The sequence below is a fragment of the Acinetobacter sp. V89_7 genome, assembly GCF_029967895.1.
GTDB lineage: Bacteria > Pseudomonadota > Gammaproteobacteria > Pseudomonadales > Moraxellaceae > Acinetobacter > Acinetobacter soli.
Genome location: NZ_JASCAJ010000017.1, coordinates 230,687 through 461,372 on the forward strand (window position 1 = coordinate 230,687; position 230,686 = coordinate 461,372).

Here is a 230,686-nt window from a genome sequence, read left to right on the forward strand (position 1 = left end):
TGGATGATACAAACAGGTGGGATGAAACTGGTTGAATTCCATATTGGCAACCCTGCAACCTGCACGATAGGCCATCGCAATCCCGTCACCCGTTGCAATATCCGGGTTAGACGTATACAGATAAGCCTTCATGGCACCACCGCAAGCCAATGCGGTAAAAGGCGCCAAAAATGTATGGATTTGATCTGTTGCTTCTTCAAGTGCGTATAAACCTACTGCACGATTGGGTTGATCTGTGTGTCCAAGCTTATGCAGACTAATCACATCAATGGCGACGAAATTTTCAAAAATTGTGAGATTGGGTGCCTCTTGTGCCCGCTGCACCAATGTGGTCGAAATGGCCTTTCCGGTTGCATCGGCTGCATGAATAATACGACGCTGCGAGTGTCCACCTTCACGGGTCAGGTGAAGCTGTGCATCTTCATCGAGAGTAAACTCAACCCCTTGTTTTAATAAGAAATCAACGGATGGACGTCCGCCTTCCACGGTTTGCTTGACCGCATCTAATTCACACAGGTGCGCACCAGCAACCATAGTGTCATCGATGTGTTGTTGAATAGAGTCGGTTTTATCGAGTACAGCAGCTACGCCGCCTTGCGCATAAAATGTGCTGGCTTCAGTGAGAGAAGATTTGGCCAAAATCGCAATATTGAAATGGCTCGGAAGTGAAAGTGCGAGACTTAAGCCGGCTCCGCCACTGCCCACAATAATCACATCAAACTGATGCGTAGAATTTAAATTAGACATGTCCATCAGCTAATTTTAAAAAAGTCTGATAATAACAACGCTTTTTTGCAAAAAAGGCAAGACTTCGACCAGTTTGTGATGAATAAAAATTTCAATCATATTTCAATTTTGTAACGGAAAACTAAGGTCTTGTTTTGCCACCACTAATTAAACATATTATTACGAAATGTCTAAAAATCTTGTGATAAAAACAAAACGATTGAAGCGAGTTGTGTAGGTGTAATTTGTGATGCGTAATGGTTATTTAAAAAAAGGATTGTATGCGGTGACGTTTACCGTGGCAGCTGCACAGGTAAATGCAGCAGCACCTGTGGACTTTTCCAATCTGGTCGAGCAAGTCAGTCCGGCGGTGGTCAGTGTCAGTGTCGTCAAGAAAATGACGCAAGAGGAGCTATTACAGCAGCAAGTTCCTGAAATCCTACGCCGTTTTTTTGGAAATCAGGTCATTATTCCACAGCAGCAGGCACCGCAAGAAAAAACGGGATACGGCAGTGCATTTTTTATCAGCAAGGATGGCTACTTGCTCACCAATCATCATGTGGTTGAGGATGCATCACGCATTACCATCACGCTAAATGATCGTCGTGAAATTGATGCCAAAGTGGTTGGAAGTGATGAACGTACCGATGTGGCTTTATTGAAAGTTGATGGTGCGAATTTTCCTGCATTAAAAATTGGTAATGTCGATCAGCTGAAAGTAGGACAGCCTGTTTTAGCGATTGGCTCGCCGTTTGGTTTTGATTATTCGGCATCTGCGGGGATTGTCAGTGCAAAATCACGCAATATGGTGGGCGAAACCTCAGTGCCCTTTATCCAGACCGATGTAGCATTAAATCCGGGTAACTCGGGCGGCCCATTATTTAATCAGCAAGGTGAAGTGGTCGGGGTCAATTCCCGAATTTTCAGCGGTACAGGCGGTTATATGGGGTTGTCGTTCTCCATTCCAATTGATGTGGCAATGGACGTTGCACAGCAATTAAAAACCAAGGGCAAAGTCACACGTTCGTATTTGGGTGTCATGCTACAAGATATTGACCGGAATCTTGCCGATGCCTACAACTTGCCAAAACCTGAGGGCTCGCTGATTAATCAGGTTACACCGGGTTCACCTGCGGCCAAGGTTGGTTTAAAGGCAGGGGACATTATTATGAAATATAATGGCAACCCGATTTCACGCACTTCTGAGCTACTGAATTATCTGAATCGAACCATGCCGAAACAGGTGATTCAATTGGAAATCCTTCGAGACGGTAAGCCAATGAATGTTTCGGCTACGCTCACCACAGCACCAGACGATACACCTGCAACTTCTGAAAAAGCGGCTGCACAAAACGGGCCGGTATTGGGTATGGCAATTCGTAACCTAACCACCGATGAACAAACGCGTCTGGATATTTCGGGCGGTATTTTTGTGCAGGATGTGACCCGTGGCGGTTTGGCTTCGCGCTCAAACTTAATGCCTGGGGACGTGATTGTTCAAATCAATTCAACTCGAATTAACAATACCAGCGAGTTTGCCAGAGCGGTTGCTTCGCTTCCTAAAAATTCGGTTGCTCGCATTTCACTGATTCGTCAAGGGCAACGCGCCATGTTGGGTTTACGTATTAACTAATCGGCACAATGTTAAAACGTACTTAATTTGAAGCCAGAAGCATCTGCTTCTGGCTTTTTGTTGTTTTAAACGTGTTGTTATTATTATAAATCCCATGCTTTTTCGGCACTGGTGATTTGCTGATAAACGTGTTGATGTTCGGCGTACTTTAAGGTGTGCCAGAGCTCGCAAAACTCTCGACCTAGATAGTGCTGGAGTGTTGTATTATTTTTAAATCGATCAAGTGCATCCAGTTGCTGCTGAGGTAAAAAAATATGTTCATGAAGCTGCTTGATTTGGTGGGAAGGTTTAGGCATTTCCAGTGAGTGCTCTATACCATGTAAAATTCCCGTTAAAATCACCGCTACGGTTAAATAGGGATTACAGTCTGCACCAGCTACCCGATATTCGAGCCGTTGATTCTCTGCATCTGCACAGGGAATGCGGATGGCCACATTGCGGTTATTGATATTCCAGTTGGCTTCCATAGGCACATGCTGGCCGGGTTGAAAACGACGATAAGAATTGATGTTGGGTGCTAAAATTGCCATGGAAGCAGGCATTAAATCGACCAATCCACTAATGGCTTGTTGTAATGCATTGCAGGGTTGATCTGGCGAAGAGGTACGAAAGCGATTTTGTAAATTTGAATCGCAGATACTCAGATGAAAATGCATGCCACTTCCAGCCTGATGCAAATCGGGTTTTGCCAAGAAACAGGCCTGCATATGAAATTGTTTGGCGACCTGCTTAACAATACGTTTTAACGACATGATCTGATCACACAAGGTCAGAATATCAGGACGATGCAGAATATTGATCTCGTATTGGCTCATGGCAGATTCTGCGACTAGGCCTGTAATGGGAATCGACTGTAATTTCGCAATTCGTTCAATTTCTTGCAGCACCTGTAAATCTCGTTCAGGCATGTCCATATCAAAGCTTTGATTACTGAGCAGGGCATCACGTGAGCGGGCGGTGATATCAAACAAATAAAACTCAAGCTCGGCCGACATCACTGGATAATACTGCTCAGCATGTAGCTGATTGACAATTTTCTTGAGCACATTCCGAGGTTCATAGGGACAGTCTATTAGCGTGTCATCTTGCATTGAAACATACACCTGAGCATTGAATTCAGGTTGAATCGCTGCGGGTTTTAAACTCCCTAAAATAGGACGGCATAATCGGTCTGGCTCGCCAATATATTTACCTAAACCCGTCTCTTCATTGACTTTTCCATCTAGATTCATGGCATAGACCGATAGGGGGAAATAGCAGCCTTTATCGAGTTGTCGCAGGCTGTTGATATCGATGCGTTTGCCACGAATATGACCATTGAGATCGTGCAGGCATACATCAATATGTTGTGTATTTGGATAGCGTTTCAGGTATTCTTCGACTTCCTGCAAAAACGCAGAGCTGTTATTTTTAGAATGTGCGGTGGTAGGCGCTTCAAGGTCAATGGGCAATGAGCTCACTGAAAAGCGACGTGGGGTTTGCTTTGACATTGAAACGATCAGGCTACTCATGTTTTAAACCTATCTTTGTATCGTGCTCAAAAGCGTAGATGAAGCACAGCAAGATGTAACGTAAATTCTGCGTAACTTTTTCAATGACAATAACGGACAAAAGATGAGTGCAATTTTTGATTTGGCTCTGACGGTGAGCGCTGAACACATTGATCAACTGGGTCATGTGAACAATGTAGTTTATGTGCAGTGGATGCAAGATGTGGCCAGTAAGCATGTCAATGCACTGGGGCTTGGATTAAAACAGTATCAACAGCTTAATCATGCCATGGTGGCGGTGGAGCATCATGTCCAGTATCGTAAAGCCGCGTTTGAAGGAGATGAACTGATTTTACGCACATGGTTAGATGCGCTCGATAGTTTGTATCTATCACGCCAGTACGTATTTTATCGCCCTAAAGATCAGACAATCTTGTTTGTAGCGAAAACCAAATGGGCCTGCATCGAGATGAGTTCAGGCCGACCAAAACGCATGTCTCCGACGTTTACTCAAGCGTATCAGCCTTTATCGAAGGACATTAATCCGATCGACTTTACGATGTGTTACGCAGTTCATCCGTCTCCATAACTGCGCGATTGATTGATCTAATGGGATATCAGTGCATGTTAAAGAGATGTCATAGAACAGTGGTTTAAGTGAATAAGGGAGGCGTGGCTCAAAATGCAATGCTCTTAACCCATTTCGATTACTTTGTGAAATGCGCCGGATCGCACTATATTTTTGGTGTCTGGTTGCTTATACTGTGCAGCAATTCAGGACAGTCCTTTTTACACCTTGCATGCTATGTTCAGTATTGCGCTTTAAGGTGTACTTTTTTTCAGAGTAATCTATGGCATCGGCTAAAAAATCCGTTGATATCAAAAATATTCGTAACTTCTCGATCATTGCACACATCGATCACGGCAAATCGACACTTGCTGACCGTTTTATTCAAATGTGCGGTGGCTTGCAAGATCGTGAAATGCAAGCTCAGGTATTGGATTCAATGGAACTTGAGCGGGAACGTGGAATTACCATTAAAGCGGCATCGGTAACCTTGTATTACACGCATCCGAATGGACAAGAATATCAACTCAACTTTATTGATACACCAGGACACGTCGACTTTTCATACGAAGTGTCACGTTCACTTGCAGCGTGTGAAGGCGCACTTTTGGTGGTCGATGCAGCACAAGGTGTTGAGGCGCAATCTGTTGCCAACTGCTATACCGCAATTGAGCAGGGCTTAGAAGTTTTACCGATTCTCAACAAGATTGATTTGCCACAGGCCGAGCCAGAACGCGTTATTCACGAAATTGAAGAAATTATTGGTATTGAAGCCACTGAAGCACCGACTTGTTCAGCAAAAACTGGTCTTGGGGTTGAAGGTGTGCTTGAGCGCTTGGTCGATGTGATTCCAGCACCAGAAGGTGATCGTGATGCGCCACTGCAAGCACTGATTATCGATTCATGGTTTGACAACTACTTAGGCGTTGTTTCCTTGGTACGTATCAAGCAAGGTCGTATCCGTAAGGGCGACAAAATGCTGGTTAAGTCGACCGGTCAGGTGCATCCAGTCACCTCTGTAGGTGTATTCAATCCAAAACATACCGAAACTGACATGCTCGAAGCGGGTGAAGTAGGCTTTGTGATTGCGGGGATTAAAGACATCTTTGGTGCGCCGGTAGGTGATACCATCACACTTTCTGCAACGCCAGAAGTTAAAACTTTGCCAGGGTTTAAAAAGGTTAAACCACAGGTCTATGCGGGATTATTTCCAATCGATTCAAGCGATTTTGAACCGTTCCGTGAAGCGTTGCAGAAACTTCAAATTAATGACTCGGCATTATTTTTCGAGCCTGAAAGTTCTGATGCGCTTGGGTTTGGTTTCCGCTGTGGTTTCTTGGGCATGCTGCACATGGAAATCGTACAAGAGCGACTTGAACGTGAATACGATTTAGACCTGATCAGCTCTGCACCAACCGTAGTGTATGAGGCACTGACCAAAAAAGGCGATACGATTTATATCGACAGTCCGTCTAAAATGCCAGATGCCAGCACGGTAGAAGACCTTCGCGAACCGATTGCAGAATGTCATATTCTGGTGCCTCAAGAATATCTTGGTAATGTCATGACGCTATGTATCGAGCGCCGTGGTGTACAAAAAGACATGAAATTCTTAGGCAACCAAGTGTCGGTGACGTTCGAAATTCCAATGGCTGAAGTGGTCATGGACTTTTTCGACCGCTTAAAATCTTGCTCACGTGGTTTCGCATCACTCGATTACAACTTTGTCCGTTTTGAAAGTTCATCTCTGGTTAAGGTAGACGTGTTAATTAATAGTGAAAAGGTCGATGCATTGGCCATGATCTGTCACCGTCAGGATGCGCGTCACCGTGGTATTGCACTGGTTGAAAAAATGAAAGACTTGATTCCTCGTCAGATGTTTGACGTGGCAATTCAAGCGGCCATTGGTGCTCAAATTATTGCGCGCTCAACCGTAAAAGCCATGCGTAAGAATGTATTGGCGAAGTGTTATGGTGGTGACGTTTCGCGTAAGAAGAAATTGCTTGCGAAACAAAAAGAAGGTAAGAAACGTATGAAGCAAGTGGGAAGTGTTGAAATCCCACAAGAAGCGTTTCTAGCTGTATTAAAAGTAGAGAGATAACCTTTAGGACTCGCCCATGGATTTTGATTTTAATTTAATTCTCGTTCCTGTCACGCTCATTTTTTTCTTGGTGTGGCTTCTCGACAAGTTGGTGTTTAAGCAACGTGTAACCAAAGGACGGGGAAGCGAAAATTTTATCATTACTTGGGCGTACGACTTCTGGCCAGTGCTGGCCGTGGTTTTAGTGCTTCGATCGTTTATTATTGAACCGTTTAATATTCCGTCTGATTCAATGGTACCTACCCTCGAAACTGGCGACTTTATTCTGGTCAATAAATACGACTATGGTGTTCGTCTTCCGATCGTAAACACCAAAATTCTTGATGTAGGTGAGCCAAAACGCGGTGATGTGATTGTATTTCGTTATCCACCACAACCGACCATCAGTTACATCAAGCGTGTGGTTGGCCTGCCGGGCGATCATATTGTCTATGATCATGGTCAGTTAAGCATTAATGGTCAGAAAGTACCTAAAGTTGCGACTCAGTTTAGTCGTGAAAAAGACAGTTTAGACACTCCAACCTCGATTTATCATAAAGAGACCTTGGGTGAGCATACCTTTACCATGCGTGAGCTTGAAGGGGTCAACATTGCACGCCAAGCGCCGTTTATCAATTACATCGACAACGGTAAATATGCCGCTGAAGACGGAATGTACTGGGAAGTTACGGTACCAAAAGGGCATTACTTTGCCATGGGCGATAACCGTGATCAGAGTGCAGATAGTCGCTTTTGGGGATTTGTACCTGAAGAGAATCTGACTGGGCGTGCATTCTATATTTGGATGCATAAAGAACCTGGCTTTAAGATTCCATCCTTCAACCGAAATGGTACAATTGACTAAAATTAGAAATTAGGACAACAACAAATGCGCAAGTCTCAATGGGGTGCTTCGTATTTAGGTGTTTTTTTGGGGATTATTGTCTTTGCTTTAGTACTTAAAGCAGCAGTGGCAGTTGCTCCGGCTTATTGGGATGATCGAATCATCAATAACCAGATCGACGCCTTAATGCGTGAATCTCCTCGCAATATCGCGGTCGATAAATTTGTGACCCAGATGAATCAGCGTTTAGACATGAACAGTGTACGTGACGTTCGATTTAACGAGATTGCAAAGGTAACGAACAAAGGTGGTTTACGCGTTAGCAAACAATATGAAGTAAGAAGACCGTTCTTGTTTAATATTGATTTAGTTATAAAATTTGAGAAAAATTTTGAACAAAACGCAGTCCAAACTCAGTGATCCAAGATTACAGAGTCGGATCGGATACGAGTTTAAGCAGTTGGAATTACTTCAGCTTGCACTCACGCATCGATCTGTTAGTCACAAGTACAACTACGAGCGCCTTGAATTTTTGGGCGACTCGCTGTTGGGTATGATCATTGCCAATTATTTGTATCAGACTTATCCGCATGAAAATGAAGGTCGCTTAACGCGCATGCGTGCGACCTTGGTGCGTCAAGAAGCGCTTGGTAAAATCGCAAATGATTTGAAACTGAGTCGCTGTTTAATTTTAAGCACAGGTGAATTAAAATCGGGTGGACATCATCGCGAATCAATTCTGGCCGATACGGTCGAAGCGATTATCGGTGCAATTTATGTCGATAGCGCCGATTTAAATTTGTTAAACAAAATTGTTTTAAACTGGTATGTACCCTATCTGGATCATATCGAACCGACAGATCAGTTAAAAGATCCGAAGTCGCGTTTACAAGAGTATTTACAAGCACGTAAAAAACCTCTCCCTGTTTACGAGGTTGTGGATATTCAAGGGGATGCCCCTCACCAGCACTTTAAAGTAGAATGTGTGGTAGCCGGGCTACCAAATGTTTTAGGTGAGGGCTCGAGCCGCCGTTTTGCTGAGCAAGCAGCTGCGGCAGAAATTTTAAAGTTATTGGAGCAGTAATTTGCATGTCGATGCATTCTGATCAAATCAATCCAGATTCACATGATAATGATGAAAATCAATCCCCAAATCTGATTGATCAATTTTTTAGTTCCGCCGGTGTCGAGATACCTTCCGACTTCCGTAGCGGCTTTGTTGCAATTGTTGGGCGTCCAAATGTGGGTAAATCCACATTAATGAACCATTTGTTGGGTCAAAAACTTTCGATTACTTCACGTAAACCGCAAACCACACGTCATAAAATTGTGGGAATCGATTCACGCGAAAAATCTCAAGCGGTGTATGTCGATACGCCGGGTATGCATAAAAAAGAAGTGCGTGCGATCAACAAGATGATGAATCGTGCAGCGCACTCTGCACTGCGTGACGTGAACTTGGTGCTATTTGTGGTCGATGGTCACAAATGGACTCAAAATGACGATCTTGTGCTTGAAAAGCTCAAAAACGCAGATATGCCGGTCATTATGGTGATCAACAAAATTGATACCGTAGAAGAAAAACGCAGCTTGCTGCCTCTCATTCAAGAGCGCGCAAAGCTCATGAACTTTGCAGAAATTATTCCTGTTTCTGCGCTTCGTGGTGCAAATCTAGATCATTTGCGTGACATCATTGAAAAATACCTGCCGTTTCAACCGCCATTGTATTCTTTCGATCAAGTGACTGACCGTTCAGAGCGTTTCTTGGCCAGCGAAATTATTCGCGAAAAAATCATGCGTCAGCTTGGTGAAGAATTGCCATACGATTTGACGGTGCAGATTGAATCATTTAAAACTGAAGAACCGGCGATAAGTGAAAAGACTGGCCGTATGAAGCCTGCTTGTACCTATATCGATGCGACCATTTTTGTTGAGCGTGCTGGACAAAAAGCCATTGTGATTGGTGATAAAGGCGCTAAACTCAAACGGATTGGTATGGAAGCACGTACAGACATGGAAAAAATGTTTGAACAAAAAATCATGCTCACGCTTTGGGTGAAAGTCAAAGGTGGCTGGTCTGATGATGAGCGTGCGCTGAAAAGCTTGGGCTATAGTGATATTTAAACAAGAGTAATGTCGATGACAGTCATGATTCGCTGTGTTGTTCTGCTGGGTTGCGTGTTGATGCTTCAAGGCTGTATTACCAAGATTGTGACTGTTCCTGTCAAGGTGGCCTACAAAACCACCAAAGGGGTGGTTAAAGGTACTGCTGCGGTGGTGGGTGCCGTGATTCCCGATGGGGATGACGATAAAGACTCAGCCAAGAAGGATTAGTTTGCGTTTTTATGCGAAACCAAGTCCTTCATGGTTATCTGATTCATCACCGGCGTTATCGTGAAAAAAGTCATATCGTGCATTTGTTTAGCGAAGAATACGGTCGTATCGATGGTATTCTTCGGCAAAATCCTCCTCCGCAGTATCAGCCTCTTACCTTGCAAGCCACAGGCAAAGGTGACTTAAAAAATTTTACCAAGCTCGAAATTTTAAACTTTCCGGTTTTCTTTCAGGGCGATGCATTTTTTGCCGGATTTTATCTCAACGAAGTTTTACTGCGTTTATGCCCGCTAGAAGAGCCTATGCCAGAAACTTTCCGGCACTATCAGCACACATTGCTGCAATTACAACATTTGCATCAGCAACAGGCACCGAGTCATTACCTGAAACAGATTTTAAGGCAGTTTGAGCATGTGTTATTGCAAGAGCTGGGCTATGCCATCGATTTTGAAATCGATGCTAATCAGCAACCGATTAATCCGTTAGCGCACTATCAGTTTCAGTCTACAGAAGGCTTTATGCCTGTTTTACAGCACACCCAGTCGACCTTGTCTGGGCAATTGATTGGCTGTATGCAGAATTATCAAATCGGGAACGAATTTTCTCCCGACCAATTACAATTATTAGGTAAACTATACCGTCAGATGATTACATCCCTTTTGGGAGACCGACCATTAAAAAGTCGCCAATTGTGGATTCAAAATACTCAATCTCGTTCATAAATAGGATGTTTGTATGGCTGCTTTGCTTGGCGTCAATATCGATCATGTCGCAACTTTGAGACAGGCCAGAGGAACCGTTTATCCAGATCCTGTACAGGCTGCACTGGTGTGTGAGCAAGCAGGTGCCGAGGGCATTACACTGCATTTGCGTGAAGACCGCCGTCATATTCAAGATGACGACGTACGTCGTATGCGTCCAGTGCTTAAAACACGTATGAACCTTGAGCTTGCAGTGACAGATGAAATGATTGCATTTGCCAAGGAAATTCAACCTCAACATGTTTGCTTTGTTCCAGAGCGACGTCAGGAAGTCACCACAGAAGGTGGGCTAGATGTTCTGGGGAATTTTGAAAAAGTGAAAGCAGCGACAGCTGAATTAACTGCCATAGGGTGTGATGTGTCGTTATTTATCGATGCCGATGTTGCCCAGATTGATGCTGCCATTGCCTGTGGTGCGCCGACGATTGAACTGCATACAGGCGCCTATGCCGATGCAAGCAGTGAGCAACAACAGCGTGCCGAGCTAGAGCGGATTGTACGTGGCGCTGAATATGCTGCAAGCAAAGGGCTGGTAGTAAATGCAGGGCATGGCCTGAATTTAGAGAACATTACTCCGATCGCTGCGATCCCGCAGATTCATGAATTGAATATTGGTCATTCGATTATTGCAGATAGTGTATTTGTTGGACTTGAGCAAGCTGTAAAGCAAATGAAGGCTGCGATTCAAGCAGCAGGATAAGTGAGTCAAGATGTCAAGTCCAAACTATGATGAACTGATGCAACCTGTAATTGAATTCTTGGGGTGTCAAACACCTCAAGCATGGTTGAACGAAGCGCTCAATAATCTTGAATTATTAATGCAAGATCACGCCAATTGTGAAAAAAAAGCAGCAGGAACAGCCATGAATTTGATGTTCCGCTACAGTTTTTTTACAGATTTACAGGTGAAGCTGGCGCAACTGGTGCGTGAAGAAATGTTGCACTACGAGCAAGTGCTCGAGTTGATGAAAAAACGTGGGCAGGAATGGAAGGCGGTCAGTGCAGGGCGCTATGCGGGTGAACTTCGCAAACAAATTAGAACCTATGAGCCAGAAGCACTCATTGATGTTTTAATCATTGGTGCTTTTGTTGAAGCGCGTTCGTGTGAGCGTTTTCATGCCTTGGCACCGCATGTCGATGACGAATTAGGGCGTTACTACCGATATCTACTCAAGTCTGAATCTCGGCATTTTGAGGACTATCTGGCACTAGCTTTAGAGGTTGCACAAACGGCAAAAATGAAGAACCCTGAAGAGGATATTCAACAGCGCATTGTGCAAATTCGTGAAGTAGAAAAAAACCTCATTCTCTCAGCAGATAAAGTGTTTCGTTTTCATAGTGGCGTACCAGAAGCACAGGCTGCTTAAAATAAAAAAACCTCTTTGTATAAGAGGTTTTTTTATAGCAATTTTTAGGCAAAAAAAAGCCCGCTTTAATACTGCGGGCTTTTTGATATTTGGCTCTCCCACCTGGGCTCGAACCAGGGACCTGCGGATTAACAGTCCGTCGCTCTACCGACTGAGCTATGGGAGAATCTGAATGCGATTATAAGGAGATTTTGACAGGGGTCAAGCCAAATTTGTCATCTTTGTTTCATTTTTAGTGTGTATGTTTCTTATTTGAGCAAACTGGCTCAAATTATCAATTTTGCTTGCACGGCACGAAAATCACTGTTATGTTTTATATAAGAGAACGTTCAGATGGTCATCTGAACAGTGTGGATTTAACCAACTTGCCAGCACTAAATGGCTAAACCGGAGGGCTATATCATGCCGACTCTTCAAATTGAACAAATCTTTTCTGATTTCGCTTTCTATCAAAAAAACTATCTCGACATTATTCGCGATCCTCAGCAGTATTATCAAAATGTCACCGACGCGCACATTCATTTTGCCGTTTTTAGTCAAGAAAAAATCTATTTAGGCGATTTATTGCAACTCTGGTTTGGCGATAAATGGACTGAGCATCAGGTTAAATTGCTACATGATTCAGCGGATCACTTGTGGGAACGTGCGTCTGAAAGCTGGGATAACTCGTTGTTTTTGTTTTCCATTGAGCGTAGCGGTCTATTTTCTCCTGCTTATGCCTATGCATGGAGCACACAAGATCAGCAGGTAAAGCAGATCGAGATTGATCATACCTTTCCGTATTATTGTCATTATTTGACACTATCACGCCCTAAGCGTTATAGCTAAGCAAAATGCTGTTTAAAGCTATATGATGAGCGGGATGCAGTGTATTTAAACGTATAAATAGCTGTGCAAAAATAAAAGTATATCAAGTGAAAAATAATGAACAATTCAGCCATAAAAAAAGCCTATCCGAAGACAGGCTTTTTTTATAAATCGGGAACTCAAACAGTTAAGCTGTTTTTTCAGCTTGAATTGATGCAATGGCTGCATCGATACCGTCAATGGATTCTGCCGCTTTTTTAATACGGGCTAATGCATCAACCAATACTTCATCTGCGGTAGCGTATGAGATACGCATAAAGCCACCAAGACCGAATGCATCACCAGGTACAACTGCAACACCAGTTTCTTCTAATAACCACTCAGAAAACTCGGTGCACGATTTGAGGCCTTTGGCACGAATCAATGGGCGAATGTTGGCATAGGCATAAAATGCACCATCCGCAGGCAGGCAAGAAATACCATGAATGGCATTTAAGCCGTTTACAACCAAATCATGACGACGTTTGAACGCTTCAATCATTGGCTCTAACACATCTTGAGGGCCATTTAGTGCTGCTTCTGCTGCAACTTGTGAAATTGAGGTTGGGTTAGAAGTCGATTGCGACTGAATCTTCTTCATTGCGCCAATGATTTTTGCAGGACCCGCTGCATAGCCAATGCGCCAGCCAGTCATGGCATACGCTTTTGAAACACCATTTAATACAATGGTACGGTCGTATAAATCGGGTGCCACAGTCGCGATGTTATAAAATTCATCTTCCCAACGAATCGGTTCATACATATCGTCAGATGCAATATATACTTGTGGGTGCTTACGAAGTACATCGGCAAGTGCTTCAAGCTCTGCTTTGGTGTAAATCATGCCTGTCGGATTGGATGGGCTGTTCAATACCAATAAGCGTGTATTTGGAGTAATGGCTGCTTCAAGCTGCTCTGGGGTAATTTTAAAGCGTTGCTCTTCACCGCATTTCACGATGACTGGCGTACCTTCGGCAATAATCACCATATCTGGGTAGCTCACCCAAAATGGTGCTGGGATGATTACTTCATCGCCTTTATTAAGCAACGCAAGTGCCAAATTGAAGAACGATTGTTTGCCACCACATGAAACCAAAATCTGGTTTGCTTGATAATCTAGATTATTGTCACGCTTGAATTTTGCAATAATTGCTTTTTTTAAGCCTGGCGTACCATCTACTGCGGTATATTTGGTGAAGCCATTGTGAATTGCTTCAATCGCAGCATCTTTGATGTGTTGCGGGGTATCGAAATCTGGTTCACCTGCACCTAAACCAATCACGTTTTTTCCTGCAGCTTTGAGTTCTGCTGCTTTGTTCGTAACGGCCAAAGTAGGGGACGGCTTGATGGCATTTACACGATCAGACAGACGTACGTCCACGGCAATATTCCTTCTTGTGGGATAAAAAATAAAAGCACACTATCTTAGCCCAAAAACCACAGTTCGTGTTTTATTATCAAAACAAAAATAAAAAAACATTCAGAGATACCTGTAAATTCAGCTTGATCATCATCATTTACGATTTTTAAAAGCATCCTGAAGCAAAATCATTTAATATATGCGTTGTTCAAGAAAACTTGAGTACAGAACATGAGTCAAGCCAAGCCAAAAGCCAAAAAAGCTTTGGTTAAATTACCTTTTCCAATTGCAAATCCAGCAGATCAAAACGAAGAGGATGTCGCACACAATTATGTGCGTCCGAAACCTGAGCAGTATGCAGACCGCACCTGGATGCCACCGCGCGGAACACGTCGTTCGATGGGAAAACGCTAAGCAGCGTCATCAAACAATTAAAAAGCCCCTGCAAAATTGTAGGGGCTTTTTTGTATGAGATAAAATGGTTTAAACGCGATCATGATGCATTTTTTTCTTTGTATACATCTCGGCATCTGCGCGCTTTAACATGCTTTCCATCGTTTCATGTTCGCGTGTTGTGGCATATCCCATAGAAATACTGATCGGCTGACTCGAATAAAATTGATTATCCAAAGTGAGTAGGGCATCAATGGTTTGTAGCATCACGCTGACCGCCGTTTCGTCTGCTCCATGCATTAAAATTACAAATTCATCGCCGCCAATTCTAGACGCCGTATATGGAGTTTGCTGAATCGATTGCGTTAAGATCTGCCCCACACGCCTGAGTACATCATCTCCCGCATCATGACCATGATAATCATTGATGGCTTTAAGCCCGTTCATGTCTAAAAAAATACATGAGATAGGGCGCACCATACTTCGTTCTAAGCGATGAATTTCTTCGCTATAAAACGAGCGGTTATGAAGTTTGGTCAGCACATCGTGTTTACCTAAATACTCAAGGTAATTCTCTGCCTTTTTGCGTGCTGTAATATCGGTTAAGGCGACCTGCACAATGCCCCAGTTGTGCTCATAACCCGGAAATACGGTAAATTGCAGCAATACATTGCGAATACTGCCATCGAGTGCATAATTAATTGCTTCTCGCTGATGATGGATATTGCCTTTCCATAACTCGATAAGCTGTTCACGAAAAGTGCTGAGCATTTCTTTTGCAAATATTTTATGCGTATTTTTAAGCAGTGTTGCTTTATCGGGTGCTTGAAATAAATCGAGGGTCGCTTGATTGACATCTAAAATCAGGATGTCTTCCACACATTGATTGACAAACTCGGGATGGACATCAATAAAGGTCCTAAAGTCATCTATTCCCAGCTGTCTGAGCTGATCAAGCCGGAATTTGACACGACTAAAATCTTCAACCCATAACGAGGCCGGTGAATAGTGAAAACGAGATTCGGCCAGTCGACGATTTTTTTCTTCTAAGCGGCGTGCATGGTGAACTTGGGTGACATCTTCAGTGGTGACCAGTACACGCGCAAATGAATCTTCATAGCCCGGTAAAATGGTACCGTGCAATTGTATATCCAAGCGCCGACCACTGAGCGTGTAGTTGACGGCCATACTTGAAAATAGCGTTTTACCTTCCCATAAATCGACCAATTCATTCAAATGTGAATCGAGCATGTCTTGCTGAAAAATAACCGCCAGATTGTCGCAAAGCTGCTCAAATGATGCTGCTTCAAAAAGTTGTAAGGTTTTTTGATTGACACGAATCAGCTTGATTTTATGTGCGCATTGTCGAACACGTTCGAGATCTTCACGAAGAAAAGTTCGTAAATCTTGAATTCCTTGATCACGCCACTCATCAAACTGAATTTTGATCCCGCTGTAATCTTCGAGCCACATAGGAATAGGTGCAAGATCAAAAATTGAAGAATCTAGCGTAGGCATGGTGGCTCAACTTTCAAGGGCTATTTTTTCAGCAGTATAATCATAAGCCTTGTGTTTTTAAACAAAAAATAAGACTGGCTAAAAAAATCATCCAGTTAGGTCATCTTTTTTTTACTGCTTAAAATGACCTTTAAGTGGTTTCGCTGATGGCTTGGCCTCGATTTGCCGGATGAACAATTTCGATTTCGTTACGCCAGAGTTTGACGAAATCCTGTTCATCAATGTCATACAGTTCCATCAATGCAACAATCACGCTGACAAAAATCATGGCGCCTTCGGTATTGCCATGAAAATTAAAGATTTTACCGTTTAATTTTCCAAGAATGTCTTTTAGCTCGTGTTCACGACCACGTCCGTAACGATCTCGTGGGTATAAATCTTCATTTAAGACAATTAATGCAATGGCTTTCTCGGTATCGCTCAATGATGTTTTTTGTAGTGCATCTTCGAAGGATTCACTGCCATGATCGAAGTAAAAAATCACCTCATCGGTAATAAATGCTTGCACCATACGCGAGGTGAGATTTGGAAACAGTGAAACCGCGTTCTCTTCGATATAGGGTTTAAATGATTCTGGAAAGATAATATTGCTGCTCATACCACGAAATAGTGGCGCGATTTCCGATACTTTGTAGCCTGCTATTCCGCAGCCAAGTGCCGTTAAAAAATACGTCATTTTGCTGTGATTTTGAGCATAAATTTTAAAATCATGGATATAGTGCGCAATCTGTGAAAGCGGCATTTGTTGTTGGTGTTCATTTAAGGTAGGAATCGCGAAGCTTTGGCCCGCCCAGCCACGTCCTACACCTTTTACAGCACCAAAATGCTGTGCGGCGATACGTGCAGCGCCATGCGTATGTTGCCCAGCCATGTTGCTACCAAATACAAATACGGTATTTTCTGGTAGCTCAGTCACAATTGTTTCGTCGTGGTATTGAAAGCTCATCATGATCTTATTCTTGCTGTAATAAGTTCATGGTGCAATTGATTCAGTCACAAATCAAGCAAAAAATAGTGCGCTTTTTTATTTTACAGGGCATAGTAGCGTGACATGATTTTGAGTGAAACAGATCAAGAATAGCAAGATTATTTTTTCATGACATAAAATTCACACGCATTTTTTTATGCTGAATCTGTAGAAAATCATTATAAAGAGAAGATCATGAGCATACTTGTCGCAGGCGCCTCTACAGGCATTGGAAATGCATTGGTTGCAGCGCTAAGAGCGCGTTCAGACGAACCAGTTTACACCATTAGCCGTTCGGATTTGGGGCAGCATAATTTACAAATCGACTTATCGGATGCCTCGAATATTTCGGCAGTACAGACTTTTCTTGCTTCAATTCAACCCACTCGCGTTTTTTGCTGTGCAGGTATGTTGCACGATGACACCCATATGCCAGAAAAAATGCTCAGCCAAATTCAGGATGACTGGGTGTTTGAATCTTTTTCAAAAAATGTGCTCACGCATATACATCTTGCACAAGCCTTGACTCCTGTTTTGACCAAAACCTCTTCACTCAAATGGCTGTCTTTATCGGCTAAGGTGGGCAGTCTGGATGACAATGCATTGGGTGGTTGGTACAGCTATCGCATGAGCAAAACCGCTTTGAATATGTTTATTAAAAACCTGAGCATTGAGTGGGGGCGTAAATCGCCTGAAATTTATGTGGCGAGCTTACACCCGGGAACCACGGATTCTGAGTTGTCCAAACCTTTTCATAAAAATATTTCACCAGATCGATTGTACAGTGCAGAGCAGACTGCTACGCGTTTGATCGATGTTATGGATCATTTTGGTCAGGCAGAGCAGGGTAAATTATTAAATTGGGACGGCACTGTAATTGCCTACTAACGACCAGTCATCGGGCTTGAAAAGTTTCAGTTTGCCCTAATAGTTTGTATGACCCCTTATTTTTGAGCGTGCCAGTGAACGACAACCAGCCTTTTGATTTAGTGACAAGTTTCCAACCCGCAGGTGATCAGCCTCAAGCGATTGAAAAGTTGGTCAATGGCATTGAGCGCGGCTATCGTAACCAGCTATTACTTGGGGTTACGGGTTCGGGTAAAACCTACACCATGGCCAATGTGATCGCGCAAACACAGCGTCCGACCATCATTATGGCTCACAATAAAACGCTGGCTGCTCAGCTTTATGGTGAATTCAAGGCCTTTTTCCCGAATAATTCGGTTGAATACTTTGTAAGTTACTACGATTACTATCAGCCAGAAGCATATGTGCCTTCGTCGGATACTTTTATTGAAAAAGATGCCGCGATTAACGACCACATCGACCAGATGCGTTTGTCGGCTACGCGTGCACTTTTAGAGCGACGCGACGCGATTATTGTGGCCTCGGTTTCGGCCATTTATGGTTTGGGTGACCCTGAAGCGTATATGAAAATGCTCTTGCATGTGGTGCAAGGCGATCGTGTCAATCGTGACGATTTGATTCGCCGTCTGGTCGAGATGCAATATACCCGGAATGAGCTGGAATTTTTACGAGGTACCTACCGTATTCGCGGTGAAATTCTGGATGTGTTTCCTGCTGAATCCGATCAGTTCGCGATTCGCATCGAGCTGTTTGATGATGAAGTCGATTCAATTCGCTGGTTCGATCCGCTTACAGGTAAAATGCAGCGTAAAGTACCCCGCGTGACAATTTATCCAAAAAGCCATTATGTTACGCCTAAAGATAATCTCACCCGCGCCATCGGTACGATCAAAGATGAACTGAAAGAACAACTCAAATTCTTTAAAGACCATGACAAGTTGCTTGAAGCACAGCGCATTGATCAGCGTACTCGCTATGATTTGGAAATGATGCAGCAGCTTGGATACACCAATGGTATTGAAAACTACTCACGGCATCTTTCTGGGCGCCCGGCAGGCGAAGCACCGCCAACATTGTTTGATTATATTCCAGATGATGCCTTACTGATTATTGATGAGTCGCATGTGACCGTGCCGCAAATTGGTGCTATGTACAAAGGTGACCGCTCTCGTAAAGAAAATCTGGTGAATTACGGTTTTCGTTTGCCAAGCGCACTGGATAACCGACCGATGAAATTTGAAGAATGGGAGCGAATTGTTCCGTCGACAATTTTTGTCAGCGCGACACCAGCCAAGTACGAGCTAGAAAAGTCTGAGCAGATTGTGGAGCAGGTGGTGCGCCCAACTGGTTTGATTGACCCGGAAATCGAAATTCGACCAGTACTCACACAGGTCGATGACGTACTTTCCGAAATCAACCTGCGTAAAGAGATTGATGAGCGCGTGTTAATCACCACACTGACCAAACGTATGGCAGAAGATCTCACGTCTTACTTAAAAGAATATGGTATCAAGGTGGCCTATCTACACTCAGACATTGACACTGTAGAGCGGGTGAAAATTATTCATGAGCTGCGTACCGGTGTATATGATGTGCTGGTGGGTATTAACTTGCTGCGTGAAGGGCTCGATATGCCTGAGGTGTCTTTGGTCGCAATTTTAGACGCAGATAAAGAAGGCTTCTTACGCTCTGAACGTTCTTTAATTCAGACCATTGGGCGTGCAGCGCGAAATATCAAAGGTAAAGCCATCTTATATGCCGACAAGATGACGGATTCAATGCAAAAAGCCATTGATGAAACTGACCGTCGTCGTACCAAGCAAATTGAGTTTAATGAACAGCATGGCATTACACCACGTAGTGCTGTGCGTCAGAAAATCAAAGAGATTGATACAGGCGAAGTCTTTAATGAAGACGAGATAGAGCTGTCTGAATCTGCTCAGGCAAAAGCACTGAGTGCAGATGAGCGACATATCTTGGCAGATCCTAAACTATTAGCGAAACATCTGGCCAAGCTTGAAAAAGAAATGCTCAAGGCTTCCAAAGAGTTGCAGTTTGAGCAAGCCGCTCGTATCCGTGATGAAATCTTGCGACTTAAAGCGCAAATGATCCAGTAATACCAATGAATGTAGAGCTAAGTGCTACATATCTCTACATTAATTTCAAAAAAAAGCGCTACTCTAATGAACAATCCGTTGCAAACTATCATGATGAGCTAATATTTGAGGGAACTTGAATGCCATTGTATAAAAATATCCCACAAGGGGGCTGGCGTTTAGCAAAGATTGCATTGGGTGGCGCCGTATTGACAGGATTAGCGGTTGCAACCATGGCTTACGCACACAATAAACCACTCGCGCCTGTGGAGCGTGTAGAGTTAGACAAATACTTAGGGGTTTGGTACGAAGTGGTTCGTAAGCCCATGTATTTTGAAAATAAATGCGTCAAAAATATCACCGCAACCTATACTTTAAATGAAAACGGTAATATTACAGTCGATAACCAATGTATGGGCAGTGATGGTCAGCGCCATCAGTCGCTTGGTGAGGCCTTTGTGGTCAATCCTCCGTATAATTCCAAATTGAAAGTAAGTTTTTTACCAGAAATAGTACGATGGGTACCTGTTGCACGCGGCGACTACTGGATTTTAAAGCTGGACGAACACTATCAAACCGTTTTGGTGGGTGAGCCATCTCGCAAATATATGTGGATTTTATCGCGGACGCCTCATCCCTCAGAAGACGTCGTAAATGACTATCTGGCCTACGCGAAAAGCTTGGGTTATGAACTCAATGACATTATTCGGCCACAGCATACGGCCCAATAAGCGCTATATAGATGAAAAGAAAAACCATGCCTAGCGTGGTTTTTCTTTTATTAGATGTTTAAATTCAGTATTGTACAACGTCTTTTTGATTACTTGGTCAAGCGGGGGGAGATATGCTTCAGGGGATTGCGCTGTCGGTTTTGGCATCGGTTACGTTTGGGGTGTTGTACTTTTATAGCCAGCTTTTGACCGGAATAAACGCAGAGCAAACTTTTGGTTGGCGCATGATTTCAACCTTGCCGTTTTTAACCTTATTTATGTGGTTAATCGGGGATTTACATTTCATTAAACAGATTTATGAAAAAATAAAACAACACCCCGTTTTTCTACTGTATCTCTTGCTTTCATCTCTTTTAGTGTCGATCCAGCTTTGGCTATTTATGTGGGGGCCAATGAATGGTCGGGGATTGCAGGTATCGCTCGGTTATTTTCTACTGCCCTTGGTTTTAGTATTGGTGGGCAGTCTTTTTTACAAGGAAAAACTCTCTAAGTTTCAGCAAGCGGCAGTTGCTCTCGCGATACTCGGCGTTGCACATGAAATTTGGCAACAAGGCACCATCGCATGGGAAACCTTATTGGTCGCCTTTGGTTATGCTGCGTATTTCTTTTTACGACGCAAACTTAAAACTGATCATTTAGGTGGCTTCTGGTGGGATATCGTCCTCAGCTTACCGGTTGCATTTTATTATGTGTCGTATTTGGGCACCGTACCTGACGGATGGAGCATATTAAATTTACTTTTGGTGGTGACTGGGCTTGGGTTATTCAGTGCCATTGGACTTGGAAGTTATATTTTGGCGAGCCGCTTTTTACCCATGGTATTGTTTGGATTGCTTAGCTATTTAGAGCCAATTTTACTGGCGCTTGCTTCGCTCATGATTGGAGAAACAATCAACCCTGAAGACTGGTGGACTTATATCCCAATTTGGGTGGCTGTGCTGTTATTGGTGGTAGAAGGTGCATTGCATTTATGGCGACAGCAACGCAACACGCGTATGTTGAAACGTAATGTCGCTCAATATGAAAAGAGGTAGGATGAAAATTGAACACGAAATGAAGCTTTTAATGAATAATGCTTGTTTTCTAAGCATATTTTGGCATTTAATAATTTCGTCACGAAATATTATAAATAAATTTTAAAAAATATTTTTAATTATTTTATAAATTTATAGTAATTATATGAAAAAATATAGGTGTAAGCGCTGGCGCCCGATTTAATCTTGGCGCCTTTTGATTTACAATTATCGCGTTTTGAAATTCACGCCTAGATAACATTAATTAGAGGACGTATCTGTGAGCAAAGAGACTATCATCGCACTGCATGCTGAACATCAAGGACGTTGGACAAATCGCGAAGAAATCGCGGAACATATGATCGCTTTGATTGGTAAGTTGTATCGCGAAAAAAATATCGTTGTTTCTGTTTATGGCCGTTCTTTAATTAACCGCTCTGTCATCCAGATCTTGAAATCGCATCGTCGTACACGTGTTGTCGATGTCGAGCTTTCTGTTGTTAATACTTTCCCAATTTTGGAAGCCTTGGCAAAACTTGACAATATTGGTTCTGCCGAAGTAGATATTGGTAAGCTGGCAGTGGCCTACAAACAGCAAGGTGGCGATGTCGACGCTTTTGTTGCGCAAGCTGTTGAATCAATCAAGGGCAATGCAGCCTCTGAAGAGCCAAAAGATGTCGTTCTCTACGGTTTTGGTCGTATCGGTCGTATTTTGGCGCGTTTGATTATCAGCCAATCTGGTTTGGGTCGCGGTTTAAGCTTAAAAGCCATTGTGGTTCGTAAATCATCTGATGGCGACTTGGCAAAACGTGCATCTTTGCTACGTCGTGATTCAATTCACGGTTCATTCGACGGTACGATTTCAATTGATGAAGAAAACGAAGCAATTATTGCAAACGGTAAGTTCATCAAAGTGATTTATGCATCGAGTCCAGCAGAAGTAGACTACACTGCTTATGGTATCGACAATGCGCTTTTGATCGACAACACTGGTAAATGGCGTGATCTTGATGGCTTGAGCCAACATTTGAAGTGCCCAGGTGTTGCACGTGTAGTATTGACTGCACCAGGTAAAGGCGACATGAAAAATGTGGTATTTGGTGTAAACCAAGCCGACATTTTAGATGAAGATAAAATCATTTCTGCTGCAAGCTGTACAACGAATGCCATCACTGGTGTGCTTAAAGTAATCGATGATAAATACAAGATTTTAAATGGTCACGTGGAAACTGTTCACTCATTTACCAATGACCAAAACCTCATCGATAACTACCACAAGGCAGACCGTCGTGGCCGTGCTGCAACACTAAACATGGTGATTACCGAAACTGGTGCTGCAAAAGCGGTGGCCAAAGCATTACCTGCACTGAAAGGTAAACTCACAGGTAACTCGGTACGTGTACCAACACCAAACGTCTCATTGGCGATTTTGAATCTAACGCTTGAGAAAGAAGTTGATCGTGATGAAGTGAATGAATATATTCGTCAAATTTCAATCAACTCAAACCTTCAAGGTCAAATCGGGTATACCAATTCGACTGAAGTAGTTTCAAGCGACTTTATCGGCTCACGTACTGCAGGTGTATTTGATGCGCAAGCAACTATTACATCAGGTACACATTTGACAGCATATGTATGGTACGACAACGAAGTTGGCTATAGCTGTCAGGTACTTCGTATTGCAGAAAAAATGTGTGGCGTAAACTATCCGAAAGTGCCTGCACTTAGCGTGGCATAAGCCAGTTTAAAAAATATAAAAAGCTCAGTTTCGACTGGGCTTTTTTATGTATGATGTAATGACAGTTAAATTGGAAACCAAGCTGGATATTGGTGAGTGATTACCAAGCTGAAAGCCAAGTAAAATAAAAAAGTTGCAAAAGGAAAGTACGTTGCAGGTCAAGAAATTGCTCGGAGGGCTGGTGTTTATTGTGCTGGCCAGTATTGTCGGTGTTGCGATTGGTATCTGGGTATTTAAACATTTTAATGTGTATATCCCGCTTGAAAATCAGGCCGTGAATATTGATTTACAAGAACCACTTCAAGCCAAAGTTAAAATTCAGGATGCCTTGAATGTGGATGTGAGCGGACGCGTCAATGCGACCATTCCCATACACGAAAACCTAAATATCCCACTCACTCAAACGCTGACGCCGCGGGTGTACTTTGATAATCAGGTGCCGATTAAAACCATCATTCCGGTAAAAGAAGTGCTCAAGGTTCGTCAGGATTTACCGATTGATACCAAAGTACAGGTCAGAGTACTCGGACGTGATATCACGCTGCCGATTAAAGGCACTATTCCCATTAACCTAGACGTACCTCTAGACATTCAAGTGCCACTTGATCAAAACGTCCATCTAAAATTTGATGCGCCTGTGCGAACAGTGCTTCAAGAAAACTTAAATATACCGCTCAACACGACCTTGAAAACCAATATTCCAGTCGATGGGCATTTAAATGTACCAATCAAAACTGCACTTGCAGCAAGCGTAGAGGTGAAGAATACCTTGCCTATCAAAATTCAGAAAGGCGAATTAAAAATTCCGCTGTCTAGCGTGACGCTAAAGAAACAACCCGTTGCTGCTCCCTCAACTGCTGTCCAGTCGGGCGTGCAATAGGGGGTGACTATGTGGTTATTCGGATCATTGAAACGCACATTACTGAGCTTTGTTGCGGTGGTTGGTCTTGTGGCATTGCTATTTTGGCTTTACCTCAACATTCAGGCTTCCATGTATGTTTCAGCGCAGCATGCACAGGTGCAATTATCGGAGTATTTGCCTACACGCATCGAGGTAGGCAACCATTTGGAAACCCATTCTATGGGGCAGCTTAATACCGATATCCACATTAACCGACAGCTTTCCTTGCCCCTTAAAGGCAAATATCTGGCTCAGTTGGCCTTTGAAGTAGAAACACCTGTTTCTGTGAGTGTGGATTATTTAACCACTATAAAAATTGATGAACAGATGCCGGTCGAGAGCACGACAGATCTGATTTACCAAAATCAGCTGTTACCTAAATTTCCGCTGAAAATGAATATTCCGATTCGGCTGGATGTGCCATTTCGTTTGAATCGTACTTATCAGGTGCCCATCAAAATTGTATTTAATGGCCCGGTGTATTTTGAATTTGATGAACCGATCAATCTGGCTGTGAAACATCAGTTTAAACCGACTTTGAATATTGATGATCCGATGACCATGCGAAAAGTCGCGACATTTAATGCCATCATGTATAACGAGGTAAGAGAAACACAGGCCAATCTGGATATGCACATTCAGTTACCACTACGAAATATACACCCCTAAACGGCTCAAATGAAGATGTTGTTCTGCATATACAGCATGCCTGTGCATCGGCTTTCTCGCGCACAGGTGAAATAACTGATTTTATATTCGAGAAATCCTTTAAAATATGGCAGAATAGGCGGTTTTAGAGATTTTAGAGGATTGGCAAATGCGCTTTGTTGATGAAGCAGTCATTACCGTAGAGGCTGGCGACGGTGGCAATGGCGTGGCCAGTTTTCGCCGTGAAAAATTTGTACCTTTTGGTGGTCCAGATGGGGGTGACGGTGGTCGAGGCGGGAGCGTCTATATTCAGGCCGATGACGACACCGGTACACTGGTTGACTACCGTTATACCCGTAAATTCCGTGCAGAACGTGGTAAAAATGGCGCCGGCGCAAACTGTACAGGCCGTGGTGGCGAAGATGTTGTATTAAAAGTACCAGTAGGCACCACCATTGTGGATGTCGATTCTGGCGATATTATTGGCGATTTGGTTGAAGATGGTCAGCGTGTTTTGGTGGCTGGCGGTGGTGATGGCGGCTTAGGAAACACACACTTTAAGTCATCGACTAACCGTTCACCGCGTAAATTCACCACAGGGATTAAAGGCGAATTTCGTGAAATCCGTCTTGAGCTGAAAGTACTTGCAGACGTTGGTTTGCTCGGTATGCCAAATGCAGGTAAATCGACGTTTATTCGTGCAGTGAGTGCGGCGAAGCCAAAAGTTGCAGACTATCCGTTTACGACGATGGTGCCGAACCTAGGTGTGGTCGATGCCGATCGACATCGTTCATTTGTGATGGCCGATATTCCGGGATTGATCGAAGGCGCTGCGGAAGGTGCAGGTCTTGGTATTCGTTTCTTGAAACATCTGGCACGTACACGTATTTTGTTGCACATTGTGGATGTTCAACCGATTGATGGTTCTGATCCGGTACACAATGCCAAAGCGATCATTGGTGAATTGAAAAAATTCTCTCCGACGCTGGCTCAGCTTCCTGTTGTACTGGTACTCAACAAACTCGATCAGATTGAAGAAGCCAGCCGCGAAGAATGGTGTAAACATATCTTGGATGAGCTAGAGTGGACTGGCCCGGTGTTTCGTACCTCAGGCTTACTCTTAGAAGGCACCAAAGAAGTGGTGTACTATTTGATGGATCAGATTGAACAGCAGCGCGAACTTGAAGCTGAAGATCCAGAATACGCACGACAAGTAAAAGCATTCCGTGAACAGCTTGAAGCTGAAACACGTGAACAAACGATCGCAGCAAAAGAAGCATACCGAGCCATGCGTAAAGCACAGCGTGAAGCAGGTCAGGGTGATGATTTTGACGACGATGATGACGAAGTAGAAGTGATTTACGTTCGTTAAGACGAACTCGAGGGAAAAATGATTGAAGTGATCGATGGGCAACGACAGCTCAAGGCGTGTAAACGTATCGTTGTTAAAATCGGATCATCTCTTCTTACCGCCAACGGACAAGGTCTAGATCTAGATGCAATTTCGCATTGGGCAACTCAAATTGCCGATCTACACACTGCCGGACACGAAATTATATTGGTGTCGTCTGGTGCGGTTGCAGAAGGTATGGTTCGCATGAAGCTTTCGAGCCGACCCACCGATCTACCCAGTCTTCAAGCCTGTGCGGCCATTGGTCAAATGGGCTTGATTCACACGTGGTCGAGTGTGCTCGATAAGCACTCGATTCAGACGGCTCAAGTCTTGCTGACCCATGATGATCTGGCAGATCGTCGACGTTATCTCAATTCATGTGATGCTTTGCAAAACCTGATTGAGTGGCGTGTGATTCCGGTGATCAATGAAAATGACACTGTTTCGACCGATGAAATTCGTTTTGGCGACAACGATACGCTGGCAGCGATGGTGGCGGGCCAAGTACATGCTGATTTGCTGATTATTTTGACCGATCAGCAAGGCATGTTTGACTCCGACCCACGCAATAATCCAGAAGCAAAACTGCTCACCATCGTCAATGCACTCGACGATCGTTTGTTTGAAATGGCCGGTGGTGGTGGAGTTTTAGGCCGCGGCGGTATGGTGACTAAGGTACGTGCAGCACGCTTAGCCGCGAAGTCTGGTTGTCCAACATTGATTGCCAGCGGTGAAAGTGACCGTGTTTTGTCTCGCTTAATGGCGGGTGAAATGCTCGGAACGCTCTTTAGTACCGATAAAGATCGCATGACTGCGCATCAGCAGTGGCTTGCCGCACATTTGCAAACGGCTGGCCGTTTAGTCATTGATGATGGTGCCGTCGATGCGATTAAACAGCGTCATCGTAGTTTATTGCCTGTAGGCGTTAAAGCGGTTGAAGGCCATTTTAATCGTGGTGATGTGGTTGAGTGTGTTGATCAATTGGGGCAGCGAATTGCAGTCGGGCGAGTGAATTTTAGTTCACGTTCGGCTGAGATCATCAAAGGCCTCGCTTCAGATAAAGTCTATCAGGTATTGGGTGAAGCTCGATCACTCGAGATGATTCATCGCAATCATATGGCGATTTATTAAGATCCAATGTGAACAAAAAAGCCCAGAATGAATGTCTGGGCTTTTTTTTGAAATTTTTTATCTGTCTTGATTGATATTAGGCAAATTTCTTAAGTTGCTCAATGTGAGGTAATGTTTGATCTTCACCAACCATATAGCTGGCATCGGCTAACGACATCATCTCTAAATCTTCATGGCTATTGCCATAAGCATAAACCAGTTCAAAATGGTCTAAATTATACTGCCTTAAAACACGCTGCTTTTTTTGTTCAGAACTACAGTCGGGTGTGGTATACGTGCCAGTGATGATTTGATTACGGATATCGACTTCGGTACAAATCAGTTCAACATCGAGTAGATCAGCCAATGGTTTGAGATATAAGTCTATTGAAGCCGAGACGATCACTACTTTATCGCCACGCAACTGATGTTGTTTGAGCTGAGCGTATAGTTTCGGATCAAGATGATTCATCAATTGCTGCGCATATTCTTTTGCGAGTTGCTCAATGGGGGGCAACGGAGTATCACGAAACATGCTGTCGAATAGTTTGATCCGCATGGACGGGGCAGGGTAAAGCTTTAAATAATATGCCTGAATCCAAGGCAAAATTTTAATGCCCTGACGCACAATATGGCGTTTAGACAAGGCATAAAAAATAAAATGCGTAAAACTGTCTCTCGTGCATAAAGTGCCATCAAAATCAAAAAGTGCAAGATTTACAGTTTGATCCGTTTCGCGCGTTGCATGCATGTCTGATATCTTCCGTTTACACGTGTGGCATACCAATTTGTATTGTAATCACGACTGAGCTTTGGCCCAGAAATGACGACCTGCGGCATGATGGCGTAAGGGGCATCTTTGCCCGTTTGTTTCTCGTACAATTTAATAATAGCAATATATGTCGGTGATTGCTCAAAACTTTGAGTTTTTTCAAGTTTTAAATCTGTACGAATCTGGTTAGGCGTAATCAGAATATTGTTTTGCGTAAACAGTTTGATCAGGGCTTTTTCCGAGCTACTCTTGGTCCCCAAAACGGAACCATCCTTGCTGTAAAGCAACATGTCTCCATCTTCGGTAAGTTGCTCACCGCTAAGCTTGTTGATCATGTCCTGAACAGACGCATTGCGGCTCGAATACATACCAGAGTTGTAATCTGCAAATCGATACAGCGGCTTACTGTAATCTGCCTTATAAAGCATTAGGCGATGAATGCCATAATACAGCCCGCCATATTGAGTATATAAATCATCGCGTAAATCATTGACACTTTGCAGCTTCACACGCTTGTGCTCTTTGGCATAAACGATATTGACCTGCATAGAACCCAGCGTGGTAATCGGATTCATTTTTTCTGCAATATCCTGACCGACAAGTTTGGCCGCACCAGTAATAGCGCTCACATGATAATGGCCAGCCATATAGTCAAACATTTCTCGATACAGCACATCTAGATCTTGTTCTGTGCGTACTTTGCGCATTTGACTCATGTAATTGTCTTCTTTAGACGGTTGGTTTTTGAGAACATCTTCAAAATAACCAGCCACTGGCCCGCCTATGGTTTTGCCCAGCTTATCTTCAAATTTCTCGTTTAAACGGGTGCTGACTTCTCGAACCGACTTTTCCCCTAAGCCAGCCACCACAGGGTTTGCCACAAAATTTGATTCCTGATCGACCACCGCAATGACGGTGCAGACGTTATCTTTGGTTTTGGCAATACTAAGTTTTTGCATGATTTCATCAATGTCATTGGCCCACGATTGACGGTCATGCACACGTGTTGGAATCAGTTTTTTAATTTGTTCGGCTTTGAGTTCGGGTTCATCATTGCTTGACCACCATGAACTATCACTGCACCCTGCCATTGTTAGCCCTAAAAGTGCAACAGACAACGTTTTAAGCAAACCACCAGAAAGAGTTGAATCGTTCATGCAAGCAAAACACCTTGAAAAAGGATGAGTCAAAAAAGCGGATGAAGTATACTATGTTGATCGTAAAATGTATGAATATATATGTATATTGGGTCTTATCAACTGTCAAATAATTTAATCGTTGCCCCTATGGCCGGAGTAACGGATCGTCCGTTTCGTACACTGTGCAAATACTTTGGCGCAGGTCATGCCGTAAGCGAAATGATGACGGCCGATAAGACCTTGAGAATGACGAAAAAAAGTCTTTATCGTGCAAACTTTGACGGTGAGCTGGCTCCAATTTCGGCACAAATTGCGGGTTCTGACCCAGAGCAACTGGCCGAGGCGGCACGTTATCAGGTGGCTAACGGTGCTCAAATTGTCGATATCAATATGGGATGTCCCGCAAAAAAAGTCTGTAACAAGCTTGCCGGTTCAGCACTTTTACAAGACGAAGATCTGGTGGCGCGTATTTTAGACGCTGTAGTTGCGGCCGTTGATGTGCCTGTAACACTTAAAACACGGCTTGGTTTTTTAAATGGTCAAGAAAATATTTTGCGCGTGGCCAATCAAGCCGAACAATCAGGTATTGCGGCCTTGGCGTTGCATGGCCGCACACGTGAAGACATGTATTTAAATACTGCGCGTTACGAATTGATTAAGGAAGTGAAATCACGCCTTAAAATTCCCGTGATTGCCAATGGGGATATTGATAGCCCAGAAAAAGCCAAATATGTTCTCGATTATACTGGTGCAGATGCCATTATGATTGGACGTGCGGCACAGGGGCGCCCCTGGATTTTTAGAGAAATTTCTCATTATTTAGCTACGGGTACACATTTAGATGCACCGACTATTTTAGAGGTGAAAGAAGTATTGTTGGGACATCTTGCTGAGCTATATGCATTTTACGGTGAATACTCTGGATGTCGAATCGCGCGTAAACATATTGCGTGGTACACCAAAGGCTTACGTTCGAGCAATGAGTTTCGTCAAAATATGTATCAAGTCGATAGCACATTACAACAAGCGCAGGTCGTTGAAGCCTATTTTGATGCATTGTTGGCTCAGGGAGAACGTATGAGTGATGTTCAGACCGAGCAAGTTAATTTATTAGAGGTTAGTTAATTTCTTCTAATGAGAAAATGGTCATGAATCGTGGCCATTTTATCATGATTCCAAAAAATCACTTGAGTGATAATGGGTATATAGTTGATCTTTAAATAAAAATATCGATCTAAAGATATACTGGTTCTTAAATATACATCATGAGAAAAGATTGTATAAAAGCAGTTAAAAATGAACAGTTTGAATAAATTTGATCCACTCATTTCAGTGTAGTGTGCTAATATTCATAAAAATCGATATAACGCTCCTTAAGAATTCTGTTAACGGATTAAAGATGCAAAGAAACTTAAAACGATCACGGATCATGCAGGTCGCGACGGATCTCTTTAGCTCGTTTGGATACCATGCAGTTGGGGTGGATTGGATCATCAGAGATGCCGATATCTCAAAAAATACGTTATATAAGTATTTTTTCTCCAAAGAAAATCTCATTTTAGAAGTGCTTAAAGAACGTGACCGTGCTTGCCAGGAATCACTGAGTCAGTTGATTCCGAATGAACTTCCACCCATTCAAAAGCTTGAGCTGGTATTTGATTGGCACAATGAATGGTTTACCGCAAAGAACTTTACGGGCTGTTTATTTGCTAAAGCAATTAATGAGTTTCCTAGTAAAACAAATGAAATCAATAGAGTTGCTACACAGCAAAAAGAGCAGTTAATTCACAAGATCGAACAGATTTTAAGTGAACTCATGGATGATACTCAGGCAAAAAATGTAGCACCGATCATGATGATGTTGCTCGATGGCGCTACACTTTCGGCCCAGATTATTGGCAATCGGCATGCGGCCCTAGATGCTTGGAACGCAGCAAAACGCCTTATCCAACAGACTTAACATACTTGAGTAGGCTGTCGTAGTATTCCTGACAGGTTTTCAAGCGATAGACCACACCAAGTAAAATATCGCGGCTGACATCACGCTCTTTTAAGATCGGCGCGATGACGTAATTGAGCCAGCCTTGAGAATGTTCGATGTCGATCTCAGAATGTTCAGAGTAATAACGATATAACCATTCAGTTAAGCCATGACGCTGGCATGCGACTTGAACTTTAAGGTAAGACTGTGGATCGATAATTTCGGTCGCAGCCATAATGCCGAGTAAAAGGTAATAATGCTTTCTGTTTAAGGATGCCAGCATAAACAGGTTATAGCCTGCCATTTTTTGCCAAGAATCATGCGCAGGAAATGACGCTTTATTATCCAGATTGAAATGCTCCATCAAGTCATTAAACATGTTGACGTGCGTTTCTTTGCGGTCGCCTTTACCAGATTCGTCCCAAAGATTTTTGATCATTTCCATGCGTGCAGTTGCAGGCGAATTTAAAAGCGTCAAAATGAGCAAATCGAAGAAGCGGATATTCAGCTCATAGTCACTATGGAAAAAAGCATACAGCTGACGATCGGTAGCCTCATGAGCCAGAAAATCAAACAAGGGATGAGCCGATAAATTCTTGCTCTCGCATAGCTGCATAATTGTGTCTGAAATATCACCAGCTGAATGGTCTAGCTGATAAATCGAATCCAGATTTAAATGATTTAACCAGTATTCTTCGATGGTGTTGCGTAGTGCATAAAAAAATGGCTGATGCTGATTCAGTGCTTCTGAAGAAAGCGGGTCTGAGATTTGCAGATTATACAATTGGTAAAGTGATGAGTGAATTTCGTAGGCGGCTTGATCATCTTTCGCAACAAAAGCTCTTTCAAGCGTAGATTCAACTAACTTTAGAAAATCTTGTTCAAAATCGGGATCTGATTGGAGAAATTGATTCAGTTCGGTGCATTGAATCATATGCTGAAGACTAATATGCACTGGATATTTCAATAAGCAAGCAACATCCGTGATGGACAACGCGGCTGAAGATTCTGCTGGTGTTAAAAGCTTTTCCATAATTCTACCAATACATTATTTATTAAACGGTTTGACACGTGAGCGTGCCCTAAACCGCAACAGAATATACAGGAATTCAATTCAAATATGGCTATTAAAAACAGCCAAAATCTTAAAAAATAAACTTAAAAAACTGACGCTAAATATAAAGAAAGATGATTTTTATTAAAAATAAGCAATTGAAATAAATAAATTTATAGAGAATATTTTAATATAGGCTCTAAAAAAATTAACTGCACATTTCTAGTAAAATTTGATTGATCAGATCGGTGGCTTCTAACTCACGGATTTGCGCAACATGACTGCCAGCCCAAAACGCACCGTATTCATGATGTCCGTGTGTAGCCGCCAGTTGATGTAATTGTTTGGCCAGATCATATGTATATGGATAAGCCGGTACATTTGGACGCTGAGGATGATCACATTCAGTATGCCAGCGATTGATAATACCGCGAGCAGGGCGTCCTGAAATACTGGCAGTAATTTGCGTGAGTGGATGCTGTCGAAGTGCTTGTCGGTATGCCGCATTGGCGTTTGAAGTTTTACATTGAACAAATGCCGTACCAAGTTGTACCGCAGCCGCGCCCAGTCGCATCATGTGTTTCGCTTGCTGACCCGTCATGATTCCACCTGCGGCAATAACTGGACATTGACAATGCTGGTGAATCAGTTGAACCAGATCGGCTGTATTAATGGCTGCATCAATAGTGGGATTAAAAATACCCCGATGTCCACCTGCTTCAATCCCTTGCGCAATGATGATGTCGATCCCCGCAGCCTCAATGGCTTTTGCTTCTGCCAGATTGGTTGCACTAACCAGTGTGACAATACCCGCCGCTTTTAAGGCCTGAATTTGATAGGCATGGGGAAGGCCAAAATGAAAGCTCACTGCTTTGGGCGCAGTAGCCAAGACCAATTCTAAAAAGTCGTCATTTTCTAAAAAACTAGGATAGATACGGTTTAAGGTGGATGGCGGCGTGGCATTAAAACGAGAAAATTCCGGGCTTAAAAAATCAATCCATGCACGGGCATGCTCAGCATTAAGTGCTTCTGGCGTATGGCAAAAAAAGTTAAGTTGAAAAGGTTGATCGGTCAGTGTCTGTGTATGTTCGATTTGCTTTTTTGCATCATTCAGTGAGCTGGCACCTAAGCCTAAAGCGCCTAAACCACCTGCATTTGAAACCTCTGCTGCAAGTTCGGGGGTCGAAACTCCCGCCATCGGTGCAACTAAGATGGGATGTTTAATCTTGAGCAGCGATAATAATGACATCCTTTTTTATCCTTATGCGATGGTTCAAAAGCTTGCAATGATTCATGCAGCATATTTATGAGATGAATTATTATTCTACGTTAAATAAATTTTTGTGAAAGATAAAGCAGTTTCAGCACTTGAAATACTATTCAATAAAATGAGAAAGATCATGATGACAGGTTTAAAATGATGCTGGTTATGTTATGCATCAAAACATGACATAAACTACATTATTTTGTACTCAAATGATGCATAAAAAATTCTTATTAAGAATAATAAAACTTTTAAAACTCTAAAATATTGAAAATTTGGATAATTTATTCATGGCATGTTCTTTGCTCTAAAAAAATAACTGACAACTTTGCAGGAGATGAAGACATGAAAATCGACAGTGGATTCAAAATCAAGAATATACGTTTGATTGGTCAAACGACCTGTGAACTGTATATGGAAAATACTGAAACATCATGTGTGAAAGGCTGGATTATCAATTGTAATCACGTATTTGTGCATCAATTTCATGATCAGTTAAATCAATTATGCCAGTCTGCCAATCCATTCGATTCATTGTTGCAACTCAAACAATTTCATACCGTCGAAGTGTTGTGCTAATTCCACGCTTTATGTGGATAGTCCAAATCGGGATTATCCATGTTTTTGCACGTCTGTATATTTATAAGTAATTGATAATCATATATAAAAAATATTCCCCACAGTAAAAAAATTTTCAAATTCACTAGACGAGAGATTTATTTTCTTATATAAATTACCAAAAGGAAACTTAATTTCCTGATAGTAAACTTACCGATGTTTGCCGATTGCATTGATTACATCGTTAAGTGTCTCGAATCTGTTAATTGGGGAAACATCATGGCCAACGATCTTGTCGATCAGTATGTTCTAAAAATCTCTTGTCCTGCTGCCTCGGGTATTGTGGCTGCTGTGTCGAATTGTTTAGCTGGAAATAATTGCTACATTAGCGAGATGGCACAATATGACGATGAAATTACAGGACGTTTTTTTAGCCGTATTGTATTTCGTTTTAACGAAGGGCAAGGAGATTTGGCATTACTCAAAGAAAAGTTTGCAGATGTCACAATGAAATTTGCAATGAAGGCAGATTTTTACGAAAAGAAAAATCCGATGAAAGTGCTGATCATGGTGAGTAAGTTTGATCACTGCTTGTTGAATTTGTTATATCGCCATCATAAAGGTGAGCTGGATTTTCACATTACTGCCATTGTTTCCAATCATCTGGACTTACGTGCCATCGCCGAGCGTGAAGGGATTCGCTTCATTTATTTGCCAGTGACCAAAGAAACTAAACAGCAGCAAGAACAAGAACTACTAAAAATTGTCGATGAAACCAAAACTGAATTGGTCATTTTAGCGCGCTACATGCAGATCTTATCCAATAGCTTATGTACTCAATTATCTGGACGTGCAATTAATATTCATCATTCATTCTTACCGGGTTTTAAGGGTGCTCGGCCGTACCATCAAGCCTTCGAACGAGGCGTCAAGCTGATCGGCGCAACTGCACATTTTGTCACCAGTGATTTAGATGAAGGTCCGATTATTGAGCAGGAAGTACAACGTGTTGACCATGCGTATATGCCAAATGATTTGGTCTCTGTTGGACGCGATACTGAAACCGTCGCACTTTCTAAAGCCGTAAAATATTTTGTCGAGCATCGCGTTTTTATGAATGATGACCGTACGGTGGTGTTCAAATGAGTCTTGTCTTAGTAAAACAGCACAGTCCCAAAATCATTGATGGTAAAGCCATTGCGCAAAGCGTACTTGATGAAGTCAAGTCAGACGTTGAGCGTTATACGGCTCAGGGTGTTGAGCCATGTCTGGCCGTTGTACTGGTTGGGGAAGATCCAGCAAGCCAAGTGTATGTACGTAATAAAGTTCAAAAAGCAGCATTTGTTGGGATTCGTTCATTGGAATTTCGCTTTGATGCTGACCTGAGTGAAGATGAACTGCTTACACAAATTGATCGGCTAAATGCAGATGGCAGCATACATGGCATTTTAGTGCAGTTACCTTTACCTAAACAAATCAATGAAACTCGCGTGCTTGAACGCATTCACCCTCAAAAAGATGTGGATGGTTTTCATAGTGAAAATGTGGGGGGCTTAAGTCAAGGATGTGATGTTTTAACACCATGTACACCGACGGGCTGTATTCGTTTACTTAAAGACAGCTTAGGTGATGATTTAAGTGGTTTACATGCGGTTGTAATTGGGCGCTCCAACATTGTAGGCAAACCTATGGCGGCATTATTGCTCCGCGAAAGCTGTACGGTCACGGTTGTTCATTCCAAAACCCGCAACATTAAGCAGGTCTGTCAGCAGGCCGACATTGTAGTGGCGGCTGTGGGCAAAGCCAATATGGTCAACGCATCGTATCTAAAAGCCGATGCCGTGGTGATTGATGTGGGTATTAATCGAATTATGACACATGAAAAAACACGCTTGGTGGGTGATGTCGATTTTGAAGATGCCTTGCCGATGGTCAGTGCGATTACCCCTGTGCCTGGTGGTGTAGGCCCCATGACCATTGCGTATTTGATGAAAAACACCTTGCAGGCAGTACGTTTGCAGCATCCACAGATATAAATGATGAAAAGGCGTTATGACACGCCGCGGAGAAATACACCATGCCTTTGAGTCTGCTGAAGTATGGATTAAGTGATGAGTATCCTGTGGAAGTGGATTTGCCACCCCCTAAGGAACTTAAGTCTCATTATGACGTTGTGATTATTGGTGGAGGTGGACATGGTTTGGCGATTGCCTACTATTTATCGAAATATCACGGCATCAGTAATGTTGCGGTACTGGAAAAATCATATTTGGGCGGCGGTAATACGGCACGTAATACGGCAGTGATTCGTTCCAATTATCTGACTTCAGACGGTGTGAAGTTTTATGCCGAGTCGGTTCGGATGTTTAAAAATCTATCAAATGAATTTGATTTTAATATTATGTACTCCGAGCGTGGTCAATTGACCTTGGCGCATACAGATTCGACAGTTCGAGCATTTCGTCAGCGTGCAGAAGTCAACAAGCATTTTGGTGGGCGCACTGAAATGATTGATCGAAAGCAAATTAAGGAGCTAGTACCCTGTTTGAATCTGGATCCCGCACATCTTCCGGTATTAGCAGGTTTATGGCATATCGATGGTGCGACAGCGCGTCATGATGCTGTCGCGTGGGGATATGCTAAAGAAGCTGCGAAACGCGGTGTTGAAATTCATCAGCTCACTGAAGTGCAAGATTTTGTGGTGCAAGGCAATCAGGTCACGGCAGTTAAAACCAATCGCGGTATGGTGCAATGTGGCTGTGTGGTTCAGGCCATTGCGGGTGCGTCTTCAATCTTAATGAATAAGCTCAAGATCCGCGCGCCGATTCATACCTATCCTTTACAGGCCATGGTTTCACAACCTTTTAAGCCATTTATCAATCCGCTGGTAAGTTCTTCCGCGCTGCATTGTTATGTGCAGCAAACCAGTCGGGGAGAAATTGTATTTGGGGGGGGATCAGACCCATATCCGTTGTACAACACGCGCTCCACCCTAGATTTAAAAGAAAGCCTGCTTGCCCATGCGATTGAAATGTTTCCGTTTATGGCCAATGTCAAGCTCATGCGTCAATGGGCGGGAATCACGGATATGACCCCAGACTATAGTCCGATCATGGGGGAATCGCCGTATGACAATTACTATCTGGATGCAGGTTGGGGCACTTGGGGCTTTAAATCGACGCCTATTTGCGGCAAAACCATGGCAGAGCTGGTCGCAACAGGGCGTACCCCCGACCTGATCAAGCCATTTGAGCTGTCGCGTTTTAGTCGTTTTCAACAAGTCAATGAAATGGGCGCGACTGCGGCGAGCCATTAAGGAGAATATGAAATGAAAATTATGCATTGTCCTTTAAATGGGCCACGAAATATCAGCGAATTTACCTACGGTGGTGAGTTTAAAGAAATGCCGGATCAGAATACGTGTAGTGATCTGGAGTGGGCAGATTATGTATTCAATACTGACAATATTGCAGGCGTGGTTTTGGAGTGGTGGATGCATACCCCGAGCAGTTACTGGTTCATTGCACAAAGACATACCGTGACCGATGAAATTTTAAGAACTTTTGATCCTAAAGAAATCTTTGATCGACGTGTTGAATTTTCTGCAGTCAAAACCAGCGCATCTGCTACACCTATGAAGGAGTCTTTGACATGAGTAATCTTGCTTTACAACGGCTTCCGCATCCGTACGGTCGTATGATCGATCGTACCCAAGTCGTAGCGTTTGAATTTGATCATCAAAAATATCAAGGCTTTGCAGGGGATAGCATTGCCAGCGCCTTAATTGCCAATCAGCGCTGGGTTATGTCGCGCTCTTTTAAATATCATCGTCCACGTGCACCATTGACCATGGCTGGACAAGATGCCAATACCTTGATTCAGCTTCCAGAAGAAGCGAATGTTTTGGCAGATACTACAGACATTCAACCGCAATTACGTGCCGCTGGACAAAACTTTTCAGGCTCTTTATTGAAGGATTCTAATGCCTTTTTAGGTAAGTTTTCTAAATTTATGCCTGTTGGCTTTTACTACCGTGCATTTTACAAACCTAAGGGCGTGTGGAAACTCTGGGAACCATTCATTCGTAAAAAAGCAGGTTTGGGTGTTCTGGATTTAAACTTTGAACCAGAATATTACGACAAAGCCTATTTGTTTCACGATGTGGTCGTGGTCGGTGGTGGGCCAGCCGGTTTGCAGGCGGCATTGTCTGCTGCAGAGCAAGGCGCCAAGGTACTTTTGGTCGAGCAAGAGAAATTGTTGGGTGGCAGCCTGAATTATGCACGCTTTGATGTTGAAGGAGTGCTGGCCGATCAGCTACGTGAGCAACTGGTAAACGCCGTCACTGCACATGCCAACATTCAAGTCATGACGCAGGCAGTATGTAATGCATGGTTTACCGACCATTATTTGCCTGTGATTCAAGGCAAGCGCATGTATAAAGTGCGCGCCAAGCAATGCATTGTAGCCAGCGGTAGCTTTGATCAACCTGTAATCTTTAGAAATAATGATTTACCAGGGGTGATTCTAACCAGCGCAGTACAACGTCTCATTAAATTATACGCAGTTAAACCTGGCCAAAAAGTTGTCATTTTAACTGGTCATGATGATGGTTATTTGGCAGCACTGGACATGCTTGAAGCAGGTATAGATGTGGTTGCGGTGGTCGACTTGCGTGAAGTTCCACGTAATAAAGCCGCCTATGGTGCGGTCAAAGCCAAAAATGTGGCCTGTTATCTGGGCAGTACCGTATTTGAAGCTTTACATGACAAAACCATGCATCGCGTTCATGGTGTTGATATCCGAAAGATTGTATCTGAAGGTCAAGTCGCTCAAGAGATAAAAAAACTGGATTGCGACGTATTGTGTATGTCTTCTGGATACATGCCCGTGTACCAACTGCTCTGCCAAGCAGGTGGAAAGCTGAGTTATAACGATCAAAAAGCCGAGTTTCATCTTTCAGGCTTGCCTCAAGGCTTACATGTCACAGGCTCAGTCGAGGGTATACATGCCATTGAGCAGGTGGTGGAGCATGCAAAATATACGGGCACACTGGCTGCACAGTATGCTTTAGAGCAGCCGCTTAATATTCAATGGCCTTCAAATACTGTATTAAAAAACAATCCAGTCAATTTTCCTTGGCCGATTTTTGCCCATCCTAAAGGCAAAGAGTTTGTCGATTTTGATGAAGATTTACAAATTCGAGATATCGTCAATGCCACCAAAAGTGGTTACCGGGATATCCAGTTGGTGAAGCGCTTTTCAACGGTTGGCATGGGGCCATCGCAAGGTCGTCATTCAGCACTGCCCACAGCTCGTTTGGTCGCTAAGTCGACTCAGCGCAGTGTAAGTGAAACAGGGGTGACCACAGCCCGACCTCCATTTACTGTGGAAAAACTGGCGCATGTCGCAGGGCGTAGTTTTGATCCATATCGCCAAACTCCGATGCATGCGCAACACCTTGAAGCAGGCGCCACCATGATGCCGGCAGGAAATTGGCAACGACCAGCTTTTTATGGTGATGCGGCACACCGATTACAACATATTGAAAATGAAGTGAAGCATGTACGCAATCAAGTGGGCATGATTGACGTTTCTACGCTCGGCGGGCTTGAAATTCGTGGGCCAGATAGCGCTGAATTCATCAATCGGCTTTATACCTTTGGCTTTACAAAGTTGCCAGTGGGGAAAACCCGCTATGCCGTGATGTCAAATGAGCACGGTGTAGTGATTGATGACGGTGTTGCAGCGCGCTTGAGTGAGCATCACTTTTATGTGACCGCCACTACAAGTGGTGTCGATCGTATCTATCAACAAATGCTGAAATGGAATGCGCAGTGGCGTTTGAATCTAGACATTACCAATGTGACCACTGCGTTAGCCGCGGTGAATATCGCAGGCCCACAGTCACGCGCAGTGATGCAAAAAGTGTGTCACGATGTTGATTTGTCAAATACAGCGTTTCCATATTTAGGTGTAAGGGAAGGACATATACAGGGCATTCCTGTACGTATCTTGCGAGTTGGCTTTGTAGGCGAGTTAGGCTATGAAATTCACTTTCCGGCACGCTATGGCGAGTTTATGTGGAATCATCTCATGCAGGCTGGTCAGGCATTTGATATCAAGCCATTTGGCGTAGAAAGCCAGCGTCTGTTACGTCTGGAAAAAGGTCATATCATCATTAGTCAGGATACCGATGGCATGACTCATCCACAAGAGGTTGATCTAGGATGGGCCGTTGCTAGAAACAAGCCTTGGTTTGTGGGCAAGCGTTCAATAGCAATCCTTGAGCAACAACCCTTAAAACGTAAATTGGTGTCATTTGTACTCGATAAATCGCAGGAAAAACCCTTAGAAGGACATATTGTGCTTGAGGGTGAGAATATTTCTGGAAATATCACCTCATGTGAATATTCACCTACGCTCGATAAAATTATTGGAATGGCGTATGTCGGAATTGGGCAAAGTGAAGTTGGACAGCAATTTCCAATTCGTGTTGAGAAGGGCGCAATGGTTCATGCCACTGTGGTGAAAGCGCCATTTTATGATCCAGAAAATCAGCGTCAGGAGATTTAACCATGCAGTCACTTTATCAGGCAGAACGTAGTCCTATTGAAAAAGCTGGATCTCAAATTGCATATCAAAGCTTTGGTTTGGGAAAACGCTTTCTTAAGGATCAATCTTTTTCCGATGAAAAAACGATAGCCCAGTGCAGTATTGTAGATTTAACCAATCTATCCCGTGTAGGGTTTAGAGGACAAGATGCCGCTGCCTACTTGAGCAGTTATGGATTTCAATTACCACAGCAACCGAATCAGGCCATACAGCAAGAAGATGGATGCTGGGTACTACGTTTATCCTTGACTGAATATTGTGTACTTGGGTCGCTTCAGGATTTTGGTGAGCGCGTGAGCCAGTTGGAGCAAGGTTGGCAAATGGATGAGTGTGCCAATTATTTACTCCCACGCCAAGATAGCCATGCATGGATTCAGTTATCTGGCGCGCCTGTAGCCGAGGTCATGGCAAAGTTATCTGCTGTGGATATGCGACTTGATGTATTTCAGGTGGGGCAGATTGCACAGACATCCGTCGCACGAATCAATGCAATAGTGGTGAATGCTAGTGATTCAAATACGCATAAGTTTAATATTTTGTGTGATCGTGCGGCAGCACTCTACTTGTGGGGTGTTTTGCAAGATGCGATACAGGAATTTGATGGAAAAATATCTGGAATCAATGTGTTGTTGTAATGCGGGAAGATCATTGCAAGCGTTCACCACTTCCCCATTAAAATGATGAACGCGATCGACTCGTTTTGGGACAAATATCTGCCCAATGTATTTGTCCTTTTTTTAAGGAGTATTTGGGTTTTGTGTTAGCTTGTTGGCACGCCTTCTACGAAGCTAATCATCACATCTGCACATCCTTCACGCGCTAAACGCGCCTGTTTATATTCTTCTGAGTCATAACATTGTTGTGCAGTCGCCAGATCTGAAAACTCAATAATGACATGACGCTGATAAGCCTGTCCTTCTAAACAAACAGATTCACCACCACGCGCTAAGAATTTTGCACCGTATTTTTCAAAGGCAGCCGGCGCAAGTTTCATATATTCCTGATATTGCTGCATATCATGAATGGTGACATGTGCGATCCAGTAAGCACTCATATTTAATCCCTTTGATTTATTGTTCCTGTGTTTGTTTTTCAAGAATTTGCTTGGCGATTGTCGATGCCTCATGCAAATGTGCAGCAACGGCTGCTTTGGCTGCATCGGCATCTTTTATTAAAATTGCCTCGACAATCGTACAAATACGTTCATAACCCGATACCGCACGATGGGGTGAATTAATGGTCATGGCACGTAAACGGCTGATTCGTCCGTTGAGGCGTTCAACTACTTCCCAAGCAATATCATGATTGGCAATTTCAAAAATAAAACGATACAGATCTCTAGAAACACTGAGTAAATCCTGCATTTTTCCATCTTCAAATGCATCATGTAGCTTTTGTAGATGGCTTTGAAGTTTCTGACTACCTTGCTCGTCAAGCTTTTTAGTACAGTCAACTACGGCACTTTGTTCGAGTAATAAACGGATATCATAGATCTGCTGCGCAACATGCCAGTTTAATACCGATACAATCGGGCCTTTATTGGGTAGGGTTTCTACCAATCCTTCTGCTTCCAAATAACGAATCGCTTCACGTACCACCGTGCGGCTCACGCCTAATTCTTCACATAATACTCGCTCAACCAGACGTTTTCCTGCTGGGAAATAGCCTGTAATGATGGCATTACGCAGATTAGTTAGTGCCATTTCCCTCAACGTAATAGGGGGATGCTCGATTTTTAGATTCAAAGTCATATACTCACTCAAAATTTATTTGTGTAATTTTTGGTTACATTTATAGGCATCAATATTAGCAAAAAAAACGGTACTTGAGTAGTCTGTACTATTGTATACCATAATATTGTGTTTTATATTGATGTAAAACAAGGGAGGAAAATCCGTGAGCCTAATCCGAAAAACAGTACTGCACGTAGAAACAATTTATGTGGATGGTGGCAAAGAAGCGCCAACACCATTAAAGATGGTGGCTGCTGCTGCGGTACTTAAAAATCCATGGGCTGGACAGGGATATGTCGAAGATCTTGCACCAGAAATCCGTCGCATTGCGCCAGAGTTGAGCAAGCATTTAACCAAGATGATTATTGATGAAGTTGGTTCTGGTGAAGCCGTCGAGGCATTTGGTAAATCTGCTGTTGTCGGGCTCGATGGTGAACTCGAACATGCTTCTGCACTCATTCATACCTTGCACTTTGGTAATACTTACCGCAGCGCTGTGGGTGCGAAATCTTATTTGGCATTTAACAATACACGTGGCCCAGCAAATGCACCGATTTTAGTGCCGATGATGGACAAAAATGATGAAGGTCGCCGTTCACATTATTTGACAGTTCAATTCGCGATTGCCGATGCACCCGCTGCAGATGAACTGGTGGTGGTGATTGCAGCCTCAACATCAGGTCGCCCACATCACCGGATTGGTGATCGTTATAAAGATTTAGAAGAGTTAGGCCATGATCTCAAAAACCCTGCAGCTGTCAAATAATCGTACCGCTCATTATTTTGAGCAAGGTGAAGGAGAACCGCTGGTTCTCATTCACGGTGTAGGAATGCAGGCCGAGGCATGGTATCCACAAATTGATTATTTTTCAAAGCATTATCATGTTGTTTCTCTGGATATGCCAGGGCATGGTCAGAGTACTGCACTTGCAGCAGATGCACAGCTACAAGATTTTGTAGACTGGGCCATTGAGTGTATTTGTGCATTAAATCTGGGGCCTGTCAATCTGGCGGGACATTCGATGGGATCACTCATCACTACAGGTGTAAGTGTAACCCGACCAGATTTAGTAAAGCGTATGGCAGTACTCAATGGCGTGTATAAGCGTACCGACGCGGCTCGAGAAGCTGTGATTCAGCGAGCCGAAGCGCTCAAACAAGGTCATCTGGATATCGATACACCTTTGCAGCGCTGGTTTGGCCAAAGCGAAATTGAAAAGACCGCATCCGAACGGGTTAAATCGTGGCTTGAAAACGTGAATATGTCTGGATATACCACCGCCTATCGTGCTTTTGCACAAGGGGACTTGGTGTATGCAGATGGCTGGGCGGATATCCAATGTCCAGCACTGGTATTAACTGGAACAGATGATCCGAACTCAACCGCAGAAATGACTATACAAATGGCAAATCAGGCCAAGCATGGCACTGCAATTGTGATTGAAAACGAACGGCATATGGTGAATCTCACCGCACCTGAGAAAGTCAATCAAGCGATGCAAGCGTGGTTGGAAACAGCCCCCTAATTTGTTTCAGAGATTGAAGGAGTATTGAAATGAGCGAAATGGATGCAGTGAATAAAATACGTGAGCTACGCGATGCCTTTGGATCATTTATGACAGGCGTGACGGTCGTGACCACGTGTAAAGATGACGGGACGCCGCTTGGTTTTACCGCAAACTCTTTTGCTTCGGTGTCTTTGGACCCAGCTTTGCTTTTAGTCAGCATTGCCAAGACATCAAGCAATTATCATAACTTTGCAGATGCATCACACTTTGCCATTAATATTTTGGCAGAAGAACAAAAAGATGTATCTAATACCTTTGCCCGCCCAAGCGATGATCGATTTGCTCATTTAGCTTGGACAAAAAGTGAATATCAAAATCCATTAATTGACGGCGTCAGTGCTTGGTTCGACTGTACCACCTATCAGGTGGTCGATGCAGGTGACCATGCCATACTCATTGGTAAAGTAGAAAATTTTGCTTCGGCAGGTTTTGCAGGTCTTGGCTACTATCGCGGTGCCTATTTCACGCCAGCCAAATCCTCTACAGATGTCATTTCAAGCATGAAAGTCATGATGATGGCATTGATTGGGCACGAAAATAAAATCTTGCTCGAACAGACAGCCGATCATAAATGGGCCTTGCCGCATTTGATGGTCGAAAAAGACGGTGCAGAAAAAGCCTTGGAAAAGATCTTTACAACCTATCAGCCAGAGGCATCACCCAGCTTTATCTATTCTGTGTATGACGATATCACCACTCAGCAGCAATACATTGCATTCTTGTGTAATACCCCTGTAGCGACTGCGCATAGAGGTCAGTTTGTCGATTTAAATGACCTTGAAAAACTTACGTTTGTCGACAGTGCTTTACAAAGCATGCTGATGCGTTATCGCAAAGAAAATTATTTGAAAACCTATGGTGTTTATTACGGTAATCATACCAGTGGCACAGTTCGTCAAATTGTTAAAGAGGGAGTTTAACCATGCGTTTTTCACTATTTGTACACATGGAACGTGTCTCGGATCAGCAAACACAAAAACAGCTTTATGATGAAATGATTGAATTGTGTCAGATTGCCGACCGTGGTGGTATGCACGCAATCTGGACGGGTGAGCATCATGCCATGAATTTCACTATTGCGCCGAATCCGTTTTTGAATCTGGCCGACTTAGCCAACAAAACCCAAAATGTACGTTTGGGAACTGGTACCGTAGTGGCACCGTTTTGGCATCCGATCAAATTGGCTGGCGAAGCGGCTATGACCGACATTATTTGCAATGGCCGTCTGGATATCGGGATTGCCCGTGGTGCGTACTCTTTTGAATACGAGCGTATGGTACCCGGTATGGATGCATGGAGTGCCGGTCAGCGTTTACGCGAAATGATTCCCGCCGTTAAAAACCTATGGAAAGGGGATTATGAACATCACGGTGAGTTTTGGCAGTTTCCAAAAACCACATCGGCACCTCAGCCACTACAGCAACCTTATCCTCCAATTTGGGTGGCAGCACGTGATCCAAATAGTCATGAATTTGCTGTACAAAATGGCTGTAACGTACAGGTAACTCCGCTTCATCAGGGCGACGAAGAAGTCGAAAAGTTAATGGGACATTTCAATAGCGCCTGTGAAAAGTTTCAGGATATTGCACGCCCTGAAATCATGTTGCTACGCCATACTTATGTGGCCGATAGTGAAGAAGATGCGCAACTTGCGGCTAATGAGATGAACGTGTTCTACAACTATTTCGGTGCATGGTTTAAAAATGAACGTGAAATCAATCAAGGTTTGATTGCACCATTGTCAGATGAAGAAATTGCAGCGCATCCTTTTTATACACCTGAAGCGATGCGTAAAAATAATGTCATTGGTCAGGCACAAGAAGTGATTGAGCGTTTAAAAGCGTATGAAGCTATGGGATACGACGAGTATTCATTCTGGATTGATACCGGAATGAGTTTTGAACGTAAAAAAGCCTCTCTCGAACGTATGATTAATGAAGTTATGCCCGCATTTTCTGAATCAAAACTGGATCGCCATCATGCAAAAATTTCAGCTGTATATTAACGGTCAGTTTGAGAATGGTGCTGCGCAATTTGACAGCATCAATCCGGCTACAGGTGAAATCTGGGCAAAAATGCCAGAAGCACGAACAGATGAAGTCAATCGTGCGGTAGATGCAGCCGAACAAGCATTTTATAACGCCAGTTGGGCGGGGTTGACGGCCACCCAGCGCGGCAAGTTACTTTATAAACTTGCCGAACTGGTCGAACAGGCGGCGCCACGACTTGCTGCTTTAGAAACCACAGATACCGGCAAGATTATTCGTGAAACCTCCAGCCAGATTGCTTACGTAGCAGAGTACTATCGCTATTATGCAGGGCTGGCAGATAAACTCGAAGGCAGTTTGATTCCTGTCGATAAACCCGATATGCAGGCATGGCTTGTACGTGAGCCAGTGGGTGTGGTTGCTGCGATTGTACCGTGGAACAGTCAATTGTTTTTGTCTGCGGTTAAACTCGGACCAGCGCTTGCGGCAGGTTGTACAGTTATATTAAAAGCCTCTGAAGAGGCACCGGCACCCTTACTCGAATTTGCTAAATTGATTGATGAGGCTGGTTTTCCTGCTGGTGTGGTGAATGTAATTACTGGTTTTGGGCCAGAATGTGGTGCTGTATTAAGTGCACATCCTAAAGTGGCCCATATTGCATTTACTGGTGGCCCAGAAACAGCCAAACACATTGTCCGCAATAGTGCAGAAAATCTGGCAAAGGTTTCACTGGAACTCGGGGGTAAATCTCCGTTTATCGTATTTGCAGATACAGATATGAATAGCGCCTTAAATGCACAGATTGCAGCAATTTTTGCTGCAACAGGCCAAAGCTGTGTGGCGGGTTCGCGTCTTTTGATTGAAGCAAGTATCAAAGATGAATTTTTGCAGCGTTTATCCGAACGTGTACAACGTATCAAGATGGGTTTACCCGATGATATGCAAACCGAATACGGCCCACTGTGCACGCTCAAGCAACGTGAAAAGATTCAGCAAGTGGTGCAGCATTCAATTGAACAAGGTGCAAAACTGATCACTGGTGGTCAAGTGTGCGCAGGAGCGGGATATTACTATCCGCCGACAATTCTGGATTGTACTGGCGTGCCCGATGCACAAAGTCTTCATACCGAACTGTTCGGTCCGGTGCTATCGGTCGATACGTTCATTACAGAAGCAGAAGCAATTCAAAAAGCCAACAGTACGCCTTACGGGCTGGCGTCTGGTGTGTTTACTAGCAATCTAAATCGGGCGCATCGTATGACCCGTGCCATTCGTGCGGGGATTGTATGGCTCAATACCTATCGGGTTGTTTCACCACTGGCACCATTTGGTGGTTATGGACTATCAGGCCACGGTCGTGAAGGTGGTTTGAGTGCTGCACTTGAATACACCACCACAAAAACTGTCTGGCTTCGAATGTCAGATCAGCCAATTGATGATCCTTTTGTTATGAGGTAGTGAGTCAAATCAGGATGATTTTGATGTCGTAAATTTACTTGATTATTCAAGTAAATTAAAGAAAGGGATTAATGTCAGAAAATGGATTTTCTAAGGCTAAACCTGAAATTGGTATTGGTTTGGCTAAGTTTTATTTTAAATAAAAATATTTAAAAAACAAAACAATGAAAACTCCATTGAACTTAATCTCCATTTTTAGCTGTTGGAAAGGAAGCGTAAAGATGAACACTTTCATTCAAAGAAATTTTTAAAATCTGTATATAAAATGGTCTAAAAATTGCTTTGAATTAAAGGAATAAAAAATTCCTTTCAGGAATGATTGGAATTGTCATCTGGGTCAGTTGTCTTAAAAGTGAGACTAAGGAAATGAGTCAAAATGCAACATCAAACAAAGCGTTTGAAATAGAAAGCAACAGTATCGATTATGTGGATGCTTCTCAACGTAATGGTCACGTGAAAGATTTATTCACGCTCTGGTTTTGTACCAATATTGCACCTTTAGCTGTCATTACGGGTGCGATGTCAGTGCAAACATTTCATCTCAATATCATGAGTGCATTGACCGCAATTATTCTCGGTCATTTTTTTGGTGCCTCCATTTTGGCACTGACCTCTGCACAAGGGCCGCAGGTGGGTATTCCACAAATGATTCAAAGTCGAGCACAGTTTGGACGCTATGGTGCTTTACTGGTTGTCATTTTTACCACCTTTATCTATCTGGGTTTTTTTACGTCAAACATTATTTTATCTGGAAAAACGCTACATACCGTGATTCCTGCTATTCCGGTACCAACAGCAACTGTGATTGGTGCAATTACAGCAACGCTGATCGGGATTATTGGTTATCATTTTATTCATAAATTTAACAAAATCGGAACATGGTTTATGGGCGGTGCATTGCTGATTGGCTTTGCTCTCATGATTCCACATGTCACAGCAGATGTATTGGCAAAAGGCTCTTTTAATTTGAAAGGCTGGTTTGCAATGTTCTGTGTATGTGCGATCTGGCAAATCAGTTTCTCGCCATATACCTCGGATTACTCGCGCTATTTGCCTAAAGAGATTGGGATTTTTAAGCCGTTTATTTATACCTATCTGGGTGCAGCTCTTGGTACTGTGGTGGCATTTTGTTTCGGTATGCTTGCGGTGAGTTTATTTACCATCAATGATGCTATGGAAGCGGTGAAAACTGCCACAGGCGGGTTTGGCGTGGTGCTCATGATTTTGTTCTTATGCAACATTATTGGTCACAATGCCATGAATCTCTATGGCGCTTCGCTTTCATTTATTACCGCAATTCAAACATTTGCAGGTAAATGGATTCCAACCAAATCGACACGAATCATTCTTTCGATTTTTGTCCTCATTCTTGCAACCAGTACGGCACTTTGGGCATCAAGCAGTTTTATCAGCTACTTTCTTAACTTTATTTTTGCCTTGCTTTTCATTTTAGTGCCTTGGGTGGTGATTAACCTGATGGACTTCTATTACATCAATAAAATGCAGTACGACATTGCTTCAATTTTTGATGAACATGGTGGTCAGTATGGCAAGTACAACATGAAAACTCTGGTGACGTATTTTGTTGGAATTGTGGTTCAAATTCCATTTCTTACCAATTCATTTTTTACAGGGCGCTGGGCCAATGTCATACAAGACGTTGATATCTCATGGATTGTAGGCATGATCGTAACCGCTGTTGTTTACTTTGTATTTAACCAGTCTAAAGTAACAGCACGTGATTACACTGTCTCGACCAAAAAATGCTAAGCCAAAATGAAAAGCGGGAAAAAGTGATGAAAAGACAATATTTGAGTAGTTGTGTGGGGTTGATCAGTATCTCAATGGCATTACCATGCTTTGCAGGCTTCACGTTTGGCGATGCAAAAACAGATACGGGTGCACTGACGATTTCGGGCTATGTACGCGCCAATTATCAGGATAAAAACTACGGATCGGACAACGATCATAAACTCCAGTTTAATGCGGCTAAATTGGCGCTAGATTATGATTCGCCTCAATGGTTTGGTCATGCCGAATACCGTTGTTATCAGTATAGTACCTTGTGTGATTTCTCGACATTGGTTGATGCTTATGCAGGATATCGTTTTACTGATAAGCAAACATTAACCTTAGGATTACAGCCTGTTCCATTTGGTATTGGTCGTTTTTGGGAAAGCTCACTCTATGGTGGGATTAATAACACCATGGGATTGGAAGATGCACATAATCTGGGTGCAAATTATCATCATGAAATCGGTTCGACCAAAATTGATTTAGGTTACTTTGCAACTGATGGTGGGCACTATACGGGCGATAGCCGTGATTCAGCGCGTTATACTGCAAATTTTGTCAAAACCAGTGATCCAACCCAATCAACGTTAAATGAAAAAAATATGTGGATTGCGCGCGTAAGTCAGGATATTAAACTCTCACCTGACATGAGCATGAATGTGGGTGGTTCTTACTGGTACTCCGATATTGAAAATAAGACTTCTGGTTTAGATGGAAACCGTAAAACATGGGCGTTGTTTACAGGCCTGAATTACAAAAATCTAGCCTTAAGCTTCACTGGCGGCCAAAATGATGTCACCAATAAAGATGCGTTACATCCTGATTATTCGGTGATGGGATCTTATGATGGCGAATATTATGTGGCCAATAAAGGCCAGTTTTATACCGCAGATGCTCGCTACGTCTTTAAAGACGTTTATAAGGGTATCAATATTACGCCTTATGCTACCTATACCAGTTATATCAAGGATACAGACGGTTATAAAAATTCAACACGTCACTTTTTAGGTGCATCATTTGATTATAAGAAGGTGTCTTTGGTTGCTGAATACATTATCAGTAAAAATGATCCATTCATTGGCGGTGATACGGCCTCATTGGCACAAGGAGATAATGCCAACAAGTCGAACCGATTACTCAACTTGACTCTGTTTTATTATTTCTAAGTCTTTTAGTTAAGAGCAGCAGGGCTCAAATTTTTTTCTTAATTTAAATGGTATACCATATGTGTAAGATATGGTATCCATTAAAGTGGTGGGCTATAAATCTCATTTATAGCCGTTTTAGACCTCAAAAGATTGAATGGGATTGGCAAACATGGATCTTCAAAAACAGCCTTTATTTCGACAAAAAGCACTTGTCGCAGGGCAATGGTGTGATGCCGATAATGGTCAGCAAACGCCAATTTACAACCCTGCAAACCAAGAAATGATTGGATGTGTTCCGAATATGGGACGGGCTGAAACCGAGCGTGCAATTGAAGCAGCGTATGCTTCATGGAATACGTGGAAAACAAAAACCGCCAAGGAAAGATCAGTTTTACTCAAAAAATGGTATGAGCTGATTATCGCCAATCTTGATGTACTTGCAGAAATTTTGACGACCGAGCAGGGTAAACCTCTTAATGAAGCAAAAGGCGAAATTAGCTACGCGGCGAGCTTTATAGAATGGTTTGCAGAAGAAGCTAAAAGGATCTATGGCGATGTGATTCCAAGCCCTTATCCGGATGCACGAATTGTAGTAAACAAACAGCCGATTGGGGTGGTGGCTGCAATAACGCCATGGAATTTTCCGGCTGCCATGATTACCCGAAAAGTGGCCCCCGCATTGGCGGCAGGCTGTCCATGTATTGTCAAACCTGCACCTGAAACACCATTTACAGCCTTGGCACTGGCTGATCTGGCAATACAGGCAGGAATTCCTGCCGAAATGATCAGTGTGATTACAGGTGATGCTGTTCAGGTTGGTGATGCCATTTTCGCCAGTGATCATGTACGTAAGTTTACTTTTACCGGCTCAACCCCTATTGGTAAACTCTTACTGGAAAAATCTGCAAAAACACTGAAAAAAGTCTCGCTCGAATTGGGCGGCAATGCACCGTTTATTGTCTTTGATGATGCTGATATTGAAGCAGCCGTTGAAGGGGCACTCATTGCAAAATTTAGAAATGCAGGACAAACCTGCGTATGTGTAAACCGTTTCTTGGTTCAATCTGGTGTTTATGAAAAATTCATTCAGGCATTTAAAATCAGAATCGAAAGTTTAAAAATTGGACATGGGCTAGAAGCAGGCAGTGAAATTGGGCCTTTAATCAATGCGCAAGCAGTAAAAAAAGTACAATCTCACATTCAAGATGCACTGAGTAAAGATGGTCGGCTAATTACTGGTGGACACGTCGACGCTACAGGCGAGCTATTTTTCGAACCGACCCTGATTGCCGATGCCAATTCCGAAATGATGGTTGCAACGCAGGAAACCTTTGGTCCCTTAGCTGTAATTTTCAAATTCGATACCGAGCAGCAAGCGATCCAGATGGCTAATGATACTGAGTTTGGCCTGGCGGCCTACTGCTACACACGTGATTTAGGGCGTGCATGGCGGATGAGCGAACAGCTTGAATACGGTATGGTGGGCATCAATAAAGGACTGATTTCAAATGAAGTTGCACCTTTTGGAGGAATCAAGCATTCTGGTTTGGGGCGTGAAGGCTCAAAATACGGCATCGAAGATTATCTTGAAATTAAATACACACTGTTTGGAGGGTTATAATGAGTAATGACAGATTTGAAAAAGGCTTAAGTATTCGCAAACAGGTGTTGGGTGAAGAATACGTCAACAACTCGATCAATCATGCAGACGACTTCAATCTACCGCTACAAGAGTTGGTCACTGAGTATTGCTGGGGTGCAGTCTGGGGACGTGAGGAGTTGTCTAAACCAGAACGAAGTCTCATCAATTTAGCCATGATTTCTGCATTGAATCGACCTCATGAATTAAAACTGCATGTGAAAGGTGCGCTGCGTAATGGTGTGTCCAAAGAAAAAATTCGTGAAGTATTACTACAGGTGGCAATTTATTGTGGCGTACCTGCAGCAGTCGATAGCTTTCGTATTGCCAAAGAAGCCATTAAAGAATACGAAGCAGAACACCTTGCAAAATAATTTAAGGTCTAAGTTAAAAAAAGAGAGCCATAAGCTCTCTTTTTGTTGCTCAATGGATTAATTATAAGCACGCTCGTTGTGCTCACTCACATCGAGGCCTTGTTGTTCCTGTTCGGATGTGGCGCGTAAACCGATGGTTTTATCGATGACTTTCATAATGATCCAAGTCAGTACGCCACAGTACACAACTGTTAGGCCAATACTGGCAATTTGCGCGATGAACTGTTTAAACAGATTTACATCCTGATTGCCGCCAAGGGCAGGGATACAAAATATTCCAGTCAGAATACAACCTACCATTCCTCCAATGCCATGTAGTGAAAATACATCTAACGCGTCATCAAAGCCGAATTTACGTTTGAGCCCCGTCACCGCAAAGAAACAGCATATACTGGTTATCAAACCGACTGCAATTGCACCAAAAGGGCCAACATAAGCAGCTGCTGGTGTAATACCAACCAAACCTGCGATGACTCCAGATGCAAGACCCAATGAAGTCACATGTTTGGTCATTATTTTTTCAACCATCATCCAGCCCACAATTCCACCGCAGGTTGCAATGGTGGTGGTCATGAGTACTAGGCCTGCTGTGGTATTTGCTGCCAGTGCTGAACCAACATTGAAGCCATACCAGCCAGCCCAAAGCAAAGCAGCGCCCATCATGGTAAATACCAGATTATGAGGAGGCATTGGGGTTGTTGGCCAGCCAAGACGTTTCCCAATAACGATTGCACCGACCAGAGCAGCAACACCTGAATTGATGTGTACAGCGGTTCCACCTGCAAAATCCAGTACACCCCAGTTATGCATAATTGCACCGGGGCCGCCCCATACCATATGTGCCAAAGGTCCATACACCAAAACCAGCCAGAGTGCACCGAACAATACCACAGCACCAAATTTCATTCGCTCTGCAAAGCCACCAATGGCAATACATGGTGTGATCATGGCAAAGGTCAAACCAAAAATACATAAAACATATTCAGGCACACCTGCAACCAGCGTTTGATCGGTAATTCCTGCCATAAATGCTTTACCCAAACCTCCAACAAAACTATTGAGATTAAGGCTACCTTCACTCATGTGGGTAGTATCCGCCACGATGCTGTATACAATGGCAATCCATAAAATGCCGACTACACCTGCAACTGCTAAAAACTGGGAAAAAATTGAAAGTACGTTTTTAGCTCTCAGCATTCCGCTATAAAACAGTGCCAGACCAGGAATGAACATAATGAGCACTAAAATTGCTGAAACCATGAGCCATACAGTGGAAGCAGCATCAAAAGGTGTATCGGCAGCAAATACATCGACAGGCATCAGTATAAATAGACACAATCCTAATTTTTTGAGTATATCGGAGGGCATGGTAGAAACTCCTAATGCAAAAAGAAAATAAAAAACTTTTTATTCCTAAAGGGAATATTAATTTCATTTTGTTAAAGCAATTCTTATACCACGATGGTTTTTTGCACTTAATTTTCTCAATGTCAGGCCTAATCAAGTTGCCTAAATCTTCGTTAGTAAATGCAATAAGGGTTTTGATTGACTACTGAAATGAAGGATGCTCTGTAAAAAGTTGTATCAGATGATCCATTACAGTTCTGATTCTTTTGGCCGTAATCAAATTACTATGCACCACTAACCAGATAGGTTGTTCAACTAGGGTGTTTTCATTGATTTGAACAAGTCCTGATTGATTCGCAATAAAGTCTGGCAACAAACCAATGCCTAAGCCAGATTTCACAGCATCAATTTGTGTGGAAAGACTATTGGTTTCAATCTTAAAGTTTTGATTTCGTATAAAGTCTTTCATCCAGTGCGCAAGTGACAAATGTTGATGAGTATCAGCCCAGCCTACATAGTGATATTGATCAGGTTGAAGATCATTGTCTTGAATAAACTTCATGTAAGATGTGGCAGCATAGAGTCCAAAACGAAGTGTTCCCAAGCGTTTGATGGTGAGATTACCAGCGTCAGGTTGAATCGTTCTGATGGCTAAATCGGCATCTCGACGATGCAAGTTAGTGAGTTGCACACCACTGTTAATTTCAATACGTAACTCGGGATGGCGAGAAAAAAGAGACTGTAAGGAAGGGATTACCAAACCATTGGCCAGATTTTCTGAAACAGCTAAACGAACCAGTCCCTGTGCTTGTGCATAATTTTGTCCACTTTCTGTCAGGCTGAGGGCTGCATTTTCGAATGCTTCTGCATTACCAAGTAAGGCTTCACCTTCGAGTGTAAGTTGATAACCTGTTTGATGTCGCGTAAACAGCGTCATGGCCATATCTTGCTCTAGGCGCTCCAAACGCCTCGATACGGTGGCAATACCCAAATTTAATTTTTCGGCAGCGGTGGTGAGTGTGCCTGTTCGGGCAACTGCAAGAAAAACTTTCACATCATCCCAATGCATATATTTTCCAAAAATGAAAAACCAGTTTCAATTATTATCTATATAAATTTCAATCATGGAAATAGATACTTCGGCTTTCACATGCTGAGGATGTATAAATGCCTTTAAAATTATGGATAGCTTTGATTGTTTTAAGCTTGAGTAGCTTTGCCATTGTCACAACCGAATTAGCGCCGATAGGTTTACTTTCCGCCTTGGCACATGACCTGAATCAAAGCGAAGCCATCACTGGACTGATTGTGACAGGATATGGTTGGGTAGCGGCTATCTCGGCGTTATGCTCGATCGTTTTGCTCATTCGGTTTCCACGAAAAATGGTCTTAATGATCATGCTGCTGATTTTGGCAATTTCCAATATCATCGTGGCCTTTAGTTCATCATTTAATATGATTTTTTCTGCACGTATTATCGGTGCAATTGCGCACGGTAGCTTTTGGGCCTTGATTGGAGCTGTCGCTTACAATCTGGTTCCGAAACATAAATTGGGTTTGGCTACATCAATTATTTTTTCAGGTGTTTCAGTTGCGAGTATTTTGGGTGTACCTCTGGCGAGTTATCTGACTCAACTGAGTAGCTGGCGGCTGGCGTTTGAATTTCTGGGTCTTTTATCTTTCATTGTTTGTATTTTAATTCTATTCTTTGTTCCCAAAATTCCAGATCAAGCCCCTTTAGTATCTGGTTTTTTTAAAAAAGTGCTTCAGCATTCGACTTTAAATCGTTTATTTATTCTTACAGCACTGATCATTTCGTCACATTTTGCTGCATTTACATTTATTGAACCGTTTCTGAGCCAAATCGCACATCTTGAATCGGGTCAGATCACATTACTTCTTCTTGTTTTTGGTTTGACAGGTTTAATCGGCAATATCCTTGCTGGAAAGTTGATAGATCGACATTTACACACAATCATCTTGGTCAGTTTAGTATTCATTTCGGGAAGTGTGTTTGCTTTTGGATATTTGGGGTATCACGTTACTTTGAGCATCGCAATCGTATTTTTGGCGTTGTGGGGCGTTTCAATTGCAAGCATATTTGTAGGTTTACAAACTTGGGTTTTGAAGCAGGCAGATGATTTGGCAAGTGCAGCCTCGGCAATCTATGTTGCAGTTTTTAATGCCAGTATTGGCTTGGGAGCGCTAATCGGGAGCTTCATGCTGCAATATGTCACGCTCAATCGAGCATTTGAAATCATTACAATCTTTCTAATTTTTAGTCTTTATCTGCTGCAAAAATTTAACCGAACGCATTAATTAAAGATTGGATCGTATCTCTATTTCCAGTGTCATCTAAGTACAAGAAAAGTGGTGAAGAAATAGAAGATACGATTGCTTCAGGTCATGAAGAGCAATTACTCTTCGCTGCTTCCATAATTCATTACAGACAAAAGACGAATAGGCACCTGCACTAGTTTCTCTGGTCCATGAGGAATTTCACCTTCCAAAGTCAGGCAATCACCTGGTTGCATATGAAAAACTTCTTGTCCATGTCGATAAATCAGCTCTCCCTCGACCAGATACAGCATTTCTGTGCCTGGATGAGCGAAGGTCGGGAATTCTTCACTGGCATCATCCATACTCACCAGATACGCCTCAAAGTTCTTTCTTGGGCCTCTAGAATGCGTTAATAAACGATAAGTATGGCCTTTTTCAGTACCGCGGCGTACCACCTCCATACCATCTCCAGATTTAACCAGCATGGCATGACTTTCTTGCTGATCGTATTGACTAAATAAAGTCGACATTGGAATTCCGAGTACTTCGCACAGGCGGCTTAAGGTTTCCAAGCTCGTAGACACTTGTGCATTTTCAATCTTACTGAGCATGCCCTGACTAATCCCTGCAATCTGAGCTACTTCTGAGAGTTTGAGGCCTTGTTCCTGACGATGTCGTTTAATTTGAATACCAATATATTGTTCCAGCTTCACGCTGTTTTTGGTGTGTCTCATTATGGTTCAACTCTGCACTATTTTGATGACAATGAACTGAGAATTTTACTCAAAACAAAAAGTAGATGTAATACATTTAAAAAATCTTGTGGTGAAATATATATTCCTATTGGGAATATATGGCGTATATGATCGTTTATTACAAAAACAAAAGAAATTTTTAAAAGTTGGCAAGGGATTTGCTTTCTTTATAGGAAACAAAGTTTCTTGTATTGAAAGCTAAACAATTTAAGAAACGAACGTGCATTTTTTGAGCCAAATACAGTTTTGCCATATTAGGAGTATGTCAATTATGTTGCAGCAAGCCGTGAAGGAGATGTTTGATCACTATGAATTGACCAGTCAACCGATGTACCGTCCAGAAGTACAAAAGGTCATTGATCAGCATCATTTAAAATATGTTTTGGCGCAATTTGTTGATATTCATGGTGCTGCCAAAACCAAGTCGGTCCCGATTTCGGGCTTAAAAGCAATTGAGAAAGACGGTGTCGGATTTGCAGGTTTTGCTATTTCTGGTATGGGAATGCAACCCCATGGTCCTGACTTTATGGTGAAAGGCGATTTATCTACTTTAACTCCAGTTCCTTGGCAACCGGGTTACGGACGGGTGGTCTGTGAAGGGTATGTGAATGGAAAGCCGCATCCATATGATTCACGTTATGTACTGCGCCAGCAAGTCGAGCGTCTAAAAGCTCAAGGCTGGACATTAAACACTGGGCTTGAGCCGGAATTTAGCCTGTTTCGTCGTGGCGAAGACGGCAAACTCAAAATGGTAGACGACTCCGATAATCTGGATAAACCTTGTTATGACTATAAAGGCTTGTCTCGTTCGCGCGAATTTTTAGAACGATTAACTGAAGCTCTCATTCCTGTGGGTTTTGATATTTATCAGATCGATCATGAAGATGCCAACGGTCAGTTTGAAATCAACTATACCTATGCAGATGCCATGAAGTCGGCAGATATGTTTACCTTTTTCCGTATGGCTGCGGGTGAAATTGCCAACGATTTAGGCATGATTTGTTCATTTATGCCAAAACCTGACCCGAAGCGTGCAGGCAACGGCATGCATTTTCATTTGTCGATCGGCAGTGAAAAAAATAGCAATCTTTTTCATGATGCCAGTGATCCAAGTGGAATGGGTCTATCGAAAATGGCCTACCACTTTATTGCAGGTCTGCTTGAACATGGTCCGGCACTCTGTGCTTTTTGCGCACCAACCGTAAATTCTTATAAACGCCTCGTGGTGGGTCGTTCACTCTCTGGCGCGACATGGGCACCAGCCTTTATTGCATATGGCGGCAACAACCGCTCAGCCATGGTGCGTATTCCGTATGGTCGTATTGAGCTGCGCTTGCCCGATGCAGGCTGTAATCCTTATCTGGTGTCGGCTGCCATTATTGCAGCAGGACTTGACGGAATCGAACGCGAACTGATGCCACCACCGGCCTGTAATGAAAACCTATATAGCCTTGGGCTTGAAGAAATTGCAGCACGTGGCATTCAAACCTTACCGCAGTCGCTTAAAGAAGCCATTGATGCACTCAAAGCAGATCCACTGTTTGCACAGAAAATGGGATCTGAAATTGTGAACGAGTTTATCGAACAAAAAAGCATGGAGTGGGTGGAATACTGCCGCCATGTATCCGACTGGGAAATTCAGCGCTATACCGAGTTTTTCTAAAGTCTTAAACAACAGACAGATCAAAAATTAATTTTTGGAGACATCCTATGTGTGGAATCGTTGGTTTATATCTTAAAAATCCTGCGCTTGAATCTCAGCTTGGCAAACTATTTGAACCGATGTTGAAAGCAATGACCGGTCGTGGTCCCGATAGTGCAGGCTTCGCCATTTATGGTGATGAAGTGCAAGATGGCTGGGTCAAATTAACCTTGCAAACTACAGATGAAACGTTTAACTGGCAAGGATTTGCAGAAAAGCTTCAAGCTAAATTATCTACAGGTTTTGACTGGTTTCAAAATGCAACTGCTGCCGTCGTAAAAGTTGAAGCAGATGAAGAAATAGTACGTGCGGCAATCGATGAAATTGCCCCTGAACTAAAAATCATGAGTGTTGGGCAAAGTATTGAAATTTTAAAAGGCATGGGTTTACCTGTCGAAATTTCTGAACGCTTTGGCCTTGCCAACATGAAAGGTAGCCACATTATCGGACATACCCGTATGGCCACTGAAAGTGCCGTAACCATGGAGGGAAGTCATCCATTTTCAACAGGTGCCGATTTATGTCTGGTTCACAACGGCTCGTTATCGAATCATGCACGTTTACGTCAAGAGTTAAAGCGTGAAGGTATTAGCTTTGAAACAGATAACGATACCGAAGTTGCAGCAGGTTATCTCACTTGGCGCTTACAGCAGGGCGATAATCTGGAGCAGGCGTTGAATCACGCACTCGATGATCTGGATGGTTTCTTTACCTTTGCGATTGGAACCCGTGATGGCTTTGCTGTTATTCGCGATCCGATTGCATGCAAACCTGCTGTACTGGCCGAAACCGAAGATTACGTTGCGATGGCCTCTGAGTATCAGGCATTGGCTTCTTTACCCAATATCGATCAAGCCAAAGTGTGGGAACCCGAACCAGCCACCTTGTATGTATGGGAGCGTTCGTCAGCCAAAACGAACGCAGCGGCATAAGTTAAACGGTTAAAAAATCAGGAGCAGCAATATGAACAGCACAGTATTGGCAGACAAAATTGAGCAAACACTTTTAAAAGATACTTACGATTTAAATCTAGATAGCGTACGCGATCTCAATCAGGCATTGCATAGCAAGGATCTGGTCAATGAAATTGCACATTGGACGGTTAAGAACCCTGCGGGTATACATAATATAGCGGTGGGGATTAAAGCTCCGATTTCGGTCACCATCGATGGTCATGCAGGATATTACTGTGCAGGCATGAATCAGGAAGCGGATATTGTCGTAAATGGTAACGTTGGGGTAGGCGTTGCAGAAAACATGATGTCCGGCTCTGTGCGTATCAAGGGCAATGCCTCTCAGGCTGCGGGTGCAACTGCACATGGAGGATTGCTGGTGATTGAAGGGGATGCAGGCGCACGCTGTGGTATTTCTATGAAAGGTGTAGATATTGTCGTGGGAGGCAATATCGGTCATATGAGCTGTTTTATGGGGCAAGCGGGCCGTTTGGTCGTCTGTGGTGATGCAGGTGATGCACTGGGCGACTCTCTTTATGAAACCCGTATTTATGTGAAAGGAGCCGTAAAATCTTTAGGTTCAGACTGCATTGAAAAAGAAATGCGTGCTGAACATCTTGCCGAATTGGCGGAGCTGCTGGCCAAAGCTGGTTTTAACGAATCCCCAACCTCGTTTAAACGCTATGGCTCAGCCCGCCAACTTTATAACTTCAAAGTAGACAATGCATCTGCTTACTAAGATCAAACGTAGATCGGAGAAATAACCATGACACAATCAGCTACTCAATTTGAACCAGTACTACGTGAATCGGCTACGTTTGATCGTTTGACCATTCAGGAAATTCAACGTGCTGCCGCGACCGGAATCTATGATATTCGCGGTGGTGGTACCAAACGTCATCTGCCACATTTTGATGATTTATTATTGCTGGGTGCGAGTATGTCTCGTTATCCGCTAGAAGGGTATCGAGAAAAATGTGGTACCGATGTGGTTTTAGGCACACGTTTTGCCAAAAAACCGATTCATCTGAAAATTCCTGTGACCATTGCAGGAATGAGCTTCGGTGCGTTATCTGCCAATGCCAAGGAGTCTTTAGGCCGTGGCGCGAGTATGGTCGGTACGTCTACTACCACAGGTGATGGCGGGATGACCCCCGAAGAGCGTGGGCATTCCGAAACGCTGGTATATCAATACTTGCCATCGCGCTATGGTATGAACCCAGACGATTTACGTAAAGCCGATGCCATTGAGATTGTCTTGGGGCAAGGGGCCAAACCTGGGGGTGGCGGTATGCTGCTCGGAATGAAAGTGACAGAGCGTGTGGCGGGAATGCGCACTTTGCCTGTTGGCGTCGATCAACGAAGCGCCTGCCGACATCCAGACTGGACTGGGCCAGATGATTTGGCCATCAAAATTGCCGAAATCCGCGAGATCACAGACTGGGAAAAACCAATTTATGTCAAAATTGGGGCAAGCCGTCCTTATTATGATGTCAAGCTTGCAGTTAAGGCAGGAGCAGATGTGATTGTACTCGATGGCATGCAAGGCGGAACAGCCGCGACTCAAGAAGTGTTTATTGAGCATGTGGGAATTCCGATTTTATCTGCCATTCCCCAAGCGATTCAGGCTCTACAGGAAATGGGCATGCACCGTAAAGTACAACTGATTGTCTCTGGTGGTATCCGCACTGGTGCAGATGTGGCAAAAGCGATGGCACTTGGTGCCGATGCAGTCGCAATTGGTACTGCTGCCTTGATTGCTTTGGGGGATAACCATCCACGCCTTGATGATGAGCTAAAAAAAATCGGTTCGGCATCAGGCTATTATGACGATTGGCAAAATGGCCGTGACCCTGCCGGAATTACCACCCAAGATCCAGAACTTGCTAATCGTCTAGATCCAATTGAGGGTGGTCGACATTTAGCCAATTACTTGCGCGTATTGGTTTTGGAAGCTCAAACCATGGCGCGTGCTTGTGGTAAATCACATCTACATAACCTCGATCCAGAAGATCTGGTTGCCCTAACAGTAGAAGCCGCTGCCATGGCACGTGTGCCATTGGCTGGAACCAATTGGGTACCGGGGCAACTCCAATATTAAGTATCGACCTTGTGAGCGTTATTTGAGCATAAAGCACCTAAAAAGGGTGCTTTACGTGTCGGGTGTTAATTCATTTAAAAATAGAAAAGAACAGGATAATTCAGATATGATGCTAATCCTTGAGTCACATCGTGGTGTACGGGTTTAGCTAATGAACTTTAAAAGTATTGAAAATTTTTATTGGGTGGCCCGTTTAAATAGTTTTAATAAAGCCGCAGTTAAACTTAATACCACACAACCTGCGGTGTCTCAGCGTTTAAATACCTTTGAGCAAGAACTTGGAGTCAAGCTTTTAGAGCGGACATCACGCAGCTTGCAATTGACCGAAAAAGGCCAAATCGTTTACGCCTACGCAGAAAAATATATTCAACTCAATCATGAGTTACTCAAAGCATTGTCTGAAAAAACGGCACTTCAGGCCACCATTCGCTTGGGTGTTGCAGAAACGATTGTACACACTTGGCTGGTCGATTTTATCGAACAAGTGCAACAAGAGTATCCTGCTGTAACTTTCGATATTGTGATTAATATTACCCCCATGCTCAAACAAGCGGTTGAAGCCGGCGAACTGGATATGGCGTTTTTACTTGAATCAAGCTGTAATTTTGATTGTGTAGAAATACCACTATGTCAGTTTCAACACAGTTTTTTAATTGCACCACGTTTCCACAAACGCTTTTTAGAGCGTCAGCTTACTCTCAAGGATGTGTCTAATAGCACCATTTTGACTTATCCCAAAATGACCTATCCCTATATGGATTTAAAAAATCAGCTGATGCAGCACGGCTTAAAAGAACCTAAAACCATTACCAGTTACTCCTTAGCCACTTTAATTAAAATGACCGAAGAAGGTATGGGAATTGGGATTATTCCACATTTATCGGTGATTCACGAACTACGTGAAAAACGGTTACAGATTTTGCCCTCTGAGTTGGTATTAAAGCCATTTCGTTTTTCCTGTGTGTATATTGCGGGTAAAGATGATCTGGTCAAACAAAGTTTGTCGAAAATTGCGCAGCAGATTGCACAGCACTCACTGCGTAAGCTCAATAACCAGTTTGATGGCGATGATTATCGTTAAATACATGCTTAACCGCTCTGCATTTATTAAGATGAGTTCTTAAATGAACTCATTTGGATATGTCCAGATCAGCGCAAAAAAGTGCGTCATATAAGTGCAGTATGCACCATTAAAGTACTGATTTTTAATATTTATTTTTTTAGATATAACCGTAGCTAATTGATATCGATAAGCAAAGATTATTAATCATTTTTAAGTCAAAAAAACTATATAAATGAATAAGTTATTTTTTATCTTTCGTACTGTGTAAATATTGTTCCAATCCTGTCTGCTGTGTTTAAGTAAATAAGCGCCAATATTAGTGAAGAAACTAAAATCTGTTTCTTGCTCAGGGCAACGTGATTCCTCCTCAGGCTAAGCAAAGAGCGAATAAATTTTATGGACAAAAAGACATTTTTTAGTGAACGGCAGTGGGCGATTGTTGCCTCGATTTTCTTAATGGCAACATCAGCCATGGGGCCGGGTTTTCTTACCCAAACTGCAACATTTACCGTCAAAATGGGCGCTGCATTCGGGTTTGGTATTTTACTCTCGATTATTATTGATTATGTGGTACAGCAAAATATCTGGCGCGTGGTCACACTAACACAAAAGCGTGCTCCAGACATTGCCAATATTGCGTTGCCCGGAAGTGGCTATGTACTTGCAGTGCTGGTTATTTTTGGAGGATTCTTTTTCAATATCGGTAATATTGCCGGGGCGGCGCTCGGATTAAATGCCTTGTTTGGACTCGATACCAAATGGGGCGGTGTCATTAGTGGTGCTATGGCAATTATGATTTTTGCATCGCGCAAAGCCAGTTTGGTGGTCGATAAGAGCATGATCATTCTGGGTATTTTAAAAATCGCGATTATTGTCGTGGTGGCTTTTATTGTGGCACCACCAATGGCCGATGCATTTCATCAAACGATTTTGCCAAGCCATGTCGACTTTGCCAGTATTACTACTATTGTAGGCGGAACAGTTGGGGGCTACATCTGCTATGCGGGTGCACACCGATTGCTCGATAAAGGTGCCGTGGGTCCTGAGCACATTGCAGAAGTCTCACGTGCTGCAACCAAAGGCATTGTGGTGGTTGGCGTAATGCGCTATGTACTGTTCTTGGCAATTTTAGGTGTAGTGGTCAGTGGCGCAACCATTGATTTGGCATCGCACAATGCCAATCCAGCTGCTCAAGCCTTTCAATATGCTGCCGGTGAATTCGGATTTAAACTGTTTGGCCTTATTTTTTGGGCAGCTGGTATCAGTAGCTCAATTGGTGCAGCTTACACTTCAGTTTCGTTCTTTACAGCATTTAAAAAAGACCTCGACCTCAAGCAGCGTAACTTTTGTACCATTATTTTTATTGCGCTTGCATTGTTGCTCTATGTCTTGATTGGCGCAACGCCAGCGAGCCTATTGGTATTTGTCGGCGGTTTAAATGGTCTGGTTCTACCGATTGGTCTGACTATCTTTGTATATGTTGCCGCATGCCGTAAAGATATGCTCGGCGGCTACAACTATCCAATGTGGCTGACCGTTTTAGGCGTACTGACCTGCTTGCTTACGTGGTACATGGGTTATGTATCGTTTAACACGATTTTTAATTACCTCAAAACTCTATAGGACATTCCCATATGCATATCGATTTGAATAGTGATTTAGGTGAAAGCTACGGATCTTGGAGCATGGGGAATGATGCACAGATTCTACCCATTGTCAGCAGCGCCAATATTGCCTGTGGTTTCCATGCCGGTGATCCGCTGGGTATTTTTAATACCTTGAAACAGGCAGCACAGTTACAGGTGACGGTCGGGGCACATGTGTCTTATCCAGATCTGGTCGGTTTCGGGCGCCGTAATATGCAGCTTTCTTACGATGAACTCATGACTGATGTGATGTATCAGATTGCGGCCTTGCAAGGTTTAGCCAAAGCGGCAGGCACCGAAGTGAAATATGTAAAGCCACATGGCGCGCTGTACAACACCATTGCCACAGATTTGGAGCAGGCCAGAGCCGTAATTGATGCAATCAAAAAGATGGATTCAGACCTGACGTTGGTGGCACTTGCTGGTTCAAGCTTGATTAAATATGCCCAGCAGCAAGGCCTTCAGGTGGTGGCCGAAGCCTTTGCAGACCGTGCGTACAATGCTGATGGATCATTGGTATCGCGTCGGTTGCCTGGCGCGGTGCTGCATGATGCCGACTTTGTGGCACAACGTGTTGTGAGTATGCTCAAAGAGGGAGGTGTTGTCTCAATTGATGGTCAATTTACACCAATCGATGCACAGAGTATTTGCCTGCACGGCGATACAGAGGGTGCATTGGCGATGGCAGCAGCCATACGTGAGGCCTTGATTCAAGAGGGTATCGAGATCCGCTCATTTTGTGAGGGCACCTAAATGAATCAGCTACAATTTGCCCATGGTGAAGCGCTTTATGCTGCAAAGCAAGCACGCTACGACATTCGTAATGGCTTTGACCTCCCGACGGCTGGCTTGGCGGCGGGCCTAACGCAGGTCAACATGATTTCGGTTCCCAAGGCATGGGCCTATGACTTTTTACTGTATAGCCAGCGCAATCCACAAAGCTGCCCTGTACTTGATGTAATCGAAGCTGGCCAGTTTCAAAGCAAACTCATTCAAGAATCTGGCCATGATATCCGCACCGACTTTCCGCGATATCGAATTTGGGAACACGGTCAATGTACCGATGAAGTGAACGATGCCACATCCATCTGGAATCAGCACAACGACTTGGTGACGTTTTTAATTGGATGCAGTTTCTCCTTCGAAACAGCACTGATAGAGGCCGGCATTGAAGTCCGTCATATTCAAGACCAACGAAATGTTCCGATGTACCTCACCGATATTGAATGTGTTCCCGCAGGACGAATTTCAGGTCGACTGGTCGTCTCTATGCGTCCAATTAAAGCATCACAAGTGAGTCAGGCCGTACAAATTACTGCAAAAATGCCCAATGTTCATGGGGCGCCAGTGCATATTGGCCACCCAGAAAGCTTGGGAATTTCAGATCTGAACTGTCCAGATTTTGGCGATGCACCTCGCATATTAAACGATGAAATTCCGGTCTTTTGGGCATGCGGCGTGACGCCACAAGCTGCTGTCATGCAATCAAAAATTCCGTTTGCGATCAGTCACGCGCCGGGACATATGCTGATCACCGATGTGCCAGATCGGGCATGGATGCGCTAAGGATAAGGAGAACTTCGAGATGCGATTTTTATCTGTAAATAGCGACAGTCTTCTAATCGAACTGGGTGATTTACAACACACCATGCAGTTGTATCGACATTTGCGAGACGCCGCGCATCCGCATATACGTGAAATGGTACCTGCCGCAGCAACCATTTTAGTGTATTTCAATCCGCTTCAAATCACTGCCAGAGCACTCATCCATTGGATTAAAGCACAAAAACCAAGTGCCGATACGCAGTCAAATCATCGTCATATCGAGATAGAAGTTTGCTATGACGGGCCTGATTTACCGCATGTCGCTGAACTACTCAACTTATCAGTAAAAGAAGTGATTGAGCGACATACTCAAGCGCCGTGGCAGGTGGCATTTATTGGTTTTGCACCCGGCTTTGGTTATTTAAGTCGTGCAGATCAGCCCTTTGGTAGCGTACCGCGACTGGATTCACCACGTAAAAAAATCCAATCCGGTTCGGTGGCACTGGCAGGTGAATATTCTGGGATTTATCCCAAAGATAGTCCCGGCGGTTGGCAACTGATTGGGCAAACCACCTGTAAAATGTGGGATCTGACACGCGAGCATCCGGCATTATTACTGCCCGGCGATCAGGTCCGTTTTATCGATGTGACGCATCGACCAACCCATGTGGCTGTACATGATGTGGACCTTAAAACGGCTGATGTCGCACAATCTGAGCTTTCGCATGTTTTAGAGGTATTACAGGCAGGCCTGCAAACCCTGATTCAAGATGAAGGCCGCAAGCACGTCGCTGCCATGGGCGTAGGCGCGGCAGGCGCCATAGATCGTGCTGCTTATCATTTGGCTAATCAGATTGTGGGTAATCGCCCAGATGCGGCGGCACTTGAGGTGCTCAACGGTGGAGTAAAATTCAAAGTATTAGCACCCACAGTTGTTGCTGTGACAGGGGCACAGAGCAATATTTGGGTGATTGATCGAAATGCGGTACGTAGTCGTGTTTCTGGTTACACCGCATTGGCACTTGATCCAGAAGACATGCTTCAGATCGATCCACCACAGGCTGGAATACGCAACTATCTTGCCGTGCGTGGTGGCGTTGCCACTGCACACGTATTAGGAAGCGCAAGTTACGATACTTTGGCTGAGTTAGGGCCAGCCCCTTTACAGGTACATGACCTGATCTGTGTGGGTAACGCTGCTGTAAGTGCGGTTGAACTTTATGCGCAGGCACCAGAGCAGCTAGCGAAAGTCGGTGAAGTTATCGAAATCGATGTGGTTTTAGGGCCACGCACCGACTGGTTTGAACCGGAAAGTATTCAGCAGTTTTTTAAGCAGCAATGGCAGGTCACACACGAAAGCAACCGCGTGGGATTACGTTTAAAGGCACCACATGGATTAAAGCGACAGATTCAGCAAGAGCTACCCAGCGAGGGAACCTGTACAGGTGCTTTACAAATCCCGCCAAATGGTCAGCCCGTTTTGTTTATGAATGATCACCCTCTGACTGGCGGTTATCCGGTATTGGCGGCTGTTGCCACACACGATCTGAATAAAGTTGCGCAAATTCCGCCGGGTGCTTTCATTCAGTTTCGCCAATTTACACATGTTTTAGATTTGGACGCCGAGTAAATAGATAATGGACAAACAACATAAAATTTTAATTGCCAACCGTGGTGAGATTGCAGTACGTGTCATTCAGGCATGTAAAGATTTAAACATTCCATCTATTGCGGTGTATGCCGATGATGATATTGACAGTTTGCATGTTCAATATGCCGATGAGGCATGGGCACTGTCTGGCGTTACCGCCAAAGAGACTTACCTGAATATTCCGCGTTTGATTGAAATTGCACAAAATGCGCAGGCCACCATGATTCATCCCGGCTATGGCTTTTTATCTGAGCGTGCCGAATTTGCGCAGGCTGTGTTAGATGCCGGCCTGATCTGGATTGGGCCTTCGCCAGAAAGTATTGAAAAGTTAGGCGACAAGATCGAAGCCAGAAAAATTGCGGCATCGGTGGGTGCTCCGTTGGTTCATGGTACAGCTCAGCCCTTAAACAATGCCCAAGAGGCACTTGAATTTGCTCAAACCTATGGCTTACCTATGGCCATTAAGGCCGCATTTGGTGGCGGTGGCCGCGGTTTGAAAGTGGCATGGCAGCTCGAAGAAGTTGAAGCGTTGTATGAGTCTGCGGTACGTGAAGCCATTGCTGCATTTGGTCGTGGTGAATGTTTTGTCGAGCAATATCTGGATAAACCCCGTCATCTGGAAGCGCAGATTATCGCCGATCAGCATGGTCATGTCGTGGTGGTGGGAACCCGTGATTGTTCATTACAGCGACGCAATCAAAAACTGGTGGAGGAGGCACCTGCACCGTTTATCGATGAACATATACATCAACAAATTCTTAGCTCATCGACCAATATTTGCCGAGCTGCACAATATGTGGGTGCGGGAACGGTCGAATATTTACTGAGTCGAGATGGCAAATTATCTTTCTTGGAAGTAAACACCCGCTTACAGGTTGAACATCCAGTCACGGAAATGACCTCAGGCATCGATCTGGTTTGTGAACAAATCCAGATTGCATTGGGTCGGCCTTTAAGTATTCAAGACACCCCACAGCCTCAAGGTCATGCAATCGAGTTTCGAATTAATGCTGAAGATCCGGCGCGCGGCTTTATTCCAGCTTTTGGGCGTATCGAAAAATTTACCGCACCTTTTGGTCTGGGGGTGCGTCTCGATACTGGTGTACTCTCGGGCAGTTTGGTGTCTAGTCATTTCGACTCACTGATGGCCAAGCTGATTGTATACGGCCCAACCCGAGAGATTGCATTGCAGCGCGCCCGACGAGCACTTGCGACTTTTGAAATTGAAGGCGTTGCATCGGTATTGCCATTTCATCGAGCAGTACTGACACAACCGGATTTCACTGAAAATTTTCAGGCGCATACGCGCTGGATTGAACAGGACTTTCAGCATAACTTTGATGTTGCACCGCGTAGTTCGCTGAGCAGTCAAAGTGGTGTACAGCATTTTATGTTGGAAATTGACGGTAAGTTACATCGCGTGGGCTTACCAGTGGGCGTGTTTAGCGGCTTTGTAGCCCAGTCTCAACCGAGTCGTGAAAGTCTAGTTGAGCAAAGCAGCAGCCCAAATGATGTGATTGCACCGATTAATGGGGTCATTACTACATGGAAAGTTGCAGAAGGTGCGCAGGTTGCAAAAGGTGAGGTGATTGCGATTATGGAAGCCATGAAAATGGAGATTCAAGTAACGGCACATCAAGCTGGTACACTGCAACATCTGGCTCAAACTGGAAAAACCTTGAAAGCAGATGAAAAGATCGCGGAAATCATCGCGGCTTCTTAAAACGCTGTCTTTTAAATAGCCGATGTCATTATTTAACCACTCGGGAGATGCGATAGGCAGCTCCCGAGTATCGAGATTTAGTCAATCAGTTCAATGGCAATAGCGGTGGCTTCTCCGCCACCAATACACAGCGCCGCAACGCCTTTACGCTTGTTCAGACGTTTGAGTGCATGAATCAGCGTCACAATAATACGTGAGCCGGAAGATCCAAGTGGATGCCCCAAGGCGCAGGCACCACCATGAATATTGACTTTTTCAGGATCAAGCGCAAAGGCATCAATGGCTGCCATGGTGACCATCGCAAAAGCTTCATTGATCTCCCAAAGGTCGACTTCCTCAGCCGACCAACCGACTTTTTTCAGTAACTTTTCAATTGCACCCACTGGTGCGATCGTAAACTCTTCAGGGCGCTGCGAATTCGAGACGTAACCCTTAATTTCGGCCAATTGAGGCAACTGACGCGTTTTGGCTTCTTGTTCGGACACAATCAGCAGTGCAGAGGCGCCATCACTAATTGAACTAGAATTGGCGGCAGTCACTGTTCCATCTTTGGCAAAAGCTGGTTTTAAGCTTGGTATTTTGTCAATTTTGGCATTGCCCGGATTTTCATCATGTACAACGGTGATGTCACCTTTACGTGTTTGAACAGTCACAGGCGTAATTTCAGCGTCAAAATATCCTTCGGCAATGGCTGTTTGTGCCCGCGTTAAAGACCGAATGGCAAAGGCATCCATGGCTTCACGGGTGTAGTTTTTCTGATCGGCCATTTCCTGCGCATAAGAACCCATCGCGCGGCCAGTGTAGGCATCTTCAAGACCATCTAAAAACATATGATCAAGCACCTGACCATGGCCCATACGATAACCCGAACGCGCTTTAGGCAACAGATATGGCGCATTGGTCATCGATTCCATACCGCCCACTACCGCAATCGAAATACTGCCGGCTTGAATGGCGTCGGCTGCAAACATTGCAGCTTTCATACCTGAACCACAGACTTTATTAATGGTGGTTGCACCCACATGATCGGGCAGTCCGGCTTTACGCATCGCCTGTCGTGCAGGGCCTTGCTTTAATCCAGCAGGTAGCACGCAGCCCATCATTACTTCATTAATATCATCGACTGGAAGCTGAGTCTGTTCAACCACGCGTCGAATAACCACGGCACCTAAATCGGGGGCCTGCAAATCGGAGAGACTGCCTTGAAAACTTCCCATCGGGGTTCGAGTGGCTGCTGCAATGATGACTTTTGACATGTTCAATTCCTTCTTTTGGGGTTTGACAGATCGCCATCAAACCCATCATGAAAATTTAAAATACGGGAGGGCTGTAGGTCAGGGTTTTGCCCAAGATCCAAAGTAAAAACATCACCAAAGGCAAATGTACCACCAGTTGAGTCACGGTAAATCCAATCACGTCTTTGGCTTTGAGTTTCAAGATTCCCAACATGGGCAGCATAAAAAATGGATTGATTAAGTTTGGTAAGGCCTCGGCTGCATTGTAGATTTGTACCGACCAACCTAAATGGTACTTTAAGTCGATCGCAGCCTGCATGACATACGGCGCTTCAATGATCCATTTGCCACCACCAGAGGGTACAAAAAATCCCAAAATAGCCGAGTAGATTCCCATCACCACAGCAAAGGTGTCATGCGAGGCAATCGAGACAAAAAATTCGGCAATATAATGCGACAATGAAAAATCTTGCGCATTCACTGCTTGAGTCATAATAAAGGCAATACTGCCGTAAAGCGGAAATTGAATCAGTACACCCGAAACCGCAGGTACAGCTTTACTCACGGCATTTAAAAAGTTGCGTGGTGTACGATGCAGAGCAAGGCCGAGCATCAGAAAAATAAAGTTGTAGGTGTTCAGGCTGGAAATGGCAATAATCGGATTGTTTTTAGAAAACTCAAGAGCCATCCAGATTAGGCCGAGTACCACCACCAAGATGGTTAGGATTGGAGAGTTTTCGAGCCAGTCTCCCGGACGATTAGACTTCTCCTCGACTTGTTCATCTTCGTCAAAATCAAGCTGGAAATCTTGCATCGTTTTGACGTTTTGCCCTTTTGGCGCCGACCAGTAGGCAATCACGATCGAAACAATCACCAGTACCAGTGTCATGACTAAAGATTGCCACAAAAAAATGGTTTCGGTAAATGGAATAACGCCGGTGAGATTATAAATCGATTCTGGCAGACTGGCCTTGTTGGCTTGAAGCTGTGCGGCAGATGAGCTAATTCCCAATGCCCATGTGGCGCCCATTCCAATGATTGCAGCCGCCGCAGCAGCGCGATAATCCATATTGAGTTCTTTACGCTTGGCCAGTGCAATCACCAGTAAGGCCGTCAAAATGGTACTGATCGCCCAGTTGACCAACGACACCAGTAAGCTCACTGTCGCGACCAGCACAATTGCACTACGGCCCGAATGTGGAATTCGGGCCATTTTATGAATCAGTTTTTTAACCGGTGCCGACACCGACACCACATAACCGACAATAATCAGCATGGTCATTTGCAGCGTAAAGGGGATTAGGCTCCAAAAACCGTTTCCAAAAGCACCAGCCACATCTTTAACTGGTGCACCAATAAAAATGGCAGCCACTGAGACAATAATCACGCCCAATAAGGCAAAAATGTAGGAATCGGGGAACCATTTTTCAGACCAGTTACTGACTTTTAGCGCAAAACGCTCCAATAAAGCGGGTTGTTTATCCATAATCAACATCCATTTTGTCGTTTTAGATAGATACACCGAATCGGCATAAGGCTGCCGATTCGGTTTTTTATTTTAAAATTCCGTCATGGAACTGGTTTTTATCATCAGCAACATTGCTTAAGCGGGTGCTGTATTGCATAGTGTTACACCTGTTGCGGCCTGAATGTCTTCGAAGCCAACGCCGTCGGCCAGTTCAATCAGTTCAATCCCACCGTCGACTACATCCATTACACCCATATCGGTGATAATACGATGCACGACGCGCTGACCTGTGAGTGGCAAGTTGCAGTTTGGCACAATTTTAGGTGAACCATCTTTTGCGCAGTGCTCCATCAGCACCACAACACGCTGTACACCGACCACCAAATCCATGGCACCACCCATACCTTTGACTTTTTTGCCGGGAATCATCCAGTTCGCTAAATCGCCTTGCTCAGAAACTTCCATCGCGCCCAGAATAGCGATATTCACATGACCACCTCGAATCATGCCGAAGGATTCACTGCTCGAAAAAAACGCTGCGCCGGATCGGGCAGTCACGGTTTGTTTACCTGCATTGATTAAATCGGCATCGACGCTGTCTTCTGTTGGAAACTCACCAATACCGAGTAAGCCATTTTCCGATTGCAACCAGACTTCAACATCTTCTGGAATATAATTGGCCACCAAAGTGGGTAAACCAATGCCTAAATTTACATAAAATCCGTCTTGTAACTCTTTTGCGGCACGTTGTGCCATTTGCTCGCGGGTCCATGCCATGATTATGCTTCCTGTGCTTTTAGGGTTTTTTGTTCAATCCGCTTTTCCGGGGTCGCATTGAGCACCACGCGATTGACAAAAATACCGGCCAAATGGATGTCATCTGGATCTAATGTACCGGTCTCGACAATTTCCTCGACTTCGGCGACGGTGATTTTGCCAGCCATTGCACATTCGGGATTGAAGTTTCGAGCCGTTTTACGAAAGATTAGGTTGCCGGCTTTATCGGCCTTGTAGGCTTTCACCAGTGCGATATCGGCAGTGAGAGATGGCTCTAAAATATAAGTTTTGCCTTCAAATTCACGTTGCTCTTTACCTTCTGCAATGAGCGTACCGACGCCGGTTTGGGTATAAAATGCAGGAATGCCTGAGCCACCGGCACGCAATTTTTCGGCCAGCGTGCCTTGAGGGGTGAGTTCGACCTCAAGTTCACCATTGAGATACTGACGTTCGAACTCTTTATTTTCACCCACATACGAAGAAATCATTTTTTTGATTTGACGGGTTTGCAGTAATAACCCCAAGCCAAAATCGTCGACACCCGCATTGTTGGAAATACAGGTGAGGTGCTTCACTTGCGTATCTTTGAGCGCATTGATTAATGCTTCTGGTATGCCACATAAACCAAAACCACCAACTGCAATGGTTTGATGATCTTTGACGATGTCCTGAAGTGCATCGGCTGCACTTGAATAAACTTTATTCATTGTCTTTACTCATAATCCCTTGTTTTTAGTTTTAGCATTTGCAACTTGCTTAAAGAAGTTGAAAATTTTAAAGGCTTAATGAGGAAAACTTATTAATGATGCTGATTTAACAATCAAAGACAACACGATAACGACAATCGCAAATCAAAGGACAAAGCTGGATACATCATGAAAAGCCCATCATCAGGCGCTTTTTAAAATCGAGGCATAAGAAAAACGTGTGAGCGCTTCAATAAACTGTAACGAGACATTGGAGAGTTCACCATCTTTTTTATAGACAATCCCGACCGCCTGATGCACATCGCTGTTTTCGATTTCAAGCAAGACATTGTGTTCTTTATCGATAAAATTTTGAAAATGACGCGGAATGGCACTGACTCCTATATCGAGTGCGACCAAACTTGAGAGGGTACTGATTTGATGGCACTCAACTTTCAAATCTAAAATTAAGCCGTGTTGTTGTGCATTTTGTTCGAGCAGATGCCGCACAATCGATGGATGTTGTAGCGTCACAAACGGGCAGGCATATAATTCAGGCCACTGCACGCTATTTTGCTGAGCCAACGGATGATGCTTAGGCACAAGTGCCAAAAAGTCTTCATCGAAGAGTGGTTTAAATTCAAGCTGTTCGTTCATCACAGGCTCAAAACAAATACCCAGTTCGAATATACCATCCAGAACATTTTCAATAATTCGTTCGTTGGGAATATCGTGAATGGAAAAACTGAGATTCGGATGTTCACTGGAAAAAATCTTGATCACCTCAGGCAAAATAGCATGGGTCACAAAGGGCATAGAGGCGATGCTGAGTGTGCCACGGTGTAATTTAAAACGCTGTTTCACGTCTTTTTCCATGTCTTCCCAGTTGGCCAGCAATTTACGTGCAAATGGAATCAAGGAGAGGCCTTCTTGGGTCAGCTCGACACGTCGGGTATTGCGCTTAAACAGCTTTCCGCCCAGTTCTTCTTCGAGAGATTTAATGCTTAAGCTCAATGCAGACTGACTCAAATGTAGCTCAGTTGAGGCACTGGCGTAATTCAACGTTCTTGCGAGTACCAAAAATGCTTTCAGTTGCTTGAGGGTCATGCGAGGTCATCCTGATCGATTTTTTGATTTTTGTTATGTAATTATATGGAATTTATCAAGTTTTATGCGGTTATTTTTGTAAAACCAGCGTGTCGTGCTGATCCGTTTTAAGGGATCTAAAACGTTAAGATTTTTTGAAATAGATTTATATTAAAATAATGCGACATTTATTTATTAAAATGATTAATGAGTTTTTTAAAATAAACAATTTGTTTTATAAATAAATGGGAATATTGTTTTTTATAATATTAAAACTATGATTTTTAATGATATAAATTTATTCATTAATAAATTAAAATTAATCTTCTTGTATTTTTTCTTTTTGTTGATATTTTAAAAAATTAAAGCGGTTTTATATTTTAATGATTGCTTTTTTATTTTAAGCAATTGTGTCGAGACAAGGATGAGGTCGGCCAAAACCCACGTTTAGGCAAGATATGGGGGCTGTACCTGAGATGTATTCTTGGTAATGGAGTAAAAGAATATGTGGGAATTATTTGTCATTTTGCTATCGTTAGGACTGTTGATGTATACAGCCTATCGCGGCTTCTCAGTCATTTTAATGGCACCGCTATGTGCCTTATTAGCGGTGATGCTGATCAATCCAGCCAATGTTTTACCATTTTATTCGGGCGTATTTATGCCCAAAATGGTTAATTTTATTAAAGATTACTTTTTAGTATTTTTGCTTGGTGCAATTTTCGGAAAAGTGGTCGAAATGTCTGGTATTGCAGAGTCGATTGCCAAAACCATTGTGAACTTGATTGGGGCTAAAAAAGCCATTTTGACGGTGGTATTACTCGGTGCAATTCTGACCTACAGCGGTGTGAGCTTGTTTGTGGCAGTATTTGCGATTTATCCGTTTGCCAATCAGTTATTTCAGCAGGCCAATATTCCAAAGCGTCTGATTCCGGGGACCATTGCACTCGGTGCATTTACGTTTACCATGGATGCATTGCCTGGAACGCCCCAAATTCAAAACGTAATTCCAACCACATTTTTTGGAACCAATATTTATGCCGCGCCATTCTTGGGCATTATCGGGGCAATTTTTGTATTGTGCATGGGCTTGGCTTATCTGGAGTGGCGTCGCCGTGTGGCTGCAAAAGCAGGTGAAGGCTATGCCGGTTTTGATCAAGCAGATCTAGTGGCGGCGAGCACCGTGGTCGATGCTAAAAATAATGGCTCGGCTGGGCGTCAATTATTGGCATTTGTCCCCCTGATTTTGGTTGCAGTTATGAACAAGTATTTGTCGGGTGCCATCAAAACATGGTATCCCAACGGATTCGATTTCAATGCGATTGGCCTTGCAAATTACACGGTCGATGTTGCAAAAACTGGTGCCATCTGGGCTGTTGGTCTGGCACTCATCGTCGGGATTATCGCGGCCGTTCTGTTTGATTATCAACGCGTAGTGAGTCAGTTTAAAGAGGGCGTCAATGCCAGTATCGGCGGGTCTTTACTTGCGGTCATGAATACCGCATCGGAGTACGGATTCGGTGCCATTATTGCAGCCTTGCCGGGTTTTGCATTAATTAGCCATGCCTTGAGTAACACCTTTACCAATCCATTGGTCAATGGCGCGATTACCACCACCACGCTGGCCGGGATTACCGGATCAGCATCGGGTGGTATGAGTATTGCGCTCAGTGCAATGGCCGAACAATACAACGCTGCGATCTTGGCTGCGGGCATACCGCCTGAAGTGATGCACCGCGTGGTAGCCATGGCATCGGGTGGTATGGATACGTTACCGCATAATGGCGCTGTCATTACCTTGTTGGCCGTGACGGGATTAACACATAAGCAATCGTATAAAGATATTTTTGCAGTCACGATAATCAAAACCATGGCCGTATTTGTGGTGATTGCCGCATTCACATGGTTCGGTATTGTCTAACTCATATTAAAGGTGTACACGCGCAATCGTTATGCGTTGTACACCACTTACCGCATGAAAAATAGGAGAGCGCAAGTGACTCAACAACTCGAAGCAAAAGTTGCGTTTATTACAGGTTCTGCCAGTGGTATAGGGCTGGAAATTGCCAAAAAATTTGCCCAAGAAGGTGCAAAAGTCGTTATATCAGATGTCAATGTACAAAAGTGTGATGAGGCTGTGCAACAGCTTAAAAATGAAGGATTTGAAGCACTGGCTGCACCTTGTGACGTTACCGACGAAGCCGCATTCCAAGCTGCGCTGCAACAGACCAAAAGCGAGTTTGGAACCATTGATATCTTAATTAACAATGCTGGCTTTCAGCATGTTGCAGCCATTGAAGACTTCCCAACCGATGTGTTTCAAAAGCTGGTTGGGGTAATGCTGACGGGTGCTTTTATCGGAATCAAGCATGTTTTCCCGATCATGAAAGCGCAGCAATCGGGGCGCATTATCAATATGGCGTCTATTAACGGTGTGATTGGTTTTGCAGGTAAAGCGGGCTATAACAGTGCCAAACATGGCGTGATTGGGCTGACGAAAGTCGCTGCGCTGGAAGCTGCCAAAGAGGGTATTACGGTAAATGCTTTGTGCCCAGGCTATGTCGACACGCCACTGGTACGAGGGCAAATTGCCGATCTGGCCAAAAACCGAAATGTAAGTGAATCAACTGCACTTGAAGATGTGATTTTGGCAATGGTGCCGCAAAAGCGCTTACTGTCTGTTGAAGAAATTGCCAATTACGCGATTTTCCTGTGTAGTGATAAAGCCGCAGGCGTGACGGGTCAGGCGGTGCTCATTGATGGTGGTTACACTGCACAATAATCACTTGCAATAAAAAAAGACGGTACTTATACCGTCTTTTTTTATTGCGTTGATTTTAATTGTGAATTGCCATCATGCCAGACGCGATCGAGAGCATTAAGCCAGTTATCTAAACATAATTTATGTTGCAGTTCCTTTGAGTAACCACGCGTCTCGAAGGCTTGTTGTAAGGCAGTCAAGCCCCTAACATCTTGAAGCTGATCCGAAATAAATCCACCATCGAAATCTGAACCTAAAGCCACATGGTCTTCGCCCAGATGCTGCATCAAATACTCGATATGATCCAGAATGATATCTAACGGTGTTGCCTTGTTACGCTGTCCGTCAGATCGTAAAAAAGCCGTATCAAAATTTACACCCACACAGCCGCGGCTTTTTTTGATTGCATTAAGCTGATGGTCGGTCAGATTACGTGCTTGCGGACAGAGCTGATGTGCATTGGAATGCGTGGCAATCAGGGGTAACTGACTCAGTTTGGCGGTATCCCAAAAGGCCTGTTCGTTCATGTGCGATACGTCAATCAGGATTCGGCGTTCTGAGCAGTACTGAATCAGTGCTTGGCCGAGTTCGGTCAAGCCTGCGCCTGTATCGGGCGAGTGTGGAAAGTTGGCCTGCAAACCATGCCCAAACTGATTGGGCGTGTTCCAGAGTGGCCCAATGCTTCTTAAGCCACGCGCATAGAAGTAATTCAGCCGTTCAAAGTTGGCATCTAAAACATCAGCGCCTTCCATATGAATCACGACTGCCAATTGATTCTGCTCTAAGGCATTACGAATAGCAGGCACATCACCACAAATCTGAATTTGCCCTGAAGAGCGCGAGGCAAGCTGTTCAATGTAACTGAGCTGAGTCTCTATAATGTCACTGATCTCTGTTGCATCAAAAGCCGTTTGCTGCGTATGTTTGAGCTTATCAGGATGATGCTTTTGTACGTAATCGAAAGGTGGTACAAACAGTGCAAAAAGCCCACCTGCAAAAGGGCTAGCCTGACAGCGTTTAAGATCGAGATGTCCGGGTAATCCAGTCTCTAAAAATGCAGCAACAGGATCTGGCGCATTACTGAGCCACATACGGGCCAGTACATCGTTATGCCCATCAAATACCTTCATCATGGTGTATCCGATAGATTAACTGTTTTAAAAAACAGTTTAGAGTTTCTACTGTTGCGTAATACCAAATCTTGGGTGGTTGGTTGCTGCTCATCGGCATCTGCACGAGCGGCCTCGATCTGATAATGCTCAGGTGATTTACTACATACGGGATCGGTGGCATACATGTTTTGTGTCATCATGTAGGCCTGACAGCGGCATCCACCCAAATCCTTTTCTTTGTCTGGGCATGAACGACATGGTTCTTGCATCCAGTCAGTGCCCCGAAAGGCATTAAAGGCGAAGGCTTCGTTCCAAATCGTTTTGAGGGACTGATCGGCAACATTGGGAAAGTCTAAAGGCAGATCTTTGGCGCTCTGACAGGGCAGTACCGTTCCATCAGGGCTGACGGTAATAAAAATTTGTCCCCAGCCGCCAATACACTTTTTAGGACGCGTTTGATGAAAGTCGGGAGCAACCAGCATCAACTTGGTTTTTAAGCCCTGTTGATCGATCTGCGCTCGGTAGGCCTTTACTCTGGATTGTACATAAGCAATCTGTGTGGAAGTCGGCAAAAGAGCGGCCTGATTCAGTTTGGCCCAACCATAAAACTGGCAAGTGGCCAGTTCAACATAATCGGCACCCAGTTCAAGGCTCAATTCAATCATCTGATCGATCTGCTCGATATTAAAGCGATGAATCACAAAGTTGAGCACCATCGGATAGCGGTGCTTTTTCACCGCACGTGCGATTTGCTGCTTTTGTTCGAAGGCTTTACGTGACCCAGACAGCAGTTCACTCAGCACTGGATCACTGGCCTGAAAACTGATCTGGATATGATCCAGACCTGCCTCGCTAAATGCTGCAATTTTGTCTTCAGTCAACCCGATTCCTGACGTAATCAGGTTGGTATAAAAGCCCAACCGATGGGCATGCTGAATCAGCTCGGGTAAATCTGGCCGCAGTAAAGGCTCTCCACCAGAAAATCCAAGTTGTACACTGCCCAAGGCGCGTGCCTGATCAAAAACCTGTTTCCATTGTGCTGTGCTCAGTTCATTTTTTACTGCGGCGTAGTCCAATGGATTAGAACAATAGGCACATTGTAATGGACAACGATACGTCAGCTCGGCCAGCAACCACAATGGCGGCTTGATCTGCGGCACTACCGGAATATTCATGACAGATCAATCCACTGCCGCGATTCAGCCTGCTGTAAAAAGTCGATCACATCCTGATCGAGACCATCGGCATCTGGAAACTGTGCCTGCAAAAGCTGAATAATCTCCGTAACGCGACGTGAACCATCAATCTGCTTTAAAATCAGGGTGGCTGTATCATTTAAACGCACCAGACCTTCGGGATACAAGATCACATAACTTTGCTGTGCTTCTTCCCACTGAAAACGATAGCCTCGATTAAACACAGGGGTATGGTTGCTGATATCCTTCATGTTAATAATCCTTTTTGGTGCCATGCGATATCCTGAGTGACCGTATGATACGGCGCACGATGCAGCACATAGGCCATGGTCATGCCATCGAGCAGTGTCCATAAGATATCGAGCTTAAACTGTAAAATATTGAGCATACGCTGCTGACGCTCAATCGTCGTGCAATACTCAAGTGCCAGTGCCAGACCATGTTCAACATCACGATTGGCCTGACCCAAACGGCTTTTGAAATAAGCATAGCCTTCAGCATCAATCCAAGGATAATGATTTGGCCATGTATCTAGCCGTGACTGGTGAATCGCCGGTGCAAACATCTCGGTGAGCGAGCTACAGGCCGCTTCTTGCCAGCACGCACGGCGGGCAAAATTGACATAGGCATCCACTGCAAAGCGTACACTTGGCAACACCATTTTTTCAGACAAAATCGTGTCGCGGTTAAGCCCGACTGCTTCACCTAACCTTAACCATGCTTCAATACCGCCATGATCATCGTGCTGTCCATCATGATCCAAAATGCGCTGCACCCACTTTCGACGCGTTGCAGGGTCGGGGCAGTTGGCCATAATGGCGGCATCTTTAAGTGGGATATTAACCTGATAATAAAACCGGTTGGCCACCCAGCCCTGAATCTGTTCTTTGGTGGCTTCACCTTGATTCATCATGATGTGATACGGATGATGAATATGATAGTAGCAGCCCTTATCACGCAGTGCTTGCTCAAACTCGGTTGGGCTTAAAAGTGATGCAACCATATTAAACCTCAATCAGCATGCCGTCATAACTCACTTCGATCTCAAGCTGTTTGAGTGTTGCGTGTTCGACAGACTGTTCATTTAAAATTGGATTGGTGTTGTTGATGTGGATCAGCACTTTGCGCTGTTGCGGAAATTGCGCCAGCAAATGAATCAAGCCGCGCTCTTCTTGCAAGGCCAGATGGCCCATATCCTGACCAGTGTTGTGACCAACACCGAGTAAGGCCAGCTCTTGATCTTTCCATAGCGTACCATCAACCAGCAAACAGTTTGAGCACTGCATGTAGCTTAAAATCTGCTCATCCATTTGTCCAAGACCGGGCGCATAAAACAGCGAATGTCCAGTGCGGGTATCTTCGATCCAAAGCGCAATATTATGACCTGGCAGCGGTCGGTGACGATATGGCGAGTAGGGCGGCGCATTGCTTAAAATAGGCACTGGCGTAAAGCGAATAGACGGACATACAGCCACCTGAAACGGAGTCTGGATATCAATTGGATGATGTACCAATCCACCATTCCAATGCTTGAGCATATTAAAAATTGGAAATCCGGTGCTGAGATCTTCGTGTACTTCAGGCGTGGCCCAGACCTGATGCGGACAACCCTCTCTTAGATTGAGCAAACCGGTGGTGTGATCAATTTGGCTGTCGGTCAAAATAATCGAACCGATCGAGGTACCGCGGCGAACCGATGCTGGCGCCTGCAATTCGGGATTGTGGGCAATTTGCTGTGCAATATCGGGTGATGCATTGCACAAGATCCAGTCTGTACCGTTATCGCTAATCGCAATAGAAGACTGGGTACGCGCACGTGCCTGAAGCGTTCCCTGTTTAAGACCAAGACAGTTTTCACAGTTACAGTTCCATTGTGGAAAACCGCCACCCGCGGCAGAACCTAAGATTTTTATCAGCATGAATGTTTAAAAATTGATAAGTTAAAATGAAAAACATCCACAAGGTTGTGGATGTTTCGACGCGCAATCAAATTACTCGACAGCAGCATACATTGTGATTTCAAAACCTAGACGAATGTCTTCAAAAGCTGGTTTGGTCCACATAGCAAAATCTCCATTTTAGAAATCATCTTGAACGCAGAAGCATATATTATTTTTATTTAACAAAAGCTATTTTTTGACATAAAACACATAAATTTTGTGCGCTCATCGTATCAACTGCTGCAGTTTTACTTAATAACTTACATTCGCCATACAAACCAAATCTTATTTAAAGTAATTGAAATAGCAAACGGGCGGTTTAATTTTTTAACCGCCCGAAACTTTTTTGCACCACGAGATTTATTTATCTAGCGTTTTACACAGTGAACAAATGGTGCCGTGATGCTTGCGAGAGAACAGTACATCTGGACGTTCATATGGCTGATCACACACGACGCACTCATAAATGGTTGCCACAGGCGTACCTTCGGCATCGAAACGAGGCTCTTGAATGCCGTCGTGTGCTTGCTTGATGTAGTATTTGCCTTTGGTCAAAATGCCCATCAATGGCGTCATTACAAACGCAACCACCAGCGCGATGATCGGTGAGTAAGCAGCCAAAAAGCTGCCAAATAATCCAAAGAATGCAGCAATTGATAGTCCTGCTGCGGCCAAAAATGCCACCAAACCCACAGGATTAATATTGTGCAGCATATCGCGGCGATATTCTGGCTCTTTTGGAGAAAGCTTTAAGAGATATTTATTGATAGAAATATCGGTTGCAACCACCACCACCCAAGCGATGGCAAAGTTAGAATAAAAGCCCAGAATTTTGCCCAGCACTGCAAACATGTTGCCTTCCATTAGTGCCAGAGCAATGACCAGATTAACCATCACAAACACGATACGACCCGGATAATGTTTGGTCACGCGCGTATAGGCACTGGTCCATGCCAATGAGCCTGAGTAAGCATTGGTCACATTAATCTTGATTTGTGAGATCACCACTAAAATCACGGCCAGAGAGAGTGCCAACCAGCCCGGCAGCATGTCATGAAATGCGGCATTAAACTGTTGTACAGGTTCTGTCGAGTTAATGCCGGGTACTTTGGTCAGTAAGTAAAAACCCAAAAATGCCCCGATAATTTGTTTAATCGCACCCAAGATCACCCAGCCCGGACCCGCCGAAATCACGGCTGCCCACCATTGTTTGCTGTTTTGTTTGGTTTTGGCAGGCATAAAGCGTAAGTAATCAATCTGCTCACCGATTTGCATAATCAACGACAAACATACACCGGCACCCAGCATGATCGCGGCCATGTCCATCGGTGCGAAGCCTTCTGCACCGGTGTAATTGGCAAATTGACCCACTAGATTAGGCTCTTTATGAATCAGATATGCCACAGGGCCAATCATCAGAATCAGCCAGATCGGTGTCGTCCAGACCTGTAAGGTACTTAGGGCTTTCATGCCATAAATCACCAGTGGAATCACCATCACCGTAGAGATGAGATAACCCAGCCATAACGGAATACCTAAGCCAAGCAACAGCCCTTGTGCCATGATCGAGCCTTCAAGGGCAAAGAAAATAAAGGTAAAGCTGGCAAAAATGATACTGGTCAGCACTGAACCAATATAGCCAAAACCGGCACCGCGGGTGATCAGATCCAGATCAATGTTATAACGTGCAGCATAATAGGCCAGTGGAATACCGGTTAAAAAGATAATCAGTGCTGCAAATAAAATTGAAAAAACGGCGTTGGTGGTGCCATAGGCCATACCAATACTGGCACCAATTGAAAAGTCGGCCAGATAGGCAATGCCGCCCAATGCTGTAATGGCCACCACCTTAGGGCTCCAGCGGCGAAAACTATGCGGTGCATAGCGCAGTGTGTAATCTTCGAGGGTTTCATTCACGGCTTTACGTGAATCGGCGTCGTCGACGGTACCAATAGTTGAATGCTCGGATGCGCGCATAAGCTGGATCTCCCCACAGAACGAATAACGGCAATATTGGATTGCTTGATGTAGAGGAGTCTGTCGGGTTAGGGCAAAATTGGAAATACGTTATTTTGCGTATACGTGCGCATGCAATAAGCATAGCAATCTGCGTCAAGATTTGGCAAAGTGACCATATAGCCTAAGTCTGTCCAGCCATTGCTCGCCATGTCAAATTCTTCAAAAACTCCGCACGCACCACAACGTGTGATTAAAACACGTCGTGACTATAATCTTTGGGTGGCCGACCAGAGTATCGAAGATTTTGCGCTGCGCTATGCACCAGCGTCGGTACGCAAATGGTCGCCGTGGACAGTGACCAATACTGCCATCTCGACGGTCAGTTTTCTGGCCATGGAAGCCATTGGTGCCACCATGCTGTGGCAATACGGTTTTAGCAATGCCATTTGGGCGGCGATTGTGGTGTGTCTGATCATTTTTCTGACCAGTTGGCCGATCAGTTACTATGCAGCGAAATATAATGTCGATGTCGATTTACTCACGCGAGGCGCAGGCTTTGGTTATATCGGCTCGACCATCACTTCACTGATTTACGCCAGCTTTACCTTTATTTTGCTGGCATTTGAAGCAGCCATTATGGCGATGGCGCTGGAACTGGCACTGAATATTCCGCTGAGTATTGGCTACTTAATTTCTGCACTGGTCATTTTACCTTTGGTGGTGAAAGGCATAGGGTTTATCAATAAAGTACAAGCCTATACTCAGCCGTTATGGCTGATCTTGTTGGTGCTACCGTGGATCGTGGTGCTTTGGAAACAGCCACATTTGCTCAGTGACAGCATTCATTTTACCGGTGCAGTATCGGCCTCAAGCGATTTTAACCTGTATTATTTTGGCGCTGCCTGCACGCTGATTTTCGTATTTGTGATTCAGATTGGCGAACAAGCCGACTACTTGCGCTTCTTGCCACAACAGCAACAAGCAAAGCGTTCGTGGCACCTTGCAGTATTTTTGGGTGGCCCATCATGGATTTTGGCGGGTTTTCTTAAAGTTTGCATGGGGATGTTGCTCATGCTGTTGGCTTATCAATTACTGGTTCCGATTGCTGAATTAGATAACCCGACCTACCTCTACTGGATGGCTTATCAGCAGTTTATTCCATCGCCGCAAATCGCCTTGTTACTCACGCTGTTACTGGTTTGTCTGGCGCAAATCAAGATTAATGTCACCAATGCCTATGCGGGCTCGCTGGCGTGGTCAAACTTTTTTGCGCGTTTAACACACAGCCATCCCGGCCGAATTGTGTGGCTAATTTTTAATGTGCTGATTGCAGTGGTACTCATGGAGATGGGAATTATCCATGCGGTCGAGCGAATTTTGGGGCTATATAGCAATCTGGCGCTGGCATGGATTGGCGCCGTAGTGGCAGATCTAATGATTTGCAAACCGCTTGGACTAAGTCCCAAAGGGATTGAGTTTCGACGTGCTTACTTGTACGACATCAACCCGGTAGGCGTAGGTGCGCTGGTGATTGCATCATGTGTCTCAATGCTATGCTATTTGGGAGTGTTTGGCCTTACGGCAAAAGGCTTGGCCAGTTTTATTGCACTCGGTACGTCTATGCTCTGTGTGCCGCTCATTGCATTACTTACCGGTGGCAAATACTACCTTGCTCGCCCACCTGAACAGATTGCCTCAACCCCTGTGGCCACTTGCGTGGTGTGTGAGCGTGATTATGAAGTAGCCGATATGGCAGTATGTCCAGCCTATCAGCACTCAATTTGCTCACTCTGTTGCTCACTCGAAGCACGCTGTCATGATTTATGTAAGCCGCATGCCCGCTGGACAGTACAGCTTAAAACATGGATCGAGCGCTATTTACCCAAAGCATGGTCACAGCGGTTAAATACTCGCCTGAGCCAATATTTACTGTTAATGCTCTCGCTCGGGCTTATTTTAGCGGTGTGTTTAAGCTTGGTGTATTTACAAGAAAAAACCTATTTGGAAGCAGTCAATGAACAAGCCATCCAGCAGTTATTTACTTTATTTTTAAAAATCTACACCATTTTATTTCTACTGATCAGTGTTGCGGCATGGTGGTTGGTGCTTAATGATCAAAGCCGCCGTAAAGCTGAGCAGGAGACGCATCAGCAAACCCGCTTGCTCATAGAAGAAATCGCAGCGCATGAGCAAACCTCACAGCATCTTTACGATGCCCGTATTCAGGCCGAGCGTGCCAATGAAGCCAAAAGCCGTTATGTGGTGGGTATTAGCCATGAACTCAGAACACCACTCAACAGTATTTTAGGTTACAGCCAGTTATTACAAAAACAGGAACAGCTTTCGCCACAAGGCCAGACGGCACTGGGTGTGATTAGTCGAAGTGGCCAGCATCTGACCTCGCTCATCGATGGTTTACTGGATTTATCGCGCATCGAAACCGGTAAGATCAGCCTGAATATGGTCGATGTACATTTTCCTCATTTTATCGAACAAATGATTCAGATGTTTCAGCCGCAAATCGAGCAGAAACGGCTACATTTTATTTGTGAGGTGAGTGAGCATTTACCGGAATATGTCCGAACTGATAAAAAACGACTGGAACAAATTTTAATCAATTTGCTGGGGAATGCGCTTAAATTTACCACCAAAGGCGAAATCCATTTGAAACTGGAATATCGTTTTCAAACGGCCTATTTTGAAATTCGAGACACCGGATGCGGTATTGCAGCACAAGATCTTGAGCGGATTTTTAACCCATTCGAGCGTGGCAGTAATGTGGTACAGGGCGGGTTTACCGGAACCGGGCTTGGGCTGCCGATTGTGAAACTACTGGTCGATTTGCTTGGTGGCCAGCTCTCGGTAACAAGTGAGCTGAATCAGGGCTCATGTTTCAAGGTTAAATTGTACTTGCCTTCTAAGGCGCTGGTACATCCTATTTCAAATGTACAATCGAATCAGATCACGGGCTATACCGGTGAACAAAAACGGATTTTAGTGGTCGATAATGAAGCCGTCGATCGAGGTTTGGTGGCGAATTTTTTACGCCCACTTGGTTTTATTATTCAGGAGGCAGAATCTGGTATCGATTGTTTAAGACAGGTGCCAGTATTTCAGCCCGATCTTATTTTAATGGATTTAAATATGCCCATGATGGGCGGTTGGGAAACGGCACATTTACTACGTCAAAATAATATTACCAACGTCCCGATCTTGATTATATCGGCGAATGTGAATGAGCGTGAGGGTAATCCGCAAGATGCCGTATTAAGTGAAGACTTTATGCTAAAACCGATCGATCTGAATTTACTTTTAAATAAAATTGGCGATAAATTGGGGCTTACATGGATTGATCAGTCTACAGCTTCAACCACACAAGCTTCCCTAGCAGCGCAAAGATCAGAACCGATTTCTGCTCAGCCATTTACGACCACAGCGGTCGTAAATGAGCCTCAACCTACCCATACACAGTCGATGACGTTTGATCAGGCTTTGAATCATCTAGAGCAACTGATTGGGCAGGGCTATATACGCGGTATTCAGCGCGCCGTTCAACAGTATCAACATGATTTTCCAGAATATAACGAACTATGGGGACAACTGAATCAATCTGTGCAAAAATTTGACTTAAAACACGCACGCCAATTACTTCAGGACGCACGATGAGTCAGGACATTGCTTCGATTTCTCCATTTCGCCCGCACGATCAGGCGGTGATTTTAATTGTGGATGATGTGCCTGAAAATCTGGGATTATTGCACGAAAGTTTAGATCAGACGGGTTATCAGGTATTGGTCACCACAGATGGTTTAAGTGCCATTGAAATAGCGCACCGCTGTCAGCCAGATATGATTTTGCTCGATGGCAATATGCCACATATGGATGGTTTTGAAAGTTGCTTACAGCTCAAAGCCAGCCCAATTACGCAGTTTATTCCCGTCATTTTTATGACCGGATTGTCTGAAACTGAACATATTGTCCGTGGTTTTCAAGTGGGTGGCGTCGACTATGTCACTAAACCACTCAATATTGAAGAAGTTCTGGCGCGGGTAAAAACACATCTGGCGCATGCGCAGCTTTTACGCCAGCAAAAGCAGGTAATTGATGCCACTGAAGTCGCGATTTTGGCACTCGATCAGCTTGGGAAAATTGCATGGACCACTGAAAAAGCCAATATTTTGCTGAACCAGTATTTGCAAGATCGTGAACGCTTTGAAACTGGTTTAACACAGTGGTTTGCCGAAATTAAACGCGATAAAGACAATAAAAAGAAAATGAGTTGCACCTATTCTAGTGCATCACATCAACTGCAACTTATTTTACTTACACCATGGCATGATCAACCCGTGGGGCACGCCACTTATCTGGTGCAAATTAAAATGTCTGCTCCGGCTTTGGGCGTTGAGGAGATTTTAAAATATTGCCCGCAACTGACCCAGCGTGAAGCGGAAGTTTCGCATTGGCTGGCACTGGGTAAAACCAATAAAGATATTGCCGAGATATTAGAGCTCAGCCCAAGAACCGTAAATAAGCATCTTGAGCATATTTTTGAAAAACTCTGTGTGGAAAACCGTACAGCGGCCGTGGCTTATATGAATAGTTTGGTGCAGGAAAATACCATGTGAGGAGGGAATAATCATCACATTGGATTTTATATTCATTTTTTGAGATATTTTAAATCCAAAGTTCACCTTTAAAATTAAACTTAGACGACAAAATATGTCGCTTAAGTTTGAATTCATAGCGACATACGCCACTTAGAAATAAATCTAATTATAAAAAAACGCTGCTTCTTACGAAACAGCGTTTTTTAGATCCAACTTCAATCAAGCGGGTAAATCAAACCAAATCATTTCACTGTCTTCAAGCGCGTTAATCGCTGTTTTTTCATTAAACAGCAGCGCATCACCCGCTTTTACAATTTGGTCTTCAATCATAATTTGACCCGATACCACATGCACAAAGTTATGTTTTTTAGTGGTCGCAATTTCAAGTGATTGTCCAGCTTCAAGTACCGCAGCTTTAACCTCAGCATTCTGACGAATAAACATCGGTGCAGTATCATCTGGGCCTACAATCAAATGCCACTGATTCGGTGCAGCATGCGGGTCGAGCTTGATTTGCTGATAACTCGGCTCGGCATTGCGGACATTTGGTTGAATCCAGATTTGAAACAAATGTACCGGTTCATCCGTGTTATTGATTTCACTGTGCTGAACACCCGTACCTGCACTCATCAATTGCCATTCACCCGCATGGATGTACTCTTCGTTGCCCATACTGTCGCGATGCGTTAAACGGCCATGCGTGACATAAGTCAGAATTTCCATATTGTCATGTGGATGAGTACCAAATCCGTTATTTGCGGCAATGGTATCGTCATTAATCACTCGAAGTGGCCCAACTCCCATATATTTCGGGTTGTACCAGCTACCAAATGAAAAGCTGTGATAGGTATTTAGCCAACCAGCTTGGACATGACCACGGTTTTCACTGCGATGTAGATAAGCATTCATGCGGTATCTCCCAAATATTGTCGTTCTTTCATGTGAGTAGATTAACAAGATTGAATATCGCCAAAAACCATAGAATCAGAACAAATTGTCCTAAATTTAGTACGGTATTATGCCAACGTATAAACATACATTAATTATAGGACAATTTGTTTTTATCTTGAAAATAAAAAAAGCCTGCACGTGCAGGCTTTTTTAAGAAGCAAAATTATTCTAAGAAACGAACAGTTACACCACTACGCACCTTGTTACCCAAGTCGTTGGCATCCCAGTTGGTTAAACGGATACATCCGTGAGATGCAGTTTTAGAAATAGCAGATGGATTAGGTGTACCATGAATACCAAAGGATTTCTTGCTTAAGCCAATCCAGATGTTGCCTACAGGACCATTCGGGCCTGGTGGTAAAGAAAGTGGCTTTAAGTTATTGCCCTGAACAAAGTTACTTGGCGAGTAGCTATACCACGGATTGCGTGCCACACCCACCACTTTGTAAGTACCTGCTGGTGACGGTGTATCGCTACTACCAATCGTTGCAGGGAAAGAGGCAATCATCTGGTTGCGGCTATTAAAAAGATACAACTGACGTGCGCCTTTGTGCGCAATAATCAAGTGAATGTCTTCTGGTAAATCGTTGCGCACATTCGCCACAATGATTTTTTCGCCGGCCTTTTTAAAGGTTGCCTTTGGATTTAACTTTTTCAAAAAGTCTTCATCCATATGGAATTTTTCACCCAGCATTTCGGTCACACGTACATAGTACAAACCTTTCATTTTGGCTTGTTGTGCGTAATCGTGCGGAATAGACGCCGCATACGGACCTTTCAAGTCATCTTCCGTCAGGGTGTATTCAACATAAGCCGGTTTGTTTTGTTTGGCCAGTAATGCATCCCACGTTTCTTTGGTGAGTTCGCCTGTGGCTTTTAAACCGTTCATTTGTTGAAATGAAGACAATGCCTTTAATGTATTCATGCCGCTGGTACCATCAATAGCACCTGGAGAAGCATGAGTATTGTTTAGCATGACTTGCGCGCGTGCATAGACTGGGAACTGACCACGGCCAATATTTTCATACCAGTCGGCATTATTGAGGCTGTCTAGCGTCCAGGTCACTTTTGCGGGTGCCTGAGCAGTCTTGCTGCTTGCTGCTGTTTTTGCCGCTGGTGCGCTTGAAGGAGCTGCACCTGTGTCGGCTTGCTTATCTTCTGTGCTTTCAAGACGTTGTAACGTTGCCGACGCTTGATTCAGATCTTTTTCTTCTTGCGCTGTAATGGATGCGCTATCTGGAGCAGATGCCGCAACTGGTGCCGAAGCAGCAGCCGGGCTCGATGCCGCAGATGCATTACGCGCAGCAGTCACAGGCTTATAATTGACTGTGTTGCTAGATTTGGTCGATGCATCTACAGCAAGTGGATCAATCGGATCTTGAACTAAATCTGTACTACGAACGACTTTAGGATGCAACGGTTGCTCAACCGTTGAAGCCGCGAAAACTGTACCGCTAATGATGCAGCTTAGACTCAATGCGAGTAAAGAGCGAACAAACATGCACTTCAACCTTAAGAATTATTCATATTTCAGGGTATAAAACATTGCAAGTATTACAGAAATTAATTGGCGATGCAGTATTTGTTTTGTGTAAATCCTGCTTTCCCGAGTGTTTGTATAATTTCTCGGATTTTGCCCTTATTCATGGCCAATTCTTTTTGTTATTATGCGATCAAGATAAGTATTTAGATTGAGAAAGTAAATGACGGCTTTAAAAAATGATCGTTTTCTACGTGCTTTATTGCAGGAGCCCGTCGATACCACGCCAGTCTGGATGATGCGTCAGGCAGGTCGTTATTTACCAGAATATCGTCAAACACGCGCTCAGGCGGGTGACTTTTTATCGCTTTGCAAAAATACCGAATTTGCTTGTGAAGTGACTTTACAACCTTTGCGTCGCTACGATCTCGATGCCGCAATTTTATTCTCCGATATTCTTACCATTCCCGATGCGTTGGGGCTTGGGCTTTATTTCGAAGCGGGTGAGGGGCCAAAATTTAAAAAAACCATCCGTAGTGAGCAAGATGTGCTGGCACTGCCAAATTTCAATGCTGCATCCGATTTAGACTATGTCATGAATGCGGTATCAACCATCCGTTCGGCACTGGGCGGGCAAGTGCCTTTGATTGGTTTTTCTGGTAGCCCTTGGACATTGGCCACTTATATGGTCGAAGGCGGATCAAGTAAGGATTTTCGTTACACCAAACACATGATGTATGCGCAGCCAGAAGTGTTGCATGCCTTACTCGACCGACTAGCCGTGGCAGTAATTGATTACTTAAATGCTCAAATCGATGCAGGTGCACAGGCAGTTCAGATTTTTGACAGTTGGGGCGGCGCTCTGGCACATCGTGAATACCATGAGTTTTCGCTCAATTACATGCGTAAAATCGTGGCTGGTCTAAAGCGTGAAAATGATGGTCGTCGTGTTCCGGTAATTATATTCACTAAAGGCGGCGGTCAATGGCTTGAGCCAATGGTGGCATCTGACGCAGATGCTTTAGGTCTCGACTGGACCACGCCATTAAATGTGGCGCGTCAAACCGTGGCAGGGCGGGTGGCTTTACAAGGTAATCTCGATCCGGCTGTACTTTATGGTGACGCCGAGAGTATTCAAAAATCGGTGAAAGCCATGCTCGATGATGCCTATGCCAATGGTGAAAAAACTGGCTATGTGGCCAATCTTGGTCATGGTATTACGCAATGGGTCAATCCAGATCAACCCAAAATTTTTGTCGATACCGTACATGAGTATAGCGCGAAATATTTAGGATAAGCCACTCGTGTACCCACTCAAACTCACGTGTTTATTTGGATTTAAGGCAGCTTCGGCTGCCTTGTTTGGTTTATTGCTCTTGATTGCATTTGCGCTCACTGCGCCCATGGGCAGTCGGGAGTACTACGGTTTTTTTCGTTATGATTATTTGCTGTTTTATGCGGTTATTATTCAGATCTGCCTGATTTACCTCAAGTTAGAATCGTGGGCAGAAGTACGTGTGATTGCGTTATTTCATCTCATGGCGATGGTCATGGAGATATTTCTGACGCATCCTGCAATTGCTTCATGGCAGTATCCACAGCCCGCAGTATTCCGGCTCTGGACGGTTCCGCTGTTTGCGGGCTTTATGTACTCTGCGGTAGGGAGTTTTTTTGCACGTTCGCTACGCTTGTACTCGGTATCTTTCACAAGGTTGCCTACATTTGGCCTGATGATCGGTTTAGCGGTGTTGTCTTATTTGAATTTCATGACCAAATTTTTTGTGCCCGATATCCGCTACGTTCTTTTTGCGGTCAGTGTGGTCATGTTTTGGAAAACGCGTTTAAGCTTTCAGCTCGATCAAAAACGGTTTAATTTGCCGATGTTGCCTGTCTTGATTTTGCTGGCCTTTCTCATTTGGATAGCAGAGAACATCAGTACATTTTATAAGATCTGGCTTTACCCCAGTCAGGTCGATGCGTGGCATATGGTGGGCTGGGGCAAGCTCGGATCGTGGTACTTATTACTCTTATTAAGTCTGGTGCTTGTACTCAAGATACTGGGTCAGCGCAGTGCCAACGGTTCGTGGCAGTTGCATGCTCAGCATCAAGCAAACGCAAATCGTTAAGCATGTTGCTGCACTATAAAGTACAAGTGCAGCAACTATTGATTAGTCAATATCACCAATCATCATCACGGTATGGCCCAGCAAATAACCTGCCGTCACCAAAATCGCAATCCAGATAAATGCACCAATCACGTTATAAATTGAAAACACGGTATAGTTCATACCGCTAGAACCCGCCGCAAAGGGTGCAAATGAACGTGCAAATGGAATAAAGCGCGCGATCAAAATGGTGATGGCGCCATGACGACGAAAGTAATCGTGCGTTTTTAACAGATATTCATGTTTGATAAAGCGGGATTTGACTTCAAAAACACGTACGCCCATTCGGCGTCCAATATGATAATTGACGATATAGCCCAAGGTTGCCGCAAGAAATAACAAGAAAATAATAAAGCCCAGATTCATAATCGCTGTGGTGGCACACAAGGCACCCACCGCCAGCAACAGACTGTCACCGGGCAAAAAGAACATAAAAATAAAAGCAGTTTCTGCAAAAATAATCAAAAATAAGATGGCATAAATCCACAATCCATATTCTTGGATCAGGATAGGTAAATAATTTTCAAATCCAATCAAGAAATCAAAAAATTCCATTAATTATCTACCTTCACTACGTTTTTACCTCTTCGTTAATGTATTAACCCAAGATACCACTGACTCAGATAGACACTCAACGCACATCAAACGTCAGCTCATTAATAGCTTTCAGGTACTGCGCTTAAAAATTCGCGTCTTGCTTCCTTGTCAGTTTTAAAATCGCCAATAAAAGAAACGGTCCGTGTTGTCGATTCTTGCTTGCCTACACCTCGCATCATCATGCACATATGCGCTGAATCAATCATCACCGCCACACCACGTGCTTTGGTCACTTCTTCAACAGCCTGTGCGATTTGCTGGGTTAAATTCTCCTGAATTTGTAGACGTCGAGCAAACATTTCTGTAATGCGCGCAAATTTAGAAAGTCCGAGCACTTGGCCTTCAGGAAGATATGCAATGTGCACACGTCCATAGAATGGCAGTAAATGGTGTTCACATAAAGAATAGAATTCAATATTTTTAACCAAAACCATTTCATGGTTATCTGAAGGAAATACGGCGTTGTTGGTCACTTCTTCCAAACTTTTGCCATAGCCCGAGGTTAAAAACGAAAATGCCTTGGCAGCGCGGATTGGCGTATCTTTAAGCCCAGGACGATTTAAGTCTTCGCCCACTGCGGTCAGGATATTGGCATAGGATTGCTGCATTGACATAAGACGTTTTGACTTAACTTTACTAAACAAGCTCGGCATTGTATCAGAACATGCTCAGATGTTCATATCTTGTCGCGCTATATTTATACGCTTCTGGTGCCGATGCATAAAAGATGCTGCGTTTTCATGAAAAAATGTGCAATTCAGAGCGCTTTGCCTCGCTTTCGACTCGTTTTATCGGCCGCTTTGTGATACACCTGATCATAACAGTTTCTTTTTTTCTATCGAGATCGGGCCGTTTTGAGGCGTCATTTATTTGGATATTCAGTTTATATTCTAAATCAAATAATGATTATTCAAAGCCATTCAGATCAACAAGATAGCGTTTTAATGGCACTTAACTTGCTGTTTATCAGCATGCTTAAGGTCATGATGTAAAATTCAAGGATAAAACATGTCGGAACGTCCAATTACTTTCTTTTTTCGCGGACAAACGCAGCAGGTCCAAGGTGTTTCACCTGTCATGACGGTTTTGCAGTTTTTACGTGAACATGGATTGGCTCAACAGGGTCGTCAAACCGGCACCAAAGAAGGCTGTGCCGAGGGCGATTGTGGTGCATGTACGGTGGTCATTGGTGAGTTGGTCAATCAGCAGTTGCAGTTACGTAGCGTCAATGCCTGTATTCAGTTTTTACCTACACTAGACGGCAAAGCGTTATTTACCGTAGAAGATTTAAAACAGTTGTCGATGTCTGAAGATCAGTCCTTACATCCGGTTCAGCAGGCCATGGTCGAATTACATGGCTCACAGTGTGGCTTTTGTACGCCGGGCTTTATTATGTCGCTTTGGGCCATGTATGAAAATGAGCCGAATGCGCCATCTAAAGAGACTGTTCATGACTATTTATCTGGCAATTTGTGCCGTTGCACAGGCTATCGCCCAATTTTGGATGCTGCACAAAAAGCCTATGATTACCCAACCATCCGTTTAGCACGCCAAAACATTATCGAGGTGCTTAAACAGCTACAGCAGTTACCGGCACTTGAGTTTCGTCATGCGTCCGCGCAGTTTTTTGCACCGAAAAGCTTAGATGCATTTGCAGATCTGCGCGTGCAATATCCGCAGGCTCGTTTAGTGGCAGGCAGTACCGATGTGGGGCTATGGGTGACCAAACAAGGTCGTCAATTGGGCGATATGCTCTATATTGGGCAGGTTGAAGCACTAAAACATGTCAATCTTCAAGAGGGTCAGCTCTGTATTGGTGCAAATGTCACCTTAACCGATGCCCTAACTCATATTTCTACTATTTATCCAGAACTGGCCGAATTACAGCGCCGCTTTGCTTCGATGCCCATTAAAAATGCAGGTACGCTGGGTGGAAATATTGCCAATGGCTCACCAATTGGCGATTCCATGCCTGTGCTAATGACTTTAAATACGCGTCTGCGCTTACGCTGTGGCCAGCAAACACGTGAAATTGCATTAGAAGACTTTTATCTGGATTATCAAAAAACTGACCTTCAACAAGGCGAATTTTTAGAAGCCATCTTAGTGCCTGTACGTGCTAAAGACTCAGCGCTTAAAGTGGCCACATATAAAATTTCCAAGCGTTTTGAGCAGGATATTTCTGCTGTATGTGCTGCACTCAGTTGCGAGCTCGATGAGTATCATGTGGTGCAATCCATCAAAATCGCTTTTGGTGGAATGGCGGCGATTCCAAAACGTGCTGTTCATACCGAAGCGGTTTTACTTGGTCAGCCTTTTGATATGGCTTTACTGCGTGAGGCACAAGTAGCCATGGAGCAAGACTACCAGCCACTGAATGACGGGCGTGCCAGCGCTGCGTATCGTTTGCAAGTGGCAAAGAACTGTTTAGAACGTTTTTTTGTTGAACATATTCATCCACAATCGATCACGCGTATCGATAATCTGATTACGATGGTGGAGGCATAAAAGATGAATCATTCAATTGACCTGAATCCTCGTCAGCGTTCTGCCAAAGCAGGACAGTCTATTGCGCATGAAAGTGCCCATTTGCACGTGACGGGTGAGGCGGTGTATATCGATGATATGCCCGAACTTGCAAATACCTTGCACTTGGCCGTCGGCTTTTCAAAATGTGCCAAAGGCAAGATCACAGCATTTGACCTAGAGGCTGTACGCGCTGCACAGGGCGTATACGCAGTGTATACCGCAGCAGACATCCAGATCGAAAACAACTGGGGGCCAATTGTCAAAGATGACCCTATTTTTGCCGATGGAGAAGTGGAGTTTTATGGTCAAGCCTTGTTTGTAGTGGCTGCCGATACCTATCAGCATGCTCGCCAAGCAGTACGTTTAGCCAAAATTGAGTACGCCGCAGAAACCCCTATTTTAAGTATTCAAGATGCAATCGAGCAGCAATCTTGGGTGTTGCCACCCGTCGAGTTTTCGCATGGTGAGGTCGATGCCGCGTTTGAGCATGCACCTCATCAATTAAGTGGTTCAATCGATTTGGGTGGGCAAGAGCATTTTTATCTTGAGGGGCAGATCTCTTATGCAGTGCCTTTGGAAGATCAGAGCTTAAAAGTTTATTGCTCCACACAGCATCCGACCGAAATGCAACTGTTGATTTGCCATGCACTGGGCCTACATATGCATCAGGTCAGTGTTGAAGCACGCCGTATGGGTGGTGGTTTTGGTGGTAAAGAATCGCAGTCGGCGCAGTGGGCCTGCATTGCCTCCTTGGCAGCGCAGCACTCGGGCCGTCCGTGTAAGCTACGTTTAGACCGTGACGACGACATGACGTCAACCGGCAAACGTCATGGTTTTGCCTATGAGTGGTCGGTGGCCTTCGATCAGGACGGTTTGTTGCATGGTCTTAAAGTTCAATTGGCATCCAACTGTGGCTTTTCTGCCGATTTATCTGGCCCAGTCAACGAGCGAGCCATTTGTCATCTTGGAAATGCCTATTATTTAAATGCGGTGCAAATTCGTAACCTACGCTGCAAAACCAATACCGTTTCAAATACGGCGTATCGTGGCTTTGGTGGCCCGCAGGGCATGTTTGTGATTGAAAATATCCTCGATGATATTGCCCGCTATTTAAACTGCGATCCAGTACATATTCGGCAAAAGAATTTTTTTGCGGAAAAACCGGGGCAAGGCCGTGACCGTATGCATTACGGTGCCGAAGTGCGAGACAATGTCGCACCAAAAATTGTCGAAGAGCTACTGGTTTCAAGTCGTTATTTCGAGCGAAAAGCCGAAATTGAGCAGTTCAATCGTGACAACAGCATCATCAAACGCGGTCTGGCATTGACTCCGCTGATGTTTGGTATTTCATTCAATGCGGTGCATTACAATCAGGCGGGTGCCTTGGTTTATGTGTACATGGATGGAACAGTGGCCATTACCCATGGCGGTACTGAGATGGGGCAAGGCTTATATACCAAAGTACGTCAGGTCGCTGCACATGAGCTTGGACTATCGATTGAAAAAGTGCGTTTAATTGCCACCGATACGTCGCGTGTACCAAATACCTCAGCCACTGCTGCATCGAGTGGTGCAGACCTAAACGGTAAAGCTGTGCAAAATGCCTGTATCAAGATTCGTGAGCGCTTAAGCCAGTTAGCTGCCGAAATCAGCCAGACAGAAGCATCGACTGTACATTTTGAAAATAATACCGTGAGCACGCAAAGCGGTTTGTCTTGGCCATTTGATGAACTGGTGCATCGTGCTTATATGGCCCGCGTACAACTCTGGGACAGTGGATTTTATAAAACGCCTGAAATTCACTATGATCAGGTCAATCATTTAGGCCGGCCATTCTTTTATTATGCCTACGGGGCAGCGGCGAGCGAAGTTGCGATTGATACTTTAACTGGCGAAATGAAAGTACTTCGTGCAGATATTTTGCATGATGTCGGTCGTTCGATTAATCCTGCAATCGATATTGGTCAAATTGAAGGTGGCTTTATACAAGGTATGGGCTGGCTGACCACAGAAGAGCTGTGCTGGCAACCTCAAGGGCCGCATGCAGGCCGTTTGTTCACGCATGCACCGTCAACCTATAAAATCCCGACCAGTCTGGATATACCGCCGGTATTTCATGTGAAACTGTTTGATAACAGCAACGAGGCCGATACCATTTACCGTTCAAAAGCGGTCGGTGAGCCGCCGTTTATGCTCGGGCTTTCAGTGTTTTGTGCCATTCGGCAAGCTGTGCAGTCGGCCATTCCAAAGGATGCGCCACTGGTACTTAATGCGCCGGCCACAGCCGAAGAAATCTTACGCGCAATTGCAATTGGTCGCGGTCAAGCGCTTGCAGAACGTCCTCAACCGCGTTTGAAATAAGCCATGCAACAACATTTACAGTGGTGGCATGATTTGGCACACGTTTCACTACATGGTTGTGCTGAATCATCGCCCGTGGTTTTGGTGACCGTGGTTCGTGCTGACGGATCCACTCCGCGTGAAGTGGGTGCAACGATGCTGCTCGGCTTGCGCGACGATCAGGTTTATCAGTCCGATACCATCGGTGGTGGGCATCTTGAGTTTCAGGCCTTCGATATTGCGCAGGCCATGCTGAAAGGTACCGATAAGCGAACGCTTTTTGTCGAACGTTTTAATTTAAGTGCACGGCTGGGGCAGTGTTGTGGCGGTGTGATGTGGTTGCTGTTTGAAAAATTCCAGCCACGAGAGCATGCTTCAATGCTGGCATCTGCTTATGCTGCGTGGCGATCAGGACATTTTATCCAGCGGCAAATACATGAAAATGGGTATTCGACCTGGCAAGTGACTCCAACACAGGTGTCATCTACCGCTATTTTTGAAACAGGTGAAACCGGTTGGCGCTGGCAACAGTGTGTTCAACCCTATGCCATGAAGGTTTTATTATTTGGTGCAGGACATGTCGGGGAGGCGATCGTACGGTGTTTACAACCAATCGGGGTGCAAGTGACATGGGTCGATAGCCGTGACAATATTTTTCCGCCAGATTTACTCAAACAGGTCAATTGTGTTTGTACTGATGTACCAGAGGCGGAAATTGCGCGGTTTGATCCGCAAGGTGCAATCCTGATTTTGACTCATGATCATCAGCAAGATTTGCAGTTGTGCATGGAAGCGCTTAAATCTTCACAATCACGCTTTGCTTATGTCGGAATGATTGGCTCTAAAAGTAAACGTGCCATTTTTGAAAAACGTATGCAGGCGAGGGGCTATGAGCAGACCCAATTACAGCGTTTGGTCTGTCCAATTGGTATTACAGGCATTAGTTCGAAGCAACCTGCCATCATCGCCGTTTCGGTAGTGGCAGAGCTACTTCAAATCTTCGATCAAAAGAAATGATGCTGTCGCATCATTTCTTGGTTTCATATTTTGGATTTTTCTCAGCACGTTTGAGCAAGACCAAAACAGCGCCTGTACCCCCCTGATTTTCTGGGGCACTCACAAAAGCCAGAACATCACGGTGCTGGCGCAGCCAACCATTCACGTAAGTCTTCAAAATGGCTTCTGGCCCTTTACCATGCACGATCTTAATCACGTTTTGGTTTTCGGTCTTGGCCATCTGAATAATTTGCAAGACCGCAGCACGCGCTTGTTCAACAGTACAGCCGTGCAGATCGACTGCTTCAAACCAGCGCATTTTTCCAGCTTTTAGGTCTTCAAAGACTTTATGCTGTAGCGTCGCAATGCGATAACTCAAACTGGCTTGGCTTGCGACAGGATTTAATGCCGCCTGCGTATCTGAAAGCTCAGCGAGTTCACTTTCGATCGCACCTTCAGCCGCCGCCCGTTTTGCTAAAATCTGAGCATCTACTTTTTTGCTGCGCTTGGGTTTGATATCTGCAACATTACCATGATCAATCGGCTTGACACCTTGCAGCGCTTTTTTAAACAAATCTAGCTCTTCAGCCTCACGATCCACTGGCTGATCGGCACTGTTTGTTGCATGCTCACTACGATTTTCAATGGCATGTGAATGCGGCTGACTGATCTGCTTTTTAAACTGCTTTAATAATTTTTGCTGTTCTTTAGACAGCGCAGAATCTTTATTACTCATAGGACTCGTTTTAAATCGTAGCAGGGTGGCCAAACAATGCAGTAAAGGCCTGATCAGGTCGAGGTTGTTTCATAAAACTTTCACCCACCAAGAACGCATGAATATCATGTTCCTGCATCATTGCAATATCGGCCGGAGTGGCGATACCACTTTCGGTTACCAATAAACGTGACGGATCAAGTAAACGCTTCAAGCGTAAACTGGTGTTTAAGTCTACATCGAAGGTTTTCAAATTACGATTGTTGACGCCAAGAATACATTTTTCGGAAAGTCTGAGCGCACGCTCAAGTTCTTCTTCGTCATGTACTTCAACCAATACATCCAGATTGTACTCAAATGCTGTTTTTGACATCTCTTCGAGTTGCTGATCAGACAAGCATGCCACAATCAGCAAAATACAGTCGGCATGGAGGGCACGTGCTTCAATCACATTATATGGATCGACCAAAAAGTCTTTACGCAGTGCAGGTAGCTGACAATTGTTGCGCGCAATCGCGATATTGTCATCATGACCTTGAAAGAAATCGACATCGGTCAATACCGACAAGCACGCTGCACCCGCCTGCTCATATTGCGCTGCAATTTCAGCAGGGTTAAAGTCGGCTCGAATCACACCTTTGGAGGGTGATGCTTTTTTAATTTCAGCAATCACGCCAGGGCGCTTAGCATTTAATGCACGTGCAAAGCCACGCACAGGTGAGGCCGCTTGTGCCAGCGCTTCGATATCTTGAAGGCTACGTTGCTGTAAACGCGCCGCAAGTTCTTCATGTTTGCGATCGACAATTTTACCCAAGATGGTATTTTGAATTTGAATCATTTTGGATAACCTCACGTGTTCGAATAGTGTTTGAGTGCTTTGGTAAACTCAGACAAAATACTCATTTTTTCGAGGGCCTGACCCCCATAAATAATATCATGTGCCAAGGCCACACCTTGCTTGTAACTGGTACTTAAGCCAGAAACATAGATGCCAGCACCTGCGTTTAATGCAATCATATTGGCTGCTTTTTCGCCGAGGTCAGATTTGTTACGCCCAAGTGCGTCTTTAATCAGCTTGAGGCTTTCACTCGAATCGGCCACAATCAAACCCGATAGCGTTTGTGAGGGAATTCCCACATCTTCGGGGTTTAAAACCCATTCGGTGATTTCATTATTTTTAAGTTCAGCCACATGAGTTGCCGAGGCCAGGCTGATTTCATCTAGGCCATCTTTAGAATGCACCACCATCACATGCTCGGCACCGAGTTGTCTCATCACCTCGGCAATCGGACGGCACAATTCATCTGAAAATACCCCAAGCACAAAGCGCTTTACCCCAGCCGGATTCGTAAGCGGGCCAAGAAGGTTAAAAATACTTCGTATGCCCAATTCACGGCGAGGCGCAACTGCGTATTTCATGGCTTTATGATGATTGGGAGCAAATAGAAAACCCACACCCATTTCACGGATGCATCGCTCTGTTTGCTGCATATCTAAATCAAGATTAATTCCAGCCTGTTCAAGCAAATCTGAAGAGCCAGATTTGCTTGATACACCACGGTTACCATGTTTGGCAATGGTTGCGCCTGCTGCTGCAATGACGAAACTTGAAGCAGTCGAGACATTAAACAGATTTTGACCATCTCCACCTGTTCCCACGATATCGACCAAATGTGGGATATCACTGACATCAATTTTAATGGCCAGTTCACGCATGACGCGTGCAGCGGCAGTAATTTCATCAATGCTTTCACCTTTCATGCGAAGGCCCATCATCAGCGCACCAATTTGTGCGTCTGTCGCTTCACCTTGCATGATGCTACGCATCACATCTTCCATTTGCGGCTGAGTCAAATGAATGTTTTTGGTAATGTGGTTTAATGCTTGTTGAATATTCATTTATGCATAAATCTCTAAAAAATTCTTGAAGATTTGGTGTCCGTGCTGGCTCAAAATCGATTCTGGGTGGAACTGCACACCTTCTACAGGCAGTGTCTTATGCTTTACACCCATGATTTCTTCGATTGAACCATCGTTCTGATTGGTCCAGCAGGTCACTTCCAGACACTCAGGCAAGGTCTCCTGTTCGATCACCAAAGAGTGATAGCGTGTCGCAGAAAATGGTGAAGGCAGGTTGCTAAAGATTCCTTTATCAGAATGATACATATCCGACAAACGACCATGCATCACGGTTTTCGCGCGAATGACCTGTCCACCAAAGGCTTGTCCAATTGCTTGATGCCCCAAACACACACCGAGCAATGGAATTTTGCCGGCAAAGTGATGAATGGCAGGAATTGAAATTCCTGCTTCAGTTGGAGAACAAGGGCCAGGACCCACCACCAAATACTTCGGCTGCCATCGTTCAATGTCCTCAAGAGTGACTTGGTCATTGCGAACCACTTTAACGTCTTGATTTAACTCGCCAAAATATTGGACGATGTTATACGTAAAGGAGTCGTAATTGTCGATCATGAGTAGCATTTTAAACGCAACCTATTGAAAATTAGTTAGATATTGATTTAGCCTTTTTAAATGACCATTTCAGGTCACTTATTTAAGATCTTCACTTAAAAATAAAACCACTAAATGAAGTGGCTACTTTAGCAGAAATTCTAAAGTTTGCGAGTAACAATCCATTGAACCTGTCAACAATCATTGGCTTAGGTGAGGGGTATTAAGAGTAGATATAGAAAACTACAATCAAGATAATTGATTACAGCGTTTTGTTTGAGGTACTAAACTTCCAACTTAACATTGCACCGAAGCTAACACCGAGCGTTCCGAGCCAGAAGCTCCAGCTAGGTAAGGTATGCAAGATAAGACTGCTCATTAAACTCGACAAAATAGGCGTAAAATAAGAAGCCAATAACAACAATTGGATATTTCCAAACTGTAAGCTCTGATTCCAGTTTTTATAAGCAATTCCAACCAAAGCGCCAACCACAATAATCATGAGGCCCATGCTTATACTTGGCGTTTGCCATGCTTGATCACTCAGGCAAAATAACAGCCATAAGGCCACACTGGTCAGGCAAAAAAATAAGGCGATTCCATTTTTACCTTGGGCATAACGTGGCGTGAAAACACAATACAAGGACCATAAAATTGCGCCACAAAAGGCCAGTGTATAAGCCAGTGGATTATTTGAAAGTGTTTGAATGAAGCCCTCAGCCGAAACAATGCTCGGATTGACAATCAAGAGCAGCCCTAAAATAGAAAGGATCAAACCGGCAAAGGCTGGCGCTTTAAAGTTGAGCTGTCCGAGTAGATATGACAAAAACAAGGTGAAACATGGCCATAAATAATTGATCATGGCCAGAATAAGCGCTTCCTCACGTGTTTTGGATAAACCGATTGAGCACAAAAATAAAACTTCATAAAGTACGAAGCAACTGCCACAGATCAGCAGGTAACGTCGAGGCAATGTTTGCCACAAGTATTTCTTATCTATAAACGCCACACACAATGCACTGATGCTATAAATTAGTGCAACACCCAAAATAGCACCCAACTGTTCAGTGATCATTTTCACGCCACTGACCATACATGCCCAGATCATGATAGAGGTAATACCGATAAAATTGGCTTTGCTGCGGGTCATGATGTCAAAATTATTGAATAAATCTGGCGTAGTGTATAAAAAGTGCATCGACATCACCACTGCATCGCGCAAATTATGCACTGGATTAAGCCAATTATTTAAAATTGCACTATTTTGATGCTATTTGTGGGTTTTGTGAAAAGCATGCCTCAAAAATGTTTGAATATGGTGCAATTCAAAACGCAAACAGTATAATGGTTCAAACAGGTAGCTGGACGCGTATCTAATTTGAATTAAAATTCAAACAATTAGATGTGTTTTTTAAAGTTGGTACGAGATTTGCTTAATAACTGCCAACGACTAACACGCACTTCACAAGTGCAATAATACTTCATTGGAGCAAAATGAGCATGGCGAACAAGGTCCTTAAACTCATACAAGAAAGTGGCGCAAAATGGGTCGATTTTCGCTTTACGGATACAAAAGGGAAAGAGCAGCACGTTACTTACCCAGCTGATTCAATTGATGAAGATACATTTGAAGACGGTAAAATGTTCGACGGTTCTTCAATTGCAGGTTGGAAAGGCATTGAAGCATCAGACATGATCTTACGTCCAGATGCAGAAACTGGTTTTATCGATCCGTTCTTTGCCGAACCAACTGTTGTTGTAACTTGTGACGTTATTGAGCCATCTACTGGTCAAGGTTACGAGCGTGATCCACGTTCGATTGCTCGTCGTGCAGAAGAATATTTAAAATCAACTGGTATCGGTGATACTGCATTCTTTGGTCCAGAACCTGAATTCTTCGTTTTTGACGAAGTAAAATGGGAAATCGATATGTCTGGCGCGCGCCATACATTGATTGCTGAAGAAGCTGCATGGTCAACTGGTAAAGATTACGAGTCTGGTAACTCTGGCCACCGTCCACGTGTAAAAGGCGGTTACTTCCCAGTTCCTCCAGTAGATTCTTCGCATGATATGCGTGCTGAGATGTGTAACAAAATCGAAGAAATCATGGGGCCTGGTCGTGTAGAAGTACACCACCACGAAGTTGCATCTTGCCAGTTAGAAATTGGTGTAAGCTTCAATACTATGGTTCGTAAAGCAGACGAAGTACAACAGTTTAAATATGCTGTTCACAACGTTGCGCACCAATACGCTAAAACTGCAACCTTTATGCCTAAACCAATGGTTGGCGATAACGGTTCTGGTATGCACGTTCACATGTCAATCTCTAAAGATGGCAAGAACTTGTTTGCTGGTGATGAATATGCAGGCCTTTCAGAAATGGCGTTGTACTTCATCGGTGGTATCATCAAGCATGCGCGTGCTTTGAATGCAATCACAAACCCATCTACAAACTCTTATAAGCGTTTGGTTCCACACTATGAAGCACCGATTATGCTTGCTTACTCAGCGCGTAACCGTTCTGCTTCTATCCGTATTCCTTACGTTTCTAGTCCGAAAGGCAAGCGTATCGAAGCACGTTTCCCAGATCCAATGATGAACCCGTACCTTGGTTTCGCGGCATTGTTGATGGCGGGTATCGACGGTATTCAAAACAAGATCCATCCGGGCGAAGCTGCTGATAAGAACTTGTACGATCTTCCTCCTGAAGAAGAAGCAAAAATTCCTACAGTTGCACACAGCCTAGATATGGCACTTGAAGCGCTTCAAGCTGACCATGAGTTCTTGTTAAAAGGCGGCGTGTTTACTAAAGAAATGCTTGATGCATATATCGAACTTAAAACTGAAGATGTACGTCGTCTTAACACGACCACTCACCCGGTTGAATTTGATATGTACTACAGCTTGTAATACGTCTCATATAAAAAAGCCTGCAAGTTGCAGGCTTTTTTATTGGCGATTTGTTGAGTTATCAACAATCCAAATGAATTCGTTTATACGTATTAAGAAATGCTTTTTTCAATACCGCGATATACGCAGATACCCCAGATCAAACCTGCCACAAAGCACAAGCTGATATATAGGCCGATCAGGCTTGCTTCAGGTAAAGTTGGATCAATAAAAATATAACGATGAATCAGCATCAGAAAAGTAAAGCCACTGCCCCAGAAAATACCACCGTAGAGCAGAATAAATTTTAATTTATCGTTCATCATGCCTAACCATAATCGGTCTAATCACTAAACGGCATCTATGATAACTCAAAATAGCGACAATGAAAAAGAATTAATAAACATAGAATAACAAAGCCGAATCGCACCCTTGCTCAAAGCGTTTAACTTTGCCCGATTTCGGTTACACTATAGTTTGTGAATGTAGTGGATTGCACATGCAGAAAAACCAATTAAATCAGAGATACAATGATGATTTAACGCCAGAATTAAAAAAATGGTTATGTGCATCAGGCTCACTGACCCAGCAATTGACCGATCTTGCACATGGTGCCTTTTCAGTGAAACCTATATCGGAGCGTTATCGGCAGATGTCTCGTATAGACAGTCAATGGATGAAAATGCCAGCGGCACATATTGCTTGGGTGCGTGAAAGCTTACTCTATGGATGTGAAGCACAGCCATGGGTTCAGGCCAAAAGTATATTCCCCATTTTAAGCTTGCAAAAAAAAGCCCGTATTTTTAAACATATTGGTAAACAACCGATCGGCCGATTTTTATTTCAGCGAACCACGCCTGAGTGTGAGCGTCGGATCATACGTTTAAATGAGGGCTGGACTCGGCAAAGCTGTTATACGTGGCACGGTTGCAAATTTATTGTCCAAGAAACTTTTCTGCCTTCATTTGAAGCGTACTTACAACATCATCGCATTTAAGGATAGATATGGCATCCGTACAATCGATCACCTGGCGAGAACGACTTACAGCATATTATTATCTGTGCCGTTTTGATAAGCCTATTGGGACTGAGCTGGTATTTTGGCCCACCATGTGGGCACTATGGATTGCAAGTGCAGGGGTACCCAATTTAAAAATCCTGCTTTTAATGTCTTTAGGTGTATTGTTTATGCGCGCAGCAGGCTGTGCAATTAATGATTTTGCCGACCGTAAAGTAGATGGACACGTGGCCAGAACCAAAACGCGTCCGCTGGCAACGGGTGTGATTCAGCCGATAGAAGCCATTTGGGTGTTTTTAGTTTTGGTCGCTGCAAGTGCCTGCCTATTGCTGTTTTTGCCATTAAATACGTTTTACTGGTCGTTTGGCGCATTGTTTCTCGCGTTCATTTATCCTTTTATGAAGCGCTATACACACTTACCGCAAGTGTTTTTAGGAGCAGCCTTTTCGTGGTCTATTCCGATGGCTTACACTGCTGCAGGCCAAACACCAGATCTGGTTTGTTGGTTATTGTATTTTGGTAATTTGGCATGGACGGTTGCCTACGATACACAATATGCAATTACCGATCGCGAATATGATCTGAAAATTGGTGTGAAATCGACCGCGATTTTATTTGGTCGATACGATATCGTCATTATTTCTTTATTACAGATCAGTAGTTTAGTTTTGATTGGTCTGGCTTTATTCATGAAAGACCTACTTTTTCCGTGGGGCATCATTGGATTGCTGATTGTCGCTGCCGATTTTATTTATCAATGGACCAAAACCAGAACCAAAGATCCACAATGGTGCTTCTGGGCATTTCGACACAATCGCTGGGTCGGGCTAATGATTTTTATCGCGATTTTTATGGGATTGATGACTCAATAAAAATAGACCGCCAATGCATTAACAGCATATTGAATCAAATTAAAAAACCGATCATAAATGATCGGTTTTTTAATCGTTCGTTTTCAGCTTTATAGCGGATTATTTGTAAGCCAGTTGCCCAAACAAATAAACCATAATAATCAACGTAAATACGGTAGATGAAACTAAAGCAAATTCTAATGTTCTCATGTGCCCCCACCTTTATATTGTAATTTATTGTATTGAGTATTTTTTATACACCATGCTAATAAATAATACAAGAGATCCCTCAGTATATATTCAGCACAATTATTGATAAAACACATATAAAACAAGAAAGCCCCATGTGCGCGTTACGGCACATGGGGCTTAGAATTCTTCAAAACTATAAAATGATTAGAAAAATTTATAGAATCAACACATCTGTCATTTACGCTTTTAGATGATCCTCAAACTCTTCGCCGAGCTGAACTGCCAAAGAGTTACCCGATAAATCACAAGTCACTAGCCCATATTCCTTTTTAAAGCTAAATGTAAAACCCTTGCCATCGGCTAGGTTTTTAACCGAATAACCTAACTTTTCTAACCAAATACGAAATGCAATTAAATTTTTTGCTTTAACAACTTTCTTCACTTCAAAATTCCTTCTCATGTAACGCTGATATTTAAATTAATAAGGGTTTTGATTAAGTTTTTAAAGGGCTAAACTGTTTAAATATTTTTCAACTGATTAATATTGTTTATTTAATCAGCAGTAGATCATTTAAATTGACTCAATAAATTGGTTTTAAGTCTTAGTTTTTATCTTAATCTATTGAATTTAAAAATAATATTTTAAATAATTTGTTTTTCTAAAGTTACATATTGTGTTTATGATGAGTTGTAAATAAATATGTAACTTTAGTCTTAGTGTGTCAAAAATTATCTTTAAGCGTACGAATTCGAGCAAACTCTTCAACGCTTTCGGTACGTAAAAATGGATTGGTCGCCAGTTCAAGTTCAATACTGGATGGTAAGGTGATGATATTTTGTTCTCGCAACTGCTTTACCTGTTCATAACGCTCTTGTAGTGCAAGATTGTCGGGTTCGATGGTCAGGGCAAATTCGGCGTTAGACAAGGTGTATTCATGAGTACAATACACTTGGGTATCTGTTGGTAGTGCAGCTAGTCGGTTAAGTGAATGATACATCTGTTCAAAGGTGCCTTCAAATACACGTCCACAGCCCATCGCAAACAAGGTATCACCGCAAAATACACTGCGTAATGCTTCAACAAAATAGACAATATGCCCTAAGGTATGACCAGGCGTTGCAACAACTTCTACATGCAAGTCATGAAACTTAAATTGATCATCATGTTGCAGTGCATTTGAAATCAAATGAATTTTACTGAGCTCTTCACGCGGGCCAAATACAGGAATTTGTGTACCTTCGATCAAGTCTGGCACACCGCCAATATGATCTTTATGCCAATGTGTTAGCCAGATTTGCGCAAGCTTGAGCTGATGTAATTGGCAATAGTCCTGAACAGGCTTTGCTTCTGTTGGATCGATCACCACAATTTCTGAAGTATGGGTGTCTTGAATAATCCAGATATAATTTTTAAGGCTGTTTTTTACATCAATATAATCAATTTGATAACGCATGACGGATAACCTGATCAAATGGTATGTACTGTTTTTATTTAATCACGATCTGCGTAGTGCAGCACCAGTAGATACGAAAAAATACTGCTTCAGATATAAAAAAACCCTCCGAAGAGGGCAGCAATCTAGCGAAGTTTAGAGAGCCAGTCGCCCAGCATTTGAATAAACTGCACCAGCAATAATAAGATGATGACCGTAAGAATTACCACACTGGTATCGAAGCGTTGGTAACCGTATGAAATCGCCAAGTCACCAATTCCGCCAGCACCTACTGCACCGGCCATTGCCGTTGCACCAATTAGACTAATGGTGGCTGTGGTTAAGTTTAAAATGAGTGAGCTACGTGCTTCTGGCAAAATAAACTTGAAAATGATTTGAAACGGAGAGGCGCCCATGGCTTGCGCAGACTCAATAATACCTTCGTTGACTTCAAGCAAGGAGGTTTCAATCAATCGGCCCATATAAGGACCAATATAAATAGTCAAGGGAACAATTGCGGCCCATGTTCCAATTGAACTTCCCACTAAGAATTTAGTCAAAGGAATCACGGCAATCAACAAAATGATAAATGGCAGTGAGCGCAGGGCGTTTACAATTGGATTGAGCAAGTGATAAATAAATCGGTTAGGTAAAATACCGTTTGGTCGTGTCACCAACAGCACAATTCCTTGGATAAATCCCCAGATGCCACCAAACAGCAGCGAGAAGCACACCATGTGAAAGGTTTCTTGAAGCGCTGTGACAAACTGATCAATCGAAAGTGAACTGTTCCAGAACGGTTGTGTCAATTCGGTCAGCCATTGCACAATTACGTCTCTCATACTTGTTCTCCACTTTGATTGACACTGACACCATGACGCTCTAAAAACTCGATCGCTTGCTGGATAAGGGTGTCGTCACCAAGTAATTGAACAAACATTTGCCCAATCACCGTGCCATCAATTTCGGTCATATTGGCAAACAAGATATTCAGACTGATATCAAACTGCTTGATCATCGATTGAATCACAGGTTCTTGGGCTGATTTGCCTAAAAACTGTAGTCGATAAATACTGTGATGATGCTGATGTTCGAGCTTGTTTAAAATATTGACCGGTAAATGTTGTTGCAACACGGTCTGGATAAAGGTTTTTGTCGTTGGGTGCTGTGGACGGCTGAAAATTTCCACGGTCGGTCCGGTTTCAATCACATGACCAGATTCCATTACGGCCACATGGTCACAAATAGACTCAATCACGTCCATTTCGTGAGTGACCATCACAATTGTGATGCCTTGCTCCTGATTGATCTTTTTGAGCAATGCCAGTACGGATTTGGTGGTCTGTGGATCGAGCGCGGAGGTGGCTTCGTCACAAAGCAAGATTTTAGGGTGATTGGCCAGCGCACGTGCAATACCGACACGTTGTTTTTGACCACCCGATAGTTCATCTGGAAAGGCATCTTTTTTATGTGCCAGATCGATGAACTCAAGTAGCTCCATCAAACGTTTTTCGCGCTCGGCTTTGCTATAACCCAAGAGCTTCATTGGCATTTCAATATTTGCAGCCACAGTTTTGGTTTGCAATAAATTAAAATGCTGAAAGATCATACCTATATTTGCACGTTCCTGACGTAATGATGCTGCATTCAGGGCGGTAAAATCTTTTTGATTGATAATGACCTGTCCCTGTGTTGGGCGTTCGAGCAAATTAATCAAACGAATTAAGGTACTTTTACCTGCACCACTATAGCCAATAATGCCAAAGATACTGCCCGCCGGAATATCCAGATTAATCTGATCCAGTGCGCGAATCGTTTGGCCTTTCAGCTCGTAGTGTTTAGAAATGTTTTTAAATTGGATCATGTCGTCAGAAACTATACATAAAAGAAAAAACAGGCAAGTCGACCTTGCCTGTTTCAATTACACCATTATATTACTATTTTGATTCAGTAAGGTAGCTAATCGGCTTATTAACATCCACCTTCGTACCACCAAACTTCTCATCAATGAATTTTTTCACTGCTTCTGTATGGTAAAGCGTACCTAATTTTTGCAATACAGGATCGTTTTGACGTCCTTCAGCAGTCACCAAAAGGTTAACATACAGTTTAGTCGACTGATCTGCTGGCTCATAAAATACGGCATCTTTAAGAACGTTCAAGCCGCCTTCCATTGCTAAAGTGTTGCCTAGCACAATTCCGTCAACATCGCTTTTTACACGAACAGCTGTTGCCATTGGAATGGTTTTAAGCTGAATCTGTTTCGGATTTTCAATGACGTCGTTGGTTGTGCCCTGAATTGGGTTAAAGTCTGCTTTTAATTTGATTAAACCAGCAGTTTGCAACAATGAAAGTGCACGTGCTTCATTTGCAGCATCGTTTGGAATTGCAATGGTTGCTTTTGCTGGGAACTGATCAATTTTTTTGTATTTGTCAGAATAAAGTCCCATTGGTTCGATATAAGTTGTCGAAACCGGTGCAACTTTATCTTTGCTTTCGGTGTTGTAAGCGACCATGTAATTATACGACTGGAATGCATTGACATCGATTTCTTTGTTTGCCGTCGCTTTGTTCATTGCCACGTAGTCAGTGAAGTTTTTCACTTCAAGATTAATACCTGCTTGTTTGGTTTCAGGTAGTGTCGCAATAAATTTCCAAACGTCGGTATCAGAACCTGTAGACGCCAGCACGATCTTTTTAGTCTGATCTGCAGCAGCTGCATTGCCTTGCTCAGGCTCTTTTTTGCTACAACCAGCCGCAAGCAATATGCTTGAGGTAAGAACAACACTCAATACTTTTTTCATCAGGTTTTTCCCAGTTACAGCGTTTTAATATCGTCCGGATATCATACTGTGTGTACATGATGATGTGTAGATGACAGTCATCCCAATCCAACGTTAAACGCAATAAAGTCAGTTAATCTTAAAAGTAGGCGAGTATAGTGTTTTTTGATCAGAACGCAAAACAATATAAACAAAAATATATATGAGTTTTTCTGAAAAGAGTTATTAGCCTGAGAGACAGCTTAACAATAAAAAAACGCGCAAAAATGCGCGTTTTTTAAGCTTTAAAATCAGGCTTGTTCGCGTGCAATCGCGCGGTATCCAATATCGCTTCGATATTGCATGCCTGCAAAAGTCACCTGACCGCATACTTCAAGTGCATTGATTTGTGCTTCAAGTACGGTATCGCCAAGCGCAGTTACGCATAATACGCGTCCACCCGCAGTGATGATATGACCATCGGCTGTCGTGTCTGTACCAGCATGAAAGATTTTAGTATCTTCTGGCGACTGGCCAAGACCTGAAATCACATCGCCTTTACGTACAGTTTCAGGGTAACCTTCTGCTGCAAGCACGATACCAATCGATTTACGCTCGTCCCACTCGGCTTCACTTGGCAACTGACCCTCAAGACCTGCTTGCACAAGATCCACCAATGATGATTTAAGGCGCATCATGATTGGCTGAGTTTCAGGGTCGCCAAAGCGGCAGTTGAACTCAATCACACGTGGTTGACCTTGCTCATCAATCATGAGGCCAGCATATAAGAAACCAGTATAAACATGACCGTCTTTGGCCATACCATCAACCGTTGGTCGCATAATGTCTTTCATGACACGATCAAACACGTCTGGAGTAACCACAGGCGCAGGGGAATACGCACCCATACCACCGGTATTAGGTCCCTGATCACCTTCAAAAATGCGCTTATGATCTTGAGAAGTGGCCATTGGTAAAATATTTTGACCGTCGATCATACAAATGAAACTAGCTTCTTCGCCTGCGAGAAACTCTTCAATCACGACACGTGAACCCGCATCACCAAATTTATTGCCTGCCAGCATGTCATCAATGGCTGCAAAGGCTTCCTCATTAGTCATCGCGACGATAACGCCTTTGCCGGCTGCAAGACCGTCAGCTTTAATCACAATCGGCGCGCCGTGCTGCGTTACATATGCTTTTGCAGCATCTACTTCAGTAAACACATCATAGAATGCTGTTGGAATCTGATGCTTTTTCAGGAAGTCTTTGGCAAACGCCTTAGAGCCTTCAAGCTGTGCGGCATATTGTGTTGGGCCCCAAATTTTTAAACCAGCTTCACGGCATGCATTGACCACGCCATTGACCAATGGTGCTTCTGGACCAACAATAATCAACTCAACCTGATTGTCCTTTGCAAACGCAATGATGGCTGGGTTATTTAAAATATCCAGTTCAACATTTTTGCATTTGTCTTCGGTTGCAGTGCCTGCATTACCGGGTGCAACAAACACTTGAGTGACTTGCGGATCTTGAGCGATCTTCCATGCCAACGCATGCTCACGACCACCGCTACCGAGAACGAGAATATTCATTGGGTTCATACTCCATGAGTCGAGAACCAAATCCTTCACTTTACCTTGCTGCTTGAGTACAAGACCCTCTCACATGGAGAGGGTAAGTCAAGATAAAGAACCGGAAAGTTTCTTATGCTTTAAATGAGTTTTAATTAGTGGCGGAAGTGGCGCATACCTGTAAAGACCATGGCAATACCATGTTCGTTTGCAGCAGCAATAACTTCTTCATCACGCATTGAACCGCCAGGTTGAATAATACACTTAATTCCAGCTTTTGCTGCATTATCGATGCCGTCACGGAATGGGAAGAATGCATCCGATGCCATCACAGCGCCTTCAACCACAAGGCCTGCATGTTCTGCTTTAATTGCCGCAATACGTGCAGAGTTGACACGGCTCATCTGACCTGCACCAATACCAATGGTTTGACGGCCTTTTGCATACACGATCGCATTTGATTTCACATACTTGGCAACTTTCCAAGCAAAAATCAGATCATCGATTTCTTGTTCTGTTGGTGCGCGCTCAGTTACTACTTTAAGGTCGGCTGCCTTGATCATGCCAAGATCTTGATCTTGTACCAGTAGGCCGCCATTTACACGCTTGTAGTCGAGTTGTGCTGCACGTTCATCAATTGCTGGAAGTTCGCCACATACCAATACGCGAACATTTTTCTTCGCACCGGTAACCTCAAGTACGCCATCAGCAATACTAGGTGCAATAATTACTTCAACAAACTGACGCTCTACAATCGCTTTTGCTGTTTCAATATCAAGTTCGCGGTTAAAAGCAATGATGCCACCAAATGCAGATTCTGTATCGGTTGCATATGCCAAATCGTAAGCAGCTTTAATGCCATCTAAAGATACGGCTACGCCACATGGGTTAGCATGTTTAACAATCACACAGGCAGGCTTTGCAAATGACTTAACACATTCAAGTGCAGCGTCTGTATCGGCGATGTTGTTGTAAGAAAGCTCTTTACCCTGAAGTTGCTTCGACGTAGAAACAGATGCTTCGGTGGCTTGCGGGTCGATATAAAATGCAGCTGACTGATGCGGGTTTTCACCGTAACGTAAGTCTTGCGCTTTTTGAAGCTGTGTATTAAAGGTACGTGCAAATGAATCTGCCTGACCTTCTTCTTTACCCACACGTGCGCCAAGGTAAGACGCGATCATACCGTCGTATTGAGCGGTATGTTCAAATGCTTTAACTGCAAGATCAAAACGTGTCTCGTATGATAATGCGCCGCTTTGCTCAAGTTCTGCAATCACTGTCGCGTAGTCGCTGGCATTGACCACGATACCAACAGACGCGTGATTTTTTGCTGCAGCGCGAACCATTGTTGGGCCGCCAATATCAATATTCTCAATGGCATCTGCAAGAGAACAGTTTGGCTTCGCCACGGTTGCAGCAAACGGGTAGAGGTTGACCACAACAAGATCAATCGGATCGATGTTGTGTTCTTGCATTACGGCTTCGTCCAGACCACGACGAGCCAAAATACCACCATGAATTTTAGGGTGAAGTGTTTTTACACGGCCATCCATCATTTCTGGAAAGCCAGTGTGTTCTGAAACTTCAACTACAGCAATGTTATTGTCTTTGAGTAGCTTGTAAGTTCCACCAGTAGATAAAAGCTCTACCCCAAGTTTCGCAAGATTCTGAGCAAATTCAACAATTCCTGTTTTGTCAGAAACAGAAATCAAAGCGCGTTTAATAGTCATGATAAAGTCAACGGTTTAAGTCAAACAGATTAAAACAAATAGGCATAAAAAATGCCCACGAGAACGTGAGCATTTTATCAATTATTCACTCATCAAACCGTGAGCTTTTAACTTTTTACGTAAAGTCCCACGGTTGAGCCCTAAAATTTCAGCAGCGCGGGTTTGGTTACCACGCGTATATTCTAGAACAACAGATAAAAGAGGTTTCTCCATTTCTGCCAGCACCATGTCGTAAACTTGTGATGGTTGCTCACCTTGCAGTTGTGCAAAGTAATGGCGAACTGCGCGATCCACATGGATGCGTAGAGCAACATCAGATTGTGCAGTAAAAATAGGAGATTTGCTATTCATGCGAGTTAATCCGAAAATCAAATACCGCTTGGGTAAAGCAGTATATAAAAGTGGTCTAAAAATTACTGAACCCCGTTTTAGATCCTAAAACAGTGGTTCTAAAACTTGGAAACAATTAGCTTGCCACAACTCCTCACATTTGTATGAAAAATAAGCGTAACAATAATTTAATATTTGTTACCGCTGCGATTTAAAAAACAAAAAAGCCACGCTACGCACTATCTTCTGATAAAGCACGCATGACAATAATGATTATTGTGAGTAAATCGCGAGGACGATGTAGGGCTAAGCTTTCGTGGCGCGTATCATACCATTGTCTAAACAAAAGTGAGCAAATTAACTGCATTTTTTTTAAATTTTTTGTATTTTTTTTGAATATCTAGGCCTTATAATACCTAACTTAGAGCGAATAAAACGATTTTAAAATTTGCCAATCGTAAATTCTAATTAAAATATCGGGTTTGGATAGATTTATTTAATCGTACTCAAGCTGATATGATTTTTTATATTGAATAAACTCGATATAAAAAGTGTCATTATCGTCTTCGAATTTATTAAGTCATTGTATAAGCATCACGATTGAACAGGCAGGTGAATTGATGAAATATGATGCGCAAAGGCAGGTAAATGAGTCATCACCCGACATGCTGTCGGCAAGCGGACTGAGTCTTTAAAGAAACCAGTAATTAAAATAAGGCGCGTAGTTGACGCAAGATTTCATAATGTGTCGCAAGCTCTGGATTAAACCATACAATCTGCAACAATAATAAGCCAAATAAAATTAAGTTAATCACACACCAGATTAGATAGTATTTCCAGTGTTTACTTTTCCGTTGTTTTATTTGCTGCTGACGCAAGTTGTCACGATCACTCGATAAATACAACAATGGAGAATTTAAGCTGTCTATACTTTGAAAATATTTTAAATTGTTGAGATAGGTTAATAAGTCAATATTGGAGTTTTCAATTTTCTGCTGAAAAATCTCAAGCACATTGGGTTTTTCATTGTCATGCTGTATGGCGGATGTAACATGATGCAGCTCATCAAATTTATCAACTAGCGTTACTGGTACATACAAATGTGTGATGGCATTAAAAGTGAAATTACACTTTGCGCAACAAACCATACCCTGAGCCAGCGTAAGCTGTTTTTGCGTTACGTGGTAAATCGTTTTGCACTGAGGGCAGCGGGTTTGTTTGGCGCTCATGTATAGACCAGCCTCGTCTAAAGCTTACGCGTGGCGTTTTCCAGAAATACGACACCAGTTTTCTTCGCGTTTCTCGATTTGCAAGATATCAAAATACTGCGTGTAAACGGCCGAGACATCTTCAACCTGTTCTTCGATCACGCCTGCAAGTGCAAATTCGCCTTCAGGTTTTAGTAGCGTTGCAAATTCAGGTGCCAGCATCATGAGTGGGCTAGCCAGAATGTTTGCCACTAATACATCAGCTTGAGATTCTTTTGATTTAAATTCTGCATCAAACTCTTCAGGTAAGCCAACATACAAACGATCAAGTACGCCGTTGAGTTCGGCATTTTGCTTGGTTGCAAGTACCGCTTGCGGATCGATATCGGTGGCATATACCTTTTTAGCACCCAATAAAAGCGCTGCAACGGCTAAAATGCCTGAACCACAACCAAAATCAATCACCGTCTTGTCTTTTAGATCGCTTTGCCCCAACCATTGCAGGCATAAGAATGTACTGGCATGATTACCGGTTCCAAAAGCTAGGCCCGGATCAAGCTTAATATTGACTGCATCTGCATCGGGTGCATCTAGCCACTCAGGTACAATCCAGAACTTCTCGCTAATTTGGATCGGATCATAGTAATCCATCCATGCGCGTTCCCAGACTTGATCTTCAAGTTGTTCATGACGCATTGGTGCATTAGGCAATTGCGCACTTAAAAACGCTTCAAGTTTGGCAACATCGATTGGATCTTGCTCATCTTCTTGATAAATTCCAGTCACAATCACTTTATTCCAAAGCGGTGTTTCGCCTGGAAGCGGTTCAAGTAATGCCTGATCTTCTGCATCATCTAAAGTGACACTGACTGCTCCGAGTGACAAAAGCAATGTTTCAGTGAAATCAACGTGTTCTTGATCGACAGTAATGTGTATTTGTAACCACTTCACGGGAATGAGACCTAAATTTTCTTCTAAAGCGGTATTGTAACGGATAAATGCAAAGCCAGAACATTAATTTCTTAAGCCATACGATTTATCCGTATTTATGGCGCTTTACTCGGTTTTTATAGCCATCTTATTTTCAGTCGTTATGGGTGAATAACGCTTCAACATACTGCCGAAGAGGGCAGCAAAAATGTACATGAAGATTGAGTAAATAGCGGCTGGCATGGCGATGGTGGTACTCGATAAAATCGTGAGCGCAATGGTCATGGCCAATGTACTGTTATGAATCCCAATCTCAAACGCACAGGCGCGCGCTTGCGTACTATTAATACCGAAGTAGCGTGGTACAAAGTAACCAATGAACAGGCTTGCAAAACAAAAAAGTGCAGTTGCCAGTCCGACTTGAGTAATGTACTCCATAATATTGTGTCGCTCTTTGGTAAGGGCTGCCAAAATAATAAACACCAAAAAGACCACAGCAAAGGTTCGTACGGGCTTATGCAAGCGATCTGCCAGACGAGGCAAAGTATGCCGTATAATCATGCCCAAGCAGACTGGAACCAAGATGATTAAAAACACTTGAATCACTTTACTAAACTGTAATCCGAGCTGCTGACCGTCGTTAATAAAGTGTTGAATTGCAAGATTGACAATAAAAGGTAAGGTAAACGCGGCGATGACCGAGTTGATTGCAGTAAGCGTAATATTGAGTGCAATATCACCTTGATATAAATAACTGAATAAATTTGCAGTCGGCCCACCCGGTGATGCGGCGAGCAACATTAAGCCAACGGCAAGGAGGGGTGAAAGGCTTAACAGTTTGCAGATGAAAAAAGCAATTCCAACCAGAATGACCAATTGACATACTAATGCCAGTAAAACTGCCTTAGGGTGCTTAGCAACGCGTGTGAAATCCTGAGGGCGAAGTTCCAGACCAAGCCCAGCCATGATAATGGCAAGCGCAATCGGGAGGAATACCGTAATAATACCTAAATCCATTTTTTAAATCCTGAATGAGCTGTTGTTTTAATTCTGTCGTGACTTTTATGTTATTTCATAGATCATTGATACATACAAAAACACAGGTTATTAAAACCTGTGTTTTTACTGGGCGAAATAATTTGAATCGTTTGGGTTATGGCGCAGGTGCTTTGAACTGCAATTTGCCATCGGCATTTGGCTGACAGGTACCATTGAATGTGACACCTTTGTAGCCATAAGAGGCCCAGTCACCTTGCTTTTTCTTCATACACGCTTTTATCTGAGCATTGGTTTCTGCTTTGGTCATTTCAGCATTTGCCATACTCATTGCTGCTAAGCTGACAATTGCCACAGAAAAAGTTTTTAACATGATGTTTTTCATTTTGCATACCTATTATATAAATTTGATTTTGAAAGTGATTCATAAGTGGTGGTACATTTTTTATTCTAAAATTGATTTTAAAAAAGTCTATTGCTTTCTATTTTAATACTGAAACAAATTGTCAAAACCTGTGTGCGACTATGAATTTTGTATCAATAATTTTGTAATAACATGCATGATCCTAGGGTGAACTTTGCTATAATGTTCCGTCTTTTTTTTCTGGTGATTTTTTGCCATGCATTATCCTAAAGTTTATGATGTTATCGTGATCGGTGGCGGGCACGCAGGTACCGAGGCGGCATTGGCTGCTGCACGTATGGGACGACAGACTTTGCTCTTGACTCACAACATTGAGACTTTAGGGCAGATGAGCTGTAATCCGGCCATTGGTGGTATTGGTAAATCGCATTTGGTTCGCGAAATTGATGCCTTGGGCGGTGCTATGGCGCTGGCAGCAGATAAAGGGGGGATTCAATTTCGAATTCTCAACTCAAGAAAGGGTGCAGCCGTTCGTGCTACGCGTGCACAGGCAGACCGTGTACGCTATAAAGCGGCTATTCGTGATTCACTTGAAAACCAGCCAAATCTAGATATTTTTCAGCAAGCAGCTGATGATCTGATTGTAGAAGGTGATACCGTCAAAGGTGTTGTCACCCAGATGGGCATTCGTTTTGACACCAAAACAGTGGTTTTGACCACAGGTACGTTTTTGGGCGGTGTGATTCATATTGGCTTAGAAAAGTCGAGCGGTGGTCGTGCCGGTGATCCGCCTTCTATTGCTTTGGCTGATCGTTTACGTGAGTTAAAACTTCCGGTGGGACGTCTTAAAACAGGTACGCCACCACGTATTGATGCACGCTCGGTTGATTTTTCTGTCATGACGGCTCAGCCAGGTGATTTTCCATCTCCTGTGATGTCGTTTATGGGTGATGTATCCATGCATCCAGAGCAGGTAAGCTGCTATATCACGCACACCAACGAAAAAACTCATGACATTATCCGTGGTGGACTGGATCGTTCACCAATGTATACGGGCGTGATTGAAGGGGTTGGCCCACGTTATTGCCCATCTATTGAAGACAAGATTCATCGTTTTGCCGATAAAGATTCACATCAGGTATTTTTGGAGCCTGAAGGGCTAGATACGCACGAACTTTATCCGAACGGGATTTCAACATCATTGCCGTTTGATGTTCAGTTTGAATTGGTCCGTTCAATTCGCGGGATGGAAAATGCCCATATTTTGCGTCCAGGCTATGCCATTGAATACGATTATTTTAATCCGCAAGCATTAAAATTTACTCTAGAAACCAAAGCGATCCAGAACTTGTACTTTGCAGGTCAGATCAATGGCACAACCGGTTATGAAGAAGCTGGTGCGCAGGGTCTATTGGCGGGTCTAAATGCAGCACGTCGTGCATGGGATCAGGAACAATGGACGCCTAAACGTGATGAAGCATATATGGGTGTGTTGGTCGATGACTTAATTACCTTGGGTACGAAAGAACCCTACCGTATGTTTACATCACGTGCCGAGTATCGCTTAATGCTACGTGAAGATAATGCAGATCAGCGTTTGACCCCGATCGGACGTGAACTTGGATTGGTCGATGATATCCGCTGGGCAGCTTACTGTGAAAAAATGGAAGCAGTTGAAACTGAAACGGCACGCTTGGCGCACCTTTGGGCTGCACCAAACAACCCAATGGGTAAAAAGTTTGTCGAAATGACTGGTGCCGACTTAAGTAAAGAGTGCAGTGCAATCGATTTGCTTAAACGCCCAAACATTAACTTTACCCAAATTGCTGAGCTTACAGGTTCAGATGTTGCTGTACATGTGGGTGAGCAAATTGAGATTGCAGTCAAGTATGAAGGCTATATCAATCGTCAGCACGAAGATGTCGCACAGCTCAAGCGTCTTGAAGAAACAAAAATTCCAACAGATTTTGATTATGACGCTGTATCTGGTTTATCAAGAGAAATTACGCAGAAGCTCAAAACCGTTCGTCCTGATACGCTAGCTCAAGCGCATCGCATTCCGGGTGTAACTCCTGCAGCCGTTCAGCTCATTATGATTACTATCCGAAAAAATGCGCAATTAAAGAAAACAGCATAGTTTAAGCCTTATGCTGAACAAAAAGCCCAATTTTGATTGGGCTTTTTTTATGAACGTAAAGACGAAAGCAGAAATACTGTTAAACATTTAAATGCATATTCTGTGCGTTTTTTCTTATTTTTCATCTGATCAAATTTTTTCTATAGTGTCTTTACATTCTAAAGCAAGAGGTAATGTTTATGACCATGAAATCCATTCGTTACAACGGTTATGACCTTGCATGCTGTTTTTCATGTATGGCTTAACACGTATTACGGGTGTCACACTGAAGAGCGGGGCTTCATGTGGCAAGTTCTGTACAATAAAAACTGACAGCGCAAAACTAAGAACAGCAATAAAAACGATTTTCAAGAGAGCATAGTTGCTCTCTTTTTTTATTCTTCTATTTCATTGACGGCTTGATGAAGTTCGGCTGGTTCAATATGAATGAGTTTTTTACCAAAACTTCTGAGCCACCATACCAATTGTGATGTAAACGGCACTTCAGCGCTCACTTCATACAGATTTTCATCGATCATCTGAATATGCTGTTCTTTGGTAAGCTGGCTTTCGTAAAAGCTCTGCGCCGTACTTTCATTAACGGTGAGTTTGAGCTGAATCATCTCGGTCGGTTTACTGTAATCAAAACGGAAACCAAGGGCACCCGACTCAATGTAGTCATCGATATCGAAATCGACGGGGTGCAAAGCGCGCGAATTCAGTACAGTTGCTGATTTAAAACGGTGCAAGGCAAAGGTTTGCACTTCACTTTTACCATGACGAGTACAGATCAAATAAATAATTGCACCTTTTTGAACCAATGCAAGTGGATTTAAAATATAGGTTTTTTCATCTGCCTGAATATTGCGTGGTGTGTAAATACATTCGATTTGCTTGTCTTGCAATAAACCTTCGTAAATTGCCTGCTGAGCCTGCTTGTCGACAGTGGGTGGAATCAGAGGTTGGCTAGCAGGTACAATCCGAACGCGATTGATCCACTGTCTGACGTTATTTTGAGTAGACAGGCTTCGACGAGCCAGATCAAACCATGGGTTCATTTCATCGATCAAACTGGGTGGAAGTAAATGTTTGAGATGCTGTTCCACCATCATAAACGTAACGGCCTGAGAGCTGGTCATGTGCGGTAAACTTTGTAGCGGTGCATCTGCTCGCCAGCGCCATCCCTGAGGAACGGTTTTATTGCTTTCGATTGGAAATCGTTGTGCAATCTGGTTTAAATCTCGCTGTATGGTACGCAAACTGATTTCAATGCCTTCACGCTCTAAAATTTCTTGCAATTCACGTGTGCCCATCCATTTTCCGGTCGAGAGTCGTGATAAGATGTGCCACTGGCGAAAGAGGCTATTCGATGTTTCTTTTTCTTGTGAAGACATAAGCGACTAAATCAAACAAAATACTTTAATTACCTACACCTTAAAAAAACTATTTTGGTTTGGCAAGAATGTAAGAACAATATTGCCTATATTTTGATACAGGTTAATAGATGAAATACATCACAACTCGGTTCATTATGTAAGACAAGAAACACAAAGAGACAGCGAAATGGCATCATATTTGCTAGTCATAAAATAAGTAAACGAGAAAGGCGAGGTCTGTATGTTAGAAGAAGAGAAAGACTTGCATACGATAAGTGAGCATTATATGAAAGAAAAATTGACCAACGTTTTATCAACCCAGCCTTCGTTTCTGAACCAGCTTAGCGTAAGCACAAATCTTTTTGATCAACTTAAATCTAAGTTTTTTAACGAGATGCTGGATGATGTAACGTCTAACGGAGAAGCATCAAAAAAAATTGAACAATGGCTATCGACTCATTCATTGGAGGAGTTAAAACAGTTAAATAATCATGCGAAGCAGCACTTTTTGTATGAAGGAATTACGTTTACGGTTTATGGCGATCAGGAAGGAACAGAGCGAACTATCCCATTTGATCTTATTCCACGAATTATTGAAACAAAACAATGGGAAAAAATTTCTACAGGTTGTGAACAGCGGGTTAAGGCACTTAATTTATTTTTAGACGATATTTATCACCATCAAAATATACTCAAAGAAGGTATTGTACCGCATACACAAATTATGACCCACGAAGCTTTTCAGCCACATATGCTGAACCATAGTTTAAAAGGGCAGGTTTATTCACAAATTAGCGGTATCGATATTATTCGAGATGGAAAAGGTGAGTTTTTTGTTTTAGAAGATAATCTACGTACACCTTCTGGCGTTTCATATATGCTGGAAAGCAGAAAAATCAGTAAAAAACTGATGCCAGAACTTTGTGTTGCAAACAAGCTACATGAAATCGAACAATATCCAACAGTGCTCAAGGCGATTCTGGCCGAAAATGCAAATGTGGATAATCCTTTAATTGTGATATTGACACCGGGTCGATTTAATAGTGCTTACTATGAACATGCCTTTCTCGCTCGAGAAATGGATGTTCCTTTAGTCACTAGTCGCGATTTGTATGTTGAAAACGATACGGTTTATGTCAAGACGATACGTGGTCGTCAACGTGTCGATGTGATTTATCGTCGTATCGATGATGCATTTTTAGATCCGCTTACATTTAGACCTGACAGTAGCTTAGGTGTACCAGGTTTGATGTCTGCATATTTAAAAAATCGTGTGGTGATTGCCAATGCACCGGGAACGGGTGTGGCCGATGACAAATCGGTTTATCCGTATGTCGATGACATGATTAAATTTTATCTGAATGAAACTCCAATCTTAAAGAATGTCCCGACTTACCAGTGCCGCCTGGATGAACATCTAGACTATGTACTTGGTAATCTTGAGCGTCTGGTGGTTAAAGAGGCTCAGGGCTCGGGAGGATACGGAATGTTGATTGGGCCAAAAGCTGAATCTGCTGAAATTTCCGAATTTAGAAAAAAAATCCTTGCGCATCCGCATTTATATATTGCTCAACCTACACTCGATCTATCGGTTGCTCCGACATTAACTCAGGATGGTATTGCTGAACGTCATATCGATTTACGACCATTTGTACTGACTTCACCTGATCGCACTGAAATTGTTCCTGGTGGTTTAACCCGAGTTGCCATGAAAGAAGGCTCTCTTGTGGTTAATTCTTCACAGGGTGGCGGAATTAAAGATACGTGGGTTGTTGATGCACTGCATTCCTAACTAAATCAGGAAGGAACTTTATGATTTTACTTAGTTCAAACGCGAATAATATTTTTTGGTTAGGGCGCTATTTAACGCGCATCCAGTACTTTTGCAATAAACTCCCTTTTACGGACGATCAAAAGGCAATTGATTTTAGTCATGCGTTTTGTTTGCCAGCTTATGATGCTGCATCACTCAACACCTTGGCACTTGATCCTGAACAGCAATTTTCATTAATGAGCCAGTTTGCAGTGGCACGCGATAATATTCATGAACTGCGCGCCGTATTGAGTGCAAATACATACGCTGAAATGATTCAACTAGTGAAAAATGCCAGTAGTCAGCCGGGTTATATATGCGATGTTGTTTCGGAATGTAATGAGCTGCTGGAGTCTGAATCTGAAGATGTCTTTTTGTTTTTTAGTTTGGGTCAAAAGCTTGAACTGCTAGACAGTCTGATACGGTTTAAACAAGACCCATCAGCGGTATTAAATGAAATCGATGTGATTGTAGGGCTATTAAATGAATTGGGATGGACTGCACTTGATGATGCTTGGATTTCATTGAAGCAGTCTCCAGACACCATGTCACTTTATCACTTTGGCGATCAATTGCAGTTAATGTTTGAGGGAACTGCATGAAGTTAATGGTGAACCATCAAACCCATTACCATTACAGTGAAATGGCGTGTAACAGTATCCAGTATATCAAGATGGTTCCCCAAAGTTCAGCGCATCAAACTGTACATAACTGGGACATTAGTGTCCCAGGTGTACATGATGTTCAGCGCGATATCTTTGATAATATTTGGATGACTTCGTCGCAACGTTTTAATTATCTGAATCTAACCATTATGGCGCAGGGTATAATTGAGTTGTCTCCTCGAAGTGGTGTAAACCATGCACTGCACCTACCTGTGGAATTGTTTTTGCAACATACACCTGCAACACAATGCTCGGTTGAGATGCTGGACTTTGCGATGTCTATTATGAGTAATAAAACGCTCAATAGTTTGCGTGTTTTGAGTGAACGTATCTTAAGTCACGTCTCGTATTTGCCTGAATCGACAACAGTGCAAACCACTGCGGAGCATGCGTTTGAGTTAAAAAATGGTGTGTGTCAGGATCATGCCCACATTATGGTGGCAATGTGCAGGGCGCTTGGATTACCTGCGCGCTATATTTCTGGTTATTTGTATGATAATAATTCGCCGCACTTGGCCAGTCATGCATGGGCGGAAGTGTATCTTGACGAAAAATGGCATTGTTTCGATGTCAGTAATCAGATTTTTGAGCCAAACACGTTAATTTATGTTGCAATAGGACGTGATTATTTTGATGCCGCTCCTGTACGGGGGATTCGTGAAAAGGGGGGTATTGAAAAGATGATATCAACGGTGCAAGTGTTGGCGTGTTAGATGGAAGTGGAATATATGACCTATTGTTGTGCATTACGTTTAAAAGATGGTTTGGTGTTTATCAGTGATACACGAACAAATGCAGGTGTGGATCAAATCTCGGTTTTTCGCAAACTTTATACTTTTGGTAAAGAAGGGGATCGTATTATTGCGATTCAAACTGCCGGGAATTTAGCAACGACTCAGGCGGTGATTGGACATTTGCGTAATCAGTTAACGTTGCAAGAAGAGCCAAATATTTATACGCTCAATACCATGTTTGAGGTGGCGCAGCATGTTGGGCGTACTTTGCGTAAAATCATTGCAGATGTGACCGATGATACACAAGAACAAAGTAATTATTATTGTAACTTGTTGGTAGGCGGACAAATTGGTCATACTGAAATGCAGTTATATCATATTTATCCTCAAGGGAATTTTATCTGTGCCACTAAAGATACGCCATTTTTTCAAATTGGGGAAAGTAAATATGGTAAGCCGATTCTAGACCGTGCGCTTACCTACGATATGCCACTCGATGAAGCTGTACGCTGTAGCTTAATTTCGTTTGACTCGACGCTCAGATCAAATGTATCTGTGGGTATGCCACTCGATTTGCTGGTTTATCGTGTGGATACATTGAAAATGCCAAGAGGAAAACGAATCACTCAACAAGATGAGTATTTTCAAAAGATCAGCCGACAATGGTCTGAGACTTTGCGCCGTGGTCTACATGAAATTCCTAAACCTGAAGAAGACTATCTGGAATAAAGACTTAAATTTATTCCAGATAAATGCAGTCAGCTCAATTTAAATTTTTTGACGCTGTGGACGTTGGGTAAGACGACACAGCAGTTCATAGCCGATCGTTCCATTGGCTTTAGCTACATCATCGACCAAGCGTTTTTCGCCCCACAATTCGACTTCTGCTCCAAGTTCAATCTGTTCATCTGTGATATCAATAGCCAGCATATCCATACTCACGCGACCAATTAGTGGCTTTAATTGGCCATTTATTGAAACATAATTTTGTTCAATAAAGGCACGCGGGTAGCCATCACCATAGCCAATCGAAACGATGGCAATGTCCATTGCATGGGGCGCAGTAAATAGTGAACCGTAACCAACACGATCACCCGTATTAAGATGATTGATTGCCATCACACTGGCAGTTAAACGCATCACTGGTTTCAGGCCTAATTCTTCTATACTTCGATCTGCAAATGGGCTTGCACCATAAAGCATAATACCTGGGCGGACATAATCAAAATGCAACTCTGGCCAGTTATAGATCGCGGCTGAATTACAGCACGAGAGCTCAATAGGTGCGCATTGAGATTGAATGCTCAGCAGGGTGTCGATCTGCTGCCGATTCATGGGATGATCAGGCTCATCTGCATTGGCAAAATGCATAGTTAAAATACAGTGAAAACCTTCAGATTGTAGTAATTTAATTACATCTACAATCACTTCTGGTTTAAAACCCAAGCGGTTCATGCCGCTATTGAGTTTGACCCAGACCTTAAGTCCTTGCGCGTTATATTGGGTTTTGTGAGCAAGCAGCCAGTTTAATTGCTCAGCCTGATGAACCACGCATTCGAATCGGTGCTGAAGTACAATAGGCATTTCTTGTTCTGAAAACACGCCCTCTATGAGTGTCACAGGGTGTTGATAGCCAGCTTGTCGGATTTCTAAGGCTTCACTCAAGCACGCCACCCCAAATGAATCTGTGGCATTTAAGGCATCTAAACAGTCTTTGACACCATGCCCATAAGCATTGGCCTTGACCATACTCACCACCTTGGCATTTGGTGCCAGCGCTTTAACACGATTAAAATTATGCTGAAGTGCTGTTTGGTCGATGTAGACTGTCGCTTGACGCACCCTGATTACTCCCTTGCAAATCTAACTTACTCTTCGTCATCGTATTGGCTGTAATACTCTGGCGAGAGATTACTAAAGCGTGTGTACTGTCCCTCAAAAGCCAATCGCACAGTACCAATTGGGCCGTTACGTTGCTTACCAATGATAATTTCGGCGGTGCCTGCTTCTTTAGATTCTTTGTTATAGACTTCATCACGATAAATAAACATGATTAAGTCGGCATCCTGCTCAATCGCACCCGATTCACGCAAATCTGACATGACTGGACGTTTATTGGGTCTATTTTCTAAACTACGGTTGAGCTGAGATAGTGCAATCACAGGACATTCCATCTCTTTGGCAAGTGCTTTTAAACTTCGCGAAATTTCACCAATCTCACCTACACGGTTGTCACCCATGCCCGGAACTTTCATGAGCTGCAAATAGTCGATCATGATACAGCCGAGTTTACCACCATGTTGTTTGGCAATACGTCGAGCCCGTGCACGAACTTCTGTGGGTGGAAGTGCGGAGGAGTCATCGATGTACAAATGCTTTTCTTGAAGTTGTAAAATTGTACCCGTGACCTTCGACCATTCATCGCCGTCGAGCTTGCCCGAACGTAAATGTCCTTGATGCACTTTGCCATAAGATGAAATCAGACGCATGGCAATCGAATCTGCGGGCATTTCCATCGAAAATACCAACGCAGGTAAATTACAGTTGAAAAGTACACTTTCGACCAAATTCATGGCAAAAGTAGTTTTACCCATTGATGGACGTGCGGCCACGATAATCATATCGCCAGACTGCATTCCGTAGGTTTTATTATCAAGCTCAAGAAAACCAGTAGATAGCCCGGTAATATTGCCATCAAGTTTCGATAGTTCATCGAGTTTGGTGATGACATCTGCGGTTACCGAGCTAATCGATTTTGGGCCTGCATCTTTTTTGTTGTTATTGTGCTGTTCGGCCAGCGAAAAAATATTGGTTTCAGCCAAATCCAAAATTTCGCTGACCGGGCGACCTTTGGTGTCATAGGCATTTTGTAAAATGTCACTGCTGACCTTGATCATGCTTCGAAGTGTTGAAAACTCTTTAATTTTATTGGCATAGGTTTCAAGATTGTAAAAACTCGATGGCGAATCTGCCATTAGTTGCATTAAATATTCTTCACCGCCAATGGCATCGAGTAGATTTTGTTTGAGTAACCAGTCATTGACCAATACAGCATCGTACGGAGAGTTCTCAAGGGCTAATTTTTCAATAGCACGATAGATATATTTATGGCGTGTCGCATAAAAATCATTTTCTTTGAGTAAGTCACCCACTTGTTCAAAAGATTCGGCAACGGTCATTAAGGCTGCCAAAACAGCTTGTTCAATAGCTAAATTATGCGGTGGGGTACGAAATTCTTTTAACTGACCTGAGTCACTCACTTTACTCTCTGTGTTTGGAGAATTTTTTGTAAAATTGGCATTCGCCTGTGACATAGCAAGACCTAATAAAAAGATGAACCAAAAACCAAGTGCCTATCTTAATGCAAATGCAGCGGAACAGGACAAATAAATTCATTGAAAATTGTGTAAGCAGTACAATAGTCTATTCAATCAACACTTTGATGATAAGCACACAAAACACTGAGGTAGATTGTGCAGTGGTATTAAGGGAAAAGATGATTGAAGGTGATCTCTATTCGATCATTCATGAAGAGATGAGATATTCAATCTCTTCATGCTTATTTTGAGTAAAATAGAATTTAAGGCTTGGCAAACCAGTCTTTTTCAAACTTACCATGTTTTAATCGATAAAGCGAAAGCCCATAACGAAGATTATTATGAGCTGCATCTTTGACAAATCCAGTATCTTTCCCAAGAGAATAAAGAAATGCATCGATCAGCAGTAGAGTGAAGTCGATAAACCACCAAAACCCCAGCCCACCTAGCGTAATTAATTTTAAAAAACCACTCAGTTTTTTTCCAAGATAGAAGCGATCTAGCCCTAGAATTCCAAAGAACATGGCAAGAATAAGAGCAACAATTCGATTTTTCTTTTTCATCGTTATTACCATCTATAAATCATCGTGTAAAAATTCATCATTTTAATAATAAAAAAAGCATGCTAAAAAGCATGCTTTTTTTGTGAAGCAAAAATTACTCAGATACGATTGTAACGAGAACTTCTGCAACAACATCATGGTGCAATTGGATTGCGATGTTGAATTCACCAGTGTGACGAAGCGCACCGTTTGGTAGGCGTACTTCAGCACGGTCAACTGCAAGACCAGCATTTGTTAATGCGTCTGCAATATCACGAGTACCGATTGAACCGAATAGTTTACCTTCGTCACCAGCTTTCGCAGTGATTACGATGTTAACTTCGTTCAATTGATCAGCACGTGCTTGAGCAGAAGACAAAACTTCAGCTTCTTGTTTTTCAAGTTCAGCACGACGAGCTTCAAAAGCAGCAGTGTTTGCTTCGGTTGCAGCAACAGCTTTACCCTGAGGGATCAAGAAGTTACGGCCATAACCAGCTTTAACTGATACTTTGTCACCAAGTTTACCTAGGTTTTTAATGCGTTGTAATAAGATAACGTCCACAGCTCACCTCACTTATGGTTGTCAGTGTACGGAATCAAAGCCAAGTAACGAGCTTGTTTGATCGCAAGCGCGAGTTGACGTTGATAACGAGCTTTAGTACCAGTGATACGGCTAGGAACGATCTTGCCGTTTTCAGTGATGTACTGTTTTAAAGTGTCGATATCTTTGTAGTCGATGTACGCAACATTCTCAGCTGTAAAGCGGCAGAACTTGCGACGACGGTAAAAACGTGCCATTGATGTTCTCCTTAAGCTTCAGCAGATTCTTGAGCTTGTTGTGCTTCTTCACGTTGAGCTTTACGCGCACGTTTTTCTTCAGCACTTTTAGCAAGTAAAGATTCTTCAGTGATTGCGTTTTCACGACGGATAATGATGTTACGAATAATTGCATCGTTATAACGGAACAATTCTTCAAGCTCATCAAGAGTCGTTTGACCACATTCAACATTCATTAGAATGTAGTGTGCTTTATGAATCTTGTTAATTGGGTAAGCCAATTGACGACGGCCCCAATCTTCTAGACGGTGAATTTGACCTTCAGCTTCTTTAATTTGTGAGATATAGCGTTCAACCATACCCACAACTTGATCGCTTTGGTCTGGATGTACCAAGAGTACGATTTCGTAGTGACGCATTGTCAGCTCCTTACGGTTTAAACAGCCCCTAACCATATTGTGGTCAGAAGCAAGGAGTCATAGCTTAAAAAGCCATGTCGCAAAATAGCGAGGCTAGATTATAAAGAATAACGGTATTGAAAACAAATGAATTAGCAAAAACGACGTGATTTATTTCTGATGATATATAAAATAATCCTCTCTTATTAAAAGAGAGGAAGATTTGGAGCAGGGGACTGATAACTAAAACTAAAGCTTAAGCTCAATAACGTAATCAAAATTACAGAAAAGAGAAACAAACGCTTTGCCCAGAGTTGATCGTTTTCTGCCTTGAAACCAATAATCGACAAATATAACCAGTATGCACTGAGTGCATTAAAGGTGATCAGGAAGAAAATATTGGTATAGCCAAAACAGTACAGTCCATTTAAAACCGCCGCAAAAAGTACAATGTAAATTAAACATTCCACTTTGGTTCGAAAGACGCTACGTGCAACAGGAAGAATGGGAATCCCAGCATTTTTGTAGTCATCAAATCGATAAATCGCAATGGCCCAAGAATGAGGCATTTGCCACAGCGCATAAGCCAAAAATACAAGCAATGCCGCAACATCAAATTGCTGACTCACTGCCGTGTAACCAATAACCGGCGGACATGCTCCAGAGACACTGCCAATGATAGTCTGATGAATAGATGTGCGCTTCGTCCAAAGACTATAAAGCACCACATAAACAACAAAACCAATAAAAGCAAATGCAAATGAATACGGATTTACCCAAAACCATAAAATACCAAACCCAATTAAACCTAAAGCCAAGGCAAAAATGAGTGCAGTAGTAGGAGAAATGGTTTTTTTCACTAAGGCACGATTTTGTGTACGCTCCATTTTCTGGTCGATATCTTGATCAATCACATTATTGACCACACAACCAGAGGCGACAACAAAAGTGGTTCCTAGAAGAGTAAGGATAAGTAAAAGGAAATCTACATGGCCTTGGGCGGCTAAAAAGAAGCCGCCCAAGGTGGTAATGAAATTACCAAACAGAATTCCTGGTTTTGTCAGGAATAAATACTTTTTCAGCATGACAATCAGTTTAGATCATCATGTTGAAATGAAGGTAATTCATGATCCATACCGAACCGACTAGCAAGATAGCAATCGTTAAAATGGTATAGATAAATGCAATAAGATTCCAGCGTTGTTCAGATGAGGTATTCATGTGTAAAAAGAACACAAGTTGAACCAATACCTGAGCAACGGCAGTAATACCGATTACAGTCATGAGTAGGCCACGACCAAACCCTCCAGCCATAACCATTCCAAACGGAATAATGGTTAACACGACTGATAGGATGAATCCAATCGTGTATTGCTTGAAGTTACCATGTGAAGCGCCAGAAGCATTATGATCATGACTCATTAGAGAACTCCCATTAGGTAAACGATACTGAATACACAGATCCATACGATATCAAGGAAGTGCCAGAACAAGCTTAGACAAGCAAGACGACGGGTGTTTGGTAAAGTGAGGCCTTGTGTCTTGATTTGATACATCAAAACAAGCATCCACACCAAGCCAGAAGTTACGTGAATACCGTGCGTACCTACTAAGGTAAAGAACGCAGATAAGAACGCACTTGTGCTCGGACCATGTCCAGCGTGAACTAAATGATGAAATTCATAAAGTTCCATACCAATGAACGATGCACCAAAAATGAAGGTGACAAAAAGCCATACAATCACTTGGTTGACGTTCTTTTTGTATGATGCAAGAACCGCAAAACCAAACGTTACAGATGAGATCAAGAGGGCAAATGTTTCAGTTAAAACAAAACCTAATGATTCACTGAACAAATCGTGTGCTGTTGGTGTGCCTGGTGGAACATGGCTGCTCAATACAGCGAACGCGATGAAGAGTGTACCGAATAAAATCAAGTCACTCATCAAGTATGTCCAAAAACCAAAGACCGTTAAGTCCGTATCATCATGTTCATGATGATCGTCGTGTCCATGGTTTTCGTGATGAAGTACTTCAGCCATTTACTTAGTCCTTCTTCAAGTGTTTTTCAAGTAACGCGTAACGTTCGTTTTCGATACGCTCAACTTCAGCAGCAGGTACGTAGTAATCCACTTCTTTTGTGAATGAACTGCGAATCAGGCTTACAACTGAAGCAATAAACGTTACTGCTACTAGCCACCAGATGTGCCAGATAAGTGCAAAGCCCATAGCGCTGATAAACATCGCCATAACAAAGCCAGCTGCACGGTCTGTTGGCATATGAATGTCTTCATATTTAGTCGGGCGTGCATACGCTACACCGTTTTCTTTGTCAGTCCAGAACGTGTCAATACCACGGATTTCAGGAATTTTAGCAAAGTTATAAAACGGAGCAGGAGAAGAGGTAGACCACTCGAGCACACGACTATCCCATGGATCGCCTGTATGGTCCATGTTTTGATGACGTTGTAGGAAACCTACAATAATTTGCATCAAGAAACATGCAATACCGATTGCAACAAGCACGGCACCAAAGAGTGCAATAGCCAAGTAAGGGTCCCATTCAGGGTTGTCATATGTATTCAAACGACGAGTCATACCCATGAAACCAAGGATATAAAGCGGCATGAATGCAAAATAGAAACCAAAGAACCAGAACCAGAACGCTGCTTTGCCCCAAGCTTCATTAAGCTTCCAGCCAAACATTTTTGGCCAGTAGAAAATGATACCTGCAAACATACCAAATACCACACCACCAATAATAACGTTATGGAAGTGAGCGATAAGGAACAGGGAGTTGTGAACCAAGAAGTCTGCTGGCGGTACAGCCATAAGAACACCGGTCAGACCACCAATACCAAAGGTAACCAAGAAGCCGATTGTCCAAAGCATTGGCGTTTCGAAAGTGATACGACCTTTATACATGGTAAATAACCATGAGAAGATTTTCACACCAGTCGGAATTGCAATGACCATGGTCATGATACCGAAGAATGCGTTAACGTTGGCACCAGCACCCATAGTAAAGAAGTGGTGTAACCAAACGACGAACGCAAGCACAGTAATTGCAATTGTTGCATACACCATTGATTTGTAACCAAAAAGTGTCTTGCGGGAGAACGTTGCAACAATTTCTGAATACAAACCAAATGCTGGAAGTACCAAGATATATACTTCAGGGTGACCCCATGTCCAGATCAAGTTCACATATAGCATTGGGCTACCGCCAAGCTCGTTTGTGAAGAAATGGAAGCCAAAGTAACGGTCAAGCGTTAGCATAGCTAGAGTTGCTGTTAGCACAGGGAATGCAGCAATAATCAGTACCGCAGTACACAAAGATGTCCAGGTAAAGATTGGCATGTCCATAAGTTTCATGCCTGGTGCACGCATTTTAATGATGGTAACAAAGAAGTTAACACCAGATAAAAGTGTACCTAAACCAGAAACCTGAAGCGCCCAGATATAGTAATCAACACCTACGCCTGGTGAATACTGAATACCAGATAGAGGCGGGTAAGCCATCCAACCTGTTGCAGCAAACTCACCAAGTACAAGCGAAGCCATCATCAGGCCAGCCGCACCAGCAAATAACCAGAAGCTTAAAGAGTTAAGCAAAGGGAATGCTACGTCACGTGCACCAATCTGTAGTGGAACAGAAATGTTCATCATACCCACTACAAGACCCATCGCCACGAAGAAAATCATGATCACACCGTGTGCGGTAAAGATCTGATCGTAGTGGTCTGGATGCAAGTAACCTTCACCACCGCCACGGGCGAGGAAAAGTTGAAGACGCATCATGATCGCATCTGCGAAACCACGCAAAAGCATGATCACGGATACGATGATATACATGATACCAATCTTTTTATGGTCTACAGTTTTAAACCATACATTCCAGAGGTATCCCCACTTTTTAAAGTAAGTGATCCCGCCAAAAACAGCAATTGCACCAATTGCCATAATGACCATGGTAACGAGTACAATCGGCTCTGTTGGAATAGAATCCCAACCCAGTTTGCCAAAAATCATATCCATGTCTTATTCCCCTTGAGCAGCGTGTGGAGCTGCAGCATGAGTGTCTGCCGTTGCATGTCCAGCAGAGTGATCAGCACCATGATAGTTACTCATGTAACGATTGATAACTGTTTCAAACAATTTAGGTTCAACCGAAGAGTAATATGTCACAGGGTGTGGCTTGTTCGGGAACGGCTTCATCGCTTCAGCTTTCGCAAGAGCTTCTTCATCACCAGCAGCTTTGGCACGATTGACTAAAGCTTCGATCTGGTGTTTAGAGCGGTCACCGTCTTTAAGCGCAGCAAGTTCTGGTTGATCAAGAAGACCTTTTTGAACAGCGGCAGGATTAATTGTATTACCCTTACCAGCTTTTACTGCTTCAACCCATTGAGCAAATTCAGCGTCAGTTACACTGTGCGCTTTAAAACGCATTTGTGAGAAACCGTAACCTGAGTAGTTTGATGATATACCGCGGAATACACCAGTTTCATCAGCTTGCAAATGCAAATGAGTTTGCATGCCCGCCATTGCATAAATCTGTCCGCCTAACTGTGGAATGAAGAACGAGTTCATCGTAAAGTTAGAGGTGATTTTGAAGCTTAATGGAGTTTTTTCTGGGAAACGTACTTCATTAACCGTTGCAATATTTTGTTCAGGATAGATAAAAATCCACTTAAACTGTTCAGCAATAACCTGAATAGTCAAAGGTGCTTTATCTGAATCCAGAGGGCGGTATGGGTCATACTTGTGGGAACCCCACCAAGTTAACCAAGCTAGAATACCAATAATAATGACTGGAACACCCCATACCACAATCTCGATTGCAGTTGAATGTGCCCATGTAGGTTTATAGTCTGCATCTTTATTCGACGCGCGATATTTCCAACTAAACCACAGTGCCATGATAATTGATGGGATAACCACCAATAACATTAGGTAGATCGCAGTCATCATGAGGTCGCCTTGACCCTGACCCACTGGACCTTTTGAGTTTAGAAGTACCATATCACCACCACACCCTGTTAAAAGTGCGGCAATCGTAGATAAAGACAATACAGCTAAAATCGTTTGTCTCATTTTACAACCTCGGTGAAGAGTCCCATTCCCGTTTGAAAAAACGGGATAGCGATAAAAGTGTCGCATGATTGAGAAGAATAATTTCTATGTAAAATAGAACATATTTCTCGATCATGAGACACTGCTACGTTGTAGGGCATTATGCCTGATAACGACAAACTAAGCTATACAAAAGTCGCTTTATATGCCTGTTGATAAACCTGAGTTTTTCACTCGGTTTAGCTTATTCTAGCGGTTTGACAGCAGGCACATCAAGCTCAAGAAATGAACTGCGCAGTGTAAATTTTAAGCGACAATTATTTAGAAATATCAATCACTTTTGTTTTTGCAAGACGGTCATGTAAGCTGTTGTTTCCTTTTGAGAAAAACAAAACGAGATCGGCAATAAACACGATGGCGATTAACGGAAATAGGCTCACGAATTGTGAAAGAATAATGAACAAGAAAGAGCGAATAAAAAATCCACGGAATTGGCCCACTAACTTGTTGGTTGTGGCGTCGACAATCTGTAATTTGAAAAGTTTCTTGCCGATCGATTGACCGCTTTTTGAGATCAAAAAGTTTTGAACAAACAGCAGCCCGAGGGTGTAGGCGAGTAAGACCATCGGAACCCAAGATGGCATATTGTTGGACATGGCTTCTGCGATCTTGATCTGTTCGTTCACATCAAAACTTTGTGCTTGCTGGATCAGGTCACGAGGTAAAAAAGCCAGTGTCACTAAAATCTGTGGCAATGTAAAAAGTAAGAGATCAACCAACTTCGCAGAAATACGCTTTCCTACTTTGGCTGGCGTGATGATCGCTTTGTTATTCACTTGAACGTGTTTGATCACATCATTGTGATGAATTTCTGCTGACGGTAATTCATACGCTTGAGTTTGTGGCATTTGTGGCTGATAAAAAAGTTTACCTTGCGTTAACTCACCTAAGGCTTTCCATTCGGTCATACCTTCATGCCAAGCTAAATCGGTTAAGAGCACCTGTTGACTCGCCAACATCTGATTCAGTTGTTCTAAGGTGTATGGGCCAGCTTGTTGATTATTGCGCGCCAAATAAATTTGCATAAGTCTTTAATCTCAACATCCAATGATGAAAAAAGACCCACGAATGGGCCTTTTTTACGAATAATTAGGCTTGCTTGATTTTTTCTTCTGCTAAGAAGAACCATGTATCAAGAACAGAATCTGGATTTAATGAAACAGACTCAATACCTTGCTCCATAAGCCATTTAGCTAGATCTGGATGGTCAGATGGGCCTTGTCCACAAATACCCACATATTTGCCTGCCTTACGACACGCATGAATAGCCATTGATAACAATGCCTTAACTGCTGGATCGCGCTCATCAAACAGATGAGAAACAATACCAGAGTCACGATCGAGTCCGAGCGTTAATTGAGTTAAATCGTTTGAACCAATCGAGAAACCATCAAAGTGCTCCAAGAATTGCTCGGCAAGTAGGGCATTGGTTGGCAATTCGCACATCATGATCACTTTAAGACCATTTTCACCACGCTTAAGACCATTGAGTGCCAAGAGTTCGATCACTCGTTTTGCTTCTGCAACAGTACGAACAAACGGAATCATAATCTGGATGTTGGTAAGACCCATTTCATCACGTGCTTTTTTCAATGCACGGCATTCAAGCTCGAAGCAGTCGCGGAAGTTGTCCGATACATAACGGCTTGCACCACGGAAGCCTAACATTGGGTTTTCTTCTTCTGGCTCGTAAAGCTTTCCGCCAATGAGGTTGGCATATTCGTTCGATTTAAAATCTGACATACGCACAATGACTGGCTTTTCAGCAAATGCAGCTGCCAAAGTAGAAATACCTTCAACCAGTTTTTCGACATAAAAATCGATTGGTGAAGTATAACCCGCAGTACGCGCCAGCACAGCAGCACGTGTTTCACGTGGCAAGCTGTCGATATTCAGTAACGCTTTCGGGTGAACACCAATCATACGGTTGATGATGAATTCAAGACGTGCAAGACCAATACCTTCGTTTGGAATTTGAGCAAAGTCAAATGCGCGGTCTGGGTTACCCACGTTCATCATGATTTTAAACGGTAGTTTTGGCATTGACTCAATCGAGTTGCGCTGTACTTCAAAGTCCAGTGCGCCTTCATAGATAAAGCCTGTGTCGCCTTCAGCACATGAAACAGTCACTTCCTGACCATCATTCAAGACTTCGGTCGCATTACCACAACCCACGATTGCAGGTACACCCAACTCGCGTGCAATAATTGCTGCGTGACATGTACGACCACCACGGTTGGTGATAATCGCCGCTGCGCGTTTCATCACTGGTTCCCAGTCTGGATCTGTCATGTCTGAAACCAGAACATCACCGTCTTGGACTTTATCCATTTCTTTGATCGACGTCACAATGCGAACTTTACCTGCGCCAATACGCTGACCAATCGAGCGACCTTCGCATACAACTGTTCCGCGTTGTTTGAGTAAGTAACGCTCCATTGTGCCTACATTTTGACGGCTTTTAACCGTTTCAGGACGCGCTTGAACGATATAAATCTGACCGTCATCTCCATCTTTGGCCCATTCAATATCCATTGGTGCGCCATAGTGAGATTCAATAATAAGTGCTTGTTTGGCTAATTCTTGTAGTTCGTGATCATTCAGTGCAAATTGCTGACGTTCTTGTTTCTCGACGTCAACCACAACTACAGACTTGCCTGCAGCGCCTTCGTCACCATAAATCATCTTTTGGTGTTTAGAACCAAGATTACGGCGTAATACAGCATGTTTACCGTTACGTATTAATGGTTTAGAAAGATAAAATTCGTCTGGATTGACAGCACCTTGTACAACCATTTCACCTAAGCCATATGAGGCTGTGATGAATACGACATCTCTGAATCCAGATTCTGTGTCTAGGGTAAACATTACGCCTGCAGCGCCAGTTTCTGAGCGAACCATGCGCTGAATACCAGCAGATAATGCCACAACATCGTGATCAAAACCTTGGTGAACACGATAGGCAATTGCACGGTCATTGTACAATGAAGCAAAAACTTCTTTGATGGCAATCAGAACATTGTCAATGCCACGAATATTCAGGAAGGTTTCTTGTTGGCCTGCAAAAGAAGCGTCAGGCAAGTCTTCAGCTGTAGCTGAAGAACGAACGGCAACCGCGATTTCCGGGTTGCCGTTTGACAAAGCACTAAATGCTTCGCGGACTTCTTTTTCAAATTCTGGCGTCAGAGGAGTTTCAATAATCCACTGACGAATTTTAGCACCTGACTGCGCTAGGGCATTCACGTCTTCTACATTTAACTGAGCAAGTTCTGCTTGAATTTTAGCGTTGAGTCCACTTTGATCGAGGAATTCACGATAAGCGCCAGCCGTAGTCGCGAAGCCACCTGGTACTGATACGCCAGCATTGGATAAGTGGCTGATCATTTCACCCAGAGATGAGTTTTTCCCACCTACAAGTTCGACGTCGTGCTTCCCTAATTTTTCTAGACCGATTACGCGCGCTTCCAATGTTTCTACTCCACATTTCCAGTATTTAGTACTATCTTGGCATGAAGACATGATTAAATGTCCTTAGGTTTTGATTTTACTAAGCGACAGTTATATAAGATCAGTTTACTATAAAGATTATATAGCACTAAGACAAATCTGTGAGGAGAATTTTGATGTCTGAAGGAAAACAAATTAAGCGCAGTGTGTTCTTTATTTCGGACGGAACTGCCATTACAGCAGAAACTCTCGGACATTCATTGCTTGCACAATTTCCTAACGTAGACTTTGATATTCATATCATGCCGTATATTGCAACAGAAGAAGCGGCTATGAACATTGTAGAGTCGATTAATCAATGCCAGTCGCGTGATGGAACCCTACCATTGGTATTTGATACTTTAGTCGATCCCAATGTACGTGAAATTATTAATACGGCTAAAGCCGTCAATCTAGATGTTTTTGAAGGGCTGATCAGTAAGCTTGAGCAAGAACTTGGAACGTCACCTACCACTTTAGTGGGTCAGACGCATGCAGTCACTGACTCGGAATATTATAAGGCACGTATCGATGCAGTGCATTTTGCACTAGACAATGATGATGGCGCATTGACACGACATTATGATAAAGCAGATATTATTTTAATCGGGGTATCGCGATCAGGTAAAACGCCTACATCGATCTACTTATCTTTGCAATTTGGTATTCGAGTTGCCAACTATCCATTGACAGAAGAAGATCTCGACGATAACCGCTTACCTAAAGTATTGAAAGAGCACAAAAACAAGCTATTTGGTTTAATGATTGATGCGGAACGTTTGGTCGCCATCCGAACAGAACGTAAAGCCAATAGTCGTTATGCCAGCTATAGTCAGTGTCAGATGGAGCTGCGTGCGGTGGAGGGAATTTTCATTTCAGAAGGCATTCCGTATTTAGATGTTTCTGAAATGTCGATTGAGGAAATTTCAACTCGCATTCTTCAAACGACGGGTTTAAAACGCCGAATTGGCTAATTTATTTTGATTTAAAAAAGAGAAATACAAAAAATGTATTTCTCTTTATCGTTGTTTTGTTTGACTTTACTCATTGAGTACTAAAATTAAAACTTGAAAAATTATGACAATAAGTGTACAAACCAAATGTAAATTGCGTCACATTTTAGTTTTATAATCTATCAAGGGTGGCAGTTACATTGACTTTTTTCATTCGTAAGTAGGAGAGATGCGTATGAATCTTATGACTCCACGTCATCTTGGCTGTTATGAACTTGATTCGAAAGTTGATCGTATTCGCTTGCACAAGACCGCTCATCACCTTGCGATTCATCCCTTGTCAGAAAATATCTCACACCAGCACAATGTTCATATTGAAGACGTCGCAGAACACAGCACTGAAATAGACGCCTTAACCGGTTTGCCAGATCAATCGGGATTTAATAAGAAACTTAATCTGATGATGAGAGAGTGTCAGATCAAACTTGATGAGTCGTTTGGATTAATTTTGTTTGATTTCGATTATTTTAATCAAATTAATAGTAATCATGGACATTTGGTTGGCGATCAAATCTTAAAAACGCTTGCAGAGCGAGTTCAACGCGTTTTACCGCAAGAAGTTTTCTTCACACGATTGGGTAGTGATGAGTTTGCATTACTTATTCCTCATATTCATTCTGATGCTTACCTCATTGAAACCTATGCACTGATTCATCAAGAAATTTCGAGACCAATTGAATATTTAGATCAGATTATAGAAAGTAATATTAGTGCAGGATGCGCCATTTATCCTCGTGATGTGACAGATACCATGAATGTTGTACAAGCTGCCAATATCGCATTGTGTCGCTTAAAACTTTCAGGGCGTGGTGGATACTGTATTTTTAAAAGTGAAATGCAAATTGAGCAAAATGTGATTGCACAACAATTCAATTGTGCCCGTTATATCTTAAGGCACAATCTAATTTGTCCTTTTTATCAGCCAAAGTTTAATTTAAAAAATGGTCAACTCATCGGTTTTGAAGCATTGCTGCGATGGTATGATCAGCATGATCAGCTTCAACTGCCCAGACGCATTAAAAATGCTTTTGAAGACTATAACCTTGCTAGCCGCTTGAGTGAAATCATGCAGCTACGTGTTTTTCGGGATATGGCCGAATGGATTGATCAAGGTTTAGATATGGTGCCTGTCTCGATTAATGCCGCACCCGTGGAATTTTTAAAAGATAATTATGCTGAACTTTTGCTTGATCGGTTAGATCGTTTCAATATTCCGCATTCTTTGGTAGAAATTGAAATTACTGAGCATCTTTTAGATGAACATGGCAAAGCCTATATTTCGCGTGCATTGAACAAGCTCAAACACGAGGGAATACGAATCGCACTAGACGATTTTGGTACAGGGCATTCATCTCTGACTCGTCTGGCAAATTTACCTGTGGATTGCCTAAAAATAGACTGTGATTTCGTGCAGCGTATGGAGCAAGAAAAACTCATTTTTGCGATTGTTCAATCGATCATCAGTATGAGCTCAAATTTGGGGATCGATGTGGTTGCCGAAGGCATTGAAAATGTTCACCAGCTAGAATTACTCAAACAACAAGGCTGTGAAATCGGGCAGGGCTTTTTGTTTAGCCATGCTTTGGCTCCTGCTGAAGCCAAAGCACTTTTATCATAATATAATTTAAGCTGCTTAGTTTGGCGCGTTCAGCCATGCATATTAGGCTACGCGTTTTTGATGTCCATTAGATAACTGAAATTATCCAAGCGTTTTTGCGTATCATAAATATCGCAGGTAAAAATAAATTCATCCACAGCGTATTGATCGACAAGTTGTTCAAGACCAGCTTTAACTCGTTCGACTGAACCAATTTGAGCCATACCAAAAAAGTTTTCTACGGAGAGTTTTTCTGCTGGCCCCCAAAGTAAATCCATTGAATCTACAGGTGGTTTAAGGCGCAGACTTTGACCTCGCATCAGTCCTAATATACGTTGATAAGCACTGGTTGCAAGATAGTTTGCTTCTTCATCCGTTTCTGCCACAACAGTCGGCACACCCATCGATACATACGGTTGGTCTAAATATTTTGAAGGCTGAAAATTATCACGATACAGTTGGATCGCCTGCCCGAGCATACGCGGTGCAAAGTGGGATGCAAATGAATACGGTAAGCCTAATTTTGCAGCCAATTGAGCACTAAATAAACTCGATCCGAGCAGCCAAACGGGAACATGGGTACTGTGCCCGGGTGTGGCAATAATGGATTGGTCTGGTTTTGGCGTATCAAAGTAGCGAAGAATCTCTGCAACATCCTGTGGAAATTGCTCTTCAGTTTCTTTATGCCCGCGGCGCAGCGCACGCATGGTCATTTGGTCGGTACCGGGAGCGCGGCCAAGTCCGAGTTCAATTCTGTCTGGATAAAGCGTTGCCAAGGTTCCAAACTGCTCTGCAACAACCAAAGGAGCATGATTGGGGAGCATAATACCGCCCGAACCGAGTCGAAGAGATTGTGTGTTTGCTGCGATATAGCCAATCATGACGGCCGTTGCAGAGCTAGCAATACCATCCATATTGTGATGTTCGGCAAGCCAAAAACGACGATAACCCAGCTGTTCTGCATGTTGTGCAAGTTGCAGGGCATGTTGCAAAGTAAACTGAATGCTTTTGTCGTCACGCACAGAAGCTAATTCGAGAATGGAAAACTGTGTATCTTTAAGCGACGTGATAGACATATCTACTCTCATATATCGATGTTTTTCGATATTATACGATATTTTATATCGATAAAAAACGATAAATAAAATTGACTTTGTAAATTTTTACAAACAAAAAAAGGCAGCATGTGAAATGCTGCCTTCGGTATCAGTAAAGATAAATTAGTAGCGACGGTGGTGACGGTGATGTTTTTTCCAGCCGCGATGATTACCATTGTCGTAATAACGCTCTTCGGCACGATCTTTAGAAATCTTGTTACCTAAAGCTGAACCACCTGCTGCACCTAAAGCTGCACCAATGTAACCGCCATTTGTGCCACCAACATTACGACCTACGGTATAACCACCAACACCACCTAAACCACCACCAATAGCAGAAGAGGTACGGTCACGACGGTTACTTGCGACGGCAGCACCACCAGCGCCACCCAATGCAGAACCAATCATGGCACCAGACTGACCGCCCATTTGTTTACCCAATGCAGTACCCACGACACTACCCAAAGCAGATGTTGCAGCGACACGTGTGGTATTGTCTGCATGTGCTGAAATGGCCATCATTGATGAACTCGCGATCACGGCACTCATTAACCAAGTTTTAATTTTCATTTTTAACTCCATGCCCCGTGTGTGGATACAGGACCTTCTATATTTCGTTGAAGTAAATGTAACAAGAGATGAGTCAAAAAGTGTGAAGACGATCATCCAGACTATTGCGATTTGGTGTGCAGATTGTGATGTTTTGTGTCATTACCCCTAAATATGAAGAACTTATTTAGTTTATTTGATGGAAATATACGCAATAAAGAAGCATTTTTTGTTTCAAGAAATTGATTTATATAAATTTAATCATTTTATTCATAGTTTGATTAATTTTTCATTAATAAGTAATTAAAGTTTTGAGGGATTGCTTTTCGTTTTTAGGTTATTCAAACCGTTTGATATTCCTTTATCAGTCTTGTGAATCATTAAAAAATAACTTGGTTTTTTCCTTACTGCGCAATCGCTATGTCTTTTACATAGGAGAGTCTGTAAACTATGCGCAATTTTTTATTCTTAGATGGTTTGTCAAGTCTTAGTCAGATTAAAGCTAACCAACCAGATTTATTGAGATTGTTCTTCTTATGAAAGAATCGCTACGTTTACGTTTAGATCAATTGTGTGATCGTCATGAAGAGCTGAATGCATTGTTGGCCGACGCCGAAGTTATTTCAGACAATAAACGCTTTCGAAAATTATCGCGTGAGCACAGTGACTTAAATGAGATTGTGCAGGTGTGGGGACAGTATCGTCAGGCTGAAGAAGACATTAAAACAGCAGAAGAAATGCTGGAAGATCCTGATTTTAAGGATATGGCACAAGAGGAGATCAAAGAAAACCGTGCTTTGATTGAAACGCTCGAGGGTCAGTTAAATATTTTGATGATCCCTAAAAATCCAAACGATGCCAATGCGGCTTATCTCGAAATTCGTGCAGGCACGGGTGGTGATGAAGCTGCGATTTTCTCTGGCGACTTGTTCCGTATGTACAGCAAATATGCCGAGACCCAAGGCTGGCGTATTGAAGTGTTGTCTGAAAATGAAGGCGAACATGGCGGCTATAAGGAAGTGATTTGCCGTGTCGATGGCGATAGCGTATATGGCCGTTTAAAATTTGAAAGTGGTGCGCATCGCGTACAACGTGTTCCGGCAACTGAATCTCAAGGCCGTGTGCATACCTCTGCCTGTACAGTTGCGATTTTGCCTGAAGTCGATGTAGACACTACCGTCGAAATTAATGCAGCCGATTTACGTATCGATACCTATCGTGCGTCGGGTGCCGGTGGTCAGCACGTCAACAAAACCGATTCGGCAGTGCGTATTACGCATATTCCAACGGGTGTTGTGGTTGAGTGTCAAGAAGAACGTTCACAGCATAAAAACAAGGCCAAGGCATTAGCACTATTGGCATCTCGTTTAGAAAATGCAAAACGTGCTGCGCAAGAAAGTGCGACCTCGGAAATGCGACGTGATTTGGTGGGATCGGGCGACCGTTCAGAACGTATTCGTACCTATAACTATCCGCAAGGTCGAATGACGGATCATCGTATCAATTTAACGCTTTATAAATTGGATGCCATTATGGAAGGTGATTTGACTGAATTACTCGATAGTTTGCATCGTGAATATCAAGCTGATCAATTGGCCATGTTGGCACAAGAGAATGGTGGTTGATGAATATTGCGCAAGCACTAAATTTGCGTGGTGAGCCTGACAGCTATGAACGGCAAGAGGCAATCTGGCTGCTTGAACATATTGTTCATCTTAGTGCGCTAGAGCTTAGAATGCGTTCGTTACAAGTATTGAGTTCAGAGCAAGAGCAAGCTTACCTTGAAGGCTTAGTCCGCTTGGCACAAGGTGAGCCATTGGCCTACATCACGGGTTCGCAGCCATTTTGGAGTCTGGATCTGATCGTGACTAAAGATACGCTAGTACCACGACCAGACACCGAAATCCTGATTGAAACGGTACTCGAATTGACCTTGCCCAAGCACAGTAACGTGGTTGATTTAGGAACAGGAACTGGCGCGATTGCGCTGTCTCTGGCAAAAGAGCGTCCAGACTGGCGCGTATTGGCGACAGATATTTATCAACCTACACTAGATATTGCCGCAAAAAATGCCCAGAAGCATCAGCTAGATAGGGTGGAGTTTGTGTGCGGTGCATGGTATGAGGCAATTCCCGCACAGCGATTTGATTTAATTGTATCTAATCCGCCCTATATTGATGCCGATGATGTGCACATGGAGCACTTGGCTACAGAACCACGTCGTGCCTTGGTTGCAGATCATCAGGGTTTGTCTGATCTTGAGCATATTATCAAGCAGGCACCTCAGTGGCTCAATGTTGATGGATGGTTGGTGCTCGAACATGGCTATGATCAAGGTAATGCGGTGCGGCAGATTTTTAATGCAGCAGGGTTTGCGCAGGTGCAAACAGTAAAAGATTATGGTGGAAATGACCGTATCAGTTTGGGTCAGATGAAGGGTTGAGTCTGCTGCCGATAGGCTCCTGGGCTCACACCAGTCCATTTTTTGAATGCACGATGAAATGCACTGGCTTCATGGAAGTTGAGTGCATCACTAATTTCTTGAATGCTTTGTTGTGTATGGGTCAATCGATCAATCGCAATATCGCAGCGGATATCATTTTTCAGCTGCTGATAGCTGGTATTTTCATTTTTTAATCGCCGTTGAATGGTGGCTTCTGATAAGCATAGCTGCTGTGCCAGTATTTTGAGTTCAGGCCAGCTCGACGGGTGTAGATGTATCAATTGCCTGCGAATAATAACACTCAGCGCATTTTCATTTTTATATTTGACCAGCAAATTATGCGGTACCTGTTCTAAAAAGGCATGTGCAGCTTTTTTATCTTTTTTTACTTTTAGCGTTAAATAACTCAGATCAATTTCAATGCAGTTGACCGTATCATCAAATACGATATTTTCACAGAATCGCACATAATAATCTTGCGGATATTCAGGTTGAGCGCATTTCACACGGATCTGATGAATCGGAATACGCTGATCTGAAATCCAACACAGCAAGCCATGAACCAACATGATATAGGTGGCATAGGTAAACATCCGTTTGATGTGTGTCTGGTCATCGAGATAAATATAAGCCTTGTGCTGGTCTATCTCGAGTCGTGCGCGAGTATCATCGAGAAGTAAATTGAAATAATCCAAAATAGTACGAAGCGCCATTTCTGTTGTGTCTGTCGAGATGATGAGGTAGCAAAGAAGTTTATAACTTCCATAACGCATTGGATGTGAGTCCATGCCAAAAAATTCATCATTCAGACATTTGGCAATTTCAATCCAGAGCTGCGCATAAGCCGATACTGAAATACGCGCCTTAGGATATGCCAGCAATTCAGGTGAAATACCTGCACGTAGAGCAATTTGATCGATAAAAATGCCACGTACGAGGGCGACACTCAGGGCTTCATTGACGAGTGCGATTGAAATAGTACCTTTGGTGTGTTGCATCGTCACGTTTTGAATATCCCATATCTGAAAAAGCCACATTGAACGTTCTAATTCACTGGCCAAATACCTCAGTACAATTGAGGTGTTTTGAAATTGTACTTCGGTTCGTTCGATTTTAACCTGTAAGTGTGAATTCGCAATAAGCATTCAGTAGGTAAAAATAGCAATGAAAGTTAAGGATAAGCATTTTATTGTGACGGGTGCGGCTTCTGGTTTAGGGGCTGCAACGGCAGAGTATTTAATTGCTCAGCAAGCCCATGTGAGTTTGATTGATATGAATCTCGAGGCCGGAGAGGCCACAGCAGCCCGTCTGGGTAAAGGTGCTCAGTTTTTTCAGCTCGATGTAACGAGTGAAAATGAAGTACAACGTTTTTTTGAGGAGTATCTTCACCAGCATGCCGCGCTACATGGTCTGATCAATTGCGCAGGGATTGGCCCTTCAGCCAAAGTGGTGGGAAAAGACGGCCTGCATGATCTCGCATTATTTCAAAAAGTGATGAATATTAATGTCACGGGTTCATTCAATATGTTGCGCTTTGCGGCAGATGCCATGCTAAAACAGACCGATCCGCTACATGATGAAGATCGTGGCTTGATTATTAATACAGCGTCTGTTGCTGCATTTGATGGTCAAATTGGACAAGCTGCTTATGCGGCATCAAAAGGTGCAATTGTTTCCATGACCTTGCCGATTGCACGTGAACTTGCACGACATGCAATACGTGTAGTTACGATTGCTCCTGGCATTATGGAAACACCCATGCTAAAAGCAATGCCTCAGCAGGTACAGGATGCACTGGGCCAGATGGTACCGTATCCCTCAAGACTCGGGCGGCCAGAGGAATTTGCAGCACTGGCTGGTCATATTATAGAAAATAGCTATATCAATGGTGAAGTGATTCGACTCGATGGCGCGATTCGAATGGCTCCGAAGTAGAGCCTAAACTAGGTATGAAACGATTTAGTGGATGAGTGAAGAGGAAGAGGGAGTCATACACTTCTTAACCACGACAACAAAAACAAAAAAGCCGTATGGAAAACAGATTGATAACTGTCAGCAAAATGGAAGAGCGAGACGATAAAAATGAAAACATTAGCACAGGCATATGCAGAATTTGATCTAGATCAACTGATAGAGCAACAGCTTCATGGCTCGGCACAACACATCAATGCCTTTGATGAATGTTGTGGCCGATATATTGGACAACACAAAACAGCGCTGATTTGGGAAGGAAAACATGGCCAAGTTGAACACTATACCTTTGAGCAGCTCGATCTACGTTCAGCACAATTGGCCAATTTTTTTAAAAGTCAAAATATTCGTGTTGGTGACAGTATTGCAGGGTTATTGCCTCGAACACCCGAGCTTTTAATCACAATTTTGGCCACATGGCGAATTGGTGCCATTTATCAGCCCTTATTTACTGCGTTTGAATCTAAAGCCATACAGCATCGAATCGAAACTGCAAATACTCAGCTAATCGTTACACATGCCGAACATCTGCATAAACTGAATCAGCTTAATTTGGACTCGATATTAGTGGTAGATGCAAGTAATGAGCCAAATCAAAATCTGCCAGATTTCTGGACAACGCTGAATCGCTTTGAGTCGGTCTGTCCGGTTGAATATCGAACATTTGAAGATGACTTTTTACTCATGTTCACTTCGGGAACCACAGGGCTAGCCAAATCGGTTCCTGTGCCACTTAAAGCCATTTTGGCATTTAAAGGTTATTTGCAACATGCTGTAGATTTGAGAGCGGAAGATGCATTTTGGAATTTAGCAGATCCAGGCTGGGCTTACGGATTGTATTATGGAATTACGGGCCCGTTAAGTATGGGACATCGCATCCTCTTGGATGAACAGCCGTTTAGTGTCGATCGTGCAGTAACATTACTTCAGAAATATCAGATTAACAATTTAACAGGCTCTCCTACAGCATTTCGGATGTTCTTTGGCTTTAAAGAAAAATTTGATGCACAAATTGCACAACATTTAAGAGTGGTAAGTAGTGCAGGAGAGCCGCTGACGCCTGAAGTGATCCACTGGTTTAAAGAATATCTTCAGGTCGATATCTATGACCAGTATGGGCAAACTGAATTGGGTATGGTGATTGGTAATCATCATGCACTTCATCATGAAGACAAGATCGGATCGGCTGGTTTTGCGATACCTGGACATCGTTTTGCTGTTTTAAATGAACAATTGCAAGAACTTGAAAAGGGCGGTGTTGGTATGTTGGCGATTGATTGGACACAATCGCCACTCATGTGGTTTAAAGGTTATGCAGGTACAAATCGAAAATCATTTAAAGGTAATTATTATTTAACTGGAGATACTGTTCAACTCAATGAGTTGGGAGGAATCGATTTTGTCGGGCGTGCAGACGATGTCATTACAACGTCTGGTTATCGTGTTGGCCCATTTGATGTAGAAAGTACCTTACTCGAATGTGAAGAAGTGCTTGAGTCTGCAGTGATTGGTAAGCCTGATGCTGCACGCACTGAAATTGTGAAAGCGTTTGTGGTGCTTAAACCACAGCACCTTGCTTCAGATGCTTTGAAAGAAAAGCTTCAGATGTATGTTCGTGGTCGATTATCAAAGCATGCCTATCCTAAAGAGATTGAATTCATGGCAGCTTTGCCCAAAACCGTTAGCGGAAAAATTCAACGTGGCGTGCTCAAACAGCAAGAAATCGACAAAATGCAGATGCATGCTTTAATCAGTTAGGTTTAAAAAAAGCAGGTTGCGCCGTGGCTCAACCTGCTTTGAAGTATTTATTTATCGGTTTTTACTTCATCGCCAATGGTGTAAAACGTTCCACCAGCGATGTAATGCAAACTTTTCAGTTGTGGATCGGCATCATCAAAATACCAATGTCCATCGCGAAATACACGATCATCTGCCCATGCACCTAAAACTGAGCCAATGAATAGATCATGTTCTTGCTGGTTGTGGGGTTCTGGAATAAGTTTACACACTAACCAGGCGATACAACCTTCAACAAGTGGTACATCTAGCCCATCCTGATAAAAAAGTTTGGTTCCACATTGCTCAAGTTTATTGGGTTCATTAAATAAGCTCAATGTGCCCAGTTCTTTGGTCATATCAATTTGAGCAAGACAAGGAATCTGTAACGCAAAATAACCGCTTTCCTCAACCAGTTGACGCGTTCGTGTACTTTTATCTAAGACTACGGTCACTTTTGCGGGTGAAAATTCAAGTGCACAGGCCCATGAGGCAGCCATGACATTTTCTGTATCTCCCGACTTTGCAGACACCAATACGGTTGGACCATGATTAAGCAAGCGATATGATTTAGGTAATTCAACCGATTGAATGTGTGTATTATGATGCATAAAAAATTTTACCTTTTAATGGAGATGTGGCTATTTTTTGATAATTCCTTTCCATCCGCCTGCAATTAAACGCGTGATGGTTAACAGGGTAAAGGGAGCAGACAAGCCAGCGGGTGTTGCTAAATAACGTGATTGCCACACCGGATTGAATTTAGCTTTATATTCATAAAGACCTTCAAAATTGTAAAATTCTTCACCAAGATCAAAAATCGTGGTGCCAATTTTGTGCCAAAGTGGCGCAAGAGGATGCCGCTCTAAACCAGACAATGGAGCTACACCTAAGTTGAACCAGACATATTGCTGCGTTTTTCCCCATAGCATTAGCTCCGCAAATATAAAATCCATCACACCATTTGGAGCCAATGGGTCATAACGCATTAAATCTATAGAAAGCTCTTCATGTGAAAAAGTTTCCCACAGATTGGCAAAAGCCATAATTTGACCTTCAGGTGATCGTGCAACTGCCACCCGCGTTCGGCAGATATAGGCTTCACTAAAAAAACCTAACGAAAATCGTTTTTCACGAACCTGTTTTTGTGTCAGCCAAGCGTCAGAAATTTCTTTCAGTCGATTAATATTGGCTACCACGGCATCTCGTTCAAGTACTTCAAAGTAATAGTTTTGTTTAATTAATTTATTTCGACCTCGGCGCAAGTTATCTCGTTTTTTTCCTTCCAGTCCAAATTGTGATAATTCAACGCGAGCTTCTTGGCCTAATTTGAGTAAACTTAGTCCAAGATCAAGATAAATCGGTAAATATTCTTCACTAATTTGATAAAAAACAATTTTGGCACCAAACCGATCGGCCTGTTCTTTGAATTTCCAAAGGAGTTCGCCAAATGCCGACGAAGTGCCTACTGGATCTCCCATTGCAATCCAGTATTTTTTGGTCGTAGCGTAGGCAATAAATGCGGATCGATCTTCTGACCAGAAGATTTTTTTATCTCCCAGTAATGCTAAAAAGCCTTGGGTATCATGAGTCTGATGGAGAATATTTTCTATATCGTTAAGTTCGGATTCATCAAGTTGTTCAATATGTTCAGGTCGGGAAATTCCAAATAATTGCCAGATAAATATTGCAACTAGAAGTACTGCAATTACGATAGATGAACGTAAAAATCTTGAAACATCATTTTTATAGGAAAACTGCCACCATAGATCATCAGAGTAGATAACATGATGATAGGCAAAAAAGCCTAACCATGTACTGCCTGCGACTACAAGAACGATACTGATGAGCCAAAAAGGCTCTGGTGATAGCTCAAACAGTGATGATTTTCGATAAAAATAACGATGAGAAATTAAAATACAAACAAAAATAATGAGTAATGCAACAACTTTAACCCAGCCACTTGCTGTCAAAACTGAGCTTAAAATTGCCAATGCCAAAAGAATTAAAGCGCCGTACCATGCTGCATCCAGTTTGAGATAAATACCCCGTGCTAGAAATAGCAATAATACCCCAACGAGTGAGCCCATTAAGTGCGACAGTTCCAGTACTGGCAGTGGGATGAAATTACTCAGCCAGTGCAGATTATTGGGTAAAGTGGGTAAAGCCCCTGAAACCAATAGATAAGCACCGCTTAAAAATAAAAATAATGCAAAAATTTGCGGCACTACAGAAGGAATTATTCGTGTTGCGAGTTTTTCTGCCTGAATAAGTTTACTTCGATGCTGATAAAAATCTTTTAAAACCAGTAGGGTTCCAGCAATGAATAAAGGTAAAAAGTAATAAATCACCCGATACAAAACCAATGCAATTGCAATCGCGGGTTGGCTTGTTGCCAATACATTGCTGGAAAGCCACAAAAAAGAACCTTCAAAAACGCCAATACCACCGGGTACTTGAGAAACTAAACCTAAAAGCTGAGCCAAGATAAAAATAACGATAAAGCTTTCAAAGTTGATGCCTGGAATATCTTTTAGCAATATCCAGAGCACAGTAGAGGCCAAGATAAGATCTGAACAGGCCAGTAAAGTTTGTAAAAAAGCAGTTTTGGGGGAAGGAAGATCGATACTGAGGTTTTTAATTCTTATTGGCTTTTTGACAAGAACAACGATGCCCCAATATATGATCAAAAATCCTGCACTCAACAAGATTAAAATATAAAAGAGATGTAGCTGATTTAAGTGATCGAGTACATTTGCTGGGGCAAGCACAATTGAAATTAGTCCAAGTGTCATCAGACCAATAAAAAAAGTCAGACTTAAAAAAGCCGAGATTTTTGCAATATCCCAGCCCTGAACGCCCATTTTTTGATAAAAACGATAGCGGATTGAACCACCAGAGGCCCATGCATGCCCAGTGTTGTTACTGATAGCAAAGCTGACAAACGAAGTGAATAGAATATATCTATATTTGATGTTGCGATATCCTAATGACCTTAAAGCCAAAACATCATAAAGTGTAAGGAGTAGATAGCTGGCTAATGTCAAACCACATGCCATTAGCGCGATTGACCAAGGAATATTGTTCCAGTGTTTAAGTAAGCCTGAAAACTCATGGGTTTCAAGTTCTTTATGTATGATAAATAATGCTATGCAAAATAAAATGACTGGCGCATATTGAATTATCTTTTTGAGGAAGGGCTGTTTGAGCATAAGAAAAAAGTGCCAAAATCTAAACTATTGTTGTTGATTTAAGTATATGCATTTTTAATCAAATACCTACCTGAATATTGATGATTTTGAGTCGTCAAACATATTTTTCTTGGCTAGAATGTGAGTAGCTAAAACTACTCTTTTCTCAACGAAACTTTTAATATTTGATAAAAAATGAAAGAAATAAAACCTTTAATTGGCATTGATCTTGGAACAAGTAACTCGCTTGTAGGTGTATTTGAAAATGGTCAACCCAGACTCATTGAAAATGCTTATGGAAGCAAATTGACACCTTCAGCAATTGCGATGGATGAAGATCAGCAAATTTTGATTGGGCAGGCTGCTTTAGAGCTACGCGCTTCTGGTCGGGATGTTTTGACGAGTTTCAAACGTTTGATGGGTACATCTAAACCATTAAAATTAGGAGATCGTAGTTTTTCAGCGATTGAGCTTTCATCACTGATTTTACGTTCTCTTAAACAGGACGCTGAGCATGCTTTGCAATCTGAAGTTGATGAAGCAGTGATTACTGTGCCCGCTTATTTTAATGATATACAACGTCAAGCCACAATTTCTGCCGCCGAACTGGCTGGCTTGAAAGTAAGTCGCCTTATAAATGAACCAACTGCTGCGGCTTTAGCTTATGGACTTGGTCAGAATGAGGATAGTTGCTTTCTTATTTTTGATTTAGGCGGCGGTACGTTTGATGTTTCAATTGTCGAGTTATTTGATGGTGTTATTGAAGTGCGAGCCAGTGCAGGAGATAATTACTTAGGTGGAGACGACTTTGTACAGTTAATCATGAAGCAATACTGGAAAAAGAATGCTTCTCTATTTGGATATAATGAAACTACGATTCCTTATGATGTTGAAATTGCATTAAAAGCCAAAGCTCAATATTGTCTACATGTACTGAGTAAGCAGACATCTACCCAGCTTAATTTTAAATGGAATGATAATGAAGCAACACTCGAAATTTCTCAAGATGATTTGACCAACTGGGCAGAGCCGTTGCTATTAAGATTACGCCGTCCGCTTGAACGAGCCCTGCGGGATGCCCGAATTTTACCTAAGCAAGTAGACCAGATTATTATGGTAGGTGGAGCAACGCGCATACCTGCTGTACGCAAATTGGTTACCAAATTATTTGGACGTTTTCCTTCAACCAGTATTCAGCCAGATGAGGCAATTGTTCGAGGCGCATGTATTCAGGCTGGTTTAAAAGCAAAAGATCAATCTTTAAAAGAAGTGGTTCTAACTGATGTTTGCCCATTTAGTTTAGGAATTGCTGTAGGTGATGAAGATCAGTTTTCACCTATTCTGGAGCGTAATATTGTCATTCCAGCCAGTAAGGTAAATACCTATACTGCAATGAAGAAAGGCCAGCGAGAGATTGTGGTGCAGATTTATCAGGGTGAACACCGATTATGTCGAGAAAATGTCTCTCTAGGCTCTTTAACTGTACCATTACCCCCAAATGACGATTACTTATCCATCGATGTTAGATTTTCATATAATCCTAACGGAATTCTGGATGTGGATGTGGATGTTCCAGCAACAGGTGAGCGATTACAAAAGGTTGTGGTGAATCATCAAAGTGTCATGTCTGCTGATGAGATTGAAAAAGCTCGGTTACAACTCCAATCACTTAAAATTCATCCACGAGATAACCTGATTAATAAGAGTTTACTATTACGAGCCGAGCGTCTGTATAGTGAACGAACGGGTGATCTTCGTTATCAAATTGGCGATCGTACAGAACGCTTTAATCAAATTCTCAATCAACAGGATGAACGACAAATTCGTGAAGCCAGACAATATTTTGAGGCTTTCTTGAATGAGGTTGAAGATTTGAGTTTGTTCGAAGAATATTAAATAGTTTTGAATGACTAACAATGACCATGAAAAACCTTTCATGACGTAAACATAACTTTGTTGAACGAGTGCCTGTCAGAAGTTTCAGGCACTCGATCTTTACAACGCAATTAACTCAACTATTTTTTTATTTTTATGCTTTGATAAAGATAAAAAGCAGTGATAAGGCCTAAGATAAGGATATAAACTCCAACAATCATAGTAGCGATATAAGAGATATATTTGATAAAAGAAGAAAATTTTTGGGTGTTGAATATCGTAAAAAATAATCCTACGAAAGTTAAGCAGGCGGCATAAATATAGTGCTGAGAATTTTCAGATATAACAAAATAGCCAACCGATCCAACAAAAGCAATTCGAAGCAAAATAATGATGATAGCTTTGCGTGTAACTTGTTGTTCGGTTAAATCATCCGTATTTTTCTTGGCACCAAACACGTAAAACAGCGGTCGAAATGAATCTGGAAATAATAAACAACTGATCGGAATTAAACTAAAGCTGATGAGCCAAGGTCGATACGGTTGACCCAAAGTATAAAAAATAAAACCAAATCCAAGACACAAAATTGCTATACCTATTCCTATCATCAGATAATCATATTTAATATAAGCGCTTTGAAAGATACGATTCATATTTTTATGGGCATCTAGTTTAAGGCAGCCCAACAGAATAATTGTAAAAATTACCCATAGATAACTCAGTGAAGAATACAGAATCGTTGGTAGAGCTGAAGCGGCAATGCACATAAGAAAGCCGCTGATAAACCAGATTTTCTGATAGCGAAGTAACTGCTCATCACGATTTGGAAAAGCCAAAATTTTTGCATGAGTTATAGGTTGAACAATAAATGTAAATACGATGAAAACGCCAATTGAAATTAAAATCAGACTTTTCTGTGTAAGTAAATTTGATAAAAACTGATTCAATACGAAGAAAGTAGCTACAGAAAGTACTAAATTGAATAAAACAAAGTGTTTTATATGATTGATGCTCTTAAGAAAGTTGTAGTTGATATTGGATGCGGTATCGTCTATCTCAAATTGATCAATAACATCCATGACGTTCTGTTCTGGATGATGGTGTCCAAGCTGTTTTTGAAGATGCAGCATCTTAAATGGATGAAAGCTTTGTGAACTTGAAAGGTGCTCGAAGATAGAATAATCCTCATGCGATAATGATTTATATAAATCACGTTTCTGCAAAAAATCATGCAAGCGTTGCTGTAGTATACGACGATAATAATGATCGTTATATTCATGCAGATCATCTGGATATACATCATTCCAACGCTCAAGAAACCTGAAATATTGTGGGCTCATCGTATCTACTCTTAGCTCTGCCACAGCACTCATGAGTTGGTCTTTAATCTCAATTTGCTGCTCAAGTGGTAGATCAAACTGTTGATCGAGTAGTAAGCTAAATCTTTCAAAAACGTCATCACTAATATTATCTTCCCACAGTAACTGTTTGACTTGATAAAGCTCGTCAGTGACAGGATCAATTCCCTGAGTAATATTTTGATCAGATTGTTCATCATTGAGGTCAATAACCATTTCTGAATGATTGTAAAACTCATCAGTTTGGTCAGATGTTATAGTTAAGTGTTCTATCGATTCTGCTAAATAGCCGATAAAGTCTTCAAGATCGTGATCACGTAACAAGTGATCCATGCGTTCAATGTAAGATAATCGCGTTACCTCTTCATTCACTGTATTGAGATGATCACCAAATTCGTGCAATGCTTCTCGAATATTAAAGTGAATGTCTTGCTCGATGATACGCTGCTGAATTGCAAGATAAATTTCTTCAAGTTCGTTATCTGATGATTGATTAATTTCGATTTCTTGAACAGATTCAGTTTGCTCAATTAAGTGGTATGTGCGTTGTTCATGATTAAAAATAGAATCATTAATCTCTTCTTGATCAGACAATTCATACTGCGCTTCATATTGGGCAGTTTGAAGGGCCTCTCTCAATGAAATAAACTGATCTGGCTGAGTGTCTTGATCAATTTGTTTGAGCTTTATAGCGTATGCTTTCTTAATTGCTCTTAAATTTGTAGTAGGTTCTATTCCAAGTTGTTGCCATGCAGTCATTTCTTTTACTCAAAATTTTCTTATCTATCGTCAGTAAAAGCTGATATGAATCAGCAAAGTAATATTTGATTGATAGTTTGAGTGACTATATTAATATGCTTCAAATGATTGATCAAAATATATTAAAGCTACCTATGCGGTAGTGAAGCATGTGCATTGCATTGATATCAGAATAGTCTTTTTCTAAGCTACCTGTGCGGTAGTGAAGGTAATAAGATATATAAATATATATTAAAAACAATATACTAAAGTAAATAAAATAAAAATACCTATTTTATTTTAGCTCTAACTAAGTCTTTGATTTTATTTAACTGTTAAAGAGTAAGTAAAATATTGGGGTAAAAGTTCACTTTTGTCAAAATAAAACATCTCACAACACAAGCTTGTCTTTATAATCATGGCGATGAATTTGGTATTGATAAATTGGGATAATCACGAGTGAACAATCAGGACAATCTGGATTTAGAGCTAAATGATGCCGAAATGCATTTGTATAGCAGACAAATTTTACTCGATGGATGGGATTTAGATGCTCAAGAAAAACTAAAGTTCGCCAATGTTTTGATAGTAGGCGCGGGTGGAATCGGTTGTACAACAGCAGAGCTGCTGGCTCGAGCAGGCGTAGGTAAAATCACGCTGATTGATACCGACACCATCGAAACCAGTAATTTGCAACGTCAAATCGCATTTACACCTGCCGATATCGGGCAGTTTAAATCCGATACTTTGGCAAAACGTCTGATGCAAATCAATCCGCATATCCGTGTAGAGTTTTATGTGGGTAAGCTTGACCAAAGCAATGCCGATGAGTTCGTTCGACAGCAAGATTTGGTATTAGACGGTTGTGATAATTTTACAACGCGTTATGTGGTGAATGCAGCATGTAAAAAAAATGCAATACCATTAATTAGTGCATCTGCGATTGGATTTCAAGGTCAACTCTTTATGGTCGATGCGGATTCGGCCTGTTACGAATGCTTGTTTCCAAAAGAGCAAATGGCAGATGAAGGCTTACGCTGCGCAGATTCAGGAGTGCTCGCCACCACACCCGTAGTCATGGCCTCACTTCAGGCGCATCATGCGCTGCTATATCTGGGGTTAGACAAAAGCCCACTCAAAGAAAAGTTATTGCTTTGGGATGGACTCAGCATGAAACAGCGTATTTTACATTTTGAAAAAGATACAAATTGTTCCACTTGTCAGGCAAGTTTGTCTGTAAACTAAACTCAGTTTGATACACTGTCCAATGAGTTAAATAACATTGAATCATATGAAAAAAAATATTCTGTTTGATGGACTGCGCTCGGTTGCACGAATTGGCGAAACCGCTTTTTTTGCAGCTAAAGCTGGCTATAAATATGCAGTTGAAAAGCCGAGTAATGCAAAATTGATGCGTGAAACCTTTGAATCACTAGGGTCGACGTATATTAAATTAGGTCAGTTTATTGCCAGTACGCCATCGTTATTTCCTCGTGAGTATGTCGAAGAGTTTCAAGGGTGCCTAGATCAAACGCCAACGCTCCCTTTTAGCTATATTCAAGGTGTGCTCGACAGCGAGTTCGAGGGGCGTGATTTAGGGCAAATTTTTGCATCGATTGATGAAAAACCGCTGGCTTCGGCATCTATTGCGCAGGTTCATGCTGCCAAGCTGATCACTGGTGAAGATGTAGTCATTAAAGTACAAAAGCCGGGTGTTGAAACCATCTTGTATACCGATCTCAATGTGGTGCATTGGGTGACACGTATGTTTGAACGTGCAATTCCTAAGGTGAAGTTTGCATCGCTATCTGACATTGTTGAAGAAATCAAAATTCGAATGATTCGTGAAGTCGATTTTATCGAAGAAGCGCAAAACCTAGATGACTTTACTGCTTATCTCAAACTCACCAACAATCAAGCCGCAACTGCCCCAAAAGTTTATCATCAATTCTCGACGCGTCGCGTGTTGACTATGGAGCGCTTATACGGCGTTTCACTTACGGATTTTGATGTTGTAAAACAATACTCTAAAGATCCTTCGCAAGTGCTGATTACTGCCATGAACACATGGTTTGGTAGTTTGATGCTGTGCAAAAGCTTTCATGCCGATTTACATGCAGGGAATTTGATGCTGCTTGAAGATGGACGTATCGGGTTTATCGATTTTGGTATTGTAGGTCAACTCAACCCACAAGTCTGGACAGCATGTCTGGCTTTTATGGATGCCTTACAAAAAACCGACTATACGGCCATGGCTGAAAATATGCTCAAAATGGGCATGACCGATACTCAAGTCGATACGACGGTGCTCGCGCAAGATCTTGAACGACTATTTAGTGGTGTATTACTTGCCGATCCACAAGATATTCTCGCGTCGAAACCCTCTGATTTAAATGACATCATGCTGGATGTGGTGGCTGTGGGTGAGCGTCACGGCATTAAATTTCCGCGTGACTTTGCGCTTCTATTTAAACAAATGCTGTATTTTGATCGGTTTATGCGCATCCTTGCACCTTATACCGATATTTATGCAGACCAGCGTTTGAAAATGGTTCAAACTATGGAGCCACAATCGTTGTTAAAGCATTAAGTGTCGAGTTCGTTCGTTATGGATGCCATTGTTATTGAAGGCCTAAAGGTCAATACCGTCGTAGGCTGTTTTAATTGGGAGCGTCAAATCAAGCAACCTTTGTTACTCGATTTGACCATTCATAACGATCTGCAACGGGCAGCACAATCTGATGAGCTAGATGATACGCTTAACTATGCATTGATTTGTGAATTGGCTGCACATGCAATCGAGCATGCTCAGCCTAAACTGATTGAGCATGCCGCCCATCTGGTCTTAAAAAAATTGTTTGAGACTTTTCCCACGATTGAATCTATCATTATTACCATTCGTAAACCTGCGATTATTGCAGAAGCTCAGTCGGTAGGAATTCGCCTTGAACGTCAACGAAAACATTTTTGCGCTCGCACTGGCGAGTAATCATCTGCCAGAGCAGCATTTCGCGCAGGCTTATCGGGTGATTCAGTCGTGGGGTGAGGTGCAGTTTTCAGATGTTTATCTCATTCCATGCCGAGATGGTGTCGGTCAAGATTATTGGAATTCGGCCTGTTTGCTCATCTCAAACAAGACATCTGCCGAGATTGAAGTCGAGCTTAAGCACTTAGAGGTACAAGCGGGGCGTATCCGACCTTCACACCAGATCAGTTTAGATATCGACTTAATCGCATGGGGTAAGCAGCTCGATCAAATGCAGTTTAATCCAAAAAAAATGCCGTTGGCACTTGATGTGAAAATTCCACTTTCTACGCTCTGGCAAAATCCTGCCCTTGCGGTTGAAGTGTCTAATTTTCCAGTGGTTGATTTTAAAACTGATCATTTTTACGCATCGACGCATTGATCGATTTTTTAGTTGTTATTTATCTTCAAACATCTATTTAAATATAAAAAATCAAGCTTGATAAATATCGATTCCCTTTAGTATCGCACGAATGAATGCGAACTAAAGGGGCGTTTAATCGATTGCTTGATATGCAAATTAAATATAATAACTGGTTGTCGTCATGAGTTTGGAAATCGCAGTCATGGTAATTTTGACTGCAAATGGCAATTCAACACCGCCAGCCTCAAGTGCCGATTCGCGATGATGTAGTTCATCCTGATTCATTTGCTCTAAGATACGTTTAGATCGATCATCGTGAGCAGGTAGCTGGTCTAGATGGCTTTGCAAATGCAGACTTACCTGACGTTCTGTTTCGGCAACAAAGCCCAAGCTGTATTTGTCGCCTGCAATTCCTGCAATAGCACCCATACCAAATGAAAGACCATACCAAACTGGGTTTAATAAACTTGGCAGACTGTCTAGTTCTTTAAGCCGGTCTTCACACCAAGCCAAATGATCCTGTTCTTCTAGCGCAGCTTGTTTCATTTCATCACGGACATTTGGCAATTTTGCGGTCAGTGCCTGCCCATGATACAGCGCTTGCGCGCAGACCTCACCAGTATGGTTAACTCGCATCAAACCTGCGACATGGCGTGCATCGCTGACACTTAAATGGGTCGATGCGTTGTCTGCCGGATTGCTGCGCTGGGCAGCTGTTGCGCCTGGTACTAAGCTGCGCAACGCCTGATCAAAAGATTGAATGAGTCGATCAACACCATTGTACTGACGCATAGGATTAGTCCTCTAAAGTATCTTGAGCATTATGCAGCATGGGTGGAAGTTTACGTAAGAGCCAGAATGTGAATACTGCACTGAATATGGCTGTAATTATAAATAATATTTTAATGTCTATTTTTAAAATACTTAAAATGACAATCGAAAAAATGGCAGAACTCACCATAAATGCGGCATTTAAAATATTATTCGCTGCCACTACGCGCGCGCGGTGAGAGCGAGGAGAATAGGCTTGCATCATGGCATAGAGCGGTACAATATAAAATCCACCGCTAATTCCCAGTAAAGTGATAGCCAGCATGACGTGATAATACACTTGTCCGGAGGTGAATATCTCTTTTAGGCTAAGCAGGGCGCCGGTTCGTTCTGGAACAAACGACAAACTCGCAGCCAGATAAAAGGCAAATACAGTCAGGCCAACTGCACCAATCGGAACCATCTTGATGTTGAGCTCAGACCCACCAATTTTACGGCACAGCAATGATCCCACCCCAATGCCTACCGAAAAAAAGGTGAGCAAAAGACTCACAACATTTTCAGAAGCATGCAGGTTTTGTTGGGTCATTTGGGGAATCTGGGTAAGATAGGTCGCACCATAAAACCAGTACCATGAGTTTCCAAGCAAAATGGTGAAAATCAGCGGTAGACTTTTGGCATAACGAATGGTTTGCAAACTGGTTCTAAAAAAATTCCAGTCGATTTTAATGTCAGGCGCAGATACTTTTTGTTTAAGTACGAAGCGACTGCAAATGTACCCAATCAGGGCAATGCCGACCACCATTAGGCTGATCCATAGTAAATTGCCATCTGACGACGCAATCACTGCACCGCCCAAAATCATACCGAGTAAAATTGCAATTGATGTGCCCGACTGAAACAGCGCATTTCCAGACATGAGTTCATTGGGTTTTAAAATCTCTGGTAATATTGCGTATTTGATCGGCCCAAAAAAAGTGGAGTGAATGCCCATCATAAAAAGCGCAATCATCAGTAAATACAAATGACCCGTTAAGAAGCCTGCCATACCGATTAGCATGATCACAATCTCAAGAATCTTAATCGCTCTAACCAACTGAGCGCGCTCATATTTATCTGCAATTTGCCCAGCCGTTGCAGAAAAAATAAAGTAAGGCAAAATAAACAATAACGCAGCAAGATTGTTTAAGGTACTCACACTGGCATTTTGTTGGCTGATCCAGCCATAGGTAATGACCAGCAACAAGGATTGTTTGTACACATTGTCATTCAATGCGCCAAAAAACTGGGTGAGAAACATCGGCAAAAAACGACGAGTGCTCAGGAGATGTTCATTGTTTTTCATCATGTGTATATTTCATTGCGTTTTATTAAGAAGTGTCATTGCCTTGTTAAGTTTGCTTCAAAATCATGTATGATACTTCGGTAGTTGATCGAGTGAAAAATCAATTGATTTATCAGTATTATCGGTACATTTGTGCAGTCCATTAATAAAATAAGTTTAGAGTTCATTGTACATGCTTGCGACCAAAAAATTTAAACAGTCCGCGCTTGCCCAGTCTGTACGTTTTATATTAAATGTACATGACCTGAATAAACTCATCTACACGAGCATGTTATTGGGTTTGACGGTGTCGACCAGTTATGCTCAAGAAATAAACCCATCTGTTGCTGCATCGAGCTCATCGCAGACTCAGCCTACAATCGACTCTAATGATCTTAATAACGTTGCCACGAGTGTATCAACAACAGCACCTAACCAGCAGGATAGTTTGGCAATCTTGCAACAACAAGCGCAATCTTCAAAAACAATTGCAGAATTCAAACCAATAGAGTTTGAAGATCTTGAAAATTTACCATCGACTGCCGTAGATTCGGCAATGGCCAACGAAATTTACCGTGTTGCAGAGCAAGCCAAAGCAGAAGCTCAGGCTACTGCATCAAGAGCACCGACTTCAGCGACATCTGCCACGACCAATCCATCGCAAGATCTGGCACAGATTAATCAGGCTCCCGTTAATGTTGATAATCTGATGCAGCAAATCCGCTCGGATAGCCAGATTAATGTTCAGGCCAATACCACTGGTCAAACGCTTGAACGAACCAGTCTGCAACAAGCCAGCCAACCCGAAGAAAAAAAGGGATTCTTTAAACGAATTATCGATAAGATTAAGCCAAAGCGAGACCTTGGCGGACAATCCATTCCTCGTATTACGGCAGAGGTAAAAGGTGCGCCAACTGAGCTGGCTGCAAATATTAAGGCGAAGTTATCGAGTTATTCTCAAGAAGCTTTTCAAGATTTTAATAGCTCATTACCGCAACTTCGTAACTTATCGAATCAGGCTGCGCAGGCGGTGGGATATTACAACGCCGAGTTTAAATTTGAAAAGTTGAGCGACTCCAAAGTTCGTGTCAATGTTATACCGCATGAGCCAGTTAAAATTGAAGAGCAAAATATCGACTTCACTGGCCCAGGTGCATCGCTGCCTCAATTCCAAGTGATTCGACTTGTTCCTGAACAAGACGTGGGTGATATTTTAAATCACGGTAAATACGAAGAAACAAAATCACGTATTGCGACAGTGGCCTCAGATAACGGATTTTTTGATAGTTATTGGCGCTTGCATGATGTGCGTGTTAATCAACCTCAAAATACAGCCGACATCAATTTAAAGTATGAAACAGGCGAGCGTTATCAGTTGGGTAATGTTGAATTTCGAATGAGTGATCCTTCGAAGAAAATTCCCCTCGATATGGATGTATTGCTCAGCATGACACCTTGGAAAGAGGGAGACGACTACACTTTCTGGCGTGTCAATGCACTGGCCAACAACTTGACCAACTCCCGTTACTTTAACTACACCTTGGTCGATACAATTAAACCAGACCCGATTCAAAAGCCATTAGAGTTGCCGCCAGATTTACAGGCCTTGGTGGATCAAGATAATCAATCACAAACGTTACAACAAAGCCCTCAACAGGGTAAAAAAGTTGTGTCTGCAAATGAAGTGACGCAAAATGTTGTAGATGAAGCAGAGTTTGCTGGCACACAAGCGTCTGACAATCAAGATCGAGCATTACGATTACAGCGTAGCGAGCAAAAAGAACAAGAGTCTGAGCGTAATCAGCTTGAAAATAAAGCGCGTGAAGAAAAGAAAATTCCTGTGATCGTGACACTCAATGCAGATCGTTTAAACAGTATCGAAACTGGTTTTGGTTATGGAACCGATACGGGATTTCGAGTGCGTGGTCAATATCGCCGTGCGATCGTAAATAGCCGTGGCCACTCATTCGATGCCAACATGGAAGTCTCGCAAATTCGTCAAGCGGTCGATGTGCGTTATAACATTCCCTATAAACATCCGCTCAATGATTACATCAGTATTGTGGGTGGGTTTGAGCGTGAACTTGACAATGATATTGGACCAAACGTCACCCTTGAAACTCAGACTGCTGTGATTGGTGCAGAGCGAATTATCAAAAATCCACTGGGTGGTTGGCAACAAACCTATGGCGTTCGCTATCGCGTAGATTCACTTAACCAGCGCGGTACGGTTGATGAATCTAGTTTACCAGATGCATTTAAGGTGCCTGGTTCCGATCCAAATCAACAGGCTTTGCTATTTGGCTATTCAGTTTCTAAAACCAGTAGCAATAACAATATCAATCCGACCAAGGGTTTTAAGCAAACCTATAAGCTTCAGGTGGCAAGTGATGCCCTGATTTCAGATGCCAATATTATTATGCCAGCTGCCGCTTGGCGTGCTATTTATTCAGTAGGTGAAAATGACGATCACCAATTTGTCGGACGAGCAGATTTAGGCTATATCTTCACCAATGACTTCGAGAAAGTACCATACAATTTGCGCTACTTTGCCGGTGGAGATGAAAGCATACGCGGCTTCGATTATAAGAGCCTTGCACCACTCGAATTTGGCTATAAAGTGGGTGGGCAAGCCTTGGCTGTTGGATCACTTGAATATAATTATCAGTTCAAAGAGGGTTGGCGAGCTGCAGTATTCTCTGACTTTGGTAATGCTTATGATAAAGATTTTAATACACCAACAGAATATGGTGTAGGGGTGGGGATTCGCTGGAAATCACCTGTTGGACCAATTCGTATCGATGTGGCATCGGGGATTTCCGATCCAAACCATCCGATTCGTTTACATTTCTTTATTGGCCCACAACTTTAAAACAAAATTTGTACTAGGATCATTATGGGTGAATTCGAACAGCAACCAGCTCAAAAACCAGAAAAAAAACGCCGTATTTTAAGAAGTGTTTTATTTACGTTCGGCATTATTCTGCTGTTTTTAGTGTCTGCCTTGACCATCATGGTATCGACGGACCGTGGGAGTAAATTTTTGCTTGATCGGGTGATGGAACGCCAGCAAATTATTCGCTACGAATACGAAGGTGGAAATCTGCTCAACGGTATTATTCTGCGTAATATCTTAGTCAAACTCAAAGAACTCGATATAAAAATAGATCATGCCGATATTGGGCTGGGTTGGCGTGCACTGATCAATAAAGAGGTGCATTTAAGCCATGCTGATGTGGAAAATTTGCAGATTATCAGCTATGCCAAGCCTACCGGAGAACCATTTAAGTTTAGCGAAATCAAACTGCCGTTTATTTTGCGTGTGAATGAAGCCAATGTGGATCACTTGCGCATTCAAACCAGCGGAACTCATGTTGATTTTAATGATATCTATCTCAAAGATGCATTATGGTCGGGCACAGAGTTAAAGTTTGAAGATTCAGAATTCGATATGGGCTATCTGGCGGTAAAAAATGCCACAGGCCAAATGACCTTTAGCGGGAAATATCCGCTGTCGCTTACAGGTGATCTGAGTTTACCGTCCTTAAATAGCCTGAATATTAAAACCATTAAAGTGGCGGCCAAAGGGACTTTAGACACGATTCAGGCAGGTGTTGCAACCAATACACCAGATTTACTTACAGGATGGGTCGTGGTGCATCCTGTGCGTGATCATGTGCCAATGTTTGGTGAGCTTCAGTTTAAGAACTATCATCTTCCATTGTTGGTCGAGCAAAAGCTTTTTGCCAAAAACGGCGTTGCAAAATTTAAAGGGGATGTCCAGTCATTGGCCCTTACGCTTGATACAGACTTAAAGGGCGAAAACATCCCTGAAGGGCAATATACTGCCAATATGCAAACGGATCTGGTCAATGGATTAACCATTCAGGATTTCAATGGTCAGCTCATGAAAGGATCTGTCAATTTAGCCGGTTATGTGGGATGGCATGATCGTGTGACATGGGATGTGAATGGTCGTCTGAATCGATTAAATCCTAAAGATGAAGTGATTCCGCAAGCGATTCAAGATTTTCTACCGCCTTCACTCGATGCCAATATTAGCTCGAAAGGAACGCTTGAAAATGGAATGGCACTCACTGCCAATCTTGATTTTGACAAATATGAAGCGTGGTCGGTTAAGCTGAATCAGGCAGAAGCCAAGGCTAAACCACAACCGTTATTGCTGGATATCTCATGGAGTAAAATTGATCGTGCCATGCCATACATTGGTTGGCTCAGTAGTGATTCCGGGCAAGTTAATCTGGCGTTAGTTGACAATAAACAAGACATTCATGTTGCGACTGTCATTAAAGCACATGAACAGGCAACGTTGCCTCCCGGTCAATACGATGCACGACTAGATTTAAAAGACAATATTTTAAATATACCGGCATTTACTTACAAAGCCACGCAAACTGGTAGTTTAAGTGGACAAGCGAAAGTTGAGTTGCCAACTGAAAAGCGTCAGCTTAAATGGAATGCATTTCTAACGGCAAAAGACTTCAATCCGCAATCGATCTCGACTGCTGCGCCTGTCGATCGTTTGAATGGACAAGTCAAAGCCAATGGCTATGCCAAACCCAACCAGCAGATTATTCAGCTTAATGCGATTGATTTAAAAGGACACTTGGCAAATTCTGGGCCAAATGATGTGATTGAACTGACGGGTACCAGTACGGCTGCCATGGTTTTTCACGATGAAAAATCGGGTGGTGGTTTTAAAGGCTTCGCTATTCAATATGACGGCGGCTTAAATGCGCTGAATCAAGGCAAAGGGTTACTCAAATTTAATATTTCAGGTACGCCTGAATTGATCAAAATCGCACAGCTTCAGCACGATGGTGTCGCAGGTAAAATTTTTGCCAGCGGGCTGGTGAATCTAAAAAATGCAATTGCTTGGGATATCAATGCTTCTCTGGTGCGATTCAAGCCACAGTATTTTGTTTCGAGCGTTCGTGGTGAAGTATCGGGTAATCTAAAGACGCAAGGGCTTTGGTCTGAGCAAAGCAAACGTATCAATCTGGAAAAACTTAATCTCGCGGGCTATATCAATAATAAACTGGTTCGTGGAATGGGGAATCTTGCGTTGGTGATCAATGCAAATCAGAAAGGCTTATTACCGCAGCAGTTTGAAGCCAATAATCTCTTTTTAGCCTATGGGAAGAACCAAGTTCAAGCCTCAGGAAATGCACAAAATTTACGTTTAAAAGTAAATGCACCTGCACTCAATGAGATTTATGCACCGCTGCGTGGTCGTGCTTACGGTTATTTAAATCTACAGGCGCAGCCACGGCTTAAAGCGACGGCGAATCTGGCTGTAGATAATTTTGGTCTGAACACCATCAGCATCAAAAAAATTCTGATTCAAGGTGAATTACCGACATCTGAGAGCGTTCCAACATCACTCAAAGCTACATTAAATGATTTGCAAAGTGGCACGCGTCAAATCCAGTATGCCGGCATTACCTTGTCTGGTACGCGTAAGGCACATCTGGTTCAACTTCAAGGCTGGAATTACTATTCTAAGTTTTATGTACAACTGGCGGGTGGCTTTAATGCCTCAAATGACTGGTTTGGCCAGATTCAGCAAGGTGTATTTGATTCTCGTCGTGCGGTATTAAAGCAGCAGCAAAATGCGGCTGTAATCTTTAATCGCGCTCGCCAAGAGTTATTTGTGGGGCAGCATTGCTGGGCCAGCCAGCAAAGCCAGCTATGCTTTGATCAGCCGCTACGGGTGAGTCAGCAGCGTGGTAATGTATCCTTTGCAACTCGTAACTTAGACTTAAATGACTTTGCCGCATTTATGCCAGAGGGGCTGGCCATTACTGGTAAGCTCAATGGTTACGCCAAGGCCAATTGGGCCAATGGCGGCAAGCCTCAAGTCGATGCACAGCTGGTTACGCGTAATGGTGAAATTGGTTTGGCAGCGTCTGATCCGCAAGATCCAGCATCGACGTTGAGCTATAACCAGTTAAGTGTGATTGCCAAAAGTGTTCCGCAAGGTTTGCTGATGCGTTTAGATGTACAAACAGATGCAATTGGTACAGGCTATGCCAAAGTTGTCATTAATCCGTATCAGACACCAATGCCGATGTCGGGTGAGGTCGCATTTAACAATGTGCAACTCAAAGTACTCAAACCATTTATTAGTGATGTGCGCTCAATGGCAGGCACGTTATCGTTGGCGGGTAAAGTTAATGGAACACTGACACAGCCACAAATAACTGGAGAAATGCGACTAAAAGACGGTGCAATCAGCATGATTTCGCTACCTGTCAATCTCACTAACATTCAGTTGTATTCATCTATTCGCCAAGATTCTGCAAGTGTTAACGGTGCGTTTAACAGTGGTCGTGGTGCGGGCACCCTTACCGGAGATATCGACTGGAAAGGTGATCCGCGTATCAAGTTAAATCTTAAAGGTGAAAATTTACTGGTTCGTCAGGTGCCATTGATTACGGCACTGGTGACACCGGATATCTCGATGGAAGCGTATCCTGTAAGTAAGCGTTTAACGGTGCAAGGAAAAGTCGATGTACCACGTGCATTAATTTCGATGCCTGAAGCGACTGAACCTGTGGTTGGTGTTTCTTCGGATGTTCGCGTAGTGCGTGAAGGCCAAGATCAGCTGGCGATTTTGCGTGCGGCAAAACCATGGCAAATTCGTGCGGATATTGGCGTTTCGATTGGCAATCAAGTGATTTTCCAAGGTTTTAATAGTCGTATACCATTGGTCGGTCGTTTAAACCTTACCCAGCGTGGTTTAGATACTGCAATGAATGCCTCAGGGGCAATTGGGGTGAGTCAGAAGGTTAAAATTGAAGCCTATGGGCAGAGTCTAGATTTAAATCGTGCAATTGCCCGTTTCAATGGACCGGTTTCAAATCCAACCCTTGATGTCGATGCCAATAAGAGTGTGCAGGGCAGTACGGTCGGTGTACGTGTCACGGGAACAGCTTCGGTACCGAATATTCAGATTTATAACGATGCAGGGTTGTCTGAACAAGAGGCACTCAATGCCTTGGTGACAGGCCGAATCAATGAAGGAAGTAGTAGTTTAAGCAATACGGCCGGCTTTAAATCGGATGTGAACAATACCATTGCAGCAGCAGGGATCAGTATGGGCTTGGGTGGAACGCGTGCACTGACGAATCAGATTGGTCGGACCTTCGGTTTGAGCGGTTTGGCTCTAGACGCACAAGGCACAGGCGATGATACCCAAGTCAGCCTGACGGGCTACATCACACCAGATTTATTTATTCGATATGGTGTAGGCGTATTTACACCAGTCAATAAACTGACCTTGCGTTATCAGGTGAATAAGCGCTTATACCTTGAAGCGAGTCAGGCACTTGAACGATCGCTCGATATTTTCTACAACTGGCGCTTCTAATGCCAGAATAAAAAAGGGCAATCCGATCGATTGCCCTTTTTTATTGAGATGCATTTAGCGCACCACATCAAAACCCAAGTCTTCTATTGTACTTACAAGGGTATCTCGATTGAGTTCCTGTGCAGCATCGCTATACACCTTAACTTCAGCCGAAGCGAGATCGACCTCTACATTTTGAACGTGCTCAAGTGCAGAGAGAGCAGACTTGATCTTACTTGAACATCCACTACAGGACATTCCTTCAACATGAAAAATATAATGCGACATGATCACTTCACTCCGAAGAAAAAGGGCGTGGTTTCCAGCGACGCAAAAGCAGAGAATTCGATAATACCGAAACCGAACTGAGTGCCATCGCAGCGCCTGCCAGCACTGGATTTAGTAAACCCAGTGCTGCCAGAGGAATACCAAGCGAGTTGTAAATAAAGGCAAAGAAAAGATTCTGTTTAACCTTAGATAAGGTGGCTTGAGACAAGTCAATTGCGTGAATCAAGCCGCTGAGTTGATTGCGCATCAGCACCACATCGGCCGCTTCAATTGCAATCTCTGAACCTGCACCAATTGCAAAAGCAACATCTGCTGTAGCAAGTGCTGGTGCGTCATTAATTCCGTCACCAACCATTGCAATCCATTTACCTTGTTGCTTCAAACGCTCGATTTCACTGAGTTTATCTTGAGGTAAAACGCCTGCGATATAATGTTGAATCTCAAGTTGCTCAGCAACCACTTGTGCAACACGTGCGGTATCACCAGTCAGCATAATGACGTCAATACCACGGGCCTTCAGTGCGGCAATTGTTGATTTTGCATCTGGACGAATTGAATCGTGTAATCCGACATACCCCTGAATCTGGCCGTTTATGGCAAGACCAATTACAGTTTGCCCTTGCTGTTCAAATTTTTCGATCAATGCTTGATCAAGCTGAACATCATGATGAGCTAGTAAGCGAGGCGATCCGAGTAGAACACGCTGTGAATCAAGTTCAGCTTGGATACCGTGACCCGGTAAAATTTCAATATTTTGCACAGGATTTGATTCGATATTCAGCTGCTGGGCATGATCAACCAATGCGCGAGCAATTGGATGTTCGGAATGGCTTTCAAGCGCGCTGATAACTGACCAAAACACTTTGGCTGTAATAGACGCTTGTATGGTGGTGCTGGCCACCACTGGCGTACCTTGCGTGAGTGTACCTGTTTTATCCAGCACGAGTGTGGTGATGCGCTGAGCATGCTCAAGTGTCTGTGCATTACGGAATAAGATACCTGATTGCGCCCCGCGCCCTGTTCCCACCATAATCGCTGTGGGTGTTGCGAGTCCGAGTGCGCAAGGGCAGGCAATCACCAAAACAGCAACTGCACTGATCAGACTGGTTGTAAATGTATCTGTAAACCACCATGTAAAGCCAAAGGTGAGTACACTGATAGTAAGAACAGCAGGAACAAAAATTGAAGAAATTTGATCGGCAAGGCGCTGGATTTCTGCTTTGGAACCTTGAGCCTGCTCCACCATGTGCACAATTCGGGCAATCATGGTGTGTTGACCAATACCAGTGGCACGAACTTTCAGTACGCCATGGTGGTTTACTGTTCCTGCAAAAAGCGAATCATCGGGCTGCTTGGAAACCGGCATGCTTTCACCCGTGAGCATTGCTTCATTTACTTCAGAATTGCCCTCAATAATTATTCCATCTACCGGAATGCTTTCTCCAGCACGAACAATAAAAATATCATTAAGCGCAAGCTGATCGACATCCACATCAATAATTTGACCATTGATCTCTTGATGTGCCTGTTTTGGCTGTAAATTTAACAGCTGCTCAATGGCTGCTCCAGTTTTGGCTTTGGCACGTGCTTCAAGTAATTTACCTAATAACACAAGGGTAATAATACTGGCACTGGCTTCGAAATAGACATGCTCTGATAAGTTGAAAAATAAAACAACACTACTAAACAAATACGCGGCACTGGTACCTAAAACCACCAATACATCCATATTGGCAGAACCGCCTCGTACTGCATTCAAGGCATGCTTATAAAAAAAACGACCACACCAAAACTGTACGGGAGTAGCCAGTAGCCACTGTATACCTCGCGGAATAATTTCATGGTAGCCCAGCATCATCGCCAGCATTTCAATGAATAACGGAAGAGTAAATAATGCAGCAGTTAAAAATAGCCATTTTTGTTGTTTAAACTGGGCAGATCGATTGGCACTTTCGATGTCAACATCTGTCTTTTTTTGCTGAGCTGTAAATCCTGCTTTCTCAATGGTCGAGATAATCTCTTGTGGCGTAATCAAGCCCTCTACATAACGCACGGATGCCGTTTCGGTGGCAAAATTAACCTGAGCATCCAATATTGGCTGGCGTTTGAGAACTTTCTCGATACGTTGGCTGCAAGCCGTACAACTCATGCCCTCAATGTTTAATTCAAGCGTGTTTTCATGAAGGGCAAAACCTGCCTTTTGAATCCCCTGAATCACGTCTTCTATCGAACTGGCGCTGCCTTGCAAACGTACTTGTGCACGCTCATTGGCGAAGCTGACCTCGGCGTGAACATCTGGTAAGCGATTCAGGACTTTTTCAATCCGCATGGCACAAGCTGTACACGACATACCGTGAACAGGAAGATTAAAGTGACGCACTTGATGTGTATGTACTGACATTTTAATTTCCTGTAAAATAAAATCAATAATACCCCAATGGGGTATATTTGTGAAGGACTCTCAATATGTCAAAACCTCAATCCGGCACCTCGAAGCACAACACATCAGAGGCTGATTCAAGTACTCAGCCTTCAGCTTGTATGCAATGTGAGACATCTGAAACTCAAACTGGCCAAAGTCCGAAGCAGGTGATTCAACCGCATAAAAAAGCATTGCTGAATCGATTGAGTCGAGTACAGGGGCAAGTCAATGGCGTCAGCCAAATGATTGAAAATGATCGATATTGTGTCGATATCATCACTCAAATTTCTGCCATTCGATCTGCGCTTGACGCAGTGTCTAGGCAATTACTTGACGATCACGTTAAAGGCTGTGTGCGCCGTGCGGTGTTAGATGACAATACAGACGAGGTCATGGATGAGCTTTTAACGCTCATTAAAAAAATGCGCTAGAAAATTGATCGTATCGCTATGAAAAACTTAACCAAGTTCTAGTTGGGAAAATAACTAAATTTCAGTATCATGATTTGCAAAGGAGAGCGTTCATGAAAAAATTTCTACCGTTGACTGTCTTGGTTGCACTGGTTGGCTGTGGCGAAAAAAAACCACTTACCCCTGAAGAACAGTGGCATGGCTACTGTACCAGCATGGGCAATGCGGCGCGTTCAATTTTGCTCGATCGTCAAAATGGCATTCAGAAAACACAAGCCGTTGAACATGCCAATAAAATTGAAGAGCCGTTCACCAAAACTTTTATTTTAAGTATTGTTGAACAGGTGTATGCACTGCCACAACAGCAAGTGACGTATAAGCCAGATGCAATCCGTGAGCAGATCCGAAGTGAAGTGACGCAAAAATGTTTGGTAACTCCACACGATAAAGTGCCAAATTACAAGCAGTTCTAATTTTAAGAGATAAGCTTAATTACTTTATAAAATAATGCCATATGATTGATTCGCCCATGTTGGCGAATCGTCTTTGAATAAAATAAAGCAACCACATGATCGATTGGAATTCTGATTAATTCAGATCACTGGGCCTGACAATTCTACAGTTTAAAACAATTTTGATTATTGCATCATGTCTAACACGGCTTTCCTCATATTTGACATTGTGTTTGCTAAAAATTCACTCATTTTATTGGCACACTCGTGTAGATACATAGATGATTTCTTTTAAAGGATCTGCAAGGTGGATATCGCATTTCATGATTAAATCATGCATGATGCATCTGCATTTTGATGAATGCAAAAGGGAGCAAAAAATCAGGAAGCAATTGCAAGAACTACAGGTATTTTGAATGGTTTTTAGCGCTGTTTAGGGTGTACTACTATTTCGCTATAAAATAACGAGAATCACGGAGAAATACGGTCCTTGCATTAACTTTTCACTTGATTTTTAGTAAAATTTTGCTGTCCATATTACTTGTGAAGCTTTAATAAGCAGGAATTCACAAGTAAATTTTTAAAAAGAGGAATAACACTGTGCTAGAAGCTTACCGCCAACACGTTGAAGAGCGTGCCGCACTCGGTGTACCACCGAAGCCACTTGATGATGCTCAAACTGCTGACTTAGTCGAATTACTTAAAAACCCGCCAGCAGGTGAAGAAGCATTCCTCGTCGACTTGCTTGAAAATCGCGTTCCAGCAGGTGTCGACCAAGCGGCATATGTTAAAGCTGCTTTCTTGGCAGCCTTGGCAAAAGGCGAAGCGACCTCTCCACTCGTTTCGAAAGAACGTGCAGTGTATTTACTTGGCACCATGCTTGGTGGTTACAACGTTGCACCATTGGTTGAGCTACTGGATGATGCCCAACTCGGTGCTTTAGCAGCAGATGCACTGAAAAAAACACTTCTTGTATTTGATGCATTCCATGATGTGGCAGACAAAGCAAAAGCGGGTAACACTAACGCGAAAGCAGTTTTGCAATCTTGGGCAGATGCTGAGTGGTTTACCAGCCGCAAAGATGTACCAGAAGAAATCAAATTAACCGTATTTAAAGTGACGGGTGAAACCAACACCGACGACTTGTCTCCAGCGCAAGATGCTTGGAGCCGTCCGGATATCCCATTACACGCAAATGCAATGTTGAAAAACGAGCGTGATGGCATCAACCCTGAAAAACAAGGTGAAATTGGTCCACTAAGCCAAATTAAAGAACTTATTGCGAAAGGCAATCAAGTTGCTTATGTTGGTGATGTTGTGGGTACAGGTTCATCTCGTAAATCTGCAACAAACTCTGTGCTTTGGTTCTTCGGTGACGAAATCGCGCACATTCCAAACAAGAAAGACGGTGGTTACTGCTTAGGTTCTAAAATCGCGCCGATTTTCTTTAATACCATGGAAGATGCTGGTGCGTTACCTGTAGAGATTGATGTTGCCAACATGAACATGGGCGACGAAATCGTTCTTAAGATTGACCACGCAGCAGCTAAAGTCACTGCGTTTAAAAACGGCGAGCAAATTGCTGAATCTGAACTTAAAACGCCAGTACTTCTAGACGAAGTACGTGCGGGTGGTCGTATTAACTTGATCGTAGGTCGTGGTTTAACTGCGAAAGCGCGTGAAGCTTTAGGTCTTGAGCCATCTACATTATTCCGTACGCCAGTACAACCTGCTGCAACAGGCAAAGGTTTTACTTTAGCGCAGAAGATGGTGGGTCGCGCTTGTGGTCTTCCAGAAGGTCAAGGCGTTATTCCGGGTACTTACTGTGAACCTAAGATGACGACTGTTGGTTCTCAAGATACCACTGGTCCAATGACACGTGACGAGTTAAAAGATTTGGCTTGCTTGGGCTTCTCTGCTGACTTGGTTATGCAATCGTTCTGTCACACTGCTGCTTATCCAAAGCCAGTCGACGTACAAATGCAACACACATTGCCAGACTTCATCATGAACCGTGGTGGTGTGTCGCTTCGTCCAGGTGACGGTATTATCCACTCTTGGTTAAACCGTATGTTGCTTCCAGATACAGTCGGTACTGGTGGTGACTCACATACACGTTTCCCAATCGGTATTTCGTTCCCAGCGGGTTCTGGCCTTGTTGCGTTCGCGGCAGCGACTGGTGTTATGCCACTCGATATGCCTGAATCTGTACTTGTGAAGTTTAAAGGTAAAATGCAGCCTGGTATTACGCTACGTGACCTTGTACATGCAATTCCTTACTACGCAATCAAAGAAGGCGATTTAACGGTAGAGAAGAAAGGTAAGAAAAACATTTTCTCTGGTCGTATCTTAGAAATCGACTTGTCGGAAATGGAAACTGACTTGACTGTTGAGCAAGCATTTGAATTGTCTGATGCGTCTGCTGAACGTTCTGCAGCGGGTTGTGCAATCACGCTTTCTGAAGAGAAAGTAGCTGAGTACTTGCGTTCAAATATTACCATGTTGAAGTGGATGATTTCACAAGGCTATGGTGATGCACGTACAATGGCGCGCCGTGTTGAAAACATGGAAAAATGGTTGGCTAATCCATCACTTCTTAAAGCGGATGCGGATGCTGAATACACCAAAGTGTATGAAATTGATCTTGCAGACATCAAAGAGCCGATTCTTTGCTGCCCGAACGACCCAGACGATGCGAAACTTCTTTCTGACGTTCAAGGCGACAAAATTGATGAAGTGTTCATCGGTTCTTGTATGACCAACATTGGCCACTTCCGTGCAGCGGGTCAGTTACTTGAGAAAGTACCAAGTGGTTCATTAACAACTCGTTTATGGTTAGCACCACCAACACGTATGGACGAACACCAGTTAATGGAAGAAGGTTTTTACAATACCTATGGTCGTGCTGGTGCGCGTACTGAAATGCCGGGTTGCTCATTATGTATGGGTAACCAAGCACGTGTTGCACCAAATACTACAGTTGTATCGACTTCTACACGTAACTTCCCGAACCGTTTGGGTCAAGGCTCTAACGTATACTTGGCATCTGCCGAGCTTGCATCTGTTGCTGCTGTACTTGGTAAATTACCAACGCCAGAAGAGTACCAACAATATGCAGCACAAATCGACAGCATGTCTGCTGATATCTACAAGTATTTGAATTTCGACCAAATGGGAGAATATACCAATGCTGCGGATAAAGTAGATACTAAGAAAATTGCTGCGGCTCAGTTAACTTAATTGATTGATGATTGAGTTTAAATGAGTAAAAAGGGGCTGAGAAATCAGCCCCTTTTTTTATGGTATTTTTTTATTATGCAAATAAAAAGCCCCGCATATTAGCGGGGCTAGTCGTATACGAATCGAGTCATATACTGTATGAGGCTCATCTCAAACTGCGCGTATTAAATCATATTTAGCTGTCAGTTGCAGCAACTATCTTCAACATTATTCAATCAGCATAAAATCTGCGGTATGCGCCAATTTTAATGGGCGTAGTGCAAAAGTCGAACGTGTATGCCGAATTCCTTTAATGGAATAAAGTTTCTTTCTTAAAAACCGCTCATAGTGTTCTGAATCCTTCACCGCAACTTTTACAAGATAGTCGTATTCTCCGGTAACCAAATGCGCCTCAATCACTTCTGGAATCTCTGCGAGTGCTTCGCTAAAGTTTTCGAGCATTTCATCGTCATGCCGTTCGAGTGTAATTTCAATAAAAAATAATTCATTAATTCCAATGGCTTTGGCATTAATATTAGCAGTATAACCATCGATAATTTTAAGTGATTCAAGCCGCTTTAGTCGTGTCCAGCAAGGTGAGGATGATAAACCGACCTCTTCGGAAAGTTGTGCAATCGTGAGTCGGCCATTACCACGAAGGGCAGATAAAATTTTCCGATCTGTACGGTCTAATGTGTATTCTGTGCTGTTCAAAATTTAAACCAAAGAAAATTATGCTGTATATTTTCAATATACATAAATTTTATGCTGTTAGAACTAAAAAAAATTGAATATTCGGTAAAATTTTTGAGAGCGTTCAAGTTAAGATGTTTTTATTCAATCAAAGTCATATGGGTAGTGATTTTGATGTGCAGCGAGTCTATTGAAAAGAAGGGTGCTTTTCAATAGGCTTGCTTCACGCGTTGAAATAGTAAAATAAGCATAAAAAAACGCAGAAATATCTGCGTTTTTTTATGCAAAATACATTTATCGAGATGCCAAAAAGTCATCAATTTCTTGACGCCATGGCACAGACGGCTGGGCACCAGATCGGGTAACGGCAATTGCGGCGGCTGCATTGGCAAAGCGTGCAGCGTCTTGTGCGGTTTTTCCTTCAAGAAGTGCCGTCACAAATGCACCGTTAAAGGTATCGCCTGCGGCAATGGTATCGATTGCATTTACTTTAAACCCTTCAATCAGTTTGCCCTGACCGTATTCACTCAGCCAAACACCACGAGAGCCCATAGTAATGACTACAGTTTTAATGCCTTTTTGATGCAACACATTTGCCGCTTCGGCAGCGTCGTGATCATCATGCACAATCACATTAGTAAGGCTCAAAGCTTCAGTTTCGTTGGGCGTAATAATATCGACCAAACGTAGTAATTCTTCTGGCAACTCACAAGCTGGCGCCGGATTTAAAATCACTTTTACGCCAGCAGCTTTGGCAAGCTTTGCAGCGTGCAAGATAGTCGCCAACGGTGTTTCAAGCTGTAAAAGAATTGCGCTTGAGCGTTGAATTAGCTCTGCATGCTGATCGATATATGCAATATCAAGCGCAGCATTGGCACCGGCATGAATACCAATAAAATTCTCTGCATGCTGATTAACAAAAATCAGTGCGACACCTGTGGTGAAACCTTCAACGGCACGTACTGCCTGAGTATCAATGTGGTCTTTGATGAGCTGGTGACGAATTTGTTCGCCCACGGCATCGCCACCTACACAGGCAATAAAACTGGTATTGGCGCCACTTCGGCCTGCTGCTACTGCCTGATTTGCACCTTTGCCACCAAACGCGACCTGATACTCCTGACCATTCAGGGTTTGTCCCGGATGAGGGAAGTGTTCAAGAGAAAGGATATGGTCAACATTGATGCTGCCAATTACAGTAAGCAAAGGACGGGTTGAACTCATTAGAAACTCTAAATTTAAAAAGCGGCGTATTATGCCTTTAATTTTAAGCGATGTATAATTTAACAAACAAGCGCTTAAAAAAAGTGGCCCATATTGCTGATTAGTTATTCAGCTTTTTTAAGCAAAGTAACAAAAATTAATAATGTTATCGTATTGTGAGAATGATATGTATAAGGAGGTGTTTTAAGACTAATTTAAGATAGAAATCCTAAAACAAATGAGTGGCATACAAACAATGATATTCTAGACTGTTGAAGGAGTCAGAGATGAATCTGCATTATACTCATAAGCCGAACTACTATTTCTTTGCACACAAACTTGTTTTGTTCCTAGAAAACTACATCAAGCATCATCCAAATCATGTGCAAGAAACCTTCAACCTAAATACGATTTATGATCTCTTTGATCATGACTTCGCTTCGAGCAGTACCAACTTAGAAGGTATTCTCAATATCGTGGACGAATACGTGATTGAAACCAATAATGGAAATGAACCATTGGTGAAAGCTTACCATATCAGCCATGACAACCATATTTTAACTATCGATTTTAACAGTAACGCAATTGCGCATCTGGCACAGGGTAAAGTGATTACCTATCCAAAGGCGGCATAACAAATGAATTCTCCATAAAACAAGCACATTCCGTGCTTGTTTTTTTTTTGAATCTCATTGCTGTATTTCACTAAGTTCATAAAATTAAATGTATAAAAACGATTCAATACGCACTGTTTTTTTACCGTTAGTTCAAAAAAGGCAACGTATTAGACCATCACTGGTATTCATAAGCAGAATTTTGTAATGCTATAAATTTTTATTATGATTTTGATATAATTAAGTCACGATTATAAAAAGAAAAAAATAAAAAAATGCGATACTGCTTTTTAATTTGATCAAAATTGATCGGGCAGTCTAAAAAAAACATTCGAAATCTCTGCAAAATTTTGTTAAATTTACCGCCCGATAAATAGCCCAATTAAATATTTGTTTAAAAACAAATGCTTATTTTTAGGCTTTTTGCATTATTTGCCCCTTGTATAAAGCTGGCAAAATCATGATTGGTAAGATAATTTTCAGATTCATGCTGTTTTTTGAGATGGCATGATCTTTGTATTGTCTCCAATTCCTCATTTTACAAATCAGTGATTATGAAGCATCACTGAATGGCGCGATAAGGTAATTCGAGTACAGGGCGATCAGTAACGACATCTTGGTTTGTTTATACAGCAGGTACAACGATGTTGACATGAGTTGCTGGAATGGGGTGTGCTCAGGTTACGGAGATGAAAATGTTTGAATATCGTGGATTGATCGGTATTTTTATTCTTTTGTTGATTGGATATATTTTTTCCAATAACCGAAGCATGATTAAAGTGAGAACGATTTTACCGGCTTTGGGTTTGCAGTTCCTGCTTGGAATTATCATTTTGTATGTCCCATTAGGAAAATACATTTTTGAACAGCTTGCCAATGGCGTAAACCATGTGATTGGTTATGCAGATTCAGGCAGCGCTTTCTTGTTCGGTGCCTTGGTCGGCGATCAGATGAACACGGTATTTAATGGCGCAGGTTTTATCTTTGCACTGAAAGTACTGCCAACCATTATTTTTGTTACTGCCCTGATTTCGATTTTGTATTATTTAAAAATCATGACGGTATTTATTAAAGTACTGGGTGGTTTGTTTCAAAAAGCGCTGGGTATCAGTAAGGTTGAGTCCTTTGCTGCGGTGACGACCATCTTTATTGGTCAAAACGAATTACCAGCCGCGTTGCGTCCATTTTTGTTACGTATGAATAAAAATGAATTGTTTACCGTCATGTGTAGTGGTATGGCTGCTGTTTCTGGTTCGGTATTGGTTGGCTATGCCGGATTAGGCGTACCCATGGAATACTTATTGGCGGCTTCGCTGATGGCGATTCCTGGCGGTATTCTGTTTGCACGTTTATTGAGTCCAGCCACTGAGCCTTCAACTGTTGAAGTATCGGATCTTGAATTTGGCGAACAACGTCCATCTAATATCATTGAAGCCGCTGCGAATGGCGCCATGATGGGGCTTAAAATTGCAGCAGGTGTCGGAACCGTGATTATGGTTTTTGTTGGCCTGCTCAGTCTGGTGAACGGTATCTTCGGTTTCGTGGGTGGATGGTTTGGCTATTCAGGCTTGAGTCTAGATGCCATTTTTGGTTATGTCCTTTCTCCTTTAGCTTATGTGATGGGCGTGGACTGGAATGAAGCGCAGTTAGCAGGTTCTTTGCTTGGGCAAAAGCTGGTCATCAATGAGTTTGTTGCTTACCTAAACTTAGCGCCGCATCTGGCAGATCAAACCATTTCGGCACATACCGCAGCCATTATTTCTTTTGGGTTGTGTGGTTTTGCCAACTTCAGCTCGATTGGTGTAGTACTCGGTGCTTTTGGTATGGTAGAACCAAAACTGACGCCCGTATTATCTAAACTTGCCATCCGTGCGTTGTTGGCCGCAACTTTATCAAACTTGATGAGCGCGACAATTGCCGGTATTTGTCTAGGCTTCGCGCTCTAATTGCGTTGTCGCAGATAGTTTTAATGCATTCAGTTTTGACCAAATACTGACAAAAATAGCCGTATTTCATTCTATAAATACGGCTTATTTTTTGCTTCCATAAACACAATAACATGGAGTTCTTATGCACATTGCAACCATTGATTATACGCATCCCGAAGCAGGGGCTGCATTTGCACAGTCGTTACGTGAAACTGGTTTTGCCGTGATTATCAATCATCCGCTGGACTGGTCATTAATCCAGTCGATCTACACCGAGTGGCTGACATTTTTTAAATCTGAGTATAAAAACAATTACCGTGTTCGTCCCGAACAAAAAGGCGGATTTTTTCCAACCGACTTATCCGAAACAGCCAAAGGTGAAACGGTCAAAGATTTAAAAGAATTTTTTCATATTTTCCCTTCTGGTGTATTTCCTTCCGAATTATCAGCGCTGAGTTTAAATTATTATCAACAAGCATTCGGCTTGGCTAAACATCTTTTACAATGGATTCAAGAGTTTACACCCGAGCATATTCGCGCTGCCTATAGTGAGCCGTTGCCCAGTATGATTGAGGGTGCGGAGGGTTTATTGCGTGTATTACGTTATACACCTGTAGCGACAGATCAAGATTATGTTCGTGCTGCTGCGCATGAAGATATTAATCTCATTACCATTTTGCCCGCTGCGACAGCACCGGGGCTTCAGGTAAAAAATGCAGCAGGTGAGTGGTACGATGTGCCTGTCGAGCCGAATTCACTGGTTATTAATATTGGCGATATGCTTCAAGAAGCGTCCCAGTTCTTTTACCCGTCGACCACCCATCGTGTGGTGAAATTCAAAGATCAAGATGCACAGCAAGAACGAATTTCGATGCCATTCTTTTTACAACCACGCGGTGATGTGGTGCTCTCGTCACGCTATACCGCCGGTGAATATCATGCAGAGCGAATGCGCGAACTCAAAGTAATCCAAGAGGGCAAAATTTTGCTATAACGTTTAGATCGATTTATATATTGCGTTTTGGCTTGAGCACGAGTTCAGGCTGTTTTTAAAAAAAAGGTAGTGGAATGACTAATACACCTCGTCAAATTATTATTGATACAGATCCAGGGCAAGACGATGCAGTTGCGATCTTACTGGCGCTGGCCAGCCCGGAACTTGATGTTTTGGCAATTACGACAGTTGCTGGAAATGTACCTTTAAGTTTGACCAGCGTAAATGCCAGAAAAGTGTGTGAATTGGCTGGTCGTCCAGACATTCCTGTATTTGCAGGATGTGATCGTCCGCTCAAACGTCCATTAATTACTGCAGAAAATGTGCATGGCAAAACGGGTTTAGATGGAATTGAATTACCTGAACCGAAAATGCCGCTTCGTCCTGAGCATTCAGTCGACTTTCTAATTGAAACCTTTCGCCGTGCACCAGAAAAATCGATTACGATTTGCTCGTTAGGCCCAATGACCAACACGGCTCAGGCACTGCTCAAAGCCCCTGATATCGCCACGCGTATTGAGCTCATTGTACTCATGGGTGGTGGTTTCTTTGAAGGCGGAAATATTACACCATCAGCTGAATTTAATATGTTTGTCGATCCTGATGCAGCAAAAGTTGTGTTTGCAGCGGGCATTCCACTTACCGTCATTCCATTAGATGTGACTCATCAGGCATTAACCTCAAAAGAGTGGGTGGATGGTCTGCGTAAAATGAACAATAAGGTTGGACCGGCTGTTGCAGCATGGACTGACTTCTTTGAGCGTTACGATATGGAAAAATATGGCTCGGAAGGTGCGCCATTACATGATCCATGTGTGATTGGCTACATGATTAATCCAGCGTTATTTACAGGCCGTTGGATTAACGTTGAAATTGAAACAGATAGCCCGCTGACTGTGGGTGCAACGGTTGCCGATTGGTGGAATGTGACTGGGCGTAAGGCCAATGCCGAGTTTTTACGTAGCATTGACCGAGATGCCTTCTTTCAATTACTGTCAGAGCGACTGGCGACTTACGCGTAATTGAAGTTGTATCAGTTATGATTAAACCCGATCAGTGTACTGCTCGGGTTTTTTTCTCGACTGCAAAGGCAATCAATAAAATAATCAGCCCACCTAGGCTGAGTACAAATCCCACCCAGATAGGTGCAATCCAGCCCATATTATGGCTCAATACCCAACCACCCAAATAGGCACCTAGTGCATTGGCTATATTGAAGGCAGAGTGATTCAGCGATGCTGCCAAGCCTTGTGCATCTCCGGCTACATCCATCAGGCGCATTTGTAATCCACCACCCAAACCCATCACCGTAATACCAATCATAAACAAGCCAGCAATGGCGGTGTACACGTTGTGCATCATGAAGCTGGCAGCAATAAAAGCCAGTGACGCACTGATGAGAACGCCAATAATGGTTCTATTGAGATTTTTATCGGCCAGCCAACCTGCCACCAAGCCGCCAATCACCATACCAATGCCCCAGATTGCCAAGGCAATCGGCACAATCTGAATACTAACTTTAGTATATTCAGTCAAAATTGGCGATACATAGCTATATACCGAAAACATGCCGCCAAAGCCAATTGCACCAACTGCAAGGGTCAGCCACATGTTGATATTTTTTAAACCGGATAGCTCACTTCGTATACTGGCCGTGCTACGGACTTGTATTTGAGGTACAAAAACTGCAACAGACACTAAGGTAACAAGGGCAATGAGGGCTGAAAATTCAAATCCTGAGCGCCAGCCAAACTGCTGGCCTACCCAAGTTGCCAGCGGTACGCCAAGTACGGTTGCAACGGTTAAGCCCATCATCATTTGCGCCACTGCAGATGCACGACGATTTGGCCCTGCCAGCTCTGCCGCCACTAAAGCGCCCACACCAAAGTATGCGCCGTGCGGAAAGCCTGCGATAAATCGCGAGACTAAAATCATATCCGGTGTTTTTGCCAGTGCAGTCAGTGCATTTGCAATGCCGTAAAATAGCATCAGGCCAAGCAGTAAAGTTTTACGTGGTACACGTGCACCCAAAATTGCAATGACTGGCGCACCAATTACCACACCAAGTGCGTAAGCACTAATAAAATGACCCGCTTGTGGCACAGTAATCTGTAGATCAGACGCTATTTCCTGTATCAGACCCATCGCGACAAATTCAGTGGTTCCAATACAAAAACCCCCACTGGCTAAAGCGAGAATGACCCAGAATAATGAAAATTGTCGGGCTGATCGAACAGAAGTGTTCGGTTTTAAAGACATAATAAAAAGACAAAATGGGAGAAAAAACAGTGAAAATTATAATGGAAAAAGAACATAAAAGCGAAGCGAACTCGGGCAAGAGGCTAGTGCGAATATCAACTTAAATTTAAGCATGATGTGTTTGATTGACTTTATTGTGCGTGCAAATACGCTTGCTGAATTGAGGTCGGTTCAAGCCATCCATGATAAGATGAGTATTATTCATAATTCGGTTTTTTTTATTGCCTTCGCGTTGTTCGATTTTGTTGCATTAAATAATGCTGGATGTGTAAATCAAAATACATTTAAAATTAGCTGTTTAGAATTAAAGAATCATCATGGGCTGTTTGTCATCCAAACGGTTTCATTTCGATGAGATGCTGAGTCGGGAGCTAACGTTCACAAGATGTTTTCCCTTACGGTTGGTCATATATAGGTTATTTTCATGCTCGAAATTCGACATCTTAAAACTTTGTTAGCACTACGTGAGCATGGGTCATTGGTTGCTGCTGCAAATGATTTATGTTTGACACCATCTGCTATTTCTCATCAATTAAAAGAACTCGATCATTGGTATGGGGTCGAGGTGGTTAATCGGCGCAGTCGTCCAGTCACTTTTTCAAATGTTGGGCAGCGTTTGCTGAAACTTGCAGATGATATTCTGCCGCAAATTCAGATTGCACAAAGTGATATCACCCGTATTGTGCATGGACAAACCGGTCGGATTATTTTTTCTTCTGAGTGTCATAGTTGTTTTGATTGGTTGATGCCATTACTGAATCAGTATCGCCAGCAGTATCCTGATGTTGATCTGGATTTTGCCTCGGGCTTTGAAGCCAACCCACATGAGCTATTGCAAAATGCCGAATTTGATTTGCTCATTACCGCAGATCCGATTGCTCTCAAAGGAGTTGAGTATTTTCCTATTTTTGAATATGAGTCACGTTTGGTCTTGTCAAATACACACCATCTGGTGCGTGCTGAAAAAGTCACTGTGCAGGATTTAGCAGAGGAAACACTGATTACCTATCCGGTCGATAAGCATCGACTTGACATCATGGCGCATCTGTTTCTGCCTGCAAATATTCAACCTAAAGAAATCCGTACCACCGATCTGACTCAAATGCTGATTCAGTTGGTTGCAAGTGGTCGGGGTATTTCGGCACTACCAGACTGGGTGGTGAATGAGTACGAGCAAAAGGGCTGGGTGACGAGTCGACGTCTGGAGTGTGTGGCGGAGCAAGGGTTGCGCCGTACCTTGTATGCAGGCTTTAGAACTGAGGAAAAAGAAAAAAGTTATTTTGAAGGGTTTTTAAAGCAGTTAGCTAAATTTTCGCAAAAACGCACCAATTATTATGCTGCCTAAATACTCAAGTGCTAGATAGAATTTATTGAATCATCATGGATTTTTGTATGAGGCCATGATGATTCAATATGTCATATATAGATGTATTTGCAGCAAGTTTTACTGTCAAGCCTTATTAATTCCACAACACTAATGAGAGTAATCCTGCCGCTATCAGTGGCCCCACCGGAACGCCTCTTAGCAGCGCTACACCTGCAATGGTACCAATTAATAACCCTGCAATAATATCGGGCTGGCTACTCATGAGCTTGACGCCTCGACCGCCTAGCCATGCCACCAGTAAGCCGACGCCGATGGCGAGCAAAGATTTATAGCTAAAAAAGGACTTTAAAATACTTTCGCCACTGAGCTGACCGCTTGCAATTGGAGTCAGTACACCAATGGTCAAAATAATAATGCCAATGTTTAATCCATGTTGCTGTAAATAGGGGAAGAAAGTATTAAGCGGGGTGAGTTTAAATAAAATTAAAACGCCTACAGCAATGGTCACAGCTGTATTTTGGCTAAAAATTCCACAGGCTAGCAATACCAGTAATACAATTAAATTGACATCAAGCTGAGACAACATCATTAACATCTTTTTATGTAAGCGGGAGCTATAGTGTAGCGCGGTTTGATCATAAGATAAAAATAAACGCTTGATTTAAAAAAGCTGGTGTACTTAAAACAGACCTTAACGTCTGCATTTTGAGTGATAACCTCATTCAAGGCATTCACTTTTTTAGCTAATCCGTTAGACTATGCCGAAAATATATCAGGTAAATTTCGGCAATGCTTCTAGAAAAAATGTTGCAATCACAAGGCTTCGGTTCACGTAAACATTGCCAGCAGCTAATTAAAAATGGGCATGTGTCTATAGGAGAGGATACCGTTACCGATTTAAAGTTGCGCGTTCAGACCGAGCACTTGCAGTTCCGTGTATTTGGTGAATCGTATATCTATCGTGAAAAGGTGTATATTGCGCTTAATAAACCACAAGGTTTTGAATGTTCGCATCAACCTCAGCATCATCAGAGTGTATTCAGTTTGCTGCCAGATATTCTGATCGATCGTGGAATAGCAGCAGTTGGACGACTCGATCAAGATACCACTGGACTACTGCTGTTGACCGATGACGGGCAATTTCTGCATGCCTTAACCCATCCTAAAAAACATGTCCCTAAGGTATATCATGTACACACGGCAGATCCGATTACTGAAGTTCAGCTGAGTCAGCTTGAGCAAGGGGTGGAACTACGTAATGAAACAGGGCTTTTCGCTGCGACCGCGGTTCAACAGCTTGATGAATATCATTTAAGCTTGACGATTCATCAAGGGGTATATCATCAGGTCAAACGCATGATCGCTGCGGTTGGAAATAAAGTTGAATCGCTGCACCGTCAGCAAATCGGGCAGTTGGTTTTACCTGAATTAGCACAAGGGGATTGGATCTATTTGTCTGATGCACAGATTCATTTAGCCAGGCAGTCTACCTAAGAAAACAGTGATAGGTTTGAAATTCCTGATCCAGCACAAAACCCATTTTTTGATATAAACGCATTGATTCGATATTGTTTTTTTGGGTTTCCAACGAGATTCTGAGCGCATTTTCATGGCGTGCAAACAAAATGGCAGTATCGATGAGTTGCTTTGCAGAGCCTTGACGGCGATAAAGTGGCGTAACGTACACATCATCTAAAATATAATAGGTCGAGCAGGCGACAGATGAAAAGCCCAAATAAAGCAGAATAAAACCAGTAAAAACATCATTTTTGATATGAATAAAAATGACACTCTGTTTGTTTTCAAAGCGTTGTTTTAAAAAATCATAGGATTGCGTTAAGTTGGATGATGCGCCATAAAACTGACGGTATTCATCAAACAATACCGCGAGTTGATTTAAATCTTCTACAGTGGCTCGTCGAACGATCATGCGATTCTCCAGCTTTATTATTATGTGTCATAGAGAAGAAGCATAACCAAAATCAAATAAGAAGAACGTTAAAACTTGTTTAAAACTGCAACATTATGGCGCTTGATCACTCTCACCGAGTAAGGCGTTCAGCTCATCAAAAAGTGCTTCATGATCATCCATGAGTAGATCGCTATCGGCTTGATCATTTTCACGTGGCGTAACAGTGGCAGATTGCGACTTGATTTTACGCAATTTGAGGAGCTGCTCCATATCGATGTTTTGATTTTCAATTGCAAAGGGGATGGATTTGGTTAAAACCACCTGCTTGAAAAAAAGACGCACGGCTTGTGCCGGTGTAATCCCCAATTGTTTGAAAACAGCAAAGGCCTGCTTCTTTTCGTGTGAATCAAGTCGAACCTGATAAACTTCTGTTTTTCGCATGAATAAAAACCAAACGATTTTTTAATTTTTAATGGCTTATTCTAAAGCAAGAATTTGTAATTTCAATCTTAAAACTAAAAAATAGCGTGGTTGTCATTACGATCAAATGACAAAGAAAGTGACTGTCTTGAGCAAAAGTACATTTCAGTTTGTGTAATGGGGTCGACAAACTGTAATTCTTTTGCCAAAAGTTGTAAGGGGTTGGAAAAGTCATCGTCGGCTTTGTGTGCCAAAAATGGATAAAGCGGATCGTTCTGGATAGCAAGCCCTAAATGAGCCAAATGCACACGAAGTTGATGCTGTTTTCCGGTTTTGGGGCTTAAACGATATTTTGCCCAATGATTTGAATACTCTAGACATTCAATCCAGGTTTCACTATTCGGCTCGGCGTCTGGATTGACTTTCATGGTGTAAAACGGCTCACCTTTGCTCATGTTGAGTCGAACTGTGCGAGGAAACTGAAACGTGTGATGATAAGGGGCGATGGCATGATAGGTTTTTTGCACATCGCGCGCTGCAAATAAAGATTGATACACACCGCGGGATTCAGGTTTTTTACAAAACATCACCACACCCGCCGTTTCACGATCAAGACGATGGATTGGAGTTAGATCGGGAGTTTGGCCACTTTGTTTTAAGCGAACCAGCAGTGTTTCTTGTACATACTTGCCGGTGGGTGTCATGGTTAAAAAATGTGGTTTATCGACCACCAGTAGATGTTCATTTTCAAATAAAATCTCATGCTGAAATGGCACTGCAACTTCATGCGATAAAAAACGATAATAAAAAATATGCTGGTTGGATAAATAGGGGCTAGCTATACTCAGCGTTTGGCCTTGAGCATCGATAATTAGTCCATCATCTAAGCGCTGTTGCCATTCTGAGGCTAATATATGAGGAAAATGCGCACACAGGTAAGCAAAAGTTGTTTCAGGTGGTTTGCCATGCATGCTGGGTAAAAATACTTTGCTGGCACTTACGCCTTGACGAGTAGGAGGGATAAATTCGTGTGCGGTCATGTTGGCCATTTTGGAGATATCGCTAGAGAGTCAGGCTGTTTGAAAAGCAAGCAGCTTTTTACTTGATCATAGGCTTTTAAACATTCAGGATGGTATTATACACAGTCCGATTGAATCATGTATGAGCGTAATGCAGTATTCCCTTCGTTTAACCCTAGCGGATGAACTCGACACACAAAAACTGGCAACAACACTCTCTAGTGTGATCCAAGAAGGTGTGGTGTATTTAATTGGCGATTTAGGCGCAGGCAAAACCACGTTTACTCGTCATTTTCTGCAAGCACTGGGTCATCAGGGGGCAGTAAAAAGTCCAACCTATACCTTGGTCGAGCCGTATCGTATCCAGCAAAAAGAGATATTTCATTTCGACTTGTATCGCCTTAACGATCCCTATGAGCTTGAGTTAATGGGAATTCGGGATTATCTGGATGTTCCGCATGCTTTGTTTTTGTTTGAATGGCCATCGAAGGGAGAAAACGAGATTCCAGAGCCGGATATCATCATTCAAATTGAAAAATCTGAAGATGATCTTGAACGATATGTGACGATTGAATTGAATGATGCTCAGCAATACGCACAATTAAAGGACCTCATTTAACATGCTGCAAGAATCCCGCGATCTGCGACGTATTCATACTCTCGATCCTGCGCTGGCCAACCAGATTGCGGCTGGTGAGGTGATTGAGCGGCCTGCATCGGTTGTGAAGGAATTACTTGAAAATGCAATTGATGCAGGCGCAACCGAACTGATCATTCGCGTCGAGCAAGGTGGCGCTACGCTCATTGAAATCATCGACAACGGTCAGGGGATTCATAGTGACGATTTACCGCTGGCGGTAATGCGTCATGCCACAAGTAAGATCAAGACTTCCGACGATTTGCATGCCATCGTAAGTTTGGGATTTCGAGGCGAAGCCTTGGCATCGATTGCCGCCGTATCTCGCTTAACGCTAATGAGTAGTCAATCTGACGATGGCGTCGGGTATCAGGTTGAAGTCAATGGTACAGCCTTTGATCATCAAGCGATTCAACCTGTTGCGCTCAGAAAGGGCACACACATTCGTGTACAGGACTTATTTTTTAATGTTCCTGCGCGGCGTAAATTTTTAAAAAAACCCAGTACCGAATTTGGACATATCGAAGAAATTGTTAGACGTCTGGCACTGACACATTTTGATATTCGGTTTATGTTAGAGCACAACAATCAGGTTCGTTTGAATTTACCTGTAGCAGACAGCGGACAACTGCGTTTTCAGCGTGTTCAGCAACTGCTTGGGCATCAGTTTACTCAAAATGCCTATTGGCTCGATACGCAAAGTATTTCCATGCGATTGTCGGGCTGGTTGGGTCATCCCTCCGACGCGCGCCCACAGGCCGATTTGCAATATGTCTATGTGAATGGCCGTATAGTCAAAGATAAAACCATTTCACATGCACTGCGCATGGCTTACGATGGGATTTTGCATGGTCATCAGTATTCGGCTTATTTACTGTTTTTAGAGGTCGATCCAGAACAAATTGATGTCAATGTACATCCCACCAAGCATGAGATTCGCTTTTTAAACCAGCGTGAAGTGCATGAGTTTGTACGGCATTATGCCAAAGAAACACTCTCACAATTTCAGACCGCAGCGGCCGAGTTGTCTCAGGCCATGAAACCTGAACAATTGCCTATTGAGCGCATGCCGCAGCCGAGCTATCAAGAACAATTTAGTTTGCACCGCGCTGAAACAGCATCAACTCAAGCACTGCATGAGGCCGATCACACACAGGCGGCAACTACAGCCGTATCAACAGAGCTGTTAACCGAATTTAATGCCAGTCGGCCCAATTCTGTCGATTATTCGCGACGCCCACAACCTGTGAGTGATCCAGAGCGGCTCAACAATGCCCTTAAAAGTTATCTAGCTCCATTGCGTGAGCAAACAGAGGCGGTAGAAAATACGGCAGAACGTCAAGCAGAGTCCGAAGTAGATGAGTTTCCGCTGGGAATTGCCATAGCACAATTGCACGGTATTTATATTCTGGCGCAAAATACCGAAGGCTTGATTATTGTTGATATGCATGCTGCACATGAGCGTATTTTATTACAACAGATGAAATCTGCGTGGGATAAGCCCGAGTTTTGGATTTCACAGCAATTGCTCATTCCTAAAGTGGTTTCAATTACACGTATGCAAGCGGCACGGATTGAAGATCTGAAAGATCAGCTGGCGCGATTGGGTCTGGATATTGATCAGTATGGTGATGATCAAGCGATTGTGCGTGGAGTTCCGGCCATTTTGCATAAAGCTAATTTTGAGAAACTGATTCCTGAGCTTTTGCATGATCTGGATCCAAATGATCAGGCACAGGCGCTTATGCATAAGCGTGATGCCATTTTGGCTGGCATGGCATGTCACGGTGCAGTTCGTGCACATCGCATGCTGAGTCTGTCTGAAATGAATGCTTTGTTACGTCAAATGGAGCAGACAGAATTCGCCAGTCAGTGTAATCATGGCCGTCCAACATGGCGCGCCTTTCCACTTCATCAACTTGACAAGCTTTTTGCTCGAGGAGAATAGTTTTTCATGTCAACTTCTTTGCCCGTAATCAATTTGATGGGGCCGACCGCAAGCGGTAAAACAGCCTTGGCATGTGAACTGTATGAACAGGGTCAATTTGAACTGATTTCTGTAGATTCTGCATTGATTTATCAAGATATGGATATCGGTACAGCAAAGCCCACCAAAGAAGAGCAGGCACAATATCCGCATCATTTAATTGATATTATTACGCCGCTAGAAGTGTATTCTGCTGCGCAATTTGTCGATGATGCCACGCGCTTGATCGACCAGTGCCACCAGCAAGGCAAAACGCCTATTTTAGTTGGTGGAACCATGCTGTACTTCAAGGCCTTACTTGAAGGACTGTCAAGCAATCTTCCAAGTGCAAATGCTGATATTCGGGCAGAAATTGAACAGCAGGCTGCGCTTGAAGGGTGGGAAGCTGTGCATGAACAATTGAGCAAAGTGGATCCGACCGCAGGTGAAAAGTTTAATGTATCTGATCGCCAGCGTATTATTCGCGCACTAGAAGTCTATCGATTGACTGGTATACCGATTACGCAATTACAAATGGAGCAACCGAAAAATTTACCATATCGTTACACATTTCATAACTATGCTTTGCTGCCAGATCGGGTAGAATTACATCGGCGAATTGAGCAAAGATTGCTCAAAATGTGGGATATCGGTTTTTTAAATGAGGTGGAAGCTTTAATTAAAAAATACGATTTGAATGAAAATTTACCTTCAATGCGGTCTGTCGGGTATCGTCAAGCACTCGATTTTCTGTTAAAAAGTGATAAAAGTCACATAAATAGGAGGGAAATGGAAGATAAGGCATTATTCGCGACACGACAACTTGCGAAACGTCAATACACTTGGTTACGTTCGTTGCAAGAAAAGCACTATTTTAAAACTTATTTAACTATAAAGCAGGCTCAACAAGACTTGCGAAACTCTTATGGATAAAGCAAAATTTACATACTATCTTTTTTATAAATTTTAATTGAAAAATAAAGATGGTTTTTTGCGCTGATTTTAATTTTTTTGGAGTTATAAAATGTCTAAAGGTCAAACATTACAAGATCCGTTCTTAAATTCTCTCCGTAAAGAACGTATTCCTGTGTCAATCTTTCTTGTGAATGGTATTAAATTACAAGGTCACATTGAATCTTTCGACCAATACGTAGTGTTGCTAAAAAATACGGTAAGCCAAATGGTTTACAAGCATGCAATTTCAACTGTAGTTCCTGCACGTAACCCACGTCCAGCAGGCGCTCCAGCTGGTGCACCACAAGGTGGTTTTGGTGGTCAGGGTGGTGGCTTCGGCGGTCAAGGTAGCGGCTTCGGCGGTCAAGGCGGTGGCTTCGGTGGTCAAGGTGGCTTCGGTGGTCAAGGCGGCTTCGGTGGTCAAGGCGGCGGCTTCGGCGGTCAAGGCGGCTTCGGTGGTCAAGGTGGCTTTGGTGGTCAAGGCGGCGGCTTCGGTGGTCAAGGTGGCTTCGGCGGTCAAGGCGCTTCTGGCTTTGACAACGATACAAAATTCGAAGATGGACAGGACGACGATTCTAACAACCGTTAATCTGTTTCAATAAAAAAACCTCAGTCAATATGACTGAGGTTTTTTTTATCTAAAATATAAAAAAAGAACCAGCATTTGGCTGGTTCTATTAAATGATTACTGTGCTGCTATGGCTTTTGCTCGCTGCAATTTTGTATCAAGTTCCGGATCCTTGATTTGTACATACGCATGGGCACGTACTTCACGCAACCAGCTATCCAGTTCACTATCAAACTGTCGCTCACCCAAGATCTGGCGTGCCATACGCTCTTGATATTCTTGAGTCATGTCTTTTTCACGAACGCCAGTGACTTCAAGAATATGCCATCCATATTGAGTCTGGAATGGCTGGCTAATTTGTCCGACTGGTGTATTTTTCATTTTCTCTTCGAACTGTGGCACCATACTGCCCGGCGTTACCCAGCCCAAACTTCCGCCATCACGTGCTGAGCCTGTATCAGAGGAGTAGGTTGCGGCGAGTGTGGTAAAGTCTTCACCCGACTTTAAACGATTATAAATGCTATCAATAGTTTGTTTGGCCATATCCGGACTGATGACTTCAGACGGCTGAATTAAAATATGGCGCGTCTGGTATTGGGTCACCATGGCTTTTTGATCGCTACTTTTTCGTTCGATCAATTTCAAAACATGAATGCCATCACGAACATTAATCAGCTCGGTAGTTTGACCTTGCTGAAGTGGACTAACACGCGCAGCTAATTCGGAAGGCAGGTCGGCAAGATCACGGTATCCCATGTCCGCACCTTCGACCTTAACGTCTTTGGTTGAGAATTTTTTACCAATCGCCGCAATGTCATTACTTTCATTCAAGGCTTGTTTTACATCTTGCGCAACTTTGGCAAGCTGCTGCGGATCTACTCCTTGTTGGGCAGAGATACGCGCATGAATAACATGAACCTGACTACCAAGCATTGCCTGACCTTGAGGCGACTTCAAAAAGTTTTCAACGTCTTGATCACTAATTTTGATACGTGACATGACTTGCTGCTGACGTAAGCGATTGATTGCCAAATCTTGACTGATACGAGCACGCAGTGCTGCATAAGTTCCCGGTGCTATACCATCGAGTTTCTGTTGAAAGGCAGGGAGTGATTTAATACCTGACTGACCAGCTACTTTGAGTACAGCATCATTGAGTGTGTTTTCATCTATCTTGATGTTATAGCGTTTTACCATTTCAAGTTGGGCTTCACGTAAAATCAACTGATCAAGCACCTGACGTTGCAAGAAGTTTTGTGGTGGAAGCCCTTTTTTTTGTGCTTCAAGCTGGTGTGTTGCTTCAGTGACACCTTGATCTAAATCGCTTTTAAGAATGACGCTATTGTCCACAATTGCAACGACTTCGTCTGTTGGCGCTGCAAAACTTTGCATTGATGAAGAAACAACCAGAGCCAGCGCGGTTGTTTTAAATAACTGTTTCAAATACTTTGTCTTCATTAACGTTGTGTCCAAGATTGATTAATTTCTTTAAAGCCTAAAACGCGATTTTCCAATAAAGAAGCTAACTTGTTGTTTAAGCCGCCTAATCCTTTAAATGTGATTTCTGCCATCACCGCGCGCTTAACGTTGACGTTCGGATCTTTCGGATCGTCTAGATCGTTGTAGTAAGAACGGCCGTAAACAGAAACCGCATAACAACATGATTCATAATTTACGCCAAGCAGATATTCACGTGCGACGTTGTTTCTGAAGTCATATTGAACATGGCCCATAATACGCCAGTTGTTCTTGATTGGTTGTACAAATGATGCAACAGCCGCATCGTACGCCACTTGACGATCTACAATTTCCTTGCGGTTAAAGTAACCAACGTTATAAAGATTTCCGTTGTCACCTGTGAAATAGGCTTGGAAATCGTGCTGAGAATTATTGCCATTAGACATCCATGCCGAGTTGGCACTTACTGTAAACTTATTTGTCAGCTGGCTCGAGATACTGACAATCGGCCCTGATGTTTTAGACGTATCTTCAGTGTCAGTGCTGTTTGTTAGCGTCACACGGCGATCAGAGAAATAAAAACTTTGGCCAACACCTGCACGAATTCGTTCAAGGCCTTCGGTATCAAACAAGCTATAGCTAACGCCCAGAGAAAGGAAGTTGTTGTCTTCTAAACGGTCATGACCATAAAAACGATACGGGCTAAAGAGCTGATCGTAGCTGATTGAAGCAGATGTAGTATCAAAGTTGGCATAGCCATTTTGATTTTCATACGGCGCGTATGCATAAAATGCACGTGGTGTAATGGTTTGAAGGTACTTACCATCACGCTGGAAAATCAAACCTGAATCGAGGGTAAACTGCGGTACGACTACCGACTTAGTTTCCGAGCTGGCATCTAGGTTTTGTGAGGCAATACTGTCTTTATCATAGAAAGTATTGATGCTTCGAACAGAAGCTTCTGGAATCACAAAGGCCCAAGGGGTGCGGTAGTTATAACGCACTGCAAACTGGTTATACAAACGTGTACCGCTGCTTTCTTGTGCAGAGTTGTCATTAATCGATTTTTTGAAATACGCGGTGTCGTTGTTATATTCATATTGCAAACCAAGCGGATTGCCCGTCACATAGTTGAGCAAGAACTGCGGCAAGCGTGCATAAGGCTTGTCTGCATCCAAAATGGTTTTATCTAAAGTTTGATAGTCTTCAACTTTTAACTGCGCAGTCAGGCCAGGAATTTGATTTTTATACTTTAGAGTGACCGCACGGCGTAGATTCAAATCGGTTTTAGAATCTGGATTGGTATCTAAGTCAGTGATGTAATCTTTATCAGAGGCGTAGTGATATTCTGCATCTGCCGTTAAATAATCGTTAATTTGCCATTTGTGCAAAAGGTTAAAATCTTTACGATCTTGATTATTGTATCGATCATCACTTGGTAAGTAGCCACCCCAGATTTTACCTTGACCATAATTCTCGGTGAGGTATCTAAATTCGCCTTGCATCATCATGCCACGATCTGAAATATATCGCGGAGTAACCGTTGCATCGTAATTTGGCGCAAGATTCAAATAAACCGGTACGGTGAGTTCAAGCCCACCATCGTTTGAGAAACCTAGGTTTGGGTTAAGAATCCCGGTGGTTCGGCGGTCATCAATCGGGAAATTAAAATACGGTACTGCCAAAACAGGGACATCTTTTACATATAACTTGGTGCCTTTGGTTACACCACGCCCGGTTTCCTGATTTAGTTCAATTTCTTTGGCTTGAATTTTCCAAGTTGGCTTTTGCTCGGGTGGGCAAGTGGTATAGGTGGCATTGTGCAGCACCAGTACATCCGGTGAGGTACGCTGAATCAGGTCTGCACGGCCATGCGCATGTTGCTGCTCAGAAATGTAATAGCTATTTTTTAAATCACCTTGCTGGGTTTTCAGGTTGTAATTAACCTGATCGCTTTTGGCCAGCAATCCAGCTTGTGCAAGCTGCACATTCCCTTGCGCGTTGGCATAGGTTTGGCTTTTATCGATCGTGACTTTATCGGCACGCACAGATCGCCCTTGCTGATCAATCAGGACATTGCCTTCAAGTTCTGAATCGCCATTCGGATTGTAATGTGCATAGTCTGCTGTGACTGTAGATGTGGCCTCTTTAGGGTCAACAGCTTGTGTGGTCGGACTGATCGGGGTAATCCAGGTGCCGCTACAAAAAGCGGAACTCAATGATTTGGTATCACGCACCTGAGCTTCCGGAGATGATTTCTCGACATAATACTGCTCAAAAAACTCTTGCCCTGGATAGGCTTTTTGAATGCTGTCCTTGAGTCTTTTATTGTCCACAGTCGAAGCTGTATCGTTGGCTTCAGCATAGCTTGATTGTATGGTGCTACCACACAAAAGTGTAAAAATAGCAGCTGCTAACGGATTAAATTTAAACTGATACTTCATTTGTGTCATTAACCAAGTATGCTAAAACGCAATTAATTATTGTCGCATCATAGAGAAAAAGTTTATAAGTGGCTACACTTAGAACTTCAAAATCTCAGCCCGTTTTAGATTTTATTGCAAATGAATACACAACGTGAACAATTGATACATATCTGGCTTACTTCGATTCTAAATTCAAGCGATTTTAGAATTCAATTTCTTGCCGGAGACGCAAGTTTTCGCCGTTATGCGCGAGTCGAATACAAAAATAATACCTATATGTTAATGGATGCGCCACCAGAAAAAGAAGATTGTGTGCCATTTGTTCAAATTGACGAGTTTTTTGATCGGCATGGTGTTCGTGTTCCGCATATTGTGGCCAAAGATCTAGCTCAAGGTTTTTTATTGCTTGAAGATTTTGGCGATGTGTTGCTTTCGACTTTACTTAATGACCAGACAGTTGATGCCTACTATTTGCAGTCGTTTAAACAACTCATTCATTTGCAGTCGATACCACCTCAAGATCAATTTCCAGTATATAGCTACGAAAAATTGATGGCAGAAATGCATTTACTCACCGAGTGGATGCTGCCTGCGCTAGAGATTCAGCCTGATTCAGATGAGCAACAATTGATTCAGCAGACCTTTGATTTGCTCGCCAAAAATGCACTGGCTCAGCCACAAGTCATTGTGCATCGAGATTTTCACAGCCGTAACCTCATGAAACTGGGCAATGAAGAGACACTCGGTGTGATTGACTTTCAGGATGCAGTAATTGGTGCTGACACATATGATTTGATCTCGATTACACGTGATGCTTACGTACAGTGGGACCCAAGCCGTGTTTACCAATGGTTTGAAACTTTTTATACGTTGTTGCCAGCTCAAGTAAAAGTAGCGCGTAGTTTTGAAACCTTTAAGCGTGATGCTGACTGGATGGCCATTCAGCGACACATCAAAATTTTAGGGATTTTTGTTCGCTTGTTTGTGCGTGACGGTAAATCAGGATATTTGAAAGATCTTCCGCGAGTCATGTGGTATCTGCTGGAAGAAAGTCAGCCTTACCCAGAACTTGCCGAATTTAGACGTTATATGATGGAGCAAGTTTTACCTAAGTTTGAAGAAACTTACGGCACCTTTGAGAGTGTTGCAGCATGAAGGCGATGATTTTGGCCGCCGGACTCGGCAATCGCATGCGTCCATTGACCCTGCACACGCCTAAACCGTTACTTCAGGTTGGCGGCAAACCGTTAATCGTATGGCATATTGAAAAGCTCAAAAAAGTCGGTATTACTGATATTGTCATCAATACGGCATGGCTTGCAGATAAACTGGTCGAGGCGCTTGGAGATGGTGCTGCTCTGGGGGTAAATATCCTCTGGTCGCATGAAGGTGAAGGGCTTGAAACCGCAGGTGGAATTATTCGAGCATTACCGCTTTTGGGGCAAGATCCCTTTTTGCTGGTTAATGGCGATGTCTGGACCACCATGGCGTTTAATGAACTTACTGAAATTGAACTGCATGATAATTTGGTGCATCTGGTTTTGGTCGATAATCCTGTGCAGCATCCAAAAGGTGACTTTATACTGGCCAAACAGCGCGCCTTTACCTTTGAGCAGGCAGTAGCGGGTGAGGCATTAACCTATAGTGGTTTGGCAGTAATATCGCCTCAACTGTTTGCGGGTTTAAGTGACGGCAAAAGACCTTTGGCACCTTTATTGCAAAAAGCTATGCTTGATGGACGCGCAAGCGCACAGAAAATGCAGGCAGATTGGGTTGATGTAGGTACCCCAGAGCGATTAAGCCTGTTAGATCAACAAATTAAGCAAGGTTTCTACAGTCAACTGTGTATTCACTAAGCGGTAGAGACTAGGCGTAGACCGAGAAATCGGTATACTTCCCCTAAATTTTTAAGATGTGAAGCGGATATGCATCCATTTTTCCAAGAGTTAAAACAGGGCAGTCAGTCCCTTGGGTTGAATCTAAGCGATGATGCTTTAGGATTGTTATTAAAGTATCAAGATGCCTTGGTATTATGGAACAAGGCATATAACCTGACCGCAATTCGAGATCCAAAAGAAATGCTGGTCAAGCACTTGCTTGATAGTTTAAGCATTTTAAAAGATTTACCAGCGGGGCGTCTTTTAGATGTTGGTACAGGCGGCGGAATGCCCGGCATGATTGTTGCCTTGTGTCAGCCTGAGCGTGATTGTGTATTGCTCGATTCGAACGGTAAAAAAATTCGTTTTCTCAAGCAATTTATTGCAGATTTAAAATTAAAAAATGTCATTGCAGTACAAACCCGCGTTGAAAACGAAGACTCGATCCAAGATTTGGGTAAATTTGATGTGGTGACCAGTCGTGCTTTTGCGTCGCTGTCAGATTTTGTTGCGGCAGCACGTCCGTATATGCACGATTCAACCGTGATTGCAGCAATGAAAGGCTTGGTACCGACCGAAGAGGCCGAACAGTTAAAAACTGAATTTTCATGTCAAGTGATCGAACTGCGTGTTCCACGTTTGGACGAGCAGCGTCATTTGCTTTTATTGCAACAATTAAAAAATTAAGTTTGGGGTTCTCATGGCTCAGATTATTGCGATTGCAAACCAGAAGGGTGGCGTAGGTAAAACCACGACAGCTGTAAATCTGGCGGCCTCTTTAGCGGTATTGAAAAAACGGGTATTGCTGGTGGATATGGATTCACAGGGTAATGCCACAATGGGGTCGGGTGTTCAAAAAAATGACCTGTTGTATTCAGTAACCGATGTTTTACTGGGTGAAGTTCCGATTGAAACCGCTATTACCAAGGCTGAGGTCGGCTACAAAGTTTTAGGTTCTAACCGTGACTTGGCAGGCGTCGAATTGGCAATTGCAGAGCAGGATGGTCGCGAGTTTATTCTAAAAAAAGCGCTAGATACCATTCGTGATAAGTTTGATTACATTGTGATCGACTGTGCACCAAGTTTGAGTCTCATTACAGTCAATGCGCTTGCTGCGGTCGATAGTGTGATCATTCCGATGCAGTGCGAATATTATGCGCTAGAAGGTCTGGCTGACTTAACCCAGACTATTGATCGTATTCAGCAGGCGCTCAATCCGAATTTGCAGATCACTGGTGTCTTGCGTACCATGTATGATGCTCGAAACGCACTGACACGTGATGTATCGGCAGAGCTTGAGCAGTTCTTTGGTAAAAAGCTTTACGATACGGTTATTCCGCGTAATGTTCGATTGGCCGAGGCGCCTGCACACGGCTTGCCGATTATTTACTTTGAAAAAAGTTCTAAAGGCGCGATAGCGTATTTAAACTTGGCTGCCGAAATGTTGAAGAAAAGCAAAGTGAAAAAAGGAACCAGCGCATGACCACAAAAAAACGAGGTTTGGCAAAAGGTCGCGGACTCGATGCATTACTTGGTTCGATTCAAAAAGAAAAACTCCAGCTTGAAGCACAGGCAATTGATCATGGTCAGCTAAAACAAGTTGATGTTGATCTGTTAAAGCGTGGTGAGTATCAACCACGCCGATTTATTCAAGAACAAGATTTAAAAGAGCTTGCAGCATCAATTGAAAAACATGGTGTGATGCAGCCGATCGTGATTCGTCCGATTCAAGATGATCAGTTTAGTTATGAAATTATCGCGGGTGAGCGTCGCTGGCGTGCAGCACAGTTGGCTGGATTGAAACAGGTTCCTGCAATTGTTCGTGATTTAAACGATCAGGTTGCCATTGCATTGGCTCTGATTGAAAATATCCAGCGTCAAGATCTCAATCCAATTGATCAAGCCTTGGCATTGCAACGCTTTCATGACGAATTTGGTCTGAGTCATCAAGAAATTGCCGAAACGGTAGGCAAGGCAAGAACAACAGTCAGCAATCTTCTGCGTTTACTCAGTCTCGATGATGTGATTAAAGACTTCATGCAAGAAGGGCAACTCGATATGGGTCATGCCCGTGCCATTCTGGCCTTGAAGGCAAAAGATCAAATTGCGATTGCAAAAGTCATCATTGATAAAAACCTGTCGGTTCGTCAAACCGAACAGTTGGTTCGCGAGTGGAATCAGCCGAAACAGTCAAAGCCTAAAGAGGCAACACCACCAGATATTGAGCAATTAACCCAGCGTTTATCTGAGCGTTTTGGTGCTCAGGTTAAAATTGATCACAACAAACAAGGTAAAGGTAAGTTGGTGATTCAGTATCATTCACTTGATGAGCTAGATGGTATTCTCACCCTGTGTTTGCCAGATGCGTAATTATTTGGTTTAAATACGCGGACTGATTTGCTATAGCTTTTATGTATGAAATAAGGCGTCGATATGAACGGTATTGATGCCTTATTTTTATTGAAAATTCATACTTTTTTAAGCTTAAGACAACAACATCTGCCACCAAAACCATACGGTGCAAGTATTGAAGTATGTTAAACTCCAGCTCGCATCTAGTATGTTTATTTGTTCAAGGTGAATGTAGGTGGTTTACACTGCTGTTGTTGGCTCATTGAGATGAGTGAAGCAAGCTAAGGAACGCTAAGCACTACTTGATATTATGCTAGTGCCGAATTAGAGGTTGATTGAGTGAAGCAAGATTTTAAGGTTTATATACGTCTAATATCCTATTTAAAACCTTATTGGGGTATCGCTTTGTTGGTGCTGATTGGTTTTGGTTTAAATGCCGCAACCGAAGTATCAGTCGCAAAACTCTTAAAATATATTATTGATGCCATTCAACTCGGTAGTCGAGAAGACTTAGACTGGTTTCCTTTGCTAATTGTATTACTGGTCTTCTTCCGTGGTCTTGGCTTATTTATGGGTGGGTACTACACCGCGGTGATTTCGCGTCGACTCATTTTTAGTATTCGACAAGAAGTTTATGCCAAACTTATGCGTCTGCCCTCGCAGTACTACCTCGATAATTCCTCTGGGCATATCTCTGCCAAGATCATGTACAACGTCGAGCAACTCACGGCAGCTTCCTCTGAATCATTAAAAATTATGGTGAAAGATGGTTTGGTGACCATGGGGTTATTGGGTTATCTGCTCTACACCAACTGGCGTCTTACGCTATGTATCTTTATTTTTATGCCGATTATTGGCTTTTTGGTGCGTAAAGCATCGAAGCGCATGCGTAAACTGTCTATACAGGTGCAAAACACCATGGGCGATGTGAACCATGTGGTTCAAGAAAGTATCGCGGGTCAGGCCGTGGTCAAAAGCTTTGCAGGTGAAGCTTCAGAACAAAAGCGTTTTTATACGTCATCTGAAGACAACTTAAAGCGCGGCTTGAAAATGGTGATCGTGCAAAATCTAAACAGTCCGCTGGTTCAGTTGGTCATGGCGATGGCGATGAGCTTGATTGTATGGTTGGCACTTCGTCCACAAATTTTAGGCGATACCTCTGCGGGTGAGTTTGTGGCATATATTACCGCAGCGGGACTTTTGGCTAAGCCTGTAAAGAACTTGACCGATGTCAATGAAAAACTTCAGCGCGGTATTGCGGCGGCGTATTCGGTATTTGAAGTACTCGATTTGCCGACAGAAGAAAATAAAGGTGTATTAACGCCAAAACTTGAAGGCGGTGTACGCTTTGATCATGTGACACTTGAATATGCAGCCGGTGTAAAGGCCATTCAAGATTTTACATTGGATATTCAGGCAGGCCAAACCATTGCTTTGGTTGGTCGTTCGGGGGCTGGTAAAACCTCTTTGGTGAATTTGTTGGTTCGCTTTCAGGAAACTACTTCGGGTGGACTATATCTTGATGGTATTCTAATTCGTGATATTGAGCTCTCGGTGTTGCGTCAGCAAGTGGCGATGGTGAATCAGCAGGTGGTGTTGTTCAACCGTTCAGTGCGTGAAAACATTGCTTATGGCCAGCTTGAAGGTGCGGCAGATGAAGATATCATCGCGGCAGCAAAAGCCGCCTATGCGCACGAATTTATTATGAATTTACCTCAAGGCTACGACACGGTACTCGGTGCTCAAGGCCTGAATCTTTCTGGCGGTCAGCGCCAGCGTATTGCCATTGCACGTGCGATTTTAAAAAATGCGCCAATCTTGATTTTGGATGAAGCAACCAGTGCGCTAGATAATGAATCCGAGCATTTCATTCAAAAAGCTTTCGATGAAGCGATGCAAAATCGAACCACACTGGTGATTGCGCATCGTCTGTCCACCATTGAAAATGCCGACATGATTGTGGTGATGGATAAAGGACAGATTGTTGAAAAAGGTACACATCAAGAGCTGTTAGATAAACAGGGCGCTTACTTCCAGTTGCATCAGCGTAATTTTGAGGAATAAAGATTCATGTCTCTGGCACAGATCATTCAAGATGCATGGAACCGTCAAGCCAAATGGTTGGTGTTGCTGCGTCCACTGTCTTGGTTGTATTGTGCCGGTTCAAAGCTAAACAAATCTTTATTCGATACAAAACTGAAATCGGTGTATCGTGCGCCGCTACCTGTACTGGTGATTGGGAATATTACGGTAGGAGGAAGCGGCAAGACGCCATTACTGATTCGGTTGGTCAACTATTTGCAGCTCAAGGGCGTCCGCGTGGGTGTAATTAGTCGGGGTTATGGTGCTGAAGGCCCATTTCCTGCGCTGGTTACTCAAACCTCGACACCCGAACAAGTGGGTGATGAACCTTGTTTAATTGTTCAGTCTACCCATGTGCCGATGGCTGTCGGCCCGAATCGTCAAGCATCAATCGAATTACTCATCAAACATCATCAGCTTGATCTCATTATTAGTGATGATGGATTACAGCACTGGGCGCTGGCACGTGATCTGGAGTGGATTGTGCTGGATTTAAACCGCGGTTTGGGCAATGAAAAATTATTGCCCGAAGGATTTCTACGGGAGTCCAAACAGCGCTTGGTTGGCGCGACAGTAATCGAGCATGGTCATGCGTCTAAGTCGCCGTTGAATATGTTTTTACAGCCAAGTGAACCTTATTTAATGTCGCCTGCCCATGATGTCTCTCTTTTTAATCCTCATGAGAGTTTTTATGCAGTGGTGGGGATTGGTTTTCCGCAGCGGTTTTATACCACTTTAGAGTCGATGGGAATCCATGATTTTCAATGTCATGAGTTTCCAGATCATCACGACTACCAACTGTCAGATCTTGAATTTGACGATCGGCACGCCATTATTACCACTGAAAAAGATGCTGTAAAATTACTGCCCCTGCTAAAACAGCACCCGGAATTTAGTCGAAAAATTTGGGTGGTTCCCGTCGAGGCAGTTTTATCCGACGCCTGCTACACTTTGCTCGAAGAGCAGCTTACAACACTTGGAATTCGCTTTTCTTAGGACATTCATATGAAACATATTGTCATCCCGGCTCGATTTTCCAGTACTCGTTTGCCTGGAAAGCCATTGCTTGAGATTCATGGGCGTCCGATGATCTTGCGTGTGGTTGATCAGGCCAAAAAAGTAGAGGGTTTTGATGATCTATGCGTTGCAACCGATGATGAGCGAATTGCCGAAGTCTGTCGTGCAGAGCAAATCGATGTGGTCATGACCAATCCTGCTCATCCTTCAGGAACAGATCGATTAAGTGAAGTAGCGCGTATTAAGGGCTGGGGCAAAGACGATATTATTGTCAATGTTCAAGGGGACGAGCCGCTTTTACCTGCAGCACTGGTGCAACAGGTCGCATCACTGTTGGTGGCTAAGCCAGATTGCTCGATGTCGACTTTATGTGAGTCGATTCATTCTTTAGATGAGTTCGCGCGTGACAGTATTGTCAAAGTGGTGATGAACAATGTGCAAGAAGCCCTGTATTTTAGTCGCGCCACAATACCGTACGACCGTGATGCAGCCCAGAAACAGGTTTCATCAAGTTTTGATCACGCTTACCGTCACTTGGGTTTGTATGCGTATCGCGTGAGCCTATTACAAGAATATGTGAAATGGTCGCAAGGTGTGCTTGAGAAACTTGAGAGTTTGGAGCAGCTTCGTGTACTCGAAAATGGACATCGTATTGCCATTGCTGTTGCAGACAGTGCACTTCCACCGGGTGTGGATACACCTGAAGATCTGGCGCGTTTAAACGCATTGCCTGTTTCATATTTTGATTAATTGGAAATGATGGCGTGAAACAGCATCAAGCAAAGGTTTATCCTTGGCAAGCTACAGTGTGGAAATCGCTCACAGGGCGTTTTCCTCAATTGGGTCATGGCCTGTTATTTTATGGAAAGTCGGGCAGTGGCAAACACGCTTTTGCATTGCATTTTTTAAGCTGGGTGCTATGCACGCAAAAAAAACCAGAAGGTGCGTGCGGTGAATGCATCAGTTGTCAGTGGCTTAAATCGGATACTCATCCAAATTATGTGTATATCACTACCGATGACGACAACAAAAAACAAAATGCCAAGATCAAGATTGAAAAAATCCGCGATCTGCTGCCGTTTGTGCAGCAAACCGTCGATGGTTGGCGCGTTATTGTGATTGAGCCAGCAGAGGCTTTAAATATCGCGTCTGCAAATGCACTACTGAAAACGCTTGAAGAACCCGGCGAAAAAGTATTGATTATCTTGATTGCCGATCATTATCTGAAGCTTCCGGCAACCATTCGAAGTCGCCTTCAGCATTTTTCACTGGATCGAATGACCTTTGATCAGGCACAGGACTATTTAAGCGAACAACTACCAACGCTCGATCCAGCAGACATTCAGCTTCTGTTAAATTTGAGCAATGACATGCCGCTCAAGGCGATAGAGCTTGCAGAAGCTGACTGGTTTAATAAGCGCCGTGATTTTGTATCTGACTGGATCAAACTGGTTAAACAGAAAAATATGCCCTTGATGATTGCATCGAAGTGGCAAAAAGAGCTAGCGGCGGCAGATTGGCTGATCATGTTTGAATACTTGTTGGGTGATTTAATTTGTGTCAAGCTAAATCAGGATCCTAAGAATATTGATTTGGACTTTAAGGAACTGTCGGGTGAGTATGCACTTGAACAACTCTTTGATCTTTATGCGCAGATCCAGCATTCAAAACAATTGATCGGACAGAATGTTCAAACCAATCTTGTGATCGATCAATTGTTTATTCAGCTCATGAACGTCAATGGGAGTTGAACATGGAATCGAGAATTAGTGGCGGCCTGATTCATGTGCACATTCCGGATCGGGCAACCTTGCAAGCCAGTTACATGCATTTTGTACAAGGTGGCGGCTTGTTTATTCCTTCTAGAGAGGCAGTCACGTTAGGCGAGGAGATATTTGTTCTTGCAACCTTGCCTGAACAAACACTGAAAATTCCACTTACGGGAAAAGTCATTTGGATTTCTCGTAAGCAAGCTGGAATCAAACCACAAGGGTTTGCCATACAGCTCTCTGGAGAGCGAGGTATATACTATAAAACTGAAGCCGAAAAAATTTTGGCAGGTAGTATGTCCTCAGATCGCTCAAATTTTACCATGTAGTTTTAGGAAAGAATTGTGTTTGTAGATACGCATTGTCATTTAACCATGCTCGACTTAACGCCATATGGTGGCGATTTGGATCAGGCACTAAACGAAGCGCGCGCGGCAGGTGTATCTAAATTTATGAGCATCTCTGTCGATCTTGATGACCATATCGCATTATCAGCGATTGCAGCGCGTCATGAAGATGTCGGGTATACGGTAGGGGTGCATCCGTGTGAAGATGTTGAAGTCATGGCACGAGCAACGACAGAGTATCTGGTCGAGTTGGCTCAACCCGAAAAAGTATGGGCACTTGGTGAAACAGGGCTCGACTATTATCACAGTGCGGAATTCGTCGATCAGCAAAAGGCCTGTTTTGCGCGACATTTGCAGGCATCCAAACAGGTCGGAAAGCCTGTGGTGGTGCATACACGCTCTGCCAAGACCGATACCATTGATATCATTCGTGCAGAGCAATCGACACACGGTATTTTGCACTGTTTTACCGAAGACTGGGAAACCGCTAAAGCTGCTTTGGACTGCGGTTATTATATTTCGTTCTCGGGAATTGTATCGTTTAAAAATGCGCAAGATTTACGCGATGTTGCCAAACAAGTGCCGCTTGATCGTCTGCTCATTGAAACCGACAGTCCATATCTTGCGCCAGTACCGTATCGCGGTAAATCAAATGAACCAAAATACGTGCCATATGTAGCCAAAGCGTTGAGTGATGTATATGATAAATCACTCGAGGAGATTGCATTGATTACACGTCAAAATTTTGAAAATCTCCTTGCAAACACATAACTTTAAAATGACATAGATAAGCGAGTGACGGCGTGAAGATGGATCGACAAGCTCAGTTCAGGGCAAGAGAAGCATTAATATTTGAAGTGGCAGAGCAACTTCTTCTCGACAATGGAGAAGCCGGTATGACACTTGATGCCTTGGCTGCTGAACTGGATCTCGCCAAAGGAACGCTGTACAAGCATTTTCAGAGTAAAGATGAATTGTATATGCTGCTTATTGTTCGTAATGAGCGCATGTTGCTAGAAATGGTACAGGACAAAGAAAAAACCTTTCCAGAGCATCTGGCATTCTTTATGTTGCATCATTTACATCATCCCGAACGTACAGTGTTATTTCATCAAATCGAAGAACGCTTATCGACCACTGGTCAGGGAATTTATCATCTGTTTCAAGAGTTGTATCAGGTGCGCAAACAGCGCTTGAGAATCATCATCAACATGACTGAAAAATATCTTGAAGAAATTCATAGTACCATGCCGGTGCGCGACTATTTGGCTGCAATTTGGTCGCTGACCCATGGCGCAGCGGCTATTTTAAATTCGAGCTTTTATCAGCGCTATTTAGGATCTCGCGATACTTTACGCGTGGCCTATATTGATCAGGCATTGGCGCTTCCAAAACATCTTCAAGAACCTCATTTTGTTTAGAGTATCCACATGAACAATAAACCACTGCGGCAGTCCGGTTTTACCTTGGTCGAGCTGATGGTGGTCATTGTAATTGTTGGAATTTTAGCGTCACTGATTGTGTTGAATATAAGCGGTGTAGATCAGCGTAAAGCCATGCAGGCGCGCGAGTTCTTTCTCTTGGATTTACAGCGTATTAATCGAGAAGCTACAGATCAGGGGCGAATTCTAGCGCTGGCAACACTTCCACAAACCGATGTACGCCCATTTGGCTACCAGATACTTGAATACATAGAACCGTCTGCTCAAACCGTCATTCAGGCCAATAACAAATGGCAAGTCTACAAAGACCTTCCAGTACGCTCATTGCCTGCCAATGTCAGCTTTCAAATTCGGCCTGTAGATTACGATTATCGTGTCGCATCGAATCAGGATCTGGTGGGGCAACAGGCGCCTCAGTTGGTCTGGTTAGGAAATGGCGAAGTTAAACCTGTTCGCATCCAGTTTTATTCTGCCCAGACACCAGTCGGTGCAGAAATTGAAGTAGATCACTTGGGTAAAATAAATGAAAACTAAAGGGTTTACATTATTAGAAGTGATGGTGGCGCTCGCGATTTTTGCAACCGCTGCGGTGGCCTTGACCAAGCTCGGTATGCAGTATACTCAGTCTACAGCCAATGCCGTATTAAGAACCAAAGCACAATTCGTGGCAATGAACGAAGCCGCCATGATGCAAATTAATCGTGAATGGATGCAAGGCACATCCTCAAAGCAAGTGACGTCTCAGGGTGAAACGTGGCAAGTCGATAAAACTGCGCAGGCGACAATTAGTCCAAACGTACAGCGGATTGAAATTCAGATCAGCCGCTTTGATCCTCAGCAAAACAAAGTTGAAGCGGGAATTACGCATATGGTGTTTTTCAATTATCCGCCTAAAGAAAACGTCTCATGAAAAAAAGATCGGGATTTACGCTGGTTGAGCTCTTGGTGGCGATTGCGATTTTTGCGGTTCTTTCTGCATTGGGCTGGAAAATTTTTGACTATCTGATTAAGACCAAGGAACGCAACCAGCAACATGAGCTTCAGATTTTTGAGTTGCAAGATGCCTATCAAATTATACTTCGAGATTCACTGCAGCTCATCCCGATGACTGCCAATATCAACGGACAAATCCGGTCTGCACTCAGCCTGAGTGATACCAGTTTGCAATTTAGCAAGGCAGGAGTGAGTGATCCGCTCAAAGAGGGCCTCGCGCCATACGAACGTATTGAATATCGTTATGTACCCAGTGAAAAGATGGTATATCGGTTAAAATACCGTAGCCTGAATATCACCAACAACGAGCAGCCAGAATCGAGTGTACTGCTCAAAAATGTAGATCAATTTCGAATAACGGTGTTGAATCCGCAGATACTCAACCAGTGGCCTGAGGCGGGTGCAGATTTAAGTCAGCCTACCAGCATGCAGCGCCTGCCGCGAGGGCTTAAGATTGATGTACAGCGTTCAGATGTAAACTATGAATGGATTTTTCCGCTTTTAGATACTCAATTTATGAGTGTAAACGGATCATAGGCCAAAGGATAAACCGATGAAACGACAGCAAGGCGTTGCGTTAATCACGATTCTGGTAATGGTGGCTTTGGCAACGATTTTGGCAGCATCTATTGTAAAACATCAGAGCAATACGGCACAAAATACAGGATATCTAATCCGTCAAAACCAATCCCTATTATATGCAAAAAGTGCCGAAGCATTTTTTTCCGAATTGCTGGTGCAAGATGCACAAAATGCGGCTGAAGCAGATCATCCAGCAGAAATCTGGGCTCAGCCCATGCCACCGTTTCCGGTTGAAGATGGTTTTGTCTCTGGCATATTAAAAGACGAATCGGGAAAGTTTAATCTGAATAATCTGGTCGATGCGCAAGATAAAGTCGATGAAAATGCCAAAGCATGGTTTGAGCAGTTACTGGTACGTGTGGGATTGTCACCACAGTTAAGTGAAGCAGTGATTGACTGGCAAGATCGTAATGATGAAGTGTCGGGTTCTGCTGGCGCAGAAAGTAGCTATTATCAAGGTTTGAGCCGTCCTTATTTGGCAGCCAACACAAAATTTCATAGTGTAGATGAGCTGCGTATGGTTCGCGGATTTGAGGGTAAAAATTTTGATTTAATACGTCCTTATGTCACAGCATTACCTTCAAATGCACCGACTAAAGTCAATATTAATACGGCATCTACGCTACTCTTGACCAGCTTGGATACCAGTTTAAATCCGGCAGCCGTTCAAAACGCACTACAAGAGAAAATGTCCAATATGGGATACTTTAAAAGTGTAGATGAATTGTGGACGCTTGATGCCTTTAAGGGGGTCAGTGCGGAAAACCGGAACAAATTTAAAAATTTGCTCGATGTCCGCTCAGATTATTTCAGAGCTTACATTGAGGTGTTGTTAAGTGAGCGTAAACGTCAGTTTACGAGCGATCTGGTACGTATCAATAAAAAAGTTTATGTGTATTCTCGTAGTTTAGCATCTGTGCCCAAAGCTGCTATGGACTAATTTTTAGTAGAGCAATCATGAATTTTGAGGTATTTGAAGAAGAAAAATACGCAATTGAGTTGAATTAAGACGTTTTGCTAATTGTCAGTAACGTTAAAAGAAATGTAATGCCTGACGAATTGATCTATAATGTACGATCTAGTTGTCGAAGTTTGATCGGACGCATGTTAATTCGTAAGTTATTCAAATTTGAAAATGCGCATATTGTGCGTAACTGTACCTCAGATCGTTGCAAACGTTCAATCCACGGTCACAGCTATAAAGTTGAATTGCTACTTAAAGCCAATAAACTCGATCATGGTCAGATGGTTTACGATTTTGGGTTGCTTAAAGGTGTGATTAAAGAGCTGTATGACAGTTTTGATCATGCGATCTGTTTCTGGCAAGACGACAGTCCTGAATATATTCAGGCGTGCAAACAGTTTAGTGCGCGTTGGGTATCATTGCCAGTGTCGCCATCTGCGGAGCAATTTTCACGTATTTTCTTTTATCTAGCGCAACAAGTGCTTAACTCAACCATCACGCAAAATGGTGAAGGGGATGTCGAGGTATATTCTGTGATTGTGCATGAAACAGATACAGGATATGCGCAAAGCTTTATTGAAGATATTGAAAACCCGCAAATGGGACAACTTCATTTGCAAGATATTATTTTCTCAGAACAAGTGCAAACTGAATGGACAGATGCACTAATGTATGAGAAGTTAAAGCAAGGTAATCGATTTAAAAATCCACAGGTTGAGTTGCAGGTTCAGGTTTAACTCAACCTATCACTCATCATTACATGGTATGAAATAAGCGTTTAGGATGAAAAAATGCAGTTGACTGAGCAACAACATGAAAAACTCAGTAAAGTTCAGTTGGATGAAAGTTGGAAGTATTCTTTAGCGGAATTTTTGTTAAGTTCACGCATGGATGACCTGCGTGAATTCTTGATGCAGCAAAAAAATCAAGACAAGATCATCTATCCGCCAAGTAAGCAAATCTTCAATGCGCTTAATACAACACCGTTGGCTGATGTCAAAGTGGTGATTTTAGGACAAGATCCCTATCACGGGCCCAACCAAGCCAATGGGCTAAGTTTCTCTGTGCAAAAAGGCATTACGCTGCCACCCTCGCTTCGAAATATTTTTCACGAGCTCAATACTGACTTAGGCATACCATTGTCCAAGCATGGTGATTTAACCAAGTGGGCGGATCAAGGTGTATTATTGCTGAACAGTGTTTTAACCGTTGAGGCAGGGCAGCCGACTTCACATCAGGGCAAAGGTTGGGAGCAGTTTACCGATGCCGTGATTGATGTATTGAATGAGCAGTGTGAACATATTGTTTTTATTTTATGGGGTGCTTACGCACAACGTAAAGGTCAGCGTATTGATCGTGAAAAACATTTGGTATTAAAAGCAGCGCATCCATCTCCACTTGCTGCAAATCGTGGTGGATTTTTTGGATGTAAAGTATTCTCCAAAGCAAATAATTATCTGAAACAACATGGCATTGAGCCAATAGACTGGCAGCTGGACGCATGAGTAATTCTTCCGACGTAACACGTTATCATCCGGATTTAATTGTTGAAGAAGCAAGTAATGGTTGGCGTATTATCCGTCTTAACCGTCCGAAATCCCTACACGCACTTGATGAGTCGATTGTCACCGCGCTGTTGCAGGTGTTTGAAGAGTTTCATGAAGATGACGAAGTAAAAGCCATTTGGTTGGATTCCACTACGCCAAAAGCATTTTGTGCAGGTGGAGATGTACGCAAATTAAGACAACTGGTGATTAATCAGGAAGTCGACAGTGCAAATCGTTTCTTTGAAAAAGAATATGCGCTTGATTTGCTGCTACATAACTATGCCAAACCCATCATTGTTTGGGGTGAGGGTTATGTAATGGGTGGTGGTCTTGGTCTATTTATGGCTGCACCGTTCAGACTGGTTACCCCGTACTCACGCTTGGCAATGCCAGAAATCAATATCGGACTTTATCCTGATGTAGGAGCCAGTCGTTTTCTGGCCGACCGCGGGCCTGTAGGGTTGTTTACCGGATTAACGGGTTCCATCATGACCGCGGCAGGAGCCTATAGTATCGGCTGGGCGACCCACATTTGTGATGCGCAGCGTGACAATGTACTTAAAAAAGTACTGGATATCGACTGGACTCATTATCCAGCAGGAAATTTTAGAGCCATTGATGACACGTTAAATAGTTTGCATCGTCCTGTTGCAGCGGGTCCGCTACAAAATTCACTCGATGTGATTCATAGTGTATGTAAGGGTCAAAACTTCGAACAGGATTATCAGTCGATTGTCGGGTTAATCGATGCTCGAAGCGACTGGCTACGTCAGGCCAGTGAAAACTTGCAAAAAGGCTCTCCAAGCACTGCTGCAATCACTTGGTTGTTGTGGCAATGGGGCAGAAAAGTACATGCATGGGACGAAGTGTTTAAACTTGAAGCGCAAATCTCAGACTGGAAAATTCGCCATCCTGACTTTGTAGAAGGAGTGCGTGCGCGTCTGGTCGATAAGGATTTGTCTCCAGCATGGAAAAATACCCAAGATTTAAGTTTGAAAGGGATTTTAGGTGACCATCCGCCAGTAACGGATATTGCAAGCTGGAATGAGCTATTGAAGCATTACGGCATTATGAATTAAGCAAAATGTCTGATCAAAAAGAAACAGATGAACAGTGGATGCGGCTTGCTTTCGAGCAAGCCGCTGTTGCTGGTGCATGTAACGAGGTGCCAGTGGGTGCCATTATTGTGAGCCAAAATAAGATCATTGGCTCAGGTTATAATGCGCCAATCAGCTTGCATGATCCTACTGCACATGCTGAAATCCGTGCCATCCGAATGGCATGCGAGTCAATTCAAAATTATCGACTCCCTGAAGATGCGACCCTTTATGTCACTTTAGAGCCATGCACAATGTGCGTGGGGGCTTTGGTACATGCGCGCATACATCGCGTCGTGTTTGCCACTACTGAGCCAAAAGCTGGTTCGCTTGTGAGTGCGCGTCAACTTTTAAACTTGGGCTATTTCAACCATAAATTCATTTATGAGTATGGGTGTTTGCAAGAAGAATGTTCGACTCAACTGAGTGACTTTTTTAAAAAGCGCCGTGAACAAAAGCGGTTACTCCGATTGCAATATAGTGCACAAAGCTCAGATTAAATTGACCTAAATGCACACATTTTCTGAAAATGATGGCCTTGAGTAATTGCGTTAAATTGAGTATGTTGATTCGACAATTCGAATTGTCAAAGGAAAGCATATGAACGCAATAACGGTAAAAAAAGAATTTAATGCGTCTATCGATCAGGTTTTTGATGTTTTGTCTAAACACTCTGCCTATAACAAGCTATTTGCTCCTATACAGGTTGTGCGTGTGAAAGACTCATCTGATCCAGCACGGCCAGATGGAGTTGGATCAATTCGAAGAATGGGGTTGGGTCCAGTTAAACCCATACAAGAAGAAATCACTTATTTAGAAGAAAATAAGCGTATTGAATATAAATTGATTCATAATCCATTAATTAAGCATCATATTGGGATTATCGAGTTTGAAGCACTCTCAGATACACGTACGCGAGTGATTTATACGATTGAATTAACAGCAAAAGTACCTTTTGTAAGTAAATTAATTCTTGCACAACTCAAGTCAGCCATTACACTAGGTTTTTCAAAATTAGCAAAATTGATAGGTTAGCCATAATTCAATGACAGCGCATATCATCACAATCGATGGTCCAAGTGGATCAGGTAAGGGAACGCTTGCGGCAAAGCTTGCATCACATTACGGATTTCATCTTCTAGACTCGGGCGCATTGTATCGTTTGCTGGGGCTGTCATTGCACAACAAACAGCTACTCGATCAGCTTTCAGATCAGCTAGATGAATGTGTGAAGATTGCACAGCATTTGGATATTCAATTTAATACTCAATCTGGTGGAATATCGATCGATCTGGAAGGGCAAGATGTCACCAAAACGATTCGAACAGAGCATGTGGGTGAATACGCATCGAAGGTGGCTGCTGTGCCAGAGCTTCGTCAAGCATTGTTTGATCGCCAGCGCGCATTTATTCAAGTACCTGGTTTGGTCGCCGATGGTCGTGATATGGCCACTGCGATTTTTCCGGAAGCACAAGCGAAAATTTACCTCACTGCATCGGCAGAATCTCGCGCAGAGCGCCGTGTAAAACAGTTGCAGGGTATGGGGCTTGATGTTAAAATAAACGACATTTTGGCCAATATACAGGCACGTGATAAGCGTGATATGGAACGAGAGGTTGCCCCTCTGCGTCCCGCACCCGATGCCTATATTATCGACAGTTCGGCGTTATCTATCGACGATGTTTTTCAGTTAATGACAGATTACATCGATCTTCGTCTGGCCTAAAACAAATTAACAATCAGTTGAAGCATAGCTTGATCAGTTTTACACGGACTATGTAGAGACTTAACTAAACCGGCCTTGTCTGATCCAAGACCGCTGACTTTATCAGGTATATCATGACCGAATCTTTTGCAGCCCTCTTTGAAGAAAGTGAATTAAACCTCAATGTAGAAAAGGGTGCAGTCATCCAAGGTGTTGTTGTTAGCATCGATAGTGACTGGGTAACTGTTGACACTGGCCTTAAATCTGAAGGCGTTGTTGACCGTACTGAATTTTTAAATGATCAACGTGAACTTGAAGTTCAAGTTGGTGATACTGTTGACGTTGTTGTTGAAGCGCTTGACAACGGTATGGGTCAAACAGTTTTGTCACGTGAAAAAGCTAAACGTGCTGAAACTTGGACTAAACTTGAAAAAATCTTTGAAGACGGCGAAATCGTTACTGGTGTTATCTCTGGTAAAGTAAAAGGCGGTTTCACTGTTGACATCGGTCCAGTTCGTGCGTTCCTACCAGGTTCATTGGTTGACACTCGTCCTATCCGTGACACGACTCACCTTGAAGGTAAAGAGCTCGAGTTTAAAGTAATCAAGCTTGATGCAAAACGCAACAACGTTGTTGTTTCTCGTCGTGCGGTAATGGAAGCTGAATCTTCAGCTGACCGTGAAGCGCTTCTTGCTCAGCTTGAAGAAGGTCAAACTGTTACTGGTACCATCAAAAACCTTACTGATTACGGCGCGTTCGTTGATCTTGGCGGTATTGATGGTCTTCTTCACATTACAGACATGGCTTGGAAACGTATCAAGCATCCATCTGAAGTGGTTGAAGTGGGTCAAGAAGTTACTGTTAAAGTACTTAAATTTGACCGCGAGCGTAACCGTGTATCACTAGGTCTTAAACAACTTGGTGAAGATCCATGGTTAGCGATCATGAGCCGTTACCCTAAAGGTTCTATCGTTAAAGCACGTGTAACTAACTTGACTGACTACGGTTGCTTCGCAGAAATCGCTGAAGGCGTTGAAGGTCTTGTTCACGTATCTGAAATGGACCACACTAACAAAAACATCCACCCATCTAAAGTTGTTCAGATTGGTGACGAAGTTGATGTTATGGTTCTTGAAGTGGACGAAGAGCGTCGTCGTATTTCTCTTGGTATCAAACAAACTCGTGCTAACCCATGGGAAGAGTTTGCCAAAGCACACGAGAAAGGCGAAAAAGTTTCTGGTACGATCAAGTCAATCACTGACTTCGGTATCTTCATCGGTTTACCAGGTGGTATCGACGGTCTAGTACACTTGTCTGATATTTCTTGGAACGAACAAGGCGAAGAAGCTATCCGTCGTTACAAGAAAGGTGACACTGTTGAAGCGGTTATCTTGTCTGTAGACGCTGAAGGCAACCGTATCAGCCTTGGTATCAAGCAATTGAACAGCGATCCATTCAATGATTTCTTAGCTGCGAACGAACGTGGTGCGTTGGTTAAAGGTACTGTAACTGCTGTAGACGCTAAAGGCGCTACTGTTAAGTTAGGTGACGAAATCGAAGCGACACTAAAAGCATCTGAAATCAACCGTGATCGCGTTGAAGATGCAACTAAGTTCCTAGAAGTTGGTCAAGAAGTTGAAGCGAAAATCATCAACGTAGATCGTAAATCTCGCTCTATCAACTTGTCTATCAAAGCGAAAGACGAAGCTGAAGAGAAAGAAGCGGTTGCGAACCTTCGTACAGCTTCTGTATCTCAAGACAATGGTCCTAAGACTATTGGTGACTTGATTAAAGCGCAAATGAAATAAGTACTGTTAAAAAAGTACGGTTAGTGTAACTAATTGGTACTTTTTATACAATTACTGTAAACGGTAGCGTAGTATTAGTGTACTGCGCTACCGTTTTGTATTTAAACAGGTTATTATAAAACTTAATTCAAAGCAGCAATAATTAAAGAGGTCATCGATGACTACTGAAGCACTTAACAAGTCTGACTTAATAGAACGTATTGCTTTAAAAAATCCACATTTGGCTGAACCTTTGGTTGAAGAAGCAGTCAGAATCATGATCGACCAAATGATCGATGCATTATCAAATGATAATCGTATCGAGATTCGTGGTTTTGGGAGCTTTGCGTTGCATCATAGAGAACCTCGTGTAGGCCGTAATCCTAAAACAGGCAGATCGGTTGAAGTTGCTGCAAAAGCTGTTCCTCATTTTAAGCCCGGTAAAGCACTTCGTGATGCCGTGAATGAGGCAATTACTAAATAAATTATAAACTCAATAAAATGAGGTCTTTATGCGTTATATACTTGTCGCATTACTCGTTATTTTGTTCGGATATTCATTAGCATTGGTACTTCAAAATCCAACAGAATTACCGGTCGACTTATTGTTTACTCAAGTTCCTGCTATGCGATTGGGCTTGTTACTCTTACTGACTTTGGTGCTCGGCGTTGTCATCGGCCTATTGTTAGGGGTGTTAGTCTTTAAGGTAATCCAGAAAAGCTGGGAAATTAAAAGACTACGTAAAGATATTGAATACTTACGTAAAGAGCAGATTCAAACTGCTCAGATCGCTGCTGCCGAGGCCGCAGCCAGTGTAAGACATGAAAAAACCGTATTAGATGTGCAACCTGAACCTCAAAACCGTAATCCTCTTTAAATAGCATACAGACTAGTTTTTTAAGTTGTGATGATTACAAATAAAATGGCTCTCTTATCTAAGGGCCATTTTTTTATTTAATTCCGAGAAAGCGTAAAATTGCAGTGGTGCCTACGGCTGAAAGAATGACAAATACCAAAGAGCCATTTTTCCAAGCAATACCGATTGCCACGAGCACACCGATTAGCTTACTCATTCCACTAAACTGATCTTGTTCAAATAACGTGTTAAAAACGGCTAACGTGAATAACAATACGCATGCAGCATCAGACATGAGTTGTTTGTGTTTTTCTTGAAACGAAATTTGGTGGGCAAGGTAGAAGCCAGTATAACGAATCAGATAAGTACCCGCTGAAAGCACGATTATTCCAATAAAAATAATGATTTCATTAGTATTCATTTTGATTTTCTTCCGAGTAAAAGGCCCAACATTGAAACTAAAACAGGCAATCCTGTTGCAAGAAACGGGATTGAGGTCAGAGAAAGTCCTGCACCAAGAAAAGCGCGTTTCCGGGTGGTCTTGTTTTTTAACATCGGCATAATGAGCGCAAATAAAATTGCTGGAAAAGCGGCATCGATACCAAACGCATAAATATCTGGAATAAATCGACCCAAAATATAGCCTAAGATAACGCCTAAAGGCCAAAAAATTGCAACGCAAATACCGCAGAACCAGTAGGCCTTAGCTTTGAGTGCCAGATCCGATTGACTTAAACCGAACATGACACTTTCATCATTCATAATATGGCAGGCCAAAAATTTTAAACGATTATTTTGGATAAATTCTGCGACTGATAAGCCAAAAGGCAAGTGACGTAAATTAATCAGGATACCTGTACATGCTGCAAAAACTGGATGTGCACCAGAAGCAACCATACCAATAAAAGTAAACTCTGCCGCGCCCGCTAAAACACTCACAGATAACAGTACTGGAATCCACATAGGAAGCCCAAAGCTGGCAGCGACCGAGCCAAGTGATAGACCAACGATACCAATCGCAATGGAAATCAATATGATGGCTTTAGCGAGAGAAATGTATATTTTGGTAGACATGATTGTTTTTTATATCAAACGAACGTACGTTATAATAGTTTATTCTACATCGTTCGTCAAAACGAACAATCGTTTTTTATGGTGAGTTATGTCGTTGCCCATTGAAATTGTCTCTAAAAATTTACAGCGAGAAAGACAAAAAGCTGGTTTGTCACTGGCAGAAGTAGCACGGCGCGCTGGAGTTGCAAAATCTACCTTATCGCAACTTGAAGCTGCTCAAGGTAATCCAAGCCTTGAGACATTATGGGCGCTCTGTGTTGCACTGGATATTCCTTTTGCAAAATTAATGGAAAGTCATAGCCCCCAGACTCAAATTATTCGATTTGGCGAAGGGCCATCGGTTTCATCCGAAGTAGCGCACTATCAGGCCATCCTTCTTGCGGTATGTCCGACGGGTGCTCGTCGAGACCTATATATTTTAACCACGCAACCGGGAGAACCAAGATTAAGTCATCCACATCCGATTGGAAGTGTTGAGCACATTGTCATTATGAAAGGGCGAGCCAGAGTGGGGCTGACATCTGAGCCTAAGATTCTGAACGAGGGTGATTACATTTGTTATCCGGCCGATCAGGAACACATTTTTGAGGCGCTTGAAGCAGATACGCGTGCAATACTGATCTCTGAACAAAGATAAGGTCGATTGGACTTGTCTTAGACGCTTTTTTTGATAAAAACCACATTCATGCTTTGTGCAAAGCATGAATACATCTATAATTACCCGAATTTTAAGCTGTGGAATTAGATTCGTGAGTATTATTGTTGCCTTAGACGCAAAGAGCCAATATGACGCTTTGAGCATTGTAGATCAGCTCGATCCATCACTTTGTCGTGTCAAAGTAGGCAAGGAGCTATTTACTCACGATGGGCCGCAAACAGTCAGAATTTTGCAAGATCGCGGTTTTGAACTATTCCTCGATTTGAAATTTCATGACATTCCAAACACCACAGCACAAGCCGTATGTGCGGCAGCAGATTTGGGGGTGTGGATGGTGAACGTTCATGCCTCGGGTGGTCGTAAAATGATGGAAACCTGCGTTGAACGTCTTAAAGCAGGAAACTATCAGACACAACTGATTGCCGTGACTGTATTAACCTCGATGGGTCGTGAAGATTTACGTGATATTGGTCTAGATATTGAGCCGTCTGAACAGGTAAAACGCTTAGCTCAACTTACTAAAGAAAGCGGTCTTGATGGTGTGGTATGTTCGGCGCAAGAAGCAAAGATGTTGCGTGATCTTTTAGGTCAAGATTTTGCGTTGGTAACCCCAGGTATTCGACCTGAAGGCGCCAATGCTGATGATCAAAAGCGCATCGTGACACCGAAACAGGCCATGCTGGATGGCTCGACGCACTTGGTGATTGGTCGCCCAATCACGCGTGCAGAAAATCCAAATGAAATGCTCAAAAGTATTTTATCTAGCCTTGCTTAAAGCATAAGCACCAAACTCATCAGAATTGGTGCAAGCAATGACAGAATAATGCCGCTGACCATCGCATACGGCACATAATGTGTGCCGCATGACTGCTTGACCATGGCCAGCGTAGCATCCATCGATGTAGCGCCTGCGCTAGAAATTGCCGAGCGAGGGAATCGCCAGCCAAAACAATACATCAACAATATTGCAAAAATTTCGCGAAACAGATCGGTCAAGAGCGCCATTCCACCGAGTTCACTAGAATGTAGCTGTGTCAGTAAAATACCAGACATCGAGTACCAGCCGTACCCTTGGGAGAGCGCGAAGGTCTCTTTAAGTGAAAGGTCATGTAGAAAGTAATGACATCCTAACGCTGCCAAGCAAGACCCTAAAATTGCAGCACATGGCACCACCAGTATTTTCCAGCTGAGCCATGATCTGTCTAAGCGTGTAAAAGCCAGTTCAATCCCAATGAGGAAAATAAACAATAACAATAAATACCAGCTATTAAAGTGCGGATCCCAGTTTTGCCATAAACAGATGGCGCCAATAGCTCCCCCTAGCATTAAGACCAGACAGGCATGACTGATATTTTTAATTGCGTTTAAAAATAGTGAAAATGAAATTTTACCTTGCACGCTATCACGATCTAAAAGCTGATAGGCAAGCATACACACTACAAACGAAGCACATGTGGTCGTGAAAGCCAGAATCAGCGCAGTTGGCAAAATTTGTTGTGGATCTTTGAGCTGATGAAATGCAAAGCTAAATTCAAAAGCGACCGCCATAAGCAGTAAATAAGAAAAATAAGGCAGTACTTTAAATACGAGCTTCTGCAATGTTTGAGATAAACGAGGCCCCAAAAAATAACCCAGAGTACCTACAATTAAAATTTGTGTAATAAGAAGAAGAGATTGCATGAAATAAGTAAGCTGTAGACAACTTACTTATTATGACGATCATCAATTATACTGCAATCTTTTTTGCATACCGATTTGACCAGAGATGATAATCCGCGATATCAACTTTACGGGTTTGAAGCCAGTATTGCCAAGTATACGTTGGCCAGAGTGAAAAGTTTTTTCCTTCTTGGGTTTGATACCAACTGACACATCCTCCTGCTTGCCATACGGTACCTTGCAATTGCTGTTGAATTTTTTGATTGAATCGATCTTGTTGTTCTTGTTTAACTTCAATGGCGCTGCATTGTGACAGATCGACTTTTCTAATTAACTGTAAAATATACTCGACTTGTGATTCAATCATGAAAATCACTGAATTGTGACCCAATACGGTATTGGGGCCGAGTAACTGAAACAGATTTGGAAAGCCTGCCGTACAAATACCATAATAGCTTTCTGGACCATTTTTCCACACTGTTTTGAGTTCAATATTTTGCTTGCCATAGCATTCAAACTTTTTTAGATAAATGCGCGGATCGGTTACAAAGCCCGTGCCATAGATCAAACAGTCAATGGGGCGTTCTTTACCGTCATTGGTCACTATGCTATGTGCTTTTAATTCCCGAATGCCGTCTGTAACAAGTTCTACATTTTCTCGATTAAACGTCGGGAAGTATTTGTTCGATATTAGAATTCGCTTACACCCCATGACAAAATCGGGTGTAAGTTTTTGGGCAAGTTGTTTATCTTTTACCTGATAACGAATAAATGCTTCTGCCAGTTTTTGCCCGTATTTCATAATGGTGGGTTTAACAATCGGTACAACCCGCGATTCATTACTCCAGTACAGTCGAGTACGATGCAGCTTGCGATACGCTTCAGAGTGTTTAAATAATGCTTGATCCAGCTTTGAATAACGTCGTTCATCGCGCGGAATTACCCATGCTGCGGTGCGCTGCATCACGTAAAGCTGTTTGACTTGAGGTGCAATTTCGGGGATATATTGAATTGCACTACCACCTGTGCCAATCGATGCAACATGTTTATTACTTAGATCGTAGCTGTGATCCCATTGAGATGAGTGAAACACTTTTCCTTTGAATGTTTCAATGCCTTGAATATGCGGGATTTGCGGAACATGCAAAGGCCCCGAAGCAAAAATTAAGAATTGGGCTTGAAGTGGTGCTTGGTCTTTAATGTCGATATGCCAATAACATCCATCTTCATCATATTTTGCGCAAATGACTTCATGTTCAAAACGACAAAATTCTTTGAATTGATAACGCGCTGCTAGATCTTGCATATATCCAAAAATTTCATCGGCTTCTGCATAGCGTTTAGACCAGTCAGTTTTGGGAGCGAATGAAAGGGAATACATATGCGACTGAACATCGCAGGCTGCCCCCGGATACTGATTGTCTCGCCATGTTCCACCTAAATCTGCTGCTTTTTCTAACACGACAAAATCACGAATATTGTTTTGGAGTAGTCGAATGGCCATGGCTAAACCACCAAAACCTGCTCCAATAATGGCAATCTTTATTGTTTGAATCTTTTGATAGGATGCATGCTGCATGATTTATTCCTTGGTTAAACCTTAAGCATGAGATTAAAGACTGCTATCTGTAAATTCCATGATTGCACTGCCATTAAAATTGATAGATTCGGCAATTAAAATTAATTGGTATTTATAGTAAAACATTTTGGTAGTTTTAATATAGTTGAAAGAATGAAGCGCTCCATCCTCGGACTTATGTATCTTATCCAAGGTATGCGGAATGCGGGTATCGACGTAGATACACGCTTGGCATCCATTGGAATTAAGCTCGATGCAATCGATCCGAACTCGATCATTCATGACTCACTTGAGTGGGACATCCAGTATGTGATTGGAAAAGATGTTGCGCCTGAAAACGGACTGTTTATTGGGCAGCATTATGCATTGGCAGGTTATGGCCCTCTATTGATGCTGCTTGTTACGAGTGACAGTATCCGCACAGCGATTTGTAAAGGCATTGAATATCAAAAACTGACTCACCTTTCAGGTGAACTAGACCTAATTACGACCACAGCAAAAACTTCTTTGGTATACCGACCATCAGATTTAAACTCTTCAATAGGTTTGCTCAGAGCACAGTGTGAAGTCTCAGGCACTTATAAATTTATTCAAGATATTTATAAAATGATGGGGCTCATGGCGCCAGAGATTCGGGTTGAATTGCCATTTTTAGCACCTCAGGACCCTCAAATACTGCATCAATATTACGATTATTATGGTCCTAATCTGCATTTTGGTCATACGTGTGCGGCTTTTAGTCTTGATGCGGATGTGTTGGATGTAAAAATTCCATCTGCCGATGCAATTACGCATCGTGTATATGAGGTGAAATGTCAGACAGAAATTGATCGCTTAAATTCCGAGCAAAAAAAGCAACCACTGCTCGTGCAGCAAGTGCATGATTATCTGGAGTTACAACAAGGTGTTATTCCAACGATGGCAGAAACGGCTTTTGCGCTAAATATACCTGAGCGAACACTTCGACACCAATTACAGCAACACGACACCAGCTATAAAAAAATACGTGAACAGTTGATTAAGGATAAAGCACTCAAACTTATGGAATATAAAGAATACTCAATTGAAATGATTGCTGAATTGCTTGGTTACTCTGAACCTGCTGCATTTAATCATGCATTTAAGCGATGGTTTGGACAAAGCCCCCGGCGCTATGGTAAATAAGTTGTGTTGCATTATGCAGCTAAAGTTCTATATGTATTCAACCAACATCTAATATACTTTTCATCAGACCCAGATAGCACAGAACGATATGTCAAATAGTAGCGCTTCGCACAATACCGCTTTTACGCCCTTATCGCCAGCAGAACGCTATGCACAAGCGCTAGCGTCCGGACAATTCATGCCAGATGAAGCTCAAGCCCAAGCGGTCAGTGAGCTTGAGCGTGTTTGGCAAGAACTGTTAAATCGTTATAAGGCATCTAAAAAGGCTTTTCGCCGTTTTCGCCGTCAAACTTCACCAAAAGGTGTATATATGTGGGGCGGTGTTGGACGTGGCAAAACTTGGCTGATGGATCAATTTTTTGAGTCAATTCCATTTCGTCGTAAAACACGCATGCATTTTCATCATTTCATGCAGCATGTACATCGTGAGCTCAACAAGCTTTCGGGGCAGCGCAATCCTCTCGATCAAGTTGCAGACAAAATTTATAAAGATGCCGTGATTATCTGCTTTGATGAGTTTTTTGTATCGAATGTTACCGATGCTATGATCTTAAGTGACCTGTTTCAAAAGCTTTTTGCGCGTGGCGTGACTTTGGTGGCTACCTCCAATATTGCACCGGAAGGGTTATATAAAAACGGTATTCACCGTGATCGCTTTTTACCTACCATCGATTTATTGCAAAAAAATTGTACTATTTTAAATGTCGATGCAGGTGTGGATTATCGACTTCGCGTTCTCAAGCAGGCACAACTGTTTAAATATCCGTTAAGTGCCGATGCAAGTGAATGGATGACACAGCGTTTTGAGGCAATTACCCGTTCACAAACGGTTTCTCAAGAGCCGATTACTATTAATAACCGGATTGTCGAAACCTTAGGTCATACCGAAGATGTACTGTGGTGTGAATTTTCAGAATTGTGTGTTAAGCCACGTAGTCCAGCCGATTTTATTGAGATTGCCAATATCTACAATACAGTCTTGGTAAGCAATGTTCCGCATCTTAATGATTACCTCTCCGAAGGCACACGTCGTTTTATTTATCTGGTTGATGAATTTTACGATCGCGGCGTAAAGCTCCTACTTACTTCGCAAGATTCAATTATTGAGTTATACGAAGGCGAGAAACTGGCGTTTGAAATTGAGCGAACCCGTTCGCGTTTGCTTGAAATGCAGTCGGACGATTATTTACACGCAGCTCACCGACAAATTGATGACGCAAAAACATCATAGTTAAAGATAAGGCATTCATTTTGAATGCCTTATTATATTTAAATCCACATAAAAATTATTTTTCAAATCTGTTTAATAATCTAAAAATTTTGCTATAACTAATCATGTTGTTTTGGATATGTTGAATAAACCAGCCAATTTTGGCTATTTTTTAACATGGATCATACTTTATATACTTTAAACCAAGAATTCAGTTTCTGAGATTGCAAGACACAACGAAGTAAATTGGGTGCTTAATTTTACTGTGAAATGTTTGTTATTTCACAATGTGATTCTGCTATTCAGGATGGTATAAATGGTTATACTAGAATCTCTTGTATAAAAAGTAGCAATATCAGGAAAGACGATGACGGCACGTATTCAAAAAGGCAAGCTCGCGATTGCGAAAGAACTTTACGATTTTATAGAAAATGAAGCGTTAACTGCTTCGGGGTTAGACAGTGAAACCTACTGGAAAAACTTTGAGCAGGTCGTTGTCGATCTGAGCCCAAAAAATAAGGCACTTTTGGCGAAGCGAGATGATTTACAAGCTCAAATTGATGAATGGCATCGCAATAACACATTTGAACTAGGTGCTTATAAAGCCTTTCTCAAAGAAATTGGTTACTTATTACCTGAAGTCGAAGATTTTCAAATTACCACAGAGAATGTGGATGAAGAAATTGCACTGCTGGCTGGACCACAATTGGTGGTTCCTGTACGTAATGCACGCTATTCACTGAATGCTGCCAACGCGCGTTGGGGATCACTCTATGATGCGCTATATGGCTTTGATGTGATCTCTGAAGAAGGAGGAGCTGAGAAAGGTAAGGGATACAATCCTGCGCGCGGTGCAAAAGTGATTGCATTTGCAAAAAACTTTCTAGACGAAACATTCCCATTGGCACAAGGCTCTCATTCAGATGCAGTGAAATATAGCGTTGAGCACAATGCACTGGTGATTCAATTAAAATCTGGTGAAAGCACCACCTTGAAACATGAAGCCTTATTTGTTGGTTTTAATGGCGATGAACAAGCACCAACTGAAATCGTGCTTAAAAATAATGGTTTACATGTCATTATCGAAATTGATGCGACCAGTCCAATTGGTCAAACAGATGCAGCAGGGGTGAAAGACCTTATGCTTGAAGCTGCGATCACGACCATTCAGGATTTAGAAGATTCAGTCGCTGCGGTAGATGCAGAGGAAAAAGTCGAAGGTTATCGTAACTGGCTAGGGCTCATGCAAGGCACATTGCAAGAGTCAATTGAAAAAAATGGCAAAACTATCACACGTAAACTCAGTGAAGATCGTACATGTAAAAACTTGATTGGTGGAACCACAACTTTACATGGCCGTTCGTTGATGCTGCTACGTAATGTGGGTCACCTGATGACTAACCCTGCAATTTTGGTTGATGGTGAAGAAATTTACGAAGGTATTATGGATGCCTTGATTACGCCACTGCTTTCCGTGGTGGATATTAAAGGTCAAAATACCATTAAGAACTCGCGCAAAGGATCGATGTATATTGTAAAACCAAAAATGCATGGCCCAGAGGAGGTTGCATTTACGGTTGAGCTGTTTGAGCGCGTTGAAAAGGCGCTTGGCTTACCTGAAAAATCGCTCAAAGTCGGTATTATGGATGAAGAGCGTCGTACTTCGGTCAACCTGAAAAACTGTATTGCCCAAGCCAAAGATCGTACCATCTTTATTAATACAGGCTTCATGGACCGTACTGGTGATGAGATTCATACTTTCATGGAAGCCGGTCCTTTTGTTCGTAAGGGTGAGATCAAAGGACAAAAATGGTTCCCAGCTTATGAAAACCGCAATGTTATGATTGGTTTGCAAGCAGGTTTACGTGGAAAAGCACAAATTGGCAAGGGCATGTGGCCAAAACCAGACATGCTGCTAGACATGTATAACACCAAGATTGAGCATCCTGAAGCAGGTGCATCATGTGCTTGGGTGCCTTCACCATCTGGTGCGGTGATCCATGCCATCCATTACCATCAGTGCAATGTCACAGAGCGTCAACAAGAGCTGTTAAGTACACAGCCGATTTCACTTGATGACTTGCTGACACCACCATTAGCCACAGAAACCAACTGGTCTGCCGATGAAATTACCAAAGAGCTAGAAAATAACTGCCAAGGTATTCTTGGTTATGTTGTACGCTGGGTTGATTTAGGTGTGGGTTGTTCGAAAGTGCCAGACATTAATAACGTTGGTCTAATGGAAGATCGCGCGACTTTACGTATTTCCTCACAGCACGTTGCAAACTGGCTGCGTCACGGTATCGTGACAAAAGCACAGGTTGAAGAGGTGCTTAAGCGTATGGCAAAAGTAGTGGATGAACAAAATGCCAATGATCCAGGGTACACGCCGATGTCGCCTGGATTTGAAGGAATTGCATTCCAAGCTGCTTCAGATTTGATTTTTAAAGGTGGTGAACAACCTTCAGGTTATACCGAACCTCTACTACATGCTGCACGTTTAAAACTTAAAGGTTACACAGGTGATTAAGTAAACAGTGTGTCGCGAAAAGCCGCAACATATGTTGCGGCTTTTTTATCGATTTATGTGTAATCAATTGACCCTCAATCCGTCTCGGTTTTACACTAAGACACCAATCAAAATAGGTCATCAGACAACATTAATGTGTGCCAATTTTAAACCGTTGACATTGGAGCAATTGAAACAACAGCAGTTGCCCATGATTGATTTTGAATATGTGGATGAGGTTTATCCGGGCTATAGCTTGCCATTAATGTTTAAAAAAGACAGTGAATATCAATGGCGCGAGGTCATGTTTGGTCTGGTACCTAAATGGGCAACAGATCTTACGATCGCCAAGAAAACTTATAATGCCAGAAGTGAAACGCTACTACAGAAAGCAAGTTTTTTTGAGCCAACCACCAAATGTCAATTTGGCGTGATTCCGGTCACTGAGTTTTATGAAGCCAAATATATTCAAGGCAAACCACAGCGTTGGTGTGTAAGGCGTAAGGATAAAAAAGCGTTTTTTATTGCGGCACTTTATGAGATTTGCAAGATTGATGACCAAGTGATTCGTTCAGCGACCATGATTACCATGGATGCGATTGATCATCCTATGATGAGAGAGTTCCATGAGCCAGGCGATGTAAAGCGCTCTGTGGTGGTGATTCCCGAAGAGCGCTTGGATCAGTGGCTTAGTTTGACCATTCCAGATATTGAATCTTTTATTGAAGGTTTTCCAGTTGAAGAGTTTGAATGTGCCTATGTTCCTAAGCTCAATCGCACTAAGCAAACCAATCAACTGAATTTTTTTGATTAATTGGAAAGGTTTCTAAACAGGATTTTTAGGCCATCGATCATCTTTTCAATTTGCAAAGGCGTTAGACCTTCGAAAGACTGCTCCAGTACAGCGCCAGTCAAATCATTAATCTTGTGTATCATTTGCATACCATGATCGGTAAGCACTACACGTGTAATTCGAGCATCACCATCGCAAGAGTAGGTATTTACATAGCCTTCATCTTTAAGGCGATAGACAATTTTGGTGGTCGTCGACATTTTTGAGATCACCATTTCAGACAGCTCTGAAACACTGGCATTAGGTCTTGAATAAAGTGCCAGCAAGATGCGGCGTCGTGAATTATCGAGACCGTATTTTTTCAGCACATTATCGATATTAATGACATATTGGGCATGAACTTGACTGATCCAGTAATAAGGAAAGTTATTTACGTCGAAGGACTTCTCTGATGGCAAGAAGCGATCATATTTTTTAGTCATAGCTGCATCCTCAACAGTTTTAATTTTCATCCCTTAATGTAATCTTATTTTAAATATTGAATTATAAGCAACGTATTTTTTTCAATTTGCGCTTAAAATATATAACCTAACTGGTCATTCTTTAAAGAAATTATTTAAGCTTGCCTTAAATAAAAATTGTAAAAGTAGAGTAATTTTCTTGCTATAAAAATTACACAAAATATATAGATAAATTAAATAATAATTTAACTCATGATAAAATTCCCACAATTTTTTTCATTAAAATTCCCATATTTATCATATTGATATATTGTTTATTATTTAATCATTATCGGATTTTATAATTTATGAATTCTACTTTTTATTTGATGCTTAAAACATTATTTTGTAACTTTGAGAGATTGATCATATTTTTTGATATTTTAACAACTTCATATGTCAAGTAATTGATTAGAAAAACTGATCAATAAGCTGACTTAAAATCATCTTGAGTGTATTTACATGAATAAAATTTGTGAAATAAATGGTGATTTAAAGACTTGATTGACTCAATGATGATTGTTTTGTCAGTTTTACAAAGAAATACGATAAGTTGTTTTTAATTAAAAAATTGAACGTAAAAAAATATTTAAAAATCACAAAAAAATTAAAAAAACCTTAAAAAATTATGCATAATGATTTTAAGTTTTTCAAAAGTAGAGGTTATCCATATGGATCCGTCGCCGTGTAGGTTATTGTGTTACTCATCCTTAAATAAGAAGATGGAGATCTAAAGATGGAGTTTCTTTTAGATCCAGGAATATGGGTGGGGCTGCTTACTTTAATTGTATTGGAAATTGTTTTAGGGATTGATAATCTCGTTTTTATTGCCATTTTGGCCGACAAATTACCTCCTGAACAACGTGATAAAGCACGCGTGATTGGCCTTTCATTGGCTTTGGTCATGCGCTTGGCATTATTGTCTGTCATTTCATGGCTTGTCACTTTAACCAAACCTTTGGTTTTTATCTTCGATTACAGTTTTTCTGGTCGCGACTTAATTCTTCTTTTTGGTGGATTATTTTTGGTGTACAAGGCTGTTACAGAACTGCATGAAAAAATGGAAGGCAAGCCTGAAATCAAAACAAATTCTTCAGTGGCCTATGCCAGTTTCTGGGCAGTGGTAACGCAGATTATTGTACTTGATGCAGTCTTCTCTTTAGATTCTGTCATTACCGCGATCGGTATGGTCGATAACATTTATGTCATGATGACAGCCGTTGTTGTTGCCGTCATTGTCATGCTCATCGCATCTAAACCATTGACTAACTTTGTTAACCGACATCCAACTGTAGTAATCTTGTGCTTAAGCTTCTTGTTACTGATCGGCATTAGCTTGATTGCAGAAGGTTTTGGTTTCCATATTCCAAAAGGGTATATCTATTCGGGTATTGGCGTTGCAATTTTGATTGAAGCCTTTAATCAGTTTTCGCAGCGTAATGTGGAAAAACATCAAGCCAAAATTCCATTGCGTCATCGGACTGCGAATGCAATTTTTAAACTGATGGGTGAAAAAGACGAAATCAGTACGCCAATTGATAAAAAAGATACGGATGGCCTTTTTGTGAGTGAAGAGCGTTATATGATTGGAGGTGTATTGACACTTGCAGAACGCTCGGTGGCCTCGATCATGACGCCTCGCACGCAAATTTCATGGATCAACATCGATGAGGATCATGACATTATCCGCGAACAAATTCTCTCAGTGCCACATAGTCTGTTTCCGGTATGTCGAGGAAGTCTGGATAAAGTCATTACAATTGCACGTGCTAAGGATTTGATTGATGCCTTAGATGATCCAGATGAACTTTCGAATGTACTCAAACGTCAGCGACCTATTTTCATTTTTGAAAAAATGAAAGTGATTGATGCAATTAATACACTCAGAACGTCAAAAGGTTCATTGGTCTTGGTCAGTGATGAATTTGGTGTGGTACAAGGTTTGATTTCACCGCTAGACGTATTTGAAGCGATTGCGGGTGAGTTTCCAGATGCCGACGAACAACTGGATTTGATTAAAGTCGATGAGCGTACGTGGCATGCCAATGGTTTATTAGATCTTTACCAGCTTGAGCTAGAGTTAGGCATGATTGAGCTGATGCCAGATCATGCTGACTATATCAGTGTGGCAGGTTTGATCTTAGACAAGACCCAAACAGAAGTGCAGGTGGGTACCTCGATTGTGTACGAAACAATTTACTTCGAAGTGATTGAAATGGACGGCAATCGAATCAAATTAGTGAAAATTATATATCCAACTGATTAATTTGAAATGTAAAAAAAAGCTCTCATGAATGAGAGCTTTTTTTATATAAGGAATTAACGCGAAGGCAAAACGGTTTTGAGCGTTTCGTGCATTTCGAGTAACACTTGTTCAGTGGTGTCCCAATCGATACAGCCGTCTGTAACAGATTTGCCGTACTCTAAATCACACAGATTTTCAGGAATATCCTGACGTCCACCTTTTAAGTGACTTTCAACCATCAGGCCAACAATCGATTTGTTGCCTTCTAAAATCTGTTCGGTCACATTTTTTAGAACCAGAGGCTGTAAGTACGGGTCTTTGTTT

The 230,686-nt window shown here is 42.9% G+C and carries 212 protein-coding genes and 1 tRNA gene (2 of these 213 cut by a window edge); 126 read left to right on the forward strand and 87 right to left on the reverse strand.

Going from position 1 to position 230,686, the window contains the following annotated elements:
* Positions 1–753, reverse strand: partial view of an L-aspartate oxidase gene (gene nadB, locus QLG00_RS02325; RefSeq protein WP_104124117.1) — the start only. It extends 888 nt beyond the left edge of the window; 753 of the gene's 1,641 nt are visible here — the first part of the coding sequence; its start codon is at positions 751–753; its stop codon lies off the left edge, out of view.
* 223 nt (positions 754–976) lie between these two features.
* On the opposite strand from nadB, the gene QLG00_RS02330 reads away from it, so the two are divergent.
* Positions 977–2,359 (forward strand): Do family serine endopeptidase, encoded by a 1,383-nt coding sequence (locus tag QLG00_RS02330; RefSeq protein ID WP_282470440.1) that lies wholly within the window; start codon positions 977–979, stop codon positions 2,357–2,359.
* 83 nt (positions 2,360–2,442) lie between these two features.
* On the opposite strand, the gene QLG00_RS02335 is transcribed toward QLG00_RS02330, so the two are convergent.
* Positions 2,443–3,870, reverse strand: a complete 1,428-nt coding sequence (locus QLG00_RS02335; protein WP_151796272.1) for a glutamine synthetase family protein — start codon at positions 3,868–3,870, stop codon at positions 2,443–2,445.
* Positions 3,871–3,973: 103 nt separating this feature from the next.
* Between QLG00_RS02335 and QLG00_RS02340 the strand changes: the two genes are divergently transcribed.
* From QLG00_RS02340 to QLG00_RS02385, 10 genes are all read left to right on the forward strand, one after another.
* Positions 3,974–4,438, forward strand: coding sequence for a thioesterase family protein (locus tag QLG00_RS02340; RefSeq protein WP_004939260.1), 465 nt, complete (start codon positions 3,974–3,976; stop codon positions 4,436–4,438).
* Between the two features lie 262 nt (positions 4,439–4,700).
* Entirely contained in the window at positions 4,701–6,518 is a 1,818-nt protein-coding gene (gene lepA, locus QLG00_RS02345; RefSeq protein ID WP_004939257.1) for a translation elongation factor 4, read from the forward strand.
* A 16-nt stretch (positions 6,519–6,534) separates the two neighbouring features.
* Positions 6,535–7,362 carry a signal peptidase I gene (lepB, locus tag QLG00_RS02350; RefSeq protein ID WP_004939254.1) on the forward strand — a complete coding sequence of 276 codons (828 nt, stop codon included), beginning with the start codon at positions 6,535–6,537 and terminating at the stop codon, positions 7,360–7,362.
* Between the two features lie 24 nt (positions 7,363–7,386).
* Positions 7,387–7,761: a DUF4845 domain-containing protein gene (locus tag QLG00_RS02355; protein ID WP_004939253.1), complete on the forward strand. Its 375-nt coding sequence runs from the start codon at positions 7,387–7,389 to the stop codon at positions 7,759–7,761.
* The gene (gene rnc, locus QLG00_RS02360) at positions 7,733–8,425 is read left to right on the forward strand and encodes a ribonuclease III (protein ID WP_004939248.1); all 693 of its coding nucleotides are present in this window, start codon (positions 7,733–7,735) and stop codon (positions 8,423–8,425) included. Before QLG00_RS02355 ends, rnc begins: the two co-directional genes overlap by 29 nt.
* Before the next feature lie 11 nt (positions 8,426–8,436).
* Positions 8,437–9,465 (forward strand): GTPase Era, encoded by a 1,029-nt coding sequence (gene era / locus QLG00_RS02365; protein WP_171063765.1) that lies wholly within the window; start codon positions 8,437–8,439, stop codon positions 9,463–9,465.
* Positions 9,466–9,489: 24 nt separating this feature from the next.
* A complete protein-coding gene (locus QLG00_RS02370; protein WP_025094962.1) occupies positions 9,490–9,675 on the forward strand; it encodes an NF038104 family lipoprotein in 186 nt (61 codons plus the stop codon).
* An 11-nt stretch (positions 9,676–9,686) separates the two neighbouring features.
* Positions 9,687–10,397, forward strand: a complete 711-nt coding sequence (gene recO, locus QLG00_RS02375; protein WP_004948625.1) for a DNA repair protein RecO — start codon at positions 9,687–9,689, stop codon at positions 10,395–10,397.
* Between the two features lie 13 nt (positions 10,398–10,410).
* On the forward strand, positions 10,411–11,136 hold the full coding sequence (gene pdxJ / locus QLG00_RS02380) for a pyridoxine 5'-phosphate synthase (protein ID WP_048764761.1): 726 nt from the start codon (positions 10,411–10,413) through the stop codon (positions 11,134–11,136).
* Positions 11,137–11,146: 10 nt separating this feature from the next.
* Positions 11,147–11,803, forward strand: a complete 657-nt coding sequence (locus tag QLG00_RS02385; RefSeq protein ID WP_004939234.1) for a tRNA-(ms[2]io[6]A)-hydroxylase — start codon at positions 11,147–11,149, stop codon at positions 11,801–11,803.
* Between the two features lie 90 nt (positions 11,804–11,893).
* On the opposite strand, the gene QLG00_RS02390 is transcribed toward QLG00_RS02385, so the two are convergent.
* Positions 11,894–11,969 (reverse strand) — tRNA-Asn (locus tag QLG00_RS02390).
* A gap of 236 nt (positions 11,970–12,205) precedes the next feature.
* Between QLG00_RS02390 and QLG00_RS02395 the strand changes: the two genes are divergently transcribed.
* Positions 12,206–12,631 (forward strand): hypothetical protein, encoded by a 426-nt coding sequence (locus QLG00_RS02395; RefSeq protein ID WP_004939231.1) that lies wholly within the window; start codon positions 12,206–12,208, stop codon positions 12,629–12,631.
* A gap of 166 nt (positions 12,632–12,797) precedes the next feature.
* On the opposite strand, the gene QLG00_RS02400 is transcribed toward QLG00_RS02395, so the two are convergent.
* Positions 12,798–14,030 (reverse strand): pyridoxal phosphate-dependent aminotransferase, encoded by a 1,233-nt coding sequence (locus QLG00_RS02400; RefSeq protein ID WP_004939227.1) that lies wholly within the window; start codon positions 14,028–14,030, stop codon positions 12,798–12,800.
* Between the two features lie 210 nt (positions 14,031–14,240).
* Between QLG00_RS02400 and QLG00_RS02405 the strand changes: the two genes are divergently transcribed.
* Positions 14,241–14,423 (forward strand): hypothetical protein, encoded by a 183-nt coding sequence (locus QLG00_RS02405; protein ID WP_004939225.1) that lies wholly within the window; start codon positions 14,241–14,243, stop codon positions 14,421–14,423.
* Positions 14,424–14,492: 69 nt separating this feature from the next.
* Here QLG00_RS02405 and QLG00_RS02410 read toward each other — a convergent pair whose 3' ends face one another.
* Together QLG00_RS02410 and QLG00_RS02415 are read right to left on the reverse strand one after the other, a co-directional pair.
* A complete protein-coding gene (locus QLG00_RS02410) occupies positions 14,493–15,920 on the reverse strand; it encodes a GGDEF domain-containing protein (protein WP_076032051.1) in 1,428 nt (475 codons plus the stop codon).
* Positions 15,921–16,050: 130 nt separating this feature from the next.
* Positions 16,051–16,866, reverse strand: coding sequence for a hypothetical protein (locus QLG00_RS02415; RefSeq protein WP_039910097.1), 816 nt, complete (start codon positions 16,864–16,866; stop codon positions 16,051–16,053).
* Positions 16,867–17,082: 216 nt separating this feature from the next.
* On the opposite strand from QLG00_RS02415, the gene QLG00_RS02420 reads away from it, so the two are divergent.
* The 9 genes from QLG00_RS02420 (at position 17,083) to proB (ending at position 27,405) form a co-directional block, all read left to right on the forward strand.
* A complete protein-coding gene (locus QLG00_RS02420; protein WP_151839741.1) occupies positions 17,083–17,775 on the forward strand; it encodes an SDR family NAD(P)-dependent oxidoreductase in 693 nt (230 codons plus the stop codon).
* A 74-nt stretch (positions 17,776–17,849) separates the two neighbouring features.
* On the forward strand, positions 17,850–19,871 hold the full coding sequence (uvrB, locus tag QLG00_RS02425; RefSeq protein WP_055415193.1) for an excinuclease ABC subunit UvrB: 2,022 nt from the start codon (positions 17,850–17,852) through the stop codon (positions 19,869–19,871).
* A 119-nt stretch (positions 19,872–19,990) separates the two neighbouring features.
* Complete coding sequence (locus QLG00_RS02430; protein ID WP_004939213.1) at positions 19,991–20,581, forward strand: lipocalin family protein; 591 nt, start codon at positions 19,991–19,993, stop codon at positions 20,579–20,581.
* Between the two features lie 113 nt (positions 20,582–20,694).
* Complete coding sequence (rarD, locus tag QLG00_RS02435; protein ID WP_282470441.1) at positions 20,695–21,615, forward strand: EamA family transporter RarD; 921 nt, start codon at positions 20,695–20,697, stop codon at positions 21,613–21,615.
* 259 nt (positions 21,616–21,874) lie between these two features.
* Positions 21,875–23,332 (forward strand): glyceraldehyde-3-phosphate dehydrogenase, encoded by a 1,458-nt coding sequence (locus QLG00_RS02440; protein WP_004939208.1) that lies wholly within the window; start codon positions 21,875–21,877, stop codon positions 23,330–23,332.
* A gap of 151 nt (positions 23,333–23,483) precedes the next feature.
* Positions 23,484–24,212 (forward strand): hypothetical protein, encoded by a 729-nt coding sequence (locus QLG00_RS02445; RefSeq protein ID WP_004948606.1) that lies wholly within the window; start codon positions 23,484–23,486, stop codon positions 24,210–24,212.
* 9 nt (positions 24,213–24,221) lie between these two features.
* Positions 24,222–24,902, forward strand: coding sequence for a hypothetical protein (locus tag QLG00_RS02450; RefSeq protein ID WP_004939204.1), 681 nt, complete (start codon positions 24,222–24,224; stop codon positions 24,900–24,902).
* 148 nt (positions 24,903–25,050) lie between these two features.
* Positions 25,051–26,253, forward strand: a complete 1,203-nt coding sequence (gene cgtA, locus QLG00_RS02455) for an Obg family GTPase CgtA (protein ID WP_004939203.1) — start codon at positions 25,051–25,053, stop codon at positions 26,251–26,253.
* An 18-nt stretch (positions 26,254–26,271) separates the two neighbouring features.
* Positions 26,272–27,405 (forward strand): glutamate 5-kinase, encoded by a 1,134-nt coding sequence (gene proB, locus QLG00_RS02460; RefSeq protein ID WP_004939200.1) that lies wholly within the window; start codon positions 26,272–26,274, stop codon positions 27,403–27,405.
* A 76-nt stretch (positions 27,406–27,481) separates the two neighbouring features.
* Here proB and QLG00_RS02465 read toward each other — a convergent pair whose 3' ends face one another.
* On the reverse strand, positions 27,482–28,135 hold the full coding sequence (locus QLG00_RS02465) for an HAD family hydrolase (RefSeq protein ID WP_055415195.1): 654 nt from the start codon (positions 28,133–28,135) through the stop codon (positions 27,482–27,484).
* Positions 28,102–29,313: a DUF1615 domain-containing protein gene (locus tag QLG00_RS02470; RefSeq protein ID WP_104124108.1), complete on the reverse strand. Its 1,212-nt coding sequence runs from the start codon at positions 29,311–29,313 to the stop codon at positions 28,102–28,104. The genes QLG00_RS02465 and QLG00_RS02470 overlap by 34 nt, the downstream gene beginning before the upstream one ends.
* Positions 29,314–29,394: 81 nt before the next feature.
* Between QLG00_RS02470 and dusB the strand changes: the two genes are divergently transcribed.
* Together dusB and QLG00_RS02480 are read left to right on the forward strand one after the other, a co-directional pair.
* A complete protein-coding gene (gene dusB, locus QLG00_RS02475; protein WP_004939192.1) occupies positions 29,395–30,420 on the forward strand; it encodes a tRNA dihydrouridine synthase DusB in 1,026 nt (341 codons plus the stop codon).
* A gap of 304 nt (positions 30,421–30,724) precedes the next feature.
* Positions 30,725–31,255 (forward strand): TetR/AcrR family transcriptional regulator, encoded by a 531-nt coding sequence (locus QLG00_RS02480; RefSeq protein WP_282470442.1) that lies wholly within the window; start codon positions 30,725–30,727, stop codon positions 31,253–31,255.
* Here the strand turns inward: QLG00_RS02480 and QLG00_RS02485 are convergent.
* Positions 31,239–32,309 (reverse strand): iron-containing redox enzyme family protein, encoded by a 1,071-nt coding sequence (locus QLG00_RS02485; RefSeq protein WP_004948585.1) that lies wholly within the window; start codon positions 32,307–32,309, stop codon positions 31,239–31,241. The two genes, QLG00_RS02480 and QLG00_RS02485, sit on opposite strands and share 17 nt — an antisense overlap.
* A gap of 229 nt (positions 32,310–32,538) precedes the next feature.
* On the reverse strand, positions 32,539–33,579 hold the full coding sequence (locus QLG00_RS02490) for a nitronate monooxygenase (protein ID WP_282470443.1): 1,041 nt from the start codon (positions 33,577–33,579) through the stop codon (positions 32,539–32,541).
* 360 nt (positions 33,580–33,939) lie between these two features.
* On the opposite strand from QLG00_RS02490, the gene QLG00_RS02495 reads away from it, so the two are divergent.
* The 7 genes from QLG00_RS02495 (at position 33,940) to QLG00_RS02525 (ending at position 41,399) form a co-directional block, all read left to right on the forward strand.
* The gene (locus QLG00_RS02495) at positions 33,940–34,173 is read left to right on the forward strand and encodes a hypothetical protein (RefSeq protein WP_004939183.1); all 234 of its coding nucleotides are present in this window, start codon (positions 33,940–33,942) and stop codon (positions 34,171–34,173) included.
* A 258-nt stretch (positions 34,174–34,431) separates the two neighbouring features.
* Complete coding sequence (gene purU, locus QLG00_RS02500; protein WP_004939180.1) at positions 34,432–35,298, forward strand: formyltetrahydrofolate deformylase; 867 nt, start codon at positions 34,432–34,434, stop codon at positions 35,296–35,298.
* Complete coding sequence (gene folD, locus QLG00_RS02505) at positions 35,295–36,188, forward strand: bifunctional methylenetetrahydrofolate dehydrogenase/methenyltetrahydrofolate cyclohydrolase FolD (RefSeq protein WP_282470444.1); 894 nt, start codon at positions 35,295–35,297, stop codon at positions 36,186–36,188. The genes purU and folD overlap by 4 nt, the downstream gene beginning before the upstream one ends.
* Before the next feature lie 41 nt (positions 36,189–36,229).
* Complete coding sequence (locus QLG00_RS02510; RefSeq protein WP_151815884.1) at positions 36,230–37,468, forward strand: FAD-dependent oxidoreductase; 1,239 nt, start codon at positions 36,230–36,232, stop codon at positions 37,466–37,468.
* A gap of 12 nt (positions 37,469–37,480) precedes the next feature.
* Entirely contained in the window at positions 37,481–37,807 is a 327-nt protein-coding gene (locus QLG00_RS02515) for a sarcosine oxidase subunit delta (RefSeq protein WP_004939172.1), read from the forward strand.
* The gene (locus QLG00_RS02520) at positions 37,804–40,725 is read left to right on the forward strand and encodes a glycine cleavage T C-terminal barrel domain-containing protein (protein ID WP_282470445.1); all 2,922 of its coding nucleotides are present in this window, start codon (positions 37,804–37,806) and stop codon (positions 40,723–40,725) included. The genes QLG00_RS02515 and QLG00_RS02520 overlap by 4 nt, the downstream gene beginning before the upstream one ends.
* A gap of 2 nt (positions 40,726–40,727) precedes the next feature.
* On the forward strand, positions 40,728–41,399 hold the full coding sequence (locus tag QLG00_RS02525; protein ID WP_282470446.1) for a sarcosine oxidase subunit gamma family protein: 672 nt from the start codon (positions 40,728–40,730) through the stop codon (positions 41,397–41,399).
* Between the two features lie 125 nt (positions 41,400–41,524).
* On the opposite strand, the gene QLG00_RS02530 is transcribed toward QLG00_RS02525, so the two are convergent.
* Complete coding sequence (locus QLG00_RS02530) at positions 41,525–41,818, reverse strand: DUF1330 domain-containing protein (protein ID WP_004948571.1); 294 nt, start codon at positions 41,816–41,818, stop codon at positions 41,525–41,527.
* A gap of 16 nt (positions 41,819–41,834) precedes the next feature.
* Positions 41,835–42,509 (reverse strand): GntR family transcriptional regulator, encoded by a 675-nt coding sequence (locus tag QLG00_RS02535; RefSeq protein WP_227264821.1) that lies wholly within the window; start codon positions 42,507–42,509, stop codon positions 41,835–41,837.
* A gap of 151 nt (positions 42,510–42,660) precedes the next feature.
* On the opposite strand from QLG00_RS02535, the gene QLG00_RS02540 reads away from it, so the two are divergent.
* The 9 genes from QLG00_RS02540 to QLG00_RS02580 all read left to right on the forward strand — a co-directional run bounded on the left by QLG00_RS02540 (position 42,661) and on the right by QLG00_RS02580 (position 52,466).
* Positions 42,661–43,263, forward strand: coding sequence for an amino acid synthesis family protein (locus QLG00_RS02540; protein ID WP_119689903.1), 603 nt, complete (start codon positions 42,661–42,663; stop codon positions 43,261–43,263).
* Positions 43,232–44,023, forward strand: a complete 792-nt coding sequence (tgnD, locus tag QLG00_RS02545; RefSeq protein ID WP_004939158.1) for a (E)-2-((N-methylformamido)methylene)succinate hydrolase — start codon at positions 43,232–43,234, stop codon at positions 44,021–44,023. Before QLG00_RS02540 ends, tgnD begins: the two co-directional genes overlap by 32 nt.
* Positions 44,024–44,052: 29 nt before the next feature.
* The gene (gene tgnA / locus QLG00_RS02550) at positions 44,053–44,985 is read left to right on the forward strand and encodes a flavin-dependent trigonelline monooxygenase reductase component (RefSeq protein ID WP_282470447.1); all 933 of its coding nucleotides are present in this window, start codon (positions 44,053–44,055) and stop codon (positions 44,983–44,985) included.
* A gap of 2 nt (positions 44,986–44,987) precedes the next feature.
* Positions 44,988–46,070 carry a flavin-dependent trigonelline monooxygenase oxygenase component gene (gene tgnB / locus QLG00_RS02555; protein ID WP_025094939.1) on the forward strand — a complete coding sequence of 361 codons (1,083 nt, stop codon included), beginning with the start codon at positions 44,988–44,990 and terminating at the stop codon, positions 46,068–46,070.
* Complete coding sequence (gene tgnC, locus QLG00_RS02560) at positions 46,042–47,511, forward strand: (Z)-2-((N-methylformamido)methylene)-5-hydroxybutyrolactone dehydrogenase (RefSeq protein ID WP_208476686.1); 1,470 nt, start codon at positions 46,042–46,044, stop codon at positions 47,509–47,511. The genes tgnB and tgnC overlap by 29 nt, the downstream gene beginning before the upstream one ends.
* Before the next feature lie 366 nt (positions 47,512–47,877).
* On the forward strand, positions 47,878–49,281 hold the full coding sequence (locus QLG00_RS02565; RefSeq protein ID WP_025094937.1) for a cytosine permease: 1,404 nt from the start codon (positions 47,878–47,880) through the stop codon (positions 49,279–49,281).
* A 26-nt stretch (positions 49,282–49,307) separates the two neighbouring features.
* Positions 49,308–50,471 (forward strand): hypothetical protein, encoded by a 1,164-nt coding sequence (locus tag QLG00_RS02570; protein WP_151745991.1) that lies wholly within the window; start codon positions 49,308–49,310, stop codon positions 50,469–50,471.
* Positions 50,472–50,622: 151 nt separating this feature from the next.
* Complete coding sequence (locus tag QLG00_RS02575; RefSeq protein ID WP_282470448.1) at positions 50,623–52,074, forward strand: NAD-dependent succinate-semialdehyde dehydrogenase; 1,452 nt, start codon at positions 50,623–50,625, stop codon at positions 52,072–52,074.
* On the forward strand, positions 52,074–52,466 hold the full coding sequence (locus tag QLG00_RS02580) for a carboxymuconolactone decarboxylase family protein (protein WP_025094934.1): 393 nt from the start codon (positions 52,074–52,076) through the stop codon (positions 52,464–52,466). The genes QLG00_RS02575 and QLG00_RS02580 overlap by 1 nt, the downstream gene beginning before the upstream one ends.
* Positions 52,467–52,523: 57 nt before the next feature.
* On the opposite strand, the gene QLG00_RS02585 is transcribed toward QLG00_RS02580, so the two are convergent.
* On the reverse strand, positions 52,524–53,834 hold the full coding sequence (locus QLG00_RS02585) for an ammonium transporter (protein ID WP_282470449.1): 1,311 nt from the start codon (positions 53,832–53,834) through the stop codon (positions 52,524–52,526).
* 181 nt (positions 53,835–54,015) lie between these two features.
* Positions 54,016–54,882 (reverse strand): LysR family transcriptional regulator, encoded by an 867-nt coding sequence (locus QLG00_RS02590; protein WP_088459244.1) that lies wholly within the window; start codon positions 54,880–54,882, stop codon positions 54,016–54,018.
* 98 nt (positions 54,883–54,980) lie between these two features.
* On the opposite strand from QLG00_RS02590, the gene QLG00_RS02595 reads away from it, so the two are divergent.
* A complete protein-coding gene (locus QLG00_RS02595; protein WP_282470450.1) occupies positions 54,981–56,132 on the forward strand; it encodes an MFS transporter in 1,152 nt (383 codons plus the stop codon).
* Positions 56,133–56,230: 98 nt separating this feature from the next.
* Here QLG00_RS02595 and QLG00_RS02600 read toward each other — a convergent pair whose 3' ends face one another.
* A complete protein-coding gene (locus QLG00_RS02600) occupies positions 56,231–56,827 on the reverse strand; it encodes an XRE family transcriptional regulator (protein WP_004939122.1) in 597 nt (198 codons plus the stop codon).
* Positions 56,828–57,119: 292 nt separating this feature from the next.
* On the opposite strand from QLG00_RS02600, the gene glnT reads away from it, so the two are divergent.
* The 10 genes from glnT to QLG00_RS02650 all read left to right on the forward strand — a co-directional run bounded on the left by glnT (position 57,120) and on the right by QLG00_RS02650 (position 69,232).
* Positions 57,120–58,511, forward strand: coding sequence for a type III glutamate--ammonia ligase (gene glnT, locus QLG00_RS02605; RefSeq protein ID WP_004939119.1), 1,392 nt, complete (start codon positions 57,120–57,122; stop codon positions 58,509–58,511).
* A gap of 47 nt (positions 58,512–58,558) precedes the next feature.
* A complete protein-coding gene (locus tag QLG00_RS02610; protein WP_282470451.1) occupies positions 58,559–59,482 on the forward strand; it encodes a glutamine amidotransferase family protein in 924 nt (307 codons plus the stop codon).
* A 31-nt stretch (positions 59,483–59,513) separates the two neighbouring features.
* Positions 59,514–60,242 carry a hypothetical protein gene (locus QLG00_RS02615; RefSeq protein ID WP_004948533.1) on the forward strand — a complete coding sequence of 243 codons (729 nt, stop codon included), beginning with the start codon at positions 59,514–59,516 and terminating at the stop codon, positions 60,240–60,242.
* Positions 60,243–60,269: 27 nt separating this feature from the next.
* Positions 60,270–61,604, forward strand: a complete 1,335-nt coding sequence (locus tag QLG00_RS02620; RefSeq protein ID WP_004939108.1) for an FMN-binding glutamate synthase family protein — start codon at positions 60,270–60,272, stop codon at positions 61,602–61,604.
* A gap of 151 nt (positions 61,605–61,755) precedes the next feature.
* Complete coding sequence (locus tag QLG00_RS02625) at positions 61,756–62,685, forward strand: LysR family transcriptional regulator (protein ID WP_025094928.1); 930 nt, start codon at positions 61,756–61,758, stop codon at positions 62,683–62,685.
* Positions 62,686–63,063: 378 nt separating this feature from the next.
* Entirely contained in the window at positions 63,064–64,290 is a 1,227-nt protein-coding gene (locus QLG00_RS02630; protein ID WP_004939104.1) for an NRAMP family divalent metal transporter, read from the forward strand.
* Between the two features lie 11 nt (positions 64,291–64,301).
* The gene (locus QLG00_RS02635) at positions 64,302–65,066 is read left to right on the forward strand and encodes a 5-oxoprolinase subunit PxpA (RefSeq protein ID WP_250364731.1); all 765 of its coding nucleotides are present in this window, start codon (positions 64,302–64,304) and stop codon (positions 65,064–65,066) included.
* The gene (locus QLG00_RS02640) at positions 65,067–65,879 is read left to right on the forward strand and encodes a putative hydro-lyase (protein ID WP_282470452.1); all 813 of its coding nucleotides are present in this window, start codon (positions 65,067–65,069) and stop codon (positions 65,877–65,879) included.
* A gap of 19 nt (positions 65,880–65,898) precedes the next feature.
* Entirely contained in the window at positions 65,899–67,488 is a 1,590-nt protein-coding gene (locus tag QLG00_RS02645; protein ID WP_282470453.1) for a 5-oxoprolinase/urea amidolyase family protein, read from the forward strand.
* Positions 67,489–67,495: 7 nt separating this feature from the next.
* Positions 67,496–69,232: a biotin carboxylase N-terminal domain-containing protein gene (locus tag QLG00_RS02650; protein ID WP_282470454.1), complete on the forward strand. Its 1,737-nt coding sequence runs from the start codon at positions 67,496–67,498 to the stop codon at positions 69,230–69,232.
* 77 nt (positions 69,233–69,309) lie between these two features.
* Here QLG00_RS02650 and QLG00_RS02655 read toward each other — a convergent pair whose 3' ends face one another.
* The 5 genes from QLG00_RS02655 to QLG00_RS02675 all read right to left on the reverse strand — a co-directional run bounded on the left by QLG00_RS02655 (position 69,310) and on the right by QLG00_RS02675 (position 74,505).
* Complete coding sequence (locus QLG00_RS02655; RefSeq protein ID WP_282470455.1) at positions 69,310–70,488, reverse strand: thiolase family protein; 1,179 nt, start codon at positions 70,486–70,488, stop codon at positions 69,310–69,312.
* 55 nt (positions 70,489–70,543) lie between these two features.
* A complete protein-coding gene (locus QLG00_RS02660) occupies positions 70,544–71,953 on the reverse strand; it encodes a TIGR00366 family protein (RefSeq protein ID WP_055415232.1) in 1,410 nt (469 codons plus the stop codon).
* Positions 71,954–72,070: 117 nt separating this feature from the next.
* A complete protein-coding gene (locus QLG00_RS02665; RefSeq protein ID WP_282470456.1) occupies positions 72,071–72,712 on the reverse strand; it encodes a 3-oxoacid CoA-transferase subunit B in 642 nt (213 codons plus the stop codon).
* 2 nt (positions 72,713–72,714) lie between these two features.
* Complete coding sequence (locus QLG00_RS02670) at positions 72,715–73,419, reverse strand: CoA transferase subunit A (protein ID WP_004939077.1); 705 nt, start codon at positions 73,417–73,419, stop codon at positions 72,715–72,717.
* 183 nt (positions 73,420–73,602) lie between these two features.
* Complete coding sequence (locus tag QLG00_RS02675) at positions 73,603–74,505, reverse strand: LysR family transcriptional regulator (protein ID WP_025094920.1); 903 nt, start codon at positions 74,503–74,505, stop codon at positions 73,603–73,605.
* 484 nt (positions 74,506–74,989) lie between these two features.
* Between QLG00_RS02675 and QLG00_RS02680 the strand changes: the two genes are divergently transcribed.
* Positions 74,990–76,405, forward strand: a complete 1,416-nt coding sequence (locus QLG00_RS02680) for a GntP family permease (protein WP_004939072.1) — start codon at positions 74,990–74,992, stop codon at positions 76,403–76,405.
* A 75-nt stretch (positions 76,406–76,480) separates the two neighbouring features.
* Positions 76,481–77,266: a 3-hydroxybutyrate dehydrogenase gene (locus tag QLG00_RS02685; RefSeq protein WP_025094919.1), complete on the forward strand. Its 786-nt coding sequence runs from the start codon at positions 76,481–76,483 to the stop codon at positions 77,264–77,266.
* Between the two features lie 41 nt (positions 77,267–77,307).
* On the opposite strand, the gene QLG00_RS02690 is transcribed toward QLG00_RS02685, so the two are convergent.
* The 6 genes from QLG00_RS02690 to QLG00_RS02715 all read right to left on the reverse strand — a co-directional run bounded on the left by QLG00_RS02690 (position 77,308) and on the right by QLG00_RS02715 (position 83,470).
* Complete coding sequence (locus QLG00_RS02690; protein WP_282470457.1) at positions 77,308–78,378, reverse strand: dipeptidase; 1,071 nt, start codon at positions 78,376–78,378, stop codon at positions 77,308–77,310.
* Positions 78,375–79,532, reverse strand: coding sequence for a pyrroloquinoline quinone biosynthesis protein PqqE (gene pqqE / locus QLG00_RS02695; protein WP_282470458.1), 1,158 nt, complete (start codon positions 79,530–79,532; stop codon positions 78,375–78,377). The genes QLG00_RS02690 and pqqE overlap by 4 nt, the downstream gene beginning before the upstream one ends.
* Positions 79,529–79,804, reverse strand: coding sequence for a pyrroloquinoline quinone biosynthesis peptide chaperone PqqD (gene pqqD / locus QLG00_RS02700; RefSeq protein ID WP_004948497.1), 276 nt, complete (start codon positions 79,802–79,804; stop codon positions 79,529–79,531). Before pqqD ends, pqqE begins: the two co-directional genes overlap by 4 nt.
* The gene (gene pqqC / locus QLG00_RS02705; protein ID WP_282470459.1) at positions 79,801–80,568 is read right to left on the reverse strand and encodes a pyrroloquinoline-quinone synthase PqqC; all 768 of its coding nucleotides are present in this window, start codon (positions 80,566–80,568) and stop codon (positions 79,801–79,803) included. The genes pqqD and pqqC overlap by 4 nt, the downstream gene beginning before the upstream one ends.
* Positions 80,558–81,472, reverse strand: coding sequence for a pyrroloquinoline quinone biosynthesis protein PqqB (gene pqqB, locus QLG00_RS02710; RefSeq protein ID WP_282470460.1), 915 nt, complete (start codon positions 81,470–81,472; stop codon positions 80,558–80,560). Before pqqB ends, pqqC begins: the two co-directional genes overlap by 11 nt.
* 381 nt (positions 81,473–81,853) lie before the next feature.
* Positions 81,854–83,470 (reverse strand): allantoin permease, encoded by a 1,617-nt coding sequence (locus QLG00_RS02715; protein ID WP_282470461.1) that lies wholly within the window; start codon positions 83,468–83,470, stop codon positions 81,854–81,856.
* Positions 83,471–83,659: 189 nt separating this feature from the next.
* Between QLG00_RS02715 and QLG00_RS02720 the strand changes: the two genes are divergently transcribed.
* A complete protein-coding gene (locus QLG00_RS02720) occupies positions 83,660–87,118 on the forward strand; it encodes an ATP-binding protein (RefSeq protein ID WP_282470462.1) in 3,459 nt (1,152 codons plus the stop codon).
* Positions 87,115–88,077 (forward strand): response regulator transcription factor, encoded by a 963-nt coding sequence (locus QLG00_RS02725; RefSeq protein WP_282470463.1) that lies wholly within the window; start codon positions 87,115–87,117, stop codon positions 88,075–88,077. The genes QLG00_RS02720 and QLG00_RS02725 overlap by 4 nt, the downstream gene beginning before the upstream one ends.
* A 201-nt stretch (positions 88,078–88,278) precedes the next feature.
* Here QLG00_RS02725 and QLG00_RS02730 read toward each other — a convergent pair whose 3' ends face one another.
* Together QLG00_RS02730 and QLG00_RS02735 are read right to left on the reverse strand one after the other, a co-directional pair.
* Positions 88,279–88,968 (reverse strand): pirin-like bicupin family protein, encoded by a 690-nt coding sequence (locus QLG00_RS02730; protein ID WP_004939041.1) that lies wholly within the window; start codon positions 88,966–88,968, stop codon positions 88,279–88,281.
* A gap of 205 nt (positions 88,969–89,173) precedes the next feature.
* Positions 89,174–90,511, reverse strand: a complete 1,338-nt coding sequence (locus QLG00_RS02735) for a L,D-transpeptidase (RefSeq protein WP_004939040.1) — start codon at positions 90,509–90,511, stop codon at positions 89,174–89,176.
* Positions 90,512–90,713: 202 nt separating this feature from the next.
* On the opposite strand from QLG00_RS02735, the gene hemE reads away from it, so the two are divergent.
* Together hemE and QLG00_RS02745 are read left to right on the forward strand one after the other, a co-directional pair.
* Complete coding sequence (gene hemE / locus QLG00_RS02740; RefSeq protein ID WP_151745965.1) at positions 90,714–91,787, forward strand: uroporphyrinogen decarboxylase; 1,074 nt, start codon at positions 90,714–90,716, stop codon at positions 91,785–91,787.
* A gap of 7 nt (positions 91,788–91,794) precedes the next feature.
* Positions 91,795–92,616, forward strand: coding sequence for a DUF817 domain-containing protein (locus QLG00_RS02745; RefSeq protein ID WP_151745964.1), 822 nt, complete (start codon positions 91,795–91,797; stop codon positions 92,614–92,616).
* A 42-nt stretch (positions 92,617–92,658) separates the two neighbouring features.
* On the opposite strand, the gene QLG00_RS02750 is transcribed toward QLG00_RS02745, so the two are convergent.
* Positions 92,659–93,210 (reverse strand): VTT domain-containing protein, encoded by a 552-nt coding sequence (locus tag QLG00_RS02750; RefSeq protein ID WP_004939027.1) that lies wholly within the window; start codon positions 93,208–93,210, stop codon positions 92,659–92,661.
* A 101-nt stretch (positions 93,211–93,311) separates the two neighbouring features.
* Positions 93,312–93,860, reverse strand: a complete 549-nt coding sequence (gene folE, locus QLG00_RS02755; protein WP_206541105.1) for a GTP cyclohydrolase I FolE — start codon at positions 93,858–93,860, stop codon at positions 93,312–93,314.
* 400 nt (positions 93,861–94,260) lie between these two features.
* Between folE and xdhA the strand changes: the two genes are divergently transcribed.
* The 3 genes from xdhA to xdhC are packed head-to-tail and all read left to right on the forward strand — an operon-like array spanning position 94,261 to position 99,138.
* Positions 94,261–95,760, forward strand: a complete 1,500-nt coding sequence (gene xdhA / locus QLG00_RS02760; protein ID WP_282470464.1) for a xanthine dehydrogenase small subunit — start codon at positions 94,261–94,263, stop codon at positions 95,758–95,760.
* Between the two features lie 3 nt (positions 95,761–95,763).
* The gene (gene xdhB, locus QLG00_RS02765) at positions 95,764–98,142 is read left to right on the forward strand and encodes a xanthine dehydrogenase molybdopterin binding subunit (RefSeq protein WP_282470465.1); all 2,379 of its coding nucleotides are present in this window, start codon (positions 95,764–95,766) and stop codon (positions 98,140–98,142) included.
* Positions 98,143–98,145: 3 nt separating this feature from the next.
* A complete protein-coding gene (gene xdhC / locus QLG00_RS02770; protein ID WP_282470466.1) occupies positions 98,146–99,138 on the forward strand; it encodes a xanthine dehydrogenase accessory protein XdhC in 993 nt (330 codons plus the stop codon).
* 10 nt (positions 99,139–99,148) lie between these two features.
* Here xdhC and QLG00_RS02775 read toward each other — a convergent pair whose 3' ends face one another.
* The 5 genes from QLG00_RS02775 to yddG form a co-directional block, all read right to left on the reverse strand.
* Positions 99,149–99,853 carry a Smr/MutS family protein gene (locus QLG00_RS02775; protein WP_055415078.1) on the reverse strand — a complete coding sequence of 235 codons (705 nt, stop codon included), beginning with the start codon at positions 99,851–99,853 and terminating at the stop codon, positions 99,149–99,151.
* 10 nt (positions 99,854–99,863) lie between these two features.
* The gene (trpC, locus tag QLG00_RS02780) at positions 99,864–100,670 is read right to left on the reverse strand and encodes an indole-3-glycerol phosphate synthase TrpC (protein ID WP_004939003.1); all 807 of its coding nucleotides are present in this window, start codon (positions 100,668–100,670) and stop codon (positions 99,864–99,866) included.
* A gap of 11 nt (positions 100,671–100,681) precedes the next feature.
* Positions 100,682–101,731: an anthranilate phosphoribosyltransferase gene (gene trpD, locus QLG00_RS02785; RefSeq protein ID WP_004938992.1), complete on the reverse strand. Its 1,050-nt coding sequence runs from the start codon at positions 101,729–101,731 to the stop codon at positions 100,682–100,684.
* Positions 101,732–102,316 (reverse strand): aminodeoxychorismate/anthranilate synthase component II, encoded by a 585-nt coding sequence (locus QLG00_RS02790; RefSeq protein ID WP_004938990.1) that lies wholly within the window; start codon positions 102,314–102,316, stop codon positions 101,732–101,734.
* A 232-nt stretch (positions 102,317–102,548) separates the two neighbouring features.
* Positions 102,549–103,436 (reverse strand): aromatic amino acid DMT transporter YddG, encoded by an 888-nt coding sequence (gene yddG / locus QLG00_RS02795; RefSeq protein ID WP_151796519.1) that lies wholly within the window; start codon positions 103,434–103,436, stop codon positions 102,549–102,551.
* A 344-nt stretch (positions 103,437–103,780) separates the two neighbouring features.
* Here yddG and glnA point away from each other — a divergent pair, with 344 nt between their 5' ends.
* Entirely contained in the window at positions 103,781–105,196 is a 1,416-nt protein-coding gene (gene glnA / locus QLG00_RS02800; protein ID WP_171063732.1) for a type I glutamate--ammonia ligase, read from the forward strand.
* 92 nt (positions 105,197–105,288) lie between these two features.
* Here the strand turns inward: glnA and QLG00_RS02805 are convergent, their stop codons facing one another.
* Positions 105,289–105,498, reverse strand: coding sequence for a hypothetical protein (locus QLG00_RS02805; RefSeq protein ID WP_282470467.1), 210 nt, complete (start codon positions 105,496–105,498; stop codon positions 105,289–105,291).
* 176 nt (positions 105,499–105,674) lie between these two features.
* Here QLG00_RS02805 and QLG00_RS02810 point away from each other — a divergent pair, with 176 nt between their 5' ends.
* Both QLG00_RS02810 and ubiA read left to right on the forward strand, forming a co-directional pair.
* Positions 105,675–106,172 (forward strand): chorismate lyase, encoded by a 498-nt coding sequence (locus QLG00_RS02810; RefSeq protein WP_025094455.1) that lies wholly within the window; start codon positions 105,675–105,677, stop codon positions 106,170–106,172.
* 8 nt (positions 106,173–106,180) lie between these two features.
* Positions 106,181–107,065 carry a 4-hydroxybenzoate octaprenyltransferase gene (gene ubiA / locus QLG00_RS02815; RefSeq protein WP_151765284.1) on the forward strand — a complete coding sequence of 295 codons (885 nt, stop codon included), beginning with the start codon at positions 106,181–106,183 and terminating at the stop codon, positions 107,063–107,065.
* Between the two features lie 409 nt (positions 107,066–107,474).
* Here ubiA and QLG00_RS02820 read toward each other — a convergent pair whose 3' ends face one another.
* The 12 genes from QLG00_RS02820 to QLG00_RS02875 form a co-directional block, all read right to left on the reverse strand.
* Complete coding sequence (locus QLG00_RS02820) at positions 107,475–107,678, reverse strand: hypothetical protein (RefSeq protein WP_004938963.1); 204 nt, start codon at positions 107,676–107,678, stop codon at positions 107,475–107,477.
* 280 nt (positions 107,679–107,958) lie between these two features.
* Positions 107,959–108,690, reverse strand: a complete 732-nt coding sequence (gene gloB / locus QLG00_RS02825; protein ID WP_282470468.1) for a hydroxyacylglutathione hydrolase — start codon at positions 108,688–108,690, stop codon at positions 107,959–107,961.
* 125 nt (positions 108,691–108,815) lie between these two features.
* Positions 108,816–109,511, reverse strand: coding sequence for a methionine ABC transporter permease (locus QLG00_RS02830; RefSeq protein ID WP_004938958.1), 696 nt, complete (start codon positions 109,509–109,511; stop codon positions 108,816–108,818).
* Complete coding sequence (locus tag QLG00_RS02835; RefSeq protein ID WP_004938956.1) at positions 109,508–110,533, reverse strand: methionine ABC transporter ATP-binding protein; 1,026 nt, start codon at positions 110,531–110,533, stop codon at positions 109,508–109,510. Before QLG00_RS02835 ends, QLG00_RS02830 begins: the two co-directional genes overlap by 4 nt.
* A 73-nt stretch (positions 110,534–110,606) precedes the next feature.
* A complete protein-coding gene (locus QLG00_RS02840) occupies positions 110,607–111,473 on the reverse strand; it encodes a MetQ/NlpA family ABC transporter substrate-binding protein (protein ID WP_004938954.1) in 867 nt (288 codons plus the stop codon).
* A 269-nt stretch (positions 111,474–111,742) separates the two neighbouring features.
* On the reverse strand, positions 111,743–113,026 hold the full coding sequence (gene purD / locus QLG00_RS02845; RefSeq protein ID WP_076032142.1) for a phosphoribosylamine--glycine ligase: 1,284 nt from the start codon (positions 113,024–113,026) through the stop codon (positions 111,743–111,745).
* 134 nt (positions 113,027–113,160) lie between these two features.
* Positions 113,161–114,735 carry a bifunctional phosphoribosylaminoimidazolecarboxamide formyltransferase/IMP cyclohydrolase gene (gene purH / locus QLG00_RS02850; protein WP_004948285.1) on the reverse strand — a complete coding sequence of 525 codons (1,575 nt, stop codon included), beginning with the start codon at positions 114,733–114,735 and terminating at the stop codon, positions 113,161–113,163.
* A gap of 81 nt (positions 114,736–114,816) precedes the next feature.
* A complete protein-coding gene (gene fis / locus QLG00_RS02855) occupies positions 114,817–115,086 on the reverse strand; it encodes a DNA-binding transcriptional regulator Fis (RefSeq protein ID WP_001086304.1) in 270 nt (89 codons plus the stop codon).
* 686 nt (positions 115,087–115,772) lie between these two features.
* The gene (locus tag QLG00_RS02860) at positions 115,773–116,294 is read right to left on the reverse strand and encodes an MJ0042-type zinc finger domain-containing protein (protein ID WP_282470469.1); all 522 of its coding nucleotides are present in this window, start codon (positions 116,292–116,294) and stop codon (positions 115,773–115,775) included.
* A gap of 24 nt (positions 116,295–116,318) precedes the next feature.
* The gene (gene prmA, locus QLG00_RS02865) at positions 116,319–117,224 is read right to left on the reverse strand and encodes a 50S ribosomal protein L11 methyltransferase (RefSeq protein WP_282470470.1); all 906 of its coding nucleotides are present in this window, start codon (positions 117,222–117,224) and stop codon (positions 116,319–116,321) included.
* A gap of 105 nt (positions 117,225–117,329) precedes the next feature.
* Complete coding sequence (locus tag QLG00_RS02870) at positions 117,330–118,220, reverse strand: bile acid:sodium symporter family protein (RefSeq protein ID WP_282470471.1); 891 nt, start codon at positions 118,218–118,220, stop codon at positions 117,330–117,332.
* Between the two features lie 136 nt (positions 118,221–118,356).
* Positions 118,357–118,584, reverse strand: a complete 228-nt coding sequence (locus tag QLG00_RS02875; RefSeq protein WP_004938933.1) for a hypothetical protein — start codon at positions 118,582–118,584, stop codon at positions 118,357–118,359.
* A gap of 235 nt (positions 118,585–118,819) precedes the next feature.
* Here QLG00_RS02875 and mnmG point away from each other — a divergent pair, with 235 nt between their 5' ends.
* The gene (mnmG, locus tag QLG00_RS02880; protein ID WP_076032144.1) at positions 118,820–120,700 is read left to right on the forward strand and encodes a tRNA uridine-5-carboxymethylaminomethyl(34) synthesis enzyme MnmG; all 1,881 of its coding nucleotides are present in this window, start codon (positions 118,820–118,822) and stop codon (positions 120,698–120,700) included.
* A gap of 374 nt (positions 120,701–121,074) precedes the next feature.
* On the opposite strand, the gene QLG00_RS02885 is transcribed toward mnmG, so the two are convergent.
* Positions 121,075–122,073 (reverse strand): WYL domain-containing protein, encoded by a 999-nt coding sequence (locus QLG00_RS02885; RefSeq protein WP_004938928.1) that lies wholly within the window; start codon positions 122,071–122,073, stop codon positions 121,075–121,077.
* Between the two features lie 223 nt (positions 122,074–122,296).
* Between QLG00_RS02885 and QLG00_RS02890 the strand changes: the two genes are divergently transcribed.
* The 4 genes from QLG00_RS02890 to QLG00_RS02905 are packed head-to-tail and all read left to right on the forward strand — an operon-like array spanning position 122,297 to position 125,996.
* Positions 122,297–123,847, forward strand: a complete 1,551-nt coding sequence (locus QLG00_RS02890; RefSeq protein WP_282470472.1) for a circularly permuted type 2 ATP-grasp protein — start codon at positions 122,297–122,299, stop codon at positions 123,845–123,847.
* Between the two features lie 20 nt (positions 123,848–123,867).
* Positions 123,868–124,470, forward strand: coding sequence for an alpha-E domain-containing protein (locus QLG00_RS02895; protein ID WP_025094465.1), 603 nt, complete (start codon positions 123,868–123,870; stop codon positions 124,468–124,470).
* The gene (locus QLG00_RS02900) at positions 124,467–125,246 is read left to right on the forward strand and encodes a transglutaminase family protein (protein WP_151976402.1); all 780 of its coding nucleotides are present in this window, start codon (positions 124,467–124,469) and stop codon (positions 125,244–125,246) included. Before QLG00_RS02895 ends, QLG00_RS02900 begins: the two co-directional genes overlap by 4 nt.
* A gap of 15 nt (positions 125,247–125,261) precedes the next feature.
* Positions 125,262–125,996, forward strand: a complete 735-nt coding sequence (locus QLG00_RS02905) for a proteasome-type protease (protein WP_282470517.1) — start codon at positions 125,262–125,264, stop codon at positions 125,994–125,996.
* A gap of 39 nt (positions 125,997–126,035) precedes the next feature.
* Here QLG00_RS02905 and alr read toward each other — a convergent pair whose 3' ends face one another.
* The 13 genes from alr to ppsA all read right to left on the reverse strand — a co-directional run bounded on the left by alr (position 126,036) and on the right by ppsA (position 138,953).
* Positions 126,036–127,109, reverse strand: coding sequence for an alanine racemase (alr, locus tag QLG00_RS02910; RefSeq protein ID WP_282470473.1), 1,074 nt, complete (start codon positions 127,107–127,109; stop codon positions 126,036–126,038).
* Positions 127,110–127,135: 26 nt separating this feature from the next.
* Positions 127,136–128,581, reverse strand: coding sequence for a replicative DNA helicase (gene dnaB, locus QLG00_RS02915; RefSeq protein WP_004938909.1), 1,446 nt, complete (start codon positions 128,579–128,581; stop codon positions 127,136–127,138).
* A 266-nt stretch (positions 128,582–128,847) separates the two neighbouring features.
* Positions 128,848–129,147, reverse strand: coding sequence for a TM2 domain-containing protein (locus tag QLG00_RS02920; protein WP_004938907.1), 300 nt, complete (start codon positions 129,145–129,147; stop codon positions 128,848–128,850).
* A 94-nt stretch (positions 129,148–129,241) separates the two neighbouring features.
* Positions 129,242–129,688: a 50S ribosomal protein L9 gene (rplI, locus tag QLG00_RS02925; protein ID WP_004938905.1), complete on the reverse strand. Its 447-nt coding sequence runs from the start codon at positions 129,686–129,688 to the stop codon at positions 129,242–129,244.
* Positions 129,689–129,696: 8 nt separating this feature from the next.
* Complete coding sequence (gene rpsR, locus QLG00_RS02930; protein WP_004928375.1) at positions 129,697–129,924, reverse strand: 30S ribosomal protein S18; 228 nt, start codon at positions 129,922–129,924, stop codon at positions 129,697–129,699.
* 11 nt (positions 129,925–129,935) lie between these two features.
* Complete coding sequence (gene rpsF, locus QLG00_RS02935) at positions 129,936–130,322, reverse strand: 30S ribosomal protein S6 (protein WP_004938902.1); 387 nt, start codon at positions 130,320–130,322, stop codon at positions 129,936–129,938.
* Between the two features lie 185 nt (positions 130,323–130,507).
* Positions 130,508–131,386 (reverse strand): heme o synthase, encoded by an 879-nt coding sequence (gene cyoE / locus QLG00_RS02940; protein WP_151745947.1) that lies wholly within the window; start codon positions 131,384–131,386, stop codon positions 130,508–130,510.
* Positions 131,387–131,396: 10 nt separating this feature from the next.
* A complete protein-coding gene (locus QLG00_RS02945) occupies positions 131,397–131,723 on the reverse strand; it encodes a cytochrome o ubiquinol oxidase subunit IV (protein WP_004938898.1) in 327 nt (108 codons plus the stop codon).
* On the reverse strand, positions 131,723–132,343 hold the full coding sequence (gene cyoC / locus QLG00_RS02950; protein ID WP_004938897.1) for a cytochrome o ubiquinol oxidase subunit III: 621 nt from the start codon (positions 132,341–132,343) through the stop codon (positions 131,723–131,725). Before cyoC ends, QLG00_RS02945 begins: the two co-directional genes overlap by 1 nt.
* A gap of 4 nt (positions 132,344–132,347) precedes the next feature.
* Positions 132,348–134,339, reverse strand: a complete 1,992-nt coding sequence (cyoB, locus tag QLG00_RS02955; RefSeq protein ID WP_004938895.1) for a cytochrome o ubiquinol oxidase subunit I — start codon at positions 134,337–134,339, stop codon at positions 132,348–132,350.
* Positions 134,340–134,342: 3 nt separating this feature from the next.
* A complete protein-coding gene (cyoA, locus tag QLG00_RS02960) occupies positions 134,343–135,395 on the reverse strand; it encodes a ubiquinol oxidase subunit II (protein WP_004938892.1) in 1,053 nt (350 codons plus the stop codon).
* A gap of 296 nt (positions 135,396–135,691) precedes the next feature.
* Complete coding sequence (locus QLG00_RS02965; RefSeq protein ID WP_004938891.1) at positions 135,692–136,459, reverse strand: RDD family protein; 768 nt, start codon at positions 136,457–136,459, stop codon at positions 135,692–135,694.
* A gap of 64 nt (positions 136,460–136,523) precedes the next feature.
* Positions 136,524–138,953 carry a phosphoenolpyruvate synthase gene (ppsA, locus tag QLG00_RS02970; RefSeq protein ID WP_171249908.1) on the reverse strand — a complete coding sequence of 810 codons (2,430 nt, stop codon included), beginning with the start codon at positions 138,951–138,953 and terminating at the stop codon, positions 136,524–136,526.
* A gap of 104 nt (positions 138,954–139,057) precedes the next feature.
* Between ppsA and QLG00_RS02975 the strand changes: the two genes are divergently transcribed.
* Both QLG00_RS02975 and QLG00_RS02980 read left to right on the forward strand, forming a co-directional pair.
* On the forward strand, positions 139,058–139,894 hold the full coding sequence (locus tag QLG00_RS02975) for a pyruvate, water dikinase regulatory protein (RefSeq protein ID WP_004938884.1): 837 nt from the start codon (positions 139,058–139,060) through the stop codon (positions 139,892–139,894).
* 214 nt (positions 139,895–140,108) lie between these two features.
* Complete coding sequence (locus QLG00_RS02980; RefSeq protein ID WP_282470474.1) at positions 140,109–141,551, forward strand: bifunctional diguanylate cyclase/phosphodiesterase; 1,443 nt, start codon at positions 140,109–140,111, stop codon at positions 141,549–141,551.
* A gap of 47 nt (positions 141,552–141,598) precedes the next feature.
* Here the strand turns inward: QLG00_RS02980 and QLG00_RS02985 are convergent, their stop codons facing one another.
* Together QLG00_RS02985 and QLG00_RS02990 are read right to left on the reverse strand one after the other, a co-directional pair.
* Positions 141,599–142,600: an LLM class flavin-dependent oxidoreductase gene (locus QLG00_RS02985; RefSeq protein WP_025094470.1), complete on the reverse strand. Its 1,002-nt coding sequence runs from the start codon at positions 142,598–142,600 to the stop codon at positions 141,599–141,601.
* A 150-nt stretch (positions 142,601–142,750) separates the two neighbouring features.
* Positions 142,751–143,197 (reverse strand): glycine zipper domain-containing protein, encoded by a 447-nt coding sequence (locus QLG00_RS02990; protein ID WP_004938874.1) that lies wholly within the window; start codon positions 143,195–143,197, stop codon positions 142,751–142,753.
* Positions 143,198–143,712: 515 nt separating this feature from the next.
* Here QLG00_RS02990 and prfA point away from each other — a divergent pair.
* Positions 143,713–144,801 carry a peptide chain release factor 1 gene (gene prfA / locus QLG00_RS02995; protein WP_282470475.1) on the forward strand — a complete coding sequence of 363 codons (1,089 nt, stop codon included), beginning with the start codon at positions 143,713–143,715 and terminating at the stop codon, positions 144,799–144,801.
* Positions 144,801–145,619: a peptide chain release factor N(5)-glutamine methyltransferase gene (gene prmC, locus QLG00_RS03000; RefSeq protein ID WP_208476591.1), complete on the forward strand. Its 819-nt coding sequence runs from the start codon at positions 144,801–144,803 to the stop codon at positions 145,617–145,619. The genes prfA and prmC overlap by 1 nt, the downstream gene beginning before the upstream one ends.
* Here prmC and QLG00_RS03005 read toward each other — a convergent pair.
* On the reverse strand, positions 145,604–146,617 hold the full coding sequence (locus tag QLG00_RS03005; RefSeq protein WP_171402657.1) for an AraC family transcriptional regulator: 1,014 nt from the start codon (positions 146,615–146,617) through the stop codon (positions 145,604–145,606). The genes prmC and QLG00_RS03005 overlap by 16 nt on opposite strands.
* Positions 146,618–146,783: 166 nt before the next feature.
* Between QLG00_RS03005 and QLG00_RS03010 the strand changes: the two genes are divergently transcribed.
* Positions 146,784–147,554: a 3-hydroxyacyl-CoA dehydrogenase gene (locus QLG00_RS03010; RefSeq protein ID WP_282470476.1), complete on the forward strand. Its 771-nt coding sequence runs from the start codon at positions 146,784–146,786 to the stop codon at positions 147,552–147,554.
* 147 nt (positions 147,555–147,701) lie between these two features.
* Entirely contained in the window at positions 147,702–149,348 is a 1,647-nt protein-coding gene (locus QLG00_RS03015) for an AMP-binding protein (RefSeq protein WP_282470477.1), read from the forward strand.
* 47 nt (positions 149,349–149,395) lie between these two features.
* Here the strand turns inward: QLG00_RS03015 and QLG00_RS03020 are convergent, their stop codons facing one another.
* The gene (locus QLG00_RS03020) at positions 149,396–149,977 is read right to left on the reverse strand and encodes a flavin reductase family protein (RefSeq protein WP_282470478.1); all 582 of its coding nucleotides are present in this window, start codon (positions 149,975–149,977) and stop codon (positions 149,396–149,398) included.
* Between the two features lie 30 nt (positions 149,978–150,007).
* Entirely contained in the window at positions 150,008–152,578 is a 2,571-nt protein-coding gene (gene mprF, locus QLG00_RS03025; RefSeq protein WP_282470479.1) for a bifunctional lysylphosphatidylglycerol flippase/synthetase MprF, read from the reverse strand.
* Positions 152,579–152,752: 174 nt separating this feature from the next.
* Between mprF and QLG00_RS03030 the strand changes: the two genes are divergently transcribed.
* A complete protein-coding gene (locus QLG00_RS03030) occupies positions 152,753–154,453 on the forward strand; it encodes an Hsp70 family protein (RefSeq protein ID WP_212515701.1) in 1,701 nt (566 codons plus the stop codon).
* Between the two features lie 119 nt (positions 154,454–154,572).
* Here the strand turns inward: QLG00_RS03030 and QLG00_RS03035 are convergent, their stop codons facing one another.
* Positions 154,573–156,549 (reverse strand): hypothetical protein, encoded by a 1,977-nt coding sequence (locus QLG00_RS03035; RefSeq protein WP_282470480.1) that lies wholly within the window; start codon positions 156,547–156,549, stop codon positions 154,573–154,575.
* 483 nt (positions 156,550–157,032) lie between these two features.
* On the opposite strand from QLG00_RS03035, the gene QLG00_RS03040 reads away from it, so the two are divergent.
* Genes QLG00_RS03040 through QLG00_RS03055 form a run of 4 tightly spaced genes read left to right on the forward strand, consistent with a single transcriptional unit; the run spans position 157,033 to position 159,935 of the window.
* Positions 157,033–157,773, forward strand: a complete 741-nt coding sequence (locus QLG00_RS03040) for a HesA/MoeB/ThiF family protein (protein WP_282470518.1) — start codon at positions 157,033–157,035, stop codon at positions 157,771–157,773.
* Positions 157,774–157,819: 46 nt separating this feature from the next.
* Positions 157,820–159,118: an AarF/UbiB family protein gene (locus tag QLG00_RS03045; protein ID WP_111811808.1), complete on the forward strand. Its 1,299-nt coding sequence runs from the start codon at positions 157,820–157,822 to the stop codon at positions 159,116–159,118.
* An 18-nt stretch (positions 159,119–159,136) separates the two neighbouring features.
* Positions 159,137–159,517 (forward strand): dihydroneopterin aldolase, encoded by a 381-nt coding sequence (gene folB / locus QLG00_RS03050; RefSeq protein ID WP_004938848.1) that lies wholly within the window; start codon positions 159,137–159,139, stop codon positions 159,515–159,517.
* Positions 159,474–159,935, forward strand: coding sequence for a 2-amino-4-hydroxy-6-hydroxymethyldihydropteridine diphosphokinase (locus tag QLG00_RS03055; RefSeq protein WP_282470481.1), 462 nt, complete (start codon positions 159,474–159,476; stop codon positions 159,933–159,935). Before folB ends, QLG00_RS03055 begins: the two co-directional genes overlap by 44 nt.
* Before the next feature lie 138 nt (positions 159,936–160,073).
* On the opposite strand, the gene coq7 is transcribed toward QLG00_RS03055, so the two are convergent.
* Both coq7 and QLG00_RS03065 read right to left on the reverse strand, forming a co-directional pair.
* The gene (gene coq7, locus QLG00_RS03060) at positions 160,074–160,709 is read right to left on the reverse strand and encodes a 2-polyprenyl-3-methyl-6-methoxy-1,4-benzoquinone monooxygenase (protein ID WP_004938843.1); all 636 of its coding nucleotides are present in this window, start codon (positions 160,707–160,709) and stop codon (positions 160,074–160,076) included.
* Positions 160,710–160,713: 4 nt separating this feature from the next.
* Positions 160,714–162,036 (reverse strand): MFS transporter, encoded by a 1,323-nt coding sequence (locus tag QLG00_RS03065; protein WP_149930185.1) that lies wholly within the window; start codon positions 162,034–162,036, stop codon positions 160,714–160,716.
* A 169-nt stretch (positions 162,037–162,205) separates the two neighbouring features.
* Here QLG00_RS03065 and QLG00_RS03070 point away from each other — a divergent pair, with 169 nt between their 5' ends.
* Together QLG00_RS03070 and QLG00_RS03075 are read left to right on the forward strand one after the other, a co-directional pair.
* Complete coding sequence (locus tag QLG00_RS03070; protein ID WP_076032158.1) at positions 162,206–164,884, forward strand: autotransporter assembly complex family protein; 2,679 nt, start codon at positions 162,206–162,208, stop codon at positions 164,882–164,884.
* Positions 164,885–164,908: 24 nt separating this feature from the next.
* Positions 164,909–169,405, forward strand: coding sequence for a translocation/assembly module TamB domain-containing protein (locus QLG00_RS03075; protein WP_282470482.1), 4,497 nt, complete (start codon positions 164,909–164,911; stop codon positions 169,403–169,405).
* 54 nt (positions 169,406–169,459) lie between these two features.
* Here the strand turns inward: QLG00_RS03075 and QLG00_RS03080 are convergent, their stop codons facing one another.
* A complete protein-coding gene (locus QLG00_RS03080; protein ID WP_282470483.1) occupies positions 169,460–169,672 on the reverse strand; it encodes a cation transporter in 213 nt (70 codons plus the stop codon).
* A gap of 7 nt (positions 169,673–169,679) precedes the next feature.
* Complete coding sequence (locus QLG00_RS03085; RefSeq protein WP_282470484.1) at positions 169,680–172,073, reverse strand: heavy metal translocating P-type ATPase; 2,394 nt, start codon at positions 172,071–172,073, stop codon at positions 169,680–169,682.
* 65 nt (positions 172,074–172,138) lie between these two features.
* Between QLG00_RS03085 and QLG00_RS03090 the strand changes: the two genes are divergently transcribed.
* From QLG00_RS03090 to QLG00_RS03100, 3 genes are all read left to right on the forward strand, one after another.
* Positions 172,139–172,525: a metal-sensitive transcriptional regulator gene (locus QLG00_RS03090; protein ID WP_004948210.1), complete on the forward strand. Its 387-nt coding sequence runs from the start codon at positions 172,139–172,141 to the stop codon at positions 172,523–172,525.
* A gap of 92 nt (positions 172,526–172,617) precedes the next feature.
* Positions 172,618–172,977, forward strand: a complete 360-nt coding sequence (locus QLG00_RS03095) for a hypothetical protein (RefSeq protein WP_282470485.1) — start codon at positions 172,618–172,620, stop codon at positions 172,975–172,977.
* Between the two features lie 579 nt (positions 172,978–173,556).
* Positions 173,557–176,196, forward strand: coding sequence for a bifunctional aconitate hydratase 2/2-methylisocitrate dehydratase (locus QLG00_RS03100; protein ID WP_055414801.1), 2,640 nt, complete (start codon positions 173,557–173,559; stop codon positions 176,194–176,196).
* Positions 176,197–176,403: 207 nt separating this feature from the next.
* Here the strand turns inward: QLG00_RS03100 and QLG00_RS03105 are convergent, their stop codons facing one another.
* Positions 176,404–176,889 carry an Lrp/AsnC family transcriptional regulator gene (locus QLG00_RS03105; RefSeq protein WP_004948198.1) on the reverse strand — a complete coding sequence of 162 codons (486 nt, stop codon included), beginning with the start codon at positions 176,887–176,889 and terminating at the stop codon, positions 176,404–176,406.
* Between the two features lie 273 nt (positions 176,890–177,162).
* A complete protein-coding gene (gene rbsK / locus QLG00_RS03110) occupies positions 177,163–178,092 on the reverse strand; it encodes a ribokinase (protein ID WP_004938810.1) in 930 nt (309 codons plus the stop codon).
* Positions 178,093–178,358: 266 nt separating this feature from the next.
* Between rbsK and QLG00_RS03115 the strand changes: the two genes are divergently transcribed.
* The 4 genes from QLG00_RS03115 (at position 178,359) to QLG00_RS03130 (ending at position 182,629) form a co-directional block, all read left to right on the forward strand.
* Entirely contained in the window at positions 178,359–178,706 is a 348-nt protein-coding gene (locus QLG00_RS03115) for a hypothetical protein (protein WP_055414805.1), read from the forward strand.
* Between the two features lie 674 nt (positions 178,707–179,380).
* A complete protein-coding gene (locus QLG00_RS03120; protein WP_004938801.1) occupies positions 179,381–180,631 on the forward strand; it encodes a NupC/NupG family nucleoside CNT transporter in 1,251 nt (416 codons plus the stop codon).
* Positions 180,632–180,755: 124 nt separating this feature from the next.
* Positions 180,756–181,607, forward strand: coding sequence for a 2OG-Fe(II) oxygenase family protein (locus QLG00_RS03125; RefSeq protein ID WP_282470486.1), 852 nt, complete (start codon positions 180,756–180,758; stop codon positions 181,605–181,607).
* 74 nt (positions 181,608–181,681) lie between these two features.
* The gene (locus QLG00_RS03130) at positions 181,682–182,629 is read left to right on the forward strand and encodes a nucleoside hydrolase (protein WP_282470487.1); all 948 of its coding nucleotides are present in this window, start codon (positions 181,682–181,684) and stop codon (positions 182,627–182,629) included.
* A 31-nt stretch (positions 182,630–182,660) separates the two neighbouring features.
* Here the strand turns inward: QLG00_RS03130 and QLG00_RS03135 are convergent, their stop codons facing one another.
* A complete protein-coding gene (locus QLG00_RS03135; RefSeq protein WP_004938790.1) occupies positions 182,661–183,866 on the reverse strand; it encodes an MFS transporter in 1,206 nt (401 codons plus the stop codon).
* A 424-nt stretch (positions 183,867–184,290) separates the two neighbouring features.
* Between QLG00_RS03135 and QLG00_RS03140 the strand changes: the two genes are divergently transcribed.
* On the forward strand, positions 184,291–185,211 hold the full coding sequence (locus tag QLG00_RS03140; RefSeq protein ID WP_004938788.1) for a LysR family transcriptional regulator: 921 nt from the start codon (positions 184,291–184,293) through the stop codon (positions 185,209–185,211).
* A 115-nt stretch (positions 185,212–185,326) separates the two neighbouring features.
* On the opposite strand, the gene QLG00_RS03145 is transcribed toward QLG00_RS03140, so the two are convergent.
* Positions 185,327–185,779 (reverse strand): DUF441 domain-containing protein, encoded by a 453-nt coding sequence (locus QLG00_RS03145; RefSeq protein ID WP_004948191.1) that lies wholly within the window; start codon positions 185,777–185,779, stop codon positions 185,327–185,329.
* Between the two features lie 203 nt (positions 185,780–185,982).
* On the opposite strand from QLG00_RS03145, the gene QLG00_RS03150 reads away from it, so the two are divergent.
* Entirely contained in the window at positions 185,983–186,687 is a 705-nt protein-coding gene (locus QLG00_RS03150) for a 16S rRNA pseudouridine(516) synthase (RefSeq protein ID WP_004938780.1), read from the forward strand.
* Here QLG00_RS03150 and QLG00_RS03155 read toward each other — a convergent pair.
* The 3 genes from QLG00_RS03155 to QLG00_RS03165 form a co-directional block, all read right to left on the reverse strand.
* Positions 186,680–187,123 (reverse strand): GNAT family N-acetyltransferase, encoded by a 444-nt coding sequence (locus QLG00_RS03155; protein ID WP_282470488.1) that lies wholly within the window; start codon positions 187,121–187,123, stop codon positions 186,680–186,682. The genes QLG00_RS03150 and QLG00_RS03155 overlap by 8 nt on opposite strands.
* Positions 187,124–187,216: 93 nt before the next feature.
* Positions 187,217–187,546 carry a type II toxin-antitoxin system RelB/DinJ family antitoxin gene (locus QLG00_RS03160; protein ID WP_151820802.1) on the reverse strand — a complete coding sequence of 110 codons (330 nt, stop codon included), beginning with the start codon at positions 187,544–187,546 and terminating at the stop codon, positions 187,217–187,219.
* A gap of 74 nt (positions 187,547–187,620) precedes the next feature.
* Positions 187,621–188,574, reverse strand: a complete 954-nt coding sequence (locus QLG00_RS03165) for a pseudouridine synthase (RefSeq protein WP_282470489.1) — start codon at positions 188,572–188,574, stop codon at positions 187,621–187,623.
* Positions 188,575–188,695: 121 nt separating this feature from the next.
* Here QLG00_RS03165 and tsaE point away from each other — a divergent pair, with 121 nt between their 5' ends.
* The 4 genes from tsaE to hfq all read left to right on the forward strand — a co-directional run bounded on the left by tsaE (position 188,696) and on the right by hfq (position 192,690).
* Positions 188,696–189,163, forward strand: a complete 468-nt coding sequence (gene tsaE / locus QLG00_RS03170) for a tRNA (adenosine(37)-N6)-threonylcarbamoyltransferase complex ATPase subunit type 1 TsaE (RefSeq protein WP_218261813.1) — start codon at positions 188,696–188,698, stop codon at positions 189,161–189,163.
* Position 189,164: 1 nt separating this feature from the next.
* On the forward strand, positions 189,165–191,129 hold the full coding sequence (mutL, locus tag QLG00_RS03175; protein WP_151808348.1) for a DNA mismatch repair endonuclease MutL: 1,965 nt from the start codon (positions 189,165–189,167) through the stop codon (positions 191,127–191,129).
* A 6-nt stretch (positions 191,130–191,135) separates the two neighbouring features.
* The gene (miaA, locus tag QLG00_RS03180; RefSeq protein WP_025095486.1) at positions 191,136–192,080 is read left to right on the forward strand and encodes a tRNA (adenosine(37)-N6)-dimethylallyltransferase MiaA; all 945 of its coding nucleotides are present in this window, start codon (positions 191,136–191,138) and stop codon (positions 192,078–192,080) included.
* Between the two features lie 91 nt (positions 192,081–192,171).
* On the forward strand, positions 192,172–192,690 hold the full coding sequence (gene hfq, locus QLG00_RS03185) for an RNA chaperone Hfq (protein WP_004948171.1): 519 nt from the start codon (positions 192,172–192,174) through the stop codon (positions 192,688–192,690).
* A gap of 96 nt (positions 192,691–192,786) precedes the next feature.
* Here hfq and QLG00_RS03190 read toward each other — a convergent pair whose 3' ends face one another.
* Together QLG00_RS03190 and lptD are read right to left on the reverse strand one after the other, a co-directional pair.
* Positions 192,787–194,127 (reverse strand): peptidylprolyl isomerase, encoded by a 1,341-nt coding sequence (locus QLG00_RS03190; RefSeq protein WP_004938760.1) that lies wholly within the window; start codon positions 194,125–194,127, stop codon positions 192,787–192,789.
* Positions 194,127–196,571, reverse strand: coding sequence for an LPS assembly protein LptD (lptD, locus tag QLG00_RS03195; protein WP_076032171.1), 2,445 nt, complete (start codon positions 196,569–196,571; stop codon positions 194,127–194,129). The genes QLG00_RS03190 and lptD overlap by 1 nt, the downstream gene beginning before the upstream one ends.
* A gap of 120 nt (positions 196,572–196,691) precedes the next feature.
* Between lptD and QLG00_RS03200 the strand changes: the two genes are divergently transcribed.
* The 25 genes from QLG00_RS03200 (at position 196,692) to QLG00_RS03320 (ending at position 216,992) form a co-directional block, all read left to right on the forward strand.
* Positions 196,692–197,708 (forward strand): phosphotransferase, encoded by a 1,017-nt coding sequence (locus QLG00_RS03200; protein WP_004938755.1) that lies wholly within the window; start codon positions 196,692–196,694, stop codon positions 197,706–197,708.
* On the forward strand, positions 197,705–198,409 hold the full coding sequence (gene murU, locus QLG00_RS03205; protein ID WP_004948162.1) for an N-acetylmuramate alpha-1-phosphate uridylyltransferase MurU: 705 nt from the start codon (positions 197,705–197,707) through the stop codon (positions 198,407–198,409). The genes QLG00_RS03200 and murU overlap by 4 nt, the downstream gene beginning before the upstream one ends.
* A 69-nt stretch (positions 198,410–198,478) precedes the next feature.
* On the forward strand, positions 198,479–199,117 hold the full coding sequence (gene rsmG / locus QLG00_RS03210; RefSeq protein WP_004938752.1) for a 16S rRNA (guanine(527)-N(7))-methyltransferase RsmG: 639 nt from the start codon (positions 198,479–198,481) through the stop codon (positions 199,115–199,117).
* A 13-nt stretch (positions 199,118–199,130) separates the two neighbouring features.
* Entirely contained in the window at positions 199,131–199,913 is a 783-nt protein-coding gene (locus QLG00_RS03215; protein ID WP_025095488.1) for an AAA family ATPase, read from the forward strand.
* Positions 199,910–200,800 (forward strand): ParB/RepB/Spo0J family partition protein, encoded by an 891-nt coding sequence (locus QLG00_RS03220; protein ID WP_004938745.1) that lies wholly within the window; start codon positions 199,910–199,912, stop codon positions 200,798–200,800. Before QLG00_RS03215 ends, QLG00_RS03220 begins: the two co-directional genes overlap by 4 nt.
* Positions 200,801–201,121: 321 nt before the next feature.
* On the forward strand, positions 201,122–202,846 hold the full coding sequence (msbA, locus tag QLG00_RS03225) for a lipid A export permease/ATP-binding protein MsbA (RefSeq protein WP_282470490.1): 1,725 nt from the start codon (positions 201,122–201,124) through the stop codon (positions 202,844–202,846).
* Positions 202,847–202,852: 6 nt separating this feature from the next.
* Complete coding sequence (gene lpxK, locus QLG00_RS03230; protein ID WP_282470491.1) at positions 202,853–203,860, forward strand: tetraacyldisaccharide 4'-kinase; 1,008 nt, start codon at positions 202,853–202,855, stop codon at positions 203,858–203,860.
* 9 nt (positions 203,861–203,869) lie between these two features.
* Positions 203,870–204,631 (forward strand): 3-deoxy-manno-octulosonate cytidylyltransferase, encoded by a 762-nt coding sequence (gene kdsB, locus QLG00_RS03235; protein WP_025095489.1) that lies wholly within the window; start codon positions 203,870–203,872, stop codon positions 204,629–204,631.
* Positions 204,632–204,645: 14 nt separating this feature from the next.
* The gene (locus QLG00_RS03240) at positions 204,646–205,632 is read left to right on the forward strand and encodes a DNA polymerase III subunit delta' (protein WP_119690242.1); all 987 of its coding nucleotides are present in this window, start codon (positions 204,646–204,648) and stop codon (positions 205,630–205,632) included.
* A gap of 2 nt (positions 205,633–205,634) precedes the next feature.
* On the forward strand, positions 205,635–205,979 hold the full coding sequence (locus tag QLG00_RS03245; protein WP_250364686.1) for a PilZ domain-containing protein: 345 nt from the start codon (positions 205,635–205,637) through the stop codon (positions 205,977–205,979).
* A 15-nt stretch (positions 205,980–205,994) separates the two neighbouring features.
* Positions 205,995–206,768, forward strand: a complete 774-nt coding sequence (locus tag QLG00_RS03250; protein WP_004948140.1) for a TatD family hydrolase — start codon at positions 205,995–205,997, stop codon at positions 206,766–206,768.
* 38 nt (positions 206,769–206,806) lie between these two features.
* On the forward strand, positions 206,807–207,418 hold the full coding sequence (locus QLG00_RS03255; RefSeq protein WP_004938726.1) for a TetR/AcrR family transcriptional regulator: 612 nt from the start codon (positions 206,807–206,809) through the stop codon (positions 207,416–207,418).
* Positions 207,419–207,427: 9 nt separating this feature from the next.
* Entirely contained in the window at positions 207,428–207,973 is a 546-nt protein-coding gene (locus tag QLG00_RS03260; protein ID WP_282470492.1) for a prepilin-type N-terminal cleavage/methylation domain-containing protein, read from the forward strand.
* Positions 207,963–208,349, forward strand: a complete 387-nt coding sequence (gene gspI / locus QLG00_RS03265; protein ID WP_004948134.1) for a type II secretion system minor pseudopilin GspI — start codon at positions 207,963–207,965, stop codon at positions 208,347–208,349. The genes QLG00_RS03260 and gspI overlap by 11 nt, the downstream gene beginning before the upstream one ends.
* Positions 208,346–208,969, forward strand: a complete 624-nt coding sequence (gspJ, locus tag QLG00_RS03270; protein ID WP_282470493.1) for a type II secretion system minor pseudopilin GspJ — start codon at positions 208,346–208,348, stop codon at positions 208,967–208,969. Before gspI ends, gspJ begins: the two co-directional genes overlap by 4 nt.
* 16 nt (positions 208,970–208,985) lie before the next feature.
* Complete coding sequence (gene gspK / locus QLG00_RS03275; protein WP_282470494.1) at positions 208,986–209,954, forward strand: type II secretion system minor pseudopilin GspK; 969 nt, start codon at positions 208,986–208,988, stop codon at positions 209,952–209,954.
* Positions 209,955–210,118: 164 nt separating this feature from the next.
* Positions 210,119–210,715 (forward strand): 6-carboxytetrahydropterin synthase, encoded by a 597-nt coding sequence (locus QLG00_RS03280; protein WP_025095495.1) that lies wholly within the window; start codon positions 210,119–210,121, stop codon positions 210,713–210,715.
* Between the two features lie 54 nt (positions 210,716–210,769).
* Positions 210,770–211,483 (forward strand): uracil-DNA glycosylase, encoded by a 714-nt coding sequence (gene ung / locus QLG00_RS03285; RefSeq protein ID WP_004938711.1) that lies wholly within the window; start codon positions 210,770–210,772, stop codon positions 211,481–211,483.
* Positions 211,480–212,604: an enoyl-CoA hydratase/isomerase family protein gene (locus QLG00_RS03290; RefSeq protein WP_004948124.1), complete on the forward strand. Its 1,125-nt coding sequence runs from the start codon at positions 211,480–211,482 to the stop codon at positions 212,602–212,604. The genes ung and QLG00_RS03290 overlap by 4 nt, the downstream gene beginning before the upstream one ends.
* 5 nt (positions 212,605–212,609) lie before the next feature.
* Entirely contained in the window at positions 212,610–213,122 is a 513-nt protein-coding gene (gene tadA / locus QLG00_RS03295) for a tRNA adenosine(34) deaminase TadA (protein WP_004938709.1), read from the forward strand.
* Positions 213,123–213,222: 100 nt separating this feature from the next.
* Positions 213,223–213,657 carry an SRPBCC family protein gene (locus QLG00_RS03300; RefSeq protein ID WP_004938706.1) on the forward strand — a complete coding sequence of 145 codons (435 nt, stop codon included), beginning with the start codon at positions 213,223–213,225 and terminating at the stop codon, positions 213,655–213,657.
* A gap of 10 nt (positions 213,658–213,667) precedes the next feature.
* On the forward strand, positions 213,668–214,348 hold the full coding sequence (cmk, locus tag QLG00_RS03305; RefSeq protein WP_282470495.1) for a (d)CMP kinase: 681 nt from the start codon (positions 213,668–213,670) through the stop codon (positions 214,346–214,348).
* A gap of 113 nt (positions 214,349–214,461) precedes the next feature.
* Positions 214,462–216,135: a 30S ribosomal protein S1 gene (rpsA, locus tag QLG00_RS03310; protein ID WP_004938702.1), complete on the forward strand. Its 1,674-nt coding sequence runs from the start codon at positions 214,462–214,464 to the stop codon at positions 216,133–216,135.
* A 157-nt stretch (positions 216,136–216,292) separates the two neighbouring features.
* Positions 216,293–216,598: an integration host factor subunit beta gene (locus tag QLG00_RS03315; protein WP_004938699.1), complete on the forward strand. Its 306-nt coding sequence runs from the start codon at positions 216,293–216,295 to the stop codon at positions 216,596–216,598.
* A gap of 28 nt (positions 216,599–216,626) precedes the next feature.
* Positions 216,627–216,992 carry a lipopolysaccharide assembly protein LapA domain-containing protein gene (locus QLG00_RS03320; protein WP_004938696.1) on the forward strand — a complete coding sequence of 122 codons (366 nt, stop codon included), beginning with the start codon at positions 216,627–216,629 and terminating at the stop codon, positions 216,990–216,992.
* Between the two features lie 73 nt (positions 216,993–217,065).
* Here the strand turns inward: QLG00_RS03320 and QLG00_RS03325 are convergent, their stop codons facing one another.
* Positions 217,066–217,392 (reverse strand): AzlD domain-containing protein, encoded by a 327-nt coding sequence (locus tag QLG00_RS03325; RefSeq protein WP_025095499.1) that lies wholly within the window; start codon positions 217,390–217,392, stop codon positions 217,066–217,068.
* Positions 217,389–218,045, reverse strand: coding sequence for an AzlC family ABC transporter permease (locus tag QLG00_RS03330; protein WP_076032182.1), 657 nt, complete (start codon positions 218,043–218,045; stop codon positions 217,389–217,391). Before QLG00_RS03330 ends, QLG00_RS03325 begins: the two co-directional genes overlap by 4 nt.
* Positions 218,046–218,133: 88 nt before the next feature.
* Between QLG00_RS03330 and QLG00_RS03335 the strand changes: the two genes are divergently transcribed.
* Complete coding sequence (locus QLG00_RS03335) at positions 218,134–218,682, forward strand: XRE family transcriptional regulator (protein WP_004948111.1); 549 nt, start codon at positions 218,134–218,136, stop codon at positions 218,680–218,682.
* 64 nt (positions 218,683–218,746) lie between these two features.
* Positions 218,747–219,478 (forward strand): orotidine-5'-phosphate decarboxylase, encoded by a 732-nt coding sequence (gene pyrF, locus QLG00_RS03340; protein WP_004948107.1) that lies wholly within the window; start codon positions 218,747–218,749, stop codon positions 219,476–219,478.
* Here the strand turns inward: pyrF and QLG00_RS03345 are convergent.
* Both QLG00_RS03345 and QLG00_RS03350 read right to left on the reverse strand, forming a co-directional pair.
* On the reverse strand, positions 219,475–220,383 hold the full coding sequence (locus tag QLG00_RS03345; protein WP_282470496.1) for a lysine exporter LysO family protein: 909 nt from the start codon (positions 220,381–220,383) through the stop codon (positions 219,475–219,477). The two genes, pyrF and QLG00_RS03345, sit on opposite strands and share 4 nt — an antisense overlap.
* Positions 220,384–220,429: 46 nt before the next feature.
* Positions 220,430–221,941 carry an NAD(P)/FAD-dependent oxidoreductase gene (locus QLG00_RS03350; RefSeq protein ID WP_282470497.1) on the reverse strand — a complete coding sequence of 504 codons (1,512 nt, stop codon included), beginning with the start codon at positions 221,939–221,941 and terminating at the stop codon, positions 220,430–220,432.
* Between the two features lie 153 nt (positions 221,942–222,094).
* Between QLG00_RS03350 and QLG00_RS03355 the strand changes: the two genes are divergently transcribed.
* The 4 genes from QLG00_RS03355 (at position 222,095) to QLG00_RS03370 (ending at position 227,638) form a co-directional block, all read left to right on the forward strand.
* Positions 222,095–223,105: an AraC family transcriptional regulator gene (locus QLG00_RS03355; RefSeq protein ID WP_119026192.1), complete on the forward strand. Its 1,011-nt coding sequence runs from the start codon at positions 222,095–222,097 to the stop codon at positions 223,103–223,105.
* An 88-nt stretch (positions 223,106–223,193) separates the two neighbouring features.
* Positions 223,194–224,336 (forward strand): cell division protein ZapE, encoded by a 1,143-nt coding sequence (gene zapE / locus QLG00_RS03360; RefSeq protein ID WP_025095506.1) that lies wholly within the window; start codon positions 223,194–223,196, stop codon positions 224,334–224,336.
* 346 nt (positions 224,337–224,682) lie between these two features.
* Complete coding sequence (locus QLG00_RS03365) at positions 224,683–226,845, forward strand: malate synthase G (protein ID WP_282470498.1); 2,163 nt, start codon at positions 224,683–224,685, stop codon at positions 226,843–226,845.
* Positions 226,846–226,978: 133 nt separating this feature from the next.
* A complete protein-coding gene (locus tag QLG00_RS03370; RefSeq protein ID WP_282470499.1) occupies positions 226,979–227,638 on the forward strand; it encodes an SOS response-associated peptidase family protein in 660 nt (219 codons plus the stop codon).
* Here QLG00_RS03370 and QLG00_RS03375 read toward each other — a convergent pair.
* Complete coding sequence (locus QLG00_RS03375; protein WP_004938667.1) at positions 227,635–228,099, reverse strand: MarR family transcriptional regulator; 465 nt, start codon at positions 228,097–228,099, stop codon at positions 227,635–227,637. The genes QLG00_RS03370 and QLG00_RS03375 overlap by 4 nt on opposite strands.
* A 754-nt stretch (positions 228,100–228,853) precedes the next feature.
* On the opposite strand from QLG00_RS03375, the gene QLG00_RS03380 reads away from it, so the two are divergent.
* Positions 228,854–230,383 (forward strand): TerC family protein, encoded by a 1,530-nt coding sequence (locus tag QLG00_RS03380; RefSeq protein WP_104125149.1) that lies wholly within the window; start codon positions 228,854–228,856, stop codon positions 230,381–230,383.
* Between the two features lie 53 nt (positions 230,384–230,436).
* Here QLG00_RS03380 and QLG00_RS03385 read toward each other — a convergent pair whose 3' ends face one another.
* Positions 230,437–230,686 carry the 3' portion of a 3-deoxy-7-phosphoheptulonate synthase gene (locus QLG00_RS03385; protein ID WP_004938664.1) on the reverse strand. The gene runs 842 nt beyond the window's last position, so only the last 250 of its 1,092 coding nucleotides appear in the window; its start codon lies beyond the right edge, outside the window — the gene reads right to left on this strand; its stop codon occupies positions 230,437–230,439.

Coding starts and splice junctions, on each gene's coding strand:
- QLG00_RS02330 (WP_282470440.1), top strand. CDS start 977: ATGCGTAATGGTTATTTAAAAAAAGGATTGTATGCGGTGACGTTTACC.
- QLG00_RS02335 (WP_151796272.1), bottom strand. CDS start 3,870: ATGAGTAGCCTGATCGTTTCAATGTCAAAGCAAACCCCACGTCGCTTT.
- QLG00_RS02340 (WP_004939260.1), top strand. CDS start 3,974: ATGAGTGCAATTTTTGATTTGGCTCTGACGGTGAGCGCTGAACACATT.
- lepA (WP_004939257.1), top strand. CDS start 4,701: ATGGCATCGGCTAAAAAATCCGTTGATATCAAAAATATTCGTAACTTC.
- lepB (WP_004939254.1), top strand. CDS start 6,535: ATGGATTTTGATTTTAATTTAATTCTCGTTCCTGTCACGCTCATTTTT.
- QLG00_RS02355 (WP_004939253.1), top strand. CDS start 7,387: ATGCGCAAGTCTCAATGGGGTGCTTCGTATTTAGGTGTTTTTTTGGGG.
- era (WP_171063765.1), top strand. CDS start 8,437: ATGCATTCTGATCAAATCAATCCAGATTCACATGATAATGATGAAAAT.
- QLG00_RS02370 (WP_025094962.1), top strand. CDS start 9,490: ATGATTCGCTGTGTTGTTCTGCTGGGTTGCGTGTTGATGCTTCAAGGC.
- recO (WP_004948625.1), top strand. CDS start 9,687: ATGCGAAACCAAGTCCTTCATGGTTATCTGATTCATCACCGGCGTTAT.
- pdxJ (WP_048764761.1), top strand. CDS start 10,411: ATGGCTGCTTTGCTTGGCGTCAATATCGATCATGTCGCAACTTTGAGA.
- QLG00_RS02385 (WP_004939234.1), top strand. CDS start 11,147: ATGTCAAGTCCAAACTATGATGAACTGATGCAACCTGTAATTGAATTC.
- QLG00_RS02395 (WP_004939231.1), top strand. CDS start 12,206: ATGCCGACTCTTCAAATTGAACAAATCTTTTCTGATTTCGCTTTCTAT.
- QLG00_RS02405 (WP_004939225.1), top strand. CDS start 14,241: ATGAGTCAAGCCAAGCCAAAAGCCAAAAAAGCTTTGGTTAAATTACCT.
- QLG00_RS02410 (WP_076032051.1), bottom strand. CDS start 15,920: ATGCCTACGCTAGATTCTTCAATTTTTGATCTTGCACCTATTCCTATG.
- QLG00_RS02415 (WP_039910097.1), bottom strand. CDS start 16,866: ATGAGCTTTCAATACCACGACGAAACAATTGTGACTGAGCTACCAGAA.
- QLG00_RS02420 (WP_151839741.1), top strand. CDS start 17,083: ATGAGCATACTTGTCGCAGGCGCCTCTACAGGCATTGGAAATGCATTG.
- QLG00_RS02430 (WP_004939213.1), top strand. CDS start 19,991: ATGCCATTGTATAAAAATATCCCACAAGGGGGCTGGCGTTTAGCAAAG.
- rarD (WP_282470441.1), top strand. CDS start 20,695: ATGCTTCAGGGGATTGCGCTGTCGGTTTTGGCATCGGTTACGTTTGGG.
- QLG00_RS02450 (WP_004939204.1), top strand. CDS start 24,222: ATGTGGTTATTCGGATCATTGAAACGCACATTACTGAGCTTTGTTGCG.
- cgtA (WP_004939203.1), top strand. CDS start 25,051: ATGCGCTTTGTTGATGAAGCAGTCATTACCGTAGAGGCTGGCGACGGT.
- proB (WP_004939200.1), top strand. CDS start 26,272: ATGATTGAAGTGATCGATGGGCAACGACAGCTCAAGGCGTGTAAACGT.
- QLG00_RS02465 (WP_055415195.1), bottom strand. CDS start 28,135: ATGCATGCAACGCGCGAAACGGATCAAACTGTAAATCTTGCACTTTTT.
- QLG00_RS02470 (WP_104124108.1), bottom strand. CDS start 29,313: ATGAACGATTCAACTCTTTCTGGTGGTTTGCTTAAAACGTTGTCTGTT.
- dusB (WP_004939192.1), top strand. CDS start 29,395: ATGTATATTGGGTCTTATCAACTGTCAAATAATTTAATCGTTGCCCCT.
- QLG00_RS02480 (WP_282470442.1), top strand. CDS start 30,725: ATGCAGGTCGCGACGGATCTCTTTAGCTCGTTTGGATACCATGCAGTT.
- QLG00_RS02485 (WP_004948585.1), bottom strand. CDS start 32,309: ATGGAAAAGCTTTTAACACCAGCAGAATCTTCAGCCGCGTTGTCCATC.
- QLG00_RS02490 (WP_282470443.1), bottom strand. CDS start 33,579: ATGTCATTATTATCGCTGCTCAAGATTAAACATCCCATCTTAGTTGCA.
- QLG00_RS02495 (WP_004939183.1), top strand. CDS start 33,940: ATGAAAATCGACAGTGGATTCAAAATCAAGAATATACGTTTGATTGGT.
- purU (WP_004939180.1), top strand. CDS start 34,432: ATGGCCAACGATCTTGTCGATCAGTATGTTCTAAAAATCTCTTGTCCT.
- folD (WP_282470444.1), top strand. CDS start 35,295: ATGAGTCTTGTCTTAGTAAAACAGCACAGTCCCAAAATCATTGATGGT.
- QLG00_RS02510 (WP_151815884.1), top strand. CDS start 36,230: ATGCCTTTGAGTCTGCTGAAGTATGGATTAAGTGATGAGTATCCTGTG.
- QLG00_RS02515 (WP_004939172.1), top strand. CDS start 37,481: ATGAAAATTATGCATTGTCCTTTAAATGGGCCACGAAATATCAGCGAA.
- QLG00_RS02520 (WP_282470445.1), top strand. CDS start 37,804: ATGAGTAATCTTGCTTTACAACGGCTTCCGCATCCGTACGGTCGTATG.
- QLG00_RS02525 (WP_282470446.1), top strand. CDS start 40,728: ATGCAGTCACTTTATCAGGCAGAACGTAGTCCTATTGAAAAAGCTGGA.
- QLG00_RS02530 (WP_004948571.1), bottom strand. CDS start 41,818: ATGAGTGCTTACTGGATCGCACATGTCACCATTCATGATATGCAGCAA.
- tgnD (WP_004939158.1), top strand. CDS start 43,232: ATGATCTCAAAAACCCTGCAGCTGTCAAATAATCGTACCGCTCATTAT.
- tgnA (WP_282470447.1), top strand. CDS start 44,053: ATGAGCGAAATGGATGCAGTGAATAAAATACGTGAGCTACGCGATGCC.
- tgnB (WP_025094939.1), top strand. CDS start 44,988: ATGCGTTTTTCACTATTTGTACACATGGAACGTGTCTCGGATCAGCAA.
- QLG00_RS02565 (WP_025094937.1), top strand. CDS start 47,878: ATGAGTCAAAATGCAACATCAAACAAAGCGTTTGAAATAGAAAGCAAC.
- QLG00_RS02570 (WP_151745991.1), top strand. CDS start 49,308: ATGAAAAGACAATATTTGAGTAGTTGTGTGGGGTTGATCAGTATCTCA.
- QLG00_RS02575 (WP_282470448.1), top strand. CDS start 50,623: ATGGATCTTCAAAAACAGCCTTTATTTCGACAAAAAGCACTTGTCGCA.
- QLG00_RS02580 (WP_025094934.1), top strand. CDS start 52,074: ATGAGTAATGACAGATTTGAAAAAGGCTTAAGTATTCGCAAACAGGTG.
- QLG00_RS02585 (WP_282470449.1), bottom strand. CDS start 53,834: ATGCCCTCCGATATACTCAAAAAATTAGGATTGTGTCTATTTATACTG.
- QLG00_RS02590 (WP_088459244.1), bottom strand. CDS start 54,882: ATGCATTGGGATGATGTGAAAGTTTTTCTTGCAGTTGCCCGAACAGGC.
- QLG00_RS02595 (WP_282470450.1), top strand. CDS start 54,981: ATGCCTTTAAAATTATGGATAGCTTTGATTGTTTTAAGCTTGAGTAGC.
- QLG00_RS02600 (WP_004939122.1), bottom strand. CDS start 56,827: ATGAGACACACCAAAAACAGCGTGAAGCTGGAACAATATATTGGTATT.
- glnT (WP_004939119.1), top strand. CDS start 57,120: ATGTTGCAGCAAGCCGTGAAGGAGATGTTTGATCACTATGAATTGACC.
- QLG00_RS02610 (WP_282470451.1), top strand. CDS start 58,559: ATGTGTGGAATCGTTGGTTTATATCTTAAAAATCCTGCGCTTGAATCT.
- QLG00_RS02615 (WP_004948533.1), top strand. CDS start 59,514: ATGAACAGCACAGTATTGGCAGACAAAATTGAGCAAACACTTTTAAAA.
- QLG00_RS02620 (WP_004939108.1), top strand. CDS start 60,270: ATGACACAATCAGCTACTCAATTTGAACCAGTACTACGTGAATCGGCT.
- QLG00_RS02625 (WP_025094928.1), top strand. CDS start 61,756: ATGAACTTTAAAAGTATTGAAAATTTTTATTGGGTGGCCCGTTTAAAT.
- QLG00_RS02630 (WP_004939104.1), top strand. CDS start 63,064: ATGGACAAAAAGACATTTTTTAGTGAACGGCAGTGGGCGATTGTTGCC.
- QLG00_RS02635 (WP_250364731.1), top strand. CDS start 64,302: ATGCATATCGATTTGAATAGTGATTTAGGTGAAAGCTACGGATCTTGG.
- QLG00_RS02640 (WP_282470452.1), top strand. CDS start 65,067: ATGAATCAGCTACAATTTGCCCATGGTGAAGCGCTTTATGCTGCAAAG.
- QLG00_RS02645 (WP_282470453.1), top strand. CDS start 65,899: ATGCGATTTTTATCTGTAAATAGCGACAGTCTTCTAATCGAACTGGGT.
- QLG00_RS02650 (WP_282470454.1), top strand. CDS start 67,496: ATGGACAAACAACATAAAATTTTAATTGCCAACCGTGGTGAGATTGCA.
- QLG00_RS02655 (WP_282470455.1), bottom strand. CDS start 70,488: ATGTCAAAAGTCATCATTGCAGCAGCCACTCGAACCCCGATGGGAAGT.
- QLG00_RS02660 (WP_055415232.1), bottom strand. CDS start 71,953: ATGGATAAACAACCCGCTTTATTGGAGCGTTTTGCGCTAAAAGTCAGT.
- QLG00_RS02665 (WP_282470456.1), bottom strand. CDS start 72,712: ATGGCATGGACCCGCGAGCAAATGGCACAACGTGCCGCAAAAGAGTTA.
- QLG00_RS02670 (WP_004939077.1), bottom strand. CDS start 73,419: ATGAATAAAGTTTATTCAAGTGCAGCCGATGCACTTCAGGACATCGTC.
- QLG00_RS02675 (WP_025094920.1), bottom strand. CDS start 74,505: ATGACCCTCAAGCAACTGAAAGCATTTTTGGTACTCGCAAGAACGTTG.
- QLG00_RS02680 (WP_004939072.1), top strand. CDS start 74,990: ATGTGGGAATTATTTGTCATTTTGCTATCGTTAGGACTGTTGATGTAT.
- QLG00_RS02690 (WP_282470457.1), bottom strand. CDS start 78,378: ATGATGAAGGTATTTGATGGGCATAACGATGTACTGGCCCGTATGTGG.
- pqqE (WP_282470458.1), bottom strand. CDS start 79,532: ATGAATATTCCGGTAGTGCCGCAGATCAAGCCGCCATTGTGGTTGCTG.
- pqqD (WP_004948497.1), bottom strand. CDS start 79,804: ATGAAGGATATCAGCAACCATACCCCTGTGTTTAATCGAGGCTATCGT.
- pqqB (WP_282470460.1), bottom strand. CDS start 81,472: ATGCTGATAAAAATCTTAGGTTCTGCCGCGGGTGGCGGTTTTCCACAA.
- QLG00_RS02715 (WP_282470461.1), bottom strand. CDS start 83,470: ATGCGCGCATCCGAGCATTCAACTATTGGTACCGTCGACGACGCCGAT.
- QLG00_RS02720 (WP_282470462.1), top strand. CDS start 83,660: ATGTCAAATTCTTCAAAAACTCCGCACGCACCACAACGTGTGATTAAA.
- QLG00_RS02725 (WP_282470463.1), top strand. CDS start 87,115: ATGAGTCAGGACATTGCTTCGATTTCTCCATTTCGCCCGCACGATCAG.
- QLG00_RS02730 (WP_004939041.1), bottom strand. CDS start 88,968: ATGAATGCTTATCTACATCGCAGTGAAAACCGTGGTCATGTCCAAGCT.
- QLG00_RS02735 (WP_004939040.1), bottom strand. CDS start 90,511: ATGTTTGTTCGCTCTTTACTCGCATTGAGTCTAAGCTGCATCATTAGC.
- hemE (WP_151745965.1), top strand. CDS start 90,714: ATGACGGCTTTAAAAAATGATCGTTTTCTACGTGCTTTATTGCAGGAG.
- QLG00_RS02750 (WP_004939027.1), bottom strand. CDS start 93,210: ATGGAATTTTTTGATTTCTTGATTGGATTTGAAAATTATTTACCTATC.
- folE (WP_206541105.1), bottom strand. CDS start 93,860: ATGCAGCAATCCTATGCCAATATCCTGACCGCAGTGGGCGAAGACTTA.
- xdhA (WP_282470464.1), top strand. CDS start 94,261: ATGTCGGAACGTCCAATTACTTTCTTTTTTCGCGGACAAACGCAGCAG.
- xdhB (WP_282470465.1), top strand. CDS start 95,764: ATGAATCATTCAATTGACCTGAATCCTCGTCAGCGTTCTGCCAAAGCA.
- xdhC (WP_282470466.1), top strand. CDS start 98,146: ATGCAACAACATTTACAGTGGTGGCATGATTTGGCACACGTTTCACTA.
- QLG00_RS02775 (WP_055415078.1), bottom strand. CDS start 99,853: ATGAGTAATAAAGATTCTGCGCTGTCTAAAGAACAGCAAAAATTATTA.
- trpC (WP_004939003.1), bottom strand. CDS start 100,670: ATGATTCAAATTCAAAATACCATCTTGGGTAAAATTGTCGATCGCAAA.
- trpD (WP_004938992.1), bottom strand. CDS start 101,731: ATGAATATTCAACAAGCATTAAACCACATTACCAAAAACATTCATTTG.
- QLG00_RS02790 (WP_004938990.1), bottom strand. CDS start 102,316: ATGCTACTCATGATCGACAATTACGACTCCTTTACGTATAACATCGTC.
- yddG (WP_151796519.1), bottom strand. CDS start 103,436: ATGACCCGCAGCAAAGCCAATTTTATCGGTATTACCTCTATCATGATC.
- glnA (WP_171063732.1), top strand. CDS start 103,781: ATGAGCATGGCGAACAAGGTCCTTAAACTCATACAAGAAAGTGGCGCA.
- QLG00_RS02805 (WP_282470467.1), bottom strand. CDS start 105,498: ATGAACGATAAATTAAAATTTATTCTGCTCTACGGTGGTATTTTCTGG.
- QLG00_RS02810 (WP_025094455.1), top strand. CDS start 105,675: ATGCAGAAAAACCAATTAAATCAGAGATACAATGATGATTTAACGCCA.
- ubiA (WP_151765284.1), top strand. CDS start 106,181: ATGGCATCCGTACAATCGATCACCTGGCGAGAACGACTTACAGCATAT.
- gloB (WP_282470468.1), bottom strand. CDS start 108,690: ATGCGTTATCAAATTGATTATATTGATGTAAAAAACAGCCTTAAAAAT.
- QLG00_RS02830 (WP_004938958.1), bottom strand. CDS start 109,511: ATGAGAGACGTAATTGTGCAATGGCTGACCGAATTGACACAACCGTTC.
- QLG00_RS02835 (WP_004938956.1), bottom strand. CDS start 110,533: ATGATCCAATTTAAAAACATTTCTAAACACTACGAGCTGAAAGGCCAA.
- QLG00_RS02840 (WP_004938954.1), bottom strand. CDS start 111,473: ATGAAAAAAGTATTGAGTGTTGTTCTTACCTCAAGCATATTGCTTGCG.
- purD (WP_076032142.1), bottom strand. CDS start 113,026: ATGAATATTCTCGTTCTCGGTAGCGGTGGTCGTGAGCATGCGTTGGCA.
- purH (WP_004948285.1), bottom strand. CDS start 114,735: ATGACTATTAAACGCGCTTTGATTTCTGTTTCTGACAAAACAGGAATT.
- fis (WP_001086304.1), bottom strand. CDS start 115,086: ATGAATAGCAAATCTCCTATTTTTACTGCACAATCTGATGTTGCTCTA.
- QLG00_RS02860 (WP_282470469.1), bottom strand. CDS start 116,294: ATGAGCGCCAAACAAACCCGCTGCCCTCAGTGCAAAACGATTTACCAC.
- QLG00_RS02870 (WP_282470471.1), bottom strand. CDS start 118,220: ATGGATTTAGGTATTATTACGGTATTCCTCCCGATTGCGCTTGCCATT.
- QLG00_RS02875 (WP_004938933.1), bottom strand. CDS start 118,584: ATGAAAAACATCATGTTAAAAACTTTTTCTGTGGCAATTGTCAGCTTA.
- mnmG (WP_076032144.1), top strand. CDS start 118,820: ATGCATTATCCTAAAGTTTATGATGTTATCGTGATCGGTGGCGGGCAC.
- QLG00_RS02885 (WP_004938928.1), bottom strand. CDS start 122,073: ATGTCTTCACAAGAAAAAGAAACATCGAATAGCCTCTTTCGCCAGTGG.
- QLG00_RS02890 (WP_282470472.1), top strand. CDS start 122,297: ATGTTAGAAGAAGAGAAAGACTTGCATACGATAAGTGAGCATTATATG.
- QLG00_RS02895 (WP_025094465.1), top strand. CDS start 123,868: ATGATTTTACTTAGTTCAAACGCGAATAATATTTTTTGGTTAGGGCGC.
- QLG00_RS02900 (WP_151976402.1), top strand. CDS start 124,467: ATGAAGTTAATGGTGAACCATCAAACCCATTACCATTACAGTGAAATG.
- QLG00_RS02905 (WP_282470517.1), top strand. CDS start 125,262: ATGACCTATTGTTGTGCATTACGTTTAAAAGATGGTTTGGTGTTTATC.
- dnaB (WP_004938909.1), bottom strand. CDS start 128,581: ATGTCACAGGCGAATGCCAATTTTACAAAAAATTCTCCAAACACAGAG.
- QLG00_RS02920 (WP_004938907.1), bottom strand. CDS start 129,147: ATGAAAAAGAAAAATCGAATTGTTGCTCTTATTCTTGCCATGTTCTTT.
- rpsR (WP_004928375.1), bottom strand. CDS start 129,924: ATGGCACGTTTTTACCGTCGTCGCAAGTTCTGCCGCTTTACAGCTGAG.
- rpsF (WP_004938902.1), bottom strand. CDS start 130,322: ATGCGTCACTACGAAATCGTACTCTTGGTACATCCAGACCAAAGCGAT.
- cyoE (WP_151745947.1), bottom strand. CDS start 131,386: ATGCTGAAAAAGTATTTATTCCTGACAAAACCAGGAATTCTGTTTGGT.
- QLG00_RS02945 (WP_004938898.1), bottom strand. CDS start 131,723: ATGAGTCATGATCATAATGCTTCTGGCGCTTCACATGGTAACTTCAAG.
- cyoC (WP_004938897.1), bottom strand. CDS start 132,343: ATGGCTGAAGTACTTCATCACGAAAACCATGGACACGACGATCATCAT.
- cyoB (WP_004938895.1), bottom strand. CDS start 134,339: ATGGATATGATTTTTGGCAAACTGGGTTGGGATTCTATTCCAACAGAG.
- cyoA (WP_004938892.1), bottom strand. CDS start 135,395: ATGAGACAAACGATTTTAGCTGTATTGTCTTTATCTACGATTGCCGCA.
- QLG00_RS02965 (WP_004938891.1), bottom strand. CDS start 136,459: ATGCAAATTTATTTGGCGCGCAATAATCAACAAGCTGGCCCATACACC.
- ppsA (WP_171249908.1), bottom strand. CDS start 138,953: ATGTCTTCATGCCAAGATAGTACTAAATACTGGAAATGTGGAGTAGAA.
- QLG00_RS02975 (WP_004938884.1), top strand. CDS start 139,058: ATGTCTGAAGGAAAACAAATTAAGCGCAGTGTGTTCTTTATTTCGGAC.
- QLG00_RS02980 (WP_282470474.1), top strand. CDS start 140,109: ATGAATCTTATGACTCCACGTCATCTTGGCTGTTATGAACTTGATTCG.
- QLG00_RS02990 (WP_004938874.1), bottom strand. CDS start 143,197: ATGAAAATTAAAACTTGGTTAATGAGTGCCGTGATCGCGAGTTCATCA.
- prfA (WP_282470475.1), top strand. CDS start 143,713: ATGAAAGAATCGCTACGTTTACGTTTAGATCAATTGTGTGATCGTCAT.
- prmC (WP_208476591.1), top strand. CDS start 144,801: ATGAATATTGCGCAAGCACTAAATTTGCGTGGTGAGCCTGACAGCTAT.
- QLG00_RS03005 (WP_171402657.1), bottom strand. CDS start 146,617: ATGCAACACACCAAAGGTACTATTTCAATCGCACTCGTCAATGAAGCC.
- QLG00_RS03010 (WP_282470476.1), top strand. CDS start 146,784: ATGAAAGTTAAGGATAAGCATTTTATTGTGACGGGTGCGGCTTCTGGT.
- QLG00_RS03015 (WP_282470477.1), top strand. CDS start 147,702: ATGAAAACATTAGCACAGGCATATGCAGAATTTGATCTAGATCAACTG.
- QLG00_RS03020 (WP_282470478.1), bottom strand. CDS start 149,977: ATGCATCATAATACACACATTCAATCGGTTGAATTACCTAAATCATAT.
- mprF (WP_282470479.1), bottom strand. CDS start 152,578: ATGCTCAAACAGCCCTTCCTCAAAAAGATAATTCAATATGCGCCAGTC.
- QLG00_RS03030 (WP_212515701.1), top strand. CDS start 152,753: ATGAAAGAAATAAAACCTTTAATTGGCATTGATCTTGGAACAAGTAAC.
- QLG00_RS03035 (WP_282470480.1), bottom strand. CDS start 156,549: ATGACTGCATGGCAACAACTTGGAATAGAACCTACTACAAATTTAAGA.
- QLG00_RS03040 (WP_282470518.1), top strand. CDS start 157,033: ATGCATTTGTATAGCAGACAAATTTTACTCGATGGATGGGATTTAGAT.
- QLG00_RS03045 (WP_111811808.1), top strand. CDS start 157,820: ATGAAAAAAAATATTCTGTTTGATGGACTGCGCTCGGTTGCACGAATT.
- folB (WP_004938848.1), top strand. CDS start 159,137: ATGGATGCCATTGTTATTGAAGGCCTAAAGGTCAATACCGTCGTAGGC.
- coq7 (WP_004938843.1), bottom strand. CDS start 160,709: ATGCGTCAGTACAATGGTGTTGATCGACTCATTCAATCTTTTGATCAG.
- QLG00_RS03065 (WP_149930185.1), bottom strand. CDS start 162,036: ATGATGAAAAACAATGAACATCTCCTGAGCACTCGTCGTTTTTTGCCG.
- QLG00_RS03070 (WP_076032158.1), top strand. CDS start 162,206: ATGCTTGCGACCAAAAAATTTAAACAGTCCGCGCTTGCCCAGTCTGTA.
- QLG00_RS03075 (WP_282470482.1), top strand. CDS start 164,909: ATGGGTGAATTCGAACAGCAACCAGCTCAAAAACCAGAAAAAAAACGC.
- QLG00_RS03080 (WP_282470483.1), bottom strand. CDS start 169,672: ATGTCGCATTATATTTTTCATGTTGAAGGAATGTCCTGTAGTGGATGT.
- QLG00_RS03085 (WP_282470484.1), bottom strand. CDS start 172,073: ATGTCAGTACATACACATCAAGTGCGTCACTTTAATCTTCCTGTTCAC.
- QLG00_RS03090 (WP_004948210.1), top strand. CDS start 172,139: ATGTCAAAACCTCAATCCGGCACCTCGAAGCACAACACATCAGAGGCT.
- QLG00_RS03095 (WP_282470485.1), top strand. CDS start 172,618: ATGAAAAAATTTCTACCGTTGACTGTCTTGGTTGCACTGGTTGGCTGT.
- rbsK (WP_004938810.1), bottom strand. CDS start 178,092: ATGAGTTCAACCCGTCCTTTGCTTACTGTAATTGGCAGCATCAATGTT.
- QLG00_RS03115 (WP_055414805.1), top strand. CDS start 178,359: ATGAATCTGCATTATACTCATAAGCCGAACTACTATTTCTTTGCACAC.
- QLG00_RS03120 (WP_004938801.1), top strand. CDS start 179,381: ATGTTTGAATATCGTGGATTGATCGGTATTTTTATTCTTTTGTTGATT.
- QLG00_RS03125 (WP_282470486.1), top strand. CDS start 180,756: ATGCACATTGCAACCATTGATTATACGCATCCCGAAGCAGGGGCTGCA.
- QLG00_RS03130 (WP_282470487.1), top strand. CDS start 181,682: ATGACTAATACACCTCGTCAAATTATTATTGATACAGATCCAGGGCAA.
- QLG00_RS03135 (WP_004938790.1), bottom strand. CDS start 183,866: ATGTCTTTAAAACCGAACACTTCTGTTCGATCAGCCCGACAATTTTCA.
- QLG00_RS03140 (WP_004938788.1), top strand. CDS start 184,291: ATGCTCGAAATTCGACATCTTAAAACTTTGTTAGCACTACGTGAGCAT.
- QLG00_RS03145 (WP_004948191.1), bottom strand. CDS start 185,779: ATGTTGTCTCAGCTTGATGTCAATTTAATTGTATTACTGGTATTGCTA.
- QLG00_RS03150 (WP_004938780.1), top strand. CDS start 185,983: ATGCTTCTAGAAAAAATGTTGCAATCACAAGGCTTCGGTTCACGTAAA.
- QLG00_RS03155 (WP_282470488.1), bottom strand. CDS start 187,123: ATGATCGTTCGACGAGCCACTGTAGAAGATTTAAATCAACTCGCGGTA.
- QLG00_RS03160 (WP_151820802.1), bottom strand. CDS start 187,546: ATGCGAAAAACAGAAGTTTATCAGGTTCGACTTGATTCACACGAAAAG.
- QLG00_RS03165 (WP_282470489.1), bottom strand. CDS start 188,574: ATGGCCAACATGACCGCACACGAATTTATCCCTCCTACTCGTCAAGGC.
- tsaE (WP_218261813.1), top strand. CDS start 188,696: ATGCAGTATTCCCTTCGTTTAACCCTAGCGGATGAACTCGACACACAA.
- mutL (WP_151808348.1), top strand. CDS start 189,165: ATGCTGCAAGAATCCCGCGATCTGCGACGTATTCATACTCTCGATCCT.
- miaA (WP_025095486.1), top strand. CDS start 191,136: ATGTCAACTTCTTTGCCCGTAATCAATTTGATGGGGCCGACCGCAAGC.
- hfq (WP_004948171.1), top strand. CDS start 192,172: ATGTCTAAAGGTCAAACATTACAAGATCCGTTCTTAAATTCTCTCCGT.
- QLG00_RS03190 (WP_004938760.1), bottom strand. CDS start 194,127: ATGAAGACAAAGTATTTGAAACAGTTATTTAAAACAACCGCGCTGGCT.
- lptD (WP_076032171.1), bottom strand. CDS start 196,571: ATGAAGTATCAGTTTAAATTTAATCCGTTAGCAGCTGCTATTTTTACA.
- QLG00_RS03200 (WP_004938755.1), top strand. CDS start 196,692: ATGAATACACAACGTGAACAATTGATACATATCTGGCTTACTTCGATT.
- murU (WP_004948162.1), top strand. CDS start 197,705: ATGAAGGCGATGATTTTGGCCGCCGGACTCGGCAATCGCATGCGTCCA.
- rsmG (WP_004938752.1), top strand. CDS start 198,479: ATGCATCCATTTTTCCAAGAGTTAAAACAGGGCAGTCAGTCCCTTGGG.
- QLG00_RS03215 (WP_025095488.1), top strand. CDS start 199,131: ATGGCTCAGATTATTGCGATTGCAAACCAGAAGGGTGGCGTAGGTAAA.
- QLG00_RS03220 (WP_004938745.1), top strand. CDS start 199,910: ATGACCACAAAAAAACGAGGTTTGGCAAAAGGTCGCGGACTCGATGCA.
- lpxK (WP_282470491.1), top strand. CDS start 202,853: ATGTCTCTGGCACAGATCATTCAAGATGCATGGAACCGTCAAGCCAAA.
- kdsB (WP_025095489.1), top strand. CDS start 203,870: ATGAAACATATTGTCATCCCGGCTCGATTTTCCAGTACTCGTTTGCCT.
- QLG00_RS03245 (WP_250364686.1), top strand. CDS start 205,635: ATGGAATCGAGAATTAGTGGCGGCCTGATTCATGTGCACATTCCGGAT.
- QLG00_RS03255 (WP_004938726.1), top strand. CDS start 206,807: ATGGATCGACAAGCTCAGTTCAGGGCAAGAGAAGCATTAATATTTGAA.
- QLG00_RS03260 (WP_282470492.1), top strand. CDS start 207,428: ATGAACAATAAACCACTGCGGCAGTCCGGTTTTACCTTGGTCGAGCTG.
- gspI (WP_004948134.1), top strand. CDS start 207,963: ATGAAAACTAAAGGGTTTACATTATTAGAAGTGATGGTGGCGCTCGCG.
- gspJ (WP_282470493.1), top strand. CDS start 208,346: ATGAAAAAAAGATCGGGATTTACGCTGGTTGAGCTCTTGGTGGCGATT.
- gspK (WP_282470494.1), top strand. CDS start 208,986: ATGAAACGACAGCAAGGCGTTGCGTTAATCACGATTCTGGTAATGGTG.
- QLG00_RS03280 (WP_025095495.1), top strand. CDS start 210,119: ATGTTAATTCGTAAGTTATTCAAATTTGAAAATGCGCATATTGTGCGT.
- ung (WP_004938711.1), top strand. CDS start 210,770: ATGCAGTTGACTGAGCAACAACATGAAAAACTCAGTAAAGTTCAGTTG.
- QLG00_RS03290 (WP_004948124.1), top strand. CDS start 211,480: ATGAGTAATTCTTCCGACGTAACACGTTATCATCCGGATTTAATTGTT.
- tadA (WP_004938709.1), top strand. CDS start 212,610: ATGTCTGATCAAAAAGAAACAGATGAACAGTGGATGCGGCTTGCTTTC.
- QLG00_RS03300 (WP_004938706.1), top strand. CDS start 213,223: ATGAACGCAATAACGGTAAAAAAAGAATTTAATGCGTCTATCGATCAG.
- cmk (WP_282470495.1), top strand. CDS start 213,668: ATGACAGCGCATATCATCACAATCGATGGTCCAAGTGGATCAGGTAAG.
- rpsA (WP_004938702.1), top strand. CDS start 214,462: ATGACCGAATCTTTTGCAGCCCTCTTTGAAGAAAGTGAATTAAACCTC.
- QLG00_RS03315 (WP_004938699.1), top strand. CDS start 216,293: ATGACTACTGAAGCACTTAACAAGTCTGACTTAATAGAACGTATTGCT.
- QLG00_RS03320 (WP_004938696.1), top strand. CDS start 216,627: ATGCGTTATATACTTGTCGCATTACTCGTTATTTTGTTCGGATATTCA.
- QLG00_RS03325 (WP_025095499.1), bottom strand. CDS start 217,392: ATGAATACTAATGAAATCATTATTTTTATTGGAATAATCGTGCTTTCA.
- QLG00_RS03330 (WP_076032182.1), bottom strand. CDS start 218,045: ATGTCTACCAAAATATACATTTCTCTCGCTAAAGCCATCATATTGATT.
- QLG00_RS03335 (WP_004948111.1), top strand. CDS start 218,134: ATGTCGTTGCCCATTGAAATTGTCTCTAAAAATTTACAGCGAGAAAGA.
- pyrF (WP_004948107.1), top strand. CDS start 218,747: ATGAATACATCTATAATTACCCGAATTTTAAGCTGTGGAATTAGATTC.
- QLG00_RS03345 (WP_282470496.1), bottom strand. CDS start 220,383: ATGCAATCTCTTCTTCTTATTACACAAATTTTAATTGTAGGTACTCTG.
- QLG00_RS03350 (WP_282470497.1), bottom strand. CDS start 221,941: ATGCAGCATGCATCCTATCAAAAGATTCAAACAATAAAGATTGCCATT.
- QLG00_RS03355 (WP_119026192.1), top strand. CDS start 222,095: ATGAAGCGCTCCATCCTCGGACTTATGTATCTTATCCAAGGTATGCGG.
- zapE (WP_025095506.1), top strand. CDS start 223,194: ATGTCAAATAGTAGCGCTTCGCACAATACCGCTTTTACGCCCTTATCG.
- QLG00_RS03365 (WP_282470498.1), top strand. CDS start 224,683: ATGACGGCACGTATTCAAAAAGGCAAGCTCGCGATTGCGAAAGAACTT.
- QLG00_RS03370 (WP_282470499.1), top strand. CDS start 226,979: ATGTGTGCCAATTTTAAACCGTTGACATTGGAGCAATTGAAACAACAG.
- QLG00_RS03375 (WP_004938667.1), bottom strand. CDS start 228,099: ATGACTAAAAAATATGATCGCTTCTTGCCATCAGAGAAGTCCTTCGAC.
- QLG00_RS03380 (WP_104125149.1), top strand. CDS start 228,854: ATGGAGTTTCTTTTAGATCCAGGAATATGGGTGGGGCTGCTTACTTTA.